At 63.0% G+C, this 229,926-nt stretch carries 204 protein-coding genes, 1 tRNA gene and 10 pseudogenes (2 of these 215 cut by a window edge); 105 read left to right on the top strand and 110 right to left on the bottom strand.

What is annotated here, in order from left to right; translation table 11 throughout:
* On the top strand, positions 1 to 193 hold the 3' end of the coding sequence (locus DEQ67_RS12615) for an IclR family transcriptional regulator (protein ID WP_006601234.1). 611 nt of this gene lie to the left of the window's left edge; 193 of the gene's 804 nt are visible here — the last part of the coding sequence; the start codon falls outside the window, past its left edge; the stop codon is at positions 191 to 193.
* 246 nt (positions 194 to 439) lie between these two features.
* Entirely contained in the window at positions 440 to 1,765 is a 1,326-nt protein-coding gene (locus DEQ67_RS12620) for an aminotransferase class III-fold pyridoxal phosphate-dependent enzyme (RefSeq protein WP_115891433.1), read from the top strand.
* Here DEQ67_RS12620 and DEQ67_RS12625 read toward each other — a convergent pair.
* A pseudogene (locus DEQ67_RS12625) lies at positions 1,744 to 1,860 on the bottom strand (IclR family transcriptional regulator); the annotation flags it as partial. The gene DEQ67_RS12620 and the pseudogene DEQ67_RS12625 sit on opposite strands and share 22 nt — an antisense overlap.
* 149 nt (positions 1,861 to 2,009) lie before the next feature.
* Positions 2,010 to 2,228: pseudogene (locus DEQ67_RS12630) on the bottom strand (transposase); the annotation flags it as partial.
* A 9-nt stretch (positions 2,229 to 2,237) separates the two neighbouring features.
* Here DEQ67_RS12630 and DEQ67_RS12635 point away from each other — a divergent pair.
* Positions 2,238 to 2,381, top strand: a pseudogene (locus DEQ67_RS12635) (galactonate dehydratase); the annotation flags it as partial.
* A 594-nt stretch (positions 2,382 to 2,975) separates the two neighbouring features.
* On the opposite strand, the gene DEQ67_RS12640 reads toward DEQ67_RS12635, so the two are convergent.
* Entirely contained in the window at positions 2,976 to 3,350 is a 375-nt protein-coding gene (locus tag DEQ67_RS12640; protein ID WP_004041972.1) for a hypothetical protein, read from the bottom strand.
* Positions 3,351 to 3,521: 171 nt separating this feature from the next.
* Here DEQ67_RS12640 and DEQ67_RS12645 point away from each other — a divergent pair, with 171 nt between their 5' ends.
* Both DEQ67_RS12645 and DEQ67_RS12650 read left to right on the top strand, forming a co-directional pair.
* Positions 3,522 to 5,738, top strand: a complete 2,217-nt coding sequence (locus DEQ67_RS12645) for a glycoside hydrolase family 3 N-terminal domain-containing protein (protein ID WP_008605453.1) — start codon at positions 3,522 to 3,524, stop codon at positions 5,736 to 5,738.
* A gap of 409 nt (positions 5,739 to 6,147) precedes the next feature.
* Positions 6,148 to 8,250, top strand: coding sequence for a beta-glucosidase (locus tag DEQ67_RS12650; RefSeq protein ID WP_115891432.1), 2,103 nt, complete (start codon positions 6,148 to 6,150; stop codon positions 8,248 to 8,250).
* Between the two features lie 78 nt (positions 8,251 to 8,328).
* Here the strand turns inward: DEQ67_RS12650 and DEQ67_RS12655 are convergent, their stop codons facing one another.
* Positions 8,329 to 9,981 carry a sulfatase-like hydrolase/transferase gene (locus tag DEQ67_RS12655; RefSeq protein WP_115891431.1) on the bottom strand — a complete coding sequence of 551 codons (1,653 nt, stop codon included), beginning with the start codon at positions 9,979 to 9,981 and terminating at the stop codon, positions 8,329 to 8,331.
* Between the two features lie 209 nt (positions 9,982 to 10,190).
* Between DEQ67_RS12655 and DEQ67_RS12660 the strand changes: the two genes are divergently transcribed.
* Entirely contained in the window at positions 10,191 to 11,561 is a 1,371-nt protein-coding gene (locus tag DEQ67_RS12660) for an APC family permease (protein ID WP_115803096.1), read from the top strand.
* A gap of 166 nt (positions 11,562 to 11,727) precedes the next feature.
* Here the strand turns inward: DEQ67_RS12660 and DEQ67_RS12665 are convergent, their stop codons facing one another.
* Together DEQ67_RS12665 and DEQ67_RS12670 are read right to left on the bottom strand one after the other, a co-directional pair.
* Complete coding sequence (locus tag DEQ67_RS12665) at positions 11,728 to 12,726, bottom strand: formylglycine-generating enzyme family protein (protein WP_115803097.1); 999 nt, start codon at positions 12,724 to 12,726, stop codon at positions 11,728 to 11,730.
* 545 nt (positions 12,727 to 13,271) lie between these two features.
* Positions 13,272 to 14,906: a histidine kinase N-terminal 7TM domain-containing protein gene (locus DEQ67_RS12670; protein ID WP_081606187.1), complete on the bottom strand. Its 1,635-nt coding sequence runs from the start codon at positions 14,904 to 14,906 to the stop codon at positions 13,272 to 13,274.
* 333 nt (positions 14,907 to 15,239) lie between these two features.
* Here DEQ67_RS12670 and DEQ67_RS12675 point away from each other — a divergent pair, with 333 nt between their 5' ends.
* The gene (locus DEQ67_RS12675) at positions 15,240 to 16,040 is read left to right on the top strand and encodes a UbiA family prenyltransferase (protein ID WP_188148487.1); all 801 of its coding nucleotides are present in this window, start codon (positions 15,240 to 15,242) and stop codon (positions 16,038 to 16,040) included.
* A gap of 27 nt (positions 16,041 to 16,067) precedes the next feature.
* Here DEQ67_RS12675 and DEQ67_RS12680 read toward each other — a convergent pair whose 3' ends face one another.
* The 4 genes from DEQ67_RS12680 to DEQ67_RS12695 form a co-directional block, all read right to left on the bottom strand.
* Positions 16,068 to 17,210 (bottom strand): ABC transporter permease, encoded by a 1,143-nt coding sequence (locus DEQ67_RS12680; protein WP_115803099.1) that lies wholly within the window; start codon positions 17,208 to 17,210, stop codon positions 16,068 to 16,070.
* Positions 17,207 to 17,884 (bottom strand): ABC transporter ATP-binding protein, encoded by a 678-nt coding sequence (locus tag DEQ67_RS12685; RefSeq protein ID WP_004041966.1) that lies wholly within the window; start codon positions 17,882 to 17,884, stop codon positions 17,207 to 17,209. The genes DEQ67_RS12680 and DEQ67_RS12685 overlap by 4 nt, the downstream gene beginning before the upstream one ends.
* Before the next feature lies 1 nt (position 17,885).
* Positions 17,886 to 19,043, bottom strand: a complete 1,158-nt coding sequence (locus DEQ67_RS12690; protein WP_004062800.1) for a hypothetical protein — start codon at positions 19,041 to 19,043, stop codon at positions 17,886 to 17,888.
* A gap of 290 nt (positions 19,044 to 19,333) precedes the next feature.
* Positions 19,334 to 22,396 carry a right-handed parallel beta-helix repeat-containing protein gene (locus DEQ67_RS12695; protein ID WP_115891430.1) on the bottom strand — a complete coding sequence of 1,021 codons (3,063 nt, stop codon included), beginning with the start codon at positions 22,394 to 22,396 and terminating at the stop codon, positions 19,334 to 19,336.
* Between the two features lie 391 nt (positions 22,397 to 22,787).
* On the opposite strand from DEQ67_RS12695, the gene DEQ67_RS12700 reads away from it, so the two are divergent.
* Both DEQ67_RS12700 and DEQ67_RS12705 read left to right on the top strand, forming a co-directional pair.
* Positions 22,788 to 24,344 carry a COG1361 S-layer family protein gene (locus tag DEQ67_RS12700; RefSeq protein ID WP_115891429.1) on the top strand — a complete coding sequence of 519 codons (1,557 nt, stop codon included), beginning with the start codon at positions 22,788 to 22,790 and terminating at the stop codon, positions 24,342 to 24,344.
* 28 nt (positions 24,345 to 24,372) lie between these two features.
* A complete protein-coding gene (locus DEQ67_RS12705) occupies positions 24,373 to 26,631 on the top strand; it encodes an efflux RND transporter permease subunit (protein ID WP_115891428.1) in 2,259 nt (752 codons plus the stop codon).
* A 72-nt stretch (positions 26,632 to 26,703) separates the two neighbouring features.
* Here the strand turns inward: DEQ67_RS12705 and DEQ67_RS12710 are convergent, their stop codons facing one another.
* Both DEQ67_RS12710 and DEQ67_RS12715 read right to left on the bottom strand, forming a co-directional pair.
* Positions 26,704 to 27,564: a PH domain-containing protein gene (locus DEQ67_RS12710; protein ID WP_004062804.1), complete on the bottom strand. Its 861-nt coding sequence runs from the start codon at positions 27,562 to 27,564 to the stop codon at positions 26,704 to 26,706.
* A 3-nt stretch (positions 27,565 to 27,567) separates the two neighbouring features.
* The gene (locus DEQ67_RS12715; RefSeq protein ID WP_233509313.1) at positions 27,568 to 28,758 is read right to left on the bottom strand and encodes a PH domain-containing protein; all 1,191 of its coding nucleotides are present in this window, start codon (positions 28,756 to 28,758) and stop codon (positions 27,568 to 27,570) included.
* 16 nt (positions 28,759 to 28,774) lie between these two features.
* Between DEQ67_RS12715 and DEQ67_RS12720 the strand changes: the two genes are divergently transcribed.
* Positions 28,775 to 28,954, top strand: coding sequence for a hypothetical protein (locus DEQ67_RS12720; RefSeq protein WP_158543167.1), 180 nt, complete (start codon positions 28,775 to 28,777; stop codon positions 28,952 to 28,954).
* 307 nt (positions 28,955 to 29,261) lie between these two features.
* On the opposite strand, the gene DEQ67_RS12725 is transcribed toward DEQ67_RS12720, so the two are convergent.
* Positions 29,262 to 30,839, bottom strand: a complete 1,578-nt coding sequence (locus DEQ67_RS12725; RefSeq protein WP_006601228.1) for a hypothetical protein — start codon at positions 30,837 to 30,839, stop codon at positions 29,262 to 29,264.
* A 674-nt stretch (positions 30,840 to 31,513) separates the two neighbouring features.
* On the opposite strand from DEQ67_RS12725, the gene DEQ67_RS12730 reads away from it, so the two are divergent.
* Complete coding sequence (locus DEQ67_RS12730) at positions 31,514 to 32,269, top strand: TrmB family transcriptional regulator (RefSeq protein ID WP_004062807.1); 756 nt, start codon at positions 31,514 to 31,516, stop codon at positions 32,267 to 32,269.
* Positions 32,270 to 32,640: 371 nt separating this feature from the next.
* On the opposite strand, the gene csg is transcribed toward DEQ67_RS12730, so the two are convergent.
* Positions 32,641 to 35,103, bottom strand: a complete 2,463-nt coding sequence (csg, locus tag DEQ67_RS12735; protein ID WP_115891427.1) for an HVO_2072 family ArtA-dependent S-layer glycoprotein — start codon at positions 35,101 to 35,103, stop codon at positions 32,641 to 32,643.
* Positions 35,104 to 35,562: 459 nt separating this feature from the next.
* Positions 35,563 to 37,095, bottom strand: a complete 1,533-nt coding sequence (locus tag DEQ67_RS12740) for a hypothetical protein (protein WP_115891520.1) — start codon at positions 37,093 to 37,095, stop codon at positions 35,563 to 35,565.
* Positions 37,096 to 37,596: 501 nt separating this feature from the next.
* Between DEQ67_RS12740 and DEQ67_RS12745 the strand changes: the two genes are divergently transcribed.
* The 4 genes from DEQ67_RS12745 to DEQ67_RS12760 all read left to right on the top strand — a co-directional run bounded on the left by DEQ67_RS12745 (position 37,597) and on the right by DEQ67_RS12760 (position 43,720).
* Positions 37,597 to 39,165, top strand: coding sequence for a COG1361 S-layer family protein (locus tag DEQ67_RS12745; protein ID WP_233509312.1), 1,569 nt, complete (start codon positions 37,597 to 37,599; stop codon positions 39,163 to 39,165).
* A gap of 3 nt (positions 39,166 to 39,168) precedes the next feature.
* Positions 39,169 to 41,688, top strand: a complete 2,520-nt coding sequence (locus DEQ67_RS12750; protein ID WP_004062810.1) for an efflux RND transporter permease subunit — start codon at positions 39,169 to 39,171, stop codon at positions 41,686 to 41,688.
* Between the two features lie 120 nt (positions 41,689 to 41,808).
* Positions 41,809 to 42,921 carry a tubulin-like protein CetZ6 gene (cetZ6, locus tag DEQ67_RS12755; RefSeq protein ID WP_006601223.1) on the top strand — a complete coding sequence of 371 codons (1,113 nt, stop codon included), beginning with the start codon at positions 41,809 to 41,811 and terminating at the stop codon, positions 42,919 to 42,921.
* A gap of 178 nt (positions 42,922 to 43,099) precedes the next feature.
* Positions 43,100 to 43,720, top strand: coding sequence for a TetR/AcrR family transcriptional regulator (locus DEQ67_RS12760; RefSeq protein WP_115891426.1), 621 nt, complete (start codon positions 43,100 to 43,102; stop codon positions 43,718 to 43,720).
* 154 nt (positions 43,721 to 43,874) lie between these two features.
* Here DEQ67_RS12760 and DEQ67_RS12765 read toward each other — a convergent pair whose 3' ends face one another.
* Together DEQ67_RS12765 and DEQ67_RS12770 are read right to left on the bottom strand one after the other, a co-directional pair.
* The gene (locus DEQ67_RS12765) at positions 43,875 to 44,849 is read right to left on the bottom strand and encodes a CARDB domain-containing protein (protein ID WP_115891425.1); all 975 of its coding nucleotides are present in this window, start codon (positions 44,847 to 44,849) and stop codon (positions 43,875 to 43,877) included.
* A gap of 394 nt (positions 44,850 to 45,243) precedes the next feature.
* Positions 45,244 to 45,528: a hypothetical protein gene (locus tag DEQ67_RS12770; protein WP_008605530.1), complete on the bottom strand. Its 285-nt coding sequence runs from the start codon at positions 45,526 to 45,528 to the stop codon at positions 45,244 to 45,246.
* Positions 45,529 to 45,653: 125 nt separating this feature from the next.
* Between DEQ67_RS12770 and DEQ67_RS12775 the strand changes: the two genes are divergently transcribed.
* The 4 genes from DEQ67_RS12775 (at position 45,654) to agl6 (ending at position 49,433) form a co-directional block, all read left to right on the top strand.
* Positions 45,654 to 46,148, top strand: a complete 495-nt coding sequence (locus DEQ67_RS12775) for a hypothetical protein (RefSeq protein WP_231896127.1) — start codon at positions 45,654 to 45,656, stop codon at positions 46,146 to 46,148.
* 282 nt (positions 46,149 to 46,430) lie between these two features.
* Positions 46,431 to 46,592: a hypothetical protein gene (locus DEQ67_RS12780; protein ID WP_004041948.1), complete on the top strand. Its 162-nt coding sequence runs from the start codon at positions 46,431 to 46,433 to the stop codon at positions 46,590 to 46,592.
* Positions 46,593 to 47,261: 669 nt separating this feature from the next.
* Entirely contained in the window at positions 47,262 to 47,699 is a 438-nt protein-coding gene (locus DEQ67_RS12785) for a type IV pilin (protein WP_115891424.1), read from the top strand.
* A gap of 486 nt (positions 47,700 to 48,185) precedes the next feature.
* Positions 48,186 to 49,433 carry a low-salt glycan biosynthesis hexosyltransferase Agl6 gene (gene agl6, locus DEQ67_RS12790; protein WP_115891423.1) on the top strand — a complete coding sequence of 416 codons (1,248 nt, stop codon included), beginning with the start codon at positions 48,186 to 48,188 and terminating at the stop codon, positions 49,431 to 49,433.
* Positions 49,434 to 49,740: 307 nt separating this feature from the next.
* Here agl6 and DEQ67_RS12795 read toward each other — a convergent pair whose 3' ends face one another.
* Positions 49,741 to 51,561, bottom strand: coding sequence for a hypothetical protein (locus DEQ67_RS12795; RefSeq protein ID WP_147301776.1), 1,821 nt, complete (start codon positions 51,559 to 51,561; stop codon positions 49,741 to 49,743).
* Between the two features lie 142 nt (positions 51,562 to 51,703).
* The gene (locus DEQ67_RS12800; RefSeq protein WP_158543166.1) at positions 51,704 to 53,029 is read right to left on the bottom strand and encodes a sulfatase-like hydrolase/transferase; all 1,326 of its coding nucleotides are present in this window, start codon (positions 53,027 to 53,029) and stop codon (positions 51,704 to 51,706) included.
* A gap of 67 nt (positions 53,030 to 53,096) precedes the next feature.
* On the opposite strand from DEQ67_RS12800, the gene DEQ67_RS12805 reads away from it, so the two are divergent.
* Entirely contained in the window at positions 53,097 to 54,599 is a 1,503-nt protein-coding gene (locus tag DEQ67_RS12805; RefSeq protein ID WP_115891421.1) for a flippase, read from the top strand.
* 127 nt (positions 54,600 to 54,726) lie between these two features.
* Here the strand turns inward: DEQ67_RS12805 and DEQ67_RS12810 are convergent.
* A pseudogene (locus tag DEQ67_RS12810) lies at positions 54,727 to 54,858 on the bottom strand (IS5/IS1182 family transposase); the annotation flags it as partial.
* A gap of 233 nt (positions 54,859 to 55,091) precedes the next feature.
* On the opposite strand from DEQ67_RS12810, the gene DEQ67_RS12815 reads away from it, so the two are divergent.
* Entirely contained in the window at positions 55,092 to 56,153 is a 1,062-nt protein-coding gene (locus DEQ67_RS12815; protein WP_199522546.1) for a glycosyltransferase, read from the top strand.
* On the opposite strand, the pseudogene DEQ67_RS12820 reads toward DEQ67_RS12815, so the two are convergent.
* The 5 genes and pseudogenes from DEQ67_RS12820 to DEQ67_RS12840 form a co-directional block, all read right to left on the bottom strand.
* Positions 56,146 to 56,879 (bottom strand): annotated as a pseudogene (locus DEQ67_RS12820) (IS6 family transposase). The gene DEQ67_RS12815 and the pseudogene DEQ67_RS12820 sit on opposite strands and share 8 nt — an antisense overlap.
* 75 nt (positions 56,880 to 56,954) lie before the next feature.
* Positions 56,955 to 58,247, bottom strand: coding sequence for a sulfatase-like hydrolase/transferase (locus tag DEQ67_RS12825; protein ID WP_158543165.1), 1,293 nt, complete (start codon positions 58,245 to 58,247; stop codon positions 56,955 to 56,957).
* Positions 58,248 to 58,293: 46 nt separating this feature from the next.
* On the bottom strand, positions 58,294 to 58,500 hold the full coding sequence (locus DEQ67_RS12830) for a hypothetical protein (RefSeq protein ID WP_147301775.1): 207 nt from the start codon (positions 58,498 to 58,500) through the stop codon (positions 58,294 to 58,296).
* Positions 58,501 to 58,662: 162 nt separating this feature from the next.
* Complete coding sequence (locus DEQ67_RS12835) at positions 58,663 to 59,868, bottom strand: glycosyltransferase family 4 protein (RefSeq protein ID WP_115891418.1); 1,206 nt, start codon at positions 59,866 to 59,868, stop codon at positions 58,663 to 58,665.
* Complete coding sequence (locus DEQ67_RS12840; RefSeq protein WP_233509311.1) at positions 59,868 to 61,043, bottom strand: glycosyltransferase family 4 protein; 1,176 nt, start codon at positions 61,041 to 61,043, stop codon at positions 59,868 to 59,870. Before DEQ67_RS12840 ends, DEQ67_RS12835 begins: the two co-directional genes overlap by 1 nt.
* A gap of 80 nt (positions 61,044 to 61,123) precedes the next feature.
* Here DEQ67_RS12840 and DEQ67_RS12845 point away from each other — a divergent pair, with 80 nt between their 5' ends.
* Positions 61,124 to 62,272, top strand: a complete 1,149-nt coding sequence (locus tag DEQ67_RS12845) for a glycosyltransferase family 4 protein (protein ID WP_115891518.1) — start codon at positions 61,124 to 61,126, stop codon at positions 62,270 to 62,272.
* A 551-nt stretch (positions 62,273 to 62,823) separates the two neighbouring features.
* On the opposite strand, the gene DEQ67_RS12850 is transcribed toward DEQ67_RS12845, so the two are convergent.
* A complete protein-coding gene (locus tag DEQ67_RS12850) occupies positions 62,824 to 64,053 on the bottom strand; it encodes an orc1/cdc6 family replication initiation protein (RefSeq protein ID WP_115891417.1) in 1,230 nt (409 codons plus the stop codon).
* 1,898 nt (positions 64,054 to 65,951) lie between these two features.
* On the opposite strand from DEQ67_RS12850, the gene DEQ67_RS12855 reads away from it, so the two are divergent.
* Positions 65,952 to 66,632 carry a cyclase family protein gene (locus DEQ67_RS12855; protein WP_115891416.1) on the top strand — a complete coding sequence of 227 codons (681 nt, stop codon included), beginning with the start codon at positions 65,952 to 65,954 and terminating at the stop codon, positions 66,630 to 66,632.
* A gap of 331 nt (positions 66,633 to 66,963) precedes the next feature.
* Here DEQ67_RS12855 and DEQ67_RS12860 read toward each other — a convergent pair whose 3' ends face one another.
* Together DEQ67_RS12860 and DEQ67_RS12865 are read right to left on the bottom strand one after the other, a co-directional pair.
* Positions 66,964 to 67,272: a hypothetical protein gene (locus DEQ67_RS12860; RefSeq protein ID WP_115891414.1), complete on the bottom strand. Its 309-nt coding sequence runs from the start codon at positions 67,270 to 67,272 to the stop codon at positions 66,964 to 66,966.
* A gap of 436 nt (positions 67,273 to 67,708) precedes the next feature.
* A complete protein-coding gene (locus DEQ67_RS12865) occupies positions 67,709 to 67,936 on the bottom strand; it encodes a MarR family transcriptional regulator (protein WP_115803330.1) in 228 nt (75 codons plus the stop codon).
* 296 nt (positions 67,937 to 68,232) lie between these two features.
* Between DEQ67_RS12865 and DEQ67_RS12870 the strand changes: the two genes are divergently transcribed.
* The 4 genes from DEQ67_RS12870 (at position 68,233) to DEQ67_RS12885 (ending at position 71,113) form a co-directional block, all read left to right on the top strand.
* Positions 68,233 to 68,883, top strand: a complete 651-nt coding sequence (locus DEQ67_RS12870; RefSeq protein WP_115803137.1) for a hypothetical protein — start codon at positions 68,233 to 68,235, stop codon at positions 68,881 to 68,883.
* Between the two features lie 486 nt (positions 68,884 to 69,369).
* Positions 69,370 to 69,762: a putative toxin-antitoxin system toxin component, PIN family gene (locus DEQ67_RS12875; RefSeq protein ID WP_004062835.1), complete on the top strand. Its 393-nt coding sequence runs from the start codon at positions 69,370 to 69,372 to the stop codon at positions 69,760 to 69,762.
* Positions 69,763 to 70,331: 569 nt separating this feature from the next.
* Positions 70,332 to 70,745, top strand: coding sequence for a hypothetical protein (locus DEQ67_RS12880; RefSeq protein ID WP_004062836.1), 414 nt, complete (start codon positions 70,332 to 70,334; stop codon positions 70,743 to 70,745).
* A gap of 194 nt (positions 70,746 to 70,939) precedes the next feature.
* Positions 70,940 to 71,113 carry a transcriptional regulator gene (locus DEQ67_RS12885; protein ID WP_158547224.1) on the top strand — a complete coding sequence of 58 codons (174 nt, stop codon included), beginning with the start codon at positions 70,940 to 70,942 and terminating at the stop codon, positions 71,111 to 71,113.
* A gap of 44 nt (positions 71,114 to 71,157) precedes the next feature.
* Here DEQ67_RS12885 and DEQ67_RS12890 read toward each other — a convergent pair whose 3' ends face one another.
* The 3 genes and pseudogenes from DEQ67_RS12890 to DEQ67_RS12900 all read right to left on the bottom strand — a co-directional run bounded on the left by DEQ67_RS12890 (position 71,158) and on the right by DEQ67_RS12900 (position 74,479).
* On the bottom strand, positions 71,158 to 72,408 hold the full coding sequence (locus DEQ67_RS12890) for an RNA-guided endonuclease InsQ/TnpB family protein (RefSeq protein WP_115891413.1): 1,251 nt from the start codon (positions 72,406 to 72,408) through the stop codon (positions 71,158 to 71,160).
* Between the two features lie 185 nt (positions 72,409 to 72,593).
* Positions 72,594 to 73,375, bottom strand: a pseudogene (locus DEQ67_RS12895) (NAD-dependent epimerase/dehydratase family protein); the annotation flags it as partial.
* A gap of 837 nt (positions 73,376 to 74,212) precedes the next feature.
* A complete protein-coding gene (locus tag DEQ67_RS12900; RefSeq protein WP_233509309.1) occupies positions 74,213 to 74,479 on the bottom strand; it encodes a hypothetical protein in 267 nt (88 codons plus the stop codon).
* Here DEQ67_RS12900 and DEQ67_RS12905 point away from each other — a divergent pair.
* Positions 74,462 to 74,806: pseudogene (locus DEQ67_RS12905) on the top strand (zinc ribbon domain-containing protein); the annotation flags it as partial. The gene DEQ67_RS12900 and the pseudogene DEQ67_RS12905 sit on opposite strands and share 18 nt — an antisense overlap.
* Positions 74,807 to 75,211: 405 nt before the next feature.
* Here the strand turns inward: DEQ67_RS12905 and DEQ67_RS12910 are convergent.
* On the bottom strand, positions 75,212 to 75,553 hold the full coding sequence (locus tag DEQ67_RS12910) for a hypothetical protein (RefSeq protein WP_004062843.1): 342 nt from the start codon (positions 75,551 to 75,553) through the stop codon (positions 75,212 to 75,214).
* Between the two features lie 93 nt (positions 75,554 to 75,646).
* On the opposite strand from DEQ67_RS12910, the gene DEQ67_RS12915 reads away from it, so the two are divergent.
* On the top strand, positions 75,647 to 75,961 hold the full coding sequence (locus DEQ67_RS12915; RefSeq protein ID WP_049916507.1) for a hypothetical protein: 315 nt from the start codon (positions 75,647 to 75,649) through the stop codon (positions 75,959 to 75,961).
* 125 nt (positions 75,962 to 76,086) lie between these two features.
* On the top strand, positions 76,087 to 76,344 hold the full coding sequence (locus DEQ67_RS12920) for a type II toxin-antitoxin system HicB family antitoxin (RefSeq protein WP_004062845.1): 258 nt from the start codon (positions 76,087 to 76,089) through the stop codon (positions 76,342 to 76,344).
* A gap of 245 nt (positions 76,345 to 76,589) precedes the next feature.
* Here DEQ67_RS12920 and DEQ67_RS12925 read toward each other — a convergent pair whose 3' ends face one another.
* From DEQ67_RS12925 to DEQ67_RS12940, 4 genes are all read right to left on the bottom strand, one after another.
* The gene (locus DEQ67_RS12925) at positions 76,590 to 76,949 is read right to left on the bottom strand and encodes a type II toxin-antitoxin system PemK/MazF family toxin (protein ID WP_115803140.1); all 360 of its coding nucleotides are present in this window, start codon (positions 76,947 to 76,949) and stop codon (positions 76,590 to 76,592) included.
* Between the two features lie 3 nt (positions 76,950 to 76,952).
* Positions 76,953 to 77,219 carry an AbrB/MazE/SpoVT family DNA-binding domain-containing protein gene (locus DEQ67_RS12930; protein ID WP_006601197.1) on the bottom strand — a complete coding sequence of 89 codons (267 nt, stop codon included), beginning with the start codon at positions 77,217 to 77,219 and terminating at the stop codon, positions 76,953 to 76,955.
* A 181-nt stretch (positions 77,220 to 77,400) separates the two neighbouring features.
* Positions 77,401 to 78,012, bottom strand: coding sequence for an HD domain-containing protein (locus tag DEQ67_RS12935; RefSeq protein ID WP_115891412.1), 612 nt, complete (start codon positions 78,010 to 78,012; stop codon positions 77,401 to 77,403).
* A 107-nt stretch (positions 78,013 to 78,119) separates the two neighbouring features.
* Positions 78,120 to 78,284 (bottom strand): hypothetical protein, encoded by a 165-nt coding sequence (locus tag DEQ67_RS12940; RefSeq protein WP_229722465.1) that lies wholly within the window; start codon positions 78,282 to 78,284, stop codon positions 78,120 to 78,122.
* A 390-nt stretch (positions 78,285 to 78,674) separates the two neighbouring features.
* Between DEQ67_RS12940 and DEQ67_RS12945 the strand changes: the two genes are divergently transcribed.
* The 6 genes from DEQ67_RS12945 to DEQ67_RS12970 are packed head-to-tail and all read left to right on the top strand — an operon-like array spanning position 78,675 to position 85,995.
* Complete coding sequence (locus tag DEQ67_RS12945) at positions 78,675 to 79,097, top strand: hypothetical protein (RefSeq protein WP_233509308.1); 423 nt, start codon at positions 78,675 to 78,677, stop codon at positions 79,095 to 79,097.
* Between the two features lie 31 nt (positions 79,098 to 79,128).
* The gene (locus DEQ67_RS12950) at positions 79,129 to 80,871 is read left to right on the top strand and encodes a hypothetical protein (protein ID WP_199522545.1); all 1,743 of its coding nucleotides are present in this window, start codon (positions 79,129 to 79,131) and stop codon (positions 80,869 to 80,871) included.
* Positions 80,868 to 81,707 carry a hypothetical protein gene (locus DEQ67_RS12955; protein WP_199522544.1) on the top strand — a complete coding sequence of 280 codons (840 nt, stop codon included), beginning with the start codon at positions 80,868 to 80,870 and terminating at the stop codon, positions 81,705 to 81,707. Before DEQ67_RS12950 ends, DEQ67_RS12955 begins: the two co-directional genes overlap by 4 nt.
* A gap of 3 nt (positions 81,708 to 81,710) precedes the next feature.
* A complete protein-coding gene (locus tag DEQ67_RS12960; RefSeq protein ID WP_424020116.1) occupies positions 81,711 to 82,775 on the top strand; it encodes a hypothetical protein in 1,065 nt (354 codons plus the stop codon).
* Between the two features lie 6 nt (positions 82,776 to 82,781).
* Complete coding sequence (locus tag DEQ67_RS12965) at positions 82,782 to 83,897, top strand: hypothetical protein (protein ID WP_424020117.1); 1,116 nt, start codon at positions 82,782 to 82,784, stop codon at positions 83,895 to 83,897.
* Positions 83,890 to 85,995 (top strand): VirB4 family type IV secretion system protein, encoded by a 2,106-nt coding sequence (locus tag DEQ67_RS12970; protein ID WP_424020181.1) that lies wholly within the window; start codon positions 83,890 to 83,892, stop codon positions 85,993 to 85,995. The genes DEQ67_RS12965 and DEQ67_RS12970 overlap by 8 nt, the downstream gene beginning before the upstream one ends.
* A 299-nt stretch (positions 85,996 to 86,294) precedes the next feature.
* Here DEQ67_RS12970 and DEQ67_RS12975 read toward each other — a convergent pair whose 3' ends face one another.
* From DEQ67_RS12975 to DEQ67_RS13000, 6 genes are all read right to left on the bottom strand, one after another.
* Complete coding sequence (locus DEQ67_RS12975) at positions 86,295 to 86,732, bottom strand: hypothetical protein (protein WP_424020118.1); 438 nt, start codon at positions 86,730 to 86,732, stop codon at positions 86,295 to 86,297.
* On the bottom strand, positions 86,733 to 87,260 hold the full coding sequence (locus DEQ67_RS12980) for a winged helix-turn-helix domain-containing protein (protein WP_424020119.1): 528 nt from the start codon (positions 87,258 to 87,260) through the stop codon (positions 86,733 to 86,735). It abuts the gene before it with no gap.
* 310 nt (positions 87,261 to 87,570) lie between these two features.
* Positions 87,571 to 88,500, bottom strand: coding sequence for a transcription initiation factor IIB (locus tag DEQ67_RS12985; protein ID WP_004062856.1), 930 nt, complete (start codon positions 88,498 to 88,500; stop codon positions 87,571 to 87,573).
* A gap of 429 nt (positions 88,501 to 88,929) precedes the next feature.
* Complete coding sequence (locus DEQ67_RS12990; RefSeq protein WP_239638478.1) at positions 88,930 to 89,466, bottom strand: hypothetical protein; 537 nt, start codon at positions 89,464 to 89,466, stop codon at positions 88,930 to 88,932.
* An 89-nt stretch (positions 89,467 to 89,555) separates the two neighbouring features.
* Positions 89,556 to 90,416 (bottom strand): ArdC-like ssDNA-binding domain-containing protein, encoded by an 861-nt coding sequence (locus tag DEQ67_RS12995; RefSeq protein WP_424020120.1) that lies wholly within the window; start codon positions 90,414 to 90,416, stop codon positions 89,556 to 89,558.
* 189 nt (positions 90,417 to 90,605) lie between these two features.
* A complete protein-coding gene (locus DEQ67_RS13000; protein ID WP_424020121.1) occupies positions 90,606 to 91,997 on the bottom strand; it encodes an ATP-binding protein in 1,392 nt (463 codons plus the stop codon).
* A 153-nt stretch (positions 91,998 to 92,150) separates the two neighbouring features.
* On the opposite strand from DEQ67_RS13000, the gene DEQ67_RS13005 reads away from it, so the two are divergent.
* Together DEQ67_RS13005 and DEQ67_RS13010 are read left to right on the top strand one after the other, a co-directional pair.
* Positions 92,151 to 92,765 carry a winged helix-turn-helix domain-containing protein gene (locus DEQ67_RS13005; protein ID WP_424020122.1) on the top strand — a complete coding sequence of 205 codons (615 nt, stop codon included), beginning with the start codon at positions 92,151 to 92,153 and terminating at the stop codon, positions 92,763 to 92,765.
* On the top strand, positions 92,766 to 93,221 hold the full coding sequence (locus tag DEQ67_RS13010) for a hypothetical protein (protein ID WP_424020123.1): 456 nt from the start codon (positions 92,766 to 92,768) through the stop codon (positions 93,219 to 93,221).
* Between the two features lie 109 nt (positions 93,222 to 93,330).
* Here DEQ67_RS13010 and DEQ67_RS13015 read toward each other — a convergent pair whose 3' ends face one another.
* Positions 93,331 to 94,179 (bottom strand): DNA-binding protein, encoded by an 849-nt coding sequence (locus tag DEQ67_RS13015; RefSeq protein ID WP_424020124.1) that lies wholly within the window; start codon positions 94,177 to 94,179, stop codon positions 93,331 to 93,333.
* Between the two features lie 2,114 nt (positions 94,180 to 96,293).
* On the opposite strand from DEQ67_RS13015, the gene DEQ67_RS13020 reads away from it, so the two are divergent.
* A complete protein-coding gene (locus DEQ67_RS13020; protein WP_394354812.1) occupies positions 96,294 to 98,708 on the top strand; it encodes a TraM recognition domain-containing protein in 2,415 nt (804 codons plus the stop codon).
* A gap of 15 nt (positions 98,709 to 98,723) precedes the next feature.
* Here the strand turns inward: DEQ67_RS13020 and DEQ67_RS13025 are convergent, their stop codons facing one another.
* Positions 98,724 to 99,968: a hypothetical protein gene (locus DEQ67_RS13025; RefSeq protein ID WP_006601188.1), complete on the bottom strand. Its 1,245-nt coding sequence runs from the start codon at positions 99,966 to 99,968 to the stop codon at positions 98,724 to 98,726.
* A 1,728-nt stretch (positions 99,969 to 101,696) separates the two neighbouring features.
* On the opposite strand from DEQ67_RS13025, the gene DEQ67_RS13030 reads away from it, so the two are divergent.
* From DEQ67_RS13030 to DEQ67_RS13040, 3 genes are all read left to right on the top strand, one after another.
* Positions 101,697 to 102,041 (top strand): hypothetical protein, encoded by a 345-nt coding sequence (locus tag DEQ67_RS13030; RefSeq protein ID WP_223173912.1) that lies wholly within the window; start codon positions 101,697 to 101,699, stop codon positions 102,039 to 102,041.
* 225 nt (positions 102,042 to 102,266) lie between these two features.
* Positions 102,267 to 103,052, top strand: a complete 786-nt coding sequence (locus DEQ67_RS13035) for a helix-turn-helix transcriptional regulator (protein WP_223173911.1) — start codon at positions 102,267 to 102,269, stop codon at positions 103,050 to 103,052.
* A 103-nt stretch (positions 103,053 to 103,155) separates the two neighbouring features.
* Entirely contained in the window at positions 103,156 to 104,865 is a 1,710-nt protein-coding gene (locus DEQ67_RS13040; RefSeq protein WP_115803170.1) for an NAD(P)/FAD-dependent oxidoreductase, read from the top strand.
* Between the two features lie 282 nt (positions 104,866 to 105,147).
* On the opposite strand, the gene DEQ67_RS13045 is transcribed toward DEQ67_RS13040, so the two are convergent.
* Complete coding sequence (locus DEQ67_RS13045; RefSeq protein WP_006601184.1) at positions 105,148 to 105,471, bottom strand: hypothetical protein; 324 nt, start codon at positions 105,469 to 105,471, stop codon at positions 105,148 to 105,150.
* 315 nt (positions 105,472 to 105,786) lie between these two features.
* Positions 105,787 to 106,707 carry an NAD-dependent epimerase/dehydratase family protein gene (locus DEQ67_RS13050; RefSeq protein ID WP_006601183.1) on the bottom strand — a complete coding sequence of 307 codons (921 nt, stop codon included), beginning with the start codon at positions 106,705 to 106,707 and terminating at the stop codon, positions 105,787 to 105,789.
* Positions 106,708 to 107,021: 314 nt separating this feature from the next.
* Between DEQ67_RS13050 and DEQ67_RS13055 the strand changes: the two genes are divergently transcribed.
* The 4 genes from DEQ67_RS13055 to DEQ67_RS13070 all read left to right on the top strand — a co-directional run bounded on the left by DEQ67_RS13055 (position 107,022) and on the right by DEQ67_RS13070 (position 110,098).
* A complete protein-coding gene (locus DEQ67_RS13055; protein ID WP_206043019.1) occupies positions 107,022 to 107,522 on the top strand; it encodes a hypothetical protein in 501 nt (166 codons plus the stop codon).
* Between the two features lie 309 nt (positions 107,523 to 107,831).
* A complete protein-coding gene (locus tag DEQ67_RS13060) occupies positions 107,832 to 109,010 on the top strand; it encodes an ABC transporter substrate-binding protein (RefSeq protein ID WP_405001799.1) in 1,179 nt (392 codons plus the stop codon).
* 437 nt (positions 109,011 to 109,447) lie between these two features.
* Complete coding sequence (locus DEQ67_RS13065) at positions 109,448 to 109,624, top strand: hypothetical protein (RefSeq protein ID WP_004041923.1); 177 nt, start codon at positions 109,448 to 109,450, stop codon at positions 109,622 to 109,624.
* Between the two features lie 156 nt (positions 109,625 to 109,780).
* Positions 109,781 to 110,098 carry an SHOCT domain-containing protein gene (locus tag DEQ67_RS13070; protein ID WP_424020125.1) on the top strand — a complete coding sequence of 106 codons (318 nt, stop codon included), beginning with the start codon at positions 109,781 to 109,783 and terminating at the stop codon, positions 110,096 to 110,098.
* 335 nt (positions 110,099 to 110,433) lie between these two features.
* Here DEQ67_RS13070 and DEQ67_RS13075 read toward each other — a convergent pair whose 3' ends face one another.
* From DEQ67_RS13075 to DEQ67_RS13100, 6 genes are all read right to left on the bottom strand, one after another.
* Positions 110,434 to 110,595: a hypothetical protein gene (locus DEQ67_RS13075; RefSeq protein ID WP_004062875.1), complete on the bottom strand. Its 162-nt coding sequence runs from the start codon at positions 110,593 to 110,595 to the stop codon at positions 110,434 to 110,436.
* A gap of 98 nt (positions 110,596 to 110,693) precedes the next feature.
* Positions 110,694 to 111,812 (bottom strand): TrmB family transcriptional regulator, encoded by a 1,119-nt coding sequence (locus DEQ67_RS13080; RefSeq protein ID WP_115861122.1) that lies wholly within the window; start codon positions 111,810 to 111,812, stop codon positions 110,694 to 110,696.
* 115 nt (positions 111,813 to 111,927) lie between these two features.
* A complete protein-coding gene (locus tag DEQ67_RS13085; protein WP_170076694.1) occupies positions 111,928 to 112,983 on the bottom strand; it encodes an ABC transporter permease in 1,056 nt (351 codons plus the stop codon).
* Positions 112,980 to 114,110, bottom strand: coding sequence for an ABC transporter permease (locus tag DEQ67_RS13090; protein WP_008575087.1), 1,131 nt, complete (start codon positions 114,108 to 114,110; stop codon positions 112,980 to 112,982). The genes DEQ67_RS13085 and DEQ67_RS13090 overlap by 4 nt, the downstream gene beginning before the upstream one ends.
* A complete protein-coding gene (locus DEQ67_RS13095) occupies positions 114,107 to 115,675 on the bottom strand; it encodes an ABC transporter ATP-binding protein (RefSeq protein ID WP_115861124.1) in 1,569 nt (522 codons plus the stop codon). Before DEQ67_RS13095 ends, DEQ67_RS13090 begins: the two co-directional genes overlap by 4 nt.
* Before the next feature lie 57 nt (positions 115,676 to 115,732).
* Entirely contained in the window at positions 115,733 to 116,944 is a 1,212-nt protein-coding gene (locus DEQ67_RS13100; protein WP_006601174.1) for a BMP family lipoprotein, read from the bottom strand.
* A gap of 264 nt (positions 116,945 to 117,208) precedes the next feature.
* On the opposite strand from DEQ67_RS13100, the gene lrp reads away from it, so the two are divergent.
* A complete protein-coding gene (lrp, locus tag DEQ67_RS13105) occupies positions 117,209 to 117,670 on the top strand; it encodes an HTH-type transcriptional regulator Lrp (protein WP_004041915.1) in 462 nt (153 codons plus the stop codon).
* A 9-nt stretch (positions 117,671 to 117,679) separates the two neighbouring features.
* Here the strand turns inward: lrp and DEQ67_RS13110 are convergent, their stop codons facing one another.
* Positions 117,680 to 119,857, bottom strand: coding sequence for a PAS domain S-box protein (locus tag DEQ67_RS13110; protein ID WP_004062881.1), 2,178 nt, complete (start codon positions 119,855 to 119,857; stop codon positions 117,680 to 117,682).
* A gap of 189 nt (positions 119,858 to 120,046) precedes the next feature.
* Here DEQ67_RS13110 and DEQ67_RS13115 point away from each other — a divergent pair, with 189 nt between their 5' ends.
* A complete protein-coding gene (locus DEQ67_RS13115) occupies positions 120,047 to 120,439 on the top strand; it encodes a DoxX family membrane protein (protein ID WP_004041912.1) in 393 nt (130 codons plus the stop codon).
* A 30-nt stretch (positions 120,440 to 120,469) separates the two neighbouring features.
* Here DEQ67_RS13115 and DEQ67_RS13120 read toward each other — a convergent pair whose 3' ends face one another.
* Positions 120,470 to 120,649: a hypothetical protein gene (locus tag DEQ67_RS13120; protein WP_004041911.1), complete on the bottom strand. Its 180-nt coding sequence runs from the start codon at positions 120,647 to 120,649 to the stop codon at positions 120,470 to 120,472.
* Positions 120,650 to 120,751: 102 nt separating this feature from the next.
* The gene (locus DEQ67_RS13125; RefSeq protein WP_004062882.1) at positions 120,752 to 121,933 is read right to left on the bottom strand and encodes a PAS domain-containing protein; all 1,182 of its coding nucleotides are present in this window, start codon (positions 121,931 to 121,933) and stop codon (positions 120,752 to 120,754) included.
* A 185-nt stretch (positions 121,934 to 122,118) separates the two neighbouring features.
* Here DEQ67_RS13125 and DEQ67_RS13130 point away from each other — a divergent pair, with 185 nt between their 5' ends.
* The 5 genes from DEQ67_RS13130 (at position 122,119) to DEQ67_RS13150 (ending at position 126,458) form a co-directional block, all read left to right on the top strand.
* Entirely contained in the window at positions 122,119 to 123,351 is a 1,233-nt protein-coding gene (locus tag DEQ67_RS13130) for a hypothetical protein (protein ID WP_424020126.1), read from the top strand.
* Positions 123,352 to 124,022: 671 nt separating this feature from the next.
* Positions 124,023 to 124,250 (top strand): hypothetical protein, encoded by a 228-nt coding sequence (locus tag DEQ67_RS13135; protein ID WP_004041908.1) that lies wholly within the window; start codon positions 124,023 to 124,025, stop codon positions 124,248 to 124,250.
* Positions 124,251 to 124,314: 64 nt separating this feature from the next.
* Positions 124,315 to 124,920: a hypothetical protein gene (locus DEQ67_RS13140; protein WP_006601170.1), complete on the top strand. Its 606-nt coding sequence runs from the start codon at positions 124,315 to 124,317 to the stop codon at positions 124,918 to 124,920.
* 271 nt (positions 124,921 to 125,191) lie between these two features.
* Positions 125,192 to 125,392, top strand: coding sequence for a hypothetical protein (locus DEQ67_RS13145; RefSeq protein ID WP_004041906.1), 201 nt, complete (start codon positions 125,192 to 125,194; stop codon positions 125,390 to 125,392).
* 262 nt (positions 125,393 to 125,654) lie between these two features.
* The gene (locus DEQ67_RS13150) at positions 125,655 to 126,458 is read left to right on the top strand and encodes a DUF502 domain-containing protein (protein WP_004041905.1); all 804 of its coding nucleotides are present in this window, start codon (positions 125,655 to 125,657) and stop codon (positions 126,456 to 126,458) included.
* On the opposite strand, the gene DEQ67_RS13155 is transcribed toward DEQ67_RS13150, so the two are convergent.
* Positions 126,402 to 126,704, bottom strand: a complete 303-nt coding sequence (locus DEQ67_RS13155) for a hypothetical protein (RefSeq protein ID WP_115861127.1) — start codon at positions 126,702 to 126,704, stop codon at positions 126,402 to 126,404. The genes DEQ67_RS13150 and DEQ67_RS13155 overlap by 57 nt on opposite strands.
* A gap of 336 nt (positions 126,705 to 127,040) precedes the next feature.
* Here DEQ67_RS13155 and DEQ67_RS13160 point away from each other — a divergent pair, with 336 nt between their 5' ends.
* The 5 genes from DEQ67_RS13160 (at position 127,041) to DEQ67_RS13180 (ending at position 131,596) form a co-directional block, all read left to right on the top strand.
* Entirely contained in the window at positions 127,041 to 127,313 is a 273-nt protein-coding gene (locus DEQ67_RS13160) for a PRC-barrel domain-containing protein (protein ID WP_004041903.1), read from the top strand.
* A 271-nt stretch (positions 127,314 to 127,584) separates the two neighbouring features.
* Positions 127,585 to 127,944: a hypothetical protein gene (locus DEQ67_RS13165; RefSeq protein WP_004062888.1), complete on the top strand. Its 360-nt coding sequence runs from the start codon at positions 127,585 to 127,587 to the stop codon at positions 127,942 to 127,944.
* A 94-nt stretch (positions 127,945 to 128,038) separates the two neighbouring features.
* On the top strand, positions 128,039 to 129,418 hold the full coding sequence (locus DEQ67_RS13170) for a pentapeptide repeat-containing protein (protein ID WP_115861129.1): 1,380 nt from the start codon (positions 128,039 to 128,041) through the stop codon (positions 129,416 to 129,418).
* 102 nt (positions 129,419 to 129,520) lie between these two features.
* Entirely contained in the window at positions 129,521 to 130,420 is a 900-nt protein-coding gene (locus tag DEQ67_RS13175) for a DUF7139 domain-containing protein (protein ID WP_008575076.1), read from the top strand.
* 165 nt (positions 130,421 to 130,585) lie between these two features.
* On the top strand, positions 130,586 to 131,596 hold the full coding sequence (locus DEQ67_RS13180) for a cell division protein FtsA (protein ID WP_004041899.1): 1,011 nt from the start codon (positions 130,586 to 130,588) through the stop codon (positions 131,594 to 131,596).
* A gap of 81 nt (positions 131,597 to 131,677) precedes the next feature.
* On the opposite strand, the gene DEQ67_RS13185 is transcribed toward DEQ67_RS13180, so the two are convergent.
* Positions 131,678 to 132,178, bottom strand: a complete 501-nt coding sequence (locus DEQ67_RS13185; protein WP_115803190.1) for a zinc finger domain-containing protein — start codon at positions 132,176 to 132,178, stop codon at positions 131,678 to 131,680.
* Between the two features lie 123 nt (positions 132,179 to 132,301).
* Here DEQ67_RS13185 and DEQ67_RS13190 point away from each other — a divergent pair, with 123 nt between their 5' ends.
* On the top strand, positions 132,302 to 133,486 hold the full coding sequence (locus DEQ67_RS13190) for a tubulin/FtsZ family protein (RefSeq protein ID WP_049896240.1): 1,185 nt from the start codon (positions 132,302 to 132,304) through the stop codon (positions 133,484 to 133,486).
* 127 nt (positions 133,487 to 133,613) lie between these two features.
* Positions 133,614 to 134,009: a response regulator gene (locus tag DEQ67_RS13195; protein WP_004041896.1), complete on the top strand. Its 396-nt coding sequence runs from the start codon at positions 133,614 to 133,616 to the stop codon at positions 134,007 to 134,009.
* Between the two features lie 1,126 nt (positions 134,010 to 135,135).
* Here DEQ67_RS13195 and DEQ67_RS13200 read toward each other — a convergent pair.
* The 4 genes from DEQ67_RS13200 to arcS all read right to left on the bottom strand — a co-directional run bounded on the left by DEQ67_RS13200 (position 135,136) and on the right by arcS (position 138,388).
* Positions 135,136 to 135,525, bottom strand: a complete 390-nt coding sequence (locus DEQ67_RS13200) for a hypothetical protein (protein ID WP_004041895.1) — start codon at positions 135,523 to 135,525, stop codon at positions 135,136 to 135,138.
* 184 nt (positions 135,526 to 135,709) lie between these two features.
* Positions 135,710 to 136,018, bottom strand: a complete 309-nt coding sequence (locus DEQ67_RS13205; protein ID WP_004041894.1) for a hypothetical protein — start codon at positions 136,016 to 136,018, stop codon at positions 135,710 to 135,712.
* 102 nt (positions 136,019 to 136,120) lie between these two features.
* Positions 136,121 to 136,390, bottom strand: a complete 270-nt coding sequence (locus DEQ67_RS13210; protein WP_006601167.1) for a hypothetical protein — start codon at positions 136,388 to 136,390, stop codon at positions 136,121 to 136,123.
* Positions 136,391 to 136,630: 240 nt separating this feature from the next.
* Positions 136,631 to 138,388 (bottom strand): archaeosine synthase, encoded by a 1,758-nt coding sequence (gene arcS, locus DEQ67_RS13215; RefSeq protein ID WP_004062895.1) that lies wholly within the window; start codon positions 138,386 to 138,388, stop codon positions 136,631 to 136,633.
* Between the two features lie 112 nt (positions 138,389 to 138,500).
* On the opposite strand from arcS, the gene DEQ67_RS13220 reads away from it, so the two are divergent.
* Positions 138,501 to 138,962 carry a pyridoxamine 5'-phosphate oxidase family protein gene (locus DEQ67_RS13220; RefSeq protein WP_115861133.1) on the top strand — a complete coding sequence of 154 codons (462 nt, stop codon included), beginning with the start codon at positions 138,501 to 138,503 and terminating at the stop codon, positions 138,960 to 138,962.
* A gap of 584 nt (positions 138,963 to 139,546) precedes the next feature.
* Here DEQ67_RS13220 and DEQ67_RS13225 read toward each other — a convergent pair.
* Positions 139,547 to 141,562, bottom strand: coding sequence for a DUF7282 domain-containing protein (locus DEQ67_RS13225; RefSeq protein WP_199505995.1), 2,016 nt, complete (start codon positions 141,560 to 141,562; stop codon positions 139,547 to 139,549).
* A 276-nt stretch (positions 141,563 to 141,838) separates the two neighbouring features.
* Here DEQ67_RS13225 and epsC point away from each other — a divergent pair, with 276 nt between their 5' ends.
* Entirely contained in the window at positions 141,839 to 142,702 is an 864-nt protein-coding gene (gene epsC / locus DEQ67_RS13230; protein WP_004062899.1) for a serine O-acetyltransferase EpsC, read from the top strand.
* Between the two features lie 50 nt (positions 142,703 to 142,752).
* Here epsC and DEQ67_RS13235 read toward each other — a convergent pair whose 3' ends face one another.
* The 3 genes from DEQ67_RS13235 to tgtA form a co-directional block, all read right to left on the bottom strand.
* A complete protein-coding gene (locus DEQ67_RS13235) occupies positions 142,753 to 143,058 on the bottom strand; it encodes a hypothetical protein (RefSeq protein WP_008605678.1) in 306 nt (101 codons plus the stop codon).
* A 79-nt stretch (positions 143,059 to 143,137) separates the two neighbouring features.
* Positions 143,138 to 143,413 (bottom strand): winged helix-turn-helix domain-containing protein, encoded by a 276-nt coding sequence (locus DEQ67_RS13240; RefSeq protein ID WP_004041883.1) that lies wholly within the window; start codon positions 143,411 to 143,413, stop codon positions 143,138 to 143,140.
* Positions 143,414 to 143,485: 72 nt separating this feature from the next.
* Positions 143,486 to 145,036 carry a tRNA guanosine(15) transglycosylase TgtA gene (gene tgtA / locus DEQ67_RS13245; RefSeq protein WP_006601163.1) on the bottom strand — a complete coding sequence of 517 codons (1,551 nt, stop codon included), beginning with the start codon at positions 145,034 to 145,036 and terminating at the stop codon, positions 143,486 to 143,488.
* A gap of 188 nt (positions 145,037 to 145,224) precedes the next feature.
* Between tgtA and DEQ67_RS13250 the strand changes: the two genes are divergently transcribed.
* Positions 145,225 to 145,506 (top strand): hypothetical protein, encoded by a 282-nt coding sequence (locus tag DEQ67_RS13250; protein WP_004062902.1) that lies wholly within the window; start codon positions 145,225 to 145,227, stop codon positions 145,504 to 145,506.
* Positions 145,503 to 147,011: a methyl-accepting chemotaxis protein gene (locus DEQ67_RS13255; RefSeq protein ID WP_004062903.1), complete on the top strand. Its 1,509-nt coding sequence runs from the start codon at positions 145,503 to 145,505 to the stop codon at positions 147,009 to 147,011. Before DEQ67_RS13250 ends, DEQ67_RS13255 begins: the two co-directional genes overlap by 4 nt.
* A 92-nt stretch (positions 147,012 to 147,103) precedes the next feature.
* Here DEQ67_RS13255 and DEQ67_RS13260 read toward each other — a convergent pair whose 3' ends face one another.
* From DEQ67_RS13260 to DEQ67_RS13275, 4 genes are all read right to left on the bottom strand, one after another.
* Positions 147,104 to 148,975 (bottom strand): SLC13 family permease, encoded by a 1,872-nt coding sequence (locus DEQ67_RS13260; RefSeq protein ID WP_115803200.1) that lies wholly within the window; start codon positions 148,973 to 148,975, stop codon positions 147,104 to 147,106.
* A 48-nt stretch (positions 148,976 to 149,023) separates the two neighbouring features.
* Entirely contained in the window at positions 149,024 to 149,797 is a 774-nt protein-coding gene (locus DEQ67_RS13265) for a CPBP family intramembrane glutamic endopeptidase (RefSeq protein WP_115861141.1), read from the bottom strand.
* A 91-nt stretch (positions 149,798 to 149,888) separates the two neighbouring features.
* Entirely contained in the window at positions 149,889 to 150,437 is a 549-nt protein-coding gene (locus DEQ67_RS13270; RefSeq protein ID WP_004062906.1) for an NUDIX hydrolase, read from the bottom strand.
* 45 nt (positions 150,438 to 150,482) lie between these two features.
* Complete coding sequence (locus DEQ67_RS13275; RefSeq protein ID WP_006601161.1) at positions 150,483 to 151,214, bottom strand: hypothetical protein; 732 nt, start codon at positions 151,212 to 151,214, stop codon at positions 150,483 to 150,485.
* A 119-nt stretch (positions 151,215 to 151,333) separates the two neighbouring features.
* Here DEQ67_RS13275 and DEQ67_RS13280 point away from each other — a divergent pair, with 119 nt between their 5' ends.
* The gene (locus DEQ67_RS13280; RefSeq protein ID WP_004062908.1) at positions 151,334 to 152,050 is read left to right on the top strand and encodes a hypothetical protein; all 717 of its coding nucleotides are present in this window, start codon (positions 151,334 to 151,336) and stop codon (positions 152,048 to 152,050) included.
* 30 nt (positions 152,051 to 152,080) lie between these two features.
* Here DEQ67_RS13280 and DEQ67_RS13285 read toward each other — a convergent pair whose 3' ends face one another.
* Complete coding sequence (locus DEQ67_RS13285) at positions 152,081 to 152,698, bottom strand: class I SAM-dependent methyltransferase (protein ID WP_008608314.1); 618 nt, start codon at positions 152,696 to 152,698, stop codon at positions 152,081 to 152,083.
* 252 nt (positions 152,699 to 152,950) lie between these two features.
* Here DEQ67_RS13285 and DEQ67_RS13290 point away from each other — a divergent pair, with 252 nt between their 5' ends.
* Positions 152,951 to 153,145 (top strand): cold-shock protein, encoded by a 195-nt coding sequence (locus DEQ67_RS13290; RefSeq protein ID WP_004041873.1) that lies wholly within the window; start codon positions 152,951 to 152,953, stop codon positions 153,143 to 153,145.
* A gap of 117 nt (positions 153,146 to 153,262) precedes the next feature.
* Here DEQ67_RS13290 and DEQ67_RS13295 read toward each other — a convergent pair whose 3' ends face one another.
* The 7 genes from DEQ67_RS13295 to DEQ67_RS13325 all read right to left on the bottom strand — a co-directional run bounded on the left by DEQ67_RS13295 (position 153,263) and on the right by DEQ67_RS13325 (position 159,814).
* Positions 153,263 to 154,504, bottom strand: a complete 1,242-nt coding sequence (locus DEQ67_RS13295) for an ABC transporter substrate-binding protein (RefSeq protein WP_115861145.1) — start codon at positions 154,502 to 154,504, stop codon at positions 153,263 to 153,265.
* Positions 154,505 to 155,051: 547 nt separating this feature from the next.
* Positions 155,052 to 155,124 (bottom strand) — tRNA-Pro (locus tag DEQ67_RS13300).
* Between the two features lie 84 nt (positions 155,125 to 155,208).
* Positions 155,209 to 155,805 (bottom strand): tRNA (pseudouridine(54)-N(1))-methyltransferase TrmY, encoded by a 597-nt coding sequence (trmY, locus tag DEQ67_RS13305; protein WP_424020127.1) that lies wholly within the window; start codon positions 155,803 to 155,805, stop codon positions 155,209 to 155,211.
* 214 nt (positions 155,806 to 156,019) lie between these two features.
* Positions 156,020 to 157,069, bottom strand: a complete 1,050-nt coding sequence (locus DEQ67_RS13310; protein ID WP_115861149.1) for a DUF4350 domain-containing protein — start codon at positions 157,067 to 157,069, stop codon at positions 156,020 to 156,022.
* Positions 157,056 to 157,955, bottom strand: a complete 900-nt coding sequence (locus DEQ67_RS13315) for a S49 family peptidase (protein WP_004062915.1) — start codon at positions 157,953 to 157,955, stop codon at positions 157,056 to 157,058. The genes DEQ67_RS13310 and DEQ67_RS13315 overlap by 14 nt, the downstream gene beginning before the upstream one ends.
* A gap of 132 nt (positions 157,956 to 158,087) precedes the next feature.
* Positions 158,088 to 158,864, bottom strand: a complete 777-nt coding sequence (locus tag DEQ67_RS13320) for an ABC transporter permease (protein WP_004062916.1) — start codon at positions 158,862 to 158,864, stop codon at positions 158,088 to 158,090.
* Complete coding sequence (locus DEQ67_RS13325; protein WP_115861151.1) at positions 158,861 to 159,814, bottom strand: ABC transporter ATP-binding protein; 954 nt, start codon at positions 159,812 to 159,814, stop codon at positions 158,861 to 158,863. The genes DEQ67_RS13320 and DEQ67_RS13325 overlap by 4 nt, the downstream gene beginning before the upstream one ends.
* A gap of 346 nt (positions 159,815 to 160,160) precedes the next feature.
* On the opposite strand from DEQ67_RS13325, the gene DEQ67_RS13330 reads away from it, so the two are divergent.
* From DEQ67_RS13330 to DEQ67_RS13350, 5 genes are all read left to right on the top strand, one after another.
* Positions 160,161 to 160,415: a hypothetical protein gene (locus DEQ67_RS13330; RefSeq protein WP_004062918.1), complete on the top strand. Its 255-nt coding sequence runs from the start codon at positions 160,161 to 160,163 to the stop codon at positions 160,413 to 160,415.
* On the top strand, positions 160,412 to 161,449 hold the full coding sequence (gene aceA, locus DEQ67_RS13335) for an isocitrate lyase (protein ID WP_004062919.1): 1,038 nt from the start codon (positions 160,412 to 160,414) through the stop codon (positions 161,447 to 161,449). Before DEQ67_RS13330 ends, aceA begins: the two co-directional genes overlap by 4 nt.
* Positions 161,442 to 162,743: a malate synthase AceB gene (aceB, locus tag DEQ67_RS13340; RefSeq protein ID WP_424020128.1), complete on the top strand. Its 1,302-nt coding sequence runs from the start codon at positions 161,442 to 161,444 to the stop codon at positions 162,741 to 162,743. Before aceA ends, aceB begins: the two co-directional genes overlap by 8 nt.
* Before the next feature lie 215 nt (positions 162,744 to 162,958).
* Positions 162,959 to 163,552 (top strand): DUF4112 domain-containing protein, encoded by a 594-nt coding sequence (locus DEQ67_RS13345; protein WP_004062921.1) that lies wholly within the window; start codon positions 162,959 to 162,961, stop codon positions 163,550 to 163,552.
* Positions 163,553 to 163,652: 100 nt separating this feature from the next.
* A complete protein-coding gene (locus DEQ67_RS13350) occupies positions 163,653 to 164,261 on the top strand; it encodes a twin-arginine translocation signal domain-containing protein (RefSeq protein WP_115803212.1) in 609 nt (202 codons plus the stop codon).
* A 126-nt stretch (positions 164,262 to 164,387) separates the two neighbouring features.
* On the opposite strand, the gene DEQ67_RS13355 is transcribed toward DEQ67_RS13350, so the two are convergent.
* Entirely contained in the window at positions 164,388 to 165,365 is a 978-nt protein-coding gene (locus DEQ67_RS13355; RefSeq protein WP_006601151.1) for a DMT family transporter, read from the bottom strand.
* A 190-nt stretch (positions 165,366 to 165,555) separates the two neighbouring features.
* Here DEQ67_RS13355 and DEQ67_RS13360 point away from each other — a divergent pair, with 190 nt between their 5' ends.
* Positions 165,556 to 166,839: a tRNA pseudouridine(54/55) synthase Pus10 gene (locus DEQ67_RS13360; RefSeq protein WP_115861157.1), complete on the top strand. Its 1,284-nt coding sequence runs from the start codon at positions 165,556 to 165,558 to the stop codon at positions 166,837 to 166,839.
* A gap of 90 nt (positions 166,840 to 166,929) precedes the next feature.
* The gene (rnhB, locus tag DEQ67_RS13365; RefSeq protein ID WP_008606039.1) at positions 166,930 to 167,577 is read left to right on the top strand and encodes a ribonuclease HII; all 648 of its coding nucleotides are present in this window, start codon (positions 166,930 to 166,932) and stop codon (positions 167,575 to 167,577) included.
* Between the two features lie 66 nt (positions 167,578 to 167,643).
* Here rnhB and DEQ67_RS13370 read toward each other — a convergent pair whose 3' ends face one another.
* From DEQ67_RS13370 to secF, 3 genes are all read right to left on the bottom strand, one after another.
* Complete coding sequence (locus DEQ67_RS13370) at positions 167,644 to 167,874, bottom strand: DUF7511 domain-containing protein (RefSeq protein ID WP_004041856.1); 231 nt, start codon at positions 167,872 to 167,874, stop codon at positions 167,644 to 167,646.
* A 281-nt stretch (positions 167,875 to 168,155) separates the two neighbouring features.
* Positions 168,156 to 169,730, bottom strand: coding sequence for a preprotein translocase subunit SecD (secD, locus tag DEQ67_RS13375; RefSeq protein WP_004062926.1), 1,575 nt, complete (start codon positions 169,728 to 169,730; stop codon positions 168,156 to 168,158).
* Complete coding sequence (secF, locus tag DEQ67_RS13380; RefSeq protein WP_004062927.1) at positions 169,727 to 170,590, bottom strand: protein translocase subunit SecF; 864 nt, start codon at positions 170,588 to 170,590, stop codon at positions 169,727 to 169,729. Before secF ends, secD begins: the two co-directional genes overlap by 4 nt.
* A 127-nt stretch (positions 170,591 to 170,717) precedes the next feature.
* On the opposite strand from secF, the gene DEQ67_RS13385 reads away from it, so the two are divergent.
* Positions 170,718 to 171,059 (top strand): hypothetical protein, encoded by a 342-nt coding sequence (locus tag DEQ67_RS13385; RefSeq protein WP_115803217.1) that lies wholly within the window; start codon positions 170,718 to 170,720, stop codon positions 171,057 to 171,059.
* 35 nt (positions 171,060 to 171,094) lie between these two features.
* Here the strand turns inward: DEQ67_RS13385 and DEQ67_RS13390 are convergent, their stop codons facing one another.
* Positions 171,095 to 171,598 carry a DUF5812 family protein gene (locus DEQ67_RS13390; protein ID WP_004062929.1) on the bottom strand — a complete coding sequence of 168 codons (504 nt, stop codon included), beginning with the start codon at positions 171,596 to 171,598 and terminating at the stop codon, positions 171,095 to 171,097.
* Positions 171,599 to 171,712: 114 nt separating this feature from the next.
* On the opposite strand from DEQ67_RS13390, the gene DEQ67_RS13395 reads away from it, so the two are divergent.
* From DEQ67_RS13395 to DEQ67_RS13410, 4 genes are all read left to right on the top strand, one after another.
* The gene (locus tag DEQ67_RS13395; RefSeq protein ID WP_006601149.1) at positions 171,713 to 172,348 is read left to right on the top strand and encodes a GNAT family N-acetyltransferase; all 636 of its coding nucleotides are present in this window, start codon (positions 171,713 to 171,715) and stop codon (positions 172,346 to 172,348) included.
* A 127-nt stretch (positions 172,349 to 172,475) separates the two neighbouring features.
* Positions 172,476 to 173,174 carry a CDP-alcohol phosphatidyltransferase family protein gene (locus DEQ67_RS13400; protein WP_006601148.1) on the top strand — a complete coding sequence of 233 codons (699 nt, stop codon included), beginning with the start codon at positions 172,476 to 172,478 and terminating at the stop codon, positions 173,172 to 173,174.
* Positions 173,171 to 173,884, top strand: coding sequence for a CehA/McbA family metallohydrolase (locus tag DEQ67_RS13405; RefSeq protein ID WP_424020129.1), 714 nt, complete (start codon positions 173,171 to 173,173; stop codon positions 173,882 to 173,884). Before DEQ67_RS13400 ends, DEQ67_RS13405 begins: the two co-directional genes overlap by 4 nt.
* The gene (locus DEQ67_RS13410; protein ID WP_006601147.1) at positions 173,881 to 174,564 is read left to right on the top strand and encodes a TVP38/TMEM64 family protein; all 684 of its coding nucleotides are present in this window, start codon (positions 173,881 to 173,883) and stop codon (positions 174,562 to 174,564) included. Before DEQ67_RS13405 ends, DEQ67_RS13410 begins: the two co-directional genes overlap by 4 nt.
* Before the next feature lie 19 nt (positions 174,565 to 174,583).
* Here the strand turns inward: DEQ67_RS13410 and DEQ67_RS13415 are convergent, their stop codons facing one another.
* Positions 174,584 to 175,117: a hypothetical protein gene (locus DEQ67_RS13415; protein WP_004041847.1), complete on the bottom strand. Its 534-nt coding sequence runs from the start codon at positions 175,115 to 175,117 to the stop codon at positions 174,584 to 174,586.
* A 72-nt stretch (positions 175,118 to 175,189) separates the two neighbouring features.
* Between DEQ67_RS13415 and DEQ67_RS13420 the strand changes: the two genes are divergently transcribed.
* A complete protein-coding gene (locus DEQ67_RS13420) occupies positions 175,190 to 176,482 on the top strand; it encodes a hypothetical protein (RefSeq protein WP_004062935.1) in 1,293 nt (430 codons plus the stop codon).
* 274 nt (positions 176,483 to 176,756) lie between these two features.
* Positions 176,757 to 177,494: a CPBP family intramembrane glutamic endopeptidase gene (locus tag DEQ67_RS13425; RefSeq protein WP_006601145.1), complete on the top strand. Its 738-nt coding sequence runs from the start codon at positions 176,757 to 176,759 to the stop codon at positions 177,492 to 177,494.
* 33 nt (positions 177,495 to 177,527) lie between these two features.
* On the opposite strand, the gene DEQ67_RS13430 is transcribed toward DEQ67_RS13425, so the two are convergent.
* Positions 177,528 to 177,986 (bottom strand): NOB1 family endonuclease, encoded by a 459-nt coding sequence (locus tag DEQ67_RS13430; RefSeq protein WP_004062937.1) that lies wholly within the window; start codon positions 177,984 to 177,986, stop codon positions 177,528 to 177,530.
* A gap of 18 nt (positions 177,987 to 178,004) precedes the next feature.
* Positions 178,005 to 178,250, bottom strand: a complete 246-nt coding sequence (locus tag DEQ67_RS13435; protein WP_004041843.1) for a PRC-barrel domain-containing protein — start codon at positions 178,248 to 178,250, stop codon at positions 178,005 to 178,007.
* 199 nt (positions 178,251 to 178,449) lie between these two features.
* Here DEQ67_RS13435 and infB point away from each other — a divergent pair, with 199 nt between their 5' ends.
* Both infB and DEQ67_RS13445 read left to right on the top strand, forming a co-directional pair.
* On the top strand, positions 178,450 to 180,252 hold the full coding sequence (infB, locus tag DEQ67_RS13440; RefSeq protein WP_049916525.1) for a translation initiation factor IF-2: 1,803 nt from the start codon (positions 178,450 to 178,452) through the stop codon (positions 180,250 to 180,252).
* A 116-nt stretch (positions 180,253 to 180,368) separates the two neighbouring features.
* On the top strand, positions 180,369 to 180,692 hold the full coding sequence (locus DEQ67_RS13445; protein WP_006601143.1) for a hypothetical protein: 324 nt from the start codon (positions 180,369 to 180,371) through the stop codon (positions 180,690 to 180,692).
* Positions 180,693 to 180,717: 25 nt separating this feature from the next.
* On the opposite strand, the gene DEQ67_RS13450 is transcribed toward DEQ67_RS13445, so the two are convergent.
* The 6 genes from DEQ67_RS13450 to DEQ67_RS13475 all read right to left on the bottom strand — a co-directional run bounded on the left by DEQ67_RS13450 (position 180,718) and on the right by DEQ67_RS13475 (position 185,186).
* Positions 180,718 to 180,879, bottom strand: coding sequence for a hypothetical protein (locus tag DEQ67_RS13450; protein WP_004062940.1), 162 nt, complete (start codon positions 180,877 to 180,879; stop codon positions 180,718 to 180,720).
* A gap of 171 nt (positions 180,880 to 181,050) precedes the next feature.
* Positions 181,051 to 181,434 (bottom strand): DUF5811 family protein, encoded by a 384-nt coding sequence (locus tag DEQ67_RS13455; protein WP_004062941.1) that lies wholly within the window; start codon positions 181,432 to 181,434, stop codon positions 181,051 to 181,053.
* A gap of 98 nt (positions 181,435 to 181,532) precedes the next feature.
* Complete coding sequence (locus tag DEQ67_RS13460) at positions 181,533 to 182,378, bottom strand: sensor histidine kinase (protein ID WP_004041839.1); 846 nt, start codon at positions 182,376 to 182,378, stop codon at positions 181,533 to 181,535.
* Between the two features lie 90 nt (positions 182,379 to 182,468).
* Complete coding sequence (locus DEQ67_RS13465; RefSeq protein WP_004041838.1) at positions 182,469 to 182,942, bottom strand: pyruvoyl-dependent arginine decarboxylase; 474 nt, start codon at positions 182,940 to 182,942, stop codon at positions 182,469 to 182,471.
* Positions 182,943 to 183,055: 113 nt separating this feature from the next.
* Positions 183,056 to 184,294, bottom strand: coding sequence for a proteasome-activating nucleotidase Pan2 (gene pan2, locus DEQ67_RS13470; RefSeq protein ID WP_049896234.1), 1,239 nt, complete (start codon positions 184,292 to 184,294; stop codon positions 183,056 to 183,058).
* Positions 184,295 to 184,712: 418 nt separating this feature from the next.
* A complete protein-coding gene (locus DEQ67_RS13475) occupies positions 184,713 to 185,186 on the bottom strand; it encodes a deoxyuridine 5'-triphosphate nucleotidohydrolase (RefSeq protein ID WP_004041836.1) in 474 nt (157 codons plus the stop codon).
* A 272-nt stretch (positions 185,187 to 185,458) separates the two neighbouring features.
* Between DEQ67_RS13475 and DEQ67_RS13480 the strand changes: the two genes are divergently transcribed.
* From DEQ67_RS13480 to DEQ67_RS13515, 8 genes and pseudogenes are all read left to right on the top strand, one after another.
* Positions 185,459 to 187,423 carry an aconitate hydratase gene (locus tag DEQ67_RS13480; protein ID WP_115803227.1) on the top strand — a complete coding sequence of 655 codons (1,965 nt, stop codon included), beginning with the start codon at positions 185,459 to 185,461 and terminating at the stop codon, positions 187,421 to 187,423.
* Positions 187,424 to 187,576: 153 nt separating this feature from the next.
* Positions 187,577 to 188,065, top strand: coding sequence for a ribosomal protein S18-alanine N-acetyltransferase (rimI, locus tag DEQ67_RS13485; protein ID WP_006601140.1), 489 nt, complete (start codon positions 187,577 to 187,579; stop codon positions 188,063 to 188,065).
* An 82-nt stretch (positions 188,066 to 188,147) separates the two neighbouring features.
* Entirely contained in the window at positions 188,148 to 191,351 is a 3,204-nt protein-coding gene (locus DEQ67_RS13490; RefSeq protein ID WP_115861169.1) for a bacterio-opsin activator domain-containing protein, read from the top strand.
* 161 nt (positions 191,352 to 191,512) lie between these two features.
* Positions 191,513 to 191,859, top strand: a pseudogene (locus DEQ67_RS13495) (HalOD1 output domain-containing protein).
* A gap of 268 nt (positions 191,860 to 192,127) precedes the next feature.
* Entirely contained in the window at positions 192,128 to 192,646 is a 519-nt protein-coding gene (locus DEQ67_RS13500; protein WP_115861171.1) for a DUF5810 domain-containing protein, read from the top strand.
* A gap of 24 nt (positions 192,647 to 192,670) precedes the next feature.
* The gene (locus tag DEQ67_RS13505; protein WP_424020130.1) at positions 192,671 to 193,192 is read left to right on the top strand and encodes a DUF5809 family protein; all 522 of its coding nucleotides are present in this window, start codon (positions 192,671 to 192,673) and stop codon (positions 193,190 to 193,192) included.
* Positions 193,189 to 193,752, top strand: coding sequence for an NUDIX hydrolase (locus tag DEQ67_RS13510; RefSeq protein ID WP_006601135.1), 564 nt, complete (start codon positions 193,189 to 193,191; stop codon positions 193,750 to 193,752). The genes DEQ67_RS13505 and DEQ67_RS13510 overlap by 4 nt, the downstream gene beginning before the upstream one ends.
* Positions 193,753 to 194,118, top strand: a complete 366-nt coding sequence (locus DEQ67_RS13515) for a rhodanese-like domain-containing protein (protein ID WP_004062953.1) — start codon at positions 193,753 to 193,755, stop codon at positions 194,116 to 194,118. It abuts the gene before it with no gap.
* Between the two features lie 122 nt (positions 194,119 to 194,240).
* Here the strand turns inward: DEQ67_RS13515 and yciH are convergent, their stop codons facing one another.
* The 6 genes from yciH to DEQ67_RS13545 all read right to left on the bottom strand — a co-directional run bounded on the left by yciH (position 194,241) and on the right by DEQ67_RS13545 (position 201,346).
* Positions 194,241 to 194,534, bottom strand: coding sequence for a stress response translation initiation inhibitor YciH (gene yciH / locus DEQ67_RS13520; RefSeq protein ID WP_004041826.1), 294 nt, complete (start codon positions 194,532 to 194,534; stop codon positions 194,241 to 194,243).
* 66 nt (positions 194,535 to 194,600) lie between these two features.
* Positions 194,601 to 195,677, bottom strand: coding sequence for a DUF7096 domain-containing protein (locus DEQ67_RS13525; protein ID WP_424020131.1), 1,077 nt, complete (start codon positions 195,675 to 195,677; stop codon positions 194,601 to 194,603).
* A gap of 147 nt (positions 195,678 to 195,824) precedes the next feature.
* Entirely contained in the window at positions 195,825 to 197,057 is a 1,233-nt protein-coding gene (locus DEQ67_RS13530; protein ID WP_424020132.1) for a helix-turn-helix transcriptional regulator, read from the bottom strand.
* 52 nt (positions 197,058 to 197,109) lie between these two features.
* Complete coding sequence (locus tag DEQ67_RS13535) at positions 197,110 to 199,359, bottom strand: transglutaminase TgpA family protein (protein ID WP_115861178.1); 2,250 nt, start codon at positions 199,357 to 199,359, stop codon at positions 197,110 to 197,112.
* A complete protein-coding gene (locus DEQ67_RS13540) occupies positions 199,356 to 200,384 on the bottom strand; it encodes a DUF58 domain-containing protein (RefSeq protein WP_115861180.1) in 1,029 nt (342 codons plus the stop codon). The genes DEQ67_RS13535 and DEQ67_RS13540 overlap by 4 nt, the downstream gene beginning before the upstream one ends.
* Before the next feature lie 5 nt (positions 200,385 to 200,389).
* Positions 200,390 to 201,346, bottom strand: coding sequence for an AAA family ATPase (locus DEQ67_RS13545; RefSeq protein WP_004062958.1), 957 nt, complete (start codon positions 201,344 to 201,346; stop codon positions 200,390 to 200,392).
* Positions 201,347 to 201,553: 207 nt separating this feature from the next.
* On the opposite strand from DEQ67_RS13545, the gene mutS reads away from it, so the two are divergent.
* Together mutS and mutL are read left to right on the top strand one after the other, a co-directional pair.
* A complete protein-coding gene (mutS, locus tag DEQ67_RS13550) occupies positions 201,554 to 204,322 on the top strand; it encodes a DNA mismatch repair protein MutS (protein ID WP_424020133.1) in 2,769 nt (922 codons plus the stop codon).
* Positions 204,319 to 206,010: a DNA mismatch repair endonuclease MutL gene (gene mutL / locus DEQ67_RS13555; RefSeq protein WP_115861184.1), complete on the top strand. Its 1,692-nt coding sequence runs from the start codon at positions 204,319 to 204,321 to the stop codon at positions 206,008 to 206,010. The genes mutS and mutL overlap by 4 nt, the downstream gene beginning before the upstream one ends.
* A gap of 111 nt (positions 206,011 to 206,121) precedes the next feature.
* Here the strand turns inward: mutL and DEQ67_RS13560 are convergent, their stop codons facing one another.
* Positions 206,122 to 206,379: a DUF7573 domain-containing protein gene (locus tag DEQ67_RS13560; RefSeq protein ID WP_115861186.1), complete on the bottom strand. Its 258-nt coding sequence runs from the start codon at positions 206,377 to 206,379 to the stop codon at positions 206,122 to 206,124.
* A gap of 152 nt (positions 206,380 to 206,531) precedes the next feature.
* Here DEQ67_RS13560 and DEQ67_RS13565 point away from each other — a divergent pair, with 152 nt between their 5' ends.
* Entirely contained in the window at positions 206,532 to 206,768 is a 237-nt protein-coding gene (locus DEQ67_RS13565; RefSeq protein ID WP_004062962.1) for a hypothetical protein, read from the top strand.
* On the opposite strand, the gene DEQ67_RS13570 is transcribed toward DEQ67_RS13565, so the two are convergent.
* The 3 genes from DEQ67_RS13570 to DEQ67_RS13580 all read right to left on the bottom strand — a co-directional run bounded on the left by DEQ67_RS13570 (position 206,722) and on the right by DEQ67_RS13580 (position 209,128).
* Positions 206,722 to 207,708 (bottom strand): 5,10-methylenetetrahydromethanopterin reductase, encoded by a 987-nt coding sequence (locus tag DEQ67_RS13570; RefSeq protein ID WP_115803240.1) that lies wholly within the window; start codon positions 207,706 to 207,708, stop codon positions 206,722 to 206,724. The genes DEQ67_RS13565 and DEQ67_RS13570 overlap by 47 nt on opposite strands.
* Positions 207,709 to 207,760: 52 nt before the next feature.
* Positions 207,761 to 208,516 (bottom strand): coenzyme F420-0:L-glutamate ligase, encoded by a 756-nt coding sequence (locus DEQ67_RS13575; protein WP_424020134.1) that lies wholly within the window; start codon positions 208,514 to 208,516, stop codon positions 207,761 to 207,763.
* A gap of 117 nt (positions 208,517 to 208,633) precedes the next feature.
* Positions 208,634 to 209,128: a metallophosphoesterase family protein gene (locus tag DEQ67_RS13580; RefSeq protein WP_188148426.1), complete on the bottom strand. Its 495-nt coding sequence runs from the start codon at positions 209,126 to 209,128 to the stop codon at positions 208,634 to 208,636.
* 60 nt (positions 209,129 to 209,188) lie between these two features.
* Between DEQ67_RS13580 and DEQ67_RS13585 the strand changes: the two genes are divergently transcribed.
* The 3 genes and pseudogenes from DEQ67_RS13585 (at position 209,189) to ddh (ending at position 211,989) form a co-directional block, all read left to right on the top strand.
* Positions 209,189 to 210,430: an NUDIX domain-containing protein gene (locus DEQ67_RS13585; RefSeq protein WP_424020135.1), complete on the top strand. Its 1,242-nt coding sequence runs from the start codon at positions 209,189 to 209,191 to the stop codon at positions 210,428 to 210,430.
* A gap of 372 nt (positions 210,431 to 210,802) precedes the next feature.
* Positions 210,803 to 210,931: pseudogene (locus DEQ67_RS13590) on the top strand (hypothetical protein); the annotation flags it as partial.
* A 135-nt stretch (positions 210,932 to 211,066) separates the two neighbouring features.
* Positions 211,067 to 211,989, top strand: a pseudogene (gene ddh, locus DEQ67_RS13595) (D-2-hydroxyacid dehydrogenase).
* Positions 211,990 to 212,038: 49 nt separating this feature from the next.
* On the opposite strand, the gene engB reads toward ddh, so the two are convergent.
* The gene (engB, locus tag DEQ67_RS13600) at positions 212,039 to 212,656 is read right to left on the bottom strand and encodes a GTP-binding protein EngB (protein WP_004062969.1); all 618 of its coding nucleotides are present in this window, start codon (positions 212,654 to 212,656) and stop codon (positions 212,039 to 212,041) included.
* A 138-nt stretch (positions 212,657 to 212,794) separates the two neighbouring features.
* On the bottom strand, positions 212,795 to 213,127 hold the full coding sequence (locus tag DEQ67_RS13605) for a DUF7344 domain-containing protein (RefSeq protein WP_115803245.1): 333 nt from the start codon (positions 213,125 to 213,127) through the stop codon (positions 212,795 to 212,797).
* 484 nt (positions 213,128 to 213,611) lie between these two features.
* Between DEQ67_RS13605 and DEQ67_RS13610 the strand changes: the two genes are divergently transcribed.
* From DEQ67_RS13610 to DEQ67_RS13625, 4 genes are all read left to right on the top strand, one after another.
* On the top strand, positions 213,612 to 214,274 hold the full coding sequence (locus tag DEQ67_RS13610; RefSeq protein WP_004062971.1) for a helix-turn-helix domain-containing protein: 663 nt from the start codon (positions 213,612 to 213,614) through the stop codon (positions 214,272 to 214,274).
* Between the two features lie 91 nt (positions 214,275 to 214,365).
* Entirely contained in the window at positions 214,366 to 215,097 is a 732-nt protein-coding gene (locus tag DEQ67_RS13615; protein WP_115861194.1) for a 5-formyltetrahydrofolate cyclo-ligase, read from the top strand.
* Between the two features lie 42 nt (positions 215,098 to 215,139).
* Positions 215,140 to 216,444, top strand: coding sequence for a TIGR00341 family protein (locus DEQ67_RS13620; RefSeq protein WP_424020136.1), 1,305 nt, complete (start codon positions 215,140 to 215,142; stop codon positions 216,442 to 216,444).
* Between the two features lie 91 nt (positions 216,445 to 216,535).
* Positions 216,536 to 217,288, top strand: coding sequence for an SIMPL domain-containing protein (locus DEQ67_RS13625; RefSeq protein ID WP_004062974.1), 753 nt, complete (start codon positions 216,536 to 216,538; stop codon positions 217,286 to 217,288).
* 150 nt (positions 217,289 to 217,438) lie between these two features.
* Here the strand turns inward: DEQ67_RS13625 and DEQ67_RS13630 are convergent, their stop codons facing one another.
* The gene (locus tag DEQ67_RS13630) at positions 217,439 to 218,416 is read right to left on the bottom strand and encodes an NOG1 family protein (RefSeq protein ID WP_004041804.1); all 978 of its coding nucleotides are present in this window, start codon (positions 218,414 to 218,416) and stop codon (positions 217,439 to 217,441) included.
* Positions 218,417 to 218,642: 226 nt separating this feature from the next.
* Between DEQ67_RS13630 and DEQ67_RS13635 the strand changes: the two genes are divergently transcribed.
* A complete protein-coding gene (locus tag DEQ67_RS13635; RefSeq protein WP_115861198.1) occupies positions 218,643 to 219,005 on the top strand; it encodes a DUF5518 domain-containing protein in 363 nt (120 codons plus the stop codon).
* A 45-nt stretch (positions 219,006 to 219,050) separates the two neighbouring features.
* Here DEQ67_RS13635 and DEQ67_RS13640 read toward each other — a convergent pair whose 3' ends face one another.
* Positions 219,051 to 219,548, bottom strand: coding sequence for a DUF367 family protein (locus DEQ67_RS13640; RefSeq protein ID WP_004041802.1), 498 nt, complete (start codon positions 219,546 to 219,548; stop codon positions 219,051 to 219,053).
* A gap of 128 nt (positions 219,549 to 219,676) precedes the next feature.
* Here DEQ67_RS13640 and DEQ67_RS13645 point away from each other — a divergent pair, with 128 nt between their 5' ends.
* A complete protein-coding gene (locus DEQ67_RS13645) occupies positions 219,677 to 220,030 on the top strand; it encodes a nuclear transport factor 2 family protein (protein WP_004041801.1) in 354 nt (117 codons plus the stop codon).
* A gap of 49 nt (positions 220,031 to 220,079) precedes the next feature.
* On the opposite strand, the gene serS is transcribed toward DEQ67_RS13645, so the two are convergent.
* The 3 genes from serS to DEQ67_RS13660 form a co-directional block, all read right to left on the bottom strand.
* Positions 220,080 to 221,462 carry a serine--tRNA ligase gene (gene serS / locus DEQ67_RS13650; RefSeq protein ID WP_008608299.1) on the bottom strand — a complete coding sequence of 461 codons (1,383 nt, stop codon included), beginning with the start codon at positions 221,460 to 221,462 and terminating at the stop codon, positions 220,080 to 220,082.
* A gap of 177 nt (positions 221,463 to 221,639) precedes the next feature.
* Positions 221,640 to 223,208, bottom strand: coding sequence for an SLC13 family permease (locus tag DEQ67_RS13655; protein WP_006601122.1), 1,569 nt, complete (start codon positions 223,206 to 223,208; stop codon positions 221,640 to 221,642).
* 141 nt (positions 223,209 to 223,349) lie between these two features.
* Positions 223,350 to 223,610 carry a hypothetical protein gene (locus DEQ67_RS13660; protein ID WP_049896232.1) on the bottom strand — a complete coding sequence of 87 codons (261 nt, stop codon included), beginning with the start codon at positions 223,608 to 223,610 and terminating at the stop codon, positions 223,350 to 223,352.
* Positions 223,611 to 223,694: 84 nt separating this feature from the next.
* Here DEQ67_RS13660 and DEQ67_RS13665 point away from each other — a divergent pair, with 84 nt between their 5' ends.
* The 3 genes from DEQ67_RS13665 (at position 223,695) to DEQ67_RS13675 (ending at position 228,738) form a co-directional block, all read left to right on the top strand.
* Positions 223,695 to 224,603 (top strand): MBL fold metallo-hydrolase, encoded by a 909-nt coding sequence (locus DEQ67_RS13665; RefSeq protein ID WP_006601120.1) that lies wholly within the window; start codon positions 223,695 to 223,697, stop codon positions 224,601 to 224,603.
* 97 nt (positions 224,604 to 224,700) lie between these two features.
* The gene (locus DEQ67_RS13670; protein WP_188148422.1) at positions 224,701 to 226,701 is read left to right on the top strand and encodes an AMP-dependent synthetase/ligase; all 2,001 of its coding nucleotides are present in this window, start codon (positions 224,701 to 224,703) and stop codon (positions 226,699 to 226,701) included.
* Between the two features lie 129 nt (positions 226,702 to 226,830).
* Complete coding sequence (locus DEQ67_RS13675; protein ID WP_004062981.1) at positions 226,831 to 228,738, top strand: cation:proton antiporter; 1,908 nt, start codon at positions 226,831 to 226,833, stop codon at positions 228,736 to 228,738.
* 51 nt (positions 228,739 to 228,789) lie between these two features.
* Here DEQ67_RS13675 and DEQ67_RS13680 read toward each other — a convergent pair whose 3' ends face one another.
* Complete coding sequence (locus DEQ67_RS13680) at positions 228,790 to 228,972, bottom strand: hypothetical protein (RefSeq protein ID WP_115803250.1); 183 nt, start codon at positions 228,970 to 228,972, stop codon at positions 228,790 to 228,792.
* Positions 228,973 to 229,102: 130 nt separating this feature from the next.
* A protein-coding gene (locus tag DEQ67_RS13685; RefSeq protein WP_144858351.1) for a thiolase family protein crosses the window boundary here: on the bottom strand, positions 229,103 to 229,926 show its 3' portion. 310 nt of this gene lie beyond the right edge of the window; the window shows 824 of its 1,134 coding nt (coding positions 311–1,134); the start codon falls outside the window, past its right edge; it ends in the stop codon at positions 229,103 to 229,105.

Here is a 229,926-nt window from a genome sequence, read left to right on the forward strand (position 1 = left end):
TCGCGGCATGCGCTCTATCGGTGCACCGATTCGCGGCGTCGACGGCGACGTCTGCGGGGCGGTCAGCGTCACCGCGCCGACGAGCCGACTCTCCGGGGACCGCTTTCGCTCGGAAATCCCCGAACTCGTGATGCAGGCGGCGAACATCATCGAGGTGAACCTCGAAACGACCACGTTCGACCCGTCCCGGTGAGCCGGACTTTGACGATTCCAAACGTCGCGCGACTCCGGCGCGTGGCGAGTCACCTCACGAGGAGCGCCCTCGGCGCGAACCGCCGCCGATTCGCGACCTGCGACGCGTTCGCACGCTCCGATATAGTTCGTTATTATCAAACAACCTCTCCTGATAATCAGACGTTCGGCTACCGAGACCCATATTTGAAGATGTTACTCATTTTTCTAGGTAGTTTTATGTTACATTGTCCACCAGGGTGTTCGTATGGATCGAGACTCAGTCGAGCCGACCGTCACGTCGCTCCCGGGACCGAAGGCCTCAGAGTGGGTCGAGTATCACCAGTCGACCGCCGCGACGAGCACGTACGTCTACGAGTTCGTGTGGGATATCACCAAAGACGCCGTCGGGCCGTTCTGTACCGACCCCGACGGCAACGTGTTGCTGGACTTCACGAGCCACGTCGCGGCCGCGCCGCTCGGCTACAACAACCCCGAAGTGCGGTCCAGCCTCGACGACCTCGACCTCGTCGACCCGATGAAAATCGCGGGTCAGGACTTCTACGTGAGCACCGGCGGGTCGCCCGAGACGGCGTCGCTGCCCGGGCCGGCCCACCTCATGGACCGCCTGACCGACCTCACCGACCACTACGGCCTCGACACGGTGTTCCTGTCGAACTCCGGGGCCGAAGCGGTCGAAAACGCCATCAAAATCTGTTACGACGCCTGCGAGACCCCGAAGTACGGCATCACCTTCGACGGGGCGTTCCACGGCCGCACTCTCGGCGCGCTCTCGCTCAACCGCTCGAAGTCCGTCCACCGCCGCAAGTTCCCCGAAGTGAGCGGCATCCACGACGTGCCGTACTCGATGGCGGGCCTCGAAACGCTGCGCGACAAACTCGACGATACCCACGGTCACCTCCCCGCCGACCAAGTGGCGTTCCTCATCCTCGAACCCGTTCAGGGCGAAGGCGGCTACCACGTCCCGAGCGAGGCGTTCATGCGCGAGGTACAGGCCATCTGCGACGAACACGACATCCCCGTCATCGCCGACGAGATTCAGTCCGGCGTGGGTCGGACCGGCGAACTGTGGGCCTCGGACCACTACGACCTCGAACCGGATGTCATCACCAGCGCGAAGGCGCTTCGGGTCGGCGCGACGGTGGCGAACGAAGCGCTGTTCCCCGACACCGAAGCGCGACTGTCATCGACGTGGGGTGCGGGCGACATCCTCGCGTCGATTCAGGGCACGCTGACGCTCGACGTCATTCAGGAACAGGACCTCATGGCGAACGCGACCGAAAAGGGCACGCGGTTCCGCTCGGACCTCTCTCGGCTCGCCGAGCGGACCCCCTGTCTCACTGACGTGCGTGGCCTCGGGCTGATGACTGCCGTCGAATTCGATACCAAGGACCGTCGCGACGAGGTCCTCGAGGCCGCGCTGTCCGAGGGGCTTCTCACGCTCGGCTGCGGTAAGCGGTCGCTTCGCCTCCTGCCGCCGCTCGACGTGACCGACCGCGAACTCGACCTCGCACTCGAATGCCTCGAAACCGCCCTCGACAGCGTCGCGACTCACCGCGTCAGGTCGACCTGAATAGATTTCGCGGTGCTGATGACCTGCCCGGTGATGTCCTCTTCGAGATACCGGCCGGTGAGTCGACTCGACGGCCCGCAGACCCCGATAGCCGCCGCTGGCGCGCGCAGTCAGGGCGATGGGGTTCCAACCCCGTTGACATCTCCCCGCGCCTGAAGACGTCCCCAGAACGCAGAGCGTTCTGGTGTGCGAACGAGGCGCAGAGCGTCTCGTCAACGCGGGAATCCCGACCGCAGTTGGGATATCAGGGTTCGCGGTTAGCAACTTGTTCTCGTGGGGCGAAACGGCCCTCACTACGGTCGAACAGGTGAACCGCTGGCTGTGCCAACCAGCCGCTATCCCTATCACCGCCATCCGTGGCGAGACTTGAGAGTACCTTTTGTCGAATATTCTCTGCACCATTCACGTCCGCGTTCGCCACTGTATCGCACTCCTTACACACGTACAGTCCACGTTCAACACGCTAGTTCTCGACGACGGCTTCGTCAAGCGACCGACCGGTCCGGGGTTGGGTATCGAGGTGGACGAGGGGTACGTCCGCGAGCGCTCCCAAGACGAGGTCAACTGGTACAACCCCGTCTGGCACCACGACGACGGCCGACTCGCCGAGTGGTGAGCGGGGGGCGTCCGCCGCGAACGACTCACCGTGAGGCAGGCCGGTCGGTCAGTATCTTCACCACATATGTGCTCTATTTGAACAATACAGCCATCTGAGTTAACAGATGAATATACATGTTAGTATAGTTTTTGTGGAGAGAATTAGCTATCTTTGAGAAATGGCATTATTGCTGAAATCAAACTAGAGTTGGGAAAATCTCAGATAAATACTTATCCACATCATAATTGAATAGTATAACTCCATTTATACCAATATAAGTCAAAAACTTCAGAATAGCTCTGAGAATAGATATTCTATATCGTCGCTTCTAATATATTCTATCCAGATATTATTGAATAGTATTTGCACTACTATATAGGGGATTGTTCGCGGTAATCGCGTCTCGAATCAGTGTTTACCACGGGGGTCCTCGATACCAAGGACACCACGACCTAACGAGCGAGCGCCGCAGTCGACCGGCGCGGACCGAGCGACGAGTAGTCCTGCGACAGCGCTTTAATCATCCTCGACGCGCCGGTCCACCCCGATGAGTGAGCCGAGCCCGCCGAACGCGGCGATATCGCGGTCGAATCTGCCGGCCCAATAGTGAACTTACTGTTCGGTCTCGTACTGGTCCATCACGTAGGAGAGAAGCGGCGCGATGTCTCGCGGTTCGGCGTCTTCGAGCAGTTCGAGACCGAGTGCGACGACGAGCGGGTAGTAGTGCCGGAGTTTCTTTAGCTCGGCACCGCTCGACCGCTTCGATTCGAGGCTGTGTTCTCGGAACACCAGCTCCAGCTCCTCGCGGAGTTCCGCGGGGAGGTAGACGGTTATCCCCACCCACTCGGATTTCACGTCGAGGTCGTCGTTCGGGAGCGTCGTCTGCTGGTTCGACCGGTTTGACCACTGCTTTGCGAGCCCGGTCGGCGCTTCTTGATGCTCCAGCGGGCTTTGTTCCGGGGCGTCCGTGGGTTCGTCGTCAGTCATGCGTGAGCCTCCCGGAAAGCGGTGGCATCCGTGTCGAATATCGCTGTGAGAGACATCGTGTATTACTCGTATTACGGGTTACTCGCCGCGGGCATAACAGTTTCCCCGCATCGGAGGTAGTTTGATATGGGTTTCACAGCATCGTCTAGTATGACCAGCCAGCCGCCATACATGGACTCAGGTCAGTCGACCGAGGCCCGGGTCGCTGACCTGCTGGAGCGCATGACGCTCCGGGAGAAAGCCGGGCAGATGGTGGGGCTGCACGTCGGCTCGTTCACCGTGTTACAGCGCGAGACCTCTTGGACGACGACGTTAGATGACGCCAAAGACGCCATCCGCGACCACCAGGTCGGGTCGGCCACGCCGTTCGGCACCGGCTTCTCGCCGTACAACACCGCCGTCGTCGCGGGCCGCGTCGCGAATCAACTCCAGCGCGTCGCCGTGAACGAGACGCGGCTGGGCATCCCGCTTCTCGTCCCGGTCGACGCGATTCACGGCCACGCGCACATCGAGGGAGCCACCGTGTTCCCGCACAATCTCGCCATGGCGGCGACGTGGAATCCCGACCTCGCCGAGCGCGCCGCGCGAATCACGGCGGTCGAGATGGCGGCGACCGGCGCGAACCAGAACTACGCTCCGACCGCGGACGTCGCCCGAGAACCCCGGTGGGGGCGAACGTACGAGACGTACGGTGAGTCCTCGTCGCTCGTCGAGGCGTTCGTCGCGGCGGAGACGCGGGGCCTCCAAGGTGAGTCGTTGCGCGACCCCACGTCAGTCGCGGCGACGGTGAAACATTACCCGGCGAGCAGTGAGCCGACCCGCGGCGAGGACACGGCACCCGTCGATATCTCGATGGGGACGCTCCGACGCGTCTTCCTCCCGCCGTTCGAGCGCGCCATCGACGAGGGGGTCGCGGGGGTGATGCCCATGTACAACGCGCTCGGGAACGAACCCGCGCACTCCTCGACGTTCTACCTGACCGACCTCCTCAGAGACCGCCTCGGGTTCGAGGGCGTGACCTGTTCCGACTGGCTCGCCGTCTGGATGCTCGTCGAGCGGCACCAGACCGCCGCATCGTTCGCCGAGGCGGTCGAACAAGTCGCGACCGCCGGACTCGACATCGCGTCCGTGGGGGGAACCCAGCACGCGGACACGCTCTGTGAACTGGTCGAGTCGGGCGACCTCCCGGAGTCACTACTCGACCGAAGCGTGCGGCGCATCCTCGCGCTGAAGTTCGAACTCGGGCTGTTCGAGGACCCGTACGTCTCACCGCGGTCTGCAATCATCGACGTGGGGTCCGAGGAACACCGGCGGGTGTCGAGGGAAGCCGCCCGACAGTCCGTGACCCTCTTGCAGAACGACGAGGAGACGCTGCCGCTGGGCGACGTGGACGAACTCTTCGTGACGGGGCCGAACGCCGACTCGCTCGATAACCTCCTCGGCGGCTGGACGGTGTTCGACTTCGACGAAAACGAAGGCCCGACCGTTCGGGACGGCTTGGAACACGTCGTCGACGACGGAACGACGGTGACGTACGAACCGGGCGTGGGTTCGGACGAGTCCGCAGGGAGAGACGCCGTCGCAAGTCGCGCCGAACGCGCCGACGCGACGGTCGCCGTCCTCGGTGAGCCGTGGTACCTCCACGAGTTCGGCCCGGCGTCGCTACGCGGCGAGAACGGCGGCTTCCCGCAACGGAACTCGCTGGAACTGCCACCGGCACAGCGGGACCTACTGGACGCCGTGGCCGCAACCGACACGCCGACGGTCCTCGTGCTCGTCACCGGGCGACCGCTGGTTCTGACGGACGTGCTCGACCAGGTCGACGCGGTCGTCGTCGCGTTCTTCCCCGGTCTCGAAGGCGGTCGCGCGATTGCCGACGTGCTGGTCGGGAACACGAACCCGTCCGGTCGCCTGCCGATTACGTTCCCCCGCTCGATGGGCGACTTCCCGGTTCGACACGACTGGCTTCCGCATCCGAGTCCGTTGGGGATGGACGAACATCTCCCGTCGTACGACCCGCTTTTCGAATTCGGCTTCGGGCTGAGCTACACGGAGTTCACGTACGACTCGCTCGACGTGTCCGAGGAGACCATCGCTGACGGAGGCGAGGTGACCGTGTCGGTGACGGTGACGAACACCGGCGACCGCGCGGGAACCGAGACGGTCCAGTTGTTCGGTGAGCACCGACACAGCTCCGTGGTGACGCCCGTCCGTGAGTTGCAGGGCTTCACGAAGGTCACGCTCTCGCCGGGCGAGACGCAAACGGTGACGATAACGCTCACCGCCGACGACCTCCGGGTCGTCAAACCGGACGGCTCCCGGACGCTCGAAAGCGGGGCGTACGAGCTGTTCGTCGGCGACCGAACCCAGACGCTGGCGATTTCGTAATACCGGTATTACCGAATCGCGAGGTTCGTTTTATACACACCTGTGCCGCCGAACTAAACACGGGCACGGACCGAACGTCGGGTGGGCGCGAGATGAGATTACACTCTTATTCGTGTAATCTTTGGTCGCGGGGACGCACACATCGCGTCGAGTCCCAACGTGAACGCGTCGACCCCGCGCATTCGATTCCGTTTTAGAAATACTAGTAATACAGATATGATGTCGATGGGATGGCTCTCCCGACCGAACGGGAGTAGCGGTGCTTCAAGGCGAGACTCCGCAGTTCTCCTTCCGGTCGTTCGAGTGCAGTGTTCGGTTTCGACCTGAAATCCGGGGCGGCGAGCCGGCGAGTAATACTAGTCATATTTCCAATCGTTTTATGAGCGTTTGCCGGCACTTGACCACAGGGATGGAAACCGCCGAAGCCGACGTTGAGACGGTAGTCGACGAACTCACGCTCGAAGAGAAAATCCAACTCGTCCACGGCGCGGTCGACCCGGACGGAACGGCGACGGGCTACCTCCCCGGCGTCGACCGACTCGGAATTCCGGAGCTCAGGCTGGCCGACGGACCGCTCGGCGTCCGCGTCAACGGCGCGCCCGCCACGCTGTTTCCCGCGTCGATTGCCCTCGCGGCGACGTTCGACCCGAATCTCGCGCGCGAGCAGGGGGCGGCCATGGGGCGCGAGGCGAACGCCCGCGACCAAGACGCGCTGCTCGGTCCCGGGCTCAACCTCATTCGGGTGCCGCACTGCGGACGGAACTTCGAATACTACTCCGAAGACCCCGTTCTCACGGCCGCGTTCGCCGGGGCGGCCGTCGAGGGTATCCAGTCGGCCGACGTCATCGCGACCCCGAAACACTACGTCGCCAACAACCAAGAGACACACCGAGCGTCGGTGAACGTGAGCGTCAGCGAGCGTGCGCTCAGGGAGTGTTACCTCCCCGGGTTCAAAGCGGCCGTCGACGCCGGTGCCGGGTCGGTCATGACCGCCTACAACAGCGTCAACGACTCGTTCATGAGCGAGAACCGCCCGCTCGTCACTGACGTGCTGAAAGGCGAGTGGGGCTTCGACGGCTACGTCGTCTCCGACTGGTTCGGAGCCGTCAGCACAGTCGAGTCGGCCAACGGGGGGCTGGATCTCGAAATGCCGGGCGTCACCCGCGACGAACTCTGGGAGATGTTCGACCTCGAACCCCCCGAAGACGACGATGACGCCGTCTTCGGCGAGACCGCGGACGTTTCGGACGGGATGCCGGACATGACCAACACCGGCAACTTCGGCGGCCCGCTCCGCGAAGCCGTCGAACGCGGGGACGTCCCGCACGCGCGACTGGACGACATGGTCACGCGGATACTCCGACAGATGGAGCGCATCGGCGTGCTCGGCGGGGGCCGTGCGGCATCGCCACCCGAGGACGACGGCCACCGAGAACTCGCAGAGACCATCGCCGCTCGCGGGACGGTCCTCTTGGAGAACGACGGCACACTCCCGCTCGCGGACGACGCGGACGTTGCGGTCATCGGCCCCGGCGTCGAGGAGATTTCGACGGGCGGCGGGTCATCGGAGATGGACGCGCTCCACGAAGCCCCGACGGCGACGGGAATCGACGCGCGCGCGACGGGCAGCGTCACCGTCGAGCGCGGCGTCCCGCCCATCGAGAAAGTCTCGTTCTTCGGCGGCGACGACGAGGGCGACGACCAGCGACCGGACCCCACACTCGACGATGCGGTCTCGGCGGCGGCGGACGCCGATGTCGCCGTCGTCGTCGTCGAGGACGCCGCCGCCGAGGCGGTCGACCGCGACGACCTCACGCTCCCCGGCGGGCAAGACGAACTCGTCGAAGACGTGACGGCGGTCAACGACAACACCGTCGTCGTCGTCCAGTCGAGCGGCCCCGTCGAACTCCCGTGGCGCGACGACGTGAGCGCGGTTCTGGAGTCGTGGTACCCCGGACAGGCCGACGGCGACGCGCTCGCGGCCGTCCTGTTCGGTGACGCCGACCCATCGGGACGGCTCCCGGTCACCTTCGCGAACGAGGAAGACTACCCGGTGACCGACGACGCGACGTTCCCGGGAATCGACGGCGAGGTGCAGTACGACGAAAACCTGCTCGTCGGCTACCGGTACTTCGACGCGACCGAGGCTGACCCCGTCTATCCGTTCGGCTACGGGCTGTCCTACGCGGCGTTCGAATACCGCGGCGCGGAACTCGTCGACGAGCGCCGCGTCGAAGTCACGGTCGAAAACGTCTCCGACCGGGCGGGTCGCGAGGTGGTACAGGCGTACGTCCGGCCCTCGAACGCGAGCGACGACCGGCCCGTCCGCGAACTCGGCGGCTTCGAAGCCGTTTCGATTCCGGCCGGTGAGACGGTGACCGTCGACGTCGACCTCGACGACCTCGCGTTCACGGAGTACGACGAGACCGCGGGCTGGACCGCGCTCGAAGGGCCGTTCACCATCGAAATCGGTCGGTCGGCGCGAGACGTCGAGTTCGAACTGACGCTGTAAGCGACCGGGCGACGCAGCGTCTCCCGCTCGTCTTCGAATCGGACGTGATTACACCGTTCAAGGAGTACCGTCGCGGCTTCAGTTGACGGTGAAACTCGCCGCTCGAACGTCGCTTTCTTCGTAGCCGTACCGAATCGCCTTCGTCCGTATCGTCGTCTCTCCCTCGTCCAGTTCGATTGGTGTCGTGTAGAGCTTCCAGCGGGAGTCGTCAGTCTCACCCGTGGCGTACACGATAGACGCCCCCTGCGTGTCGCAATGGAGCGTGACCGTCGTCGGAGCCGTGAACTCGCCACCCGTTGGTGTCGCCGCAGTCATCCTGTTTTCCGGTGCGTTCGGGACGAACGTCGGGGTCTCGGTCACCGGTTGCTCCCCGCCGGGCCACATCTGTTCGACCATCTGCGTCTCGTCGAGATGGCCCCGGTCACCGGGCGCGTCCAGTCGGTCGTCCATCACCGCACGCAGTTCTGCCAGCGTCTCCGAGTGGGCGGGGTCGTCCGCGAGATTGTCGATTTCGTGGGGGTCCGCCGCCACATCGTAGAGTTCCTCGACCGGACGATCGCACGAGAGCAACTCCGCGGCCGGGCCGTCGAGTTCGCCTTCCGCGTGGAGTCGAAGGAGGTCCTGCATCGCCTCGCCTCGCGCCCGAAACGGAACCCAGACCAGCGGCGGGTTCGTCGGGTCGTAGTTCCGGATGTACTTGTACTGGTCAGTCCGAATCGCGCGCACCATGTCGTAGCTCTCGTCGATGCGGTCCCGCGCCGCGAGCAGGGACTCCCGTGGCTCGTCCGCGCCCGGCCCGAGGAACGGCCGGCCCTGCATCCACGTCGGAATATCGACGCCGGCGAGCGACAGAACGGTCGGTCCGAGGTCGAGCAGGCTCACGAGACGCTGGCTCCGCTCGCCGCCCTCGATTTCGCCCGGCCATCTGACGACCAACGGGACGTTGATACCCGAATCGTACAGCGACCGTTTCGCGCGCGGGAGGCCCTCGCCGTGGTCGCTCCAGATGAACACGATAGTGTCGTCGGCCAGCCCGTCTTCTCGTAACTCCCGGAGGAGTCGCCCGACCTCCTCGTCGGACCGCGCGATGTTGTCGTACTGCCGCGCGATGGCCTTCCTGACGCCGTTGGTGTCCGGCAGATACGGCGGCACGTCCACGGCGTCGGGGTCGGTTTCCGGCTCACCGTTGACGCCGACGAGCCCCTCTTCCCACATGCCGCTCTCGTGGGTCCGAATCGGGTTGAACACGGCAAAGAACGGCTGGTCGTCGTCCGGTCGGTTTCGCCAGTGGGCGTCCTTGTGGTTCTCGTCCCAGATGGAGACGGGAGCGTCGAAGTCGTGTTGACTCTCGCCGAGGTTGTCGAACTGATAGTCGGTCTTCGAGTTGTTCGTGCAGTAGTAGCCCGCCGCACGGAGGAACTCCGGGAACGCCGTCACGTAGTGCGGTGGGACCGAGGAGTACGGCGTAGGGAGTTTCGGCGTGTCCTCGTTCATGTGCTTCGTCCGCATGTGGTGCGTGCCGATTGCCGTCTGGTGGCAGCCGGTGATGACCGATGCCCGCGACGGGGCGCAGACGCCCGCCGTCGCACACGCCTCCGTGTAGACGCGCCCGTCAGCGGCGATACTATCGATGTTCGGCGTCTGAGCGACGTCGTCTCCGTAGCATCCGAATCGAGGACTCGTGTCTTCGAGCGATATCCAGAGGATGTTCGGCTGGTGGGCTGAAGCCATATCCGGTCATCTTTGTACGTCGTGTTAGTTCTTCCTCATATCGAAGCCTCTTGCAACTGCATACCCACACCGATTCCATTTCTTGCGGGGGGATTCCACGCTGACTGCCATCGAGTGCACGAGAGATGATTCAACCGTGGTATTCGTAGCCAAGGGTCATAAATTATTTATAATGTAGGCCTGAATCACTCTTTGGAGTCAAAAAATACATGGACAATAGTAACAAGCTCGGCTGGATAGCCGGATTTGCCGTTGCAATCGGATTGAACATCGGTGGTGGACTTTGGACGACGCCGATCATCGCAGCATCAGTGACGGGACCGGTTACAATAGCTCTCACACTGCTGGCAACGATTCCAATTATACTGGCTGCCCCGGCATACATCTCATTATCTAAGATTTGGCCAATCTCTCCCGGGCACTATTACTACCCAACTCGAATGTTGGTCCCGGAGAACCGAAGTGTGAGCAAATTCATTGGGTGGACGATTATCTGGGCACAAATAGCGATAGCCGGGTTTGTACTCGTCCAAGTCCTCGTGATCGCTGGGGCATCGTATCTCAATCAGCTCATTCCTGCTGTTCCTGTCTCGGTGTTCACTATCTCACTCTTACTCGGAACAGTCACAGTCGTTTGGTTTGGTCTCCGCGCTGTCGGTCGCATAGAGGTTCTAATGGCAGCTATCCTTCTAGTCTCGATGGGGATTATTCTTCTCTCAGGTATCCCGCACATGGATGTCGATAATTACACACCGTTCATCCCGACAGGAGCCTCTCCGATTCTCTCCTCATTCGGATTGATGTTTGGGACGGTACTCGGGAGTATTTCGTTGATAGACCTGAGTGGGGAGATCAAAAATCCCGAAAAGACGTTTGGACAGCTGCTTATCTCGAGCACCGGGGTTACCGCTGTGATCTCTGCACTCATTGTGTTTGTGAGTATTGGGATCGTTCCGTATAGCGACCTCCAGAACCGTACGCTCCGGTTTGTCACGAGCCAGTATCTTCCACCAGAGGTGCTCATCCTCTCTACGATTGGTGCGGCGTTAGCTGGTGTAACCTCCGTAATTGGGATCGTCGCAATTACGAATAGACACGTGTCTGCCGCCTCAAATGACGGGATTCTACCCAAAATCATCTCCAAAAATAATGCTCACGGCGAGCCGGCATACGTGCTCATCTTCATTGCAATCACGTCCATCGCAGGGTCGCTTTTGAACATCCCAATCTACGACATGGTGAGCGGTGGGACACTCGCAATCCTCGGCCCGCCGATTCTCGTCTGTCTAACTGGCTTCCGTCTTCCGTCGACGTATCCAGAGATATTCGAACGGAAGGAATTCAAAAATAAGGCCTACTTACATCCTGCTATCGTGCGGTGGTCTTCTCTGGCCGCAGCGCTTTGCCTGATTGCCATGTATGTCAACGTCGCGGTACAGAATTCCACTGGCGCAATGTGGTACGGGCTGTTCCTCTCTACGGGGATCGTGATTTTCGCCCTGCGGGTACTGTACCAGCGGACCCAGACAGATACCAACTTGAAAACTGGGCCAACTCCTGAGTTCCTCAGTGAAGACTGACGCTTAGGCAGCTAATTCACCTCCTGCGGTACCTTCTATTATCGTCGGCACCACAGCGCACCGACCATCTCTGCGAGGAGCACCCACACCCGCAAACCACCGCCGAGGGCTCGGCGTGACCAAACCCATCATGGTGGTATTCGGGTGCTTCAGCACGAGGAGACGATCAGTCGAGGTCAGCCACACACCGAAAGCCCATGTTCCCCGTCGAACTGTCCGGCGTGTTCTTCGACCGTGCGGCGACTCGGTACCGGTTACACCACGACCGGTGGCAGAGATACGACCCCCCGCGCATCACCCGGTTGTCGCCGTCGTCGGGACCGGTCGGGTCGTGGGGGTCGTAGTCGTCGGTCGTGTGGTAGTCCGGACTGAACCAGTCCGCGCACCACTCCCAGACGTTGCCCGAGACGTTGTACAGTCCGTGACCGTTCGGCGAAAACTCGTTTACCGGAGCCGTCTGCAAATAGCCGTCGTCCTCGGTGTTGGTCTCGGGGAACTCGCCCTGCCAGATGTTGCAGCGGTGGTCTCCGTCCGGTCGGAGTTCGTCCCCCCACGGGAACCGCTTTCCTTCGAGACCGCCACGCGCGGCGTACTCCCACTCGGCCTCCGTGGGGAGGCGTTTCCCCGCCCACTCGGCGTACGCGACCGCATCGTTCCAGGAGACCTGTGTCACCGGGTGTGTGAGCCGCGACTCCAACACGCTCGAACTGGGGCCCTCCGGACGCAGCCAGTTCGCACCTTGGACCGCAACCCACCACGGCGCGGCTGGAACGTTCTGCATCACCGCGTCGTCGTCCTCCGGCGCGACGAAGTCCTCGAAGACGAACGACCAGCCGAACCGCTCTGCCTCCGTCGTGTAGCCGGTGTCCCGTACGAATTGCAGGAACTCCGCGTTCGTGACCGCGTACTTGTCGATAGCGAACGGGGAGACCGTCACCTCGCGGGCGGGTCCCTCACCGTCTTCGGGGAAGCCGACATCCGAATCCGTTCCCATCACGAACGTCCCGCCGTCTAGCTGGACCATCCGCGACAGGTCCGCGGTCGCGTCTGTCGAACCGCTGGTGGCTGCCGAGCGCGACCCATCCGTCGTCGAGTGGTGAGACGGTGCGCTCTCCTCGACGTCTGCTCTGGAGCCGGAACAACACGGCGAACCGCTGTCAGTCATGCCCCGAGATACACGCGCGATCAGTAAAAGCGTACGCGACGACACCGATGGAGATGGCCGTGGAGGACGAGTGGCGAGTCCCGGACTCGCGCGCGACCGAGCACCGGAACCCGCACAGCGTGGGGGACAGGAATGAAAGAACAGAACGACGCTGGCATCGAGGCTCGGTCACAGAACCTATCGTCCCGAGGCGCGCAGTAGTGTTCGATTATCACATATCCAATGAGAAAAGAAAATAGATAAATTCAGAATAGTAAGATTATATACTAATCTCGATTCAAAACTCTAGTTAAATTCTATTTAATAAGTATTAATTCAATTATTTATACTCAAGTTCACAGCAAAGTTTGGCTATATCAGCCAGTAGATGAGCAGTAAAAGAAGGTAGGCTAGTTTTCCCAAGTGAAATACCCAATATGAATTGGTATCAAAGTAGGTGATACACGAGTGTAGTAGTTTAAAATGTCACAATATTCTATCGGATGTGTCCGGTCTCTCGCGAACGACTCTGGGGTTGTTGGAGACGCGGGAGTCGCAGGGAGTTGCTAAACGTCAGGGGTCGAGTCCGGTCGATTCAGTGTGATTCGAACTTCCGTTCCGGAATCGGAGACCTGCACACTGAGCGTCCCGTTCGAGCGGGAGACGATCCAGTAGACCAACCACAGACCGATACCGGACCCGTGTTCGAGGTCCGTCTCTTCGCCGGCTTCTAACACGGCGAATTCGGATGGCGGTAACCCCGGTCCGTTGTCCTCGACGATAATCGTCACGTCCGTCGGGGACACGTCGGTTGTGACGCGCACAGCAATCGGCTCCTCGCCGGAGTGGTGAGAGATAGCGTTCTCGATTAACTCGGTGAGTGCGAGGTCAAACCGGGGGTGTGCGTCGAGTACGACGTCGTCGACAGCGAACGAGACACAGCTCAACAGCTCGGCCGGCATGTTCTGTTTGACCTTGGAGAGGTACTCTTCGAGCGGGCGCTGGTCCGTTTCGGCGTACGACAGCACGGTCTCGATCTTCCGCGCTTTCGCCGCTTGGTCAACGACTTTCATCGAGCGCGTGTGAATGCGGTCCGCCGACCGCGCGGTCTCGCCGTTCGTTGAGTCTCGGATAATCGCCGCAAACCCCGCGATTACGTTGAGGTCGTTCCGAATGTTATGCCGGAAGATACGCGAGAGAACTTGCTTGAGCAGATCTAACTCCTCTTCGCGCTCCTTGAGCGCCGTAATATCGCTCAACACGACGATTTTCCCGGTCACGCCCCGACCGTAGACGATTTCGGATGCTTCGATGGAAAATATCCGCGTGCCGCCGTCCAGTTCTAATTTGATGACGCCGGTGTCTTGTTCGTCCGAAGACACGGCGGATTCGGAGATGAGTTGTTCGATTTTGGTCCCGATGACACTCTGATCAGACAGTTGGCTCCCGGCCCGGTTCGCATCCACGATGTGCCCGGAAGAGCCAATCACGAAGATGGGGTCCGTAATCTCATCAAACGTCTGTTCGCGAGCGACGGGAACGAACTTCAGCAACCCGTGTTCTCGAATCGAATACGCGAAAAAGAGTCCGGAAAACGAGTACAAGACCGACGTGGGATCGAAATAAATCGGAACGACCCCCGCGACCTTAACCATCGTCGAGCCGACGAGCATCGAAAACACGACCAGGAGGTACACGGTTTGTCGGCGCTGTGTGCCGTTCGTCCGGAGCAGTTCGCCGACGAACATGCCCGCAGCCAGAAACACGAGGAGGTAGCCATAGACCTGCGTTACGAGAACTTTCAGCGGGCCGTCGAACACTGGAAAGTGTAACACCCCATCGGCGGTCACGTAGTATGCAGTTGTAAAGACCAACTCGTACGGATTACTCCAGGAGAGAACGAATAGCACTGCGAGTGGGCTGAACAACGCAGCAACGACGGTTGACGGGACCGTTTGTTTGAAAACGAACTCGTACGCGAGTAAGAAGAACGTCACTGCGGCAGTCGGAATCGACACCCAGAAGAAATTTGCGACCGCTAACGTGAGACCCGGGTCCGGGATGAGTGTGAACGTCGCGAACAATAGTGCCCAGAGACCCCCCGTGGCCATCGATAAGATAAACCAGATGACTCCTGGTTTGTCACGTTCCTTCCAGAGAAGACAGCAGTTCACGACAGATGGAATCACCCCAAGATACATCAGCGCTATGGAGATTTCGAGGGTGAGCCATCGGTCAAACACCGTGTTCTATACCAGTAGATGGGAGCTAATTATTCTTTTTGGAATTATGTAATATAGTCCACAGATTTGCACCCGAGACGCATATCTAGTCACGGAAATGAAAGAAGCGGGTGCCGACGGGGCGTGAACGGCAGTCGACGGCCGGGTTGTCGTTTCGGTCGCGAGTTGCTGACCAAACAAGTATAGTACGAGCAGCGAGGTAGGTCCGAGAGATGACCGGGACGGACTACCCTCCGCGGCGTCAACACCGTATCTACCGCAACGTCTCCCCTCAAGGAGGTGCATACTGAGATGAGAGTCGCGGATATGCGATTCCTGTTTTTCCAGTTGAACATCTGGTTGTGCTTGCTCTCTGCCGCGACGGTTGCAATCACGGGTGTCGCGTTGGGAGTTGCACCCCTCTCAGTTGGGGGAGGGCTGCTGCTCGCACCGCTCCTGTTCTATTTCATATATGTCGAAGACCGGCGGGGGGTGACAGCCGAAGACGAGGTGAATCAGCCGTATCGGACGAAGCTCGTGCGACGGTACCAGACGGAACTACTCGTGACGGAGCTACTCGCGCTGCTCGGCTACGAGCTCGTGGTCTGTCTGCTGGTGTTTCGGACGGGGACTGCAAACGTCAGCGACCTACTCTTTGCGCAGATTCCCCTCGTCGTCCTCGGAAGCTACGGCTGGCTGAAGCGCTATCCGACGCTCGACTCTATCGGCGTCGGGTTCACCTGGGCGTTTGTGGCCGTGTTTTCGGTCGTTGCAGCAACGCCGCAGCCGTATTCGCTCGATGGAGTGACCGTTTTCGCCGGCTGGTTTCTTATCACCGCGGCCGGCGTCGAGTCCCGCAACATCCAAGATATCACCGGAGACTCACAGGCGAATAAAACCACGCTCGCAGGGTATTTAGGGCCCAACGCGGCGTCGCTTCTGGTTCGACTGCTCAAAGCGGGAGGGGTGGTCGTGTTCTGGGTTGTCGCCGGGGCGTTCGCTGCCGGGCTTGTTCTCTGTTATCTACTCGTACTCTCGGTGTTTCGCCGGCTCACGCGACTGCACAAGGGTGGCCCGGCTTCGGAGACGACGCAGAAATCCGCCGGCGGCTGAGGCCGCGGGCGTTCCCACGGGAGTGACTCAGCCTCTCAATGCGTCGACCGGGCGGTCGTTCGCCGCTTTCCACGCGGGGTAAATCCCGCTGAGGACGCTCGCAACGACGGCGAACCCGAACCCGTACACCAGATACTGCGCACTGCTCCACTGGAGCGCTCCGAGCGGGTCTCCAGTAATCATCTGGAAGATGACGAGCCCCGCCGCAAGCGAAAGGGTCGCCCCGACGAGCCCGCCGAGTGTGCCCATCAGGGCGGCCTCCGTCAGAATCATCCGCAGCACTTCGGAGCGGCGGATGCCGACGGCGCGGAGGACGCCGATTTCCCCGCGGCGTTCGACCGTGCTCATCAGCATCACGTTGAGGATGGCGACGCTCGCGACGACGAGCGAGATGCCGCCGATGGCCAACAAGGCGAGCGAAAGCGTCTCCAAGAACCCGCCGACTTGGCCCGCGTTCCCGAACGTGTTGATGCTGAGTTCTTCTTCGTCTTCGGTGTTGAAGTACTGATCCAGCTCCCCACCGATTTCGGTCGCGGTCGCGCTATCCTCGGCGACGACCGTCACGGTGTTGTAGTGGTTCTGGTCGGAGAGGCCGGACTCGGGTAACACCAGTTCACCGCCGCCGAAGCCGAACGCGTTTTCTTCCTCGATGAGCCCCTGTACGCGGTACAGTTGGCCGTCGTACTCGACGGGGTCGCCCTCCTCAATCCCGAGTGTCGTGGCGGTGCTGTTGCTGAGGAGCGCGCCGCTCAACAGCCGGGAGGGTGCTTCGCCGGACGTGAGGTTGTATAGCGCTGCCGCGTTCGTCACCCCGGTGACGCTTACCCTCACCTCCCGTCCGTTTCGTGAAGAGATCGTCGTCGAGTTCGTCTTCTGGGGGACGACCTCCGCGTCGGTCACCAGATTCCGTATCGTATCGACCTGGTCGTCGGTCACCCCGTCCGTGTCGCTGTCCTGACCGGACGTTATCGACACCTCGTTGCCGATACTTCCCAACTGCGACGTCGCCTGCTGTTGAATCGCAGCCGTCGCCATTCCGAGCGAACAGATCGAGACGACGCCGATGATGATGCCGAGCGCGGCCAACATCGTCCGCAGTTTGTTCCGGCCGAGGTTCCGCCACGCCATCTGGACGCTGGGGAAGCGCCAGAGGAAATCAACGACGCTCATCGTCCGGAGACCTCCGTCACGACGCCGTCGACGAGTCGGACGGTGCTGTCGGTGTATTCGAGCATCTGTTCGTCGTGGGTGACCGCGACAATCGCGACGTTCTCGTCTTCTTTCAACCGAGTCAGCTCGGTCAGAATCGTCTCGCCGGTGTCTTGGTCGAGGTTCCCCGTCGGCTCGTCGGCGAGGAGGATATCCGGCTCGTTGATGAGCGCCCGCGCGATGGCGACGCGCTGTCGCTGCCCGCCCGAGAGCTGGTCGGGAGTGTGATTGAGTCGGTCACCGAGCCCCACCCGCTGGAGGAGGTCCTGGGCGCGGTCGTGCCGGTCGACCGAGGTGTCCCACATCGAGGGGAGTTCGACGTTCTCGGTCGCGGTCAGCATCGGCAGCAGGTGGAAGTCCTGAAACACGAACCCGATACCGGACCGACGCTCTTCTGTCAGTTCGTCCTCAGAGAAGTCGGTCACGTTACGGCCGTCGAGATGGACCGTCCCCTCTGTCGGCGTGTCGAGCAGCCCGATCATGTTCAGCATGGTACTTTTCCCGGACCCAGACGGGCCGATGATGGTCACCATCTCACCGCGGTCGGCGCGAAAGTCGACGTGGTCGAGCGCGGCGATGACCTCCTCGCCGTTCTGATACCGTTTCACGACGTCAGCGAGTTCAATGACACTCATGCTAGTGCTGGCGCCAGCGATAGATGCCGACCCCACCGAGCACGACGACCACCAGCACGCCCCCGATAACGGGTAACGGAAGCTGGGAACCGCCCGACTGCGATTCATTGGAGCCCGGACCCTGCTCGGACTGGGAACCGGCGGCGACAGGCGCGGCACCACCGGAATCGAGTGGCACCTCCTGTGTCGTCGTCACGCGGTCGCCGTCGACGATGTAGGACACCTCGATGGGAACGGTCGTCGGCTCACCGCTGAGCTCTGCGGTCACGTCGAACGTGGCGAACTCGCTCGCCTCCACGCGCCCGACGAAGTAGCCGCCGGACGGCGAACCGTGGGTGACGTTTGCCGTCTCCTCGACCGTCAGCAAGACCGAGCTCGCGTCCGTGTTCCCGACGTTTGCGGCGTCGCCTTGTATCGTCACGGAGCCGGCTCTTTGCGTGGTCTCGATGCTCGTCAGTCGAATCTCTCCGGGGACCGAGTCGTCGTCTATCTCCTCCGACAGCGTGGTCGTGAACGTCTCTCCGTCGACGGTGTACGTCGCAGTGAACAGCACGACCCGGTCGCTCATATCGGCGGTGTCGAACACGACAGAGCGGTTCGCGTCCGGGTCGAGATTCGCGGTGTACCGCTGGGCAATCTGGGAACCGTTTACTGACGCGGTGATTTCGACGTTCGAGAGGTTCGTGTTCCCGTAGTTGGTCAACTCCACGTTGACGGTGTCGTTCGTCTGTTCGCCCACCGAGAGGCCAGCCCGCACGTCTCGTTCTTCGACCGTCACGATGACCGGGTACTCGACGTTGATGACGTTCCCGTTTTCGTGGCGGCCGGAGACGTGGACTTTGAGCTGTTTTTCCCCTGCGCTCGTGAACGTGGTGGACAGCGGCACGTCGACGGACCCACCCGGACCGAGCGTTCCGAGGTTGTTCGCTTCAGCGACGATGCCGCCGCCCGACCGGAGCGTGACCTCTTTGAGGTCGACGCCGCCGGAGCTACTCTCGAAGTTCGAAACGGTCGCCCTGACCGTGACCGATTCACCGACGTACGGCTCGCGCGGCTCGACCGTCGTCGAGTTGACCACGATTTGGCCCGACTGTGCGCTCACCGCCGGGAGGCTCGCGACGAGTACGCTCGTAACGGCAACCAGCGCGACTGTCGCCACGACAGCGAGTCGAGCGCCGCGTTTAGCTGTCATACGTCGGCCCCGGATGTCACACTCGATACACCGCCGCAGTCGGGTCGTTCTCGAATCCGAACCGGTCGTGTACTCGGTGTCTGCTTCTGGGAGGGCCGATAGGTCAGTGGGACTGTCAGGTTGGATTGCTCCATTTCCACAGGACAGTTCACTGAGCCAAGAATAAATGAGTTTTTCCACTACTTAGACCCAAATCCGTCATACATACCGCCGCAGTCGAACAGGGTTGACACCCGTGTGTCGGCCTCGACGACGCCTCAGAGGCGAGTGGCGAGAAGGTACGCGACGAGGGTGAGCCCGCCCCAAACGACCCCGGCGGCACCGCCGACGAGGACGAGCTGCGTCGAGCCGACGAAGCCGGCGACGAGCCAGACCAGAATACCGAACGCCGCGAGCGCCTGCACGAACACCCCGCGCATCGGGACCGGCTGGTTTCGGACCGTCCGGACCATCCCGTAGCCGCCGAAGAAGAGCGCAGCCAGGAGACAGCCACCGCCGAGGAGACCCCACGCAGAACGGAGTCCAGCCCCGGACGACACCCCCTGTTCGGGGCCGGACGCGACCGACGGACTCCCCGGAGCGCTCACCGCCGCGTCGCCGGATGACGCCGCCCGGACGCGCGCCGTTGCGGAGGCGTTGCTGTCGATTCCGAGGTCGTCTTCGACAGCGAGTGAGACCGAGAGCGTCTCGTTCGGCATCTGGAGGCGGAGGTCGGCGCTGTCCCGCGTCGTGTGGTTCGTCCCGTTAACGACGAAATGATACGTGGTGACCGACCCGGTCCCGGCTGTGCTATCGGCCCCCGAAACGTCGATTCGACTGCCCGGCTCGGCCGCCGACGGCGCGTCGAGGCGGGGAGTCGGCCGCCGGTACTGCTGGCCGGTCGGAGCGTCCGCGACCGGGATAAAGTCGACCCAGCCGTTGGTAATCGTGACCTCGTCGCCCTCGCCTTCCGGCAGGATGGACGCGTGGTAGGGTCCGCTCGCGGCACCCCAGTAGTTCGACTCCGCGTTGACCGTCTGTATCGAGTCGGTGACGATTCGTGCCGTCGTGTTCGCCGTGACGAGCTGCGTGATATTTATCTCCATCCCGGTGTCGTGACCGTAGATGTCGTTGTCGGCGACCCGGAAGCGGTCGGGGGTCGAGTTGGCGTACGAGAGTTCGACACCCGTCGGGAGCGTGCCGTCGACGCGGCGGATGTCGACCGCACCCTCGGTCGTCGAGCGGACGTGGCTCACCCCGTCGGTGCGAAGGACGGCGACCGTATCGCCCCAGAGCCGCGTAATCTCGATCTGTTGCCGGAGCTGCGGGTTCGCAACGAGCTCAGCGAACGGGGCGTCCGGGTCGCTCTGGTCGAGGACCGCACCGCGCGGCCCTTCCGCGATGTAGACTCCCGTACCGGGGTCGACGCCGGGAAGCGGTGGCGGTCGGACGTGCGAGTTCGTGTTGAACACGATGTCGTTGCGCTGCACCGTCGCATTCAGCGTCCCGCGAGCCACGAGTCCGTAACCGTTCGCAACGAGCACGTTGTCCGTCACGCTGAGCCGCCCGTTGTGCGTGAGCGGGGTCGAAACGAGGAGCCCAGCCCCGCCGTTGTTGGTGAGGTCGTTCCCCGCGACAGCAACGCGATGGACGAGCAGGTCGGAGCGCACCGCGAGCGCGTGGCCCCGGTTGTCGGAAATCGTGTTGTCGGTCGCAGCGACATCTCGAACCAACGCGCGGACGGACACGTCGAGTCCGCCGCCGCCGTTGTCCGCGATTCGGTTCCGGGACAGCGTGAGGTTCCGCACCACGTGGCTGTCGATTGCGATGCCGTCGTCGCCGTTGTCGAACAGTTGGTTGCCGCTGACGCGGCTGTCCTTGATGGCCCAGTTCGAGAGCGCGACCCCGTCGTCCCCGTTTTCGCTCATCGTGTTGTTCGCGAGCAGCAGTTCGCCCTCGCTCGTTTCGGACTGGATTTCGAGTCCGTTGCGGTCGTTGGCGACCAACTCGTTTCCGCGGAGCGTCACCCGCGTGACGCCGCGGACGCGCCGCTCGGACTGTCGAACGCGAATCCCGGTTTCCGACTCCGAAATCCGATTTTCGCTCGCGACCAGCGTCGTCTGCGTTCGGGTTTCGACGTGAATCCCCGCATCGCCGGCGCGCAGGCGGTTGTCGCGGAAACTGCTTTCACTTTGGGCGGCCCGTATCGCCACGCCGTCGCCCCGTACGTCGGTGAACCGACTCTCGCTGATTCTGACGCCGGTGACGATATCCGCGGCGGCGAACACTCCCGCACCATCAATCCCGTCGAACACGGACTGACGGACGGTGATACCTCGGACGCGTGTGAGGTCGGTCGGCCGCGTGTACGCGAACGGCGTCGTCTCCTCGCCGACGACGTACATCGCGTGGACACCGTCCGATAGCTGCGGCGTCCGGTGTTCGAGCACGCTGACGCCGACGGGGTACACGCCTCGGGTCCGTGGGTTCACGACCCCGCCGTACTCGACGATGAGCCGGTCCCGACTCGACACGTACACCGACCGCGACAGCGAAATCTCGACGTGACGCCCGCTGACCGAGACGTCCGAAACGTCGTCGTCGAGCGACCGGTCGATGTCTCCATCGTTGTCGGTGTCGAGGCCGATTCGGTCGAGCGTCTCGGCGTCGACGTCGCGTACCGACCGCTCGGTGGGATACCGGAGCCGAATCGTCTCCATCGAGACGCCGACGCCGGGGGCGAGTCCGAGCGTGTGCCGTGCCGTCTGGTTCCGTCGTCGGTCCGTCGTGTTCAGTTCGACCTCCTCGACGGCCCCGATTGAGGGGCTCGCGCGGACGGCGTGGCCGCCGATGTCGGTCAGCGTCGACCGCGTGAGTTCGACCGGGGGCATCGCCGTGCCGTTGACGGAGATACCCGCCACGGAGAAGTTCTCCAGGCGCGAGTCGACGATTGTGACGGAGCCGGCTCCGCTCGTCGTCGTAATCCCGCTGTGACCGCCGTGGAGCGTCGTGTGTCGAAGCGAGAGTGTCGACGAGTCGGTGCCGTTGTAGCGAATCGTCTCCCATCTGAGATTCCGCCCCGACGCCGCGCTCTGCGTGATTCGAACCGGCCGTTCGGCAGTGCCCGCGGCTTGCAACGAGCCCCGGACGGTGAGCGAAACCCCCTCCGCCAGTTGCACTTCCGTACCGGGGCGAATCGTGAGCGTCGCACCGGGTTCGATAGCGACGCTCCGGATGAGCCGATACGGACCCTCATCCGCGGTCCACGTCGTATCCGACTGGATGGGCGTCTCGACGAACGTGACCGCGGGCGGCGCTGCCGCGGCCGGGGCACTCGACACGGGTGTAAAAAGCGTACAGACGACAACGAGCACCACCGCCCACGAAATCAGTTTGTTACCCACCACGTTTGTCTTACACCTTGATACGTCAGGATACGGATTTAGTTTTCGCCTTCGTTAAGTTACACGTCACTGGTTCGACAGGGGACGCCTTGGCGCTGCTGCTGGCTGTTCCAATATAGAATTATTTTGATAGAACGACCGTTCGATAGAGTTTTACACCTCAACCAATCACGTCACAGGTGTGAACTCGGATATCGGAGCGGACGAAGACTCGGGAAGTCACCCTCCGAACGGCCAGTCAGACACCTAACAAGATCATACGATGGTTCGGAACAAATCAGCGATACTCCTCTGTGTACTAGTCGTAACGTCGATTGCCGCAGTCCCCGTGTCGGCCGAGAGTTCGGTGTACGGGAACCCGGAGCTCTCGCTCAGCGTGTCGGATAACACCTACCGGTCGAGCGAGGCCGCGACGCTGTCGGTTGTCGCAAGCAACAACGGTCGGCTCGAACAGGGCGGGCCGGCACAGTACGAACAGGAAGTCCAGACCGCACAGAGCGTGGAGATGGAGATTCTCGAAGAACAGATCGATGCACCAATCGACGTGAAGACGGGAACCGTTACCGCGGGCTCCATCCCCGACTCGGGGACCGCTCGGTTTGATTTCAACATCGAACTCGGCAACGCCGAGCCGGGCACCTACGAGATACCCGTCGAGGTGCAGTACAAGTACGTCCGGATGGTCACCTACGGCAGCGTCGACGGACCGGAATACACGTGGCGGACCGTCACGAGAGAGAAGTCGGTGACGGTCGAAGTCGAAGACCGCCCGCAGTTCGAGGTCGTGAGCGAAGGTAACAACGCCGTATTCGCCGGCGACACCGGCCAGCTCTCGTTCGCGCTCGAAAATACGGGCACGCGAACCGCGACGTCGTCGTCGGTCCAGCTCACGACGCAGTCGCCGACGATTTTCTTCGGCACGATGCAGAATCCGCAGTCGTCGACGAGCCTGTACGTCCCGACCCTCGAACCGGGCGAGCGGACGAACCTCTCGGTCCAGGTCGGTGCGGCGGCGGAGACCCAGGCAGGTGAGTACCCCGTCAACCTGGCCGTGTCGTACCAGAACCAGAACGGCGTCACCGAAACGTCGGACACGCTGACGACCGGCATCGCGGTGAACCCCGAGCGAAGCTTCGAGATACGCGACATCGAGACGGAGCGATTCAGGGTCGACGAAGGTGAAGCGAAAATCAACGCACAGGTCGTCAACACGGGCAGCGGCACCGCGAACAACCTCGCAGTCCAAATCGGAGACACGGCGCTCGTGACGCCGACGAACGGCGAGTCAGCTATCGGCGACCTCGCCCCCGGCGAGTCGAAGCCGGTCTCGTTTACCGTCTCGATTCCGGCGGGCGCTGAACCGGGGACGAACACGTTCCCGTTCGTCGTCGAATACGAGAACCAAGACGGTGACGTGAGAACGACGTCGCCGATTCGGAAGTCGATAGCAATCGGACCCGAACAGGACCCGTTCACGGTCGTCGGCGTCAACACGAGCGTCTCGCCGGGCGCGACCGACACGGTGGACGTCACGGTGCAGTACAACGGCGAAGAGCCGGTGTCGGCGACGAACGCCAAGCTCTTCGTGAGCGACCCGATTTCGACGTCCGACGACGGCGCGTATCTCGGAGAGATGCAGCCGGGAGAAACGAAAACGGCGACGTTCACCGTCAGCGCCGGGTCGGGTGCGGTTGTCAAGGCTTACGACGCCTCGGTCGAGGTTCGGTACGACGAGGCTGACGGCGACACGAGGTACACTGACGGCCTGCCGGTCGGCATTGCGCTCTCCCCGTCGAGCGGTGGACTCCCGGTTCCGATGTCGGTCCTCGGAGTCGTCGCACTCCTCGGAATCGGAGCGATAGCCGTCATCTACCGCCGTCGATGACGGACCATGGACGGGACAAGGAGTAACCATGGATAAGCTACGCCAGCTGTTCAGCGCGGTCGGAAGACAGGTCCAACAGCGACCGATCGCAGTGCTGCTTCTCGCAGTCCTGCTTATCTTCACCGCGTTCGGCGGTGCTGCGCAGATTACCAGCGTTACTGGCGACGCTGCATTCGTTGCGGACAACCCAACGTTCGACGCGTTTACGGAGTCGTTTGACCGGGGCAGCATCGCCGTTCTCGTACGGGGAGATATTACGGAGCCGCAGACGCTCCACGCGATTGACCGCGTCGACCAGCAGATGTCGACGAAGACGAACGTCCATACCGTAACGAGTCCGGCCGATCAGGTCCGCCGGGAGTACGGCCGAATCCCCGATTCGGAGGCGAAGATTCGAAGCGTTATCGGGTCGCCGGACTACACGGTCGTCCAGATCGTCTTCGATACGGGGCTCTCTCAGACGGAGGAACGCCCCATCTACACGCAGGCCGTTGAAGCGACTGACTGGGCGGAGTTCCCCTCCGGGACGACGGTAACCGTCACTGGCAGTGCCGCGTTCTCTGCACAGCTCTCGACGCTCATTCAGCAGAGCACCCAGCAGTTACTCGGCCTCGCAATCGGGCTCATGGTCGTGGCGCTGTTCTTCCTGTTCCGCGGCGTCCGTCTTCGCCTCCTCCCGATTGTCGCCGTCTTCGTCGGCGTCATCTACACGTTCGGAGCGATTGGATACGCCGGTGTCCCCAATTCGACGATGACCAGCGCGGTCTTCCCGATTTTGATTGGGTTGGGCATCGACTACTCCGTGCAGTTCCACGAGCGGTACGAGGAAGAACTCGAAAACCATCCGCCGCGCGAAGCGCTTCCGCAAGCGCTTGGCGGAATCGGTCCACCGGTCTTCGTCGCTATGCTCGCCGCCGCGTTGGGGTTCGGAGCGACGTGGGTGTCGACGTCGTCGCCGTCGATTATCTGGTTCGCCCAGACCTCGATCTTCGGCGTGCTTCTCACCTTCATCGCGGGGATACTCGTTCTCCTCCCGCTGCTTACCCTCTGGGTTCGCCGGCGGGGCGACGCCGAAGACGAGACGCCGGACGAAGACGACGCCCCGACAACGGCCACAACGACGCAGTCTCAAGACCAAGGCGACTCGGATCGCGTCGGCCTCGTCGGGGAACTGCTCGGTCGTTCGGCGCGGATACTCGCGAGTCATCCGGTGCTCGTCCTCAGTATCGCACTGCTGATCGCTCTCGTAGGCTTTCAGGCCGGCGGGTCGCTCGACACGCTCGCGGACACGGAAGGGTTCATCCCGCAGGACCTCCCCGCCTACACCGACCTCCAGCAGTTCCGCTCTGTTGCCGGCGGCGGTTCGAGCACGAGTTACGACGTGCTCGTGACCGGGACGAATCTCAAACATCCGGCAACGTTGCAGTGGATGCTCGACTTCGAGCACATCGCGACACAGACCCCGCTGGTACAAGGCGTCGATTCGCCAGCGACGCTGGTTAAACAGTACAACGGGGGCCAACTCCCCCAGACTGAGAGCGGCGTCAAACGCGTGCTCGAAACCGTCCCCGAGAGACAGAAACTCCAGTATTACAACGACGGGCGTGCGCACATCATGGTCTACTCCGCACAGGATATGACCACTCAGCAGGCCCTCTCGTTCCTGGAGAACACGCGCGAGTCAATCGCGTACAGTAGCCCCCCACCCGGAGTGACGGCGGAAATCACGGGGACCGCCGCGATTGCGACCCCCTCTATCGTGGAGCAGATCAACTCACGAAACGTGACGACCGGACTGGGCGTCCTGTTCGTGTTTATCCTGCTCCTCGTGTACTACCGCAATCTGGTGAAGGCTGTTGCGCCGCTCATCCCGATGGTGTTCGTCATCGGCTGGCAGAACATCTACATGTATCTGCTGGATATCCCGGTTTCGCCACTCGGTGCGAGTCTCGGGGCGATGACAGTCGGAATCGGTGCGGAGTACACCATCATCGTGATGGACCGATACTACCAAGAGAAACAGCGGGCGGGCGTCAGTCGACTCGATGCCGTTCAGACCGCGGCCACTCGGGTCGGAAAGGCGATTAGCGTGTCGGGAATGACGACCGTGTTCGGCTTTTCGGCGCTGGTGTTGTCGCCGTTCCCGATTCTCAGCGGGTTCGGCTTCCTGACCGTCGGCGTCGTGTTCCTGACGCTCATCGCGTCGTTGGCGACGCTCCCGCCGACGCTCGTCCTCTTGGACTCGATTGCCGAGCGCGTGGCTGCCAGCCGGTCCTCGTCCTCGTAACACACCCTTCCCTCCCCCTCTCCTCCACCCAAACTGCTCAACGCAGTCCGCGACAGATGCTTCCGACGGGCATCACGCGGTTTCGTCCGTATCGGGGCTCCGGTCCGCCGATACCGCCTCTGATTCGCTGTCGGTCGCGTCGCCCGTGGCCGACTCGGTCGAGTCCACGGACCGCTCCCGTTCGGCCCCCGCGTCAGCCGAGGGCGGAGCCACACCGTCAGCACGCGCCTCAGCCGTTGGCTCCTGAGCGGCCGCTGTCTGCTCGCTTCCCGAGGAGAGTTCCCGGCGGACCTGTCCGGCAAAGTCGGCGGGGTCGTACACTTGCTCGACGGCAACCGTGAGACCGCCGCTTGCCCCGGACCGAATCCTGACGTTCCCCAGCCCGAACAGTGAATCCCACGCCGAACGGGTCTCCTCGACGCCACGAGCCTTCTCAAGCGGCACCTCGTTTCGCAACAACGAGATAAATCGGTACTCTTCGATTACGCGTTGATTCGTCAAGGAGTAGGTGGTAAGCGTGTTCTGCCAGTAGCGATAGATTCCTCTAGAGAACAAAAGCAGGCCGCCTCCGAACGCAATCGTCGGCTGGTACAGCGGGCGGTGCGTGAAATACAGCAGATACCCTCCAAGGGAGAGGAGGGGCACGGCGAGCGCGGCTTCCGCGAGCGCGCTTCGTTGTGCGGGATTCCGCGTCTCGACGAGGTGCTCGTCGGCTCGCATCTGGGGTGTTTCCGGAGCCGTCACGAAATGCACGTACCACCCCATCGCGAGGATGAACAGCCCGAAGACGGCGATGATGAGCCCAGCGGCCGGCGATGACTGGCTCGGTGAGCCGCCCGACAGCTCCGCGACGAATCCGGACAGATACGCCCCGGCGGCGACGAGCGGGAGCCCGAAAACCGAACTCCAGAGCGCAGGGAGACCTCGCGCCATTGGTTAGGTCCCCGAGAGCATTTCGTAGAGAATCGCGACGACAGAGCTGAGCGTGCCGATAAGCGTCAGTGTCATCTGGTCAATAGTTTTTTCGCCACATCGACTGAAAAATCCTCGTTCGCACGTCGCACGAGACGCTTCGGGGTCTTCCTCCGAGTCGTTGGTGAAGTTGGCCGCCTGTCGAGGTGTCGGAGACTCTGTGCGCCTGTCCGTGTCCGCGATGCGTCCGTGGACCGTAACATCCTCGCTGGCCAGCGACGCGTTCCCCACGGTGAGTGACTGTGTCGACGTGCGCGTCGAAAGGGGCTGAGCCGCCCGCTCGATGTCGGCGTAGGCGATTTCGAAGCTGATGGTCCGCTGTTGGCCAGACGGGATGTTACGACTCTGCGTCGCAACGGCGGTTCCGTTGAGGCGGTAGACGAACTGCCCGTCGAAAGCAGTTGTTCCGACGTTCCTGACCGTAACCGCGACCGTGTATCGGGTATCTTCCCGAAGGTCGCTCGGGAGTTGCACGTCCCGTGTCGTGAGCGCCGCCGCGCGTGCACTCGGTTCGCTTCGCAGTCGAATCGCATCGCTGACGGTTGCCCCACCAGCGGTCTCGATACTGTGGTCGTAGGTCCGACCTCGCTGGATAAGGCTATCTGCGGCCTCGACCCGCTCGGTCGTGACTGCGAATGCGACCTGCCGTTGCTCGCCGCTCCCGACGGTGATGGTTTTCTCGCTGATCGTCGTTCCAGCGAAGCGATAGGCGACATCACGCGTGATCGTTGTCTCGGCCGGGTTCGAGACGGTCGCTAGGACGACAAATTCGCGGTCGCTGGGTGCCGTCGCAGGCGCTTGAAACGCTTCAATCGCGAGGTCGACGTCGGGTGTCACACGCAGGTAGCGCGGGATACCCGCTCCCGACGCGTTACGAACGCCGTGGACGTACGTCCCCGTCGAAACCGTCTCCGTGCCGGTCAACTGCCCGCTCGCCGTCAGTTCGAACTGGACCTCGCGCGACGCACCACCGGCCAACCGAACCGTTCGGTTTGTGATCGTCGACCCGGAAAAGACGTATTCAATCCGCTCCGAGCGCGTCTCGTTAGCGGGATTGCGGACCGTCGCGGTCACGGTGTACGGCTCCGTCGGTCGAAGTCGTTCCGGTGCCGAAAGCCCTGCAACGGTAAGCCCCTGTGGCGCGTCGGCCGTCACCGGAGCAGTCGTCCGTGTGGCGGTAGCTGTCGTGTTTGGTGTTGCAGACGCCGTCCGCGTGGGAGTTCGCGTGGCGGTGGCTGTCGTGTTTGGTGTCTGTGACGGTGTCGACGTCGCTGTGGTCGTGGGCGTGGGCGTGGGCGTCGTGTTCGCTGTCTCGGTCGCCGTGTCCGTGGTCGACGACAGTTGGGCTTGAGCCAGCGTATGGTCCGGAACGTCTGCATCCGGCGGTGTCGGTTCTGCATCGTTGTTGGAGGCGACATCCATGCTTGCGGTCGCAAGTGGTGTCAGTCCCACACCGACCGCAACGAGACACAGTAGCATGAGTACGGTCCGCGGCGACTCCGTGTCGGAGGGCATGTGGTAGACGTATTCAAAATGAGGATTTATAATAGATTTGGCACTACTGAACGAATCAGCACTTCACGTCGAACGACCGCTCGCGGGGTGGTGGACGAATATCGAACGGGCCACGGGCCCAGCCCTCGGCGTTCCCCGAGAAGTTACACCTCGAGGGACTCACCGGTGGCAGTTGTTGAAACCAAGTTTCTGACCGCCTCAACGAGTGTTCCGAGAAGTCCCTGCGACGAAGACTCCGACGGGACACCGGGTAACGGCGTGTTCGTCCGCACCGTGCTATCCGGGGTCGTCGTCGACGCGGTCTCCGGGTCGGCCGTCGCATTTGGCTGTGCGACTTGGACCGACTCGATGTGTTCCCTCCCGGTCGAGTCGGTTGCGCGGATCCGGACGCGTGCCGGATAGCTATCCAGTTGGAGTGTCTCGTTGATCGTAACGGCGCTGGTCACACCCCCACCGTATATCTGAGCGAGGTCGACGGTGTTGCCAGTGGGGCCGACCGTCTCGGCGTACACGCTGGTCACGCGGCCATCGTACACGCGGCCTTCGACGTGGACGCGGTTATCGCTGACCCGAAGCGTATCTGGTCGGACCTCAATCGTCGGTCGCACGAGCTGCGTGTGGTCCACCTCAATTTCGCGTTTCGTCGCGTTCTCGGTGCCGTCATCCGCAACGATGGTGATGTTTCGGCTGTCTCCTGCGAGCGGAATCGTCTTCGTGAACGTGTGCTCGATAGGGCGTGCCCCGACTGGCTTCGGCTGAATCTCGTAGTTCAACCCCGACCCGTCGGCCGACCCTCGACGAACACCGACCGAGCGGATGCCGACCTGATCCGTCACCCGAATCGTCAACCGAACTGCCGAGCGCGTGTTTATCAGACGCTGGTCGAGTATCTCGATCGACGGTGGGTCCTCGTCCTCAACGTAGAGGTTGACATTGTAGTGACGGCGATGGCCGCGCGAATCGAGTGCCGTGATTTTGAGGCTGTTTTGGCCGGCACCCACTTGCTCGTTGAACGGTCCCAGCCGAAGTGATTTGGAAATCGACGTGTTCGGGTCGTCGATCACGATTCGTTTTCGGAACCCCCAGGGGGCATCGATACCCTGTCCGTGATAGCGTAGCTCGATGGTTACCTGCTCGACATCAGAGTGGTCGTGAAGCGTCCCATCGAGTTGGATCTGCGACCGATTGATCGTGTAGTTGTTCTCGGGGCGGTCGTAGATACTGGTGTTGCCCGTCCGGAACGGCGACGAGAACACTATCGCCGGAGCGATCGAATCCTCGATTATCGTCGCCCGGTGGGCGGTGGTCCGCCCGTTCGACTGGACGAGCACCTCCAGCGCGTGCTCACCGGCGTTCACATCGAGCGTCGCCGTTTCGTTGACCGCGGTGCTGTTCGGCGTATATATCCGTCTGCTGTCTCCATCGACGCGGACGACCAGCAAGTCGATCGGTGCCGAACCGTTTGCTCGGACCGTGAGTGTGGGGTTATCGTCGGTCGTAATCGTGTCACCGTCGGCGACGGTTCGGTTGTCGATGACCACCGTCAGGTTCGGCTCTGAGAGGCCAGTCGAATTGTTCTGCCCGACCTGCCGGTGTGTGTCGGGGACGTCGATAGCTGCGTCTCCAGTTGTCGTTGGTGGCTCCGCTGCGGCGCTTACCCCGGCAGTAAAAGAAAGTACCAGGAGAACCGCGGCCGCCCAACCCACGTGCTTGGAGTCCATGTTCGAATACACTAGCCAGCGAGCGTTTCGAAGATAAATCTACACACCCGGCTATCATCGTTGAAATTCGGAGGGGGACCAACAGAGGTGACTCCAAGAGCGCGGGCCAAGACGGTCCCGAAGTCGGGAGCCACCCGTCCAAGATGGAATGTTACTGGCCTGTCGTTGCGAGTACGCAAATCTACACGATTACCCGCATATACAGTCATCGAACAACCGGCCACTAACACACCTGGTCGGGTCGAAACTGATGACTGCCCATACAGAGGCTGGCTTAGCGCCAACCTTTCTTCTCATCAAAGCCATCGATACTAATCTATTTCGGTCTCAACTCACATCTCAGGCACCCCTATCTCGGTTACCGACCCGCCCGACTTCGCTCACCCCGACGGGGGTCGCTCTCCGCGGTCGGTGCCGAGATATACAGACGGCCCGTGCGACTTGGTGGGTGCGAGAATCGCGCGTGGAAACCCAAGCGGGTGTGTTCGCACACGGTCGTAGCGCGGAAGCCGTTCGCCGCGCTTGGTGTATAGACGTTCACCGCACCACGTCCGGCGAGTTGGCAACCACGGCTCCACCTCCCCACTGCCCTCGTGAGAGCCCATCCGGCGAAAGATTGAACCACCGGAGACAAGTACCCAAACCGCTACCAGTCACCGAGAGGTAGTCTATCCATGGATAACAGCGAAGCGATTGATGCACTCATCGAACTCGGTCTATCTACATATGAGGCCCGCGTGTTTACTGCGCTTATCGAACTCGGGGAAGGGACGGCGCGTGAGGTCGCAAAGACGTCGGACGTGCCTCGGTCACAGGTGTACACGACGGCCAAAGAGTTACAATCGCGAGGGTTCATCAGCGTTCAACGGGCCAACCCACAGGTCTTCCAACCCATCTCGCTGTCCGAGGTGGAGTCTCAACTCAGCCGTGAGTTCGAGTCCAAGCGCGACACGGCGTTCGACCGGCTTGAGACGCTCGAGCGGCAGACAGCACCGTCGGCTGAACAGAGCGAAGACGTGTGGACCATTACGGGTACTCCGGCGATTATCGGCCGGGCCAGTCAACTCATCGACGAAGCCGAAACGCGAGTGATCTACGGTGCCAAGGACCTCGCGCATCCGGATGCCGAACTCCTGAGTTCGGTCCGGTCGTGCTGTTCTCGGGAGGTCCCAGTACTCCTGCTCCAGAATAACGGCCAAGAGATCGCAGAGCCGTGGAGGGAGACCGAGTGTGTGTCCAGCGTGTCGGTCCCGCCACAACAGTCCAAAAGTGAGCACGCGGTCCGGTTGCTACTCGTTGATTCGGATAGTTTCCTGCTGAGCGTCCGCAGCAATCGATCAGCGCCCGAAATCGCGATTTGGAGCGCAAACACGACGTTTGCCGAGGCGTTCTTACAGCTCCTCACGAGTAGCCTCCCTGTCACCGAGTGAGACGGCCTGCTTTGCACGGCCGGCGCTGCGCTGTTTTTCGAGTACCGTACGTCCTCTGCGTTCTGGCTACCGGTCGAGGAACTCTGAGCTCTCGACGACTTCCTGTCGCACGACGCGTTTCGCAGAACCGGGTTGCACAGGCGTCCGGATTCACCCCCGTTCCATCGGAAGGCCGCAACGAGTCGTCTCGCTCGGCACGACCCTGAGTCTGCACACCGGCGGTCGCTGAGTTCCGTGCGAAGCGACGGCGGTCTCTCGGAGATGTCTCTCAGTGGAGTAGGGGAAAGAAAATAAAAGACCGGAACGAGTCCGGCGATTACTCGTCTGTTGTCGTCACATCCTCGTCGGAGTGACGAGGAGGGACGGCGGCGTTAGTTCTCGCGGCGGAGGGCGAGAAGTGCCGCGCCGACGAGTGCGACGAGAGCGACTGCGATACCGAAGCCGGGCGTGTTGGAGGACGTGGTGGTCGTCTCCTCAGTCTCGGTGGTGGTCTCAGTCGGCTCTGCGGTCGTCGTGGTTTCCGTGGGTTCGTCCGTGGTCGTCGTGTCCGTCGCGTTGTCGGAGGACGTCGTCGTGGTGTCCTCACGCTCGGAGACGATTTCGACGTTCACGGTGTCCGTGTTGTCGCCGTCGTCGGCTTCCACGGTGAACGTACCCGTCTCGAAGTCAGTGGTGTCAACTTCGACCATCCACTGGCCGTCGTTGTTCCACTCGTCAGTGTCTTCGAGTGCGACGGACGTACCGTCTTCACTCGTGACTTCGATGCTGATGGTGTTGTCGTCCGGCTTGAGGTTCGTCGAGCCAGCGATGACCATCGTTTCACCGGTTGCAACCGGGTTGATGCCAGACGCTTCAGCGGCGTCGGGGTAGATCGAGTCGATGGACGTCGAGGACTCGGCCAGACGGAACGTCTCGGTGACGATCAGGTCGTCGCTCGCCGTCTCGTCAACCGTTTCGGAGGCGATGAGCTCGTTGACCTGCTCACCGTTGTTGCTACCTGCGTCAAGATCGTCAAGGTAGGTCATCAGTTCGGAGAGGTCGCCACTGCCGCTAGCCGGCGGGAGCGAACCGTCACCGACGTTACCGTCACGACCGACCGAGAGGATGTGGGCGGTGATCCGGCCCTGCGTGAGGCCGACGGTGATGTCGTCCTCCTCGTAGGTACCGTCACTGTCAACGCTCACTTCCTGGTAGTTGACGTTACCGCGCTCGTCGACGAAGATGACGAGGACGGAGTTGGCACCGGAGGCGGTACCGTTAACGTCAACCGTACCGGAGGCGACAGGAGCGACCTGACCGTTGATCGTGGTGAACTGACCCGTGAGGGCCTGGTCGGTCACACGGAGCGAGTTACTGCTACTCACACCGCTGGTGAATTCGGACGTCGTAAGCGAGTCGTCGACGGAACCGTCGCCGCCAACGTCAGCGTCCGACGCGTCGATGACACCGATGCGGTAGGTACCCGTCAGCGACAGGATACTGCTACCGTCGCCGCCGAGGCCCGAGAGCGCAACGTCTTCCTCTTCGAACGTGTCGTCGGAGTCAACGTTAATTTCGTTGTTGCCACCGATTTCGAGGAGCTGCCAGTCGCCATCGTCGCGGACGTAGATTGCGACGCTGTCGGAGCTGGTAGCCGTACCGTTAATGTCGACTTCCGAGCCAACGACGTACTGACCGGTCGGGCTCGAAAGGGATGCACCGCCTTCTTCGACGGTGAGCGTAATGTCGTTCGTCGCGTCCTGATCGACTGCTGCAGTCGCGCTCACACCAGCGTCGTAGACTTCGATGTCGACGTCGCTGTCGTCGAGGTACTGCGTTTCAACGCCGCCAACTGCACTGGCGCCGTCGATTTCGACGACTGCGTACGCGATGTCAGCAGTCTCAACGGTCGGGCCCGTGGCGGAGCCGCTCGCGTTCGTAGCGCTGCTGTTCGCGATGCCGACTTCCGAGGTGTCGCCGATGTTACGGAAGACCGCCTTGGCCTGTTCCGTCGTGGCGTCGTTCCGGAGGTCGGAGAGGTCGATAGCGACAACGTGCTCGTTGCCGTCGATGCCGTTCGTGACGGTGTACTGAACGTCAGTACCCTGCGTCACGGATTCGCTGTCGAGTTCGAGGCCGACCTCGTCCTGCGACGAGATCGTGAGGGTCATCGTCTCAGAAGCGTCACCGAAGTCAAGGTCTTCAGCGCCTTCGAGGATGATCGTGTACTCGCCAGCGTCCTGACCGGACATGTCGATCTGGGCACCGTTCTGCGAGTCAACCGTGCTGTCGTTGATGATGTCGCTGGAGCTGGTCAGGACCTCGTTGGTGATGTCCGTTCCGCTCGGATCTTCGACGGTCACCGTGACCTTCTCGGCGGACTCGTAGTTGTAGTTCGCGTTGACGTAGAGTTCGTCAGCGTCGTCCGAGCTGATGGCGGAGCCGGTGACGTCGCCACCGGAGGCCGTCACGATTTCGCTGTCGGTGATGCGCGGCGCCAGCAGCGTGACGTTGGCCGAACCACTGTTGCCGTCAGCGGAGTACGTACCAAGCGGCTGGTTCTCCGAACTCTGCGGGATGGGCGAGGTAAGGTCAAGGGAGATACCTTCCGCGTTGCCCGAGACACCCGTCAGAAGCGGCTCCGAAGCACCGAGGCCGGCGTCCGTGTCAATTTCCTCACCGAGGAAGACGCGGTCGCCGGATGCAATTGTCTTGTTGAACGTTTCGTTGTCAGCGTCGAGATTTCCACGCTCCGCGGCGGCACTTCCCGTGAACGCGATGGCTCCCGCAAAGACGGAAGTTACCATCAGCGTGGCGAGAAGTATCGCACGCGTTTGATCTTTGAGCTTTGTCATAGTGTACTTGTAGCGCCAGTATTTTCCGCGCAGTTCGCTATAACGCGGATCCCTACTAGCGGGGGATGGGCAGGGGTACGGTAGAACGATATAAGCGGCCTTGGTAAATGCTTTCTGTTTCTATTGCATGTTTGGTCGCTGTCCCCGTTTTCGTCTTCCACTTGGCGTCCGGACGCGGGCCCGCCCGCACGCAACAATACAGTCAGAGTCAGCGGACGGTTCCGGCCAACACTCTCGGAGCAGACGACCGAGAACCCGACCGCCACCGAGCATCGAACTAATCCGACCACCGACAACGACACGACAAGAGCGGTCGTGACGACGACGGCAGCCTCACCCTCGACAGGTCCACGAGACGCAAGAAAAGAGACCACGACCGCCGAGACGAGTCAGACCGAGAATCCACGGACAGACCACAGCTTCAGTCGCGAGCCGACGGCAGTACCGCGTGGAAGAGCGTCACCCGCGAGTGGTCACGTTCGACTCGATTTCGATTTCTTCCGGTCCCGCGACGACCGTGTCGTTGTAGCTAATCGAGACGTTCGCAGAGCCGGTTCCTGGCGGAGCGAAGCTACAAGTGACGACGCCGTTCTTGCCGACCGTCGTCAGGCACCGCGAGAAATACGTGGTTCCTTCCTGCGACATCGTGAGATCGATATCCATCTTGGTCTGTGGGGCGAGGTTGGTCCGTGCCGAGACGTTAAGCTTCGTGTCGGACATGGTGGCCGAGAGGTCATCTACCGACGGTTCGGCGACCGTGAACGCTTCAGTCAGTACGACTTGCTCGCCGTCGGCGTGGATATCGCTGTCGATTGCGACCGTCACGTTGTACGTCCCGGTTTCCAAGCGGGCGGAGTCAGCGACGACGTTGAGGCTGTCGGTCTCCGCATCGTATGCGACATCGAACACCGTCTGTGGGGAGATGAGATCCATCTCGGAGCTCTCAACCCGGAGGTCGACACCGGGACCCACGTTACCGAGACCATTCGGTGCGTATTCGAGACTACTGTGGATGGTCTCGCCTCCGAACGATACCGAAGCATCGCTTACGCCTTCCGTACGGGGGTTGACGACGTGGTATTCGAACAGCAGTGTCTCGTTGTCCGCGACTGTTATCGGTTCGTCGAACGCGACTGTCAGCCCGCCAGTAGACGTGACCTGATACCGATTGACGGCGGTTCTGAGCGACCGGTCGATCTCACCGTCGGCATCCGTATCAATCCCAATGTGGTCGACCAGCTGTGAGCTGTGCAGCGAGGGAGACGGACCCCCGCGGTAGGTAATCCGAAGCGTTTGGCCCGTACGAGCGTCACTCTCTGGCGACCACTGTACAACGTGTGTCGTGTGCGCGCTCGTGGACGCATTGCGTGCGAACACCGGTTGCGTACCGGGAGCGGGTTGCTGAACGGCACTTTCGAGTCCACTCACACGGTACTGCACGACTGCATCATCACCGACTGCAACGACGGACGGGGACCCAGTCTCGCGTACTCTATCGGCACAGTCGATGTGGCTGGGCTGCTGGGAGGCCGGTACTGAACACACCGCACTCCCACGAACCGATGGGGGTTCGATCCAGAGTCGGTCCGCAATCCGGGTGTGGCCGGCAGAGGCAATCACGCTGTACCGACCTGTCGGGAGTGTCGTTTGGCTGGTCTTGCTCGGCCGCGTGAGGACCGAGACGGTGTCGTTTGCGTCCGCCACTCGGAATGCAGCGTCAGGATTATCCGCTTGTTGCGTGTCGAACACCACGGTGACACTACCGTCGCCGGAGCCGTCAGTCACTGAGACCGTCGTCGAGAACTCACCTTCCACAGCTGAGATTTGGAACCTGGCCTCGTCGGTGTTGTTGAGGACCAGCGTGCGCGTTACGAAGTCACCCTGCTGTTCGACCCGTTGGACGTCCGCGAACCGTACCGATTCAGCTGCCGATTCGTCAGAATCGACAGCGATTGCGCCGCTGGGAATCGCCGTCAACCCGAGAATCAACAAGAAAATAACAGATAATGTTCGTATCGAGCGGGTCCGTGGACTCATACCCCTGACTATCTGGTCCGGTAGTAAGTACTTTCTGTCACAGCCACCGTCCACAAACGCCTTAGCGCGCTTGCAGGTCCGTTGTGCGTCCGGTTTTCGGTGAACTCTTGATGTGACGCTAACACGAGGGGCGAACTGCACCAGGTAGCGTGTCCGTCGCTTCGAGCAAAGGAATGTCACGCAACGTACAGAGCGTATGTCGGTCCCGAATACCCTCTTTTGACGTTCGCTACCCCCATCATTCGGGGGTTTATTGTCGATTCACCGACCGATATCCACAAAAGATATTAGTTGTGTGTCGCTACTGTTAGTAGAGATGTATACACAGGTATCGGGGCGCGCGCAGTCTTGTTCAACTACCGTTCTCATTCACACGTCTGAGACGTACTGATGCACAGAGACACCCTCCGTTCTACGCTTTTGACTCTCGGTCTCGCTCTCGTGTTGACTACGTCTATGGTTACCCCGGCGGTCGCCCAGACTGCCAGTTCGGGGCAAGTGTACGGCTCTCCCGATATCGACGTCTTCACGTCGACGAGTGAGTTCGAGCCCGGAACGCAGTCCCAGCTCAGGCTCACGCTCCGAAACAACGGCGAGATCGACCAATCGGGTCCGGAACGATACGAGAGTCGCGTGACAACGGCCCGTGGCGTCACGGTCGAGGCACGCCCGGGGGACGCCCCGGTCGAGATTAACACCGGCACAATCGGCGCTGGAAACGTCCCGACGGGGACCGTCGACCTCTCGCCGATAGATATCACGGTCTCCGAGAACGCGACCCCCGGGACGTATCGAATCCCGGTCGAGGTGTCGTACACGTACACCCGACTCGTCGATTACGACCCGTCGGGGGCCGAGTACACGGACAACACGCGGACGAGAACCCACTACGTGACGGTTCGCGTGCGCGACCAGCCACGGTTCGAAGTCGTCGAGACGGAAACGACCGCACAGGTCGGAGACACCGGCGACCTCTCGGTGACGATTGAGAACACCGGCACCCGCGCCGCGACCGATGCGAGCGTGACGGCGACCTCCCGCAGCGACGAACTCGTGTTCGGAACGGCCTCGGAGAGTTCGACCGCGCAAGTCGGTCGCTGGGCTGTCGGTGAACGCCGGACGGTCAACTACACGGTTTCGCTCGCTGAAGACGCGACGGTTCGCGGCTACACGGTGAACCTCGATGTCGACTACACCGACACCGACGGCATCGCTCGAACGTCGCGAACGTTGAACGTCGGCGTCACCCCCGTCGAAGAACAGAGCTTCTCGCTCGAAAACGTCACCACGAACCTCCGCGTCGGCGCGGACGGAACGGTCTCGGGCACGGTCGTCAACGACGGGCCGAAACGCGTCGACGACCCGGTGCTCCGGTTTAGTTCGAGCAACCCGAACATCAACGTCGAATCGTCCGAGTACGCGCTGCCGGACCTCGAACCCGGCGACAGCGCCGACTTCTCGTACGAGGTCGGCGTGAGTGACGCCGCGAACGCGAACGTCCAACAGCTCAACCTCTCGGTGGCGTACCGCAACAGCCGCGGCAACACGCGGGTCAGCGACAGTCTCACGACCAACGCCGAAATCGCGCCGCATCGGGACCGCTTCGTCGTCGAAGTCGTCAACAACACCATCGAAGCGGGCAGTGAGAGAGCGCTCCGCGTTCGGGTCACCAACAACGGCGACGAGCCGCTCACGAACATCGAAGCGAAGGCGTTCGTCAGCGACCCGCTCAGTAGCGGCAACGACGAGGGAATCATCAGCGAACTCCCGCCGGGCGAATCCGAAGAGTTCACGATTGCGCTGAGCGCCGGGGCCAACGCGCTGCCGAAGCGCTACCCGGTCTCGTTCGATTTCCAGTACGAGATGCCGGACGGTGACACGGAAGTCTCCCAGACGTACACCACGCCCATCGAAGTAATCGAGTCAGAGGGCGGCGGCCTCCCGGTCGGGCTAATCGTCGGTGCAGTCATCGTTATCGGCGTGCTCGGTGTGTTCGGCTGGCGGCGCTTCAACACGGACGAGTAACTAATGGACCTCCAGATCGATTACCAGCACTACATCGACGTCGTCGACGGCTGGATAGTCGACCAGCCGAAGACGGTGCTCCTCGTCTTCTTACTGCTTTCGGCGGGGTTTTCCGCCGGACTCGGACAGTCTGGAACCTCGTCTGGAACCAGTCAGTTTACCGAAGATGTCGCCGCGTACCAAGCGTTCGAAGAGGTCAACGACAACTTCGAGCGGGTGACGTTCGAGGAAGACACCGGTACGACACAGCTCATCCAATCGGGGTCGAACGTCCTGTCGAAGCCCGAGCTACTCAGGATGCTCAAGGCTCAACAGCGGTTGCAGGCCAATCCCGAGCTATCTGTCGTACAGACGACGAGCGTCGCCCGCGCCGTCGCCAGAGCCATAGACCCCTCGGCGACAACCATCGACGAAGAGATCGACGCCGTCGAACAGGCGACGCCGACGGAAATCGACCGCGCAGTCCAAGTCGCCGTCGAACAAAACCCGTCGGTTCGGTCGAGTCTGAGCGAGGACTTCAACGCGCGTTCCGCGTCGGCGTCCGCGACGATCGGCATCGTCACGCACTCGCTCACGACGGAGGTGTCCGACTCGGCCGGGACGGGCGGCGACAGTCCGCTGACGGAGATTCAACGACACGCCGAGTTCATCGTCGGCTCCGTCGGCGGGGATATCCGGGTGTTCGGCAGCGGAATCCTCTCCGAGGAGTTCTCCTCGGTCATCGGCGATTCGCTCGCGCTCGTCGTGCCGGCGGCGGTCGTCTTGATCCTGTTTTTCTTGGTGTTCGCGTACCGCGACCCAATCGACCTCCTGATCGGGGTCATCTCGCTGGCGATGGCCGTCCTCTGGACGTTCGGCTTCATGGGCTTGGCCGGAATCGCGTTCTCACAGATGCTCATCGCGGTGCCGCCGCTTCTCCTCGCGGTCGGCATCGACTTCGGGATTCACGCCATCAATCGCTACCGCGAAGAGCGGACCGAGGGCTTCGGCATCCACGAGTCGATGCGGACGGCGACCGACCAACTTCTCGTCGCGTTCACTATCGTGACGGGAACGACGGTCATCGGCTTCGCGGCCAACGCGTCGAGCGAACTCGGGCCCATCCGCGACTTCGGTATCGTCGCGGCCGTCGGCATCGTGTTTACCTTCTTCATCTTCGGCATCTTCCTGCCGGCGGCGAAGGTGTATCTCGACAGCCTCCGAGAGCGGGTCGGCTTCCCCGAGTTCGGGTCCGAGCCACTCGGTGCGGAAGACTCGGTCCTCGGGAAGATTCTCCCGGTCGGGATTCACATCGCGCGCCTCGCCCCGAAGGCGTTCCTCGTCCTGCTGGTCGTGAGTACCGCGTGGATGGGGTACTACGGGTCGGGCGTCGACAGTCGCTTCACGCAGGATTCGTTCCTCCCGCCGGAGGACAACCCGGAGTATCTCGAACTGTTCCCTCAACAGCTACAACCGCGTGACTACACCGTGACCGAGACGACGAACTTCCTCGAAGACAACTTCCAGACCGGCGAGGAAGACGTCACGACGGTGTACGTCGAGGGGTCGCTGACGGACGGTGGTACCTTAGAATCCATCTGGCGGGCGGGGAACAGCCCCCCCGACAGCTTCGTCGTCGACGACGGCCACGCGCGGGAGACGAGTATCGTCACCGTCATCCAGAGCTACGCGGAGCGGGACCCCGAGTTCGCGGCGCTCGTCGCGCGGAACGACCGCGACGCGAACGGCATCCCCGACGACAACCTCAAGCAGATATACGACGCGCTCCTTGCGTCGCCGGCCCGCGACCAGGCGCTCAACTACATCACCGACGATTACACCTCCGCGCGCGTCGAGTACGCGGTCGAATCCGACGCCAGCCAGGCCGACGTGACCGAAGACACGCGCACGGTCGCGGACCGCTACCGCGTGGAAGCGACGGCCACCGGGAACGTCGTCATCCTGAAAGCCGTCTCCGACGTCATCGCCCAGTCGGCGTTCATCAGCCTTGTGCTCGCACTCGCCGGCTCGGCGGTCTTCCTGGTCCTCATCTACGCCCTGCTGGAAGGGCGGCCCTCGCTCGGCGTGGTGAATCTGGTCCCAATCGTCGTGACCGTCGCCGCTATCGCCACGACGATGCGGTATCTCGACATCCCGTTCAACGTGATGACCGGGACGATTCTATCGATCGGTATCGGTCTCGGCATCGACTACTCCGCACACCTCGTCCACCGCTTCGCCGAGGAGTACGACAAGGGAACCGACGTGTTCGCCGCGCTGACCGACACGGTGCGCGGGACCGGCGGTGCGCTGACCGGCAGCATGCTGACGACGGTGACCGGCATCGGCGTGCTCGTCATCGCAATCACGCCGATTCTGGGGCAGTTCGGGCTCCTGACCGGGGTCTCGATTCTGTACTCGTACGTGGCATCGCTCGTCGTCTTACCGCCGGCACTCGTCGTCTGGGCGCGACTCGTCCACGGCGAGGACGCCGAGTCGACCGACGCGGCGAGCGGCCCGGACGGCGCCGGCGGTGCGGTGTAACCCCGACGACGCTCACGCTGAAAGCCGAACCGCCGGCACGTCCCGGAGTCCAACGGGGCGTCGCGCGAAGCCGCGGGAGACCGGGATTTTTTTCGCTCGGTACGTCGCAGAGCAGACAACATGAACGTGTTCTGCTTTGGAGCAGGGAAGGCAGGAGGGAGAGTCGTCGAACAACTGCTGGAGTACGAACGACAGCGCAAGCCGGATTTCATCAGCGGCGCGGCCGCCTGCGATACGACCGCGGCCGACCTCGACGCCTTAGAGCTGATTCCCGAAGACGCACGCGTGCTGTTCGGTGCGACCGAAACCAACGGACAGGGCTTCGACGGTGACGCCGAGCGCGGCGCTGCCGCCGCCGCAGACGAGCATCGAAAACTCCTCGAACCGACCGACGACGCGCCGATTGCAGCGAGCGACGCCTTCGTCGTCTGTGCCGGTCTCGGCGGCGGGACCGGCGGCCCGACCGCCGCGGTGCTCGCCGAGCGGCTCTCGGAGGTGTACGACCAGCCGGTGTACGGCGTCGGCATCTTCTCGACGGCGACGACGGACCAACAGCGCGCGTCGAACACGTTGCGGTCGCTCCGCCAACTCGTGTCGAAGACCGACCACGTCTTCGGCTTCGACACGGCGGCGTGGGTCAAAAACGAAGACGAACCGATCTCCGACGAGACGTACGACACGCTCAACGCGGAGCTCGCACGCCGTCTCGGCACGCTCTTCGCAGCGGGTGAGGTCACGACCGCCGACGACGTCGGCGCGAGCGTCGTCGACGCCTCGGAGATTATGAACACGCTTCGCGGCGGCGGACTCGCAACGCTGGGGTACTCCGAGCGCCCGCTCCCGCCGCGCGATACGAGCGTGGTGGGGCGTCTCAAGCGACTCGTCGGCGACGACGCCGAGTCCGTCGACCAGATCGACTCGCTCAACCGAATCACGACACAGACGCGGGAAGCCGTCCGCGGACAGCTGACGCTCTCCTGCGATATCGGCTCTGCGTCCCGCGGCCTGCTCGTTATCACCGGGCGACCGGCATGGCTCAACCGAGACGCGATTAGTCAGAACCAAGGCTGGATCGAAGAGCAGACGGGGAGTCTGGAGGTTCGGAACGGCGACGACCCCCGGCCGGATGCGGACGCCCTCAGCGTGTTAGTCCTCCTCGGCGGGATTAACCCGACCGCACAGTTGACCGCGCTCCAAGCCGTTGCGGACGCAGGTGACTCGGGCGACGCGTGAACGCACGGGGGTCGATAAACGTCGCGAGACGGCGCCACAGAGCGGCGGCGAACACTGGGGGTCGCCCCACGACCGCGCGGAGTTGCGCGATTTCTCGGACTGCTGTCCCAGCTAACGACACGTTTAACTTCGAATCGGCGCTAGCTTCGTTAGCCTCGTACTGACGATAACGGAATTTATGACCTACTTCTCGGATTCAGCAGACTCCGATCGCCACCAGACACAGCAGGCGATCCTCGAAGCGACCCACCAGATAGTACTCGAGTCCGGATACAATGGGATCTCCATCTCGCAAATCGCTGACCGGGTCGGCATCAGCAAATCGGTTATCTACCACTACTACGACGACAAGGAGTCATTGCTGGCAGAGTTCCTCGATGTCGCTCACGAGCGGTTTCTTGAGCAGATATTCGGGCAGGAAGAGACAACACCCCGTGACGAGCTCGAACACTTTTTGACGCTGTTTATCACGATTCCGCCGGTGGGGTGTGAGTCGGGGACGGAGCTGACACAGCTCGCAAAGACGTACGTCGAACTACGGACGCAATCGATTTCGAATCCGGATTATCGAGCCATTTTCACCGACTCAGAGGAAGACATCAAACGGCGGCTCACCGAAACAATCGAAGCAGGAATCGACCAAGGCGAGTTCAAGCCGGTGAATCCGGAGCGGACGAGCGAGCACATCATCACATTCGTCGATGGGGTCCTGTTTCGGCAAGCAACGACAGAGTCAATCGATAGCGAACTGCTGCACAGCGAGATTCAAGAGCACCTCGCTGATCGGATTTACCGCTGAGTTCGACGGCACACGCGGTGCTGGCAGCTAGTGCGAGTACGTTACGCGAGGTGACAGTCGCGGGTCGCTTGCTGTCGGAAAGAAGGGACGTCACGGCGACGGGAGGGACAGCGGGGACCGACCGACGGGAGTGTACGGGCTCAGTGCTCAGCTCTCAGTCGTCTCGGACCCACCGGCGGCCAGTGAACAACAGTGCGGTCACCACGAGCCCGCCGAAGAAGCCGCTCAGGAGGAACGTCGACGTGTTCGACGGGTCTGCGCTGCCGAGGTTCACGGTGAGCGCGTTCGTACCTGTCGAAGCTGCCGACGAATCGAACTGCACCGACTGCGTCGCCCGGCCAGACGTCTCGCCGATGTCGTAGGTTGCCGCGACCGTTGCGGTGCTCGACGGGCGCTCGTTCACGTCGACGACGACCGTCTTCGAAGTCGCGGCATCGACCGACTGGAGCGTGGTGGTCGGCAGCTGCGATTCGTTCGACACGCCCGAGATGACGACGTCGTCGATGGGTGCGTTCCCGTGGTTGGTGACGCGGTACCGAACGGAGACCGTGTCGTTTTCCTCGAAGGCGGTCGCGTAGACCGACACGTCGTCCCGAAGCGACTCGACCTGGACGGTGTCGAACGCTTCGACGGATTCGCCGTCGTTGTAGCGGAGCGTCGCCTTGAGCGCGGTTTCGCCCGCCTCGGACGGTTCGACCGTGAACTCGTAGGTCGTCGAGTTCTCCGCGGCGAGAACCGGCGTGATCGCGGTCCGGCTCTGCATTTCGCCGTCAACCGAGTCGAGTCGAAGCGACAGGTCCGTCAGCGCCTCGTCGTCACCGTTCGACACCGTGACGGTCACGGTGGTGTCAGTCTCGGCGACTGCGTTGTGCGTCTCGATGTGGACGCGGGGCGGAACCGTCGTCGACGTGCTCGGTTCCGAGACCGTGACGAACACCGGATGCTTGAGGTGGACGATTTCCGAGGTCGCACCGTCGGAGTCGTAATAGCGACCGCGGACGTGCACCGTCAGTCGCTTATCACCGGCAGTGTCGAAGCGCGCGCTCACCGGCACTTCGGCGGTGTCGCCAGCGCCGAGCACGCCGATTTGGTTCGCTTCGCTATGTTTCGTTCCAGAGCTGTCCTCCACCGTTACCTCCGTGACTTCGAAGCTGCCGCTCCCCGACCCAGAATGACTAATTGTCGGTGTGATTATAATACGGTCGCCAGTTTCGGGGTCCTCCTCGGAGACACTCACTCCGGTAACGGCGGTATGCGCGGGTGCCGCTGCCGCAGCACCCACTACACTTCCAACCGTGAGTAAACAAAGAATCATTACTAATCCAACTACTCCGCCCGTTTCGCGGTCGATTTTCGCTGTCATGCAGACTTTAGGCTTGCCTAAATAAATAAAAAGCCATCGATTTTTAGGCCAGCCTAATACTCGGTGAGGGAAGACTCGGTGGATTCGATGAATAATTGACAAGTGGCCGATGTCGGCGTGCTTTCCCGCCGCTCGCGACCGAGATTAGCTGAAAAGCGACTCAGTGGAAGAGTCGTCCGGTTTGCCATTCCCATACCAGTTCCGTCCCCAGCCAGACGAGCAACCAGACCGTCGCGAGGACGAAGACGAAGGCGGTAGCCGACAGTTGCTGGAAGGGTCGCGTGAGTGCGACCAAAAGCGGAGTAAAGAGAACGACCACTCCGACCATAGTGACGAGACCGATGAGGCTACAAACGTAGTGCTCAGTCGCGTTAATCTCCGCGGGTTGGATTACTTGCTGTGTTGATTGGTCATCGTCGGGCACTCCCCCGTGTTGATTGTACATCCGTAGCGACCTCCACCATGTAATTCATCAACAATCATTATAAATATGGCGTCGGGCTCGACACGACAGCCAGCGAACAGCTGTCTGACGGAATCTTGATTAGCGTCGTCCGAGTGGGCTGTATGATGCCACTGTCAAATTCGCCGGATACGTCGGCCGCCGACCGGGAGACGTCTGGCTCCGAGGGAGTCTCGCGCCGACGGGTGCTGCAAGCGTCAGCCGGTGCGGGGGCGCTCTTCCTCGCCACGGGGACAGCAGCCGCCAACGGCAAAGGCGGCCAAGCGGTCGTCAAGGAAGACGAGTACTACCCAGAGGAGTCGTTCGTCATTCTCGAAGCCGAAACGTGCGACAACCGGACGCCCGACGGCTCCTGTCGCGATGACTCGCTTCCGTTCCGGTGTAACGGCCAAGGCGGACGGTTCCCCCCGGGGAAAGGCGGCGCGCTCCCGTTCCCGTGGTGGAACTTCAAATACGAGAGCGGCCCGCTCGAAGGGGAACTGCTCCGAATCTACACGCGAGACAACAGCATCGACACGGACAGCACGTACCGCTGGACGCGAAAGAAAAAAGATTGCCCCGAAACGCCCGATTACTACCAGGTCGGGTTCGCCCGAGACTAGTACTACGGTCCGGTTTCCTCGGCCAACTCGGGCCGCGTCCCAGTTCAACCGTCTCAAGCCGACTGGGAGTCAGGTCCTCGCGTCTTCGTGTCGCAGAATTATCAGTGCCCCGGCTTGAATCAGGACGCACCGAGAAGACAGCACGTAAGAGGTAGACGGTCTAGAAACACTTTTTAGATTAGATTAGCTATTAGACATGATGGTTGGGTTGTACAATTTGGTACGTCGCGGCACTCGGGATGTCCCTGGGCAGGGAACGACTGATATGGGGGCGTCACAGCGATGAGTGGGCCGTCCCGGTTCGTCGAGCAGACCAAAGATCACCTCTACAAAGCGCTCGAAACGGACGATCCCGACGAGAAAGACTTCCACCTCCGGAACGCGCTGCAACTCTGTGCGTGGGACGGAGTGGCTGACCGAACGGAACAGAACGACGCCGACTGACGCTCTTCTCACCGCAACCGGGGCCGGTCCCGCGTGTTGTGGGTCTCCCGCCGAGACGACTGGCTAGGCGACCGACGAGTCATCTTGCGTCGCACGTCTGCCGTGATGGAAATCGTAAATATTCGGATTAATTTTGAATCTAATCGCTTCTCAGATATAATTCACAGCAGGAGAGCATGAGTAGTGTGTTCAGATATTCGATTTTGACTACGTATTCCCCCTATATAGTGTATGTTTTTAGAGAATATTCGTGTTTAAATTCGCTTTTTCATACATATTCAGATGACGGATTTGGAGTCCGATTTTATCCATCAGAAGTGGATAATATATCTGTATTTGAGGGTTTTGGCCGTCAAAGTGTCCCCACACAGCGTTCGCTCGTTGCCGATGCGGTCGCGTGCGTGGTGACTGCGACAACGGATGGACCGCCACCGATTGACGACGATGAGCGGACGGCAGGCGCGGCCCGCGTCGGCCGACCCGCGACGACCCCGGTGCAGACCGCCCGTGCTATGTTACGATTGCTCAATCTGCTTTTAATAGCAAGCCGTTCGAACGGCTAGCTAAGCCCCGCAGGTGGTCACATCGTCGACGAGCGCCGAACGGAACGTCGCTTCGACTGTCGGCATCGCGCGTCGACCACTCCCTGTCCGGGCGCAGGAATTTCCAATGCAACTCACAACTCTCTTCAACGACGATTCCGCCGTCTCACCGGTTATCGGTGTGATTCTCATGGTCGCGATTACGGTCATCCTCGCGGCCGTCATCGGCACGTTCGTCCTCGGTCTCGGCGACCAAGTCAGCGAAACGTCGCCGCAAGCGAGTTTCGACTTCGACTACACCAACACGTCAGGAAACCTCACGATTACCCACGAAAGCGGAACCTCGATTGATGCAGACAGCGTCTCTATCTCGGGACCCGTGGGTGACGACGGCGACACCTGGGCGGACATCGACGGTTCAGCGACCGAAATTACCGCAGGGAGCTCGATTACCGTCACTGCGAACGGCAACTCGTTCGACTCCGGCGAAACGGTCCGCATTATCTGGACCTCCGACTCCGGCTCCAGCTCTTCGACGCTCCAGAGCTGGACGTACAACGGCTGAACGAACCACTGACCAACTTTTTTGCGAGCGTGTCGACGAGCCGTAACAGCAGCTAGATAAAACAGCCATATGTCCGTTAGTGCTGTGGTCCCAAACGCACCGGTACGCCGCGGGAGACCACGAGCGACACGCCGTCGTCAGGCGGTTGTGCCGCGCTCGACGCCCACCGACGACTCGGTGCGAGTTCGGCCGCGGCGACCGCTCAGCCTCGGCGTCACAGCGCGTGGATACCCTCGACCCGTCCTGAACAGTCGTGGAAATATAGAGATTTTTTGATGACATACCTGTGGATTTTGCGGTTGAACTCCTCGGTCCGTGGCTCTCACTATAGAGGTCTCGTAAGTCCTAGGATATCCTGGAAGTCGTAAGAGGCCAAATTCTTTATAGGTGTGCTTTCGTCTATCTGATAGTACGCGTCAACTCGGAGTGTGTACGCTTGCAGCCCCTCGCAGGCACACCCACTAGTGACACGGAGGAATCCAGTAAATGAGCACGAGATCCCAATCAGAATCCCCCGTAGACGCTCCACAGCAGGGAGCGACGAACGGGCAGTCTGCCTCGGACATCCACCTCAGCGGTGACGAGCTACTGCTGTCCGCAGACAGTGATATCGCACCCACCCTCTCGGTCGTGATGCCAACCCTCAACGAAGAGGGTGGCATCGCCCAGTGTATCGAGTGGGTCAAAGCCGCCCTCGAAGACATGCAGATTTACGGCGAGGTCGTCGTCGCGGACAGCTCGACCGACCGCACGCCCGAGATTGCGGCGGAAAATGGGGCGATTGTCATCGAGCCCGACGGCAAGGGCTACGGCTACGCGTATCTGTACGCGTTCGAGCGCGTCCGCGGCGACTACATCGCCATGGGCGACGCCGACTGCACCTACGACTTCGAGGAGCTTCCCAAGCTGTTGAACATGGTTCGCTCCGGCGACGCCGACATGGCCATGGGGTCGCGACTGGAGGGCGAGATTCTCCCCGGGTCGATGCCGCCGCTGCACGAACACGTCGGGAATCCACTGTTGACGAAGTTCTTGAACGTCTTCTACGGCGCTGGCGTCAGTGACGCGCATAGTGGGATGCGCGTGTTTAGCCGCGACGCCTGGGAGACCATGGACTGCTCGTCGACGGGCATGGAGTTCGCCAGCGAGATGATTATGGAAGCCGGCGCGAAGGACTTGGAGATTAAAGAAAAGCCGATTACCTACCACCCCCGCGAGGGCGAGGCCAATCTGGAGAGCTTCCCCGACGGCTGGCGACACGTCCGGTTCATGCTCGTGAACGCGCCGGGGTATCTGTTTTCCGCGCCTGGGTTCGGGCTGTCCGTGATTGGCGTGTTGGCGCTGGTGTTGGCCTGGAGCGGTGTGGAGCTCGGTGGGGCGCAGTTCGGGATTCACACCGGGATTGGTGGTGGCCTGCTGACGCTCGCCGGCTTCCAGTTGATGCTGTTCGGGGCCTTCTCGACGGTGTCGTCTGACCCGGTTCGTGGAGCTTCCGATCCGTTTACGACGTGGTTTACGGAGCGAATTTCCTTGGAGCGTGGGGCGACGATTGGGTCTGTGGTGTTGCTCTGTGGGCTGGCCTACGGTGGGTTCTTGGCCGTTACGTGGGTGACGAGTGGGTTTAGTGCGTTGCCTATCGCGGTTGCTGATGTTGTGGCGACCGTGGCTGTGGTGATCGGGTTGCAGATGGTGTTTGGGTCGTTCTTGTTGGGGTCGGTGAAAAAATCGGTTTAATCTGAACGATCAATCTTTGATCGCCTCTAATTTTCATGACTTCCAGGGTTTTCATTTTGACAGTATCCTCAATCGAAGTTATCGAAAAGAAGTTATTGGCTCTGTTGAAACCCTCTTGCCGCCTTGCGATTTCTTGAGAGACTAGTTTTCACTGTGATCTACGGAAACTAGCCAGAAGGAGCGCTCTCTCCAATGTCAAGCTTGAAAGATTTCAACAGAACCGCAGACGAGTAATTACCGTCGACCGCTGATAAGTTGATATCAACTGGTGGCCGAGGAGCGGAGTAGCCATAGCAAGAAGTTGGCATTATATATCGTTAGATTGGTCTGGTTCCCGACCTACGGTGTAGAGTTTGTATCCGCCATTTGAGTACACCTTGTTGAGGTGTGGTGAAGAATTAATTTTATCGAAGTCTTCAGATCGATAGCGACGACCATCATAGAGGTCCACATTCCGGCTGACAGAGTAATCAGTTACTATTAGTGAATACCCAGATAGCGACGTAACATTCTTGTAATGATAGGAGGCGAAAGCAGCTGGGATATCACTAGGTGCATTCCGGGGATTATCTGGTCGCCCCAGCAGCTTTCTCCCACGTTCAATATCTTCCCCACGGCGAACACGTAGTGTGCCATACTCTGCCGTGTAATATCGGTATATGCTTGTGTATGTGCTAATCAACTCTCGTGAGTCCTGAGTATCAAATGTGTGCTTATAGCCAACTAACTGCGACTCGGTAACGTGGCCTGTTGGTTGATACAGATATGGACTCTTGTATGCAGTTGGCATTGAGACAATAAGGCAGATAGCCAAGATTACCATTATCACCTTACGTCCTTGAGCAACTGTCCCTCCAGCCCGAACAACAAGACTCGATATTGAGGTGATCTGAACCGCACCTAGGACTCCGGCAAACACTAATCCAGCACCTACGTATCGTAGTGTCTGAGAGATTGCGCCGCCGGCTAGGAATACCATTGAGAGGACTGCAATCGGGACAAGCCCAATAAACACGATTGTAATCAAAACATCGTTTCGGTTACTCTCTCGTCGGAAGACTCGTTGGCCATGGATGAAGGCAGCAACAACCGAAAGCGCAATAAAGAATACTGGTACTGAAAGCAGTTTTGCAGTGATTTCAACGAAGCTCCCACCAACAGCAGTTAGGCCGGATGGAGTAGCCGTAGATACAGCTGTATTTGTTGGGGAGTATGACAAATAGCGGATAATAAGTTTTTGTACCGCCCCGCGGAATCCCGGTCGAGATACCATCCAGCTAACCGATATGCAGAGATAAATGACAGTTACAATGGCTGTACTCTTGTGTATTTCCTTCACTCGCCAGAAGTGGACAACCACAGATGCACATAAGATAGCAGCGACAACCAATGACTGCTGAGGATGAATATAGATCAGTGCGATACCTGTGAGTAAGAATAATAACAGATTCTCCCATCTCTCGGAAGTGAAATATTGGATTAAGAAATAGACGGGAGTTATTGAGTAAAAAAGCCCAAACACAGTTGGTACTGCTTGAAGTTTTGGTAATTTAACGGGCATCAACGGCAGCAACATTAAAGGAACAAAGAGTGCGACTTGAGGTGATAATTCCGACGCTGAAAGAGATCTAGTAAGGAGTATCGAGAATAATCCGAATGAAACTACGATTATCGGGATAGAGAGCATCAGTACATGGTTGGGTTCCAGTCCAGTTAATCGAATTACAACTGCTGACCACATATGCATCGCCGGATACAGAGACACATCATAGAGCCTAGTTCCCTGTAGTAGATCACGTGTCCACCCAAGGTGAACCAGAGCGTCGTAAAGTCCGAAAAATGCATAACCACGCATTAGTGGGAGCGATGTAAGAAGAACCAGATCAAGTACAACAATTGGTACTGCTAATCGAGAGCGATAGTACAGACAAAGGATAAGTGCAGTCAGTATTGACCCCACTAAACCTACCCAAAAACCGATGGGTGTCGACGAATAGATATTGACTTCATACGCGACTGCTGGAGTTGTGTGAGCAAAAATAGCAGCAACAACGACAGAAATGCACGCAACGATCCCTAGTAAGCGGGAGGCAATAAACTGGTGACGAGCGATATTAGACTGCTGCATTACCGGATTGTATTATATAGACGCTTGGTATTGACATAATCGTTATGATGAGCTACACTATTGTGTATTGCTGTATTGTGCGAACGTGTTAGCAGCATAATCACTAAATCGCTATACTGTATCATAACTCCCATGATGCAAATCACGCATAACCAAGATCCTCTAGTCGGTCCATTACAGAGTCTTCAACGCTAGAATTATCAGTAGACACCTCACGGACAGTAAGTTGATCAACAAGAGAATCTATATCTCTTCTTGCCTCTTGATGCTGTAAGCCATCTCCCACAATGAGTCCGTTAGAATGTGTCTCAAATGAATAATTACCGTCTTTATCAACACAGGCATGCAATGGCTGGTTTAGTTCTTCGTACGTCTCCTCTGAGACGCCTTTCTCAACAAATCGTTCCTTGAGCCAGGGTAAGAATCCATGGTATTCCACTAATCGATTTTTTCCCTGTGGATCATTTAACAGACTCTGCCCATGTGTTTGACATTCTATCCCCGCTAAGTCTGCGATGGTGGCATGAACATCCAGTATACTCACTGGAACATCAATGGTTGATTCAGTAACATTATCACCGGAAATTGCCAAGGGAATGTGACTCAATTGAGGATAGACACCATATGTATGATCAATCATATCAAACTCACCCAGCATTTCCCCGTGGTCAGAAAGCGTGATAATATAGTCAAATTCTTCATTCAACTTTGAGAATATTTTTTTATACATATCTGATAAATAGTTAGCAGCGTCGTTATATGCTATCTTTGCATCAGATAAATTAGATATGTCACCAACAAATGGTTCCCAGTTATTAGTGGACACTTCTTTCGAAAGCGTCCGGTATTCTTTTGGAGGGTAATACGGGACGTGAACGTCCATCAGATTAATAAACATAAATTCACCATCATCAAATGTCTCATCTTCGAGTTGGCGTAATACTGACTCAGCACCGCCCCTCTTTTTTGATTCAAAATACCGGCGAGTGCCATCAAGCAGAGAATAGATCGTCGAGTGATCTCCTTTAATGCACTCTAATATTGCCGATAGATACAGCGAGAGTCCAGAGTCATCAGATTGTGATAAATACTTACTAAAATCAAGGGTGTCAACGTCATAGTATGACGCCAACTCATTAGGACCGATATTCTCATCGAAGCCTCGATCCCAGCCATCCCAAAGATGAATGTTCAAATTTGCAGTATACTTCCTTGTATAGTACCCAGAATCGTGCAACTCTTCGGCAATCGTTGGTTCATCACAATCTAGTGATAGCGACTGACTGTGTACTCCTACTTCACTTGGATAGAGTCCTGTAAACAGTGAGCCATGTGCAGGTATCGTCCAATGAGACGTAGAATAAGCATTTGTGAATGATGTTCCTGGTATCCAGTCAAAAAATTCGTCAAACGTATCGTAGCGCAACGTATCTAGAACCACTACCGCAATATTTGGATGGTCAGGCATTTGTACTCTAAATACTATCAAAGAGTCATAAGGCTGTCTGTCGCCGTGAAGAACCCCAAATAGAATCATGAAAGATATCGGAAATCTGGCTAAAAGTGTAAGTCTCGTTTTTATTGGAACGATTCTAGGCCAAGCACTAGGCCTACTAGGAGAACTGATTATAATCCGCTCTGTCGCGCCTGACGTACTTGGAAGATTAGGATTAGCATACGCGGTTGTTTCAACACTCGGGACGATTGTTTTATTCGGTGTCCCATCTGGTGTGACAAGGTATTTGTCAACGGGCGATAGCCAAAATCGAACTGGCATACTTCCCAGTGGATATGCGATAACACTGTCCAGCTCAAGCATACTAGCACTACTATTATTCACATTCAGATCCGAAATATCTAGTATTGCAGGGAATACAAATATTGGGTCTGTTCTGGTTTTCTTCCTACCATACCTATTGGTTTTGCCAATCGCACGAATCTCATTTGCTGGGCTTCGGGCCGATCATAGGACAAAAGCGGCAGTCGTCTCAAAATGGGTCGGGCCTCGTATAGTTGCGTTACCTCTTCTCATCGTTGCAATTTACTTGGGCCAAAATGAAATAGGAGTGATTTTGTACTGGGTTATAATCCCAGCAACAGCCAGTATTCTATCACTCTGGTTCTTAAGAACAAGTTTCAAATTGTCTAAGATTTCAACCCCGACCCAAGAAGAAGTAAGGGAATTATGGAGGTATTCTTGGCCACTTGCAGTAAGCGTATCTCTCACGATATTATTAACGCGTTTAGACATACTAATGCTGTCACTATTTGTGGACTCAACATCAATTGGATACTATCGGTCAATCCAACCGTTACGGCAAGTCACCACACTAGTCTCTGCATCGTTTGGATTTCTATTCCTGCCATTGGCAACCAAGTATTATGAATCAGACAATATAGTACAGTTGGACAAATTATACAGTACATCTACTAAATGGATTTCGACACTCACATTCCCTTTTATTCTGGTCTTCGCCCTGTTTTCTAACGATGTAATTCGTGTCTTCTTTGGAGTAGAATATACTCCCGCATCATTAACACTATCAATCCTCGTTGGAGGACTATTCTTTAGATCTCTTGTTGGCTTAGACACTGATTTATTGAAAGCTATTAATCGAACGAAGATTGAACTAGTCTGTGCTGTGATTGGGGTAATGTCTAATATTATACTGAATTATATGCTTATTCCTAGATTTGGAATTGAAGGTGCAGCACTAGCGACAATCGGAGGGTTCTTTACATACAATCTCGCAGAGGTATTAATAATATATTCAATGATAGGCATACACCCATTTAAAATGAATAACCTTAAGCCCTTAATCCCGAGCCTGGTATTTGCGGTTCTAATGCAACAATCATTAACAAACAATCAGCTTAATATATTCTATCTCATATTTATCGGAATGTCATATACACTAATCCAACTTCTGGCGCTAGTTTTCACAAACTCATTAGACGAGAGCGATTTATTACTAATTCAGAAATTTGAGTCTCGAATTGGTTATAAAATACCAATCATAAGATCATTTATAAACTAAGTTGAGAGGTTTCAGGTCGTGATTAAGCCGATCATCACTCACAGACCAGGCAGCGTGCATTGAAACAGATAAAAAGGCTCTGTTGAATTCGATCCATTCGACACTTTTCCCGCTGAAACAGCCGTTATGTCGAGAGCCCCTCAAGATCGATGGCGCTCCGAATCCGAGGCATCTCGATGAATTCGTCGAGAAGCGTCCGGTTCGTCGTATTCTTCCGCACCTTGAGTCATAGCAAGACGATGTGTTGATGGCCCAAGTATAAAATGCAACTCGACGACGACACTGAATTAGTACACATCCTCAAAGGGCTCGCGGAACAGATACAGTTTGAAGATAGGAGTGAAGCAACTTGAAGACGTGGTTGAGTATGTGCTCCGCCAGTCCGCTGCACAAGAGTCCGATGACTCGTTTCCCAGGGGTACCACCCTAATAAGAGGTTAGGCACTACTCTCACTTGTAAGATTTTTATACAGAGCAAAACGTTATCATAGTGTGAAACGGCGGATTGCAATCCTCGAAAAAACGAAGACACCGTATCGACCACCTGTGTTTAATTCTATTGGAGAGACGCACGAAGTTACAGTTTTTTACGCAAATGCGAGCGAGAGTCATCGAGAGTGGGACACATCACATGAGTTTCGGAACTTCACTGAGACATCTATTTCTGCCATCCGAATTGGACCTCTCGTTTTTCCCTCTCCGTCATTTCTCCATCAACTGATACGTGACGATTTCGATGAATTCATTGCTAATTCATCATCTGCAGTGATTCTTTGTAGCGTCCTGATGGCTGTAGCTGCGAAGATAACTGGCTCCACATTTACCATGTGGACAGAACGAATTAATACAGACTGGGCAGATTCGAAACGCGGCTCAAGATTTCAGCAGATCACCAGGCGATTCTGGGTGACATTCCATGAATCGGTCCGCTACAAATTATATCAACTGGTAGACAGAGTCGCCGCATTTAGTAACTTGGCAGCAGATGCAGCAGCCCAAAATGACGTTGATCATGAGTGCATAAAAACAGCACCACAAGCACTTCCGCGCCAGATCATGGCTGATCCAGATCATGGCTCAATACCGCCGACAGATAAGTTCCGAATCGTAAGCATCTGTTATCTCACCGGCCGAAAAGGGGTCGATATTTTGATTGATTCGATAAAAGAGATCAACGCCGATCTCGAATTGTTGGTCGCAGGAAAAGGCCCACAATCTCCAGAACTCCATAGATTAGCCAAAGATGATGATCGAATCAAATTTCTGGGATACGTAAGTGAGGGCAAAAAAACGGCCCTTTTAGAATCTGCTGATCTCTTTGTACTCCCATCACGTCACGAACCGTGGGGTCTGGTTGTGAACGAAGCTCTAAACTGCGGAACACCAGTGATCACGACCTCCACTGCTGGTGCGGAAATGATTCTCAATAATCGTCATGTTGTGCCACCTGCTGATGTCGATGCGCTCTGTCAAGCGATTAGCGCTGAAATGAAAACGCCCTCGTCGCCCCCTACTCCCCCTTCCGTTGAGGATATGGCCTGCATTCTCAAATAGCAGTATTACATTTCCTTTGAGAATCACTCTTCACAGACAAGCACTGTCTAGTAGTGACCTCCTCAACCGGTGTTCGCCCATCGAGCGCTTGATGCAGTCTCTGAAAATGTAGTATTGCATAGATTATATGAACCTCTCACAGACGCTTCCGCGACTGCCCACCCACGAATTATGGAAGCGGTCGACTCGCATTTTGAGGGTGTGAAACCATTTCTCGATGGGTTTCGCTCGACGTAGTCAAGCCGACCGCTCAACTCTAATCATGAGATGGCAGTCAGATAGCCGTAGCCATTAGCGAGAAACACAGCCGATCTGAGAAATCGTGTTTCTCCGAGAGTCGATGGAGAAACGCAACAGCTGGGTCGGTACCATGTCGTCCAAACAATTCGACGTCAAGAATCAGCTTTGTCTCGATGTCTATTGCAGCGTACAACCAAGACCACTCGCCATCGATTTTGACAGCGGTCTCGTCGGCCGCAACCCGCTTCGGCTTCGCCTCAGGCGGGTTGTGACCGCTGTCAGCCAACCGATGTACCCATTTCAAATAGCTTGGGGAGAGCGTTCAACGCCTAGATAGCGAAGAATCTGTTTTGTTTCTCTGAGTGAACATCCGGTCGTATGGAACTGGACGGTGAATACCTAATGGGTGTCGCCGTCCGCTCACGCTCCCAAGTTTCTTTTAAATTCCGTCGCAAAGCACTCGCTGAGCAGGTCTGCGAGTTTCATTCCAAACACACACTCAACGACGTGCTCGTTCCACAAACTGGCTTAACTAGATAGCCAATCAGAATTTCGATAGAATCAGATTAAGTTGCCCTGAGTGAGATCACTAATAGCACTTCGAATAGCTTGTTTTTCTGTGAATCTCAGATTGTGCTTCTCAAGTGTTCGAATAAAGGGTTCGATACGATCATCAGAAACGTTTGCTGGACTATCTTCTGATTGTGAGTACTGAGTATAGAATTTAGGACCATCTGAAGTGAGTAACAGCTTATCCTCAGAGGAGGTTACAGATAAATAGTGTGGCGAATATCCTAATTCATCAGATCTTAAGTCAGCGATTACGTCACTCTCAGGCCTGCTTACTACATAATCAGAACAATATCTGGATGGGTCAAACGAATTCTCTGCCAGATCAGATATCATTTTTTTCAGTTGGATGAGAGAGACGGGACTCTCAACTGTTTCTGATTCATCGCCAGATTTCACCAATAAGGGGACATGAATATTATGATCGAATAGTTGGTATTCATGTCCATAAATGCTATTCTCACCTAGTGCTTCTCCATGATCAGAATGAATGACTAGCGAAAAGTCGTCTGGGACACTATCTAAAAAGACTTCCATGAATTTGTCAAAAGAACGAACTGCATCTCTATATGACCGTGATATCATACGCTTAGTTAATTTAGACTGAGATTCACCACGGTTCGTCCAGAATTTGTACGTCCCCCAATAGTTATCCACAATACTGGATTCTTCTCGAATCGATCTGGGAGTGAGATATGGTTGGTGCGTATCCATCAAGAAAATCCAAACAAAATATGGCTCCGGCAATTCCTGAATAGACTCGCTAAGATAGTCTATGAAATGTTGCCAATGAGAGAACCATTCTCTTTTTGCTTTCCATCCAAATGCACTCTCATGCCCGATACTCTTTAAAGATTTGTCTATTATACCAGGAATGGATTTTTTTGCTAAGAATTGAGATCCATCTTCACCACCGGGATATATCTCTACGAACGTGTCAAATCCAATGTCAAAATTAGTGTCTGAAGCAGTCCAAGGATTTGCAGTAAATGCAGCCGTAGTGTATCCTTTCCTCTGGAGCAACTCAGGAATGGACTCAGTCCAGCTAAGGTGGTTAGCAATCTTTTGACGCCGACCACCCATATCACTCACATCACGAACATCATTATACGTATAATACTCGCCCGTGAAAATTGGAGGCATCGCTGATGGCGTCCGTGGACCTACAGTAAACGCATTTTTGAACACCGAACTTTCCTCCGCAAGCCCATCTAAGAATGGCGTAGTATCTTCATCTGGATTGATGAAACCACAGTAGTCTGCACGTAGGCTATCGATCGACACGAGAATTACATTTTCCATGATTGTGTGTTAGACTTTGAAGGTGTAATCAAAGATAACCTAGCGATTCAAGTCTATCTTTAACGTCGCCTTCCTCCTCATTTGCTGGTGACTCTGAATCAAGTTGTTTTTCTAAACTCATCAGAATAAAGTTTAGATATTCATCCAAAGAGTCGAAGTCCGCACTTTGCGCTCGGTCACGTAGTCGGTCTGCCAGATCTGGCGAGAGCGCTACAGTTGTATTTTCGTCGTTCATTGTATGTTCTGTCATTTCTAACGAACATAAATCCTATCCCTTGGGGTGTCGGCGTCCGCTACGCTCCCCAGCAACTCCTAAATTCATCTTAAAACACTCGCTGAGCAGGTCTGAAAAGTCTGACCGGGGTCTATCAGTTCAATGTCTGGTCCTCAGGCCGTGCTAATTTGCTGTTGAGACGTCCAAGTAAATTTGTTCAAGCTCTGAAACGTGATTACTGATTGTTCGAGTTTGACCAGCTAAATTGTCTTTTAAAATGTCAATTTTATCTAGCGACATTTCAATAGCGTTTTTCAATTGGTTTGGGTTCTCGGGTTCAAACAAGTATCCCGTTTCACCATTATCTATTAATTCTGGAATTCCACCAATCTTTGATCCAATTACGGGAGTTCCATAGGCAAAGCTTTCGTAGATCACCATCGGAGAATTATCATACCATCTTGAAGGAACAACTGTAAGATCCGCTTCCAAATACATCTGTTTCAATTCATCTTCAGGTACAAATCCGTGAATGTGAATATTTTCTAAGTCTGAGGCCATCAATTCAAGTTTAGACTTTTGGGGTCCCTTCCCCAGAATATGTACCTCAATATCTTCTGAATCAAAGTCAGCAACTGCTTCTACTAATACATCAACTCCTTTAGAATAAGTTAACTGCCCCACATATAAGATCTGTCTCTTCTTAGAATTTCCACCGCCACATTCACCACCATTTGTCTCTTTTTGAGTTTCAGCAGATATCCCTAAAGGAAGTCGCTTACAAGGCACATTCTCAAACATGCCAGATGAGTTGTATTTGGATATTACAAACTGAGATGGTGAGAGAATAATCTCCACATTATTTTCAATCAACCAATTATTTAATACCTGGTAAGGCCTGAGAAGAGGTCCCGGTTCAGTAATCTCACCATCCTCAAACATATCTGGACGGATATGCATCGAACCATAGTCATGTAGCGTATGAACAACCGGAATTTCAAGACCCCCCGCAGCAGAGAACACGGCACCGGAAAGTCCACTATAATTGTGTATATGAATGAGATCTGGATCAAGTGTATTTAGCTGCTTTCTCACCATTCGATACGCATGTGGGTTCCAGAGGTCGATGATGTGTTGGATTGGCTTCTTCCAAAATGGTTCTTCTTGATGATCATATGGCGCGTACATATTTCTGGGTCTGAAACGGTAAATATCAACTCCATGGTCAGACTCGTGTGTGAATTTAGACGAAGACGCGCTGCTACCAGTAGTGATCACCGACACATCGTGCCCTCTTTTTTCTAATTCAATACTGTCTGCTTGTGCATGCTTCTCCGCACCACCAATTATCTCTGGAGGGAAGAGGTTGGAGATAATACACACGTGCATTATTCGATCAACTCCTGATAGAGTTGTTCCAAGTCATTCGCTTTAGACGACCACGAATATTTCTCTACACAGAGTTTCCTACATTCGGTGGAAACCTTTGGGTCTGTAGTGTATTCTTCCGCACCAGAGATTGCATCAGTGAGTTGATCAACAGAACCGGAATCAATGACCTCGCCCAATCCTTTGGACACAATTTCGTCAGCAACACCCACAACCTCTGTTGAAATGACTGGTGTTCCACAGGAAAGAGCCTCAAGTAGAACCAGTCCAAATCCTTCTTGCTCCGAAGATAACGAAGGTAACACAAATAGGTCGGCCGAATTATACATTTTGGGTAAGTCTTCATCAGGGATGTATCCCCTGAAATCAACTATATCTGTGATATCTAAGTCTTGAGCAAGTTGTTCATAGCGCGATCGTAAAGAACCATCACCACCGACCACCAATTTGACATTCATAGTAGATTCGTCAGATATCTTTGCTACTGATTTTAGTAGAATATCTAACCCTTTGTATTCGTGATACTCGTCAAGAACACTCAAGAAAAATAGATTGAGCGCGTTAGGTTCAAAACCAAGATCTGACCTCATGTCCGAAGACATATCCATCGGTGAAAATCGGTCAACATCCACCCCATTGTGTACAACAGTAACTTTGTCTTCGTAGTCTGCTAAATGCGCTGAATTATCAATGTAACTCGGCTGGGTGATTATGATTTGATCCACCATCTGGAGGGTGAACTTCAGAACCGTACTATTGTAAAGAGAAGCAATAGAATCTGCCAATCCAGATCCAATAACATCATTATGATATGTAAGAACAACTGGAGTCCCCGTGGCTTTCCCAACTATGGCGCTAATGTCTGCACTCCATGGTGTTGGAAGATGAGTATGAATTATATCTGCATCTGAAGCCCTATTAATCAGATCAACGGGCAATTTTGGAGTTATATTAGTCTGCGCTATCTTCGCAACTGTAGAGAGTCGAGATGTCGAAATACCATCTACTGCACCACTACTCTCTCCAGTTGATGCACAAATTACCTCAACATCATGACCATTATTAACCAGTTCCTTCGAAAGTTCATGGACATGAGCCTCGACACCACCAGTATATGGATAAAACCTCACAGGTGTTTGGATAATTTTCATTGTTTGATAGAGGGCCTTGGTCATAAGGAATACCGATGGGTTCAATTAGATTTCGGTCATTTGACCCATCAGGTCACGACATTAAATATATGCCAATTGACAATATAAATCTCGCGTTCATCTCAAATGTCGTTTACCCCTACATAACTGGTGGCGCAGAAAAGCGCATCCACGAAATCGCCACCCGACTCGCACAACGAGGCCACGACGTGACCATCTACGGCCGCCACTTCTGGGGTGGCCCGAAAGAGACCACCCACGAGGGCGTCACCCTCCGCGCGGTCGCTCCCAAAACAGAGCTCTACACCGACGACCGCCGCTCCATCACCGAAGCGCTCGACTTCGCCGCCCGACTCGCCTACCCGCTCGCCAAACGACTCCACGACGAGAATCACGACCTCGTCGTCGCCTCCGTCTTTCCGTACTTTCCCGTCCTCTCCTCGAAGCTCGCCGCCCTCGGAACCGACGTGCCCGTCGTCACAACCTGGCACGAAGTGTGGGGCGACTACTGGGACGACTACCTCGGCGTGCTCGCCCCCTTCGGGAAGTTCACCGAACACCTCACCGTCAGAGTCCCCCAACACCCAATCGCCGTCTCGGGCATCACCGCCGACCGCCTCGCCGATACCGGCCGAGACAGGGACACCATCGAGGTCGTCCCGAACGGCATCGACATCGACCAGATTCGCAACGCGCCGCTCCCCGACGAGGGCGACTCGTTCGACGTGCTGTTCGCCGGGCGACTCATCGCCGACAAGAACGTCTCCGTCCTCCTCGACGCGTTCGACCGCGTGGCCGACGACTACGACGACGTGACGCTGGGCGTCGTCGGCGACGGCCCGGAGGCCGACCGTCTCGAACGACAGGCGAGTGAGTTGGACCACGCCGACCGCGTGAGTCTGCTTGGATTCCTCGACGAGTACGAGGACGTGTTGGGCCAGATGCGCGCCGCGGACGTGTTCGCATCGCCCAGTACGAGAGAGGGGTTCGGCATCACCTACGCCGAGGCGATGGCCGCCGACTGCACGGTTATCGGCGTTCAACACCCCGAATCGGCGGCGAGTGAGGTCATCGGTGACGCGGGCTATCTCGCTGAGCCGACTGTCGATTCAGTCACTGAGTCGTTAGCCCGAGCGCTCGGGGGCGAGACGCCGCCGACCGAACCGACGAAACGCGCCGAGCGGTACGATTGGGACAGCGTTGCCGACCAAGCGGAGAAGGCGTACGAGCGCGCTATCGACGGTCGGTGGTGATGTTCGTTGGGGACCGAGCGACACGCCAGACCACGGGGGGAGAGTGCGAGACGCGAATAGCGGTGCGAGCATCGATGTAGTTAGTTGATTGTGTCCGTCGTATCACCGTAACCGCGCCGTCGAATGAGCCACACAGAACGGGCCGATCCGGTCCTCCCTCCCCCCATGACTTCATCTGTTCTTTCGATATCGGCATGGGGTGACTCGTCGACCAATCAAAGCCAATGCAGTCGGGAAAGGCACACAAGATGTACTGTCTTTCAGCAGCAGATAGAATCCACTGAGAGACTGAGACGATCTGATACAGAGTGGGCATTTCGCGTGCTTCCGAGTCAGAAACATCCGTGTGGACATCTCACTCGGGGGCTATGGGAGTCAGGCGTCGATCGCAGAAGCAGACGAGCCGAACAGACACCGGTTTCGGGTATGAAGGCAGACGTCGCGTGAGACGGCAGTTGAGGACCGGGGCACGCCACCACTTCATCTGTTTTTTCGAGAGACAGAACAGAGCCATGACCACCCACACCCCGTCACTTCATCTGTTCTGTGGGTTACTGCTCCGAGCAGTTCTTGGCGAACGATTGAATCGAGCGGTGGACGCCGATTTCATCGATCGTGTCGGCGAGGGTTTCCGTAATTAACCCAAGGTCGTAGTTGAGTCCGTACAGCACCTTCTTTCCGCCGCGACGACCCAGATTCCGCTCTTTGCCCGTAATGACACCCATCATCTTCAGCTCGGAGAGATGACTTTGCATCTGCCGATGTGAAAGCGGGTCGATGCCACTCGAACTGCAGAGTGCGAGGTAGCGTTCGCGGATTGTCGGTGAAGTGACTGGAGTCTCACCGTCTGCGGCGAACGTCGTAAGTGCGTACAGCGTCAGTCGGGCGTGCTCTGTGAGCTTCGACACCCCAGTCGTGATTTGGTCGGATTCGAGCTTTCGTTTGGCTTGGTCGACGTGCGGTTTCGTTACCTGTGGTGCGTTCTCGTTCCGTGCGATATCCCCCGCCTCCAACAGGAGATTAATCGCCTGTCGAGCGTCACCCGAATCCTTCGCACCATAGGCGGCACAAAGCGGGATGACGTCCTCCGAGAGAGCGTCCTCACGGAAGGCGACTTGGGTTCGTTGTTCGAGCACTTTACGGAGTTCTCCCGCATCGTACGGTGGGAAATAGACCTCTTTTTCGCACAGACTCGATTGGACCTTTGCCGAAAGCCCTTCTCGGTACGACAGATCGTTCGAAATACCGATCAGCCCAATCTTCGCTGACGTGACGTAACCGTTGTCTCGTGCGCGCGGAATCTGATACAGAAGTGAGTCGTCGTTGACGTGGTCGACCTCGTCGAGGATGATGAGTATGGTCCCGTACTGATCGAGTTCTTCCCACAGGAACTGGTACACCTTCGACTGTGGATAGCCGGTCATGGGAATCTGATTTTCCGGACTACGCAGACGGTTAATGATCGTTACGGCGACTTGATAGCTCGTGTTGAGTCCGTCACAGTTGATCCGTACCGCGTGCAAGTCGAGGTCGTGAATCGATCGAGCGGCGTCTTGGAGCCGATCCAGTAAGAATCGTGTTGCGGCTGTTTTCCCGACACCAGACTTGCCGTACAGAAAGATGTTCGACGGGAGTTCGTTGTTGATTACCGGCTGGAGAGCGGAGTGATACTCACTCAGTTCTTCATCCCGGCCAACGAGTTCTTCGGGGGTATAATCCTCACGTAGCACATCCCGATTTTTGAAGATCTGATTTGATTGTGAGAACTCGAAGGATCCCATACGTGTTGCAGACCTGTATACCACATATATCCACCGGTTCATCTGTTTCATCTGTTCTCCGAATATATAAGTGATGAACCCCGTGGCTTCATCTGTTCTATGCTGTGTGATCTGTCTACGACTGACAATGATGGTTAAGAGCCAGCGACCACCCGAACTATTGAGCCCCAAACCACACAGAAACAGTGCAGATAATCAGAACAGATGAAGTGGTGGGGTGGGAGAGTCTCCAACATTGTTGGTCATGGCTGTTCAGGTAGCCGAGAGGAGTTGGTAATCGTTCTACCCCCACCACTTCATCTGTTTAGCAGCCATACAGGGGTTCAAGATGCCAATATCTTCGAGTCGAAGCCAGTTCGAGACGGAGATTCCGGTGGTAGTGCAGCGCTGCTGTGGATAGAGACGAACCACAAGAACACATGAAGCGATGGGGGGGGTGACAACCAAACTGTAAACTGAACCAGTTCGTATACCGGAGACGAAAGAAATAGACTGCAAAGAAATCGTTCTGAGAATCCGGGACGAAAATCTGACCCCCACGACTTCATCTGTTTAGATGCGTCTCAGGAAGTGGTACACACGAAATCGGCAACAGAGACTCCGAGGCCGATGCGAAGGACACGAGATCAGATACACTCGAAGTCGTGGAGATACACTCGAAACGGTACTCCCCGAGGAACCGTCATGTCGTCATCGCATCTGCGGTGACCTGTACAACGCGATACATTCAAAACTCCACACCCTCCCCCCTCGTAGAACGCTTCATATTGAGGAGAGCATACGAAATGTATTCTCCCACTCAGCAGAGATGACCGAAGACGGACGAGACAGAGTACGGTTCGTATGCTTTCTTTCTTGGTTGAAACCGCAAGACAGTACAGACGATAGCATACGAGATACACTCTCTTACTCGGGTTCCAGTTCGGCGACGGACAATATCTATACATAGTCGTCATCACGAGAAGAACGGAGTCCATTTCGTATGCTCACATCTGTGTCCAAAATCGGCAGACGCCGACGTGGAAAGCATACGAAATGTACTCTCTCACTCAGAACGCGATGGCCGAAGTGGGACCGGATAGAGTGCATTTCGCATGCTTTCGTTCGCCGTTGAAAGCGCAAGACAGCAGAGAGGAGAGCGTACGAACTGTACTCTCTGACTCGGCCGTCGGCTCAACGTGAGTATTGTTCGTCGAGAGGGTGCAACGCAGTCCGTGGCTGTGTCTACCGAAGAAACTGACGCCAGCGAGTGTACAGATACATCCCGCCGAAGATGAGGCCGACGAGCACCACGAGCCCGGTCACATGCGTTTCGCGCACACCGACGGGAAAGGGAGGTGTTTGGAGGGATACGCCGAACCACAGTGGAGGGACTGAGAACACAATTAGTGTCGAACGTCCATTTAGTTAGAGATTGTGTCCGTCGCATCGGTGTGACCGCGTCGTCGAACGGGTTACGCCGAACAGTAACGAGACAGCGTGGACAACAGCGGGGCCGAGAGGTATAACATCCATATGTCCGGTACACCACGAGTCGGACATAGCCCAAGGTGCGCTTGTTCAAACGTCACCACCTACAGCGTCGCTTGTGGAACACTGGTGGCCACAATAACGTGTTGTGTGGATTTTCCGTGAGGACCAAAAGTGAGTGATTGCTGTCTAAAAATAGGAATAGTCAGATACAATACTAGTATATTTGTTGACTAAATATACGATTTGGGGTTTGAGTTGGAAGGATACAGATAGTGGTTTGGTGTGTCTTTCGACTCATTCGGCCGCTGTTCAGTGTCGGAGCCGGTTTTATCGTGACCCAGTCAAGCCAGTACTGAGCGTGAGCGTACTCACTAGCATCTGTTCTACCCTCTACCATTTACTTCGAGACGCTCGTTCGTGCGTCTATGAGCTTTGTCGATCTCAGCCATTCGTTCGAAGATGGGATGCCGGGCTTCCGTATGGAAGCCGAAGACGGAACAGTCACTGAGTATACCGCAGAGATAGAGCCGTTTTTTACCCACGACGAATCCGAATCATTCTACAATGGAGAGTCTGCATTCGAGATCACAGAGATCAGGTTTCAAACCTCGATTGGCACGTACTTGGACTCGCCGTATCATCGCTACCCAAGCGGTCGTGACATTGGTGATCTGGATATTGACGAACTCGTGTTACCCGGCGTCGTCGTCGATGCCAGGGGACTGGAACCGTATGATGAACTCGGTGTTGAGGTGGTACCCAGCGATCGAGAGCTCACAAACCGAGCAGTCTTGTTCAATTTCGGGTGGGATGAGCATTGGGATACAGAGCAGTATCGGTCGTATCCGTATATTTCAGATGCACTGATCGACAGACTCATCGACGAAAACGTGGGTCTAGTCGGTGTTGATACGATCAATGTCGATGACCACCGCAATCCGTCACGGCCTGCTCATTCGCGCTTGCTCGACGAGGAGATCTTCATCGTAGAGAATCTGACCGGATTGGACGCACTCCACGGAGAGTCCTTCCGGTTGTTTGCGGTCCCAATTAAGGCATCACAGACGGCTGCAATGCCGATTCGTGCATTCGCAGAACTCGACTGATTGGCTGTTGATACGAGAGTCCGTCTGAAGAATAGGATTCCAACAGATCCAACCCAGATATACCATATATACATAATACCCAAGAAGTTGGTAGTTGGGCGTTGAAATATCAGTTGCTCGGAGAGTGCTTGAGACTCGGTTTATCGATGTCGACAGTCGTGTATCTCGATCCGCTCTGGCAGCCTCACCACTCCACACGCGGGACACGCCACGAGCGTCGTCGGTAACTCCTGGCAGGACTCTAGGGCGGCGTGCAGATGTGCTTGCACATCGGGTTCGGTCGTTCGGGTCAGCGCTTGAGCGAGATGCATCTGTAGCTCTTCGTGGGCACTCATGCGTGAGGAGTCTCCTTACGCTCAGAATCCACCTGGAGCCCGATGGGTGCAAGTTGGCCCATCGAATCCCACCCACGCTTCTGGGAGACGAATGCGTTCCACTCGCGAAGCGGCCGGCCATCGAGTGACTGGTAGTGATCGAGAGTCCGACCATCAAAGACGACGACGGCGTCGGCCGGACGGAAGTAGTGGTGTGTGAATCCCTCGGTGTCGATACCAAGCGTGAACGAGCGTGCGAGGGCGTCGATGAGTTGGTCGGCTAGCGATACGGTACGCTCTTGTGTCGCGGTGTGCGTAGTTGACATTGGCTTACTCTGGACTGAGAAGCCACCCGGTCACGTGTTCTAGCACGTGGCCTTTCTGCGAAAGACGAACCGGTGCTTCTCAGTTACAACTATGATCTTCACCGACTTAATACTATGCATAATGCCCAGTCAAACTGCATATTTGTAATACCATGCTTTATAGCATATGATAGTTTAGTAGCACTATGAGCGCCTCAAATCTCACTGGCACGGACAAAGCAATTCTCGACGTACTCAAGCGAGGACGTGATGGCGAGAGTCCGTGGGGAATCGCGACGAAGGGGTATCTTGTCGACGAGACTGGCTACTCACGCAACAGTGTGTATAATCGCCTCGAAGTGCTTGAGGCTCGTGGACACGTGAAACTGGTCCACGAATCAACTCGGCTCTTCGAATTCGTGAGTGATCCGCGAGACAAGTGAGGAGAGACCAGTTATTACAACTCGGTTGCGTCGACGTCTCCAGAAAGATAGCCGAGGCCGGTTTCGCTGATTTCGTATTTCCCTCTCTCAACTCTATCCACAAGCCCCTTGTCTGCGAATTCTGACAACCGATTATTCACGTGTGTTCGAGTGAATCCGGCATTGAACGCAATTATACTCGGTGAGAGTACAAGACCAGAATCGCCCAGTATCTCAAGAATCTGGTCGTCGGTCGGTTTCATCCAATCCCCCCGTTTGCGCATACGGAATCAATCAACACTATCGTGTTAATCGAACCGGTATATGATACGATATACACTAATACGTATTAATTGTTTACTTGTTAGTAAACAGATTGAAGTAGATCGGTTGCGTGCAGTAATCTAACGACTCATCGGATTTCTAAGTCCTCTCAGAAAGGACCCGTGCTGAAGACACGGATCCGGTGCGGTCAGTTCAAGCCAAACCGCATGTCTCCGAACACACCACCCACGCAAAAAGGTCTCGTCGCACAGCCACCCCGTACGGAGGGCCACGAATGACCAAGTCCTCCATCGAGGACCTCGCCGCCCGGATCGACGAACTCGAAGAGCGCGTCGACGCTCTCGAAACCGACACCCAACAACTCGAAGAGACAGTCGAAGCCCAGGCACAGACAATCGCGTCCCAACGCGAAGCCCTCACCCAATACGAAACCCGTGCCGACGACCTCGAAGCCAAACTCGACGCCGCATCTGACCACCGCAAGCATCTCCAACAGCGCCTCTACGCCGTGGAATCCGCTGACACCCCAACCGACGAGTCCAACACACGTCGCTCCCCCCTCCAACAACTCATCCGGCTCCCCTCTCAAGCGCTCTCGAAACTCACTGCCAACCAAGAACGCGCTCGCTTCATCGCCAAGGACATCAGAGAGTACGCCACGAACGTCCCCGCAGGCTTCGCACTTGACTCGAGTACGATTCGTACCGTCCTCCATGCAAAGGAAGGCCAAACACCACACACCCAAACCGTCAGTCGTGTGATGGACTTTCTGGATGACCTCGGCAAAGAGGGCGTGAAGATCGTGAAACGCCGCGGGACCAAACGCGTCATCTTCACCGAACGCGCTGTCTCGGAACTCGCGGAGACGTCATCTGCGTCCGCGGGTGGAAGTGGGATCACGGACGTTGTGATGAGGTGGCGCTAGCGACCGTGTGATCAACGATCGATAGTCGGACGCACGCCACAGGTCGTCGACACCCACCGCGGGTACAGACGCTCGTTCTAGCAGCGGCACTGAAGAAAGCTCCTCTGTGGACAACGGTAGTGTGAGTGAATAAAACGAGTTTGTGGTGGTGAGTCCATCGAGACAAATCACAACAGGTGTGATTAGTAGGATCTGTTGAATGCCGTAGAACCTGATAGAACCTGTGTGACACAGACAGAGGGTGAGTTCAGCAGATGGATGTCAGTCTTGATGTGACTGGTGGAACGAGTTCTCAGACAGAGAAAGCGATTTACACGCACGTCTGCAATTACCGATAATGGGTAGCTACGCAACACCACCGAATTGGACTGATGAGTCGTCGGACGACGACCAACCTCGGCCACGACTCGGAGATCTGCTTTCGGGCCGACTTGCGGACGTAGACGTTGACTCGGTCGAAGCAGTACGTGATGAACGAAAGAGAGAATGAAGGTCTTCGTCGATACAAACGTCTTCATCGCTAGTTTGACTGATGAACCTGGTCGCGGTGAGATTGCGACACAGTTACTCAACGAAGACCACGAGTTCTGTACCTCTATTCTAAATCTCATGGAGATTCGGTCAGTGATGACGAAGAAAAAGCGCGTTGAGCAAGACCGAGTCGAGGCGGTGTTATCGGATATCTACAGTAGCGTAGATATTTACGCGCCCGAAATCAGCGACCAAATTGCAGCATACGAATTACAGCGAGACAATCTCCTCTATACAATGGATTGTGTGCTGCTCGCATTAGCGAACGACGTTGATGCGACCATGGTTACCTTCGACGGAGAGCTGCTTGATCACGGTGGTGTTGCACCCGAAGAACTAATCGATTGAGCTGTACGGACGAATTCCTATTTCTACCTCTATCACTGTTGTCAGATATCGCGTGCTGAACTTAGAGGGTGAGTTCAGCAACCGGTATCGTTTATTTGACTCCCTCAGTGGTGGAACAACCCTTGGGTAGGAACCCTGAACGGGACAGTCTGATCAATGTCTGTACAATGATTGGTCAATTCAGAAGAATTATTACCACTACCTCGGCCGAAGGTTATCTCAGGGGGTACTCATCAAAATGCTCGACTACTTACCGCACGTTGTTGACGTTGCGCTCAGTTCTGAGCTAGGCGCTATGACCTTAGAACTAGCCAGCGTTGGTGTCGTCTTCACTATACATACCATCGAGACCAGCAAGGTCAAGTGACCGACTCGCGCGCTGTATTCAGCACGGCCGCTGCAAGCTGTTAGTAGCTGAGGATTTCAACAGAGCCGAGTAGTATTGATTGGCCATTCTCTGGCAACGACGACTGCCTGCCGTAATAGCCAACTACGAGCCGCGAGTGGACCCGCTCACGATGTCGGTCGAATCGTACGGTCCCACTCGTCCAGACCCGCTGACTCGATTCATGGCCGCCTGCCAGGGTGCTGGGATTGCCTCCATCGCATCTCCAACGGTCGGAAGTGCGTCAATCCTCGTCGTGAGTGCCGTCACCCACTGGACGCCGAGTGAACTCCTGCATTGGAGTGGACAAACGCTGTTGTTACTGTTCGTGTGTGCAATCGCCGTCGGCTTTGTCGCAGGGTCGTACTGGCCGGTGGTTGATGGCCTCCCACAGAAACGCGAACACGAACTGTACTGGGTTCGAAAGCGATTCACGATGTGTCTCTTTGGCGGGCTGGCGTGTTACGGCGTGTTCTCGCTCATGTTCGTCGTGACGGTCACAGACCTGCTGCAGAATATGGTCGGCCTTGGCGCGGCGATTCTCGTGTGTACCTATTTGTATGCATACTCCACGGACCGACGCGGGGTCAGAAAGTAGGCCGTGTGCGTAGCCAAAGTCACGCGTCAAGACGCCATAGTGAAGTACCACAGGGACAAGCCCGAGGCACTCTGCGTTGATACATAGTGCGATCGCATACCCGCGTGTTTTCTGTAGACGTATTGCTTAGGGATGAACGAGGTCGACTGACCAAATCGGATATACTTATTCCCACTCTTTGTAGGAGTATAGCCATGGTTGACTCGGAAGACGACCCCAAAGAAATTCTCGCCCGCATGGAGCAACTTATTGAGGAAACGTCTTCAAAGCGAGAAGAGACGACGCCGCGTATCGAAAAGGCCGACCCAATTGCCCAGAAGCACAGAGATGCGGTTCGAAAGGGTGCGGAGAAACACTGCGATAAGTGACGCTGGTGGACCCTATGCTCGGGTAGCGATTGACCAAGGTGTCATCAACCCACGACTGAAGTCGTGGGCTTGTCCGTGGACTCCCGGTCTGCCTCCGACGTGGAGTAGGCGGTGTACTCGCCGTTCCCGTTCAGCGTCCCAGACTTGAGGGCGAGATGACCGTCGCCCAACCCATCGGGACGTTTGCCCGATGGTAAAGTTAGCAACTTGAAACCGATGTTCTTGCTCGCGTTGTAGTCACCGTCAACCGAGTACCCACAGTCGTTACACTCGAACCAACCGTCCGAGTTACGGTTCGTGCTGGACTGATGCCCGCACCGAGAACAGGTTTGACTCGTAAACGCGGGCGGTATATCCTCAACGCGGATACCGTACTCGGCGGCCTTGTACGCGAGCATCTCTTGGAGTTCGCGGAACGCCCAGTTGTGCATCTGACGCTTCACTTGGTCGTTCCCGTTGTTCATCCGCTCGCGGATATGGGTCAGGCGTTCGACGGCGATGTACGAGCAGCCGTGGACGTCGGCTTCCTCCACGATGCGTCGAGAAATCGTGTGCAGGCGGTTCAGCACGAAGCGGTTTTCTCGCCCCGACAATTGCCGGAGTGCCTGCTTGGCGGAGCGAGTGCCTTTGTGCTGAAGGCTTCGACGCACGCGGAAGTAGTGGTTCTGACCCCACAACAGTTCGCCACCATCGTAGAACGACCCCGTGCTGGTCACGGCGACGTTCTTCAGGTTCAAGTCCACGCCCAGTATCTTGTCACCGTCGCGTTCTTCTACCTCTTTCTTGATGACGATATGGAGGTAGAACGCGTCGTCGTCTTCGCGGTAGTGGAGCGTCCCCATCCGCCTCTCGTAGTCGTCATCATCGAGGTAGGACTTCTGGTAGTCCCCGAGAACGTAGTCCACAGCGACTCTGCCGTTGATAGTCGAAAGCGTGGCCGACCTGTCCTTGATAGTCAGCGTTCGTTTGTCGTAGACGGCGGACGGCTCGTTGAATCGGGGGAGCGGTCGGCTGTTGCCCTTCTTCCAGTCGGCAACGGTGGACTTCATCGCTTCGACGGCTTTCGAGTACGCCCGAATACAGAGGTTCGCGGGGAGGTCTGTCTCGTCTCGCAAGTCGTGGTACACTTCGTCGTGTATCTTCGACTTGTTGAGGATGAGGTAGCCGTCGTCGTTCCTACCGTTCTGGACGGTGTAGTTGCAGGCGTGGTTGAACTGCTCGATGGTCTGATGGAGGTCGTCCACTCGGTCGTCGGGAACCGAGAGTTTGACCGGAACGGTTCGCTTAACCTCCATCTGTAACTTCACATACGGAGTGGTGTTTTATAATTTCTACGACCGGTGTGGGGGAGTCAGACTGCTATTGCTCGTGGTTGGTGGAGTGGTTTGTCGGATTCCTCCCACGGCTGAAGCCGTGGGCTTCCTCCTTGCATCTCTGTGAACCAAAACGCCCGGTTGAAACACAACCGCGAGTGTCGTCGTCAGTCGAGATACGGCTCACAAACCCGCTCGACACCCTCCTCGAACGAAACCTCGGGCTCCCACCCGGTCGCCTCGTGCATCTTCGAGTAGTCGGCTTTCGTGTCGTGGACGTACACCTCGAACGGATTCTCCACGTACTCAGGCTCCACATCTGTCCCGAGCACCTCGTTGATCATCTCGACCATCTCGTTGAACGAGTAGCTCTCGGCAGTCCCGAGATTGTAGATGCCCTGCAGACGCTCCTCTGCGGCGAGTTCGACCCCCGAACGATATCATCCACGTGGGTGAAGTCACGCGTCTGCGAGCCGTCGCCGAACAGCTCCGGCGACTCGCCGTTGGCGATTTTGTCGGTGAACTGCGCGACCGTATTCGCGAACTCGCCTTTGTGTTCTTCCGCGCCGCCGGAGCCCTGGTACACCGAGAAAAAGCGCATCCCAGCCAGTTGCATGTCGTAGTGATGGTGGAAGTACTCCGCGTAGCGCTCACGGCCGAGTTTCGACGCTTCGTAGCCCGTCCGCGACTCCACGGGCATATCCTCGGGCGACGGTTCCGTCTGCGAGCCATAAATCGAGGACGTCGTCACGTAGACGACGGTGTCACAGCCGTCCTTTCGCGCCTGTTCGACCGTGTTGACGAAGCCTTCGATGTTCACGCGAGCGCCTTTCGTCGGGTTCTCCTCGTGCATCTTGTACGACGACAGCGTCGCGAGGTGGAACACCACGTCGACGCCCTCGGTCGGGAGGTCGTCGTCGAAGACCGTCATGTCGTGGAACTCCACAGAACTGTGTGACCCAGACAGCGGGTGGTAATCGTTCACCAGACGAGAGACGACCACGGTTTACCAGCTGGAACCAATTGGAACTAATTATCTCATAGATACTTTTCCAGTCCCGCCGACTGACTCGGTTCCATGCAACACTACACCCGCCGGAACACCCTCCATGCGTGCGGCATTGTCGCTCTCAGTTCTCTCGCTTGGTGTTCGGCCCTCCCAACGGACGCTTCGGACGCAGAGCGGCCGACCTACGAGCGGCTCGACGTGACGCCGGTGTACGTCGCCGATGGACTGGACCTCTCAATCCCTGCAGACATCGAGACGGTGAGCGAATCCCACAGCCGACCTGCTCGTTCTCCCCGATGAGACGGACACTGACGCCGAGCAGGCGGTCGAGTGGCTGGTCGATGACCGAGTGCTTGCACTCTTTGGAGAAAATGCTGAAACAACGTGGCTGTCGTGGGTTCGGAGCGACGCGTTCAACGACGTGTTCGACACGCAGGGGTACAGCGAGAGCGAACCAGACCCAACACTCGTCGTCGGTGCGAAAATCGGCCTCGATACGACGACGTCTCGGTACTCGTGGGGCGATGAATTTGAATGACAGTACGAGCTGCCGTATCTCACAGACACGTGAGCGAAGTGGTCGAGAAGGCAGAGGCCCTCGGTACCGATGGCGTCATCCAGACCCAGTAAACTCGCTCCAAATTTGACTAAGTGGCCCAGATCGCGCCACTATCTAAATCAGCTTAAGACCGGTTTGAGTAAGTCGGTACAACCGATGTCTCAGTCATCATCGAAAACGTCGTCGACAACTGATGTGCGTTCAGAACGACTGCCTGTTCACTCGACGACGGTCGTCTGTGGTTTGAAGTCGGTCGGCCGCTGTGTCTTGGCCCACCGTCGATAGCCCCAGAAGACGACGAGTGCCACCGGCAAGACGAGGAGCGTCAGGTCCTCGACTGGCGCACCCGTCTCGCTGACGACGAACAGCGGGTTGAGGTCGAACGTTCCGTGGAACAAGCCCACGAGCACAAGATTCCGAGTGAGTTCGTAGGTCACACCGAGCAGCAGCGCGTACACGGTCGTAAGCACAGGTGGGCGTTCCACCGCTTGTTCGAGTACGTCACGTACAAAGCCGAGTCTGCAGGACTTGTGGTGAAGCAGATTAATCCAACGTACACGAGCCAACGTTGCTCAAAGTGTGGGTTCACCCACGAGGATAACCGGCCACACACCAACGGTCAAGACGAAGTTGGTTGTCTGAAGTGTGGATACGATGTTCACGCAGATTACAACGCGGCGAAGAATATCGGCTTGAAGTATCTCCGCGACCAGCAAAAGTCTGGACGTGGAGGCGCACCCGTAGGCGTGCGCTTGAACAGCGGGATGTTGAACGTGAATGGCGAATATTCGCCTACTGCTCTCAGCAGTTAGAACGGGAGTCCACGCTGAATGCCACGCTCTTCGGGGCGTGGGAGCTTACTTCGATCACGGTGTGGGTCCCCCTCCGTGACACCGTCGTAGTCGAATGCCTTCGACTTCCCACGACGTGACGAGAACACTTGCAAACCGGTGTGAGAGAGGACATAAAGAGACAGAACACGGAACACATTGGAGGGTGGTCTTTGTATGCATCGTCAGGAGCTACAGTCACAGGCGTTCTTGCATGGCCAGCGATACGCTCTTCGTTGGTCCTGTTGTGTGTGCTGTTCTACGACTTCAGGCGTCACAACGCCGTCACTCACCAGTCTGTCACTCGGTACGAGGGGTGTGGGTTACCACGTTTGAATACGGTATCCCCGTGACCACAACCGAGACGCCGAGTCCACGACCGACTGTTCACTCGCGACCGACGCTATTGAGCGCGCTGTTCAGTTCAAAGAGTTCTCGGACGACGGTGCTGTCTGTGACCCGGTACCGGCGCGGTGACGTGTCCGGTACTTCTTCGATGAGTTCAACCTCAATCAAGAGGTCCGTGTAATTGCCGACAGTCTGGCGTGTGACGCCGGCGTGGTCTGCGAACTCTGTTTTGTTGAACTCACGGTTTGGCGGAAGATCGAGCAATGCGTCTACGAGAATCGGGATGGCGTCGTGTTGCGTGAGATAGAGCCATCCACTCGGGTGCTCCTTTCGGAGTTCCTTTTTGTCTCCTCGATCAGCCGCGTGCTCTATACTGCTCATACAGAGATTCACCCATTCTGCGTGTATAAACGTTTCCACTAGTGTTAACGGCCATTAACAGTATTTATATGCGGCCGACTTGATTCTTCGATCATGGAGAAGCCGTCGGTGAAATGCGCCCTCTTAGCAACAATGATCGCGAAACACAAGTGGGGGACACCGATTACCGAAGAAGACCTCCTCAGCCTCTCGGCTATCGGCAATGACTACCCAGTCGCACGTGAGGTCTACGCCGATCTTCGGAGCGAGCCCTATATCACTCACCGTGGAAATCGTGGTATCGAACTCGACAAAAGTAATTTCGACAAGCTTGCTGATGTCCTTTACCATGAATGTCGCTGGGAAACGTGGGAGATTGAGACTCGTCTGAAACACTACGAAGGGATCAAAGATCACGACTGGGGGTGAGCCGACTGTAGAATCTCGAAAGTTAGATATTCACGCCTGCCCCCTGGGAACGGGATTGAGGAAGGGTCTGCACGGGACTCTTCACCGTCCGAACGCTTATCGTCTGAGATTGATTCGAGTTCAGTATGGCAAGTGCGACCCGGGACGGTGACCCCAACGGAGTTGAGTTCGTCCGCGAAGATGATGGGAGCATCACCGCCTACGACACCGAGACCAATCTCGCACGTGATGGCGACACCCGGGCGGAAGCACTCTCGCAACTTGCGGAGGTTCTTGTTCTCCACGAGGGAGGTGGTGAACCCCTCACCGACGATGACCTCGAAGAACTTGGCCTCAACTCCGATGAGTTCGAGAACCGCGGCCTGCCCGACTTCACGCAATAACGCGGCGTACTCAGGGTGCTCGATGAGTCCCTTGTTGCCTTTGAGCAGATGACGCAGACAGGATGATGCGGCTGTCTCCCACCCCTCGAACCGAGTGATAGACTGACGAATACAGGCGTCTCCCGCCAGACAACTGCATCGCATCGAACGAGTATCCATGCACCCAAATCTTGCTCATCACCATGCGAAACCCCCTATTACAGGCCTTAGACGACTGAGAACACGAGAACGTTTGCCAATCCCTCTCAGACCTCGGTGAGGCCGAGACTGTATTCGAGTGCGGTATCGACCTCGTCCATCCGCTCTTGCGGAATCGAGCCGATGTTCTCTGTGATGCGGTGCTCTACGGAGACGGTTCGAACCTGGCTACAGAGCGCGACAGAATCCTCTCGAAGCGCACACTCTTCGGCTGGGACGAGCACTTCGAACGGGTAGAGCTGCTCTCCGAATGAGGTAGTGAACGGAACAACGATCGTTGTCGGTGCGTTTGCATTCCCGACGTTATTCTGCACGACAAGACACGGACGCGTTCCCCGTTGTTCGGATCCCTGCGTCGGATTGAGTTCAACAATAACGACGTCTCCTCGACGGACAGACGTGGCCATTCGCTACCACTCTGGGGCATCGCCCAGGTGTTCATCAGCCTCCGTCGAGACACCCTCCAGTTCGTTAGCGAGTTCGCGGGTCCGTTGGGCACGCTGGCGGTACCCTGCGGCCAACTCTTCACGAGTGATTGACCGCTCGATAACGAGCTTGCCCGCCTCTTCGTGGATCACGACGTCGTCTCCTCCCTTTATTCCGAAGCGTTCGCGGAGCTCTTTGGGGATCGTTACCTGGCCCCGCTCCCCGACTTTCCGGCGTTCACCCTTACTCATACATATTCGTATCATATTCATACTGATAAGCGCTTCGGGCGGAAGGCAGTCAGTACGGACCGATGTGGGAATCTGTCGAAAGGGCTCTGTTGAAATCCTCAGAAAATAATATATTCTGACCCAGTCGTGGTCAATACAGGAGTTACACCGAGCAGGGGGGAGTTGCGACTGAAAGACGTATTCAGAGTTGGCAGGGTCGCCCGAGTTCTCGTTCGTACTGCGATTTAATTTGCTCGAACAAGTCCTGGCCGACTTCTGTCTGGAAACGAGGCGCGGCGGTAGCAAAGAACTCGTCCAGATTCTCGAACTCGGCAAAGTGGTCGTTCGCTTCAGCGTCGTCGTACCGACCTTGGCGCTCGTACTTGAGCGCCTGGAGGCAATTATCAATCAGATCCATGTCCTTGACGAACTGTGCTGTCGGGGTGTCACGAGCTTCGTACTCTTCCCAAAGCGACAGCAGTTCGGTGTCCGCGAACGGTCCGACGAGATCGGTTACTGCGCTCCGTTCAGCCGACTCCTTCTCGGACGTGGGGATGGTCTGGCGTCCGTCCTCCGCGCGGGTTGCGATATCACCCGTTCGAGCTTCGCCGAGGTCGTGAATGAGTGCCATCGTCACTGCTTTCTGACGGTCAACCTCTTGCTGGTCGGCATAGAGCAGACAAAGCGACGCTGTCCCCCACGTGTGGGCTGCGACCGATTCAGGCGAGTCGATATTCCGAAGCACCCATCCCGTCCGAAGTTCGTCCTTCAACTCGAACCATTCAAGCAAGGAGTCGAGTTCGTTGGTCATCATATCGTGGAGAAGGGAAGTGGCCAGTTCAACTCATCGAGACTAGTCCGCCGGGTTGCCGACATTCAATCTGAAGTTGCGGGTTTCCGTCTTGAAGACCAATCAATTAGTCAATTGCCGACGAGATAGTCTGCGCCGTCCTCCTGCTCGAATTCGTATTCCGACGGAAAAACCAGATCTGTTGACGCCCAGATATCGTTGATTCGCTTCTCGATACTCTCAAGAACCATCCGAAGCACGTCATTCGGATCATCTGGATAGACTGCATCAATCACACGCTCTTCTCCTGGCTGGGGTGGTATGTGGTAGTGGTCGCGTGTGTTGTGTATTCGCCTTTCGTTCTCGAAAGAAGACACACCGCACACCGAGTGAGCAATGCAGCGACAGTACTGGCAGGGCCCACCACATTGAGTGGCAGTGAACGCACGTTCGGCCACTCACGCACAAACAGCAGGCTCGTTCGTGGTGTGACCTTGGGTTGAAATCTGCAGTAAACTCCTCGTATACAAGATAGTCGTGAAATGATGAACTACCATTGAAATCTAGATAATTAACAGATAATAGCACTCAAACCACACATTCAGCAATCAAAAGAACTTAATTATCGCCTGAAAGTTGAATGTGTAGGAATTGTAGCTCCCCGGCACAATTCACAAGCAACCCACATGTCGAACGAAAAAGACAGCCCAACCAATACAGTAGTCAATCCAGTTCACGATTCAATTCGAGTTGTTTCGCCCGGCCGTATCCTCGCGATAACTGCCCTCATTGGACTCGCCGTCCTCACACAGCCTGTTGCAGCTCAAGATGGAGTCATCTGCAGTACAAGCAAACTGCCGCAGATGCTCGAAGGCTTCTTCCAATTAACCACGGCGCTCGGACTGATCGGTCTCATCGTTGTCTGGCAAGGCGATTCGCTCTTCCAGATGTTTACGACGAATCACGAGCAGAAAGCCAAACTGAAAGAACACATGCGGGTGGCGCTGAAGTCTGCGGTCACCCTGCTCGTACTCGGTCCCCTCTACACCGTTGCGGGGTCGTTGATGGGACTGCCACTTGCGCAGTGTGTCGATCTCTCCCCCTGGTAAACTGGTCGAGAGACTCACATTGCCTTCCCGTATGCGCACTCCCGCGTGGTCTGTCGTCTTCGTTTGCCTCCTTCTCACGAGTGGTCTCGCCGGTCTCGTCACAGCCACGCCACCACGCCCGGGGACAGAAGACAATGGCTTGACCGAAAACGAGACCGCAACCTTGTGGTCTCGTGACGCAGATGCGTACCTAAACGAGACGGCGTATCGCCAGCGCTACGGCGAAAGCCGAACCCCGATCCAGCAACTCGCCAATGGGACAGACATCACGTTCACCCGTCCACCGGCGACCGCGGCAACGTGGACACGCAATGACTTCCGTGACCTGAGCGCAGGCAATTCACAGACATCGCTGTATCCCGACCACGCGTCTCTCACAAGTGGACGCTTCATCGACGATGCACACGCGACAGTCTTCGCCGTCCATCCATCGACGCGAGGCCATCTCGAAGCAGGTGAGACGCCACTGTACGTCGCACCGGAGGGTGCTATCCGTGGATTTGTGGATTATCGTGTTCGGATTCCAGATGGCCATCACTCCAATCGGTCGTCTATCACGTGGGCACTCGTCGACGACGGGATCTCAGCGGTCCGCCTGAAGTCTGATGACGACGTTATCGTCCGCACAGGAGGGAGCCATACACCAGTCCTTGCGTACCAACTCGACGACGCGTGGAGTACGACGCTCACCCTCGAAGCCGACATCGATGTCCGACTCAAGCAGACGACGACAACCACAATCGGGAATCGTACCCAGACAGAAGTCGCGTATCGAACCGAGACGATCACCGTCGCGGATTCACTCGATGTTGAGGTGTACAATCTCCACGCGTCTGCCTACGACGCAGCGTATCCCAATGGCGACACCGGGGTTGCGATCTTCCAGTCTCGGCCGTGGCAAGGCTACACGCTCACCGAGGATGGCGACTCACGCGTTCGCGGTGTCTGGCGGTTTTACACGGCTCGTGACCCACGCTGGGACCGGCTCACCCAAGCAACGGCCACAGACGAAACCGAGATTCATTCCGAGGCACTCCCGGTGTACGTTCATGCCTACCCATCACGCATCGGGCCGCGAGCTGAACCAATTCGTGATGGCCCGACGATACTCGACTCGTGGGGGAGAGAACGTACCTCACCACACGCGACACTCCCAGAGACGGTTTCTGTCGAGGTCGTAGACCGAGCGTATACGCCCACCTACGGACTTGCAGTCCGCACAGACAACCTCGACCGTGATGCACTCAGTGTGAGCGGTATCGTCCGCGGCGTCGACGCGACACCCATCACGTCAACGGTGAGCAGTGGGCCTGATCGCGAACTTCGCGAGAGTCGACTCACCGCCGAAGTGGTCTCGCAGACGAACGAGCAGGCGACTGTCCACATCGAACTTCGCGATACCGCGACTGGCTCTCCGATCGACCTCACTGCCGACGAACGCCACGTCTCGCTCAATGGCGAATCCGGTGGAGGGTATATCGCCATCGCCGACCAGCGTGTTCGGACGAACGAGTCCGGCGTCGCGGTCGTCACTATCGACCAACCCGGGGTCTACACGGCACGCTATCATCCGGGAACGTGGCTGGTCGCAACACCAGCCTATGTTTCGGACACGGCGACTGTCCGATGGCATCCACTCGGAACCCTCGATGGGTGGGTTGGGTTACTCATTGAGGTTGGCTGGCAATTCATTCCATTTGTTGTAGTGTTCTATGCAGGGAGGCAGATTCTCCGATTCTTCGGCCTACGAGATGATTCTGAACGATATCCATGACACACGATCAATCGACGTTCGATAGACGTACCGTGCTCCGAACAGCAGCAGTGCTCTCCGCTGGTCTCGCTGGCTGTCTCAACGGGAGTACTGAGACCGGTGATGGGACTACCACCCCGAATGACGATTCTGACGAACAGGGTATCCTGCGTCAGGTCGCTGTTGAGGGAACCGAGCTTGGTGTAGAACTTGGCTCTGAGGCTGACGTCGACCGTGTCAACCTCATCCAGCCGAATGGCGAGTTATTCGGGACACGGGAGGTTGCAGCCGGCGTTCAGCAGGTCTCATTCGAGATTGGAACTGCGTACGACCCTGGTGAATATCGAGTTCTCGCAGTTCAAGATGGGGAGACCGCGGCCGGGACGAGTCTAGAGATCCGACCGCAACTCGAAATCGTCGATGTCGGTCTCTTCAGGAACAACCCAGACAAGCCGTGGGATGAGGTCTATGGAGAGAGTGAGACTGATACAAAAAAGAACGGTGAAGCGTTCGTCACTGTAGCGAATACTGGAACCGGACCAGAAGCTGTTATTGAACTTCGGTTTGTGGGTGATGTACCAAACCCGATAGAGAATCCTCATGGAGGTGGAATTCACGACAGCGATGCCGTATCCATTCTACCTGGTGATGAAATCGATCTGTTCAGTAACTCGTTCCCATTCGGGGCAGAGATTGGCGAGAAGGGCATGGGTTGCTTGATCACCGGCAACGAGGGACAGTTCAAAGTCACATTTGAGGTCCGCACTACGACACAAAATGTTGAGCGTGATTTCAACGTGCAGTATTCGGGCTCTGACGTGATGCATGATTGCCTTATCGAAATCACTGAGGTGTAATCGATGGTTGACCTCATTGACGTCGTTCTGGAGGGCTTCAAAGACGCCATCGCATGGGTTACTGATGTTTTCAGAGAAGGCCTCTCGACCGGCTATCAGGACTTCACTGAGAGTGTGTTTGGAACACCTACTCCTCAAACTAATGGAGTCTTCATGTTTGGTACTCCCTCAAACGCACCATGGCCGTCGATAAGAGACGCTCTCATTGGTGGTGATGTGATGCTCCTCGCCCTGTTACTCCTCGTGATGTGTGTCCAAGGTCGACATGCGATTCGAATATTCAATTTCGGAAGTACATATAAGGCCAGCAAGACTAAGAAAACCGCTTGGACTGGTGCTTTCCTGATAATCTTGTGGTACTGGGTCAGTGTTTTAGCGCTGTATCTGATTGATGGATTCACGATTGCCTTACTCCCAGACCTGACTACACTTCGTAATGTCATGGTCGGGTTCCTGAGCGCAACGGTGATGAACCCCCTCCTCGGTCTCCTACTCGCAGCGCTCGGCGGGATTTCGATGTGGGCAATTCAAGCCCTCTTTTTCATCCGCGAAATCTTGCTGTACGTCTACGTCTATGGGATGCCGATTGCCATCGCACTCGGCTATGGAAACATTCCCGTCCTCTCAGACATCGCAACTGGATTCGCAAAGCGATTCGTTCCCTTAGTCGTCCTCCCACTCCCCGCAGCAGTCGTGTTCAAAGGCTACGACCTGCTCTTCGCCAGCGGGACGTTCTCCCCACCAACTGCCTTTCTCCAGTATCTCGTTGCCGTCTCACTGCCCGTCATCGCACTTTATCTGACGTGGAAGACCTTCGCCTACGCAACGCCACTCACTGCGAAAGCAATTGGAACCGCAAGCAGAGGCGCAGTCATCGTTGGAAGCGTCGCAGCAGGCGCGTCCATCGGTGGTGCGGGCGTCGCCACGACCGCTGCCCGCTGGGGACCCAAAGCCGCTGCTGGCCAAGTAATCGCCCAGAAAGCCGCCGCCCGAGCTGAAAACCCCAGTACGCACGACACTGCCTCGTATCGCCGGACCGAGAACGACCCACACAACGCCAATCGCTAGTTCATCATGTCGACAGATTCAGACGCTGCAGAACGCCGTATCATGGACGAATTCGGAGAAGCAAGTCGCATCCCAGGGCTCAATATCGAAGAAGGGGACGTTGGTGTCCTGATTGCGTTCCCACTTCTTGGATTGTTCATCGCCGGACTCACCGGACTCGACTCACTCGCAGTCCCTCTCATCGCAGGGGGTGTCGGACTGGGTGCGGCCGTGGTCTATGTCGCACCGGACCACCGCACTGCATGGGCATGGGCCAAAGACGTGTCTCGCTTTGCAATGCGACCGCGCCGAACGTTCAGCGCTCCCACCGCAACAGTCACCCAAGGGGCAGTCCGAAACGAGGGTGGCCTTGCGAACTACACACCGTTCAAACCAGATGAACGAACACAGGACCTCACCAACATTGAGCGTGCGTGGCCCGGCGTGGGTGCGATCCAGCGGTCGGACGGGGTGATGGAGGCGTTCATCGAAGTCAACCCAGGGAATATGGACTTCGCCATGTCAGATGAGTGGGCGAGTCTCCACGCGGCCGGCGCTGAATTCGCAAACAAGGAACTCGATTCAAAGCTGAAGTTCCACGCAACGACGCGGTCGTTCCCGGTCGAACAGCTCACAGCGAACATCGAACAGCGGCTGTCGGATGACGACGTCACCCAAAACCTGGTCTTCCGTGAACTCCTCGAAGAGTACCGCGAGACGCGCCCACAAGCGATGCGAAACCGTGGAACCCAACAGATTCGGTTCTTCATTGGCGTCGAAGTCTCGCCACTCGAAGTCTATGACCGCTTCCGCGACGAACAAACACCCGCAGAGAAGCTAACTGAAATCCCTGGTCTTGGCTTCCTGTTCAACCCGTTCGTCACGCGCCGCGAAGACCTCTCGAAAGCCGAAGAGCGTGGGCGGCTATTCGAGCGATTAGAGACCCGAATCACGAACATCGAGTCTGGATTCATCCAACAGGCGTCGGGGTGGTCTGCTCGTCGATTGAGCACAGTCGAACTGTTCGTGTTGACGATGGACTTCTGGAACGGCCACGAACACGACTATGACAATCCACGACGGGTCATCCGTGACCATCCCATCATCGGACGGTCTCGGCGAGAGGATGATCTCGATGCGTAGTCTTAGCCTCCAAATAGAGACCGAAGTCACTCGCCAACTCGTCGGGTGGCTCCAACAGCCAACGTCACTGGAAGGTGCGTCACTCTATGCTGCAGGAGCACTCGTGATTGCGCTCGGAGCGATCGGTGTGTGGAAACGCCGCGCTGTCGACGAAGATCACGAGCCTGAAGTCGACTTTTCGGACGTCCTCGACGAAGACACAATCCAAACAGGACACACTGAGGGGCAACTTCTCGATGACATCGCAGAATCACACAAGACGACGATTGCACCGCCAGCCATCGAATGGGAGACGCGTGCAGCCCGCGTTGGCGAGCAGTGGACCTCCACACTCACGATCACCGACTACCCAGATTACCCGAGCGATGGCTACCTCAGTGATCTGTTTCAGCTAACAGACATCGAATTCGACCTCACAGCCCACATTCGACCGAAGAATCAGATGCGTGCTCGAAGCGAACTCCAAGAGATCGCTGATGACCTCCAGGTCGATGCCGACCTCGATAGGAGCGTTCGAAGTGGGTATCTCCAACAGCGGGCACACCAGGCTGCGGCGACGTACAATGCTGTCGAGAGTGGGACTCGTGTCTTCGACCAAGCACTGTTCGTCACCGTCCGTGCCGACACACGCGGCGACCTTCACGATGCCGTCCAAAGCGTCAAAAGCACGCTTCGCGATGAGCCGGCGAGTCTCACACCGAAGACAGCGATTTGCAACCAAGACCTCGCACTCCAATCTGCAGCACCGATTGGAGAGAACGTCATCGGTCACAACGCAATCGCGCTTGGTGGGGCCGTTGGCGCACTCCTTGCGTCGCCACACAACGCAACAATCCTCGAAGAAGGAGGCGTCGAATTCGGCATCCACAAAGACACCCACAGCCCGGTCGTCATCGACCCGTTCGCTCGCGAAAACGGCTATGCGATGTTCACCGTCGGCGATACCGGCTCTGGGAAGTCATTTGGCTCGAAACAGAACTTCATCCGGTCGATCGAACAAAGCACAGACCGAATCGGCATCATTCTCGAACCACTCAACAATTGGGCTGGCGTCGCCGAAGCCTTGGACGCCAAGCGCATCACCGTTGGTGGGACGCTCGGGTTGAATCCCTTAGAGATCCGCCAGACACCCGAACACGTCCAGCGAGCACTGGGTGAGGACGCAAGCCCGTTCAACGAGAAACTCGACGACGCAATGAGCTTCTTGACCAACTACTTCGCGCTCCGCGGCATCTCACTTGGCGACCGCCGGACCACCCTTGAACTTGGACTCCAACAGGCCTACGAACGCCAAGGGATCACAGACGAGATCGATACGCATGGCAATCGGAGTCCGACGATTCGAGATATGATGGACGTCTTCGAAGACATGGTTGCGTCACCAAGCGAGTTTGTCGTACGGACGAACGCTGAAGCGGACAAACTCCGCGAGGATGCGACGTGGCTCCTTGGACAACTTCGGCTGTTCGAAGAGGGAGGACGGTATGCAAACCTCGGGCGGGCATCCGAATTCAACATCCGCGACGAGAAGGTCATCTACCTCGACCTCGCGCAGCAAGAAGGCAGCGTCAGCAGTAGTACCGCGCTGACGATGCAGCTTCTCATCTCCTTGGTGTACGAGCGTGCCAAGGAAACAGACAAAGAAGTCGTGTTCGTCATTGACGAAGCACGGTATATTATGCAGGACGCCGCGAGTCTGGCGTTCTTGGAGACGGTGTTCCGTCATCACCGCCACCACGATCTTTCGATTCGACTCGTCACACAGACCGTCGACGAGTTCTTCGAACACACAGAGTCCGAAGCAATCTTAGACCAGTGTGCAGTCAAGCAGTTCCACCACCTTGACGGAATGGACGAAACGTGGGCCACAGAGTTTGGGCTGAACTACGCGCAGATGCGATTCGTCCAAGATGCGATTCCGGGAAATGAGGATGCGGGGTACTCCGAAGCGCTCGTTGGCGTCGACGGTGAGTGGCGTGGGATTCGCGTTGAGGCGATGCCCAAAGAAAAGCGGGTCATTGACTTCGATCCAACGGAGTCGGCTACTGGTTCGCTACCCGGTGGTGAGACCACTCATCAAGCGTACAGACGTTCGTAACTGAATTGAGGCGGGAGGTCCCCTGCGTCAGTGAGCGACCACCGCTCGGCGTCAGTTTGGTGAACTTGTCAGAGCGTCTATTTTTGCAGGTCAAAGAGTGTCCACGACGCATCGAGTTTGTCGGAAAGGCCGTCTGTGAACCCCACTCTTCGAAACGGTGTGGTACACTTACACATCGTGTGGCAGAACTCCAAGCACACGATCCCTACACTACCACCCGAAACTCACCACAAAGCATCGGTGCAGAGTACTAACCGAGGAGCGAACCCAATTCATCTACGAGGTCATCACTGATTCGATCATAGAGATTCAAGTCGCTGGTCAACTGCTGTGAGAACAGTCGAGTACACTTCGAGAGGATGGAGTGAAGACAGGGAAAGGTCAGTGACCTCCGCTGCATCTGGGGGCTGGTGAAAATGCAACCGTGCGTTGTGATTGTTTGGATGTCGGTCCCAGCGGCACTCCCATTGGGATCCGTCGTCATGCGCTTCGATATAGTGAATCGAAAGATCACCAGTCGTGAACCACCGAACATCTAGTCGTGCCGTTTCTATCGATTCGGGGTATCGGCCAGCATCAAGCAATACGTGGAGGAGTCGTGGTTCGTAGGAGTCCGGGTCAAACTCTGTCTCAACCACGAGCGAATCCGACGTGAGGTGTCGCTCAAGCAATCGTAGAGTCTGACGGTCTGGAGGCCCAGTTGAATTCGGTTCTGGGTCTTCAGGTGGTGTGCTCATTTAGGCTGGAATGAGGTGCCCGTCATTCTGGGAGAGCTGGCGTGCAAGCTCGTAGAGCCGAATATCCCGGATCACTCCCTGCCACTCACTGACCGCGGTCATGCGGTCGTGAATCGTGTCGTGGTCACCGTAGTCGAACACTGAGACCTCTTTGGGATCTGTGCTCTCGAATTGTGTCTCGTACTCCCGTCGTCGTTCTTCGAGCTCCTTCACACGCTCAATGATCTCTTCGACAGAGAGTTCATTTGCAATTCGACTGGCGTCTTGCCACTCCAGATACCCCTCATTCCGCTCATACTGAGCCGGTCGACTGTCCCTGTCTGCTTGGAGAATTCCCATCTCAGCGAGTCGTTCAAGATGTTTTTTCGCAGCGTTAGGTGAGCAGTCCGCTAACTCTGCGATGTCAGTGTACGCCGTGGGCGACGTAACACCCAACGCAACATCATAGACACGGTCAAACGTGTCTGTTCCCTCTTGCCACCTTCTCTGAGCGGAAGCAGAGTCAGGTGAAGGGTCGAATCCAGTCATACGTTGGTGTAAGCGCTTTACTTCAATATATCTTTGTGTTTTGCATATATTTGAGACATAATGCGTGAACGACTGGGAAGTGTCTATAAATACAGCAGGTGTCATCGCACTGCCGCGGATGAAGACGGTGATTACCATGGCGTGCGAGGAAACAAAACGCTGTCCTGACTGTTACAATCTCCAATGGAGACTATGAGAACGGAACGTACGAGCCCGATGAAACAGCAGACAGAATGGACACAGCACAATCTCGGTTCGAGAGCCTCTCACGCCGGCCACCACAACGAAGAGTAGCCGAGAGCATTCCGCCTCAGGCCCGCTCTCGCAGTTCGTAGTACCGTGCCCGAAGCGTCGATACCGTCACGTTGGCTGCTGCTGCGAACTCCGCCTGTGTCTTCGCACTTCCTCGTTCGTTCCCAGCGAGGTACAGACACGCTGCGGCCACGCCCGCGGGGTTTCGTCCGTTCGTTATCCGTTCACGGTCTGCGAGGTCGGCGAGTTCGTACGCACGTGCGTTGACTTCTGAGGTCACACGGCAGTCCGACGCAAGCCGCGGGACGTACGTTCGTGCCGTCACAATCTGTGGTTCGATTTCCATGTCGACTTTGAGTGCGCGATAGCCAGTTCGCAACTGGTCAGCAGTACACCGAGCAACCGAGCCAATCTCGCCTGGCCGCCGCTGAAGCCCACGGCAACGACACGCCGCATACAGACTGCCTGCGGTCATCATTTCGATCGACCGCCCACGGATGAGATCACGATGTTGCGCCTGTCGGTAGACCTGACTTGCTTCTTCGACCACACTTCGTGGGAGGTCGAGCGCGCTCGACATCCGTGCGATTTCCTGAAGGGCGTGTGCAAGATTTCGCTCTGCTTTCGACCCGTAGCGTGCCCGGCGGTGTTCACGACGAAGTCGGTGAAGTTGCCACTGTTTTTTCGATGAAACACGATTCCCGTTCGCATCACGCTTGTAACCGATTTCTGCAGACACACCGTAGTCGTGTCGGGCAGGTGTGAGCCGACTTCCTGTCCGCCGCATCGGTTCTGGGTCGTCATCGAACACACGCGGGCCGTGGGTGTGGTCGATGTAGTACTGGTTGACGATGAGGCCACACTCGTCACACCCCGTTTCGCCACCCTCCGTTGTGAGCGTGCCGTCGCACTCGGGACAGTCAGTCGCATCAATAGTTTTTCCGCACGATTCGTCGAATGTTCGCTCGTAGATGTCTCTCAGTGCCATGAGTTCTCTGTGAGGCGCTTCTTCGGCACCCCCCGCACCCCTGTGGGGGAGATAAAACTGCGGTCAGTCTGTTTCGAGGTTAGTCGAGAGTCGTGTCGGCCGACCGGTCTGTGATACACGCCGACTCGAACGCCGTTCTGGAGGCGTGTTCCTGTCCGCATTCCGTACACCGCCAGAATCGACGTCGGTCTTGGTCGAACGATGCGAGGGCAGTCAGTGACGTATCGGTCGCTGCTCGCCACTCAGTGACGACGACGAGTCCGTGGCCCTGTTCAGTCCGCTCGACGATACTCCCGACTCGTTGGGTTGTGTTAGTACGCATTCGAATCAGCGAGGCATACCGCCCCGCACCCATTCGAGGGTGACAAAATTTCTCGCTAAAAGTAGAATTACGGGGGAACTCCCGGCCCCAATGTTAATTTTCACCGATTATATTGAATTGCGAAGTCGCCTCGTCCCCTGCTCGCACGTTGCGAAGCGGCCAGTCGGCTGGGGCAGCACTCGCGTCCGGATTTCGAATAGAACGCGCCGGAGATGTTTGCACTCGGCACCACGTTTCCGGTGATCTGGACACGAACACGTCCCCGCTTCAACGTCAACCTCGTACGTCTTTCCGCTCGACGAGTCAACCTCATAGATGGGGCCAACATCACCGAACCGAATGTCCATCTCTTCGGTGAGCGCTTTCCACGTCCTGGAGTCGTCGAGAGAGTAGCCACCGTCACTGAGGAGTGTCTGTCCATCGATGACTGTGCAGGGTTCGCGGAACTCCCGTTGACGGGTCCGCTCTTGGCCACACTTCCGGCAGCGCCAAAATATCGTCCGGTAGCCATCGAGGTCAGAGAGTTCGATTTCGTAATCGGTTGGCTCGCTTCCAGGCACCCATTCGGTGACGCGGACGAGGTCGTGACCGTGGGCTGGACTGCTGGTTGTTGTGCGTCGCTCGTGGTCGTTTGAGACTGTCATCTGTGTTCATCGAGCGCATCTGAGTGCCCCCGCACCCGTCAGGGGGCGATAAAAAGCGCAGAATCGCGTTGGTCCTGACTGAGGTTGTACTAATCCGCTCGTATCGCACCGAGAATCGACTTCGCAACCGACCAAATCCGATTCAGGCGCTCGAAAACCGAGTCTGCATCCTCTCCAGCCCACGCTGCGAGATAGAACGCAGAGTTACTCATATCAAGGCCAACGTATCGACCGACAAGATACGCAACTGCTTCTGCTTCGACCTCTCGCCTTGCTCGTTCAGGCAGATTCGATTGATCCGCGTGCAGCAATCCGTGAGCAAACTCGTGGATGAGTGTCGTCGCCATGTCAGCGTCATTGGGCCGTTCTCGAACCTCGATATGAGGCCGACCACGCGTGGAGTACTCACAGATGCCACGTGCAGTGCCGTGCACCCAGTCTGATGGATGGACGAGACTGACCGAAAGTGCAAGCGAGTCTGCAGCCGAGCACAGTGACACAACCAAGTCAGCAGCCGCACCGTACGATGCTGTTTCCAACACTGGAAGGGACTCGCCGTCAGTCTGCGAGATGTCGAACACTGGTACTGGCTTAAACCTGAGCAGTTGTGTGGTCCACTCCTCGTATTGGACCCCGCCGCTCCCACAGTCCTCGTCGTGTCTGGCTTTCGTCTCTCCACACACTGGACACGTCTTCGCCGTGATCGGAGCCCAGATCCAGATTGCCGACTCCCCTTTCGATACCTGTCTGTCGAAGTCGTCTTGCCACGTTCGGTATCCGGCCACACGAGTCGCCTCCGGGCATTGGAGTGCGATGAGGAGGCTATTGCGAGCCGAGTAGTCGTGGAACCGACTCTGGACGTCTAACCAATCTTTGAACACCTCGCTTTCTCGTGCCTGTTCAACGTCGGCAAGGAGGTCCGCTAACCACTCGTCGACGACGAGATGCATTTCGTCGTCGCGAGTAGACTGGTCAGTAAACGATGCTTCTCTCTGGGTTGGTTCTCTCGTTGCCATCTAAATCCCGCGGGACACTGAGTACGCCCCGCACCCATCAGGGGGTGACAAAACAGCCAAAATCTCACCACCGACACATATCTCACAGAGGTGACGGAGGGGCCCCACTACGTCAGTCGCAGGTTACTCGCACCCCACGATATCGTTGGGCGTGAACAGAGAGACATCCGAACGCTCGTCAGCAACCGCTCGCAGGCCGTCAGAGAATCCTGAACGAGCGAAGCAACAGTAGTGGTACACCGGATCACCACCCTCCGGTGGCGTCCAGTCGACCTGCGCAGCGCTCCGCTCTAGGTCGGCAAGGTCGCCTTCGTTCATTTCTCGCTGCGTGTACTTGCATTCCCCAGCGACGAGTGTGCCGTCACTCGCAAGGCCGACAACGTCCAGTTCATGATGCTTGTGCCACCAATAGCCAATCCCGTGGTAGGTATTGGGAACTAACGACGGGAGCGCATTCTGACAGACGAGTTCGAACATCGAGCCCATGTACTCCGAGAACGAAGGTGTGACCAACTCCTCGAAAGCATTGTCACCGAGCTGGGCGAGCTTCCCTTCTTGACCGTACACATAACGGAACCAGAACCGAAACAGCGGTTCATTTAGTCGGTATCGGCTCTTTCGCGTCGCATTGGGATTCGCCGTGACCGGGATATCCCGTGTGACCAGTCGCAGTCGACGGAGCTTCGCGAGATACGATCCGAGTGCGTTCGAATCGATACCGGCGAAGTTAGCAATCTCACTCGCCTCGCGCTTTCCTGTCGCAATCGCGCGGAGGACTGTGTAGTAGGTCTGTGGCTCTCGAATCCCAAACTCTGTCCGGAGGAGGAACTCTGGTTCGTTGTGGAGCACACCGTGTTCGGAGAGGACGTGTGTCTGGATGTTCTCCGCGAGCGATGCCGTTGGGGTGAGCGCCTGAAGGTAGTACGGCGTCCCACCGAAGACGCTCCACGTCTCAATCGTTGTCTCTGGGTCGTCTGTGGGGTACAGCTGTCGTGCGTCGGCCAACGCAAGTGGTGGGAGGTCGATAGTTCCGGTCCGACGTCCGTACATCGGGCTCCCGCCTCCGAGCACTTTCTCTTCCATCACGCTGATTGACGACCCGACGAGTACCAACGACGCCGCCGTCTGTTCGAGATGGAGGTCCCAGACCCGCTGTATCTTCGAGGGAACTGCATCGTCGGATTCGATCAAGTACGGAAACTCGTCGATAACAACGACTGCGTCCTGCCGTCCAAGCGTCTTGAGAATCGTCTCCCAGTCACGCTTGATATCGTCAACGACTGGGTACGTGTCGCGAGCGGTCTCAACGAAGCTTGCGAGCTGTACGTCCGGAGTCTCTTCGGTCGCCTGCCAGTACACCGCATCGTCTCGGTCACGAATTGCTTCACGGACGAGCGCACTCTTTCCAAGCCGCCGCCGGCCATAGATGACGAGCAACTCCGCCGTATCACGGTCGAACCGGGATCGAAGAAACGAGAGTTCGTCGTCGCGGTTGACGAAGGAAGGCCGAGACATAGTCTGTGTTTGGCTTGGTAGATGATAGTCGTTCTGATTATCTTAATCGTAGTTTTACTAACCGTGATTTTACTAACTAGATTCGGGCGCAAGCAGCTAAAATTACTAATTTCCAGCAAATCTATTTTACTTACTGCGCTCGTACGACGACCAGTGACCGGAGCAGGCTCCCCCACAACACCGTGGCAAGGTGACGTCAACGAGACAGTCATTGATGACTGGAAAGCAGATACCACGACGTTCGAACGTATTCGGCAGGTAATCGACGTTACAACGAATCCACAAACTGCCAGCGAAATTGCTGAACGTGCCCATGTGAGTGAACCAACTGCACGGAAGCACCTCTCAGCGCTCGCTGAGACCGGTCGTGTCAAAAGAATTGCAGCCGGTGATGCCACTCGCTACATGCGCGCACCACAGATGCTGGCGATGCGGCGGATCGCCGACATTCACCGCGAGCACACGAAAGACGAGATTCGACAGGGAATCCGAGAACTGAAAGATGAACGTCAAGCGATCCAAGAACAGTACGACGCGACGACCGTCGACGAGCTGACCTTGGAATTGGAGTCCGGTGCTGACGGGTGGGCAGACCTCACTCGGTGGCAGCAAATTGAGCAGAACCTTGAGATCGCCCAAGCTGCGCTGACGCTCTACGACTTCGACCCAGATGATAGCCGATCTGCAGCAGCTCGGCTATCCGATCGTGAAAACACGATCCGCAGCCGGGGTGCACTACAGGACGACGGATCTCAATCGACTGCATAGATGGCAGACGAGACGGACATTGAGGGCACTGTTGGCCCAATCGATGATGTCACACTTGAAGAGATTCGCACAGTCTGCACACGTGCTGATGGTCTCGTCGAAGATGCCGGATTCGATAGTCGCCTTGACCCAACGAAGCTACAGATTCACTTCCGAGATGAGATTGCCGAGGCGACGTGGTGTCGGTTCGATATTCGCTGGTTCCAGCGTCAGTACTACAGTTTCCATTGTCTCGATGAATGTGGTGTACAGTTCCGCTACGATTACCATCCCAAACCGGATGCACCAGAGAAGCACTTTCATACGCCACCCGAAGCAAATTCGGGCGACGTAGAGCAGTCCTATATCGTGACAACAGAGCCAATGCTCGTTGCACGAGCGGTGCATCAACTCTGGCGTCGAGCGTACGAAACGGCCTCGTTCGACGCACTAAACACAGCCGAAAATCCGTCGTGAGGTTGTGGCTGCGCGCGCAGCACCGCAGGTGCGAGCACGGAGCGGTGGGTGGGGAGGTGGGGTCTGGGTCGGCCGGGCACATAGCAAAAAAGAAGGGTGCGATGACTGGCTATACCCACCACGCCTCGCGCGCTGGGAAGCTGATGTCGGACCACCCCGTCACAGCCACCGACACGCGCCCACCGTACCAGCTCTTTGCGACGTTCCGCAGCGTCACCCGCTCGCCTTCTCTCACAGCCGGTTGCCTCGATTTCTCCCAGACAGTCACCTTCGTTCGTCCCGTCTCGTCCTCGATGAGGCCCACCTGCTGAATCGCCGCGTTCGACGACTCCCACAACTGCGTAATCGTTCCCTCGATTGACACCTCTCGATGACTGACCTCACTGACCGCTGCAATCGGAATCACCCGCCCTGGTGCCTGTTGCAACGCTTCGAACACACCCACGACCGCGCTCATCATCGAGTTCCCGTCTGCGACTACTTCGGCCAGACGCCGGCTGATTGCCGCCCGCGACCACGCATCGAGTTTCGACTGCATCCGTGCCGCCTCCCTGTTCACAACGCCCAACTGTTCAGCCGTCAGTTGCTCACGGGGATCCACCTCCTCGGGGTCGGCCCACCGATTCACACACCCCGCACGCTTCTTGAACGCACGCGTTGCCTCGATACTCGACTGTTCGACCGCCGTCGCCGTCCGTGCTTCTCGACTCGACGTCTGTCTCCGGTCCCACCGTGCACGCGTCTGTTCGATCTCCCACTCACGCGCAGCCAGCCGCTCTTCTTCCGCGAGGGTCAGACCCCGACCAACCGCTTCAGGATTGTTCAGGTCAACTTTGGCTTGAATCTCGAGTTCAACCGTGGGATGGAGCGCTGGCGTCTCATCAACCACGTCGTCGTCGACCGCTCGGGGGAGTTCGGAGTGCGAAACTTTAGTACTGAACTGCTTCTTACTACTCATTGCTGTTACCTGAAAGGCGCTCACTCGGCGTCTTCTTCCGACACCACGACTCTCCAGCCGCGGCTCTCTCGTTCGCCCAACTGGCTCTGCGCACGCCTTTCGCGCCTTCATCGCGCCCGCAGGGCGCGGAAGGCGTGCGCGCGACGACGGACACACAGCCAGCACCGCGCGCCAGCTTACCGAACGCAGTGAGGTGAGACTCGGGGGGCGAACATCGTGAGCGACCCGATGGCCTGGCCGCCGCGAGCGGCCAGCACACAAGCCGGTTTCGTGTCTGACGACCGAGCCAGCGAGGGCGTCGTGACCGACAGCGCGCTTGGTGCTGGCGCACCGGGAGGGTGCGAGCGATGCGAGTGCGACTGCAAGGAGCAACTCGTCACGAACGACGTGAGGAGTGAGTACGGCGGGCACAGGGCGGCGAGCGGGGCGTGCCGTTCGTACCACACCGGGCTACCGACAGCCATCGTCAGCCACACAACAGCCTAGGGGTGGGATTGAAAGGGGCCGGACGCTCGGCGTGCCCCGACGACGCAAGCACCGCAGGAACGAGGCGCGCAGCGAGTCGCGGCCGTCGAGCGTTCGGGGGCTTTCGTGGATTCCTCAACTGACGGTGTCATCGATATCCTGGGTCCAGAGATAGCACTCACGATGTGGCACGACACACTCATTTCGATCGAAAAGCAACGAAAGCTAACAACGACGGGTGACTACGTTGGGGACCTCGCCAAGCCGCCAGTGCTGGGGTGAGAAGCGATCAAGCGTGAAAAAGACGCCAACTGAGTCACAAACCCAGTGACGGTGTCAATGAGAAGTCGAGTAGCAGCACAATTATCAAACATTAATGCAATTCTATCTAGTTTTATTTCTGAAAACACAGATATAGAAGAGATTATGCCTACTGAGTGAGAGTGAAATGTATTATTTCGTCCACCACCGACCGAGCCTTCATCCACCTCTCGCCAACTGCGGATACGTTTACCCCGTCGACTGTCACCGCACAGTTTACTCGATTGTACTACCTCTTAGCGTCGACCAAAACTCCGTCCACCCTCGAATGGGTACTCGTCACTGATGGGTCAGACACAGGACCCATCGAGTACGTCCTGAGCGTCGACACTGCCCTCGCATCGACGATCGAAGCGTGGTGTCGAGAGCTCGTTCCGAATTCGTTCGATATTTCGACGACAATGACAGACCCACTGCGTTGTCTCTCGCCTGCTGACGCTGACGCCGACCCAGACGATAGGGCCCTCGAATCGTATGCACCACCACGATACCGAGCGGTCGAGTTCGTGGGCGTCACAGACCGGCGTGAAGACTGGCAAACCACGCTCACTCGATACGATGAGTTCACCGACAAACAGAGCCGTCTGCCACTCGCAACGGTGGTGAGCGCGCTTGCGGACGCGTCCGTGCCGATGGCCGTCCAGATACTCGTGCGGCCGTATCCAGACTGGCGACACCACGCCCTTGACAGAAAACAACGGCTCAAGCAGGGTCGAGAGACAGCCTTCCAGCGGTTCTTCGAGGACTGGGTTTTGTCTACAGACTCCGAAAACAACGTCTCTGATCCAAGGGTCCGCTCGCGAGTGGATGCACTCGACGAAAAAGACGCACAACACAGTTTTGTAGTCACCGCTCGGGCAGTTGCGGCAACGATCGACCAGCGTGCACAACTGCCCGACTGCACCCCAGTATCGACTGCGTTTTCGCATCTCAATGGCGACCACTACCGAATCGAAGGTCGCATACACGACGGCGATCGCGCAAAATCAATCTACGAATCACTACGCAATCGCGTCGTGGTTGACCCAGAACACGCGAAGCTCACTGCGAGACTTCCGTGGACCGACCATGCCAGTCGTGGACTCGTCATGGATGGGTGTGAACTCCCGTTGCTGTGTCTCGTCGATGCGGCCACCCTCCCGACAGAAGCCCACCGTGGGCTCGCGCCCACACCGACAGACGAACACGGTCTGCCACGCCCACCGCGTGATCGGATTGAGCGGTATCGAACAGCAGGGCTCACACTTGGCCATGCACAGACGGCCGACGGCGATGCCGAAGCCGTCCCTATCTCACTGCCGCCCGCACTCCAGCCACTCCATCTCGGTATGTTCGGCCGGACCGGCTCTGGCAAATCATCGACTCTCGTTGCGGCGCTTCTCGCAAATCACGCAGCAACCGATGGCGCTGATATCTTCATCGACCCCAAAGGCGACGGGATGGCCGACGACTATCTCAAGGCACATTATGCGAAATACGGCTCTCTCGACGATGTCTATTATTTCGATTGCACAGAGACACTCCCCGCACTGTCGTTTTTCGACATTCGTGATCAACTCGATGCAGGTATCGACCGCACGACCGCCGTCGAGGACGTCGTCGACCACTATATCGATATCCTGATCGGTATCATGGGTCGTGACAGATTCGAACAGGCGGTTCGGTCACCCGACATCATTCGCTACGTGCTCAAAGCGATGTTTGATCCGATCCACGGCTCGAACGCGTTTAGCCATCGTGAGTTCCAGACGGCCGTCGCCAGATTACACGAAACACGCGACCCACCACCAGTCGTTGATGAAGACCTCCAGGCGATGCTCGCTGGTGTCGCTGCTAACTCCAAGCGCTCGTTCGACGAGCTCATGCAAGGGGTTGCAAACCGCATCGAGAAGATTCCAATCGATGCCCGACTTGCACAGGTATTCAATCATACTCCAGACGATGATAGCGACGATCCGGAATTCGACCTTCGGAGGCTCATCGATGAAGACGCAGTCATTATTATCGAGACAGGGGGCCTCAGGCCGGCTTCACAGCGCGTCATCACGCTCGTCCTTCTGTCGGCGTTGTGGACCGCCCTTCGACGCCGGACCCAGCAGGGCGACGACGAGACAGACCACCCACTCGTGAATCTGTATCTCGAAGAAGCTGCGCAGTTATCGACATCATCGCTCTTGTCAGATCTCCTTGCCCAGTCTCGTTCGTTCGGCCTCTCGATTACCTTGGCGATGCAGTTTCCTGCACAACTCAAAGAGGCCAATCCAGAGGCCTATCGTGAAGTCCTCAATAACGTCTCGACGATTATCACGGGGAACGTCGCAGTCGACCCCGAGTTCAGCCGGCGATTTACAACAGCCGACCGTCCCGCAACGGAAGTACAAAATCGACTCCGCGCGCTTCGCCGTGGCCAGTGGCTCGCGACGCTCCCGGCAGAGTTTGGACAACCAGAGCCACAGCCGTTCGTCCTCCAGAGCCCACCGCTTCCAGTTGGCCACCCAGAAAGTGATGACCCGTTTTCGCCCGCTCGTGAGACAGCATACGCGGCTGCACTCGAGTTGCGTACTGCTCGGACCGCCCAAGCGTCTGGTCTCAACGTCTCGGGGATTGGCAGCCGGACCACCACAGAAGAGACACACACGCCGCTGGGCCACCGCGAAGCAGCACCGCTCGATGATTCTGCAGCGTCGACACACCGCGCGACTCCCACGTCCGCACACACGCCAGCCGAAGACGCACCACCAGACCCATACCCAGATCGGAATGCGCCGACTCCCGATGCGCGTATCAACTCTGCGCTGCCCTACACGTCGCGTCTTCCCCCAATGGTGGGGTATGACCCCGAAGTTCACGTCGTCGTCTGTGAGGAGTGTTCGACTCGATACGACCCAACACTCACGGGCATCAAAAACGCCGTCCAATGCTGTCACAGCCTCGAAGCAGTCGACCGCGACGAAATCCCACTCTCACAACTCCCACTCAAACTCTCAGCCGTCGAACGCGGCAGTAGCGCGTTTACCGACGCCCAACTGCGCTTTCTCCAAGCGGTCTACTCTGCACATCAACGTCGATTCGATCCCGAGTTCGAGTACGACCTTTTGTATGACAGCATGGTTCGCCTCCAAGAATACACCGGCATCAGATATCAGGAAGTTCAAGAACTCATCGATGGTGGGTCGCTGTCGGTCGATTGTACGTATCCACACAAACTCTATACAGTCACCCCAAAAGGCCGCCGTGCGATTGCAGTTCGCCACCGCGAAGGTATTGCCCACGGCCACGGCCGAGGCGATCTCAGTGAGTCGAGTCTCCACGTCGTCATGGTGGAACTTGGCCGACGATATCTCGAAACAGAGTTCGTCGAAGACGATGACTCCGCGGCTGTCGAGGCCGTTTCATACTTCGAACACGAAGGCTCGCGTCTCGATGCGGTCTGTCTCGATGAGGATGGAAACATCGTCGTCACACTTGAAGCTGAACGAGCGAATCACGATATCTTGACTGCGGTCCCCGAAGACTATGACAAGATGGCTGCGTGCGATCCCGAAGCCGCAGTGTGGGTCGTGAAGAATCGAAGCGATGCACATGAGATTCTTCGTGCCCTCAACGAGCCAAACGAGGGGTACCCACGCGTCGAAAAGACCTATAGTTCGAATTCACCGCCATCGTCGTTCCAGATTCACCAACCCGGATTCACCGAGATGCACACCCTCCAAGAGTTACAGTCAGATGCTTCGCACTCGTGAGGATCGGTGACGTGACTACCGTCTGAACCACCCAAATAGCGACCACCCACGATCACTTTCGTCTGTCTCGTCTCCTGCAGCGACCGCTGCTTCCAGTTCACGTCGCCGTTCGCGTTCGGTTTCTAACTCCGCGTGTAGTCGTTCGTTCTCTTCGAGTACCGATTCGAGATGGCTCTGCAGGTCTTTGAGCCGTTCGAGAGTGTCGGTATCGCGGGGAGTGGCTGTCTTTGTACTGTCGGTTGGTGTGACCGACGTCGGATCGTGTGGTGTCTGGTGGTCCGCACGTCCAGTCCGGGTGGTGTCTGTGCGCGACGATGACCGACGGACTTCGGTCGACCACTGTGAGGGGTCATAAAAATCGGACGTCCCCGAAACCGATCGCTCGATGGTCTTTTCGCCGTACGTCGACCCATCGGCGAAATGCGTTTCGTCCCATTTCTTGCGATACAGTCCAGAGTCTCGGAGCAGTCGATCAATCTGTGCTGTGTCTCCGCCAGTCCAAAATGCGAGGATCGAACACAGCGCCATATCGGCTTCTGAGTGGCTGTCATACGCACTCGTATCGCCTTTCCACAGTCGGCTGAACTTCGGCCCGTTGGCTGCGTTCGATGCCCGTTCAACGACATCCTCGTCGGTGAGGTCGTTTCCTGGCGTGTCGACAGTGCTCGATGTCGTAGTGATATTCGGGGTGTTCGATGTTTGTGTGCCACTCTGGGTGTGTTGTGTCTCGAAGTACGCACCGTGGATTGCGGTGAGTTCGTCTGTTCGGTCGGCAACCGTCGTGGGCGTCTCGTCGACGTGGTCGCCAGTCATCGTAAAGAACCGCGCGTGTTCGTAGAGTTCGAGGTTCCCTGTTCGGTTGCCTCCTGGCGGCAATGATCCACGGACGATGATGTGATAGCCCGTCCCTGACGGACTGATTTCTGTATACGACGCAAGCTGGTCGATGATCTCTGTGGCCCATGCTTCTGTCTCGCCCGTTTCGCGAGTGCGGCATTTGTCGAGGTCAATACCGACATATGGGTCGTCAGTACTGAACACGAAGCCAACACCATCTGCCGCGCCACCCCTTGCATACGCGAGCGCTTCGTCGAAGGTCGTCCACGTCACCGCATCGGTTGCAGAGGCATAGCCGCCGTTCACCGAGACAGGCACCTTCGTTTCGTCTCCACCACGTGTCTGTTTACGCCAGCCCACCCAGTGGTCTCGTTCGAGGAGAGTATCGGGGAGTGTATCACGTGTGGGTAGGGGTGGGGTCATTGGGTACTCGATGGTCTCGTGGACACATAGATAGCTATTTCGTGCTGCTACACCGGTGGGTCGATTCCCTCGATTTCTACACTGGGGCGGAAGTGAGTGATTCGTCAATACACCCTCTACAGCCCCATTTTTCAGGGGTGTACATCCACGCCGATTTCCCGTATGGGTGTATGTGAGTTGTGGCTTACTTGGGTGTAGATACAGGCGAGGACCACAGCCTCAAGAGGGAATGAACCTCGAACGAATCTTTTGGTGTTGGCGTCTAGGGCCGCTCAGACGTGCGATTCGTATTGAAGGAGAACCACCGTTGTATCGAAAGTCACCACCCATCCGCCTGTGTTCAGGTATACTCGAATCCGCTATTCTCCAGTACACCACGTCAGAGAGGTGGTGTATGGGCGGTTTTCAAATTCTCGGTTGGCGTCGTTGGTCGTGGTTGATGCCTGCTCAGTACTGGTCATCGTCGCGTTCCAAGCAGAGAGTCGAACGCGCCGAACTCTCGCTTTTGGGACCCGTTGACGTGGTACTGGTGTGTTCGCCTCGACTTGAAGAGGGGGTTCTGACGGTGGTCTCAAACGTGGACGCGACGAAATCGAGAACGGTCAGTTAGTTTCAACTCTCTTCCCTTCGAACCAAGTGGGTTGCGTGAGGGTGACGTGGCTTCCAGTAGATGCTTGCACGTACCTTTGGACGTGTTTTGCTGGCAGGTCGGTCCAGCAGTGGCGCTGTGATGTTGGTGTGCTCGCGTTCTAACCCGTGGGAACCACGTCGCGTTACGCCCCAGTCGTTGTGCCCTGACGAGGAAGGCCAGTTGACTGTGGCCTGTGCCATCCGAGGACCATTGTACACAGTAGCCTCAGAAGATGGTGGTGTCCCTTTGGGTACGTCTGTCCGAGTTGAACGAGGCCACGGTCCCAGATGTGTCATGACAGGTGTTCGCTCTCGAATCGAACGCACTTGCTCTCGACGAACTCGTAGTTCGAGACACCGAATGCCTCGTTATCACGAAGGTTTTCGATCGTTCGAACGATCTCGCTTGTTCATTGAGGAAGATACGGCCACACACCGCTTCGGTGAAGTCTATTGTTGCGGGACAGACGGTGGGTGTATTCCAATCGAAGCAGAGGTATGGTAACCCACCGACTCACCAACACACCGACTGCAACTCACCGCAACGACAACCCAGCCACCAAACCCGTCCCGAGCGCCACGACCTGCCAGCCACGGTGGATGGGAGCGCGTCGATTAGCCTCGGGGCGGTGTGTGGGTCTGAGGCCGCCCGCCCCCGCTCAGTCTCGAGAGTCGAATTCCCGTTATGAGTGGCCGATGGAGAAACGGACGCCCCGGTATATTGGCGTTCAACCACAAGCCCAAGTGGGCGATGACGAAGAAACATGAATCGAACGGTGTCTACATCACACCTCGCTGCCGAAACTCAACGCGGGCGTCATCGAACACAACAGACGAAGCGGGTGTATCCGGTATCGGCAATCCCCGCAGCTCAAACGACTGCTGGAACAGGTATCTGAATTCACGCGGCGCGACTATTGAGATTCCACGACACTCGGACAGACGGCGATTCTTTCTTGTGTCCGCTGGGCTGGCCCAGTTGAGTTCGTGCTCTCGTGTCTGGCGTTCCCTCTCACGTGAATTCGTGGCGTGATCAATTAAGAGTGTGCGGAGCTGATGAAGTCCACAAGTTTTGTACCCTCGTTGAAATGAACCGGTATGAGAGTCGTGAACTATACTGTCACAGGTGGGCAATTTTCGGACCTCATAGACGCACTAACTGAGCGATTTTCTCCGGAGGAATCTCACACAGGAGATGGGTTCGCGGTGTTACTGATTGAGAAATACGAATTTTGGCGGACGAACTCGAATATGCAGGTAACGATTATCCTCGAAGAGATGACTAGGACGACCTGGTTCCTAAAGATCGTCGTCGGTGGGGGAGCGAGCGGGATTTTCAACTGGACTTATGGGTCGGAACAGAAGGTTCTCCGAAAGATGACGACGGGAATTGAGGAGTTGATTGACGAGCTCGACATGAAAATCAAATCGAATGCTCGCTGAGTCTTGGCTGTTGGGCCACATCAAGGTGCGCGACCAACCACTTATCCGGGATCACATCGAACCGTGAAAACAGAGCGGTGTATCGGGGGACTCGTGTGGTCGCTCGGCTTCCTCGAGCTGTACGAGTGGATTCGGTGACGTGTTCGAAAGCGACGTCAGCGGGGGCGGCAACCTTCAGCCGCTTGCCGGAGGTACACTTAGGGTTTCCAAGTCCGTTCCGAGGACATGGCTCACCACGAACCGGACACACACCAGTTACTGGACCAAGCACCGCTGCTGGATGCGACCCGAGATGGGCCGCTCGACCGGTCGACGCTCCAAGACGAACTTAACATCTCGCGTGCAACGGCCTACCGATGGACATCCTCACTCACCGACGAGAGTTTGCTCGAGCAGACGCCCACGGGATACCGGACGACCGGAGCGGGCTGTGCCGTGGCCGATGCCGTGTCACGGTTCGAGCGGTCGGTCGCAGCGGCCGGCCGATTAGAACCCCTCCTCGCTCAGATTTCGGCACCGGAGTTCACGCGTCATGTCCACCTATTCGCCGACGCCGACCTCCACGTCGCCACGCCGCAGAATCCGAACGCGCCCATCGAACCGTGGCTCGAACACTTCGCGTCGTTCGAGCACTCGCGGAGTCTAGTCGTCGCAGGGTGTCCACCGAAGGTCACAGAACAGGGTATTGAACACGCCCGAAACGACGTGGACTTCGAGGCTATCTGTACGCCGCTGGCGCTCGAAGCGGACCGGAACGCTTCGAAGAACGCGTTCGACACCATCGCGTCGGCTGAAGCACCCGCGCTATACACTCACCCCGGACTGCCGTTCACCATGGGTATCATCGACGACGTTGTCATCGTCGGCGGTTTCGACGACGAGACATCCCTCCCGATTGCTTCGGTCACAACCGACGACCCCGAGGCTCGCAAGTGGGCCGTCGACCTCTATCGACGCTACAAACGCGACGCGGACAGGCTCAACGTGACTCAGATGAGCACCAAGAAGTAGCGACTCTACGCGTGAAATCTGTGTACTGATCGAACTGTGTCTCACGAACTGAGATGCCGTCTCAGGGAATGACTATAATCCTGAGCTTTCCGTCGAACGGATTATGGAACGGACAGGGCAGACCGAGGAGGACGGCGGCGATCGACAGCACAGGCGACGAGACAACTGGGACGCCGTAGAATCAGCACCGACGGGTTCCTACGACGTTGTTGTCGGTGGTTCCGGGATGTCGGCGTCTCTCACGGCGATGATTCTGGGAAAACACGGCCTCGACGTGGTGATGCTGGAAGCCGGGTCGCATCCGCGGTTCGCCGTCGGCGAGGCGATGCTCCCGCAGAGTTCGATGTGGATGTGGATTCTCGGGGAGTACCACGGAATCCCGGAGATTCAGTACCTCAGCGACACGGACGACATCGTCGACAACGTCACGTCGTCGTGCGGCATCAAACACTCCATCGGCTTCGCCTACCACGAACCCGGGCGGAGGGTCGCGCCGGACCACAGCCACCAATTGATTCCGCCGGACCTCCCGTTTTACAGCGAGAGCCACCTCCTGCGCTCAGAGATCGACCGGTATCTGGTTGAGGCCGCCCAGCGGTACGGCGTCGAGTACCTCGACGAGACCGAAATCACCGGCGTGGACATCGGCCGCGACGGGGTGACCGTGACGACCGGACGCGGCGACATCGAGGCGGCGTTCTACGTCGACGGGACCGGGGGAAACTCCGTCCTCGCCGAGGAGATGGGGTACCGCGAGGACGCACCGGCGTTGGAGACGGATTCGCGCGCCATCTTCACGCACGTCGAAGGGCTCGCCCCGTTCGACGAGGTGCTCGACGAGGCTGCCCGCCCCGGACAGTCCAACCGCCTCCACGACGGGACGCTCCACCACGTGTTCGACGGGGGCTGGATGTGGATTATCCCCTTCGACAACTTCGAGCGCTCGGAGGCGAACAAGGCGAGCGTCGGGGTAGTCCTCGACCGAACGCAGTACCCCGTTGACGAGTCGGTCAGCGCCGAGCAAGAGGCCCGACGAATCATCGCCGAGTTCCCCGACATCGAACGACACCTCGAATCAGCGGTGCCGGTGCGGCCGTGGGTTCGAACCGGGAGGCTTCAACGGACCGCCAGTCAGTCCTCGGGACACCGCCATTATCTGACCAACAACACGTATGGGTTCGTCGACCCGCTGTACGCGGTTGGCCTGGTGAACACCCTCGAATCCGTTTTTGTGTCGACCAACCTGCTTTTGGACGCGTTCGAAGACGGCGAGTTCTCGGTGGCGCGCTTCGCGCCAATCGACGAGATGCACCGCCGTCAGCTTGCGACCAACGACCGGGTCATCAGCAACGCTTACAAGTCGATGGGTGACTTCCGGCTCTGGAACGCGTGGACGCAGATGTGGCTGGGGCAGGTCCTGTTCCACGACCTGTACGTTCAGCGGCACTGCTTCAACTATCTCGCAACGGGGCGACCCGCCGAGTTCGACTCGCTCCTCGCGGAGTCGTCGCCAGGCGACGGCGCGCCCTTTGTCCCGCAGAAGACCGAGATACACCAGCGGATGGCAGAGGTACTGGATGTCTACAGGGACGGAGACGCGAGTGCTGGCGAGGCAGCCGGACTGTTGTTCGCGGAGCTTCGGCGGGCCGACTGGCTTCCGAAGCATGTCTACGCCTGGGGAGACGAGCGTGCACGGCACGTCGATTTCTCTGACCCGGAGTTAGTGGGCAAACTCATCCAGTGGGGGATGACCGAATCACCCGATCAGCTCCGAGCGGAACTGTTCGACTTCCCCGTTCCCGAGATGGCGTAGCCATCGGCTTAGGTGGGTAGTCACTTTGACTCGGTCCGTGTTTTTTCCTACCGACCCAAGCGGCTCGCGAGGCCGGAGGCTATCGAGCGACTCGTGACAAGCCCGCACCTGACGCCGACCGAGACCGTACGCTTGCACGTCGTTGCGACCGCAGTTCGGTGGGAGATGCGACCGTATTCGTGGACTGGTACTGAGCAGTTCGTTCGTATCACTCGGTGGAGGCGGCAGACCGACGGAGGAGGTCGTTCGTGAGCCACCGACCACCCTCACACCTTCGGGAGTTCACTCCTCGTCGTCCGAACCGGGAAGCCGTCGAACGGCCCGTTCCCACCGGTCGCGGGCGGCCTGCCCGGGGTCCGCAAACGGGTCGTAGGTGATGTCTTCGGCGGTTCCGAGCCGACTTCCTTCGTCCCGTCCGGTCGCGCGCCGCCACAGCGCGACTCCCGACGCGAAGACGACCGCGGCGAACAGTCCGCCCAAGAAGAGATTGACCGGGTACTGGAGCGCGGGCACGACGAACACGAGCACCAACGCGAGCGCAGTCAGTTGGAACGCGTACAGCAGATAGCTGAACCACGTCCCGGAGAGTGAAACCGTTCGACCCATCGCTCGAGAACGGAGGGGCTCCACCGCCAAAGTGCTTCACACTGCGATGGCTCTGTTGGACCCCTCGGGGAGCGTGTGGTCGGAACTGTGCCGAGATAGGGGGCGCAATCGAATGACGAACGCCAAGTGAAACGGAGGTCAATCGTTCTCGAACACGTTCTCGGAGGGGCAGTCTCCGGAAGCGTCGACGACGCCGTGTCGGGCGACAACCGCAGTTTGACGCGTGACCCGTCCAGGGGGTTCGACTGTCGACCCCACGCGTCGGAGAGTGAACGCAACCCCTCGGTCGAAACACACTCCCGCGAGAGGTGCGCGTTAGCCGTCGAGATACGGCTGACAGACTCGTTCGACACCCTCCTCGAACGAGACCTCGGGCTCCCAGCCAGTATCTTCGTGCATTTTCGAGTAGTCGGCTTTCGTGTCGTGGACGTACACCTCGAAGGGGTTTTCGACGTACACGGGGTCGACGTCCGTCCCGAGCACCTCGTTTATCATCTCGACCATCTCGTTGAACGAGTAGCTCTCGCCGGTCCCCAGGTTGTAGATACCCTGCAACCGCTCGTCAGCCGCGAGCTCCAGCCCGCGGACGATATCGTCGACGTGGGTAAAATCGCGGGTCTGAGTGCCGTCGCCGAACAGCTCCGGCGACTCGCCGTTCGCGATTTTGTCGGTGAACTGCGCGACCGTATTCGCGAACTCCCCTTTGTGTTCTTCCGCGCCGCCGAAGCCCTGGTACACCGAGAAAAAGCGCATCCCGGCCAACTGCATATCGTAGTGGTGGTGGAAGTACTCCGCGTAGCGCTCGCGGCCCAGTTTCGACGCCTCGTAGCCCGTCCGGGACTCGACGGGCATATCCTCGGGCGAGGGCTCGGTTCGCGACCCGTAAATCGACGATGTCGTCGCGTACACCACGGTATCGCAGCCGTCCTTGCGAGCCTGTTCGACCGTGTTGACGAAGCCTTCGATGTTGACGCGGGCACCCTTCGTCGGGTTCTCCTCGTGCATCTTGTACGACGACAGCGCCGCCAGGTGGAATACCACGTCGACGCCCTCGGTCGGGAGGTCGTCGTCGAGGACCGTCGTGTCGTGGAACTCCACGGCGTCGTCGAGATTCTCGGGCGTTCCGAGATAGAGGTCGTCAATCGCAATCACGTCGTTGTCTTCGGCGAGATGGTTCGCGAGATTCGAGCCGATGAATCCGGCACCGCCAGTAACGAGGACTCGTTTGCCGTCCATACACCGAAGCTCTCACCGAGTGACAAGAACGTATCGCCCGCGGTGGTGCAATCTGCGTGGGTTCGTCTCGTGTCCGTCGGCGCTGGGTCGGTTGCGTCACCGCGCGACCCGCACCACGCTTTGAGCGATACAGTTCCGCGAGGAGAGCCGGACCGACTGCACGTGGATAGACGTACTGCTGTGTACCGTGAACCGTACGCCCCGGTCCGTACGACGGTGAAATCCGCATAGCTACGCCAGCGGGCCGACACTCCCGGTACTAAGTAGCCACTCTCGCTCGTTCGACTGTGGGACGGACACGCTGGGACTTCGATTTGGCAGAGACCGCCGGAGCGATTGCGATTGCGCTCATTCTCGTGGGGCTACTGCTTCGGAACCTCGTTGACGCGACGACTTCAGCCGACGTGGTTCGGGCGTTCGGTGGGGTGACGATACTGGCGCTGTTGTTCGGTTATCGGTTCGTCTCACATCGGCTCGATGAGCAAGCCAGTGGAGTGCTGTTGTTGTTCGTTGGCGGACTCGTCGCCGGTCTCACACTGCTTGTTGCGCCGAGCGCGTTCGCTGACCGCGGGACTATCGCGGCGTTTGCTGCGTTGGGGGTGCTCGCTACTGCGTTCATCGTCTCACCGTGGATTTCGGTGTCGACGAGATGGTTCGGCGCGCTCCTCTGTGTCGTCGCACTACTGATGGCCGGCTTAGAGCTCACCGTGTTCACTGGCGAGGACATCGGCAGCGCGATTGTTGTCGCAATGCTGGGCCTCGTAATGGTTCTACGGCCGAAGGCGATAGAAGAGACCGGTGGGCGAACGGAGTAACTCCCCGCTTGGGATTCAGTCTCTACTGGGTAACCGTCTCCCCGCAGGCGACTGTCGCTGCACGGCGTCGTTCACGCCGAAGCGGAGTGTGAACGCGACGTGGGACGCGTTCGAGGGGGGACGACCGAGGGAACCAACGGTCGCCCGGCGTAAGGTATAACAGCCGTATCGGTGCCACAGCGTGGCGCTACCAAACCCACACAGAATGCTGAGACTCCGGCCAACCAGAGTAAACACTTCGACAGCGCACCGTGTTTTGGCTTGCCTAAAAACCGAAGCCGTTATCTTGTTTTAGGCTAGCCTAAAACCATGGTGAACAAGTACAAACGACTCACGCGACGGGATTACGTGAAGTACGGGGCTGCGGCAGCGACGGCCGCACTCGCCGGCTGTGGCGGACAGTCGGCGTCCGACCCACCGACAACCGAAGCGAACACGACGGCGACACCAACGGACGGCGAGCGTTACGCAGCCACTCTCTCGCCGGCCGGTCGTGTGGAGTTCACCGAGCCCCCGGAGAACGTGTTTACCGTCCTGCTTCACCACGCAGATATGGCGGTCGCACTCGGGCAGGGCGAGTCGCTCAACGGGATGTACAACCCGGAGGGGTTCGGGCAGTTGTACGACCTGCTATTCGAGCGACTCCCCGGCGTCTCGGTCGATTGGTCAGGGCTGGTGGATACCTGGAATCCCGACAAGGAGGAGCTCTACGAACTCGACAGCGATATCCATCTCGAAGACCCGGCGTTGATGGCGACGATGGAGGCGTGGGAGCCCGACGACGTTGCGGAGATTGGGACGGAAGTCGCCCCGTGGTTCGGGAACTCGCTGAGCCGAAACCACAGCGAGCCGCCGGCGAGGTGGGCGGACCAGTACCGGTATCACACGCTCTGGGAGATTTTCGAGCGGGTCGCGGCGGTGTTCCAAGCACGGGCGCGGTACGAGGCGCTGGCGGAAATCCACGGCGACCTCCTATCGACGATTACGGCCGGCCTCGAAGAGACGGAGGCCCGGCCGTCGACGGCGCGGTTCCTGTGGCGAGGCGGCATCTGGGTGTACCCACTCAACGGCCCCGGGACGGTCCGAGCCCACACGCGCGTGTTCGACGCCGAAGACGCACTCGCCGACGTGCCGAGCGGGACGCAAATCGACATGGAAGCGCTCGTCGAAGCCGACCCGGACGTCATCCTCGTCGACGGTGGCCTCGGCCCGGACTGGACGACGACCAAACAGGAACTGTACGACGAGCCGACTGCGCAGGGCCTCTCGGCGGTCGCAAACGACCGCGTCTTCCCGATTGGAGTTCGCTACGGCGGCCCGCTCATGAACCTGTTCCAGTTGGAGATGATCGCCAAGCAGCTGTATCCCGAGCAGTTCGGCGCGTGGCCGACCTACGAAGGCGGCCCGTATCCCGACGTTCCGGAAGCCGAGCGACTGTTCGACCGACAGCGCGTGGCTGACATCATCAACGGGGACTTGCAGCCGTAGTCGAACGCCGAGGTGGTGAATAGCCTCGTCGCAACACTGAGCGGCGGAGCTCACCAAACGACGAAAGAATACGCAGCGTTCATGAGCGACGCCGATGACCCCCGAAACATGAGTACAGACGCGAGCGCACGCGTGCCGCACCTACTGATGTCGATTGGGGGGTTGGCGCTGGTCAGTCAGTCGGTCGTGTTCGAAGGTGCCTTCGGACTGGTGACGAACCCGGGCGTGTCTGGCGGCCTTCGAGACGTGCTGAGCGGCGGTCTGTTACTTGTGTCAATGGTCTGCTTTTTCAGTGGAATATATCTGCAAATTCGAATGTCCCGATAACGACTCGCTCATCCCTCGAACGAAGTCTAGACTTGCGGTTTGACGCGTGTCTCGGAACACAGCGGTCTCGGACACACCACAACTAACAGACTGCTCGCCCACGGGTACACATGGACCGGACGGACCTGTTCCTCGGATTGATAGTCGTTCTGTTGGCCGCACAGGTGTACGAGACGGGCGACGGCCACACGCCGATGTTCATCGTGCTCCCCGTGATGGCGATTCTGTATCTACTTCCGGTGTACCTCGCCGGAGCGGTCGTCCTTGAGAACGTCGTCGACGGCTGATTCACAGCGCACGAAACGGGAGGGCGCGACGGGAGGTACCTGTTCGACAGCGATTCGGACGGCCGGACGGGGGCGTTCCCAGCGAGCGATAATCACGGCGTGAGTTGATACGGTCCGTGAGTGAACTACTACATAGAGGTGAGAAAGATGAGCGAAATGGCGACCGTCGTACTCCAGTGGGGTGGACACGGGCCGATGGGTCCCCACGGCGGCCACGGGGTCGCCGCGGGGGGCGCGACAGCCACCGGCGGCATGGGGCTGTGGTGGCTCGCGGCCGGAGTCCTCCTGCTTCTCGCACTCGCAGGAGTGAGTCTCGTGTACGTCAGTCGCGTCCGGACGGCGAGTACCGAGACGACGCCACCGAAGGAAGCCGACAGCGCCATGCAGGACCTCCGGACGCAGTACGCGCGCGGCGAAATCGACGACGAGGAGTTCGCAAACCGGGCGGCCACGTTGAACCTGGAGTGGGGATAGACCGCAACGCACGCAGACATCCCCGTTTAACTCACCGGAAACAGACAGTTTCTCGGCGGCGAAACGCCGAGAGCAGTGAGTCGGGGTGTTCGAATTCATGTACGATTCGTTATTTGAATCTGATAGAATCTATATAGCTAAATCTACATACCGAATTTAACTTTTCTGCAATAAAACCGATAGTTCAGGCGTTCGCTTGAGATGCAACGCGTTCGTTTTCGACACCTATCTATTTGAATATCTGATTTCTGCTAATTACGTCACGCTCACGAATCGGTGTTTGTGTCCGTGTGTGAGGCGTCTTTTATCATGATTCTGATGCTTTCGGACGCGACTCACTCCGTCCGCGACCGCTGACGCAGTTCGTTGATCAGCGTGGGAAGCACGACCCCCACGCCGAACAGCGCGACGAGCTCGACGAACCCGTCGTTCAGATATCGCTGCGCCAAGTACCACGACGTGAGCCCGAGGAACATGAACGCGAGCGTCGTCTTCATCTCGACACTCAAAAGCGGGTCACGGGTCATAAGGCGGAGTTCGGGGAGAGCGCTTGTAAATTCGACTTACTGGCGGAGAACGCGGCGGACGGCGACCGTCATCGGTTGAGCGCGTCCGAGCGAGCGATGAGGTCCGGGACCGACTGGCCGGACGATTCGACGACGTCGAGCGTCACGCGCCTGGCCTCGTAGGGCTCGACAATCGCGCCGGGGCCGCCGACGCTCAGCTGTTCGGTGCCGTCGTCGATGAGGAACGCGTTCTCGATGGGAATCGAGTTCGTCGTCGGTTTCACGAGCCCCTGGGTGACGTCGGTAATCGTCCCGAACCGGGTTTCGAACGCCTCGTTCGAGTCCGCCGGTCTGAGTTCGATTTCCGCGACGAGCGTGTAGCCGCGTTTCAGATAGCGGGTCGCCGCGAAAATCGCGTGTCGGAAGCGGTCGTACGTCGCCGGAAGCTCGTCCGGTTCGTGGAGGTAAATCTCCTCGGCGAGCGGCCAGTAGTTTCCGAGAAACGACCCCACGAGCGCGGGGGAGAGGCGGTCTTCGGTGAAGCTAATCGCCTGGTGGTCCGACCCCCGCCCCATGACGAACTCCGGCGGGGAGAACAGCCCGTGTCGCCGGTCGACGCAGACGAGCATCGGGCCGCCGTCGGCCCAATAGCGGACGACGCTGCCGAGTCCCTTCAGCGTCGACTCCGAGACGGCCTCGTCGCCGTGGCCGTTGGCGAGGACGAGCGTGAGCACCCCCCGGTCGACGGCGGCCTCCAACTCGGGTGCGAGGTCCGGCAGTAGCGACGCCGGCACCGACACGTTGACCTCGTTTTCGGCCTGTCGAACCAGCGACGCGATGCGCTTTTTCACGGTGGATTTTGACTTGATGACCTCGTAGCGTCTGTCCTCGCCGGGGTCGGGGTTGTGGATGGATTCGAGCTGCGTTTCGAGCGAGGACAGCTGGTCGGAGAGCCGTCTGATGACGACCGCGGGGTCGACGGCGCGAATCGTCGTCGGCGTCTCGTGGTCGTTGACCTCGACGAGCCCGCGGTCCTCGAAGCTCCCGAGGACGTTGTAGACGTAGCGCTTGGACACGCCGGCGTGCTGGGCGAGTTCGCTCGCCTTGGCCTCGCCCTGTCCCAAGAGCGCGATGTAGGTGTCGGCCTCTTTGTCGGAGAAGCCGAACGTTTTCAGTCGTTCGCGGACGGTTGGTTCGTCGACAGTCACTAGCCTGTCTTTCGAGACGAACGGTAGTTGAATGTATGCGTTGGTGACAGCCCTGCGGCCACCGCAGGTCGGTCGAGCGGCGCGAACGGGGCCGAAAGGGGGAGTGTGCCGTGCCTTACTCTTCGGTGTCGTAGGACTCACCGACCGCCGACGGCACGCGCGTGTAGCCGACGCCGACGAGGACCACGAGCACGGCGACGTAGGGGAACAACCCGGTGATGCTCCCCGGCAGCGAGATGCCGATGGTTTGCAGTTGAATCTGGAGCATGTCCATCGCCCCGAACAGGAGCGACGCGCCGTACGTCCCGAGGGGGTTGTAGTTGCCGAAGAGGTACGCGACGATGGCAATCCAACCGCGGCCGTCGACCATCGTCACGCCGGTGCCGGTGAAGCCGCTGCCGATGCCGATTGACAGGACCGCGCCGCCCAAGCCGGCCATGACGCCCGAGAAGATGACGGTCGCGTAGCGGACGCGGTTGACGTCGATGCCGGCGGTGTCGAGCGCCTCCGGGTTCTCGCCGGCCGCCTGGACCCAGTAGCCGTAGCGCGTGCGGAACAGGACGACCCAGGCCGCGACGGCGACCACGATGGTCAGCAAGACCAGCGGCGAGGCGTCGAAGAACAGTCGTCCGAGGACCGGAATCTCTACGAGGACCGGCACGGACACCGCGTCGACGTTCGGCAGCGAGGGGCTGGAGACGCCGCCCCACAGCACGGTGGCGGCGAACGGCCCGAAGCCGAGGCCGATGAACCAGACGGCGAGGCCGGCGACGATTTGGTTGGCCTCGTACCGAATCAACAGGACGGCGAACAGCGTCGCCAGCACGCCGGAGACGAGCGCGACCGCGACGAAGGCCACCCAGAGGTGTGCCTGCGTGATACTCCCGTCGCCGGCGAGGAGCCACGCGACCGCGGCACCGACGAGCGCGCCGAATATCATGAACCCCTCCAGCCCGATGTTGAACACGCCGCTTTTCTCGGCGTACAGGCCGCCGATGGCCGCGAGCGCGATGGGCGTCGCCGCCTGCAAGGCGCGTTCGAGCGCGCCGACCGTCACGAGGTCAGACCCCGGGAGGTCGACGAAAAGCAGGAGCGCGATGACGGCGACGAGTGCGACGAGCGCGCCAACGAGCGTCCGCTGGTCGTCGAGAAGCGCGCGAGCGGTGCTCATTCGCGGTCACCTCCGAGCGAGGTGTACTGCCCCGCCGCGCGGAACAGCTCCGGCGCGGCGACGAACAGGACGATGAGTCCGATGACGCCGTCGACGAGTTCGCTCGGCACGTCGAGCGTGAAGCCGATGTACTGGCCGCCGGCGTCGAGGCCGCCGAACAGCAGGCCGGCGGGAATCACGCCGAGCGGGTTGTTCGCCGCGAGGAGGCTCACGGCGATGGCGTCGAAGCCGAACGTGGGGAACGTGTTGGGGTCGCTGTAATAGCCGAGAATCATAATCGCAAACAGTGCGCCGGCGAGGCCGGCAATCATCCCGGAGATGGTCATCGTCCGAACGATCATCCGCTTGGGGTCGACGCCGGAGTATTTGGCCGCCGGCTCTTGGTAGCCGCTCGTGACGAGGTCGTATCCGAAACCGGTCCGGTCCATCACCAGATAGACGACGACGACCGTCAGGAGCGCCACGCCGAGTCCGAGAATCGAAAACGACGGGCTCTCGAAGACGAGTCCGGGCAGTCCGACGTAGTCGGGGAACTGTTCGGTGTTCGGCGCGGCCGCCCCCTCCGGGCGGAGATACGCGTCGAGCAGGAAGTAGACGACACCCGAGGCGATGAAGTTCAGCATGATGGTCGTGATGACCTCGTTCGCACCGGCGTACGCCTTCATCACGCCCGGGAGCGCCCCGTACGCGCCGCCAGCCGCCAGCGCCAACAGCGTGGCCAGCGCCAACAGCGGAATCGCGGAGACCGGCGAATTCGGGAGCAGCGGCGCGGCGAACAGGATGCCGAGGGTGGCCGCGAAGCCGCCGACGACGAACTGGCCCTGCACGCCGATGTTGAACACGCCCGCGCGGAACGCGACCGCGACCGCGACGCCCGTCAGAATCAGCATCGACGACTGCCGGAGCATGAACGCGAGGTTCGAGACGTTCCCGACCGCGCCGTAGACGAGCGACGAGACGAACTCGACGGCGTCGTACCCCGAGGCGGCGACGATGACCGCGCCGATGAGCAACGCGAGTGCGGTCGCGACGAGCGCGATGACGACGCGTTCGAGCACCGAGGCGTCGAGCATCCGGGCGGCGATGCGGTCCGCGAGAGACCGGACGCCGGTCGCAGCGTCGCTCACGCGTCACCCTCCGCGCCGCGCGCCGCGCGTTCGGTGCCGTCCCGAGTCCGGCCTGCCATCAGCAGGCCGAGTTCCTCTTCGGTCACGTCGTCGGGGTCGACGGTGTCGACGACCGACCCCTCATACATGACTGCCGTGCGGTCAGAGAGCTTCTGAACCTCGTCGAGCTTCGACGAGACGAGGAGGATGGCGACGCCCTCCGCCCGCATGTCCTGGAACCGCTGGTGGATGAACTCGATAGAGCCGATGTCGACGCCGCGGGTCGGATGGGCGGCGACGAGCACCGACGGGTCGCGTTCGAGTTCGCGGCCGACGATGAACTTCTGTTGGTTGCCGCCCGAGAGCGATTTCGCGGTCGCCTCGGAGTTCCGCGGGCGCACGTCGTACTCCTCGATGATCTCGTCGGCGTGGTCGCCGATTCGTTGCCAGTCGAGAAACAGACCGTCGGAGAAGGCGTCCATCGTCTGATTGCTCAAAAGCGCGTTCCTGACGAGCGAGTAGTCCTGAACGAGGCCCTCTTCGAGCCGGTCGCCGGGGACGTACGAGATGCCGTCTTCGATGCGGCGGCGACGGGACAGCTCGGTGATGTCGCGCCCCTGAAGCGAGACTGTGCCCCGCTCCGGGGTTCGCATCCCGGTGATGGCCTCGATGAGCTCCTGTTGGCCGTTGCCCTCGACGCCGGCGATGCCGAGAATCTCTCCTTCCCGAACCGAGAGGCTCACGTCGCGGACCTGTTCGAGCCCGCGCTCGTCGCGCACGGTCACGCCGTCAACGGTGAGCGCGACCTCGCCGGGGGTTCCGCCCCGCGATTCGACGTCGAACAGCACCTCGCGGCCGACCATCATGCGGGCGAGTTCGTTCTGCGAGGTCGCCGCCGCGTCGACCGTCCCGACTGCGCTCCCGTCTCTGAGGACGGTGATGTCGTCGGCGGCGTGCATCGCTTCGTCCAGCTTGTGGGTGATGAAGATGAGCGACCGCCCGTCGGCGGTGAGCGCCTCCATCACGTCGAACAGCCCCTCGACCTCTTGGGGCGTCAACACGGCCGTCGGCTCGTCGAGGATGAGCGTGTCGGCACCTCGATAGAGGCTCTTGACGATTTCGACGTGCTGTTGGATGCCGAGTCCGAGCTCTTCGATTGGCGTGTCGAGGTGCTCGTCGACGGAGAAGCCGTAGGTGTCGCAGATGTCGGTGATGCGACGACGGGCCGCCTGCTCGTCGACGAGGCCCCGCGTCGAGGGCTCGTGACCGAGCACGATGTTCTGGAGGACGGTCATGTTGTCGACGAGCTGGAAGTGCTGGTGAATCATCCCGATGCCCGCCGCGATGGCGTCCCTGGGGGAGTCGAACGAACGGGGTTCGCCGTCGACGGCGATGGTCCCCTCGTTCGGGTCGTACAGGCCGTACAGGACGTTCATCAGCGTCGTCTTGCCCGCGCCGTTCTCACCGATGACGGCGTGAATCGACCCGCGGTCGAGGGTGAGGTCGACGCTGTCGTTGGCGACGACGTCGCCGAAGCGTTTCGTGATGTCCGTGAGCTGAACTGCTGGTGCGGTCGTGTCTGTCATGGGTTGGAGTCTACGCTATCTGGAAAAAGCCTGCGAGGTGGTGCCATGGCTGCGTCGCTAGCAGCCGCTGGCGCTACACGGCACGGTGACGTCGCCGTTGATGATGGCCTCTCTCGCCGCTTCGAGGTTCTCCGTGACCACGTCCGGAAGCTCGCCGCCGACCGCCTGCCCTAAGACGACGCGGACGGCCTCCTCTTCGAGACCGAGGATGTTCGAGCCCTGCACCGCCGACCAGTTGTCCTGCACGGTGGCCTCCGCGACCTCGTAGGTCCCCTCGTTGATGTACTTCACCGCAGAGCCCATGATGACGTCTTGGTACTCGGGGAGCGTGACGGACTGGTCCGCGTCGACGCCGATGGCGAAGCGATTTGCGTCCTGCGCCGCCTGGAAGACGCCCTGTCCCGCCGCCGCCGCCGCGTGGTAGACGATGTCCGCGCCGGCGTCGTACTGCGAGGTGGCGATGTTGTTGGCGGTCTGCGTGTCCGTGTAGTTCCCGATGTAGCCGACGGTGACGTCGAGGTTCTCGTCGACCCACTCGACGCCCGCCCGGTAGGAGCGCTCGAAGGCGTTGATGAGCGAGCCGTCGACGCCGCCGACGAACCCGACGGTCGACGAGTCCGGGTCGAGCGAGTTCCCCTCGTAGGAGAGTTCGCGGGTCGTCATCGTCCCCGCCAGCACGCCCGCCTGGAACGACATCTGGTGGTTCGCCCACGTGTACCCCGCGACGTTCGGCTGGTCGATGGAGTCGTTAATCAACATCCAGTTCTGGTCCGGGTACGCCTCGGCGTTCGTCTGGAGCGCCTGCGTGTGGTTGTAGCTGACCAGTACGACGAGGTCGTAGTCGGGGTTCGTGCTCTCGGCGAGTCGAGACTGAACCGTCTGGTAGTTCGACTGGTTCGTCTCCTCGACCTGCTGAATCTCGATGTCGTACTCCTCGGCCGCCGTCTGAAGCCCTTGCAGCGCGAGGTCGTTGAACGCTTGGTCACCGAAGCCGGCCGGACTGGAGACGATTGCGACGTTCGTCGTCTCACCCTCCGACCCACCGCTTTCGGTCGTCTCGCCGGTGGTCTCCGAGTCGCCGCCGCCGTCGTCCGCGGCGGTCGTCGTGGTGGTCTCGTCGTCCGACCCGCCCCCGAGACAGCCCGCGACCCCAGCTATCGCCGCGAGGCTGATTCCCGATTTGAGAACGTCGCGCCGCTCGATGCCGCGTCGTGTCTCCCGAGTCGTCTCGTCTGCCGCATCTCCGTTTCCAGTGTCCCTTGCTGCCATTGTGTTTCCTCAGACTCACTCAGTCCTGAGTAACATAAATAATTATTCGCTATTTTCATATTGTGAACGGGTGAGAGGAAAGTGTGAGATATTCGTTTATCGCACGTCCGCTCGAAAACGACCGGGTGCGACGAGGCGGCCGCACGACAAACGCGCTTCGACCGTCACGTTCGACCTAGTTTCCGGACGCCACTGGGCGACGATTCACCGAATCGTCAATTTAGACCGGGAGATTAATGACAATCACACGCAAAAGTTCCGAGGATGACCTACGAGAACCTCGATTCCGACCTCATCAACGCACTCCTCGAAGACGGGCGACGCAGCCTTCGGAGCCTCGCCGAAGAGCTCGACGTGTCGGTGACGACCGTCTCGAACCACCTGCGAGACCTCGAAGACGAGGGCATCATCGAGGGCTACACGCCCCGCGTCGACTACGACGCGCTCGGCTACGACGTGACCGCGGTCATGCACCTCAAAGTCGAGGGCAGCGCCCTCGCGGAAGTCACCGAACTGCTCGCAGACGAACCGCAGATGGTCTCGGTGTACGAGGTCACCGGCGACTACGACGTGCTCGCGGTCGGGAAGTTCAAGAACACCGACGACATGAACCGCCAGATCAAGGCGCTGTTGAGCGAGGCACCGATTCGCGAGTCGAACACGAGCGTCGTCCTCAACGCGGTCTCCGAGAACGAGCAGTTCGACCTCGGGGACGACGACGCCTAAGTCGGTCGCTCACTCGACGCGGAACTCGAACCGCGCACCGCCCTCGGTGCCCTCCGTGACCCGCACCTCCCAGTCGTGTGCGGCCGCTATCTGCGAGACGATGTTCAGGCCGAAGCCGGTCCCCTGCGCCGACGTGGTGTAGCCGGCCTCGAACACGGTGTCGCGGTCCTCTGGGTCGATGCCCACGCCGTCGTCTTCGACGTAGAACCCGCGGTCGGTCTCGCCGACGGTGACGGCCACGCCGCCGTCGCCGGAGCCGTGCTCGACGGCGTCACCAGACGCGGTCTGGTTGCCCGTCGAGCCGTGCTCGACGGCGTTCCGAAACAGATTTTCGAGGAGTTGTTGGAGTTGCTCGGGGTTGGCGTCGAGGACCAGTTCGGTCTCGACGGTGAGCGTGGCGTCGCCGGTCATCACGTTCTGCCAGCACGTCCGCGCGAGGTCGGACAGCGCGACCGATTGGATATCCATGGCGTCGTTCCCGTCGTGGGCGAGGACGAGCAGGTCGCTGATGAGGTCGTCCATGCGGTCCAGCGCCCGGCTGATATCGTCGATGTGGTCGCTGTCGCAGTCGTCTGCGAGCAGTTCGAGCCGACCCATCGCGACTTGCAGCGGGTTGCGGAGGTCGTGGCTCACGACGCTCGCAAAGCGGTCGAGTCGCTCGTTTTGCTCGACGAGTTCGGCCTCCCGTTGCTTCTGCTCGCTGATGTCTCGAATCATCGCGACGAACAGGTCCTCGCCGTCGACGTTGAGTTCGATGAGATGCACTTCGGTCGGGAACGTCGTGCCGTCGCGGCGTTCGAGCGCACCTTCGAACCGGGTGGGTTCGTTCGGCGGCAGGCCGGCCCAGAACGACCGCGACCGCTCCGGGTCGGACGTGGGGTCGAGCTCCCAGACGGTCTTGCCGACGAGTTCCGCCTCGCTGTACCCCAACTCCTCGCACATCCGTTGGTTCACGTCTCGGATGCTGCCGTCGTCGGTGTGGACGACGACGAGGTCTGGTGAGTGTTCGAACAGGGCTTCGAGCCGCGCGGTGTTCGACCGCAAGAGCTCCTCGTACGTCTTCCGCGGCGTGATGTCGTCCTGAAAGCCGACGAAGAAGTCGATTACGCCGTCGTCGTCGAACAGGGGCGCGATGCGCACGCGGTTCCAGAACTCGGTGCCGTCCTTGCGGTAGTTCAGTAGCTCGGTCGTCACGGCCTCGCGCTCGTCGACCGCCGCCCGCAGTTCAGCGACGGCGTCCTCGTCGGTCGCTTCGCCCTGCAAGAACCGACAGTTCCGCCCCAGGACCTCGTCGCGGCTGTACCCGGTGAGGGCGGTGAACTCGTCGTTGACGTAGACGATGGGGTTGTCGGTTTGGCTGGGGTCGGTGAGCACGATGCCGATTGGCGCTTCGTCCATCGCCCGCTCCCGACGCGACAGGCGCTCTTCGAGCGTGTCGCTGCGCGACGCCGTCCAGACGAGCGACCCGTCGCTCGTGGACGTGAGCGTGTGCTCCACCTCGATGCGGTCGCCGTCCCCGCGGACGAGCGACGACCGGCCCGACCAGCGCCCCTCGCGGGCTTCGGACAGTATCGCGTCGCGGGTCGGTTGCAGTTCGTCGTCGGGGACGAACGACCCCCACCTGCGACCGACGAGGCCCTCGCGGTCGGAGCCCAACAGCGTCGCAGAGGCCGCGTTCGCGTACTCGACCGTCCCGTCTTCGTCGAGGACGCAGACGGCGTCGCGCGCGGTCTCGACGGCCGTGAGCCCCCATTCGAGCGCCCGCGAGGTTCGGGCGCGCTCGGCGGCGTTCTCGATGCGGGCGGCGAGGAGTTGGTGTCGGGCCGCGTCGTCGCGCTTGCGAAAGTGGTCGGTCGCGCCCGCCGAAATCGCCTCGTTCGCGACCTCGTCGTCGCTCTGTTCGGTAACGAGGATAAACGGCAGTTCGGGGAACTCGGCGCGGACGCGGTCCAGCACGTCGAGACCGCCGAGGGCGGGCAGGTCGTAGTCGCAGACGACGCAGTCGAACGCCGCGTCACCGCCCCGAATCCGGTCGAGTGCGGCCCGCGGGTCCGACTCGGTATGGACCGTAAAGCGCTCGCGCTCGCGTTCCAAGCGCGCCGCGAAGTCGCAACCGCCGCCGACGTAGAGAACGGCGATAGACGCCGGTTTCGAGAGTGAACGCGGCGCGTCACGAGATGTGTCCATACGCGGTGGTAGATAACGCCAAGAGAACATAATGGTGGTGCCGGGCGAAGCCGACGCAGCCGTGCGCGCCCGCGGTGTCCGCGACGCGAGAGCGGCCGAAGTCGGCGGACGGAGCGCCGAACGATGAAAAGCGTACCGGGCGGTCTGTAACCAGAGCGCTTATAATTAGCAATCCGCTTTCAAACGGTGATGACAGACACCGACGAATCCGAACGCAGCACGCCATCTCGGCTCGCCCGCGCCCTCTTCGCGAGCGGCCTCGCGATTCTGGCGATTCGCAACCTGACCGACCTCGACGGCCGCATCGCCTACGCGGAGGCGAAAGGCGTCCCCGAGGCGGACCGACTCGTTCCCGCGGCGACCGGCCTGCTTCTCGGCGGGAGTCTCGGCGTCGGGTTCTGGAAGCTTCCCCGGCTCGCCTCCGCGAGCATCGCGGCGTTCTTCGCCGGCGTCACGCCGACGATGCACGACTTCTGGGCCGTCGACGACGACGCCCGCGACGAGGAGCTCACGTCGTTCCTCCAGAACCTGACGCTGTTCGGCGCGGCGCTGGCGTTCTTCAAGCGCGCTTCGGACGAATAACAGCCCGGACGCAGCCGGTCCGTCTTTTTGTTACGTATCCACGGCATACTCGTCGATGCGGTCTGGTCCGAACCGGAGCGCGTACAGATACCACAGCCCGACGGCGGTCCAGCCGGCCGCGACGAGCGGCGAGTCATCGAACCACCGGTACGTCGCGAAGCCGAACGCGGAGAGGGCGAGGACCTGATAGAGTCGAACGTGGGCCGACACGGTCGCGGCTGATACCCGCCGCGAGCATAGTTCTTACTCACACCGGGGACGGACACCCCACCGTTTCCAGTATCTGGGTGCCGACAGCCATCGGCCGCCGCGTCAGGACGACCCCGCGTCGTCGGCGTCGCCGTCCCCGTCGCCGTCGGCCGGACGATGAAAGCAGATCGAACAGTCGAGCGCACCGTTGTCGTCCCGGACGGGACGGATATCGAGGCGGCTCACGAAGGGGTCGCCGTGGGCGTCGTAGTTGCGAATCTCGGTCGAAATCGACTCGCCGGCGTCGACGGCCCGCCGAACCTCGGCGACCGTCTCCGGGTCCGTCTCGGGACCACAGAGGAACCGGTAGCTGCGCCCCGTCACCGACTCGGCGTCGTAGCCCGTGAGCGTCTCGAACGCCGCGTTGAGATAGACGATGGGGTTGTCAGGCCGCGAGGGGTCGATGACGACGATGGCGACTTCGACGGCGTCGAGCACCCGGCCTTTCAGCTCGGCTTCCGCCCGCAGCGCGTCGACCTCGGTGAGCTCTTGGACGATGCAGACGTGGCCCCCGTCGTCCATCTGCGTCAGCACGAGGCGCTCGGGGACGGCTTCGCCGTCTTTGGTGATACCGGTCGAAAGCCCCCGCCACGACCCCTCTGATTCGAGCTGCGGGAGGATTTCGTCGTGGAAGCGTCGCGCCTCGTCGGCCGGGTAGAGGATGTCCCAGTGCTCACCGATGAGTTCGGACCGGTCGCGGTTGTAGAGCGCGGCGTACGCCTCGTTGAGGTACTGGTAGACGCCGTCGTCGTCGATGATGCCGATTCCCTCCTCGGCAGATTCGATGGCGAGAAAGCCGCGTCGCATGTGCGTCTCGGCCCAGTACTTCTCGACGAGGTTCGAGACCTTGTTCGCCAACACCGGGTACTCCTCGGGACCGCCCTTCTGGAGGTACTCGTCGACGCCGGCGGAGATGGCACGGCTCGCAATCTCCTCGCTCCCCTTGCCGGTAAAGAGGACGAAGGGAATCTCGATGGACCGCTCGCGCGCCGCCGTCAGCAGTTCGAGCCCGTCCATCCCCGGCATGTCGTAGTCGCTCACGACGCAGTCGTACTCTCCGTCTGTGAGTTCGTCGAGCGCCGGCTCCGGGTCGGTGTACGTCTCCGTCTCGGCATCGTCGAGTTCGCGTTCGAGGAAGGTCGCGGACAGGTCCACCATCGCTTCGTCATCGTCGACCAGCAGAATTCGCATCGCACGCTGTCCCGTGCTGAACGGAGCGATGCCGTGGAGCGGAGACACGTCCATTACATCCGTGGTATCACGGCACAACGATAAAAACAGCTACGGCGGCGGCCGAACGGGGCGACGACGGGCACGGACCGCCCGCGACACCGGGAACCGAGGGAATAGACGCCTGTATAGAATATATATTACTAGATGATGTGGGCGGCAAGAAATTATATCCGATGTGGGACAGTTGACACTCACATATGGAAGTGGTCAGAAACGTCCGAGAACTCACGGCGGTTCTCGAACAGTTGACGGAGATGACGGGCGCGGTTACCGGGGTCGAACTGGCGAGCGGAGGCGATTCGACCGCGGCGGGTGTCTCGGCTTCCGCCACCGTCGAGTACGACCTCGCATCCGAGTGCGCGGTGGACCCGAACCGACTCCGCGTGTCGTCGCCCGCGGCGGCGGTTACCGACGGCCTGCTTCGACTCGAACTCGACGTGACGCTCGCGCCCCCGGAGAGCGGAGCCGCCGAACCGGAACCGATGTCGTCCGGTCGCGCCGGCGAGGACGACCCCGAACCGACTGCGTCGCCGGTCGCCCGAACCGACGGCTCCGGGACGCGCAACTCGTCGGTCGACCCACCCGTCACCCCCGGCGCGTCGCCGCCGACGATGGAGTCCGCGGTCCCGACGGTGAGAGACGAAGCGCCGGAGCGCGACCGGGCCGCAGCGGAATCGGCCGACGACGCCGTCGAGGCGGCCGCGGGGGCGGACGCGGACGCCAGCCGAAAGACAGCGACGGGCGCGGACGCAGACGCGAAGACTGAACCCGAGACGGTACCGGCCCATCACGACCCGGTTCGGCTTCGGGAGGCCTACGAGACCTGCGAGACGTTCAAGGAGATGACCGACGCCCTCGGCGTCGACGTGACCCCGCAGACCGTCCGCAACCAGATGATTCAACGCGGGATTCACGAGCCGGATAGCTACGGCCCGTCGTCCGAACCGGCGTTTTCGGGCGGAACGAGCGACGGCGACGACGAAGTGCGGAACTCGGAGCCGAGCGTTGCCGACGCGGAGGACGCGACCGAGTCCGAACCGGCACCGGCTCCCGAACCGTCTCCCAAACCGGAATCGAACGCGGCCCCGGACGCCGACGCGGACGCCGAGTCGGTCGCGCTCGACGCCGACGAGACGAGCGGGGCGGCCGAGGAGCCGCCGACCGCGACCGACCTCCCGTCGCTTCCCGCGTCGCTTTCCTCGCTCGACTGCTCGACGGCGGACGTGTGTGCGGCAGTCGCGGGCGCGAAGACGCTGTACGAAGTCGAGCGTCGCCTCGGACTCGACCGCGCCGAGGTCCGTGAGGCGCTGACCGCGCTCGACCTCCTCGACCTCGTCACCGGACGGATGGCCCGGCGCGACGCGTCGGCGGCGAGTCCCGCCGACGTTCGAACCCGAGTGTGCGCCGCGCTCGATGAGAACGCCGAGTGACTCGGCCGGAGGAGCATCGGCGCGACGAGAGACGCCGGTAGAGACGCCGCCCCACCGGGAGCGACGACGGAACATCTTTGATTTCAAAGTATGATTGAAATAGTGCATTTACTGCGTATTCGGCCGTGGTGTCCGCCGCAACTCGGCCGGAAACGCGCTCACCGATGTCAGTGAGCGCGCCCGGGAGACACGTCCGGCAGGACCAGCCAGTACGTTCGACAGTCGGCCGCGTGCCGCCCGGACCCACGAGATGCGAACGGTACGCGGCTCGAACAACACGAAACACGGCTCGAACGGACAGTTCGCGGTGGCCGATACGGCCTACGAGAGCCTCTATCTCTCGCCGCCGTTCCCGAGGCCATCACGGAACGTCGCCGTCCGTCTTCGCGGGTCTCCACGGTCAAGTGGCGGAGTGACGGGGTTCTGAGAACGAAGCCCAGCATCGTTGACCGCCCGCCGACGGCGCGACACCCTACACTCGACGCCGGGCGTCTCTTGGGGGCTTTCGGGCGAGCGCCGGCGTCTGCACCATCTGGTTCAGTTGGTCCCCGGCTACCGCTTCGAATAGTCTACTATATCTGATGTATCCGAGTTATTATCAGATTTAAGTAATTCCGTTTTCGCACGCGACACCACGACCGGTTTTCAGACACACTATAACGTTTTTATTGGTGTTAGATCTCACGGCCGCGACGCTCCCCACCGGTGCGGCGGGCGTCGCGGCTGAGGCGGACGCGAGCGCGCTCGATTCGAGCGTCCAGTCGGCGGCGAACGCGTCCGCCTCGCCGGACGTGACCGCCGCCTTCGCGACGGCCACGGGGGCTACGTCGAGAACGACGAACGTCGCCATCGCGGCGCTCCTGTTCGGGGTCGGACGCCGAGTACGGCGCGAGAACTGAGCGAACACGGGCCCACGGGGGTCTGTGTCGAATCTTTATCCGTGTGGGCGTCTAGCAGGGAGGTATGAACGGCCCGGACACCGCGGACGAAACGAGCTTCTATTTCGACTACGAGCTACAGGTCGATGCGACCCGTGACGCCGTAGCGAAGCTCGCTCGTGAGGTCCTCCAGTACGAGTGGGCCGACTACCTCCGCGCGTCGCCCCCGGGGGGCACCCACGCGTGGCACGCCCTCGACTCTGGCAAGCCGTGGGGTCGCGTCACGCCCGCGGCGTGGGAGCGCGGCCGCGACCGCGGCTACGACCTCCACTTCGAGCACTACCCGACGCCGCGCGCCCTCCAGCGCGGGCAGTTCCGGCTCGAACTCCACCTCGAAGACGGTATCCACGGCGACGCCGACTTCTCGGGCGACTCGCCGTACGCGGCGCTCCGCGACCGACTCGTCGCGGCGCTCGACGAGGCGCGCGACGAACGCGACGACCTCCCGACCGGCGAGTTCGGCACCGGGCGGACGCTCTGGCGGGTCGACTCGCAGTTCCTCGCGGGCGACACCGTCGCCTACTACGAGGCGCTCCGCGAGGCGCTGTCGGCCCACGAGCCGTTCGTCGACGCCGTGGCGGCCGTCCTCGACGACGAACTCCCCGAGCGCGACCCGTTCGACGGCGAGTAGCGCGCCGGGGAGAACCGCCGAGGCGCGGTGCGAGTCGAGTCATGCGAGTCCCGTCCGCGAGTGGTGACGCTCCCGATAGCGGCGCGTCTGACGCTCCCGACTGCCGTCATCGTCCGACCACGAGTCCGTCAGAGTGACTCGTATCGGTGTGAAGGCGACCGCAACAGAAAGTGCACAATCCACCCGACAATACCACTATATAGCTACATTTGGATACAAGACCCCGAGAGTTGCGAAAGAATTATACGATTCACCGCCCGTTAGTGAAACGATGACGCAGACACTCGAGGTCGCCCCGCACGTAATCACGGAGGGGTCGACCATCCGGCATTCGACGCTGTGTACGGAACAGACGGTGGTGGAGATCGAAGACGAGACCGTCCGGACGATGTACGACGACGAGGAGTTCGTCTACCCGCGCGAACAGCTCGCGGTCGACCTCTCGGTCGGACGGTTCGAAGTCGTCTCCTGACCCCGCGTTCGGGACGGCACGGGCCGCCGTCTCGCCTTCCGTCGTCGCTCACGGTTACCGTACCCGCATCTTCTCGGCCCGCTTGTGGTCCCCGTTTTCGTCGCGCTCGCCGGACTCGCTTCCCGCCGGACGCTCGCAGAGCGTCAGCGCCGGCACGCGCCTGAAACACAGACGGTTCGACTGCCAGTACTATTTTTACCGCCCACGGGAATCTCCGGGCGTGTCCTCCGCAGACCCTCCGCGCTCGCCGGGTACACTCGCCGTGAGCGCTAAGGAAACCGGTCAGTCGCTGTACGAACGGGCGTACAACACCCTGCTGACGGGCGTGGCGATTATGATTCCCATCGTCATCACGCTGTACGTCCTGCGCGTCGGCATCGACTTCGTCAGAAACGCCCTCGAACCGTTCATCGAACTCCTGCGCTGGGCGGGCGTCATCAGCCGCTTCGAGAGCGTCGAGTTCATCAGCCTCCTCATCGACCTCGGCGTCTACTCGTTCGTCGTCGACTTCTTCACCGAGTTGGTCGCGCTGTTGGTCCTCTTCGCAATCGTCGCAGTCGTGGGAACCGTCGGTCGCAACCAGTACGGCGAGAAGATAATCGGCGTGTTCGACCTCGTGGTCTCGTCGATTCCGGGCGTCGGCACGGTGTACAAGAGCTTCCGCCGCATGGGCGACGTGGTCCTCGACGAGGGGGCCGACGAGTTCCAAGACGTGAAACTCGTCCAGTGTTTCGACGACGACGTGTACGTGCTGGGCTTCCAGACGGGGGGGTCGCCAGCGACCATCGAACAGTCGACCGGCCACAAGGAGATGGTCTCGATGTTCCTCCCGCTCGCACCGAACCCCGTCACCGGCGGCTTGCTCACCTACATCCCCGCCGACGACGTGTACGACATCGACATGACCGTCGAGGAGGGCATCCGGAGCATCCTCACGAGCGGCGTCGCCACCGACGAGGACGAGGACGCCCTCGGCGTGAACATGTCCGAACTCCGCGGCACCGAACGGTTACAGGACATCCGCGAGTCGATGATTACGACCGACGAGAAGCGAGACGACGACTGACCGCAGCGCAGTCGGACGGAGGCGAGTCGCGTTTCCGAGGTCGGCTCCGGGCGGTTCGCCGCCGCTGCCTCCGAACTCGCTCGACAGGTTACCGAGGAGGTCGGTCGGCCAACTGACGACCGCGCAGACGACCATCACGCCGACCGCGGCCGGATAACCCCAGACGGTGACCGCGTCGAGCACGAAGTCGAGAGCGACGAAGCCCGAGCGGATGACGGCACCGCTGACGGCCGCCGCGACGGCCAACAGCTGCCGGAAAAAAGCGCGCTCGCCGGCGACTTCGGAGACCAGAATGTGGCCAGAGGCCCCGGTAGTGGTGGTGGGTCTACGGAAGGAACACCGAGGCCCAGCTATCCTGACCAGATAGATATCTGTTAGGTGAGCCTAAATACGTATCGGAAATTGTGGATATTCGCCGTTCACGCCGCCACGAGCGCCTAAAACGACGTTTCAGTTACGGTGGCGCACGCCGAAACTGGAAACCGCGTCCGGACCGAGCGCACCGCAGGCGTCGCAACCGCGGAGCCGACACGGCCTGCGCCGACCGAGGTATTTTTTATTGACACGTCCGATACCGGAGGTATGGTCCCCCAGTCACCGACGGGCATCGAACCGATTCCGAGTATCGAAGGCCGCCCCGTGTACACCGCCTCGGGCGAGCGATTGGGCGAGGCCGTCGACCTCTGTGTCGACCTCGACGCCGACCGCGTGACCGCGCTTCTCGTCTCCGTCGAAGACCCCCCGGAAGGGTTGGAAGTCGGCCCGCGCGGCGTCCGAGTGCCGTTCAAGTGGATACGGGGGATGGCCGACATCGTCGTCCTGACGGGTGACCCGGCGCTCGAAGCCGCCGACTGACCGCGGCGACTTCGCTCGACTGGCCGCTCCGTCGGACAACGTTGATATACTCCGAACGACGACTGTACGGCGGGCAGTCGAGTGAGTCAGGATGTGGACAGCACGATTGCCCAATCACGCCTATCCGTCCCGCCCGGTTGCCTCTGACGGGCGGCCGATGGTCCGGCGATTCGACCGCGGGCTGTGAGCACGCAGCTCGCGGCGACGCCGCGAGGCGGTCGCGAAAAACTGTTGTAGATACGTTGATACGAGTGGACCGAGTAGGCGGCGTATGAGTCTCTACGAGTCGATTCATCAGTTCGTCGGCGAGCGCGAGACGCTCCGGTCGGTGAGCCACTACGAGGAGATGACGGTGCTCCTGACCGAGACGCGACTCGTCCAGATTCGACACGACGGCGAGCAGGCGAACCCCGAGGAGGTCCGGGAGGTACGGACGATACAGCTCAACCGCCCCGTCTTCGCCGGCTGTTCCGTCGAACTCGAACCGGAGCGGACCACCGTCGGCTTCCACGACAGCACCGGCGAGACGGTTCGACTGGTCACGCTTCCCGCCCGCGACTTCGAGTTCGCGGCGACGTTTTCGGCCGTCGTCGGAGACGCCGAAGTCGGCGCACCGCTCGCCGGAGACTGATTCGAGCGACGCGACGGGAGGAGTGGGGAGAACGACGACGACATCCGATTTAGTGACAACCTATTTATGTTAAGGCAATGAACGGTCAGGTGACGTGGAACACAGTCGCTGTGCCTACGAGCACGTCTTCGACGCCGCCGACGAGACGGGTGCCGACGGGTCGTCGTCGGTGTGGCGGTGTCCGCATCCCGCGAGCGACGGCTCCGCCCGCTGTCTGTTCCACCGCCCCGTCGAAGAAACGCGACCCGCGGCCGTCACCGAGGCGCTCCGCGAGGCGGTCACCGACGACGGGCGGCCCTCGGCGTTCGTCGGCGCGACGTTCGAACGCGTCGACCTCGCGGGGGTGACGCTCCCGCCCGACGCGCGGCTGGACTTCCGCGGCGCGATGGTGAAATCGGATATCGACCTCCGGGATGCGACGCTCGACGGCGCGCTCCGACTCGACCGCGTCTCGGTCGGCGGCGCGGTGTGCATGCAGCGCTTCGACGCCACCGGAGCGGTCAGCTGTCGCCACCTGCAAGTCGGTGACCGCTGGGTGCTCTGCGAGGCCGAACTGAGCGGGCGCTTCGACGCGACCGGCTTCAGTGCGGGGTCCGTCGTGGCGACCGAGGCGCGCTTCGAGGGCGGAGCGACGTTCAGGAAAGGCGTCGTCGACGACGACGTATCGCTCGCGAAATCGAGGTTCGGCGGGCCGGCGTGGTTCTCCCACACCCGACTGGGCGGCCGCCTCGACCTCGGAAACGCCGCGTTCGACCACCGGCTCTCGCTGGCGCACTGCCGCATCCGCGGGGGCGTCGTGGCCGCGTCGGCGACCGTCGAGGGCGGACTCTCGCTCGAACACGTGGTCGTCGACGGCGAACTCAACGCGACTCGGCTCACGGTTGGCGGCGGTATCGACGCGACGACCGCCGCCTTCGGCGGCCGGGTCGACTGCGCGGGGCTGACCGCCCGCGACGGCCCCGTCGACTTCACGCACAGCGCGTTCGACGGGGCGGTCTACTTCGACAACGCGACCGTCGAAGGCCGGGCGCTCCGCTTCCGGAACGCCCGGTTCGGGTCGGGACCGGCGTCGTTCGTCCGCGCGGCCGTCGACGGGGAGTTCGACCTCTCCGACGCGGTCTGTTCGGCCGACTCGCCCGTGCGACTGGTCGAAACCACGGTCGACGGGTGCGTCATCTGCGACCACGCGCGCTTCGGTGACGAGCTATTCTGCTCCGGCGTCCGCGTCGGACGCGACGTTGACTTCTCCGACTGCACCGTCGGGACGCTCACGTTCGGCGTCGAAATCGAGGGGCGACTGGATTTCGCGTACACGCACGTGACCGACGCCGCGGCCTTCGGTGACACCGTCGTCCACGGTCCCGCCCGATTCACGAGCGCCCGGTTCGACGCGGACCCCTCGCTCACCGAGGCGGCCCTCGGCGACACGGTCGCGGCCTACGACATCTCCGTCGAGCCCGCCGGCGGCTCGTGACGTGAGTCGAGTCGGGGCGAGTCGAGTCGAGTCGAACGCCCGGCCGCGGTTCGACCCGAGTCCGGCGAACATTATATGTCGCGCGGGGGAATGGTCTGAGGTATGTCGAGTGACGGGCAGAACACCCTCATCGCCCTCTACCGACGGTACGTCGACGCCGACCCCGACGAGACGACCGTCTACGCGGGCTTCGCACTGTTCTTTACGGCTATCGGACTGCTCGCCGTCGCGCTCGCGGCGGTCGTGTGGAGCGGCGGCATCCCGCCCGAGAACATCTTCAAGTACGAACTCCGCGAGGTCGCGGGCGTCACCGGTGCGCTCGGGATTCCCCTCCTCCTCGCCTCGGTCGTGGTCTTGCTTCCCTCGCAGTACCGGTTTCCGAAGCTCCTCGCGGGCGCGGGGCTGCTCGTCTGTGCGGTCGCCGTCGTCCAGTTCGTCGGCGCGTATCCCCACAACTGGAACGTCGCCGCGAACGCCGACCGGAGCGGCCGCATCGTCGGCATCTACTCGCTCGGTGCGGTGGCGGTCGTCGCCGCGAGCGGCACGTCGCTCGTCGGCTTCCAACTCGCCCGCGCGAGGACGAGCGCCCCCGCCGCGGCCGGGAGCGACGCAGAAGCCGACGCGACCGACGAGGAAGACGAGGAGGCCGTCTCCGCGCAGGTTCGCCGCGACATGGACGAGGCGCTGTCGAACACCGAACTGTCGTGGGGCGGCGTCCGCAAGACCGAGACCACCCGCCTGAAGCTCGACACCTCCGCCGTCGACGACGCGGACCGCGCGAGCTTCGAGAACGCGAAGGCGACCGAGACGCGCGGCGGCGGCGTCGACGACGCGGTCGCGGGGCTCCAGGGACTTCGCGGCGGGAAGAAGGATACGGCGGTCGGTGACAGCACGGACGACCAGACCGCCGCGCTGGCCGAGTTACGGAAACAACAGCAGGCGGAGGCCGAACGCGAGGACGCCGAGGGGCTGGTCGACCGGATTCGCGGGCTGTTCTCCTGAGGCGTCGCGGGCCGGCGGGCGGGGACTGACGCGGCGTCGATCAGGGAGTGACGCGACGGTGGTTCGGCGTCGGTCCCGGCCGAACCGAATCGCAAACGCGCATACAGATTTATGCGACAGCCCTACGACGCGTGAGGTATGGCGAAAGGCCTTGACGTAGGAACCATGAACATCCTGTCCGCGAGTCAGGATGGGAGTGAGACCGTATTTGTCCAGCAGCGCAACTCGTTCGTCGAAATCGATTACAGCGACATGGCGGAGCAGATGCTCTCGCGCAGCGACGTGCTCCACATCCGCAAGGACGACAAGGTGTACGTCGTCGGCGACGACGCGCTCAACTTCGCGAACATCTTCGGCAAGGAGACGCGACGGCCGATGCAACACGGCATCCTCTCCAGCGAGGAGTCCTCCGCGATTCCGATGATTAAGCTCATCATCGAGCAGGTCGTCGGCTCGCCCTCCCGGCCGAACGAGCGCCTGTTTTATTCGAGTCCGGCGGACCCCATCGACTCCGACCTCTCGACGCTGTATCACGACAAGACGCTCGAATCGATGCTCGGCGACATGGGCTACGACCCCGAACCCATCAACGAGGGGATGGCGGTCATTTACAGCGAACTCGCCGACAACAACTTCACCGGCCTCGGCGTCTCGTTCGGCGCGGGGATGACGAACATCTGCCTGGCGTACTACGCGGTGCCGGTCATGCAGTTCTCCATCGCCCGCGGCGGCGACTGGATAGACCAACAGACCGCCCAGGCCACCGGGACGGCCGTCGACAAGGTCACGTCCATCAAGGAAGACGACTTCCAGCTCGACTTCCGCACGGACGTCGGCGGCGTCGAGGGCGCGCTGTCGATTTACTACGAGAACCTCCTCGACTACGTCATCGAGAACATCGAACGCGAGGTCGACGAGGAAGACATCGAGGAGGGCCTCGACGTGCCCGTCGTCGTCACCGGCGGCACCTCCAGCCCCGAGGGCTTCGAGGAGCTGTTCGAACACCACCTCGAAGACTCGACGATTCCGTTCTCGGTCAACGAGGTCCGGAGCATCGACCGCCCCCTGTACAGCGTCGCCCGCGGGTCGCTCGTCGCCGCCCGCTCCGAAGAGGAATCCGACGGGGGCGCCTCCGACCCCGAACCGGAAGCCGAAGCCGCGCCGGAATCGAACTGAGCGCCGGCCCGAGCTGACACACCGGCCGGACAGTACGTCACGACCGAGGTCGACGCGCCGCCGGCGACGCGCGAGCGCGCGTCACTCGTCGCCCGCGCGGTCAGCGCGGTCCCCGCGGTCGCCGTCCTCCCCGTTTTTCAGTTGCGAGTCACTGGGCTCGCGGTCGGTGGCTTCGTCGTCGCCCTCGTCGTCACCGGCAGCAGCCACGTCTTCAGTCGTGTCGCCGCCCCCGTGTTCGGCTTCGGCGTCGTCCGCCGCGTCGGTCGCATCGTCCGCCGGGTGCTGCGTCTCATCGTCCTCCGCGCCGGCTCCGTTGCGCTCGGCTTCGACCGCGGTGTCGCCGTCGGTTGCCTCGCCGCTGTCGGCTCCGCCGGTACCGCCCGCGCCGTCGTCCCGCTCGCGCGCCTCGCGGAGCGCCCGCTCGTGGAAGCGAGCGATGGCGTCGTCCCACGACTCTCGGCTCGGCGCGTCGCGCTCGTGGACGGTCTCGACGCCGACGAAGCCGCAGCGCTCGCAGTAGCGCGCCGCGCGACCGTCGAACGAGAGCGTCGAGAGTGGCTGTGAACACCGCGGACAAGTCATGCAGTTTGCCGATGATTCTCGCCCGGGTCGTATAGAACTACCCCGTCCCCGGCGGCGCGTTCGACTCGGTGTGGCAGGCAACTAACAGAAGATTCACCACTGATGACGTGTCAAAGAGAGACGATGAAGGTCCTTTGCTTCGGAATGGGACAAGCGGGTGGGAACGTCCTCGACGCCCTCCTCCGGTACGAACAGCGCACGAACGCCGATTACGTCGTCGACGCGGTCGCGTACAACACCGCGTCGGCGGACCTCCGCGGTCTCGACCTCGTTCCCGAGGAAAACCGCATTCTCTTCGGCGCGGACGAGGTGAGCGGTCACGGCGTCGGCGCGGACAATGAACTCGCCGCCGAACTCGCCGAGCGCGACAGCCGACAGCTTCTGCGGGGCACCGACGGCGCGCCGACTTCCACGGCCGACGCGTTTCTCATCTTCGCGGGTCTCGGCGGCGGGACGGGCAGCGGCGCGGCCCCCGTGCTCGCAAAGCATCTCAACCGCATCTACGAACAGCCCATCTACGGCGTCGGCATCCTCCCCGCCGCCGACGAGGGCGCGCTGTACTCGCGCAACGCCGCGCGGTCGCTCAGGGCGTTCGTAGACGTGACCGACCACGTCTTCGCGTTCGACAACGGGGCGTGGGCCGAAAGCGGCGAGGACGTCGCGCAGGCCCACGACACGATGAACGAGGAGCTCGTTCGACGCCTCGGCATCCTCTTCGCCTCGGGCGAGGTGGCCGAGTCGGGGACGGTCGCCGAGAGCGTCGTCGACTCTTCGGAGGTCATCAACACCCTCCGCGGCGGCGGCATCTCGACGATCGGCTACGCGGCGAGCGAACTCCCCGAGAGCGACGGCGGCGGCGGGTTCAGCATCAAGGGACTCTTGGGCGGGGATTCGTCGTCGACGGACGAACTCGACTCCATCAACCGCATCACGACCCAGACGCGGAAGGCTGTGCTCGGACAGCTCACCCTCCCGTGCGACGTCGACTCCGCCTCCCGCGGGCTGGTCGTCGTCAGCGGCCCGCCCGAGTGGCTCAACCGGAAGGCCGTCGAGCGGAGTCGGACGTGGGTCGAAGAACAGACCGGGAGCATGGAGGTCCGCGGGGGCGACTACCCGCTTTCGGAGTCGAACCACGTCGGCGTGCTGGTCCTCCTCGGCGACGTGTCGCGGAGCGACCGCGTGGCCGAAATTCGGTCGACCGCCGTCGAGGCCGAGCAGAACCGCCGCGAACGGAGCGCGAGCGACGCCGCCGACCGCGAGGACGGAACGGAGGCCGTCGTCGACGACCGCCTCGACTCGCTGTTCTGACCCGACCGCCTCGACGATAGCCCCCGCCGGTCCCGCGGTCCGACGCCGAGCGCGACCGCCGTCGGCGTCCGGCGTGGACTCGGGTCGGAGAAACTGTCAAATACCCTCTCGACGAACAGTCGAATGCGTGTCCGAGACTAGCATAGCGGCGACGCCGCGCATCCTCGCCTACGGCCCGCAGCCCGAGGGGTTGGGGGCGAGAGAGCGCGACGTGAACGTCGAGTTCGTAGGGTCGAGTCGGGAGTTGTTCGAGCGATTGACCGAGAGACCGGTGCATCTGGTTATCTGCCTCCACGCCCCGCCGGCGTTCGAGGGCATCGAAGCGGTCAAAGGTATCCGTCGGTTCGACGCGACAGTGCCGGTGGTGTTGGCGTCGCGGGTCCAAAACACGATGCTCAGCCTGCAAGCGATACAGTCGCAGGTCACCTGGAGCGTCGGCCTCGCGGGCGACGAGTCCGTCGAGGAGGCGCTGTCCGACCTCGTCGTCGACGCGAGCGAGTGGTTAGAGAAGCAGGCAGCGTAGCGAACCCCGGTCCGGCGAACCCCGCCCGAAGGCGAACCGCGGTCAGTCGTCGGTCGTCGGGAACTCGAAGGGACGCCGCGACTCTCCTGCGCCCTCCACGGCGTCCGCGTCGTCGGGAGTCGACACCCGCTTGAGTTCGTTCCGTACGGCCACAACCGCTCGAACAGTCGGCCGAACTCGTCGTCCGCGTCGTCCGGGAGGTCGCGAACGCATTCCACGGGGGCTCTTCGGCGCGGTCGACGCGAGCGGTGGCCCGGTCGAAGGTGTCGTTAATACGATGGGTGGAAAAAGGTCCCGCCGTATCGAGGGTTACGTTACCGAGTACCGTAGTCGTTTCATCTTGTATAACACCATTACACTCATTACACCAACCCCGATACTATCCTCTGGGCTGACAATCAGAATGATTTATATATCCGAAGTGGTTGTACTCAACTGGATGCAACACCGTACAGAGTAACCCCTCGGACGCATCCACATGACCGAACTCATCCCCCCTTCCCCCCTTCCCCATTAGGTTCGGTCACCCCTTTACGGGGCGCGACTACTGACTCTCACTAACGACTGTGCTGTTGTGTCTCTCCAGAGAGCGTCGGTGACGTCGAACGGCCGGGCGCGAACGAGGTGCTTCGAATCCGGCGGGAGTCGTCCCGGATAGCTGTCATATGAATCACTCGGACGGGTCGAGTCGAGCCCGCCGCCACCGCCGGCGTCGGTCGACACCAAACCGGTCGGTCTGCCACGGAGTGGGCAGGGAGAGGGAAGTGCCGACTCGCGGTGGTCGAGCGAGATATCCGAACCGCCGCCGAACGAGAGAACACAGGTGAGAGGGCGAATTTTGGAGTGTAGTAGTGTTTTAAATAGACAATACTATTGAGGGACAGGGGTCGAGTCAAGAGTATCGAGATAGCGTGTTATCTACCGCATTCATGAGACTATTTGAGTTATATAGCTATTTAGAATATATTCTACTAATATAATCAGAAAACAAGCATTCGGGTTTGGTGAATAAATTTTTATATATGGCGAGGTTGTCCACGGTCGTGTTCCTTATCCACATTTCTTCAAGACTGAACAAGCGTTCGCTCCGGAAACGACACCCCAGTCGACGCCGCGGGCGACGTACCTACTTGCCGTACCTGATGCCGTCTTCGACCAGTCTGAGGTTCCGTTCGCGGTCGATGTGGGGTTTCAGCCAGTCGTACTCCTCGATTTGGAGGATGAGGTCCGCTTGGAGGTTCCGCCACGCGATGGCGTAGATGGGCGACTGCCCCCACGCGCGGAGTTCGGGGATGAACTCGTCGTAGCGCTCGTAGTGGCCTTCCAGGCGTTCGAGCGCGTCGACGACGTAGCCGGCGGCCTCGGATTCCGTGTCGGCGTCCTCGATTGCGCGGTTCAGTCGCGTTTCGAGTCCCTCGACGGCGCGCTGCATGTCCTGTGCCGCCGTGCCGTCCGCCTCCGGCAGCGAGTCGATGATGGGCTTCGGAACGCCGAGCGAGAGTGGTTCGATAGCCATACTTCGAACTGGGCGGCAAAGCGGCAAAAAGGCGGCGACGGTCGCAGCACAGCGCGGTGACTCCCGACGCCACGGCCCCGTCGACAACGCGGGGCTGAGCGGCGTTGCCACTCCGCGCGAGGAACAGCGCGCCGGGGTGCCTCCGAAGGCCGTCCCGACCTTCGGTTGCGGCGCGTCGCTCCTGTTAGGCGTTCGCCTCGTCGGTCCGCGCCCTGAGTTCGGACTCGACGAGCGCGTCGAAGTCGACGCCGTCGGCTCGGTACTGGTCGCGGTTGTCGAGGACGACCAGCCCCTTGTCGGTGATTTCGTACAGCCCGGAGTTCGGCGCGGGCCCGACTCGCGCCAACAGGCCGTAGTCCGCGAGAATCGGCAGTCGCGTGTTGATGTACGAGCGGTTCTTATCGAGGATATACGAGAGGTTCACGGCGGTGTTTCGCCTCCGATCTGAAAGCGCTTCGAGGATGTCGAAGTCAGTTGGGACGGCCAACTTCATACACGGTTGTTCGTAGCCGCTGTTAAATAAACAACTTATGTGGGAGGGCGTCCGGTCGGGCTCGCGCGGCGAGGAACAACAACGCGACGGTCTCGGGTCGAGTTACCGGTGGTCGAGCGCGTCGCGCGCGAGGCGTAAGTCCTCGAGAATTCGCGTGTGTCGGTCGATTGCGTCGTCGATGTGACGCGCCGTCACCGCCGCGTCGAAACCGGCGTCACCGTGGTACTGCGACTGCAACAGATGCGATTCTAAGGCCCGCGAGGTCGAATCGCTCGCCGCCAACAGCGCATGGGTGATCATCCAGTCTACCGCCCCCTCGTCGGGAAGCTCGTCGAACTCCGGTCGTTCTCCCTCCTGTCGTTCTGCCATCATTGCCCACCTTGGGCCGTGATGCTACTTAAAGTTGTAGTGGCATGATATTTCCGCCAGATACCGGTGCATAGAAAACCGAGTAACGGCCCATTTAGCGGCGTTCAAAGGCTGATTAACCATCAGAATCAAAATATCAGAAAAAGGTGGTTTTGGGAATTGCCTCGGCGTGTCAGACGGTTTTGGGTCCGGTCGGGTCACGTTCGGTCGGGTCGGAGACCTCTCGTCCAAACCGGGGCCGAATTACCGCTCTTCGACGTGGCGGATTTCGACGCCGATGCCGCGCGTGGACTCGACCAGTTCGCGGCCGCCCATCTCCGCGCGGCCGATGGCGAACGCCTTCGGCCCCTCGACGACGACTTCGTCGCCCGGACGGATGTCTTCGTCGGCGTCGACGACGCCCGGCGCGAGGACCGAGCCGTGGGGAACGAAGCCGTCGATTTCGACCGTCTTCGTCGGCGCGTCGCTGTCGCGCCACACCTTCGCACCTTCGAGCGTAAAGGAGAGCACGCCGTACTGCGGGACCATCGTCGCCAACTGCACGCCCGCATCGTTCCACACCTGAAGTTTGGGATACCGACTCGTCATCTCCAACGCCACGTCCGAAAAGAGCGCGTCGCCCGCGTCCGGGCCGAGTTGGTAGTCCGCGAGGGCCTTCACGACGTTGTGCTCGCGCTCCTCGCGAGTGAACTTGGGTTCGCCGTCGAGCGTCCGCATCAGGTTGCCGATGGACTCCGTCGTCGTCGGGTGTTCGGAGACGGTGAACTCCACGTCGAGGTCCAAGTCGTCGGCGACGCGTTCGACGATGTCCGTGTACGCGCCCGGCGGGAGGTGCGCGATGATTCGCGGGTAGTCGTTGCGCTCCAGATAGCGCCGAAGCACCTCTGCGACGAACGACTTCTCGTCTTCCGACCAGTCGCCCGTGACGACCGAGTCGTAGTGCTGGGCGGGGTAGGTGAGTTCGAGTTCCTGCGGGACGACGCCGATGGGCGAAGTCATCGACACCATGTGTGCGCGGTACTGGACGGCCTCCTGGAACTGTCGGTGGCTCTGTGACTCGCTGTACGGCTTTTTGGCCGAACACGGCAGGAGCACGAGCGGGTTGTCGAAGCGGTTGCGGTAGCGCTTGGTCACGCGGTCGGCGAACCGCTGAATCTCCACGCGGTCGATTGACTCCTCGGACGCCGCGGTGAGTTCCGAGTCGCGGATGACGGGAACCCGCTGTTCCATGAAGCTGTACTGCTGGTCGAACCGGCGGAACAGGGCGGTCAACCACTGGTCGTGGCGGGCCTGCCCCTCGACGTAGTCCCGAAGTCGCCCGTCGCGGACGCGACGCCGGACCCGAGCGAGTTCGGCGCGCAGGGCGTTGGCGTTGTGGTCGGCCGCGTCGGCGCGGGTGAACTCGGAGGCCGGTTTGCGGCAGGCCTCGCAGGCGCAGGGGAGTTCGTCGAGGTCTTCAAGGAAGTACTCGCCGTCGCTCGTGAGGTAGAAGCCCTCCAGCCCGCGGGCGCGGGCGAGTTTCTCGTCGACGAGGTCGACGCCGGCGTAGACGAGAAGCGAGACGTTCCGGGGCGTGGCGACGCCCGAGAGCATGAGCGCCGTGTCGGCGGGGAGGTTCTCCTTCGCCTCGATGACGTTGTCGCGGAAGGCGCGCGCGTGACCGACGAAGCCCTGCGCGTCGGAGAGGACGTAGGCGTCAGCGCCGAAATCGTCGGCCGTGTCGGCGGTGACGACGGCGGCCGACGGGAAGTCCACGTCGGGGTAGGCCACCGAAAACGACTCGCGCACCTCGTCGGCGCTCCCGGCGGGGAGCGAGCGGTGGGGGAGCACGGTCAGCACGTCGTCGGAGCCGTCGGGGAGTTCGCGCTCGGCCGCCCAGAGACTGCCGGCGTCCGCGAGCACGTCGTCCACGACCGCCGGCGTCGTCACCGAGTCGGAGAGCCGCAACTCCCCGATTCGGGCGGCGCCGTCGCGGGCGTGAACCTCGAAGTAATCGGTCATACCCGCTTTCGGCCCCCGATAGGCAATTAACTTGTCTTCTGCGGGCGCGCCCGGCGACCGAAACCGACCACTCGGCCTACACGACTTAGCCCCCGGGCCACGAAGTGACGGTATGGACGCCTCCGACCCCACCGGCCCGTGGTCACGCGCCCGCGTCGACGACTTCCTCGCCGCGTCGACCGTCCCGGTCCGGCTCTCGTGTCGCACCCCCGCGGACGACCTCTGGATGCTCTCGCTGTGGTACGAGTGGGACCCCGAAGCGACCGAACTTCGGTGTGCCACCTCTGCCGACGCCGACGTGGTGCGATTCCTCCGCGCCCGCGACGACGTGGCGTTCGAAATCTCGACAAACGACCCGCCGTATCGGGGCGTCCGCGGCCGGGGAACCGCGACCGTCGAACCCGACGCGGAGAAGGCAGTGCTGCGGCGACTCATCACGCGCTATCTCGGCGACACCGACTCGGAACTGGCGAAGCGATTGCTCTCGCCCGAGCGCGACGAGGTCGTGATTCGGATTCGGCCCGAACGGCTGCATACGTGGGACTACGCGTCGCGGATGCGTTCGTCGGAATAGTCGGCTCTGGTGAGGCAGTCGGTTACTGGTGGATTGGTGGAAGTGTGCTGAACTCAGGGGCGCTTACCGACCCGACGGTCGCTCTCCTGTGAGCGAGAGGTAAGCCTCACCAAGTAGGACGAAGGCGAGGATACCTGCGGGGACACTCCACGTCCCGCCGACATCTAACGTAAACAGTAGAACTGCGACGAGTAATCCAGCGACGAAGAACAACAGTCGTGATTTGAGCGAGTCGGGGTTGGAGGACCGGTCAGGCATTGTACTGGATGTGGTATTCAAGCATCAAAGCGTTATGTCGAATCGAAACCACGAGTCGTGTCCGGGCAATCTCCGCTGTACTGTCCGAAAACTGTGGAAACGCATCCTGTCGGAGAGTTCGCTACGAGTAGGGTGAAAATAGATAGACGTGACACGCTCAACTCACCGCTTGATTCGACACTACTGCCCCGTCACGCTCTCCGACGTGTGACAGCGCAAAATAACCCCAAAGCGGGCCGCGTGCCGCGCGGGGGTGGCTTGTGGCCCGCGCGGCGTACGAAAAAGGGTGCCTCTGTGTGGTGGTGGGCCGGTGCGTCTCAGCGGGGTTACCGACGCCGGGCGGCGACGAGCGCCGCCGCGACGAGCGCGACGAGGGCTACGACGAGGCCGAAGCCGGGCGCGTCGGTTGACGACTCGGTCGTCGTCTCCATCGACTCGTCAGTCATCTCGGTCGCGGGCTCGTCGGTCATCGTCTCGGTCGGTTCGTCTGTCATCGAGTCGGTCGGCTCGTCGGTCGTCGTCTCGGACATCGTGCCTTCGACCGTGTAGTTGGCCGTGGCGATGACTGCACCGCCGGCGGCCACGTAGGGACCGTCGTTTTCGCCCTCGCCGGTCACGAAGTCGTAGGCCTCGTTGCCGTTGGTGTCCATGTGCGCCATCGGGACGACGGTGCCGGACTCGTTGAGCGGCGCGTCGAGAGTAATTTCGACGTTCTCGTGGGTGCCGGGTGCGAGGTACGCGGAGGTGCCGCGGACGCTCTCGAACACCGCGCCCTCGGTGACCGTCCCGTCGTGGACCGTCACGAAGCCGCCGTCGTGGAGCGTGACGGAGTCGACGGTGACGGTCGTGCCGTCGCCGGACTGGTCCATCGCGGTCACGACCGCGTTGACCGAGGTGTGGGCGCTGGCGACGACCGCACCGCCGTCAGCCGTGTACGGGCCGTCCGCCTCGCCCTCGCTGGTCACGAAGTCGTAGGCCTCGTTGTCGTTGGTGTCCATGTGCGCCATGGGGGTGAGCACCTGCGAGGAGCGAATCGGCTCGTCGAGGGTGACTGCGACGTCCTCGTGGACGCCGGCGGGCAGGTACATCGAGGTGCCGACCACGCTATCGAACACCGCGCCGCCCGACAGCGACGGGTCGTGAATCGTCACGAAGCCGCCCTGCGAGAGTTCGACCCGGTCGACCACGACGGTCGCGCCGTCCGAAGCCTTCGTCGTGTAGTCGACGCTGGCGGAGACGGTCGCCTCGCCGCTGTCGACGACGGGGCTGCCGTCAGCCGTGTACGGACCGTCGGCCTCACCCTCCGACTCGGGGAAGGTGTACGTCTCGTCGTCATCGGTGTCCATGTGCGCCATCGGGACGACGGTCGTCGTCTCGTTCAGCGGCGAGTCGAGGGTGACCCGCACGTCGCGGTGCAGGCCGGGTTCGAGGTACGCGGAGGTGCCGCGGATGCTCTCGAAGACCTGTCCTTCCGTGACCGTCCCGTCGTGGACCGTCACGAAGCCGCCGTCGGGCAGGTACGCCGAGTCGACGACGACGGAGTAGCCGCCGGTGGCCTGCGCGGTGTAGTTCACGCTCGCGGTGTCCGACGGCATGGCCATCGCGGTGTCGACGACGGGGCTGCCGTCAGCCGTGTACGGGCCGTCCGTCTCGCCTTCCGACTCGGGGAAGGTGTACGTCTCGTCGCCGTCGGTGTCCATGTGCGCCATCGGGACGAGCGTCGTGTTCTCGGTCACGGGCGCATCCAGCTCGACGCGGACGTTCTCGTGGACGCCGGCGGGCAGGTACGCCGAGGTGCCGCGGATGCTCTCGAACACCGCGCCCTCGGTGACGGAGGCGTCGTGAATCGTCACGAAGCCGCCCTGCGAGAGTTCGACCCGGTCGACCACGACCGAGTCGCCGGTCGTGGGCTGGTCGGACATCGAGACGGTCGCGCTCGCGTTGACCGTCGCGGTGTCGACGACGGCGCTCCCGTCGGCCGTGTACGGGCCGTCGGTCTCGCCGTTGGCCGCGACGAACGAGTAGACGCGGTCGCCGTCGGAGTCCATGTGGGGCATGGCGACGAACGTGCCGGACTCGTCGACCGGTTCGTCGAGGTGGACGGTCACGTCCTCGTGGGTGCCGGCGTCGAGGTACGCCGACGACCCGACGACGCTCCCGAGGACGTTGCCGTCCGTGACGGAGGCGTCGTGAATCGTCACGAAGCCGCCCTCGGGGAGCGTGACGGAGTCGACCGTCACGGTCGTCCCGCCGGTCGCTTGGTTCTCGAAGGAGACGGCCGTGGTCTCCTGTTGTGCCGCTGCGGCCGCCGGGATGCCCCCGACGACCACGACGAGTGTCATCAACACTGCGAGTGTGCGTCGCATGTCTCAGAGGGGGACGAATATTTAAAAGAAGATTTTCCGAACTGTCACCCAAATCTCTCCCCGATGTGTCCCCAGTCGCCCGATTTCGGCGGCCAGAATCCTTATCCGGCGGTTGGCTCACGCCGGGTCGGCAGAGCGAACGCGCCGGCTGTCGAGCGCCAGTTCGAACACACAATCCGCGACTCGAAGACGGCGAATCGGGCCCGATGAGACGGGGTTAAATACCGCTCGTCCACCAACTATCGCTATCGGATGTCCTACACCTACTCGGGCGACGCGCATCTCGGGCTCGCGGCGTCCTACCGCGCCGACGACGACCCCTTCCCCACGGACACGTCGCTTTCGTTCCCGCGCCGGAACCACCTGCGAGAGGACGTCGACCTCATCAAGCGCCTCCTGTTTCCCCGGTGTTGGAACGCGGGGCCGTGGGTCGCAGACGAGGAACTCCTCCGCGACGGCGTCGCCAACTTCGGCGCGCTCTGTTACTCCGGTATCGACCCCTACATAGACGAGGACCCCGCGCCCATCGTGGACGAGGTCGTCAGGCGACTCCCCGATATCCGCGAGCGACTGAAGAAAGACGTGGAGGCGGCGTACAAAGGCGACCCCGCCGCGCGCAGCTACGTCGAAATCATCCGGTCGTACCCCGGCGTGCAGGCCATCGTCGTCCACCGGGTCGCCCACGCCTTCTACGAGGCCGGCGCGCCCGCGTACGCCCGCGAACTCGCCGAGTACGCGAAGATGGAGTCGGGCATCGACATCCACCCCGGCGCGACCATCGGCGACTACTTCTTCATCGACCACGGCACCGGCGTCGTCATCGGCGAGACGACGACCATCGGCGAGTGGGCGCGCATCTATCAGGACGTGACGCTCGGCGCGCTCCACTTCGAGGAGGACGAAGACGACGAACACTCGCTCAAGAAGGGGTACAAACGCCACCCGGACATCGGTGACAGCGTCGTCATCGGCGCGGGGACCAAAGTGCTCGGCGCGGTCTCCGTCGGCGACCACGTGAGCATCGGCGCGAACTCGTGGGTCACAGAAGACGTGCCGGACCACACGAGCGTCTACATCTCGGAACACCCGACCCACGAGCGGAAACACCGGGACTGAGCGGGCGAAGGTGCGTCAAAACCGGACTGGAGCGGGAGAAAACAGCGGTTTCAGTCGAACGTAATCCACGCGAGGAACACGAGCCCGGCCGTCTCGAAGACGTGCAACAGCATCATCAGCCGCCAGGCGATGACGGGCACGTCGGTGCTGAACCACCCCGAGAGCGTCGGGTCGAGGATGTACATGTAGAACGCCAGCGCGTTCTCTGCGAGGAGGAACACCCCGAACACGAGGAGGCCGACGGCGTGTTTGGACCTGAAGGTCAGGTAGTTTCGGGCCCACACCGCCGACAGTGCGAGAAGCACGACGACGTTGACGCCCGAGGAGACCGTCGCGACGTCCACCCAGATACTCATTCGTTCTCTCCTTTCCCCGTCATCCTGATATACGCTTTCCCAAATCTTTCCATAATCGTGGCGTCACAGTGTCGCACGCTCAGTCCATCCGCTCGACGATTGTCTCGACGGTCTCCCAGTTGGCGCGACACCGCGGCGACGGGAGGTAGACCGCGCCGTAGTCGTCGCCGCTTCGCTGGACCACGTCGTTGTCCATGAGCACGTCGAGGTGGTGTCGGACGGTCTTGTAGTCGAGGTCGAGCGTCTCGGCCAGTTGGTTGGCGTTTCGCGGCTGCTCCTCTACGGTCTTGAGAATACGCACACGGTTTTCGCCCCCGCGGGTTCCCGTGAGCACGTACCAGAGGACAGCCTCCATCGTATTCGTTGATACGTCGGGTGAACCTAAGAGCATCGACCGACAGACACGGACGCGACCGACCGAGGCGCGCTACTCGGCAGACGACGCCGAACCGCCGTCGTCCCCGCCGTCCCCGCCGACCGACGCCTCGTCGCCCAATCGCTCCGAAACCGCCGACAGCGACTCCAACTCGACCGACTCGGGCACGCGGGCGAGCGCCGACTCGGGCCAGTCGTCGTGCGCCAGCGTGAACGCCGCGTCGGGGTTCTCCTCGACCAGCCGCGAGACGCCGCGGGCGGCCTGCTCGTAGGCGTCGCGGTCGAGGCGCTCGGGGACCTCGGCGGTGAGCGGGTACGTCTCGGAGAGCGACCGCGGGAACGGGCCGAACGGCGGGACGACCCGCCACGTCGCGTCGAAGTCGTCGCCGGAGGGGACGCCGCCCTCGGTGAGGAGGACGTGGCCCTCGGCGGTCAGGCGGTCCATGCGGGCGTGGTGGCGTGCAACCTCGGGGCGGTGGGCGCTCTCGTTGGAGGCGTAGAAGAACGCGCCCTTCGAGGCGGGGTCCTCACGTTCGAGCTGGTCGACGTGGTCGAGAAGCGCGCGGTAGCCGTCGAGCATCGCCGGGTGCGAGCGGGCGCGCTCCTCGACGAGTTCCATGAGGTCGCCGTCGCGGATGGCCTGCTTGATGCGGCGGAGTTCCGCGAACGTGACGTGGAGGTTGTGCTCGGCGAGCAGCTGTTCCTGTCGTTTCGGCCCTTTCTCGCGGAGGTCGTCCGGCGAGTACTCCGTGCAGATGGGACAGGTACACGGGAGGTAGTCGAGGTCTTCGAGGTGTTCGGTCCCGCGGACGGTGAGATACCGCCCGTCGCGGGCGTAGAGGGCGTAGGCGGCGGAGTCGAACAGGTCGCAGCCGAGCGCGACGGCGAGCGCGAGCATCATCGGGTGGCCCGCGCCGAACAGGTGGACCGGGGCGTCGACGCCGAGCCCGCGCTTGGCGGCCGCGACGGCGTCGACCATGTCGTCGTAGCGGTAGGCGTTCATCATCGGGACGACCGCGCCCACGGGGAACACGTCGAGGTCGGTCGCGTCGGCGTGGCGGCCGGCCTCCTCGCGGAGGTCCGGGTAGGTCGACCCCTGCACGGGGGCGTTGACGAGCATCTCGCCCGTGTCGGCGGCCTCGGCGTCGGCGAGGGCCTGTCTGGTGATTTCGAGGTCCGTCTCGGCCTGCTCGCGGGCCACGTCCGGCGGCGTCGGGATGTCGACCGGGGTGGCGATGTCGGTGCCGATGTCGCGTTGGAACTGGAGAATCTCCTCGGTCGTCGTGTCGATTTCGCCGTACTCGGCGAGTTGGAACGACCCCGAGTCGGTCATGATGGCCCCGTCGAAGTCGAGCATCTCGTGGAGCCCCACGTCGAGGGCCTCCTCGCGGAGGTGGTCGTTCGTCTTGATGATGTAGGAGTTGGTGATGAGGACGTCCGCGCCGAACTCGGACTCCAGTCGCGCGGGCGAAATCGTGTCGATGTTGGGGTTGACGACCGGCAGGAGCGCCGGCGTCTCGACGGTGATCCCCGCACGCGGGACCGAAAGCCGGCCGATGCGCCCGGCGAGGTCCCCGTCGCGGAGTTCGAAGTGGTCGCGCATGGACTGTCGTTTCCCGAGGGCGGCGGTAAGAGTTGCGTTCGCGGGCCGGTCGTCGGGGAGAAAAATAGACGCACGACGACATATCGGTTTATTCATCGAAATATTCTAGAAAAACAGACAGGAGAGATATCAAACGTGATTTTTTGGGCGAACAGTTTACAAAGAGATTGGGTCAACCGAGAGTATAGATGTTAGCCGACCTATCACCACTCGAAGTAACCGCGCTCGCCGTCGCCCTCGTCGGGCTGATACCGGTTATCACGCAGTACAGAGACGAGACCAAACTGTTCGCCGCGGGCTACGTCCTGCTCGTCATCGGGATGGTCGCGACGAACCTCGAAGTGTTCTTCCTCGGGTCGGTGCTCAACTTCGTCGAGCACGCGTTCGGCATCGGCCTCGCGGGAGCCACCTTCTTCGCGGCGGCGTACCTGCGCCGGAAAAACGTCATCAACGGCGGTGACGGCTCGTGATAATCGACGCGCTGTTCGACGCTATCGGGACCCTCGGGTTCATCGGCGCGGCGGGGCTGGCGTGGCTCAACTACCGCGACACCGACGCCGAGTCGTCGTTCTGGCTGACGTACGCGTTCGCTTCCGTGCTGGCGATTCTGTGGATGATCAGCCTCACGATGGAGAAACTCGGCATCTACACCGAGGTATTCAACCTCGTGACCTCGCCGCTCATGACCGCCACGGTCGCCGTCTTCGCCATCGGCGGCACCGCGACGCTCGCCATCGTCGCGGACATGAAAGAACTCGTCGACGACGCCGACGAACGGCGGCGCGAACTCGACGCGCTCACGACGGACCTCGAACAACAAGCTGAGACGTACGGCGACGCGATGCAGAAGGCCGCCGACGGCGACCTCACCGTCCGCGTCGACGCCGAGAGTCAGAACGACGCGATGCGCCGCATCGGGCTGGGCTTCAACGAGATGTTAGACGCCATCGACTCGGTCATCGTCCGAATCCAGACGTTCGCAGAGCAGGTCGACGACAAGAGCTCCGAAGTCACCGCGAGCGCGGACGCCGTGAAGACCACGAGCACGGACGTGGCCAACAGCATCGAGGAGATTTCGGCGGGCAACGAGACGCAACACCGGAACCTCAACGCCGCGGAGTCCGAACTGAGCAACCTCTCTGCGACCATCGAGGAAATCGCCTCCTCGTCCGAGGAAATCGCGCGACAGTCCCAACAGACCGTCGGGCGCGCCAAAGAGAGCCAGAAGGCCGCCAGTTCGACCATCGAGAAGATGGAGCAGTTGGAGTCGCGGTCGACCGAGACCGTCTCCGAGGTCGAGGAACTCCAGCAGTCAGTCACGCAGATCAGCGAGGTCGTCGACCTCATCGACGACATCGCGGAGAAGACGAGCATCCTCGCGCTCAACGCCTCCATCGAGGCGGCGGGCGCGGGCGACGCGGGCGAGGGCTTCGCCGTCGTCGCAAGCGAGGTGAAGACGCTCGCCGAGGAGACCGCCGAGGCGACCCAAGAGGTCGACTCCCTCATCGGTGACATCGAGCAGTCGACCGAGAACGTCGCCGAAGACACCTTCGAGACGCAGGCCGAAGTCGAGTCCAGCCGCGAGACCGTCGGCGAGACGGTCGAGGTGCTCGAAGAAATCGTCCACAAAATCGAAGACAGCAACGACTCCATCCAGTCCATCAGCAGCGCCACCGACGAGCAGGCGCAGTCGACCCAGGAGGTCGTCACGATGATGGACGAAATCACCAACCTCAGCGACCAGACGGCCTCGGAGGCGCAGAACGTCTCCGCCGCGGCCGAAGAACAGACGGCGGCGACCCAGCAGATTGCGGCGTCGTCCTCGTCGCTCTCGGAGCGCGCACAACAGCTCAAATCGCTCGTCTCGCAGTTCGAGTCCGGGCACGCGACGGGCGGCGCACCGGGCGGCGAGGCGGCGACGCCCGCGGCTTCGGCCCCGAACCGAGCGATGCGGGCCGACGGCGGCGACGACTGAACCCGAACTGACCGACGAGACCGACGACCGGCGCACGGGCGAGCGCCCCCGACGAACGTTTTTCTGCCGACTCGCGCGCCGGGGAGGCGCGCCTACGCGCCGACGCCCCAGAAGAAGGCGATGCCGGCCACGGTGACGACCGACAGGAGCAATTGCAAGGGCGCGCCGACCCGGAGGAAGTCCGAGAACGTGTAGCCGCCGGGGCCGTAGACGAACAGGTTCGTCTGGTAGCCGACGGGGGTCATGAACGCCGTCGACGCCGCAAAGGTCACGGCGAGGACGAACGCGAACGCGTTGGCCCCGATTGATTGGGCGGCGCTGGCTGCGACCGGAATCATGAGCACGACGCTCGCGTTGTTCGAGATGACGCTCGTGAGCAGTCCGGTAGCGAGATAGAACACCCACAGCACGCCGATTGCGGGGAGGAACGTCGCGGTCGAGGCGACGGCGTCACCGAGAAGCGCCGCCGCGCCCGTCTGTTGGAGCGCGACGCCGAGCGGGATGACGCCCGCCAGCAGGAAGATGACGTTCCACTCGACCGATTTGTACAGTTCGTTCGGCTTGAGGACGCCGGTGAGAATCATCGCGACCACGCCCCCGAGCGCAGAGACGACGATGGGAAGGACGTTGAACGCCGGGAGCGCGACGACGCCGGCGATGATGGCGACCGCGAACGGCGTCTTCTCGGTTCGGTAGTCGACGTCGTCGAACTCGTGGGCGACGATGAAGTCCTCGTTTTGGACGAGGCGGGTGAGGCTGTCGGGCGGGGCCTGCACGAGTAACGTGTCACCGACGCGGATGTCGATGTCCTCGAAGCGGTCGCGGACGACCTTCCCGCGGGTCCGAAAGGCGAGCACGTTCGCGTCGTAGCGCTGGCGGAACGTCGAACTGGCGAGGCTCTCGCCGACGAGAAACGAGCCCGAGGGGATGACGACTTCGACCATGACAGGCTCTTCTTCGCCCGGGTGGAGTTCGCTCTCGGAGCGGGGGCCGCCGACGAACGTGAGCCCCTCCGAGCGCATGATTCGTTCGAGCGTCTCGCGGTTCGTTCGGAGCCGGAGCGTGTCGTTTTCGTGAATCTCCTTGCGAGCCAGCGGTTCGGGGAACTGCTCGCCGTAGCGGATGAGCTGTAACACGTCGATGTCGAGGTCGTCGTTCCCGAGGGCCTCTTGGACGGTCTGGCCGATGAGCGACGAGTCCGCGGGGACGACCACGTCGGCGAGGTACTCCTGGAGCGCGTACTCCTCGACGAGGTCGTCCTCGGCGGGCACCCGCGTGGGGAGCAGGCGGACGCCGACCGTCATGAGGTAGACCGCGCCGACCACGAAGACGATGACGCCGAGTTTGGTGAACTCGAACATCCCGAAGGCGTGGAGGCCGAGGCCGGGCGACTCCCGTCCGAGCTGGGCCGCGATGTCGCTGGCGAGGATGTTCGTCGACGTGCCGATGACCGTCAGGGTGCCGCCGAGCATCGACGCGAACGAAAGCGGCATGAGGAGCTTCGACGGGGAGGTCTTGCCCTTGTGCGCGAGGTCCGCGACGACCGGGACGAGGATGGCGACGACCGGCGTGTTGTTGATGAACCCCGACACCGGCCCGGTGACGGTGATGGTCGCTGCGAGCTGTTTCGAGCGGCTGTTGCCGGCGAACTCGGCCATCTTCCGCCCGATGAGTTGGACGATACCGGTTCGGTTGACCCCCGTGCTCAGGATGAGCATCGCCAGCACGGTGATGGTCGCGGGGCTGGCGAACCCCGACAGTCCCTCTTGCGGGGTGATTTGCGTCCACGGCTCCAACACCATCAGAAGGACCATCACGACGATGGCGGTCACGTCGATGGGGAGCCACTCGGTGGCGAACAAGACGAGAGAAAGCAGGATGAGCGCGAAGACGACGAGCATATCGCCCGTGACGGCCGCCGGGACGAGTCCTTCGACTACCGACACGAGTGTGGAAAAGAACACATCTGTTCGAGGGGACAGCGAGCGAAAAAGGCTGGTATCGACGACTGCTCAGAACAGCAGTTCGGTCGGGACCCCGCCGGGGCTCATCTCGGTGAGCTTGAACACGAGGTACGCGAGCAAGAACAGCGTCGCGTTGTACGCGCCGTGGATGAGCGCCGGGACGGTGATGTTGTCGGTCAGTTCGTACGCCGTGCCGAAGACGACGCTCGGGAGGAACAGGATGCCGATGGTGACGAGGCGGCCGCCCGCGCCGCCGGTGAGCGCGACGTAGTGAATCGCGGCGAAGATGGCGCTGGCGAGGGCGATGCCCGGGACCGGGCCGAACGACTCGCGGATGCGGTTCTGGACGACCCCGCGGAACAGCAGTTCCTCGCCGGGGCCGATGAGGAGGAACGACGCCGGGACGAGGAGCAACAGCACTTCGGGGTCCTGTGCGGCGATTTCGGTCACTTGGTTCGACCCCGCTTGGACGCCGAACGTCGAGACGAGGAACGCGCCGACGAACGCCGCGACGAGCGCGGTCACGTAGCCGAGGACGACCGCGACGAGGTCGCGGAGCGACGGCATCGAGACGCCGAAGTACGAGCGGTCGAGGCCGCGGTATCTGGTGTAGACGAGGGCGACGCCGCCGAAGGCGATGCCCTGCAAGAGGATGAGCGACGTGACGACGAGCGCGAGGGGCGTCAGTTCGACGCCCGCGCTCGCCGCCGCGAACTGCGTGATAAAGACGAGTATCGTGCCGACGACGAGACCGCCGCCGCCGAGGGCGATAGCTGCGAGGAAGGACCGAGCGAGGTCGGGGAAACGCGTCGTAGTAGACACAGGCGACCAGTTGGAGCGCCGGCGTCAAAATCCTTCTCGCCTCGGAACGGGGTTCGAGGGGCGAACGCGGGCGCGCGAGTGACCGGGTGCGCTACTCGCCGGCGAGTTCGTAGTAGAGCACGCCGAGGACCGTCCGGGCGTCGCGCACCTCGCCCGCGAGGACGGCCCCCTTGAGGTCGTCGTAGTCGACCGTCGTCGGGCGGATGCTCTCGTTGAAGTCGAGGTTCTGGTCGGCGCTCGGCTCGCATCCGCGCGCGACGAAGTAGTGGTGGACGGAGTTGGCGATGCCGTTGGCCGGCTCGACGGTCACGAGCGGTTCGACCGTCTCGGCCTCGTGGCCGGTCTCTTCCGCGAGTTCGCGCCGGGCGGCCGCGGCGTAGTCGTCGTCGTCCGGTTCGGTGCCGCCGGCGGGGAGGCCGCGGTTCGTCCGGCCGACGGCCTGTCGCCACTCGTCGATGACGACCACGTCGCCGTCGGGTGTGAAGGGGAGGACGACGACCGCCGCCGGCTCGTCGACGTAGTGGAAGTCCGTCTCGGTCCCGTCGGGGAGCCGAACGTCGTCCATGCGGATGTCGAAGCCGGGACACGAGTAGTCGATGCGCGTGTCGGTGGTCTCCCACGCGAGGTCGTCGTCGCTCATGACAGCACGTGACGGCGGTATTTCCAAAAGCGTCGCGATACCCCGCTACCCCGCGTCGTCGAACGAGACGGTCGCGAGGTCGGCTTCGAGGTCGTCGACGTAGTCGTTGTACGCCTCCACGAACGCGGCGAAGTCGCCGGCGAGTTCGCGCACGTCGGGCGCGGCGGGCGGTTCGTACTGCGACAGCAGGTAGATGCCGCCCTCGCCGCCGACGCGGAGGTACGACGCCCGCGGGCCGTCCCACTTCAGCTCCCAGCGCGTGCCGCCGACCCGCTGGGTGAAGGTGCCGTACTCGCCGTCGAAGCGGTTGAGTTCGCCCGCCATGGTGTCGGCCACCTCGCGGATGGTCGAGACGAGGTGGTCCCGCTGGGCGACGATTTCCTCGGTCGTCGTCACCGCGGGGAACGCCGTCGGCACGTCGTCGAGGACGCCGTCGAGCGACTCGACGTGGTCGTTGTACGCCTCCACGAACGCCGGGTAGTCCTGCATCGCCGTCGCCAGCGCCTTCGGCTCCGGCGGCTGTTTGGTCGAGACGACGTACGTCTCGCCGCCCGACTTCCCCTTGAACCGGAGATACTGGAGCGCGCCCGCCTCGTACTTGAGCGTCCACGTCCCGCGGCGCGTCTTGAACGTCTCCTGGCCGTAGTCGCCGCCCTGGAGGATGGCGAGTTCGCGCGCGATGGTGCCCGCGTGGGCCTCGACCGCGGCGACGACCTCGTCTCGGTTGGCCGCGACGTCGTCGACGCTCGCGATATCGAACGAGAGGGCGTCAGTCATGGTCGGAAGGTGGCGATTGGAGGGGATAAGTGCGTCCGTCGCCGGATTTATCATCGGTGATACGCGTCTCGGATGTGATGAGCCAACACAGGGCATCGATTGGTGGGACAATCGGTGGGATGGCACGACGGGCGAACCCGGCCTTTGCGGGCGGCATCGTCGCCGTCTCGGTGGTCGCGCTCGCCTACGCGGTGACGGTCGGGTCGCTCCAGCAACACACGTTCGTCCACGTCATGGCGGGGCTGCTCTGGACGGGGACCGACCTGTTCATGGGGGCGATTCTCGGGCCGGTCATCGGCGGGCTGACCGACGAACAGAGCGCCGCGGTGTTCGAGCGCCTCACGCCGAAGACCTCGTTTTTCCTCCCGTCGATGGCGCTCGTCACCATCGCGGGCGGCATCACGCTCGCCCAGCGACTCGGCGTGTTTCCCCACGCCGAACCGTGGCTCGCGCTGTTCACCGCCGCGAACCTGATTCCGATTTGCCTCCTGCTCGGTCGCCGCCTGAACGCGTGGCGCGACCCGCGGTGGCAGGCCGTCTTCGCCGTCGCCACCGTCGGCTCGCTCGCGTGGGTCGCGACCACCATCGGTGACTTCCGGATGACGACCCCGGCCATCGTCGTCGCGCTCGTCGTCGTCACCATCCTCTCGGTGCAGGGCTTCGGCTTCCTGATGCCCGGCGAGATACGGATGTACTTCGAGATGACCTCCGAGGACCCGGACCCCGGCGTCATCTCGGCCATCGGAAAACAGAACGCCATGCTCGGCGGCGTGCAGGGAGTGTTCCAACTCGTCCTCATCGCCGACATGGTGTACCTCCGCTACGGCGGCTTCTGAGGTGAACGCGGGGCGGCCGCGCTCGCGGGGTCAGTCGACCCGGCGGAACACGCGGCGGGTGTCGCGGTCGCCGTGTTCGCAGGCGACCTGTTCGAAGCCGAACGGCTCGAACACGGCCGCCCAATCGCGGTAGTACAGCGGGAAGTCGTACTCCTCGTCGTTGACGCCGCGGTCCTCGGGCGGCACCGACCGGTCGCCCTCGTTTTCGACGGTGACGACGTAGTCGCTCGCGCTCCGAGCGACCGCCTCGAACACCCACGCGTCGTCGGGGTGGACGTGCTGGAGCGTCTCGACGGAGTAGACGGCGTCGAACTGCCCCGGAGAGAACTCCTCGACGGTCTCCTCGATGGCGGCGGCGTGGAACGTCCCGCAGCGGGCGAGGTCGGGGTAGGCGTCGGCCATCACCTCGAAGCAGTCGGGGTTGATGTCGACGCCGTGGAGGTTCTCGAAGCCGTGTTCGCGGAGGTGCGAGAGGTGTCGGCCGGGTCCGCAACCGAGTTCGAGAATCGACGCCGAGGCGTCGAGTCGCTCGTCGAACACCCGCCGAATCGCCTCGCTCGTCTCGTTCGGCCCGTAGTACGCGTAGTACTCCGGCGAGAACTCTCCCGACCGGTCTGCCCACTTCCGACGAACGTCGTTAGCATCCACGGTGTCGGAGACCGTCCGGCCACGCGTAAAGCCTCGTCGGCCGCGACCCGCCGGATTCGACGAGCGGAACTGCCGATACCACATCTTACCGCGGAATCGCCGTCGAATCACTAGGCGAGCGCGTCCAGAACCGACGTATCAGAACATTCGTCTACAAACGTCGATGATTCAGAAAAGTATTCAATAAAATAACCCCGTGACAACACGACCCTCACAAGTCTTATCCGTAAAGGGCGTGTGTGTTCAAAAGCAATGGCGAAAGGAAACGTTGATTTCTTCAACGACACTGGCGGCTACGGTTTCATTTCGACGGACGATGCTGACGACGACGTGTTCTTCCACATGGAAGACATCGGCGGCCCGGACCTCGAAGAAGGCACGGATGTGGAGTTCGACATCGAGCAGGCCCCCAAGGGCCCCCGCGCGACGAACCTCACGCGCCTTTAAACTAATTTAGTACGCCGCGTTTCGCGGCAGAACGATAACTTACATTTTGCGTATATTCGACCGGCGAGCGACGCGTTCGCGGCCGGTCGCTGGCCGAAAAAGCGGCGGCGAGACCGCTCAGAACTCGCCGTTGATGATGTCGGCGACGTGCTGGCGGTCGAACAGCTGTTCGTCTTCCGGGATTTCGGGGTACGGGCCGCCGTCCGAGGTCGGCCACTCCCCGAACGCCTCGGGATAGAACTGCTTGGCGCTCATCTCAAGCTGGAAGAGGTTGAGAATCGGCCCCTGATAGCGCGCGCCCTGCGGGTAGACCCGACCGTTCTGGACCGCCGAAATCTCCGCGGCGACGGGGTCGGATTCGAGCGTCGCCCGGAGGTCGTTCATGCTGACGCTCGGCTGCATCCCGCTCAGGAAGAGCAGAACGTCGGGGTCGGCCTCCAACAGCGCCTCGAAGTCGACGGTCGACCCCGACTCGATAGAGCCCTCGAACGCGTCGTGCGGTGCGAGCGGCCGGATGTGCGAGGTCATAAAGCCGGGGTTGCCGACCGTGTACGCCCAGACCTGGTTCTCGATGTCGGACGCGGTGAGCAACACGACGCTCGGGCGCTCGTCTTCCGGCGGCAGCCCCGCCTCGATGGTGGCGAGCACGTCGTCGTGGACGGCCGCAAGCGCCTCGTAGCGCTCCTCCTCTCTGAGCATCTGCGCGACCTTCTCGAACTGCTCCCACAGCGTGTAGTACTCGTAGTCGCCGGTCCACTCGTCCGTCGGCGACGCGTGACGGGCGCTCAACGAGTTCCCGAACCACGGCGAGATGTTCTCGGCGACCTCCTCGATGTCGGCCATGTCCCACTGTTCGAGTTGGACGACCCACGCGGGGTCGGCCAGATGCACGTCGCTGTCGAGTTCGTAGAGCTTCTCCTTGCTCGTCTCCCACGAGGGGTACAGGTCCGCCCAGTCCACCTCGACGCCGGGGAGCCGCGCCGTGAACTGCTTCCACGTCGCGTCGTAGTACGCCGGCCCGTTGACCGCGTTGACGTCGTCGCCGCGGCCGAGCGCGAACGCCATCCCCGCGTGGTGGGTCAGCCGCGTGAAGATGCTCTGCGGCGGTTCGTCGAACTCCACGGTGCCGACCGGCGACATCGTCACCGAGTACGACCCGTCCGCGGGCGATTCAGTCCCCGTTTCGGTGGCCGCTTCGGTCGCGGTCTGGGTCGGGGCGTCGGTCTCGCCGTCCGCCGTCGATTCCGAATCATTTCCCCCGGTACAGCCGGCGAGCAGGCCGCCGCCGACCGCCGCGCCGCCGTACTTCACGTAGTCGCGCCGCGTCAGTCCCGTCCGTGGCGTCTCGTCGTGCTCCATAGTTTTTTAGGCCTGCCTAAAATAGATAATTGCTTCGGTTCTCGGGCGACAGCGGGGTCACGACTGCCAGTGGTCGTTTAGTCGTCGGAGACACCGTGGATTCGTCGGTGTCGAAACGGCGGCCGTGTCGGTGGTTCCGCCCGTTTGCAACTACTGTCCAAAACTCAGGTAGGTTGTCCGTGAAGATGCCGTCTCAGATTCGAACTTCCCTCGCTGTCGCTCGGACGTTCGAATCTTCAGTCACCCAGACAACCGTTTCGAGGGGACTCGCACACGCTACGCGGTGCTCGTTGGCGTTGAAAGGGGTAGAAATGGGACACTGTGACTCGCTTCGCTCGTCACAGGCACCCGCTCACTTCGTTCGCGAGTACGGCTCAGATTCGAATCCAGCGAGACGTCGTCTCGCCTCTTCACGCTCGCTGTGCTCGCGTGAACCACGGTCACTCACTTCGTTCGTTCCCTGATTCGAATCTTCACCGGGTGAAATCACCCCACACCTTTCAGACCACTCGCTGTCGCTCGCGGGTCGTGAAAGGTGGGGAGAATATGGGCCGGCTCAGATTCGAACTGAGGTTACGGCCACCCGAAGGCCGAAGGATACCAAGCTACCCCACCGGCCCGCATTTTGAGGCAAGCCACCGTCGCGTTTAACAGTTGTGATTGCGGGCCACCGTCAGACGCCGTGGCACACCGCCGACCCCGACTCAGTACCGCGAATAGCCCGCCGTGTCGAGGTGGTTGTGCGCGACCGTAATCGAGTGGTCGGCGTGGAGAATCTCGGGGCCGAGGCGGACCCGCTCGTCGGCGGCGGCCGCCAGCAACTCGGCTTCCTCGTCGGTGAAGTCGTGGTGGTCCGAGAGGACGAAAAGCGGGTTTTCGGGCGGTTCGACCTGAACAACGGGGTCACCGTCCTCGTGGAGTTCGACGACGGTCGCGTCGCGGGCGGCCTTTTCCAGCGTCGTCTCGAAGTCCATCCGGCGGATGGAGACCCCCGGCGACGACTCGGCGGGCATGTGGCCGATGGCCTCCTCGCGCTTTTCGAGCGCCTTGCGAATCAGGGCGGCGGTGGAGCGCTCGTCGGGGTTGAGTCGGCGGAGTTCCGACCCCTCGAAGCGGACGGTGTACTCGTTTCCGAGGACGAGGTGGACCCGAACGTCCTCGCGGATGTCGTGCGAGAGGAAGAACGCGGAGTTGACACAGCGGCAGAGCACGTCGAGTCGGCCGGCCCCGCCCGCGATGTCGTCGAGCGAGAAGTCGGGCGTCGTCGGCGCGTCGTGGCCGGTGACGATGAATTGGCGCATGCGTCCGACTCGGCGCGTGGGGACCTTATCGGTGTCCACTCGCGGGCGAGCGACAAGGGGCGACGGCGGCGAAGACGCCCGGCGAGGCCGGGAGCCGTCGCTCGGAGGCGCGGGGACTGAGCCTCGAAAGAAACGAACGGGACGCGTCGAAACCGGGGGTCCGGCTTCGGTCGCGTCGTCGATGGGTGGTGTCAGTCGCGTCGGTGCGACTCGGTTACGCCGAGGTCGGCGTGGTTCCCTGGGTGGGTGCTGAACCCGGTGCCGGGCCGGACGCTGAACCGCCCGGACCCGGGGCGCCGGATTCGGGCGTGGCCGGAGCGGGCGCACCGGACTCCTTGTCGCCGGAGACGAGGAAGTCCGCGAGGTTGCCGACGAGCACCTCGTTGTCGGCCTCGTAGGCCGACTCGGGCGTGAGGAAGTCGGCGTCGCCGATGGCGACGACCGTCTCGCTCTGGGCGGCGACCGTGTACGGACCGGACTTACGAATCGACTCGACGCGGGTCTCGCCGCCGGAGACGAGCGCCGGCGAGACGCTGTCGGCCGAAATCGAAAGCGGCGCGGCGTCGCGGAACACGACCTCGTCGACGCCCTCGGTCAGGGCGGTGTCGCCCTCCGGCGTGGCGTAGACGTTCTCGTAGTTGAGGTAGTAGTCGTGCATGTTGTACAGCGACGTGGAGCCGAACGAGACCCCGTAGTCGGAGGTCAGTCCGGCGTCGCCGCCGGTGGGGCCGGACGACACCGAGACGCTGACGAGGCCGAGGATGCTCGTCGTGCCCGCGGACTGCGGGTCCCCGACGAGAGCGACGCGGCCGCCGGCGTCTTCGAACGACCGGAGGCCGTCGAGTTGGCCGCCGGTGTACGGCTGTTCGGGGTTGACGACGACGAAGGCGTCGGCCCGGCGGAGCGAGGCGTTGAAGTTCCGCTGGGCGTCCTCGCGGGTGAGGTACTCAACCTCGTGGCCGTTGGCGACGAGGGCATCGACGAGCGGTTGCACGTCGGACTCGCTCACGTCGTTGCCGTGGCCGACGTCGATGAGGACGGTCTTCGACGCGGCGTTGGAGTCCATCGTCACCTCGCCCGATTCGGGGCCGGGCGTGGCGACGAGTTCGTCCGCGTCGAACGCCTGTTTCGCGGCGTTCTGGGTGTCTGCCGAGTCGCTGCCGCCGAGTTGGACGGCGTAGGGTGCCACCGCGGCCCCGACCAGAATGAGGCCGAGTACGACCGCGAAGACGACCGTCCCGCCGAGTAAGTTACGCTGAGACATTGCCGATCACCTCGTCTTCGTACTGCACCTGTCCGTACACCATCAGGAACTGCGGCGCGCGAACGCCGTCGTAGCCCATGGGACTCTCTTCGACGACGACCGTCGAGTTGCCGTCCTGCGAGCTGAGAAGGATGATGCCGGACTGGGTCGGCGGCTCCTTCTCGACGACCTCGTAGTTTTCGAGGCCGGCCTCGGAGGCGGCGCGGTCGATGGCCGTCTGGAGCGTGCCGATGTCGTCGGCGTAGCCGTTCTGCGTGGCGCGAGCGCCGGTGTAGACCTTCGCGTAGGCGACCTCTTCGCGCGACAGCGAGAGCTCGTCGCCGCGGTGCTCCATGACGCTACCGACGAAGGCGTGTTTCAGCGTCTCAATCTGGGCTTCGCGCTGGTCGACGGTCATCGACGCCTTGTCCGGTCCGGTGCGGATTTCGTTGGACGTGCCGCCGATGGGGGCCGACCCGCGGACGCCGACGCTCCCGATGACCGAGGAGGGCGTCACGTAGATGCTCTCGGAGGGAAGCATCGTGTAGTACGCGCCCGACGCGCCCGTTCCTTCGACGCTCGAAACGACGGGCATCTCTTGGGCGGTCCGGTTGACCGCCAGATACATCTGCTCGGACGCGGCCGCGGAGCCGCCGGGGCTGTCGACCTGCAGGACGACCGCCTTTATCGATTCGTTCTCTCGCGCTTCTTGTAGGTCCTCTTCCAGCTGGTCAGCTGTGTGGGAGGTGATGGTCCCGTCGACCGAGATGACCGCGACCCTGTCGGGGGTGGGCGCGGCCGCGTCGTAGACGACGGGGGCGAGGAATGCTCCAACCAGGACGGCCGCGACGATGGCGAGGACCGAGACGGTCCGCGTCGACGCCGCGGAGGAGGGTTTTGATACCATACGTCGACCGTGAGTTTTCGAGCCGGTTTCAAAATACTTGTCATTAGAAAATACAGTCCGCCAGACAATAACGGCGGCGGGGAACTGCATCGCCCGAGGGTTCGCCGTCGCCCGAGCGTCGGCCGGTTAGTCTCAGTCGGTCAGCCCGTAGCCGCGCCGGAACAGCACGACGTTGAGGCCGACGACGGCGAGCGTGAGCGCCGTCAGCACGCCGAGAGAGAGGTTCGGGTCCACCTCGGTGACGCCGAGGAAGCCGTAGCGGACGCCGTTGACCATGTATATCATCGGATTGAGCAGCGACGCCTGCTGGAAGGTCGCCGGAATCTCGTTGAGCGAGTAGAAGACGCCGCCGAAGAACACCAGCGGGCGCAGGATGAACTGGTTCATCATCGTCAGGTCGTCGAAGTCGTCGGCCCAGAGGCCGCCGACCACGCCGAGGCCCGCGAACAGCAGAGTGATGATGAGCATGAACGCGACGAGGTAGAACGGTTGGGCGACGCCGACGGTGGTAAAGACCATCCCGATGAGGGCGACGAGCGCGCCGACGAGCACCCCGCGGGTCGCACTGGAGAGGACGTACGCGCCGACCATCGAGGTGTACGACAGCGGCGAGGTGAGCGCCTCCTCGATGTAGCGGTTCCAGCGGCCGTGGAAGATAGAGAAAGAGGCGTTCTCGAAGGCGTTGGAGACGGCCCCGAGGACGATGAGCCCGGGGAGGATAAACAGGATGTACGGGACGCCCGCGATTTCGTTGATGCGCTCGCCGAGGATGACGCCGAACACGGAGAAGTACAGCACGTTCGTGATAAACGGCGGGACGAACGTGTTGCGCGGGCGGCGGACGAACCGGAGAACCTCGCGGCGAAGCAGGGCGTAAAAGCCGGTCACGTCGAGGCTCGTGAGGCTCATTGCTCGACCTCCGCGGTGGCGCGGCCCTCGCCCTGTCTCGTCATCTCGACGAACACCTCTTCGAGCGACGTGCGCGAGATTTCGAGGTCGACGATTTCGTGGCCCTGCCGGTCGAGCGCCTGCACCACGTCGGGGGCGACGAGACCGCCCTGCTGGGCCGTCACGACGAGGCGGGTGCCGTCGAGTTCGACGGCCTCGACGCGGTCGTCGTCGGCCGCGAAGTCGGGGACTGCGGTCGGCGGGTCGCGGAGTTGGACGACGATGTCGTCGGTCCCGCGGTCCATCAGTTCCTCGGGGCTGGCGACCTCGATGACGGACCCGGAGTCGAGGATGGCGACCTCGTCGCAGAGGCGTTCGGCCTCCTCGATGTAGTGGGTCGTGAGCAGGATGGTCGTCCCGCTGTCGTTGAGGTCGACGATGGTCTCCCAGAGTTCGTGGCGCAGTTGCACGTCGACCCCGGCGGTCGGCTCGTCGAGGATGAGCAGGTCGGGGTCGGTGATGAGCGCCCGCGCGAGCATGAAGCGGCGTTTCATCCCGCCGGAGAGCCAGTCGAAGCGGGTGTCGCGCTTGTCGTAGATGCCGACGCGCTTGAGCACCTCGTCGGCGCGCTCTGCGGCCTCGTCGTGCGGAATTCCGTGGTAGCCCGCCTTGTGTTCGAGCACTTCGCGGATGGGGAAAAAGCGGTCCACGTTGAACTCCTGGGGCGCGAGGCCGATGCGGTCGCGTGCCTCGCGGTAGTCGTCTTCCACGTCGTAGCCGAAGACGCTCGCCTCGCCGCCGGTCTTGCGGACGAGTCCGACGAGGATGTTGATGAACGTCGTCTTCCCCGCCCCGTTCGGGCCCAACAGCCCGAAGAACGAGCCCTCCGGAACGTCGAGGTCGACGCCGTCGAGGGCGCGGACGTCGCCGTAGGACTTCGTCAAGTCGCGTATCTCAATCGCAGATGCCATTCGTTGGTGCGTCGTCGGGCGTGGACGCGATTAAGCGTAGTGTCCGCGGAACGCCCCGTCACGGCGTGGCACGCCCGGTCGCCGGGTGGAGCCGACGACGCTCGAATCCTCTGCGAGGGGACGGTGTGTTACCATGTATCAAATTAGGGCCTAATATCCATCCGTACAGAACTAAGTCATTAACTAATATTATCATTATCAATCATTAACTATTAGTACTCCTCGGCAGTCGAACCGGGTGAGGAGACATCCGATGGTAGTATCCGCAGCACACCACGCGTCCGACCGCTCGACGACCGCGATACGAACCGACCGCTACCGACCGCCGACCCCACCGACGTAACCGATGACAAACCGCGACAACACGACCCGAACCGACACGACGACCCGCACGCCGACCACCGCTCGCTCGACGCCGACTCGTCCCCCCGCCGCGCGGCGCTACCCCAACAACGAGGAGAACATGGACGCGCCGCTCGTCCCCTTCATCCAGCGGCCGGGCGAGGACGACGAGATGACGACGATTCGGCGCGAACTCGCCGCGCTCCGCGCCCAACTGAACCGCATCGAGCGAACGATGCAGCCCACCGACACCCAATGAACCCGACCGAACTCGACAGCGACGTCTTCGCACAGGATGTTGACAACCAGAAGGCCCGCGAACTGCGGGAGATGCTGAACACGCAGGACTTCGTGTTCGCCCCCGGCATGTACCACGCGCTCGACGCCCGCCTCGCCGAGATGACGGGCCACGACGCCGCCTACATGTCCGGCTACTCGACGGTCCTCGGGCAGTTCGGCTTCCCGGACTTGGAGATGGTCACGATGACCGAGATGGTCGAGAACGCAAAGCGCATGGTCGAGGCGACGAACCTGCCGGTTATCGCCGACTGCGACACGGGCTACGGCGGCATCCACAACGTCCGCCGCGCCGTCCGCGAGTACGAGAAGGCCGGCGTCGCCGCCGTCCACATCGAAGACCAGACGACGCCCAAGCGCTGCGGCCACATCGCGGGCAAGCAAATCGTCTCCCGCGAGAAGGCCAAGGCTCGCTTCGAGGCCGCCGTCGACGCCAAGCAGTCGGAAGATACAGTCGTCATCGCCCGCACCGACGCCTACGGCTCTTCGAACGGCGACTGGGACGAGCACGTCGAGCGCGGCCGCATCTACGCCGACGCCGGCGTCGACATCGTCTGGCCCGAGATGCCGAACCCCTCGCGCGAGGACGCCGTCGCCTACGCCGAGGAGATTCACGAGACGCATCCGGACCTGAAGCTCGCGTTCAACTACTCGTCGTCGTTCGCGTGGTCCGAAGAGGAGGACCCGCTGACGTTCCAGGAGTTGGGCGACCTCGGCTACAAGTACATCTTCATCACGCTGTTCGGCCTCCACTCGGGCGCGCACGCCGTCTACGAGGACTTCAAGAAGCTCGCCGAGCAGGACGAGGAAGGCCAGTTCGACCTCGAGCAGCGCTACCTCGGCCACCCGACCGAGAGCCACCACGAACTGTCGTTCGTCTCGCGGTATCAGGACATCGAGACGCAGTTCGACCCCGAGGCGCGCCGCCGCATCGAGGAGTCCGAAGGGTTCAGCGAGGAGCAGGCCGACCCCATCACGAGCAACGACGATGACTGAGCGCAGACACGACAGGGAGTTCGTGCGGACGTTCTTCACCTCGCCGACGGCCGTCGAGGGCGAAGACGACTCCGCGAAGATGCTCCGACGGGCGGCCGGTCTCCGCGGGATGCAAGCGCCCGACGTGTGGGTCCCCGACAACGAGGACGCCACCGCGCCGTCGATGCGCGACGAGGGAGCCGAGAACATCGTCGAAGTCATCTCCGAACAGGGCGCGGAGTTCCCGGGCGAGATTCACCCCCGGATGGTCTGGCACCGCGACAGCCCCGAGACCCGATATCAGGGCTTCCAGCACATGCTCGACATCACCGACCCCGAGCGCGGGGCGGTCGAGCACATCGACGGCTTCGTCATCCCCGAGGTCGGCGGCATCGACGACTGGAAGAAGGCCGACGAGTGCTTCACCATCGTCGAGCACGAGCACGGCCTCGACGAGGGGAGCCTCGCCATGTCGGTCATCATCGAGAGCGGCGAGGCCGAACTCGCCATGTGCGACCTCCGCGACGAGATGGGCAAGCCCTCCAACAACCTCGAACGGCTGTTCCTCCTCGTCGACGGCGAGGTCGACTACACGAAGGACATGCGCGCCATGACGCCGACGGGCGAACTCCCGGCGTGGCCGGAGCTTCGACACAACACCTCGCGCGGGGCCAGCGCCGCCGGCTGTATCGCCGTGGACGGCCCCTACGACGACATCCGCGACGTGGAGGGCTACCGCGAGCGCATGACCGACAATCAGGCGAAGGGGATGCTCGGCATCTGGTCGCTCACGCCCGGACAGGTCGTCGAGGCAAACACCTCGCCGCTCCCGCCGAAGACCGGCAGTTGGCTCCTCGACGCGGACGGCGAGGAGGTCGAACTCGCGTCCGAGGACGGCGTCGAGGCGTACGACGGCGACCGCCTCTCGCTCGAAGCCACCGACGGCGGCTACGAACTCCGGGTCGGCGGCGACGCGCGGGAGCTCACCGCCGACGAACTCCGCGAGGAACTGCTGGGTCTGACCTCGTACGTCCCGAGCATGGACGACATCGTCGACTCCATGAAGGAGTTCGAGGCGGCCAAGGAGGCCGGCCGCGGCGCTATCGCCATGACGCAGTCCGCGACGCTCCGTATCGGCGGCACCGAAATCGACATCGAAAAAGACCGGATGTGGGACGAAGCGACCTATCAGGCCGCGATGACGCCCATCAGCCTGTTCCAAGACGTGTACGAGAACCGCCCGGACCAACACGATGAACTGGAAGAACGCTACGGCGCGGGCGTCGTCGAGCGCGCGATGGAGGTGGGTCTGTAAGCGCGGAAGACGGTCCGCCACAGGGGGTCCGCCGTCGGCCCCGGTTTCCGGCTTGGTCAGACGACGGCGTCCGGTTTCGTAGCTCTGCGGCGCGCGCGCCCGAACCGTGGGGGCGGCGCGCCTCGCTTTCTTCGGCAGTCTCGCGCGGTCCGCTTCGACTCGACAGGCCTCCTATCGACGCTAGCCTCAAGGTCCGCGCGCGCGACTCGACGCGTGTGAACGATTCCTCGAACACCCCGGCGACGACCGCGTCGGAGAGCGACGACGCCAACGACGGCAGCGGCGACGGCGACGAACCGCTGGAACCCGATGCAGTCGTCGAGTTCGAGGCGACTGGCGTCACCGACGAGGAGACCCTCGCGCGACTCCGCACGGTGAGCTTCTACCTCGACGAGGCGGTCGAGATTCCGGGGACGAACTACCGCGTCGGCCTCGACCCGATACTGGGGCTCGTGCCGGGAGTCGGTGACGCGACGGCCTCGGCGCTCTCGGCGTACATCCTCGTCGAGGCCGCCATGCTCGGCGTGCCGCGAGCGACGCTCGCGCGGATGCTCGGCAACGTCGTCCTCGACGCGACCGTCGGGTCGATACCGCTCGTCGGCGACGTGTTCGACGCGGCGTGGAAGGCCAACGCCCGGAACGTCCGGCTGTTGGAAGCCCGATGCGACGACACCTCCCCCGCGGCCGCAGCGGCCGACCGGCGCTTCCTCGTGGCCGCGGTGGCCGCCGTCACCCTCCTGCTCGTCGCGCTCGGCGCGGCGACTGCGCTCGTCGCCCTGTGGCTGCTCGGACAGGTTGGCCTATTGTAACTATCTGAAAAACAAACTAACTAAACCGGGTGTGTGGCTGGTTATCTCCCCCCAAAATATAAACTACAAGACATATATACGAGCTTGCAAACCGTGGCGTATGGAACGACGAACCTTCCTGAAGAGCGTCGCCACGACGGGAGCCCTCCTCACCACCGCCGGTTGTATGGGCGGTGGCTCCGAGTCGCAGCCGACCGCGGATACCGAGACGGGCAACGAGACCGGCAACAGTACGACTGGCGAGACGACGACCGAGGCCGAACCGGCCGAGGTCCCGTCGCCGGAACTCACCTTCCGCACGAACAGCGGCGTCCTCCGCGTCGTCCACATGGGCGGCGAGAAAATCACCGACGAGGGAACGGACGAGGTCTACGTCACCGTCGACGACGAGCGCACCGCGACGTGGGTCGCTGACGGCGACAAGGGCGGGGAGTTCCCCGTCTCGGTCGGTAACTTCCTCGAAATCGAGTCCGCAGAAAGCGGCTCGACGGTCGAGGTCGTCTGGGTCGGCAGCGAGGGTGCCGAAGAGGTCCTCGCGACTCACGAGGTCGGTGCCGAGGAGACCGCGACGACGACGGCCACGAACGAGACGACCACGAACGAAACCGCGACGAACGAGACGGTCACCGAGACGACGACCGCCAACGAGACGGTCACGACGACGGCGACCGAGACGACCACGTCGTCCGGCAACGAGACCAGCAACTGAGGACGACGACCGACGCCGGCGTCGGACGCGACGGAGCTTTTTTCGACCGAAGCGGGTGACGACTCGCGCTGTTGCACGCGGAGCGACGGGAGCGTAACGCGACGCGAGAGCAGCGACGGGAGCGACTCAGTCGTCGGCCGGCAGTCCGTCTGGGTCGGCCGCCGGTGCGGGCGCGACGAGGCCGACGCGGACGCCGAAGCGCCGCCCCAGCGGGCCGAGCGCGTCGCGCTTCATGAACGCGAAGCCGGCGAGGATGAGCGCAAAGCCGGCGACGGTGACGGGGCCGAGGCGCTCGCCGAGGAACGCCCAGCCGGTGACGGCGGCGACGACCGGCGTGACGTAGTTGACGAGGCTGATTTCGACCGCGCCGATGCGGTCGAGCAGGACGAAGTAGGCGATGAAGCCGACGGCGCTGCACAGCACGGCCAAAAACAGCAGCGCGGCGACGACGACGGGCGTCCACGCCACGCTCGCGAGGCCGGGTTCGCCGAGGACGGGGCTCGTGACGTGGAGCATGGCCGCGCCGATGAGCATCATCCACGACTGCATCGGAACGACCGGCGGGTTGCCGGGCAGTCGCTTGACGAGTACCGAGCCGAACGCCCACGCCGCGGCGGCGAGAAACAGCAAGAGGACGCCGAGGAGTTGGCCGCCGACCGACCCGGACGCGAGGGCGATGACCACCGTTCCGGCCAGCCCCAGCAAGACGCCGAGGAAGCCGAACGCGTCGAGGCGCTCTTCGGGGAGCATCGGCCACGCGAAAAGCGGCGTGAGGACGGGCGCGAGGCTGATGACGATGGCCGAGACGCCGCTCGTCACGTACCGCTGGCCGGAGAACAGAAGCGAGAAGTGCGCGCCGATGAGGAGCGCGCCGCCGACGAAGACGACGAGCCACTCGTCGCGGCCGCGGGGCCGCCAGTCCTCCGCCGCGAGCAGGCCGTAGCCGAACAGCACGACGCCGGCCACGTCGTACCGGAGGGCGGCGAACAGCACGGGCGGGAGGGCGTCGAGTCCGACCTCGATAGCCATAAAGGAGGTCCCCCAGAGGACCGCGATGGTCGCGAACAGTGCGAGCGTCCGATTCGTTTGCGTATTGATAGACACGAGATATCGACCGTAGACCCAGGTGTTGAAACGGCTACCACGCCGCCGTACATCAAATTTCTCGGAGCCGAGATAGCACTCCTCTCGGGTCGTGTTGACAACCGTCTCAGCGTGGCGGAACGTCAGCGAAGCCGTCGGCGACCCGACGAACAAAGTAAGCTAGTTACGCGCGCCCCGAGAGAGACCGACCATGAGCATCCTTGAGGACGCGCGAGCGCTCGCGGAGAGCGGGCCGGTCTGCGACGCCTGTCTGGGCCGGGCCTTCGCCGAGCGCAGTTTCGGGCTGACGAACGCCGAGCGGGGCAAGTCGCTCCGGGTCGCCGCCGCCCTCGACGACGACGAACCGTACGAGGCCGTCGAGACCGAGGACTGCTGGGTCTGCGAGGGAGCCTGCGCCGAGTTCGACGACTGGGCCGAGCGCTGTGCAGAGGCCATCGAGGACGTGGAAGTCGAGACGTACCAGGTCGGCACCCGCGCGCCGCCGCTCGTCGAGGAGAACGAACTGCTCCTCCGCGAGGGCGCGGGGCTCCCCGAGGACGCCGGCGAACTGTTCAAATCCGAGTTCAACCGCGAGGTCGGAAAGCGCGTGGGCCGGCTCACCGGCGCCGAGGTGGACTTCACCCGCCCCGACGTGCAGTTCCTCCTCGACATCGAAGCCGACACCGTCGAGGCGCAACTCAACTCCGCGTTCGTCTACGGGCGCTACCGGAAGCTCGCCCGCGACATCCCGCAGACCGAGTGGCCCTGCCGCGAGTGCGACGGCTCGGGCTACAAGGGTAAAGAGCCGTGCGACTACTGCGGCGGCTCCGGCTACCTCTACGAGAACAGCGTCGAGGGCTTCGTCGCCCCCGTCGTGACGGACGTGATGGACGGCGTCGACGCGAAGTTCCACGGCGCGGGCCGCGAGGACGTGGACGCGCTCATGCTCGGCACGGGCCGACCGTTCGTGGTCGAAATCATGGAGCCGCGTCGCCGCACCGTCGACGTCGAACAGCTCGAAGGCGACATCAACGCGATGGCCGAGGGCGAAATCGAGGTCGAGGGGCTCCGACTCGCCACCTACGACATGGTCGAGCGCGTGAAGAAACTCGACGCGAGCAAGGAGTACCGCGCCGCCGTCGAGTTCGACGACGGCGTGACCGACGCGGAACTGGCGGCCGCGCTGGACGAACTCACCGGCGCGACCATCGAGCAGTACACCCCCAACCGCGTGGACCACCGCCGCGCGAGCATCACCCGCACCCGCCACGTCTACGACGCCACCGGCGACCTCGAAGACCCGCGCCACGCGACCGTCGAAATCCACGGCGAGGGCGGCCTCTACATCAAGGAACTCGTCTCCGGCGACGAGGGCCGAACCAACCCGAGCCTCGCCGGCATCCTCGACACGGGCGCGGTCGTCACCGCGCTCGACGTCATCGCGGTCGAAGGCGAGGACGAGCCGTTCGAGGACGACGCGTTCTTCAAGGACTGAATCGAGACGCCGGCGGGAGTCGGCGGGAACCGGTCTGGTCGGCGTCGCGGACCGCAACCTCTAATTTTCCACCCCAAGACCCGACCAGGTATGCACATCGGCGTCGACGAGGCCGGAAAGGGACCCGTGTTGGGTCCGATGGTCGCCGCGGCGGTCCGGGCGGACCCCGACGCCCTCCCGGACGGTATCGCCGACTCGAAGCGCCTCGCCCCCGAGCGGCGCGAGGAACTCGCCGCAGAACTGCGAGAGTGCGACGACATCTCGGTCGGCGTCGCGTTCGTCGAGCCCGAGACCATCGACGACCCCGAGACGGACATGAACCTGCTGACCGTCCGGGCGCAGGTCGAAGCGGCCGCCGACGTCGCCGCCGACGCCGACGAACTCGTCTGCGACGCGGGCGACGTGAGCGAGTCCAGATTCGGCCGTCGCGTCCGCGAGGGACTGGCCGAGGCGGGCGTCTCGGTCGCGGTCCGCGCCCAGCACCGCGCGGACGACGAACACGCCATCGTCGGCGCGGCGAGCATCGTGGCGAAAGTCGAACGCGACCGGCGGGTCGAGGCCATCGCTGACGAGTACGGCGAGGTCGGAAGCGGCTATCCGAGCGACGGGACGACCCGCGAGTTCCTGCGGGAGTACGTCCGCGACCACGGCATTCTGCCGGACTGCGCGCGGAAGTCGTGGTCGACGTGCGCCGACCTCGTGGCCGCGCACGAACAGTCGTCACTAGGGGATTTCTGAGGCGTCGGGGAACCGGCGGTGGAAAACGTGGAGGGCCGGTAGTTCGGAGGCGAATCGCGGAGACGATTACCGCATCTCGGCGAGCGCGACGTACGCGCCTTCCTGGGCGGAGAGCCACGTCGTCAGCAGCTCGTCTTCTGTGAGTCCTGCGGGGAAGATGGTGCACTCGTCGGGCGCGTCGTCGTACGGGGCGACGATAGCGACGAGTTCGTCGTCCGCGGCGTCGGAGCGCCGCAAGGCGTCCGGGCGGGTCGTCGTCGCGTCCGGGTCGTCGTGTCGAAGGGTCGTATCGTCCATGAGTGGAGTGCGTGCACCGTGATTACCGACGGGCGGCGGTTGCTTGGTTGCCGCTTCACTCAATATTTTATAGACTGTCTATATGATTCTGTCGGCGAATCCGCCCCGGTGAGGACGACCGAAACCGCCGCAGTCTGCCGATTCTGAAATAGAGAACGCTCGTCCGGGCACGGAGATATCAGCTTCGAGAATCGTCGAGGCCGCCCGAGCGGACGGAATCGCGACTTCGCGGTGTCCGGGGGGCGGTCGGCAAAAACGCGTCGGCCGAATCGAGGTCGGCCTCAGCGGTCCTCGGTCAGGAGGAGTCGGAGGATGTCACCGTACGCCGGGCGGGTGACGAGCACGCCGACGATGACGCCGAGGATGGTGAAGATGGCGAAGCCCTGGAGGTCACCGAGCGAGAGCACGGCGAGCGGGCTCATGGCGATGATGGTCGTCGCGGCGGCGGCACCGATGACCCAGAAGGCGCGGCGGAACCGCGACTGGAAGACCTTGCGGGACTTCACGGAGCCTTCGCCCATCACCTCGTCGGCGATGATGATGAGGTCGTCCACCCCGGTCCCGATGACGGCGATGAAGCCGGCGATGACGGAAAGGTCGAGCGGGTAGCCGATGGCCGCGGCGAATCCGAGGAGGATATACACCTCGGAGAGGCCGGTGACGATCATCGGCAGGGCGACCTGCGGTTTGCCGTAGCGGATGAAGACGACGCCCGCGACCGCGAGCACCGCGACGATGCCCGTGATGAGCGAGTCGAACTTGAAGCTCTCACCCTGGCTCGGGGAGATGTACGACGAGGTGCCGCTATCCTCGCCCGAGAGGTCGAGGCGGGCCGGCAGCGCGCCGGCGCGAAGGTTGATGGCGATTTCCTGCGCCTCGGACGTGTTGCGCGTCTGGAGCTGGAAGCTCGGCGCTCCGGCCCACTCGCCGGCCCGCATGGTGTCGGCGAGCCCGCCGCTCATACCGAAGGCGTTGACGACCTCGCCGTTGACGACGAGCAGGAGACAGCCCTCGGTCGTGTTCCGACCGCCGTCTTCCATGTAGGTACACCGCGTCCCGCCGGGTTGGGCGAGGCCGGTGTCCTGAACTGCCGTCTGGAACTCCGCCGCGGGGTCGTCGCGGACGGAGACGGGGACGAACGCCCCGCTTCCGGTCTGGGACTCCTGTGCGGTCCCGATGGAGGTGAAGTCGGCCTGCGTCAGGACGGCCTCGCGCGTCTCGTAGGTCCGCGAGCCGTTGTCCGTTCCGGTCGGGTAGTAGATGTCGATTTGGACCGTCCCGCGCTCGCCGACGAGGTCGACGACGTCGGACTGGTCGCGGTTGGGGACCTCGACGAGGATGAAGTGCTCGCCCGTCGCCGTGGTCACCTGCTGGACCGTCCCGCCGGAGAGGCCGGCCTCGTTAATCTTCGACTGGAGGACGCGAACCGTCTCGGCGCGGGTCGTCCCGGTGACGCCGTCTCTGACCTCGCCGTGGGCGTAGCCCGCGGCGTCGAGCGCGGCGCTCAGGTCGTCGGCCGTGACGTTCTCGATGGTCGCTTCGACCGTGCTGGACTCAGCGCCCGTGCGGGCGATGATGTCCGCGGCGTCGGCACCGGCTATCTGGGCGGCGACCTGCCGTTCGACGACGCGCTCGGAGTCGCCTTCGAACTCGACGTCTTCGGCGGTGACGCCGACGAGCGGCGCGCGGATGCGCGTCCCGCCGTCGAGTTGGAGACCGAACTGGAGGTTCGTCGCGCTGTCGTCCTCGCCGATTGGGGACTGATTGCCCATCGTCGGCGAGAAGAGGGCGAACGTCGATAGCAGGATGGCCACGACGAGGAAGATGACCCGCCAGTTGTCGCGGAGCGTGCTCATCGAGCCACCCCCTCGAACTTGTACCAGCGAAGGAGGGTCACGTTCAGCATGTAGGTGTTCATCAGGTCGGCGGTGAGGCCGAACACGAGGACCGTCCCGATGGCGGCGAGCAGTTGAATCCCGAACAGCGTCGCCGTGATGGTCATGACGATCATCGCCGCGATGGACGTGAGCGTCATGGTCACGCCGGTGCGCATGGCGCGCGCGGTCGACTCGTAGAAGTCACCGGAGCGCCGGAGGACGTGATTGTTCAGGAGGATGTCCGAGTCCACCGAGTACCCGATGAGCATCAGGAGCGCCGCGACGGTCCCCAGCGACAGTTCGATGCCGAAGAGGTTCATCAGCGCCACCGGGATGACGATGTCGGAGAACGCCGAGAGGACGACCGCGATGGAGGGGACAAAGGAGCGGAACATGGCGAACACGAGGACGCTCATGCCCGCGAAGGCGACCGCGAGGCCGCCGAGGGCGAGCAGTTGCGTCTCGCCGCCGAAGTTAGCCGACACGGCGTCGATAGACCTGACTTCGAAGCCGGCGTCCTCGGCCTGCGTCTGGAGTTCGGTCGATGTCGCGCTCCCCGACTGGAACGTCACGACGTAGGTTCCGTCGGCCGCGACGGAGCGAATCGATTCGGGCTGGCTATCGAAGGCCGCGGCGACCTCGCTTTGCGGGGCATCCGTTGCGATGCGGAGTTCGGTACCGCCGGTGAAGTCGACGCCCGGATTCACCGGCGCACCAGTCGCGACGTACCACCCTCCGATGACCAGTAGGGCCACCGCGAGGACCGCGAGGGGGACGGCCGCGAGTTGGCGATTCGTGTACCGGGTGTAGTCTACCTCCGGTACCGTAAACTCAACCATGGGTTGCGGTCCTGAGCGGTGCGGAATAAGGTTTCTTATCCGCGGACGATTTCGGCCGCGGCGCGGTCTGGCGAGCGCGCGGCGAACCCGCGACAGGCCCATAGTCGTTGGCCGACAATCGTGAACTATGACGACCGAACCGACGGCGACCCGCGTGGTCGTCTCCTTCCCCGACGAACTCAGCGCGTGGGGCCACGACCAGCTGACCGCCGACCGCTTCGTGACCTACCTGCGACGGGTCCACGAGGACGCCGCGCCGGGCGACGAGTGGGAAGAGTTCCTCGACGTTGGCTGTTGCGGCGACTCGCTGACGCTGACGCTCCGCGTGGAGGAACTCGACCCCGAAGGGGCGACCCGCATCGACGACGAGACGACAGTCGAGTTCGTCGAGCGCGAGGGGAGCGTCCACGGCGGCTGGTGCGTCCAGAGCGCGGACGGGCCGGTCTCCTCGACGGCGGAACAGCGGTAGAACGCGAGACGAACTCCGGGGTGAAAACCGACCTGTCAGGGCATGTAGCGGACCGCGACGACGCCCGGCTGCGAGCGGATTTCGACGCGGTTCACGTCGAGTCTGGCGGCCCGCGAGAGCAGGCCTTCTCTGTCGTCGAGGATGTCGTCGACGGCCTGTTCGGTCATGTCGTCGGGGACCGACAGGACGTGAATCTCGCCGGTTCCGGCGCGTTCCTCGCGGACGAGTTCGCCGTCGGGGTTGTCGGCGGCGATGTCCCGGGAGTTCGTCGTCGGCGACTCGGTCGAGCGCTCGACGGAGACGGTCCAGCGCGACTCGACCTCCACGAGCTGCCACGAGACGTTCATCGGCGGGTCGGGCGCGACGGTCCCGCGGACGGCTTCGTCCTCGGAGACGCCGGGGTTCGACGAGAGCGCGTGGACCTGCCCGGAGTGAACGTCCTTCAGGACGGCCGACTCCTCGTCGGCGGCGGTGACGAGAAACGTTCCCGTTCGCTCGGACTCGGCCTCGGTGTCGGTCTCGGACTCGGACTCGGTCATCACCAGCTGTACGCCACCGGGCCTTTTCCCCGTTTCGGGCGCTGACGGCGGCGTGTGGCATCGATACCCACGGCGACGGTGGGCTTTTCTCGCGGCGCTTCGAGGCGACTGACGATGCCCGCGCTCTGGCGGTTGACCCGGACCGAGACGGCCCGCCGCGTCTACGACGCGCTCAAGGCCCGCGGCCTCACGGCGACGCAGATGGACGAGTACGTCGCGGACGCCGCCGCGGCGGACGCCGACCGCGACCCCCCGTCGGGAGTCGAGATTCGCGCGCTCGACCCCGCGGAGACGCGTCGATTCGAGGGGCGTTACGACGCGTTTTCCGAACTCCGAGACGACGAGACGGCGGTGTGCGCGTTCGACGCCGAGAGCGGAGAGAGAGACGGCGAGGGCGGTGAGAACGGTGAAGCCGCGGACTCCGACCTCGTCGGATACCTCTTTCTCGGTGACCCCGGCCTGACGTACCACGTCCACCCGCTGGAGGCCGACGTGACGTTCCCCGGCGGCTACGTCCGCCGGGTGTTCGTCGCGCCCGAGGCGCGGAACCGCGGCGTCGCCACCGCGCTCGTCTCGCGGGCCGTCGCCGTCGCCGGCGAACGGGGAGCCGAGACGGTCCACGCGCTCGTCGCCCGCGACAACCGACCCTCGCAGTGGACCTTCGAGAGCGTCGGCTTCCGAGTCGCCCGCACCCGGGCGTACTACCGGGTCGGCCCGTGGCGACGCCGGCGCGTCAAACCGCGTTCATAGCGGTACAGAACAGTCAGTGACGTCCCGAGCGCTCCGTTCGGGAACGTTAGTATATAGATATTTGATTTATATATACTATATCGGTTAAATTTATACTCGGTCGACCGAGTGTGTCTGATAGACAGGCATGACGGACGAACTCAGGTCAGCAGTTCGCGGGAGGCTGGACGCGGTCGACGCGCGGGCGAGCGAGGTCGTGCGCTCATCGACGGGGGAGAACATGATTTCGCGGCTCGGGACCGCGGACTGGTTGAGTCTGGGCGCGCTCTTCTGGGCGTGGGTCGGCGCGATACTGTTCGTGTCGGGCGAGCCGAACTGGGCCATCGTGGCCGTCCTCGCCGGCTTCGCCTTCGACAAGGCCGACGGCTACTACGCCCGCAAAACCGGGACCGCCTCGGCGTTCGGCCGACAGATAGACTCGTTTATCGACATCTTCGCGTACCTCGTGTCGGCGGCGCTCCTGTACCACGTCGCGCTCGCGCCCAACCCGGTCGTGAGCGCCGTCGTCGGCTTCGTCGTCCTCACCTTCGGCGGCCTGCGACTCATCCGCCACAACAGCGAGGGCTTCGGCGACGAGGGCGGTACCTCGTACTACCACGGGACGACGGTCGTCCACACGCACCTCGTCGTACTGGCGAACTACTTCCTCCTCCAGTTCGTCCCGCTGTGGAACGGCTGGGTCGCGGGCGCGACAATCGTGGCGGTCTGTCCGCTCATGACCTCCGACTACAAGGCGTACAAGACCGACGCGGGCCACGTCCTCGTCGGCGTCGCCGGCGTCCTGACGGTCGTCGGCTGCCTCGCGCTCGAATTCGGCGTGGTATGAGCGGGCGGGCGCAGGGCTCGCGGGGGCCACAGACGCTCGCGGTGGACCTCCACGTCCACACCGACGCCTCCTACGACTGCGAGATGTCGGTCGAGGCGGTGTTGGCCCGCGCGGCGGCGGTCGGCCTCGACGCGGTCGCCATCACCGACCACGACTCGGTCGGGTCGCTCCCGCGGGCGTTCGACATCGCCCACGAGTACGGCGTCCGGGTCGTCCCCGGCGTCGAGGTCTCGACGGCCGACGGCCACCTCCTCGCGCTCGGGGTCGACGACCCGCCGGCGACGAGGCGACCGCTCTCGGAGACGGCACGAGAGGTCCGCGAGGCGGGCGGACTCGCGGTCGTGCCGCACCCGTTTCAGACGTTCCGACACGGCGCGTCCCGGCGGACGATTCGGGACGTTGACGCCATCGAGGCCATCGAGGCGTACAACGCCCACACGCTCACCGGATTCAGAAACGGACAGGCGCGGCGCTACGCCCGCCGGCAGGGACTCCCGGGCACGGGCGGGAGCGATGCCCACCGGCCCACGCTGGTCGGACAGGCGTACACGGCCGTCTCGGTCGAGGCGGACGGCGGCGTCACGACGGACGCCATCTTGGAGGGGATTCGCGCCGGGCGAACCGTCGCTCGCGGGACGCGGACGACCGCCCGCCAGTACCTGCGGAAGTACGCGCTGAACGCCCGGCTCAAGACCGCCTCGTTCCTGTGACCGGTCGCCTGTTCGACTCGCCCGCGGCGCGGAACGCGGCGCTCGTCAGAATCGGGGCCGTCGCGGTCGCTTTCGCGGCCGTCGCGGTCGGCGTCGCCGTGTTCGCCCCGCGCCTCGCCGACCCGGCGTGGGTCCGCTCGGCCGTCGAGTCGACCGGCCCGTTCGCCCCGCTGGTGTTCGTCGGTATCCAGACGCTTCAGGTGATTCTCGCGCCGATTCCCGGCCAAGCGCTCGCCGCCGTCGGCGGCTATCTGTTCGGGACGGTCGCCGGCACGGCGTACAGCATGGTCGGCGTCGTCGCCGGAAGCGCCATCGTCTTCCTGCTCGCCCGGCGCTTCGGCCGGCCCGCGGTCGAGCGTCTCGTCGCCGACGACGCCCTCGCGCGGTTCGACGGCTTCGCCGACCGCCGGGGCGTCGCCGGCCTGTTCGTCCTGTTTCTCCTGCCCGCGTTCCCGGACGACGCGCTCTGTGCACTCGCTGGGCTCTCGCCGCTTCGACTGCGGACGCTCGTCGTCCTCGTCGCCGTCGGTCGCCTGCCCACGTTCGCGCTCGCCGCGGCCGCCGGGCAGAACGCGGGCGCGGCGAACTACGAGGCGGTGGCGCTCCTCGTCGGAATCGGCGTCGTCGCCTCGGCGGTCGTCTACCGCTACCGCGACGAGTTGGCGGCGAGGGTCGGCTGAGAAAACGCGCGGGTCGCGGTTAGCGAAGCAGTCGGTGAATCCCGTAGATGCCCGCCGCGCACGCGACCGGCGGGACGAGGCCGTAGAGCGCGGGCAGGTCGTAGAGGAGTCGGACGACCGGAACGAGCGCCGAGACGGTCACGGGGCCCACGGTAAACGGCTCGGCCGGCGTCTGAAGCTCCGCGGGAACCGACGCGAGAAGCCCCACGTACACCGACAGCATGAACACGAAGCCCGCGAGCGCGAGGCTCAGGTCGTACCGCGGCTTCGACCCGGTGCGGCGGTGTCGGCGGGCGACGAACAGTATCGGGGCGACGAGCGGCGCGACGACGAACAGCCCCACGAGGACGTAGAACGACCGCGAGAGGGTGAGCGACCCGCCGGGGACGCCGGCGGTCGCACCGATGAGGACCACGAGTCCGAAGGCGACGAACAACGAGACGATGCCCGTCGCCAGCGCACCGACGAGCACGTAGCACTTGAACAGCCACGACTCGCTGTGCCGGAAGGCGTACGGGAACGCGCCGATGACGCCGCCGTAGTCGTCTGCCATCGGTCGCCCTTGGGAGCGGCCGCGATTAAAGCGACCGGTGTCGTTTTGACGCCGGGCGACGCGGCATCCGGTATGCAGGTAGACCTCGGAAACGTCCTCGACACGGCGCCGGCCCACGGCGTCTCGCGCGAGGCGCTCGACCGACTCGACGACCGCGTCGCGGCCGCTCACGACCGCATCGAACGCGGCCGAGCGGCCGGCGAACACGGCTACGAATCGCTGAACCTCCCGAACACCACCGACCCCGCGGCGATTCGCGACGCAGTGAGCCGGTTCGACGACCCCTCGGCGGTCGTCACGGTCGGCATCGGCGGGAGCGCCCTCGGCGCGGCCACCCTCACCGACGCGCTCGAAAGCGACGTGGACGCCTACTACCTCGATAACGTCGACCCCGAGGCCGTCGAGCGCCTCCTCGACTCGCTCGACCTCGCATCGACCGTCGTCAACGTCGTCTCGCGGTCCGGCACGACCGCCGAGACGCTGGCGAACTTCCTCGTCGTCCGGGAGGCCATGGCCGACGCGGGCGTCGACTGGACCGACCGGACGTTCGTCACGACCGGCGAGGAGGGGAACCTCCGCGACCTCGCGGACAAACACGACCTCCCGTCGCTCCCCGTCCCGGACGGCGTGCCCGGCCGGTTTTCGGTGCTCTCGACGGTCGGCCTCGCCGCCGCCGCCCTCTGCGGTCACGACATCGAGGCGGTCTTGGAGGGCGCGGCCGCACAGGAAGCGCGCCTGTCTGACTCGCTTTTCGACTCGCCGGCGTACGCCTACGGCGCGGTGTCCTACGCGCTCGCCGAGCGCGGCATGCAGCAGAACGCGATGATGCCCTACGCGGAATCGCTCGAAACGTTCTCCGAGTGGTTCGCCCAGCTGTGGGCCGAGTCGCTCGGGAAGGACGGCCTCGGCCAGACGCCCCTGCGGGCGCTCGGCGCGACCGACCAGCACTCCCAGCTTCAACTGTACCGCGCCGGCCCGCGCGACAAGTTCGTGACGCTCGTCCGCGCCGCGGAGCGCGACGACGTCGCCATCCCCGAGACCGACCTCGACGGCCTCGCGTACCTCGGCGGCTCGTCGCTCGGTGACCTGCTCGACGCCGAGTTCGAAGCGACCGAGGCGAGCCTCGCCGCGGCCGGCCGGCCGAGCGTCCGTATCGAACTCGACCGCGTCGACGAGTACGGACTGGGCGAACTGCTCTACGCGATGGAGGCCGCCTGCGTCCTCTACGGCGAACTCGCCAGCGTGGACACGTTCGTCCAGCCGGCGGTCGAGTGGGGCAAACGCGCCGCCCGCGGCCTGCTCGGCGGCGGCGACTTCGAGGAGGCCGACGCGGTCGAAGAGAAGTCGCGGCTGGTCGTCGAGTAGTCGGAGCGAGCGGCGCACGGCGACCACGGCCGAGACTCGGCTTTTGCGACGACGACCGAACGGCCAACCAGCGACGACGACCGAACGGCCAACCAGCGACGACGACCGAACAGTCCACGGGGTGGGACTGAAAGGGGCCGCGGGGGCTTTCGAGGGGGTCCAACAGACCGGTCCTCCGCTCGAAACGACGCAACCGACACAGACGCACGTGACTCCACGGAGTCACGAGAATCGACCCGAATCGATTATCCGACCCCATTCCGAAGGGGGGACAATGGCACACGACACCGCCCGCACGTCTGCGAGCCTCGCAGACCACCTCCAGGCGTACGGTGGCATCATCATCGTCGTCGCCCTTTCGCTCCTCGTCGGCGCGACGTTCGGCTCGCTCGCCGGCGGCCTCGCTCGCGGCGTAGTTCCGGGCGATACTGCGCTCATCGGCGCGATAGAGAGCGCCGGACAGTTCGTCGGCTTCGGCGTCGTCGGCGCGGGCTACCTCGCCGCCCGCGACGACTGGGAACTGATTCGGTTCGAGCGACCGACCGCGCGCGACGCCCTGTGGATTGCGGGGGGATTCGTCGCCGTGATGGGCGTCTACCTCGGCGCGTCGGCGCTGATGTCCGCGCTCGGCATCCAGAGCGGCGACAGCGTCATCGCCCAGCAGGGCCGCGAGAACCCGGTGTACTTCCTGTATCTCACGGTCGTCACCATCGTCCTCGTCGGCCCGGCGGAGGAGCTTATCTTCCGCGGCATCGCCTTCGGCGAACTCCGGCGGCTGTGGGGGCCCGCCCCGGCGGTCGTCCTGTCGAGTCTGGTGTTCGCGTCGATTCACCTCTGGTCGTTCTCCGGCGAGGGGCTGTACGTCTCGTTGGGGATGGTGCTCGTCCTCGGGAGCGTCCTCGCGGTCGTCTACGAGCGAAGCGGGAACCTGCTCGTCGTCGCGCTGGTCCACGGGCTGTACAACGCGGTCCAGTTCCTCGTGAGCTACGCGCAGGCGACCGGGCTGGTCTGAAAAAGCGGCATCGAACCGCGGGCGGCGACCGGCTTACGCCGGGTTCTTCCGCGACAGCTCCATCCCGCAGATGGGACAGCGCTCTTTGTCCTCGTCGAACTCGCGGCCGCAGCCCTGACACTGGAACTTCCAAGTTCGCTGTTCCGCGATGCCGTCTTGGGCGATGACTTCGACGCCGACGTTGAGCCGTTCGGCGACGTTCTGCATCGCGTAGTCGTCGGTGACGAGCGTCGCGTCGAGTTCGAACGCGGCGGCGATGAGGCGCGTGTCGGTCTCCGAGAGCACGTCGCGGTCGCCGGTCTCGCCCGCGGCGCGGAGCACCTTGTCCACGGTTCCCTGTCCGGGGATGTGGACGTACATGCCCGCGCCTTCGAGGGCGTCGAAGCGGAAGGCGTGCTCGCCGGTGAGTTCTTCTTTGACGAGGGGAATCGAGGCCGTCTCGTCGTCGGTGTGGTACTCGTGGATGAACGCAGACGCGTCGAGAATCCGCATTGAGAATCTATCCTGAATCTACCGTTGGACGACGATGTAATCCTTGACCGCCTGCACGCGATTCACCGGGACTCGGAACCGTCCGTGGTCGTCCTGGTCGAACGAGACGCGTCCGGGGGAGATTTGCTCGTTCGGCTGGACGAGCAGGTCGTGCAGCTCGCCCGATTTCATATCCATCGTGATGTTGTACAGCATCCCGAGCTCCGTCCCGTCCGAGCCCATAACGGCCTTTCCGGAGAGGTTCTCGGCGAGTATGTCGGCCATACACACCCCTTCCTCGTCGGTTCACATAAACGGTACGGGCACGTCTGACGAGCGGCCGACGAACCCCCCATCCCGCCTGCGGGCCGCGAGAACAGTCGACACGGCAAATCTGTGGGATTCGTGCGCGCGGCCGTGACGATGGACTTAACTTGAGTCACCGACTCGATTCCGGTAAGAGCTTTCTCCGGGGCGATTCTTCATGTCCGACACTGATTCGACGTCACAATCCGATACGCTTCGCACACCCATCGTGGCCGTCCTCGGCCACGTGGACCACGGGAAGACGAGTCTTCTCGACAAGATTCGCGGCTCCGCCGTCAGCGAGGGTGAGGCCGGTGCTATCACCCAGCACATCGGCGCGACCGCGGTCCCCTTAGACACCGTCTCGCAGATGGCCGGCAGCCTGGTCAAACCCGAGGACTTCGACCTCCCGGGGCTGTTGTTCATCGACACGCCGGGGCACCACTCCTTCAGCACCCTCCGCTCGCGCGGCGGGGCGCTGGCCGACATCGCCATCCTCGTGGTCGACGTGAACGACAGCTTCCAGCCGCAGACCGAGGAGGCAATCGACATCCTCAAGCGGACGGGGACGCCGTTCATCGTGGCCGCGAACAAGATAGACACCACGCCGGGCTGGAACCCCCAAGAGGGGGCACCCATCCAGAAGACCTACGAGGAGCAGTCACAGCGCGCGCGCTCGAAACTCGACGAGAAGCTGTACGAGATTATCGGTGAACTCTCCGACCGGGGCTTTTCCTCCGACTTCTACTGGCGCGTCCAGAACTTCCAGTCCAACATCGGCGTCGTTCCCGTCTCCGCGCTCACCGGCGAGGGGATTCCGGACCTGCTGGGCGTCCTGATGGGCCTCTCGCAGCGCTACATGAAAGACGAGATGGCCATCGACGTGGCCGGTCCCGGCTCCGGGACGGTCCTCGAAGTCAAGGAGGAACGCGGCTTCGGCGCGACCCTCGACGTGGTCCTCTACGACGGGACGATTCGCGCGGGCGACACCGTCGTCGTCGGCGGCGCGAACGACCCCATCGTCACCGAGGTCCGCGCGCTCCTCCAACCCCGGCCGAACGCCGAGATTCGCACCGAAAAACGGTTCGACAAGGTCGAGGAGGTCCGCGCCGCGGCCGGCGTGAAAATCGCCGCGCCCGACCTCGAAGACGCGATGGCCGGCGCGCCGGTCCGCGTCGTCGGCGACCGCGACCTCGACGAGGTCGTCCGCGAGGTCGAAGCCGAACTCGCGGACATCGAGGTCACCACGGAAGAAGAGGGCGTCGTCGTCAAGGCCGACACCCTCGGCAGCCTCGAAGCCATGGCGAACGCCTTACAGGAGGCCGAAGTGCCCATCCTCCGCGCCGAGGTCGGCGACGTGGCCCCGCGCGACGTGGCCGTCGCCTCGACCGCCCGCGAACCCGAACACAAGGTCATCCTCGGGTTCAACGTGGACGTGCTCTCGAACGCCGAGGCCGAACTCGACAAGAACGACGTGAAACTGTTCGAAGACGACGTTATCTATCAGCTCGTCGAGGAGTACGAAGAGCACGTCGAGGAGATGAAGCGCGCCCAACAGGAGACGATTCTCGACAAAATCGTCCGCCCGTGTCGGTTCCGCATCCTCGAAGACCACGTCTTCCGACAGAACAACCCCGCCGTCGTCGGCGTCGAAGTCATGTCCGGGACCATCAAGAACAACATGAACGTCGTGAAGTGGGAAGACGGCGAGCCCAACCGCGTCGGCCAGCTCTCGGGCATCCAGGAGAACGGCGAGGACGTGTCGAGCGCCCGCGCCGGCTCGCGCGTCAGCGTCGCCATCGACGGCCCGACGGTCGGCCGCCAGATAGCGGAGGGCGACGAGCTCTGGATCGAACTCCCCGAGAAGCACGCGAAGATTCTCGAACAGGAGCTCCGCGACGACATCCCCACCGACGAACTGGAGGCGCTGTCGGGCTACCTCGAAAAACACCGCCGGCGCGACCCCTTCTGGGGGAAGTAGGCGACTAACCGCGCCCCGATTGTTCCGTTGGTTCACCGCACCCGTGAGCCGCACGGCCCTCCCGTCGGGCGAAATAGCTAATATTCACACGTTCGTATTCGCCGCCGAGTGGTATCATGCGCACACGAACATCCCATAGCGACAGCATCGTCTCGGAAGCGACGCGGTACGACGCCATTCTCGCGACACTACCGCTCCCGCTCGTCGTCGGTGCGGCGGTCGGCGCGCTCTCGCCGCTCCCGATTTCGCCCGTCGTGGGAACGAGCGGCCTCGTCTCGGCGGCCGTGCTCGCCTACGGGTTGTTCGTTGCGACACCGAAATCGGCGGCGGGTCCGACCAGCGGCCCGGGCGCGTCCGCCGAGACCGACGCCCCGCTCGACGGCGTCACCACTCGCGTCCGCGACGACGCCGGTCGGAACCGCCGTCGCGGGAGCGTCTGAGCGGAGTCGCTCGCTCGCCTTGCGCTCAGGGGCGGTTCCACTCCCAGAACCAGTACGCCGCGCCGAACAGCATCAGCCCCGCGCCGAGAGCCGAAGTCGCCGGTTCGGGGAAGACAAACAGCAGGAAGCCGACGATGATGAGCGTCGTCGGGCCAATCTCGTCCGCGTAGCCGAAAAGCGAAACCATACCTCTCTTTCGACCGCCTCCGTGAAGTGTATTGTTCTCGTTCTGAACTGACGAGAGTACGAGCTGAAACGAAGGACGAGACGACGAAGCAACGACGAGAAATCGGTCGGCAGGTCACAACGGCGCGTCAGTGGCCACTCGGACCCCGACGGCAACGGGGGTGGTTCGGGGTTACCGAGCGGCGGGGGTGAGGTCGTCTCCGACGGCGCTCATCACCTGAAACGCCGCGGTTGCGGCTAGCCCGCGGGCGACCTCATTTCGGTCTTCGTCGGTGAGTCCGGCGTCGAGTTCGTCGGCGTCCGGCGAGAAGCCGGCGCTGACGGGGTGGCCGACCGGCGGGTGGACGGCCACGGTGGCGAGCGGCCCGGTCGACCCGGTCGAGAGCTCCGACCCGACGGCGAAGCCTTCGGGGAGGTACGACTCCGTCCGCGAGACGATACCGGCGACGGCCCGCCGGAGCGCGTCCATCTGGTCGACGGTCAGTTCTCGGTCGGCCGACGCCTGGCCGGCCCCAGTCACGCCGGGAGCGCCCGCATATGGGTTGTTCCCGTTCATCAGTCGTCTGCGATACGGGAAGGACGTGTAAAAAGCCGTCGTCGGTCACCGACGCGGCGGGCGAATCGAAAGCGGATGACGACGTGGTGACGACGCCGTCAGGCCGGTCGCGGAAGCGAGACGGTGACGACGGTCCCGTGGGACTTCGGCGTGGAGATGTCGAGCGACCCGCCGGAGGCGTCGACGATGGCGCGGACCAGCCAGAGGCCGACGCCGCTGGTGTGCGAAAGCGGCGTCTCCGAGCCCGAAAGCAGGGCCTCGCGCTCGGCGTCCGGGATGCCGGGACCGTTGTCGGTGACGGTCACCCCGACGACCTCGCCGAGCTGCCAGACGCCGACGTGTACCTCCGGGTCGTCGCAGTCGGAGTGGACGACGGCGTTATCGAGTAGTTCTGCGATGCTCCGCGGGAGCGCCGGGTGCGCCCGCGCGACGAGCGTCTCCGGCGAGGCGACCGAGACCTGTACCGCCGGGTACTCCATTTCGAGGTCCTCGACGGCGTCTGTGACCGCAGACGTGAGGTCGACGTCGACCTCGTTCCCCTCCGCGAGCTCGACGGTCCTGAGGAGCGCGACCTCGTCGCTTACCTCGACCAGTCGGCTCGCTCGCTCTCGAATCGCCTCGACGGGGTCGGTGTTCGCGTCCGCGTCGTCCCGCGGCTCGACCAGTTCGGCGTAGCCGAGAATGGCGGTGCAGGCGTTCCTGATGTCGTGTCTGAGGATTCGATGGAGGACGCTCGTGTGGGCGAGCGTCGACTCCAGTTGCTCGGAGGTCCGGTCCAGTTCGGACTGGCTCCGGTCGACGAGAACGTACACCAACAGCGCCGACAGGACGACGAACAGCCATCCCTTCACCGTCTGGATGAGGTCGTGGTTGGGGAGCCCCGCCACGAGACTGTCGCTCGTCGCGACCCAGAGGAACCCGAAGGCGGCGTAGATGAGCGCCACTCGCCTCGGGGACAGGTCGAACGGCGCATCACCACTCATGCCCGAGCAATACTCACAAACGCTGATGAGTCCGTCGGTCAGCGCGGCGTGTCAGAAGACGGACTCGCTTTGCCCGTAGGCCGCGACCGTGACCGCGGTGGTGTAGCCCTCGCCCTCGTGCGTGCCGGTGGTGAGCGCGACTTCCTCGTCATCGAACGACCACTCTCGGAGGTTCCGGCCCGCTTCGAGGCCGTCGATGACGGCCGCGCGGACGCTGTCTTCGTCGGTTCCGGACGCCTCGTAGAACAGCCCGGGACCGGAGCCGGTCGCCCAGCCGAGGCCGGCGACGACCGTCTCGCCGGGCGTCGCGGTGGTCTCGCGGGCCTGCACCACGGTCAGTCGGTTGCCCGCCGGGCCGAGGTCGGGAGCCACGTCGACCGCCTCGACGGTCGCGTCGGCGGGGACGACCGACGAGACGGCGACGAGGTTGTAGTTGTGGATGTTGGCGGCGGCGAGCGCGGCGTCGTACGACGCCATCTCCGTGGGGGCGGTGCCGACCCCGCGGACGACGCGAATCGTGTTCATGTCCGAACTCTCGCGGCGGCGGAAAAGGGGGTTACGAATAGCGGCGCTCGAAAGCTGGGGAATGGGTGGCGTCCGTGACCGCCCCCGGCGGCGGTGGTCCCCGGCCGCCGACCTCAGTACTGGTAGTCCGTGAAGCCCGAGATGGGGCCGGTACCGGACTCGTCGACGTTCGAGAGCTTCTCGTGGGCGGCGTCGAAGTCCGCGCCCGTCACCTCGGTCCGGCCGTCGCGGATGGCGAACATCCCGGCCTCGGTCGTGAGCGACGCGATGTCCGCGCCGGAGTAGTCGTCGAGTTCCTCGGCGAGCGCGTCGAGGTCTACGTCGTCGGCGACGTTCATGTCGCGGGTGTGGATGTCGAGGATGTGGCGGCGTCCCTCGACGGCGGGCTTGGGCACCTCGATGAGGCGGTCGAACCGGCCGGGCCGGAGGATGGCCTCGTCGAGCATGTCGAAGCGGTTGGTCGCCGCGATGATGCGGATGTCGCCGCGGTCGTCGAAGCCGTCCATCTCCGAGAGCAGCTGCATCATCGTGCGCTGGACCTCGGCGTCGCCGGAGGTCTTCGAGTCCGTCCGCTTCGAGGCGACGGCGTCGATTTCGTCGATAAAGATGACCACCGGTTCGCGCTCGGCGGCGAGCTTGAACAGGTCGCGGACCAGCCGCGCGCCCTCGCCGATGAACTTCTGGACGAGTTCGGAGCCGGCCATCTTGATGAACGAGGCGTTGGTCTCGTTGGCGACGGCCTTCGCGAGCATCGTCTTCCCGGTGCCCGGCGGGCCGTAGAGGAGCACGCCCGACGGCGGGTCGATGCCGACCTCAGCGAACATCTCGGGGTTTTCGAGGGGTTGTTCGACCGCCTCGCGGACCTCGCGGACCTGCTCGTCGATGCCGCCGATGTCGTCGTAGGTGACCGTCGGTGACTCGACGACCTCCATCGCCTGCGCCCGCGCGTCCGTCTCGTCGTCGAGGACGGTCTGGACGGCGAACGAGTCGTTGATGGCGACGCGGTCGCCGGGCTCGATGTCGTCGATGTTCAGGCTCGGTGCGAACTCGGTCAGGACCTCCTGGTTGTTGCCGTGCTGCTTGATGATGACGCCGTCGTCGGTCAGCTCCTCGACCGTGGCGATGTAGTACGAGGCCGTCTTCAGCGCCTCGTTGCGCGCTTTCATCTGGTCGACCTCGTCGACTAACTCGGCGTGGCGGTCATCGGCATTCTGGAGCCGCTGGTCGAGTTCGCGGTTGACGTCGACCATGCGTTCGAAGTGCTGGCGGAGTGCAGACAGCCGCTCTGCATCCGACATCTCGGGGTCCAGATCGAGATGAGGACGTTCCGGGAGAGATGGACTCCGTGACATCAGTGATTGGCCTCACTTAGGTATGCGCGTAAATGTGCCTTTGGGTCAGAGAACCCGACTGCCGCGCTCGAAGCGGCTTTAGGTGGCGGCGGTCCCGTGGCGCTCGCTCGCGGCGGCGAATCGCAGGCCGGCAGCGCGACGCCGCGGCTCACGGGCACGAGCGGGTCGCAGGAACGCGCTGTCGCAGGAACGCGCGAAGCAACGAAGACGAAGATGTGGAAGGAGGAAGTTGCGGAGGTTCGGTGTGTACAGGTCGCCCCTCGTTTCGGCCCGACATGCCCTCCGCGAGAAGGGATACGACGCCCATCGACTTGAAAGGAATTCGTCATCGCCGAGAACGTCCCGTAAATCGGGATGTCGGTATTCATCCGGTAGTATCCGGCGAGCGACCGCTTCCGAGAGTCGCGGTCGGCGGTCGTCAGCGGGTCCGTTCGCCCTGATAGCTGCCGTCGTAGGTCTCGTCGTGAGTCGCGTCCGCGAGGACGATTTGGGCGACGCGCGCGCCGCGTTCGAGTTCGACCGGGTGGTGGACCTCCAAGAGGCCCTCGCCTTTCCCCTCGTAGCCGGCGTCCCAGACGGCCGTGTTCAGCATACAGGAGTTCCGCATGAGCGACGACCGCGGGTAGATGAAGCCGACGTGGTCCTCTGGGATGTGGACCGTCTCGGCGTACTGGAGGACGTAGCCGCCGGGGTCGAGTCGGTACGTCTCGGTGTCCGGGTCGGCGCAGTCGAGGGCGCGGCGCTCCCCCACGGTCTTTCCCTCGCGACCGAGGCGACCCGGTTCGACCTGTTCGAGGACCGCTTCGAGCGTCAGGTCGACGCCGTTGGGTTGGACCTGTTCGGCCGTGACCGGCGAGATGTGCTGTGCGACGAACGAGCCAGCGCGGTGCATATCCGAACCCCGGCCAGCGGGCGCAAAACTGTGCCGAACCTCGGCCGTCATCACCGCCTGAACGCCACCCCGATTCCCGCGCCGCGACGGGGCCGAAACACGCCCGCGGTGGGGGCGGTGACGACCCCCGCGGTGACCAGTCACATTGGAGAACCAACAAGGAGTTTAATGGCCCTTAGACGCTAGAAATCCAGAGACGGCGCTATCGTTCACGTTCGAAGATAGGGAAGTACGCGGGATTTATATCCGAGGACCATCGACGTTCGGGTGTTATGGGACAGACGCTCACGGAAAAGATTCTCTCGGACCACCTCGTCGAGGGTGACCTCACCCCCGGAGAGGAGATCGGAATCGAAATCGACCAAGTTCTGATGCAGGACACGACCGGGACGATGGTCTGGCTCCAGTTCGAGGCGCTCGACCTCGACGAGGCCCAGACCGAACTCGCGGCCCAGTACTGCGACCACCAGACCTACCAGTTCGACTTCAAGAACACGGACGACCACCGCTTCCTCCGTTCCGCGGCCGGGACATATGGTGCCCACTTCTCCCGCCCCGGTAACGGTATCTGCCACAACGTCCACAAGGAGAACTTCGCCGCGCCCGGCAAGACGCTCCTCGGCTCGGACTCCCACACGCCGACCCCCGGCGGCCTCGGCCAGCTCGCCATCGGTGCCGGCGGCCTCGACATCGCCGTCGCCATGGGCGGCGGCGCGTACTACGTCGAGATGCCCGAAGTCGTGAACGTCCGCCTCGAAGGCGAGCTCCCCGAGTGGTCCTCCGCGAAGGACGTCATCCTCGAGATGCTCCGCCGCGAGACCGTCAAGGGCGGCGTCGGCAAGGTCTTCGAGTACACCGGCCCCGGTGCTGAATCGCTCACCGTGCCCGAGCGAACCACCATCACCAACATGGGGACCGAACTCGGTGCCACCTCGTCGCTGTTCGAGACCGACGAGAAGACCAAAGACTACCTCGAACGTCAGGGCCGCGGCGACGAGTACGTCGAGCTGACGGCCGACGACGACGCCGAATACGCCGACGAAATCGTCATCGACCTCAGCGAGCTCGAACCGCTCATCGCCTGCCCGTCGATGCCCGACAACGTGGTGCCGGTCCGCGAAGTCGCCGGCGAGACGGTCGAGCAGGTCCTCGTCGGGTCCTGTACCAACGGCGGCTACGAGGACGTCCTCCCGGCCGCGAAGATGGTCAAGGACCAGGAGGTCGCAAAGCACCTCGAGATGATCGTCGCGCCCGGTTCGAAGCAGGCCGGCGAGATGCTCGCCCGCGAGGGCTGGACGGCCGAGATGATGGCGGCCGGCGTCAACGTCTCCGAGGCGACGTGTGGCCCGTGTATCGGTATCGGCCACGTCCCCGCCTCCGACTCCGTCTCGCTGCGCACCTTCAACCGCAACTTCGAGGGCCGCTCGGGCATCGAAGACGACAACGTCTACCTCTGTTCGCCGCAGGTCGCCGCCGCCGCGGCGCTCAAGGGCGAAATCGTCGACCCGCGCGACCTCGCCGACGAGCTCGGCCTCGACGCCCCCGGCGTCGAACTCCCCGACAAGTACGACGGCTCGAAGACGGACCTCATCTACGCCGACGACGCCATCGACGACGAGCTCATCAAGGGCCCGAACATCGGCGAAGTTCCCCTGCAGGACCCCCTCGGCTCCGACATCTCGGGTGAGACCCTCCTGAAGATGGAGGACAACATCACGACCGACCACATCATCCCGGCGACGTCCGACATCCTCAAGTTCCGCTCGAACATCGAGCGCCTCTCGGACTTCACGCTCTCGCGCGTCGACGAGACGTTCGCCCAGCGCGCCAAGGAAGCCGGCTCCGGCGTCCTCGTCGCGGGCGAGAACTACGGTCAGGGCTCCTCGCGCGAACACGCCGCGATGTGTCCGATGTACCTCGGCATCGAGGCCGTCCTCGCGCAGTCGTTCGCTCGCATCCACAAGGCGAACCTGTTCAACTTCGGTATCGTCCCCCTCGCAATCGACGAGGAGACGTACGAGAAGATCGAGCAGGGCGACGACGTCGAAATCGTCGACGACGTTGCCGACGCCGTCGAATCCGGCCAGGAAGAGTTCACCATCCGCGTGAACGACGACTGGGAAGCGACGGCGAACCTGCACGCCTCCGAACGCGAGCGTCGTATCCTCACCGCCGGCGGCAAGCTCCCCCTCACGAAGCAGCAGGCCGAGGGCGGCGCTGCCCCCGCGGACGACTGAACGCGACCGACACCACCTTCTCACTTTTTCGCGCGGCGAGCGGCGGCCATCGCGCGGCCGGCGGGGGGACCCGCCCGCGACCGTGAGCGTTCCTCCCGATTCCCGCAGGCCCGTGCCGTCGGGCTTTTGCGTGCCAACCACGTAGCGCCGGGCGTGACGGCGTTCGACGACGCGCTCGCCGACGACGCGGTCGTCAGGCGAGTCGACCGGGCGGACCTCCTCGACGTGCTCCGCATCGAGCGGACCTGTTTCTCCGAGCCGTGGCCGTACTCCGCGTTCGAGATGTTCGTCGACGAGCCGGCGTTCCTCGTCGCCGCCCGCGGGGACGAGGTGCTCGGCTACGTCGTCGCCGACGTGATGCCCAACCACGGCAACGACATCGGCCACGTGAAGGACCTCGCGGTCCGCCCGGCGGCCCGCGGCAACGGCCTCGGCCGGCGGTTGCTCGTCCGGTCGCTGACGGCGATGGCCATCGCGGGCGCGACCGTCGTGAAACTCGAAGTCCGCGCCTCGAACGAGCCGGCAATCGGCCTTTACCGGAGCCTCGGCTTCGAACCCGCCCGCCGGGTGCCGAGCTACTACGGCGACGGCGAGGACGCGTACGTCATGGTCCTCGACGTAGCCGAGTGGCAAAGCGCTTGACAGGACCGCAGACGGTCGAACGAGGGCTTATCACGACGAGCCGCGTACACGAGTTGTGTTACCGCCCCCCACCGTCCTCTGTGTGAGTGACGACGACGCGTTCGCGGCGTCGCTCGACTCGTCGCTGTCGTCGCTCGACGAGACGACGGTCGTCCGCCACGTTCGCACCCCCGCCGCGGCGCGCGCGGAGCTCGTCGCCGCCGCGGCCGTCTCGTGTGTCGTCTTCACCGCACCCACGACGACCGGTGACGAGGGGGCGTTCGTCCGCGACATCTACGCGCAGGGTATCGACATCCCGGTCGTCGTCGCGGCCGCCGACCGCGAGGTCGCGGCGCGCGCGGTCGAAGCCGGCGCGACGGACTACGTCGTCCGCGACGACGACCCCGAGACGATGCCGTGGCTGGCCTTTCGCGTCGAGCGGGCGCTCGGCGAGTGCAGCCTCGCACGGGACCACCGAGACCGCATCGAACAACAGCGCGTCGTCTCGGAAGTCGGCACGCGGGCGCTGACCGCCGCCGACCTCGACTCGACGCTCGACCACGCCGCGCGTCGCGTCCGCGACGTGCTCGACGCGGACTCCGTCACCATCTTCGAGGGGCTCGACGACGGCGCGTTTCGCGTCGCCGCCGCCGCGGGCTGGTCGGCGGACCGGAGTCACGGACCCGCCGCGGTCGGATGGACGCAGGCGGCCGAGACCTACCGGACCGGCCGTTCGACGCTCGTCGACGACTTCGACGCCGACGAGCGCTTCGAGCGCGCGGCCGACGGCCCCCCGTCGGGACCGAAAAGCGGGATGAGTGCGGCCATCGGCGGCGACGGGACCTGCTGGGGGGTCATCAACGTCCACGGCGTCGCCTGCGGGCAGTTCTGCGACGACGACGTGCTGTTCTTGGAGAACATCGCGGCCGTCGTCGGCGCGGCGAGCGAGCGTCACGAGCTCAAAGGGGCGCTCTCGGAGGTGTTAGCGCGGATGGACGAGGCGGTGATGGGGTTCGACGCGGACTGGCGGGTCACGTACGTCAACTCGACGGCCGAACACGGACTCGGGATGTCCGCCGCGGCGGTGCTGGGGACGCGCATCTGGGACTCGGTCCCCGAGGCGAGCGTCTTCCGCGAGGAGTTCGAGCGCGCGATGGAGCGACAGGAGCCCGCGACCTTCGAGACCTACTACGAGCGCCTCGAAACGTGGTACGCGGTTCGGGCGTACCCCTCCGAGACGGGGCTGTCCGTCTACTTCACCGACATCACGGAGCGGTTGGAACACGAGGTCGAAGCCGAGCAGTACGGGCGGATGCTGGCGGCCGTCGCCGACGCGGTGTACGCGCTGGACGACGAGGGGCGGTTCGCGGCCGTCAACCCGGCGTTCGAGCGGCTCACCGGACTCGACCGCGACCGCGTCATCGGCTCGTCGACGGCCCTGCTCGCCCAGCACGCCACCGCGACCGACGGGAGCGACGAGGCGTTCGCGGCCACGTCGCGAGGCATCGTCGAACTCGAACTCCGGACGCCCGACGGCGAGGTCGTCCGGGTCGAGAACCACCGAACGCCGCTCGTCGTCGGCGGCGAGGAGGTCGGCTCGGTCGGGGTCCTCCGCGACGTGACGAAGCGACACCGCTACGAGCGCCTGCTGGCGACGCTCCACGACCGGACCCGCGAGATGATGGGCGCGACCGACAGACAGACCGTCCTCCGGGCGGCCGCCGACGCCTGCGACGAGGTGCTCGGTGACGCCCGAACCGAACTGTTCGTCTTCGACGAGGCGGACACGAGCCTCGTCCGCGTGGGCGCGGCGGGGACCGGCCTCGGCGACAAACCGCTCGACGGCGGCCTCGACCGCGGCGGCGTCTGGGACGCGTTCGTCTCCGGCGAGGTCCGCGTGGTCGAACTCGCGCCCGACGGGGGCGTCGTCGACGGCGTCGAGCGCGTCATCGCCGCGCCGCTCGGTCGCCACGGCGTGCTCGTCACCGGCCATCCCGGCACCGTCGCGCCGAACGAGGTCGACGTGGAGCTCGTGAACCTGCTTTCCGCGACCGTCGAGGAGCTGCTCGAACGCATCGACGCCGAGGCGGAGCTCCGCGAGCGCGACCGCCGGCTCGAAGCCCAAAACGAGGCGCTCACCCGGCTCGACCGAATCAACGAGACCATCCGGAACATCAACCAGTCGCTCATCCGCGCGCCGACCCGGGGCGCGGCGCTGTCGGAAGTTGCCGAACACCTCGTCGACACCGACGGTATCACGGTCGTCTGGCACGCCGAGGTCAGCGACATCGACGAGGCGTACCGCCCGCCGAGCGACGCGGTCCACGGCGCGGACACCGCCTACGCCGACCGGCTCGGTGAGGTGGCGACCGCGGACCCGCTGTGTTCGCTGCTCGAAGCCGCCGTGGAGAGCCGAGAGAAACAGGTGGTCGCGGACGTGCTCGACGACCCCGCGTGGGCCGACCACCGCGGCGACGCCCTCAGCTACGGGTTCCGAGCCATCGCGGTCATCCCCGCGGTCGCTGACGGCCAAGTGGAGGCGCTGTTCGTCGTCCACGCGACCGGGGCGAGCGCCTTCGACGACGACGGCCTGCTCACCGAACTGGGGGAGTCGGTCGGCTACGCGCTCGCGGCCACGGGGCGCGCCGACGCCATGTTGACCGAGCGCCGGACGAGCGTACAGGTACGGCTCGGCGGCGACCGGCTGTCGATATCGCGGCTCGCCCGGCGGGTCGGCCGCGCGGTGAGTCTCAGCGGCGTCATCCCGCAGTCCGACGGCTCGGTCATCGCGTTCGTCGCCAGCGACGCGGAGCCCGAGGACGTCGTCGCCGCCGGGGGAGATATCGCGACGCGCGTGCGCCACGTCTCGACCGACGACTCGGGGTCACTGTTCGAACTCCGACTCCCGCGGGAGTCGCTGTTCGAGACGCTGTACGCCTCGGAGGCGACGCTCCGCGCGCTCGACGCGACGCCCACCCAGACCACGCTCACCGCCGAGGTTCCGACGCGCGTCCGAGTCCGGTCGTTCGTCGACGCGCTCGACTCGAACTACCCCGGGACGAGTCTGCTGTCGCGGCGGACCGCCGCCGGGGCCGAGTCGCCCCAGACGTTCGCCGCCGAGATGCGCGCGGCGTGGACGAGCCGCCAGCACGAGTCGATTCGGGCGGCCCACCTCGCCGGCTTCTACGAGTGGCCGCGCCGCAGCACCGCCGAGATGCTCGCCGAGACGTTCGACATCAGCGCGCCGACCTACCAGTACCACCTGCGCGCGGCCGAGCGAAAACTGGTCGAACGCGTCTTCGAGTGACGACGTACCACGTGTAGACCAGCGATACCAACTGATTTTCAGTTACGGTTCTAGGTACCTAGAGGTGGCGCGCGCGTCACCACTAGTTGGATAGCAGCGACCGATATACCCGCGAGCGTCATCGGTGCGGATGTCGGCGAGGCGCCGGCGCGAACCGAACCATGGACGAAACTCGCGTGTTACCGGGCAACGATGTGGGATGGAATACGGGGTCGACCGACGAGGTCGTCGCCCGACACGACTGGAGCGGACGAGACACTCGGCGGTGACGGTCGTCACCGCGACCGCTCAACTGCACGGCGTGGACGCCATCGACCTCCCACCGCTGTCCGAGGCTATCGACCCCGACGCGCTCTGTCAACTGTTCGCCCCGCTGGCGCGGGTGGCGGCGACCGACGGCGGCACTCGCGGGTCGATAGCGCCCGCTCGCGGTCGAATCGGGTTCCGGTACGCTGCCTGCGACGTGACCGTATGGGCCGACGGCACGGTCATCGTCACGCCCGCCTGACGCATCGACACACGAACGAATCGGTAATCCCACCACCACAACCACCACACGACGCGGCACTCCACGGGGGTGCCGCGACTGCCGACCGCCGCCCGCACCCACCACCACCATCACCACGCGGGCGAGGCGGCTCCATTTCTTTCGAGACCGACGCCGACGACGCTGACGCGCTGCGACGCGCCGCGACACGGTGCGCCGCAACGCGACGCGGCACGGAACGACGCGAGAGTGCGACGGGTTTTGGTACACAGAGCCGCTACCGGCGGGCATGGGATACGCCTGTCCGGTCTGCGACGCGCCGCAACGCGACGAGACGCACCTCGCGAACCACCTCGCGTTACAGGCCATCGTCCACGGCGACGACCACGAGACGTGGCTGGACGAACACGCCCCCGAGTGGGCCGACCTGAACGCCGACTCGCTCGGCCCGCTCGTGGCCGACCTCGCGGAGGAACGCGAGTTCGACGAGGTGTTCGAAGACACGGTCGACCGCACGGGCGGCCCCGGCCATGCTCACCCGCACGGACAGGAACACGGCCACGACATCCCCGACCGACAGCCGCAACCGTTCGGCGGGGCCGGCGGGTCGGAGTCGCTGTCGGGTGACGCCGCGCGCATCTTCGAGGAGGCGCAGTCGCTCACCCGCGAGATGGTCGCGGACGACGGCGAGGACGGCGAGAACGGCGAACGTGAGGACGCGCCGCGGGACGGCGACGACGCCCGCGACGCCACCGATGCCGACGACCGCGGCGAGGAGACCGACGGCGCGGACAGGAAAGAGTCGTAAGTCCGGACCCCGAACCGACTGGCGATGGAAACCCACGGGACGATTGCGCCGGCGTCGCTCGACGAGGCCGAGGCCGCCTTCGACCGCGTCGGACCGACCGCACAGGTGGTCGTCCGCGAGACGGCCAAGGCGATGGAGTTCGACCGCGAGGAGTACAGCGAACGCGTCACCGGCGACGTAATCGAGACCGTCCGGAACGCGCTGTTCGCGGAGTCGCTTTCGGTCACGGTCGGCACGCGCGCCGAGTTCGACGACTGGCGTTCGACCCACGAGGAGTACGAACTCGTCGAACTCGGCAACCCCGACGTAGAGCGCGTGGCGTGGCACGCGGTCCCCTTCGCGGAGACGGTGCTGGCGACGACGTTCCAAAACGAGGAGGACGCCGCCGTCAGCACCCTCCGGCGCAACGCCTTCGGCCGCGTCTACCGCGACGTGCTGCTCGGAGAGGAAGCCGAGGGCGACGACGACGCGTCGGCCGGAGCCGACGACGACACCGCGACCGACGCCGCAGGGACCGACGGCGACGCGACCGGAGCGGACCGATGACCGACGACGGCCGCCGACACGAGCGCCTGCCCGACCCCGAGTGGCGCGTACTGGAGTCCGAAACCGAGTACGACACCGGCTGGTTCACCGGCGGCTACGACCTCGTCGAACAGCCCAACGGAACCACGAAGCGCTACTACTGGGCCGAACTGGCGACCGCGGTCGTCGTCGTCGCGGTCGCGGACGACCACGTCGTCTTCGTCGAGCAGTACCGGCCGAACATCCGCCAGACGCAGCTCGAACTGCCCGCGGGCGTCGTCGAGAAGGGCGAGTCGTTCACCGACGCCGGGGTGCGCGAACTCCGCGAGGAGACGGGCTTCGCCGCCGACTCGGCGTCGGTCATCGGCGACGTGTGGTGTTCGACGGGCGTCCTCCGGCACCGCCGCGGCTTCGTCTTCGCCGAGGGCCTCACGCCGGTCGAGCGCGACCTCGACGACAACGAGTTCCTCTCGGTCCGCGCCGTGCCGGTCGAGGAAGCCATCGAGCGGGCGACCGAACCGCCGACGAACGACGCGACCGTCGAGGGCGTGCTCTTCGCCCGCGACGAGGGCCTGCTGTAAATGGTCGACGAGGTCACCCCCGCAGCAGTCGAAGAACTCCTCGCCGGCGAGGACCCGCCGCTCGTCGTGGACGTGAGCACGGAGGCGGAGTTCGCGCTCGGGCACGTGCCGGGGAGCATCAACGTCCCGCTTTCGAACCTCGTTTCGCATCTCGACCGCGTCGCGGGCGCAGAACGCATCGTCACCGTCTGCCCGCGGGGCGAGGCGAGCGTGCAGGCCGTCCGCCTGCTGTCGGCCTACGAGGGGACCGAAGACGCCCGCATCCAGAGCATGGCCGGCGGGCTCGCGGCGTGGGACGGCCCGCTCGAAGAGGGCCTCGACGAGGGTGCGGACGGCGACGAAGAAGACGGCGACGAGAGGAACTGAACGGCGTCGCTGGGCGGTGACGCGACTGGAGACGCGAACGGTCGGGGAATTGGCGGACTAACGGCTCGCGCGCGCTGGCTTGCTTCGAAAAAATCTCGACGGCGGGCTAACTCAGAGGTCGGTCACGCGACGTTGAACCCCTTTTCGCGGAGGAAGTCCTCCACGCGGCCGCGGTGGTTGCCTTGGAGTTCGATGGAATCGTCTTCGACGGTTCCACCGCAAGCGAACTTCGACTTGAGGTCCGACGACAGGCTGTCCATGTCGACGTCCCTCGGGTCGAATCCCTCGATGACTGTAACCTCTTTTCCGTAGCGGCGCTCGTCGATGCGGATGACTATCTCCTGAGACTCTTTCGCCACGTCCTCGCAGACGCAGAGCTCTTCAGGGAGCCCGCACGTCGAGCAGACTTCCGACATTACAGTGTGGACCTACAAGATGGGGATATTAAACAGTATCGGGAGGCGGGGTCGCCGTCCGCGCCCTCAAGCGCCCGAGTCGTCCGTGGACGACGTTTCCGATTCGTCGTCCGTCGTATCGTCGTCGGTCGCGGTCGTATCGTCGTCGGACCGCTCGTCGGCGGGGGGTACCGCGACATCGCTCCCGTCGGCGTCCTTCGCCCGCTTGTCGTTCCCGGGCGGCGTCTCCGGGGCGTTGCCGCGGTCCGGGCCGTCGGCGGCCCCGTCGGATTCGCCACCGGCCACATCGGTCACGGTTCCGTTAGTTGCGTTTCCGTCGGTCTCGGTTCCGTTGGTCGCGTTCCCGGCGTCGGCGCGGGCGTCCGCGGCGCGGTCGCTCGCCTCAGAACGCGAGTTTCCCGGGGCGTCACTCCGCCCCGCGTCGTCGGGTCGTCCGCCGGCGTCGGTTTCCGTCTCGTTTGCGGCGCGCTCGCGGCCGATGCCCTTGCCGGGGTTCCCCGCGATTCCGCGGGCGATTTCGGCCACTTCGGGGCCGGTGAGTTCGCTCGCGTTCGTGCGGAGCCGGTCGAGTTCGGCCGTCTCGACGCCGCGGGCCGAGAGCTCTTGGGCGGGGACCGTCGAGGCGGCGTCAGTCGTCTGGTTCAGCATACTCCGAGTGCGCTCGATGTCGGCGACCGTCCGGGTCAGTCGCGCGCGGTACTGGCCCTCGGAGAGCGTCCCGTTTTCGCGCTGGGCTTCGAGGCGGTCCCTGCGCTGTTCGAGTTCGGTGAGGCGCTCGCGGACCGTCTCGACCTGCGTGGCCACGACCGCGGCCTTCGAGGCGTTCGAGTTCGCGTTCGCGAAGCGCGCGTCGAAGCTGCGGCGTTCGAGTTCGCCGTTGGTCTCCGAGCCCTGTACGCCGATGACGGCGGACAGGCGCTGCCCGGGAAGCGTCTCCGACGACGCGGCGCTGTCGTTGCCCGCCGTGTCGGTGGTCGCGCTGTCGTTCGCGGTCGTCTGTGCGACGGGCGCGGCGACCGAACCATCGGTGGCCGCGGCCGCCATTCCCGTCGGTCCGGCCGAGGCGGCGAGAGCGAGCGGTGCGCCCACCGTCGCCAGCAACACGGCGGCAGCGACGGCGAGCACAGCGGTTCGTCGACTCATCACCCTCGTTTTGGAACTCCGTTCCGATATAAGCGTGCGGTCGTGCCCCCGAATCAACCCCAGTCAACGGCAGTTTGAGAGTCGCGTTCGGGGCGACGCCGTCTCCCGATTAGGAACTGACCACCGACCGAAACGGTCGTAAGAAATTTATACCCCGTTCGAGTCGCCGTCGCCGTCGGGGGCGTCCGCGCCTCCGTCGTCGTCTTCGGGCAGTCGCAGGACGTTCTCGCGGCCGAGGCGGAAGCCCTCGATGGTCCCCTCGTCGCGCATCCCGCGGACGACCTTGCTCGTCTTCGCGTCGGTCCAGTCGAGCGCGCCGGCGACCTCCTGTTGCTTGATGCGCCCCCCGCGGGACTCGATGAGCCGGAGGACGCGCTCTTCGTTGCTGAGGAGTTCCGGCGGCGGACTCGGCTCGCCGTCGTCGCCGGACTCGTCGGCGACCGCGTCGGGGTCGTCGGCAGCCGCGTCGGCGTCGCCCGCGCTCGCGGAAGTCGCCTCGGCGGACACTCCGGCGTCTGTCTCGCCAGCCGCGTCTGCGCCGGCGTCGCCGTCGCCGCCGAGCGCGCCCCGCGAGCGGAGATAGACCGCGCCGGCACCGACGAGAACGACGAGCGCGATGAGCGCGGTCGTCGTCGGGAACGGGTCGTCGCCCGCGGCGGGCGTCTCGGAGTCGCCCGGCGTCGGTGTGGGCGTGGGCGTCGCCGAGGGTTCCGAGCCGCCAGCGCCGCGTTCGAGGACGACGTTTGGCTCGCCCGAGACGAACTCGGTCTGGGTGCCGCGCCAGATGACCGCGTTCTCGCGGGTCTCGTCGCCCGCGGGCTCGACGGTCGTCGCGCCGTAGTCGTCGGGCCACGAGAGGATGAGCCGGGAGCTACTGTCGAGGAAGAAGCCCTCGATGGCGTCGCCGACGACGAGTCGGTCGCCGTCGACCGCCGCGAAGTTGGACCACTCGAAGGAGTAGCTGACGACGCCGAAGCTATCGGGGAGCGACCGCGTCTCGGCGGCGACCGAGACGTTCGTCGCGGCCATCTCCCGGCCGGTGGCGTTCTCGGCGGCCCCGACGGTCGAGGCGATGCGCTCCGCGAACGCCGCGGTGTAGTCGTCGGGATTGGCCCGCACGTCGTCTTGGAGCGACCGGAAGGCCTCGGTCGTGTTCTCGTCGTCGAGCCGGGTCCAGTACTGAATCTCCCAGCGGGCGTCGCCGCGCTCGGAGACCTCGACGACGATTCGCGTGCTGTCGGGTTCGACGCCCTGCTGGACGAGCGGTTCGACGCCCGGACCGCTCGCGGTGCTCTCCTGTGCGGCCGCGGTCGGCGCGACCACGGCGAGCACGCAGAGGGCGGCACACAGGAGTGCGAAGACAGCGTCTCGTGTCGCCATTGGGCGTTCGTGCGAGCGCACGCAGAAAAAGTGACGCGGTTCTTCGTGCCGCTCAGTCCGTCCAGCGTCTGACGAGCGGCAGACGACCGCGGACGACGGCGTTCGCCGCGGCCACGGCCTCGTCGGCGTCGGCGCGGGTGACGCCGTCGCCGTACTTCGCGCGCTCGTAGAGGCGGCCGACCTGTCGGGTCCGCTCGTCGACGCCGACGCGGGACAGCGAGTCGAGATACGCCCTGACCGTCTCGCCGGGGCGACGCGGCCGGTACTCGCGTTCGAGGGCGAGTTCGAGGCGGTCGTACGCCCGGAACACGTCGGCGGCCGGCGAGTCGGTGCGCCGCTGGTACGCCGCGGTCGCAAACCGGAGGTGCGCCGGGAGCCGCGTTCGCCTGACGCCGGCGGCGACGCCGAGGAGGCCGACGAGACCGACGAACAGCGTCTCCCGAGACGGCAGTTCGGGGAGGAGGCCGCCGCCCTCGTCGTCTTCGGCCGCGCCGTCGCCCGCGGGGGTGACGCCGAGGCGCTCGTCGATACCGGGGCCCGGCGGGCTGCCGCCGGCGGGCGTCGCGTTCGTCTCGGTCCCGTTTTCGGTCGGCGTCTCGGTGTCGGTCGCGGTCGGCGTGGGCTCGTCGGTCTCGTTGGACTCGGCGTCCGTCTCGTCGGTGTCGATGCCCGTCTGGCCCTCGTCGCGGGCGTCGCTGAGCGTCGTCGATTCCGCGTCCTCTCGGGGGCCGGCGGGCGTCGGGTCGAAGCGCACCCAGCCGGTGTCCTCGAAGTAGACTTCGACCCACGCGTGGGAGTCGAGGCCGCGGACGACGTAGCGGTCGTCACCGACCTGCTCGCCGGTCGTGTAGCCGGTGACGAACCGCGCGGGGACGCCCTCAGAGCGGAGGAGCACGACCATCGTCGAGGCGTAGTAGGTGCAGTAGCCGGCGTCCATCTCGAAGAGGAACGACTCGGCGATGTCGCCGTCGGGTCGAGACACCCGAAGCGAGTACTCCTTGTTGGCTTCGAGCCACTCCTCGACCGCGACGGCCTTGTCGTAGGGCGTCTCCGCGTCGCCCGCGATTTCGGCGGCGCGGTCGCGAACGCGGTCGGACGTGCTGTCGGGCAGCGCGAGATACCGCTCGCGTATCTCGTCGGGGTAGTCGGTTCCCGTCCGCCGGAGCGACGCCGCGGTGTGCTGCGGGACCTCGCTCGTGACGTTGTAGGTCTCCCCGATTTCGACGGTGCGGTCGGGCCGGAGGTTCCCCTGTTGAGTGACGAGCGTCTCGTTTTCGACCTCGCCGGAGACGGCGACGGGCCGCCACGCCGCGGGCATCGAATCGAGCGGCGTCGCCGGCGTGACGGTTTGGCGGACCAGCCGCGAGGGGCCTTCGGGACCGGTCAACCGGCCGCCCTCGTAGTCGCGGGTGTCGCCGGTCCTGACCCAGCCGTCGCCGGTGTAGCGGTCGAACGTCGCGGTCTGCCAGTAGTCCGGCGAGGTGCTCTGGACCTCGAAGCGGACCTGCGGCGAGAGACTGATGCTCCCGACGATTGAGATGCGGTCGTCCGCGCTCACGAGGCTGGCTTCGACGGTCGGCTCCTCGGCCACGCCCCCGTCGGGGATGACCGGCGACCCGCCCGCGCCGGGGAGGACCGTGACGGTAGCAGAGAGCACGACCATCGCGGCGAGGACGATTGTCAGCACGTCGAGTTGGCCGCCGGCGCTCCCGAAGCGGTCGATGCCGTCGAAGCCGACCGCGGCCATGCCCGCGCCGACGCCGAGGAGCGTGAGCGTCCCCGTCGCATCGGTGGTGAGGACGAACAGGCCGAGGCCGCTCCCGGCGACCGCGACGGCCGGCGCGATTCGCCCGCGGACCGCGAGATACCACGCGAGGAACACCGGGCCGGGCGTCACCGCGAGCGCCCACACGTCGGCCGACAGGAGCCGGAGCGCCGAGAGGCCGCTGAGGAGCGCGAACGTGTCGGCCAGGAGGCGCTCCGGCGAGAGCAGCGCGACCTGGCTCTCGGGGAGCGCGAGGAAGTACGCCGCGAAGCCGCCGCCGGCGATGAGAACCGCGAGGCCGAGCGCGTAGCGGGGGCGGAGTGTCCACCCCACCACGGTGGCGAGGCCGAGCGTCCCCGCAGCGAGGAGGACGAACTGGTCGCGGCGACCCACGACGTCCGTGATGTCGTAGACGACCGCGAGGAACGCGCCGATGAGGACCAACGACGCCGCCGTGGCGAGGAGGCCCGCGGGGACGCCGAAGACGGTGTTCGTCGAGCCGGCAGAAGCAGACGACGACTCGCCGGCGACCGTCACGCCGACACCCCCGAGTCGGGTCGGCGGGTTCCGACGCGACTCGCCGGATTCCGGTTCGACCCACCCACTGCGTCGCCGTCGGCGCGCAGGCGGTCGAACGTGGTCTCGCGGCCGCCGAGCGCGACCCGGGTCTTCCCGGCGTCGCCGCTGACGACGACCGCGGCGGTCTCGTCGGGGACCGACCCCGAGCGGAGCCGCGAGAGGTGGCCGAGGACGCGCCGTCGGTCGCCGGGCGCCGCCTCGACGACCCCCGCGGGCGAGGTGAGGTGGACCGGAACCCCGGCGTCGAGGAGCGCACAGCAGAGCGCCGCGGCCGCCTCCGCCGCGTCGTCCTCGTGGCCGTCGGTCGCGCCGGCCGAGACGCGCACCGCGTCGGCCGTGACCCGGTCGGCGTAGGCTTTCACCACGAGGTCGCCGGACTTGGCGCTCGACTTCCAGTGGATGTCGCGGAGCGGGTCGCCGGGGACGTACTCCCGCAGGCGGTCGAACTCGGCGCGCTCGTCGGTTCGCCCCGCGTCCGCGAGTGCCGAGAGGTCGCGGCGGGCGGTCGCGCCGAGCGACCGGACCCGCGGGAAGACGAGCACTTCGGTCGTCCCGCCGGCGGTGAACGACGTCGAGAACAGGCCGAGGATGTCGCGGGCGACGACGGTCGCCGGACCGAGCGTCGCCGGGCCGCGACCGCGGTAGGTCACTTCGTAGTCGATGCGGCCGTCACCGACGACCGAATCGACCGCGGTGTCGCCGTCGAGACCGGGCGAGAGCGCGTCGGTGACGGTGGCCGGAAACGGCCGGTCGGCGTCGATATCGAGCGAGACGGTGTGGGTCTCGCCGGGGAAGCCGTCGTCGGGCGCGACGCGTTCGACGCGGGGCGGCGAGACGCGCCAGACCTGCACCGCGCCGACGACGAGGCCGACGGCGACCGGGACGACGACGGCGTTGAGCGCCCGCGGGCCGTAGGCGACGGCGTTGGCGACGCCGACGACCACGACCGCGACGGCGACCCAGCCGCGGAGGGTGAGCCGCATCGGTCTCACTCGACCGGGACGGTGTCGAGCGCCCGCTGGACCACGTCGCGGCCGGCGCGCTCGTCGGTCGTCCGAATGCGGTGGGCCCAGACGCTCCGCACCTCGCGTTGCACGTCGTCGGGGACGACGTAGTCGCGGGCGTCGAGTGCGGCGCGGGCCTGCGCGGCGCGGACGAGGGCGATGGAGCCGCGGGGGCTCACGCCGAGGTCGGCGCGCGCTCTGGTGTCGGCGGCGAGCCGAGAGACGTAGCTGCGGACCGGCTCGCTCACCGTCACGTCGAGGATGCGCTCGCGGGCGTCGCGCACGTCGCCCGCCGATGCGACGGGTTCGAGCGACTCGATGGGATGGTGGCCCGAGACGCGGCCGAGCAGTTCCGTCTCCTCGGCCTCGTTGGGGTAGCCGAGGTGAATCTTCTTCATGAACCGGTCGAGTTCGGCCAGCGGGAGGTCGTACGTCCGGTCGGGTTCCACGTCGTTCTGCGTGGCGATGACGGTGAACGGGTCGGGGACGCGGCGGGTGACGCCGTCGACGGTCACCTGAAGCTCCTCCATGACTTCGAGGAGCGCGGCCTGCGTCTTCGGCGGCGCGCGGTTTATCTCGTCGCCGAGGACGACGTTCCCGAAGACCGGTCCCTCGCGGAACTCGAACTCGCTGGTCTGTTGGTTGAACACGTTCACGCCCGTCACGTCGGACGGGAGGAGGTCGGGCGTGAACTGGATGCGCTCGAACTCCCCCTCTATCGAGGTGGCGATAGCGCGGGCGAGCATCGTCTTGCCGACGCCCGGCACGTCCTCCAACAGGAGGTGGCCGCGGGCGAACAGCGCCACGATGATGTCTTCGATGGCGTCGTGGTGGCCGACGATGACCCGTTCGACGTTCTCGGAGATTCGTGTCGCGAGGTCCGACACCGCCTCGACCGAGGGCGCGGGGTCGAAGTCGGCGTCTGCATGTGCATCAGTCATTGATATCCCGGATGCCCCGCCGACCGTCCGCACCGCCGACGGGTCTCTGCGTGTTAGTATTGCCTCAGCCTACCTAACCTTGCTGGGTGTGTACATTGGCCTTGCTGGTCGCCCACACGCCGCAGTCGCGGGCGGCGGCGCGGACGGGCGACCGCCCACCGCGTCGTTCCCGGCCGTTTTTATTGCTCGGCCGCCCGCCTTGTGGGTATGAACGCGGACGCCCAGCGGGAGGCGGTGTACGGCGCGCCGCCGGAGATGCTGGCAGTGCGAGACGACCTGACGCCGATGCTCTCGCAGTACGCCGACCTCTGCGAGGAACACGACGACGCCGTCGTGCTGTTTCAGGTCGGCGACTTCTACGAGGCGTTCTGCGGCGCGGCGGAGGCCGTCGCCCGCACCTGCGAGGTGACGCTGACCCAACGCGAGGACTCCACCGGGACGTGGCCGATGGCGGGCATCCCCATCGACAACGCCGCGGGCTACCTCGAACGCCTGCTCGACGCCGGCTACCGGGTCGCGCTCGCGGAACAGGTCGAAGACGCCGAGGAGGCGTCCGGCCTCGTCGACCGCGCGGTCACCCAACTCATCACGCCCGGCACCGTCGTCGACGAGGAACTGCTCGACGCCGGGCGGGCGACCTACCTCGGGGCGGTCGCTCGGGGCGGCGGCGACGGCGAGAACGGAAGCGACGACGACGCCGAGGGCGACACCTACGGCCTCGCCGTCGTGGACGTGTCGACCGGCGAATGCCTCGTCACCGGGGCGGACCGCGCGCTGGCGCTCGAAGAACTCGAACGCCTCGCGCCCGCCGAACTCGTCGTCGGTCCCGACTGCGACCTCCCGGACCTGTCGTTCGACCCGATGGAGACGCCGTTCGAACCGGGGGCGTTCGACGCCGACGCGGCCCGCGAGACGCTGTCGGCCTACGCGCCCCGGCCGGACGCCGTGGTCGAGTCGGACGCCGAACTCCGGGCGGTCGGCGCGGCGCTCGCCTACGCCGAGTACGCCCAGGGCGACTCGAAACTGGCGTACGTCACCCGCGTCACGCGGTTCGACCCCCGCGAGTTCCTCCAACTCGACGCGACGGCCATCCGGAGCCTCGAACTGTTCGAGTCGCGGAGCGCCCGGGCGGGAAGCACGCTGTTTTCGGTCCTCGACGAGACGGCCTGCGCGCTCGGCCGCCGCCGACTGGAGGCGTGGCTCCGCCGCCCGCTCGTCGACCGCGACCGAATCGAGGCCCGACTGGACGCCGTCGAGGCCCTCTGCGACGACGCGCTCGCCCGCGCCGACCTCCGAGACCACCTCTCGTCGGTGTACGACCTCGAACGGCTCGTCGCCCGCGTCTCCCGGGAGCGCGCCGACGCCCGCGACCTGCGCTCGCTGAAGACGACGCTCGACCGAGTGCCGGAAATCCGCGAGGCGCTCGCCGGAACCGATTCCGACCTGCTTTCGGACCTGCGCGACTCGCTGGACGAGCTCGAAGACGTGCGCGACCTCGTCGGCGACGCGGTCGTCTCCGACCCGCCGCAGGAGATTACCGAGGGCGGCGTCATCGCCGACGGCTTCGACGCCGAACTGGACGACGTCCGCGGCACCGCCGAGGCGGGCCGCGAGTGGGTGTCGAACCTCGAAGCCCGCGAGCAGGAGCGCACCGGCATCGACTCGCTGGAGGTCGGTTACAATCAGGTCCACGGCTACTACATCGAGGTGACGAACCCGAACCTCGACCGCGTCCCCGACGACTACCAGCGCCGACAGACGCTGAAGAACTCGGAGCGGTTCTACACGCCCGAACTGAAGGAGCGCGAGGACGAGATTCTCCGCGCCTCGGACCGCGCCGACGCCCTCGAATACGACCTGTTCTGCGAGGTGCGCGCCGACGTGGCGACCGAATCGGCCCGGGTTCAGGCCGTCGCGGACGCCCTCGCGGACCTCGACGTGCTCCGAACCCTCGCGGACGTGGCGGTGGCGAACGACTACGCCCGACCCGAGTTCCACGCGGGCGACACGGACGAGAGCGCCGGCATCCGCATCGACGCCGGCAGACACCCCGTCGTCGAGCGCGCGCAGGACGAGTTCGTGCCGAACCCCGCGGACCTCCCGCGGGGGAGCGTCGCGCTCGTCACCGGCCCCAACATGTCCGGGAAGTCGACGTACATGCGGCAGGTGGCGCTCGTCACACTCCTCGCGCAGGTCGGGAGCTTCGTCCCGGCGAAGTCGGCCCGACTGCCGGTCCTCGACCGCGTGTTCACCCGCATCGGCGCGTCCGACGACATCGCGGGCGGCCAGTCCACGTTCATGCGCGAGATGAGCGAGCTGACCGAAATCCTCCACAACGCCACCGGCGACTCGCTCGTCCTCCTCGACGAGGTCGGCCGCGGCACCTCCACCGCCGACGGCCTCGCCATCGCCCGCGCCGCCACCGAGTTCCTCCACGACGAGGTCGGCGCGACGACGCTGTTTGCGACCCACTACCACGACCTGACCGACGCGGCCGACGACCGCGCGGGCGTGTTCAACCTCCACTTCACCGCCGCGCGGCGCGACGGCGAGGTCACGTTCCTCCACAGCGTCGCCGACGGCCCCTCGTCGTCGTCCTACGGGGTCGAAGTGGCGCAGTTGGCCGGCGTGCCCGCGAGCGTGGTCGAGCGGGCGCGAACCCTCGTGGACGAACCCGAGACCGACGCCGACGCCGAGCGCGCGACCGACACAGGAAGGGACGGCGTCGCCGCCGCCGCGAACGGCGAGGTCGACGAGGCCGCCGAAGACGGCACGCTCGCGGCCTACGTCGATGGGCTGGAGAACGGCCACCGAGAGAGCGAGAATCCGAGCCGAGCGACCGCGACGGCCGAAACGACCGAACCGAACCCCGAACTCGAAGCCGTCGCCGAGGCGCTCCGCGAGGCCGACCTCGTGGACACCACGCCGCTGGAGGCGCTGAACCTCCTGTCGGACCTCAAAGGAAGACTCGAATGATTCACCGACTCGACCCGGAGACGCGGTCGAAAATCGCCGCCGGCGAGGTCGTCGCCCAGCCCGCGAGCGTCGTGGTCGAACTGATTGAAAACGCGCTCGACGCCGGCGCGGAGACCGTCGAAATCGACGTCGACGGCGACGGCACCGACCGAATCCGCGTCGCAGACGACGGTCGTGGGATGGCCGAGGCCGACGCCGCGCTCGCGGTCGAGCGACACACGACGAGCAAGCTTGCGGCGGCCGACGACCTCGAAACCGTCGAGACGCTCGGCTTCCGGGGCGAGGCGCTCCCGAGTATCGCCGCGGCCGCCGCCCGCCTCGAACTGACGACGAACGACGGCGGCCCGCGGGGAACGCGAGTCGTCGTCGACGGCGGCGAGAACGCGCCCGGTGGCGAGCGCGACAAGACCGTCTCGCCCGCGGGTCGGGCGCGCGGGACGACCGTCGACGTGACCGGCCTGTTTGCCGACCGCCCGGCGCGGAGGAAGTCGCTCGCGTCGTCGAAAGCCGAGTTCGCCCGCGTCTCGGCGGTCGTCACGCGCTACGCGCTCACGCGGCCGGACGTGCGGTTCGTCCTGCGACACGACGGCCGCGAGACGCTCACGACGCCCGGCACCGACCGCTTCGCCGACGCGCTCTTGGCGGTGTACGGCCGCGACGCCGCGAGCCACGCCTCGACGTTCGACGCGGCGCGGGAGGTCGAGGCCGCGGGCGAGACGGCCACGGTCGAAGTCGACGGCGCGCTCTGTCATCCCGAGGTGACGCGGTCCCGACGCGACCACGTCCACGTCTCGGTCAACGGCCGCGCCCTCGCCGAACCGCGACTCCGCCGGGCGGTCGCGGACGGCTACGGGACGCTGCTTCCCGACGGGCGCGAACCGGTCGGCGTGGTCAGAGTCCGCCTGCCGCCCGCGTGGGTCGACCACAACGTCCACCCCGCGAAGGACGAGGTGGGCTTCAGAGACGCCGACGCGGTCGCCGAGGCGGTCGAGGCGAGCGTCCGCGACGCGCTCTCGACGGCCGACCTCCGGCGGAGCGGCGAGGTGGCGATGGACCTCGATAGCTCGCTCGCGCCCGTCGAGGCCGCCTCGGTGTTCGACGACCTCCGCGTCATCGGGCGCTTCCGCGGCCTGTACCTGCTCTGTGAGGCCGACGACGAACTCCTCGTCGTCGACCAGCACGCGGCCCACGAGCGCATCAACTACGAGCGACTCCGCGAGGCGGTCGAATCGGCGGGCATCGACTCGGCCGCCGTCGACCCGCCGGCGACCGTCTCGCTGTCGCCGGCCGACGCGGCGCTCCTCGACGCGAACCGCGACCTCGTCGAAAAACTGGGGTTCCGCGTCGTCGAGTTCGGCGAGGGGGGCGGAACCGGAACGTACCGCGTCGAAGCGGTCCCGGCACCGCTCGGTCGCCCGTTCGCCCCGGACGCGCTCGCGGACGTGGTGGCCGACGTCGCCGCCGGCGACGACGCCGACCCACGGGACGAACTGCTGAAAGACCTCGCGTGCCACCCGTCCATCAAAGCCGGCGACGACCTCACCGACGACGAGGCCGCGCGGTTAGTCGAGCGCCTCGGCTCGTGCGGGACGCCCTACACCTGCCCGCACGGCCGACCCACGGTGCTCGCCATCGACGAGGAGACGTTCGTCCGCGGATTCGGCCGACGAAGCGGTCGGCTCGGGTAGCATTCCTTGGGAGCAACGTTGTCGAGCCACCCCGACGGAGTCGTGCGAAGTGGCGCGGTGGCTCGTGCGGGAATAGTTACCGAATGATTACTATATTTGTGCGCCCGGCCGCTACCAGTCCTTGCAGTCCAGACAGACGTACTCGTCGCCGTCGAGCCACCGCTTTTGCACCGACTCGCCGCACTGTGGGCACGCCGCGGGTTCGGGCGTCCATCGGTAGGTGGCGAGCGTGCTCACGTCGCGGTCGTCGGCGTCGCTGGCATTGGTGTCGCCGGCATCGGGTGAGTCGTCAGCGCCGTCGACAGCCGTCGGTTCGTCGGCAGCGCCGTCGTCGCCGCCGGCGAAGTCGTCGAGCGAGCGGTTCGGCATGACTCAGCGTCCGTGGGCGCGGTCCTTATCGGTGCCGACCGAGCGGCGCGGTGGACGACCGCCGCGAACCGGGGGGCGAGGCGAGTTCCACCGGACGGGTGAGCGCCGTGCGAAACCCACACAATCAATACCCCCGAACCCGAGAGTCGCGCATGGCAACACTCACGGACTTCGTCATCGCGCTCCTCACGAGCGTCCTCGAACTGGTGGTGACCTTCGCCGACGTGGCGCTGAGCGACCCGCTCTCGACGGTGAGTTTCCTCTTCGGCAACGTCTTCATCCTGCTCGCCGTCGGCGCGTTCGCCTACGTCGCCCTCGGCGCACTCGGCGCGGAACTCGGCATCATCGGTGTCGGCTCGTCGAACGGTAGGCCGCCGCAGCGAGAGTAATCGCTTCTTCGAGGTCGGGGCCGACCGGCGACCCGACCACGACGCCGTCGGCGTGTTCGAGCACCGCGTCCATCCGGTCGGCAACGTCGTCGGGCGTGCCGGCCATCGAGAAGGCGTCTATCATCGCCGGCGTGACGAGGCCGAACGCCTCGGAGAAGTCGCCCGCCGAAATCTTCTCGCCGATGTCGCCCGCGAGGTCGGCGTCGATGCCGTGTCTGTCGAGGACCGGCGGGGCCGCCCCCGCGGCGATGAAGGCGACAGGCGGGCGGGCGGCCTCGCGGGCCGCGTCCGCGTCTTCCGAGACGGAGACGCTGGCGTAGGCGGCGAGCGTGAACTCGCCGCGGGAGTCGGGGCGGTCCTCGACGCCGATATCGACCTGTTCTCTCGCCCACGCGAGGTCGTCGGGGTGCGAGCCGTTGAACAGCAGGCCGTCGGCGTGCTTGCCGGCCATGCGACACATGTGCGGGCCCTCGCCGCCGACGTACACCGGCACCTCGCCGGGCACGTCGAAGTTGAGGCCGGCGTCGGTCGCCTCGAACGTGCCGTCGTGGCTGACGCGCTCGCCGTCCCAGAGCTTCTGTGCGACCTTGAACGCCTCCAGCACGGAGCGGAGGCCGCGCTCGTCTTCGAGGCCGAGGTTGCGGAGCGTCGAGGGGTCGCCCGGGCCGATGCCGAGGAGGCCGCGACCGCCCGAGGCCTCGGCGACGGTCGCCACCTTGCCGGCGAGCGTCACGGGGTGTAGCTCGTAGGGGTTGGCGACGCCGGGGCCGAGGCGGATGTCGTCGGTCTCGGCCGCGAGTCGCGCGAGGACCGCGAAGGGGTCGCGGTTGTTGTAGTGACACGAGACGAAACACGAGTCGTAGCCCTCGCGTTCCGCCTGCGCGCCCAGTTCGACGAGGTCGTCGACGGGATGTTCCGGGGTGAGTTCGAGTCCGAGCATGGTGTGAACGTAGTGTGAGCGTGGTGTGAGCGTGGAATGGTGAAGCGGGTCGTCAGGGGTCGTAGCGCCACTCGCGGAGCGCCTGTCGCACGAAGTCGCCGTCGATGTCTCGGAAGTGGGCGTCGCTTTCGCCGTGGTCGCCCCACTCGAAGTCGCGGACGACGACGACGGGCGTGCCGCCGTCGCCCTCTCCCTGCACGAGGTTGGCGGCCGCGGCGAGTTCGTCCACGACGCTCTCGACGGTGACGCCGAGTTCGCGGCCGTCGCGGTCGGCCTCGCCGCGCCAGTCGCGCGAGGCGCTCAGGCCCGCCCAGCCGATGGCGACGCCGCGCTGGCCGTGGCGGAACGGCCGGCCGCAGGTGTCGGTGACGACGACTCGGTCGGCGTCGACGCCGGCGCGGATGCGCTCTGCCGACTCGCTGGGGCGCTTCGGGAGCAACAGCAGGTCGTGGTCGGGGACGTTCGAGCGGTCGATGCCGGCGTTGACGCCGACGTGGCCGAACCGCGTCTCCGTCAGGAGGAACGGCTCCGACATGACGAGCTCGACGCTCTCTTCGAGGACCGCCTGCGCGAACCGCGGGTCCTTCTCGTCGCCGGTCAGTTCGGCGAGGCGAGCGGCGAGTTCGCGCGCCCGCGGGCCGGCCGGGAAGTCGTCGAGGTCCGCGAACCGCCCTTCGGCCTTCGAGACGACGGTGGAGGCGACGCAGACCACGTCGTCGGGCCGGAGGTCGACGCGCTCGGAGACGAGGGCGGCGAGGTCGTCGCCCTCGCGAATCTCGGGCACGTCGGGGACGGGAAACAGCTCCATACCGCTTCGGAGGGCGAGGGCGGTGAAAAACGACGGGATGCTGGCGAACCGGGCCGGTATCGCAGGCGGGCGACCGGAAGCGGCTCAGCTGCGAGACAGCGCGACGACGCGCCGACCTCAGTCGTCGCGGACGACCTCGACCGACACCGAGCCGTCGGTGACCGTGCCGACCATCATCGTCGCGTCGTCGCCCGGGTTCGCCGCCGTCGCGGTGCCCGGGTTGAGGACGCGGACGCCGTCGACCACCTCGTCGACCACCTCGTGGATGTGGCCCGCGACGCCGACCGCGTCGGTGCCCGCGGCGTCTCTGACCGTCTTCGCGACGCGGGACTCGTAGCCCGTTCGCGTGCCCGTGCCGTGAGTGACGACGAACGTGAGCCCGTCGACCTCGACGATTTCGACGAACGGGAGGTCGATGCCCGGCGGGTCGACGTTCCCGCTGACGCCGACGAACCGCGCCGAGAGGTCGCGGAGGCGGTCGAGCGTGGCCGGCGAGTCGAAGTCGCCCGCGTGAATCACGAGGTCGGCCTCGCGGACCCTGGCTTCGACCCACGAGGGAATCCCGTCGGCCCGCCCCGGAACGTGCGTGTCGCTCAGGATGGCGAGTCGCATACCGACACCACGCGACCGGCCTGAATAGTCGTTTTGTCAGTCGCGGCCGTAAGTCACGATATGCCACACGTCGTCACCGTCTTCCTTCGACACGACGGCCGCGTCCTCCTCACCCGCCGGAGCGACGCCGTCGGAACGTATCAGGGCCGCTGGGCCGGCGTCTCCGGCTACGTCGAGGGCGACCCCGCCGACGCCGAGCGCGACGCCCGGCGCGAACTCGCCGAGGAGGTCGGCGTCCGCGAGACCGACGCCGAACTCGTCCGTGCTGGGGAACCCCTCACGGTCACCGACGAGGGCCGCGAGTGGACCGTCCACCCGTTTCTGTTCGACGCCGAGAGCCGCGATATCGACACCAACGAGGAACTCGCCGCGGTCGAGTGGGTCCACCCGACCGCGATTCGGGAGCGCGAGGCGGTCCCCGGACTGTGGGCGACCTACCGCCGGGTCGCGCCCGCGGTCGAGACCGTCGCCGACGACGAGACCCACGGGTCGGCGTGGATTTCGCTCCGGGCGCTGGAGGTCCTGCGCGACGCCGCCGCCGAGGCGGACTCGTTGGAGGCGGTCGCATCGGTCGCCCGGCGACTCCGCGACGCCCGCCCGAACATGGCCGCCGTCGAGAATCGCGTCAACCGCGCCATGGCGGAATCGGATTCCGACCCCGAATCGGTTCGCCGCCGCGCCGAGGCGGCCATCGACGCCGCCGCCGAAGCCGACGACGCGGCGGCCGCCCGCGCGGCCGAACTCATCAGAGAGCGCGGGGTCGACCGACTCGCCACGCTCTCGCGGTCGGGGACCGTCCTCGCGGCGCTCGAAGCCGCCGAGGCCACCGCAGTCGCCGTCCTCGTCTCCGAATCCCGACCCGGCGGCGAGGGCGTCGGCGTCGCGGAACGGCTCGCCCGCGACGGGCGGGACGTGACGCTAACCACCGACGCGGCGCTCCCCGGACTCGTCGCGGCCGGCGGGGCCGACGCCGTCTTACTCGGAGCCGACTCGGTGCTCGCGTCCGGCGGCGTCGTCAACAAGGTCGGAAGCCTCCCCGCCGCGCTCGCGGCCGCCCGCGCCGACGTGCCCGTGTTCGCCGTCTGCGCCCGCGACAAGGTGCGCGGCGACGACCGCTTCGCCGGTGAAGACGCGGGCGCGCTGTACGACGGCGAGGCCGCGATAGGAACCGAGAACCCGCTTTTCGAGGTCGTTCCCGCCGACTCGCTCTCGGGGGTCGTCACCGAATCGGGCGTGTTGAACGCGGGCGACATCGGCGCGGTCGCGGCCGAACACGCCGCGCTGGCGGCGTGGGACGACTGAGTCGGGAGTGCGGGGTTCTGGGAACCGCCGGGACCACTGCCGGCGGGGGCAAAAGGGTGGATTCTTGAACGTCCGACCCGGACTCCGACTCGGTGGCGATGACGAAGGTTACCCCCACTCAGCCCCTTGTGATGATAGATTTCATCCGAGCCACCAACTACTGACGACCCGTCGTCCTATCGCTCCGAATCTCGTTGCCCCGGAGCGCCGCGTCCGCGACCGTGGCGCGCCGAATCAGCCGTTTCGAGCTAGCTATTTGCCGCCGAACGACCAAAGAGGGGTGTACCGCCGCACGTTTCTCGGAGTCGTGAGCGCGGCGGCCGCCGGACTCGCGGGCTGTACCGAAGGTAATGTGCGGCCGCCGAGGGGCGGGTGTTCGGCGCGTCGGTCCTGACCGGCGACGCCGAACTCCGAAACGCCGCCAACCTCGTACTCTACGACGAGGCGACCGGAAGCTACTGGAGTCAACTGCTGGCGACCGGCATCTGTGGCCCGCAGTCCGGCGAGCGACTGGCGATTCTCCCGTCGTCGGTGACGACGTGGGGCGAGTGGCGCGCCGACCCTCGACGAGCCCCGAAACCGGACACCGACGCCGAAGCCGCAACGTCCTTCGTGAGCCGCCGCGACCCCTCGGCCATGCACATCGAACGCATCGCGGTCGACGAGTCGGTCGGACGATGCCCCCGGGGCTGTTCGTCGAGGCGCTTTCGGGCCGCGGCGTGCCCGTCGAGCGCGTCGGCGACGACGAGGAGTTCGGGCCGGGCGACGCGGTCGCCACGTTCGGCCACAGAGACGCCTTCGTCGACGCCGACTGGGTCCACTGCGTCCGCGCCGGCTACGACGAGTTCCCCGTCTCCGACTACGAGGCGGCCGGCACGGCCCTCACGAACAGCACCGGCGTCCACGGGACCACGGTCGGCGAGACGGTCGTCGGCTACATGCTGACGCTCGCCCGCCGCCTCCACGCCTACCGCGACGCCCAGCGCGACCGCGAGTGGGACCTGCCGCGCTACACGGAGCCCTTTACCCTCGACGGCGAGCGCGTCTGCGTCGTCGGCCTCGGCACGCTCGGCCGGGGCGTCGTCGACCGCGCGGCCGCCCTCGGCATGGACGTCGTCGGCGTCCGGCGCTCCGGCGACCCCGTGGAAAACGTCTCGGCGGTGTTCACCCCCGACCGACTGCACGAGGCCGTCGCCGACGCCCGATTCGTCGTGCTGGCGATGCCGCTGACCGCGGAGACCGAGGGCATGGTCGCCGCGCCGACGTTCGAAGCGATGCGCGGGGACGCCTACCTCGTGAACGTCGCGCGCGGCCCCGTCGTCGACGAGGCCGACCTCGTGGCGGCGCTCGACGCCGGCGACATCGCGGGCGCGGCGCTCGACGTGTTCGCCGAGGAACCGCTCCCCGCGGAGTCGCCGCTGTGGGGCTTCGACGAAGTGCTCGTCACGCCGCACGTGAGCGCCGCGACGGGGAAGTACCACGAGGACATCGCGGCGCTCGTGCGGGAGAACGTCGAGAAGATAGCGGCCGGCGAATCGCTCACGAACCGCGTGGCGTGAGTTCGCTTGGGGGGCAGGTCGCGGGGGTGTCGGCGGGACGGCGCGTCGCTCAGAGGAACTTGAACAGGTCGTCGCGGCCCTGTTCGTGGAGGTGCGACCGCAGGGCGTCTTCGAGGTGGGAGATGTCGCCGCGCTTGGCCGTGATGGGCGCGATGACGTTCCGCCACTGCTTCCACGGCGGGAAGAGGCCGAGGCGGTCACAGAGGTCGTTCAGGCGCTCGTCGCGATCGTCGACCTTGTCCATCTTGTTGACCGCGACCACGGTCGGGATGTCGAGTTCGTCGAGGAAAAAGAACATCTCCACGTCGTGGGGGATGGAGTCCTCGGTGGTGTGGCGGTCGATGATGTCGATGACGCTTTTCCCGTCGACGACGAGGACCGCCGCGAGGATGTCGTCGGCGTGCTCCTCGATGTACTGAACCACGTCCGTCTTGATGGCCTCGCGGGTGTCGCGGTCGACGCCGGACATGAAGCCGAACCCGGGCAGGTCGGTGAACATGAAGTGCTCCGCGTTCCAGTCGAAGTGGTTGGGCTTTCGGGTGACGCCGGGCTTCTTGCCCGTCGTGAACTTGCTGTGACCCGTCAGCTCTCGCATCAGGGTGGACTTCCCCACGTTCGACCGCCCGACGAGGACGATTTCGTCGCGGTCCGGTCGGTCTTGGAACATACCGGTGGTTCGCCACCGCGACGGATAAGGTGGGCGGAACGGACCCGCCGGTGCGCGGCGTCGGCGTCGAAAAATCACGTCTCCGGGCGAGTCGCCCCCACAGCGACTCGACGACGACGCGTGAATTCGGCGGCCGCGTCAGTCACAGCCGCCGACCGATAGCTCGCCGGCGTGCTCGTCGAGGAATCGCAGCAGCGGCTCGATTTCGTCGAATCGAGGGCCGCACGCGACGGAACCGCGACGACGGTTCCAGTCGACGAAGCCGGCGTCAGCGAGTTTCGGCAGGTGAACGTGGAACAGTTCCAGCTTCAGTCGGTCGCGGTCGCGGCCGCCACCAACGGCCGCGTCCCGCGTTGCCGCGTCGAGGCGCGTGCGTCGCCGTCGGCGCAGGCCCAACAGCAACCGTCGCCGATGGACGTTTCCGAGGGCGTCGAACGCCTCGTCGAGGCGAGGGGACGCTGTGGCTACCATCGGCGCAACCCCCGTCGAATCCGAACGGGCGTCGCGCGACGGGCGCGAGACGCCGGGATAACGCGGCTTCCGCGAGTCGCTGACAGGCCCCGCTCCGGGCACCCGGCGAACACCACCCGATACCGGTACCGTCGAGAGCGCGGCTCGTCAGTCACACGTCCGTACGCGGCTGCACCACCACGGCGCTGTCGGGCGGCGTACGGCTGTCGATGTCTGTGTGCGTTCACAACTACGTCCCCGAGGGGTCATAGCTAGCAAGCCAGCATTCTCTTTCTGCTTTCACAGTCCGGTCATTGAAGTAGTGCATCCGGGAAGCCGATGGGGCGCGCGTCCGAGTGGGCTGCGGTCACACACGAACGTTGTCGGCCGAAATCCTGCCGAACACGAGCGCGCCCCGGCGGCGACGAGGCCGACCTCCGGGCGCGGTCGTGGCTTTCGGTTGACATAGGTGTTCAATACAGCGGCTGCTAAATGAGAGCCAGCAATGGCCGTAATCGTCGAGTTGACGATTGACTCAGAGAGCTTCGACCTCGGGAGGGTCACCGCCGTGTCGAACGGCGTCCACCTCGAGTTAGAGCGCGTCGTCCCGACCGGCGGTGAGGTCATGCCATTCTTCTGGGCCCACGGCACGGACTTCGAGGCGTTCGAGCGCGTCGTCCGAGACGACCGGCTCGTCGACGATTTGGCGGCCGTCGCCCGCATCGAAGACCGGGTGTTGTACAAGGTCAACTGGGGAGAGTCCACGTCGAGTCTGACCCGGGTTCTCACCGACAGCGAGGCGACGATTCTCGAAGCCCGCGGCAACGACCCGTGGCTGTTCCGCCTCAGATTCAACGACCACGCGGCGCTCACCGAGTTCCACAACCGCTGTCAGGACGAGGCCATCGAGTTCCACGTCGAGCGCATCTACACCCTCGCGGAGGGAGAACCGGGCGTCTACAACTTCGACATCACCGACGAACAACAGGAGGCGCTCGTCACCGCCGTCTCCGAGGGGTACTTCGAGGTTCCGCGGCGAACCACGCTCAACGAGGTGGCCGACCGACTCGGAATCAGCCCGCAGGCCGCCTCCGAGCGCGTCCGCCGCGGGGCCGACACCGTCCTCCGGAAGGTGCTCTTGTCGCAGTCGGCGGCCGACCTCTCGTAACGACCGACTGGGAGACTGCGCGGCGGCCGGAACCGCTCGCGGCCCGAGCGGGGGAGCTATTGGCCCGGCGCGAGTACGCGACGGCGACGCGATGGACAAAGCGACGCTCCGAACGACGGTGTGGGACGACCTCGAATCGTCGGGCGCGGCCCGGTTCCCCTTCCCGCCGCACGGCCGCATTCCGAACTTTGCCGACGCGACGGCGGCCGCCGAGCGACTCGCGGCGACGCCCGAGTGGGCCGCCGCCGACGCGGTGAAGGCCAACCCGGACGCCCCGCAACTCCCCGTCAGGCGGCGGGCGCTCCGCGAGGGCAAGACCGTCTACATGGCCGTCCCGCGACTCCGCGACGAGGAGTGCTTCTACGAACTCGACCCCGCGCGCATCGACGACGAACACCTCGACAGCGCGCCGACCGTCTCGCACGTCGAGACCTACGCCGACACGGTCGGCCCCGACGCGCTGCCGCTCATCGACCTCGTCGTCTCGGGGTCGGTCGCCGTCTCCGAGGCGGGCGCTCGCGTCGGGAAGGGCGAGGGGTTCAGCGACCTCGAATACGCGGTGTTGCGGGGGCTGGGAGCCGTCACCGCGGAGACGACCGTGGCGACGACGGTCCACGAGCGACAGGTCCGCGACGACCTGCCCGAGCCGGACGCCCACGACGTGCCGATGGACCTCGTCGTCACCCCCGAGCGGCTGGTCCGAACCGAGACCCCGTATCCGCGGCCCGAGGGAATCGACTGGGACGCGCTCCCCGACGAGCGCCTCGACGAGATGCCCGTCCTCCGGCGGTTGCGCGACGAGTCGGGCGCGGTGGGCGAGTAGCCGAGCCCCTGCTTATTTCACCGCCCGGGCCGACGTGAGGCCGTGCGACTCGTACAGGTGTTGGTGCCGACCGGCAAGCGCGAGGCCGTCCTGCGGACGCTCGACGAGGAGGGCGTCGACTACGCCGTCTCCGAGGAGACCTCCGGGCGCGGCTTCGTCGCCGTCGTCACCTTCCCGGTCCCAAAGGAGGCCGTCGAACCGGTGTTGGCTCGGCTCCGCGAAGCGGGCGTCGAGCGCGACGCCTACACCGTCGTCGTCGCGGCCGAGACGGTCGCCTCGAAGCGGTTCGACCAACTGCGCGAGCAGTACGAGGAAGACGACGAGAACGGCGACCGCATCGCCCGCGAGGAGCTGGCCTCGAAGGCCGCCGACCTCGCGCCGTCGGTGTCGACGTACGTGCTCATGACGGTCATCTCGGCGCTCGTCGCCACCGCGGGCCTGCTTCTGGACTCGCCGGCCGTGGTCGTCGGCTCGATGGTCATCGCCCCGCTCGTCGGCCCCGCGATGTCCGCGAGCGTCGGCACCGTCGTCGACGACGACGAGATGTTCGCCCGCGGGGTTCGCCTGCAGGCGCTCGGCGGCCTCCTCGCGGTCGGTGCGGCGGCCGTCTTCGCCTTCCTGCTCAGGCAGACCGGGGCGGTGCCGCTGTCTCCGGCTGAGGTGCTGTCGATTCCCGAGGTGGACGAGCGCCTCGCGCCCGACGTGCTGTCGCTCGTCATCGCGCTCGGCGCGGGGGCGGCGGGCGCGATTTCGCTCTCCTCCGGCGTCTCGACCGCGCTCGTCGGCGTCATGATAGCCGCCGCGTTGGTCCCGCCGACCGCCGTCGTCGGCATCGGCGTCGCGTGGGGCGCGCCCGAGGCCGTCGTCGGCTCGGCCATCCTCGTCCTCGTCAACATCCTCTCCGTCAACTTCGTCGCCATCGGCGTCCTCTGGCGACAGGGCTACCGCCCCGAGCGCTGGATTCGTCGCGACGAGGCCCGCCGGGCCGCCCTGTTCCGCATCGCCGTCATCGGGGTCGGCCTGCTCGTCCTCTCGTCGTTCCTCGGCGCGGTCACCTACACGACCTACCGGAACGCCGACTTCCAGTCGGAGGCGCACGACGCCATCGAAGACGCGCTTTCGGACACCGACGCCCGCCTGCTGTCGATGGAGCTGCGGTACGACAGCGGGCCGCTGCAAGAGCCGGAGGGTATCGTCGTGACCGTCGGCTACGACCCGGCCTCCGACCCGCCGATGGTCGAACGCGAACTCACGAGGCGGGTGAACGCCGTCGCCCCCGAACCGCTGTCGCCGTGGGGGGCGAGCGAAATCGACGTCGAAGTGCGCTACGTCGCCGTCGTGGAGTAGTTCGCTGCGGGGGGTTAGCACCCGTTTCGAAGGCTACAATCGCTCTTTGTCTCTAGCGCGGCTTGAATAGCTGAACCGACGTACGAGAGGTATGCAACGACGCACGATTGCTCCGATATTCCTCGTCGGCCTCGTCCTCCTCGCGGGCTGCCTCTCGGCACCCTTGCAGACGACGGCCGACGGGGGCGCAGACGGGATAAACGCGACGAACGCGACGACCATCTCCACGACCGGCACCGGCGAAGTGACCGCCGACGCTGACCTCGCCGTGGTTTCCATCGCCGTGACGACCACCGCGGACTCGGCCGACGAGGCCCGCGGCACCGTCGCCGACGACGTGGCCGCCGTCCGCGCCGCCCTCACCGACGCCGGCATCGCCGAGGACGCCGTCCAGACGACCGGCTTCAACATCTACCCCGAGTACGATTACAGCGGTCAGGAACGCGAACTCCTCGGCTACCGCGCCGCCCACACCCTCCGCGTCGAGGTCGCCCCCGACCGCGCCGGCGAAGTCATCGACCTCGCGGTCGGTGCCGGTGCCAGCGAAATCCGCGGCGTCGCCTTCACGCTCACCGACGAGAAGCGCGCCGAACTCCGCGAAGAGGCCCTGAACCGCGCCGTCGACTCCGCGAAGGCCGACGCCGACGCGGTCGCCAGCGCCTCGGGCCTGACCGTCGCGGGCGTCCACACCGCCACCGTCGGCGGGGGCGCCTCGCCCGGCCCGTACCCGGTCGCCTACGCCGAGGACGCCGCCCGCGGCTCCTCCGGGTCGACCGAACTCTCGCCCGGCCCCGTGACCGTCTCTGCGACCGTCCAGATGGTCTACGAAGCCGAATCGGAATAGGAACCCGCCCCCGCTGACCGAACCCGCGGTTCTCGGGTTGAACTGCCCCACGTCCCTCTTCTCAGAGACTCACCCCGTAGCCGCGGCTCTCTCGTCGAAGTGCTGCGACGAGACGAAAGTGACGGTGCCCGAAACTCCGCGTCGATTCACTTACTCGTTGCGCGACGGCGGGATGTCGGGTTCGAACCCGATGGCCTCGACCGCGGCGTCGAGGACGGCCTCGACGTTCTCGCCCGTCTCGACGCTCATGTAGATGTCGGCGTCCATGTCGGTCGAGCGGTCGCTCTTGTTACAGACGGTGAGGACGGGGATGTCTCGCTCCTCGAAGCGCGCTTTCACGGCGTCGCGGAGTTCGAGCTGCGACTCGATGGGGTAGCCGCACGCCCCGCTGGCGTCGGCGACGAAGAGGACGGCGTCCGCGAGGTGTTCGAGGGCGCTCACGGCCTGTCGCTCGATGTCGTTGCGCTCGTCTTCGGGACGGTCGAGCAGCCCCGGCGTGTCGATAATCTGGTAGCGGATGCGGTCGCGGTCGAAGTGCCCGATTTGGACGCCCTTCGTCGTGAAGGGGTAGCGGGCGATTTCGTTCGACGCGCGGGTCACGTCGTTGACGAACGAGGACTTCCCGACGTTCGGGTAGCCGGCGACGACGATTGCCGGCTCGTCCGGGCGGATGTCGGGGAGGTCCTTCAGGGCGTCGCGCGCCTCGCCGATGCGGAGCAGGTCGTCTTCGACCTCCTCGACGACGCTCGCCATGCGGGCGAACGCCTGCTTTCGGTGCTTGCGCGCGAGGTCCGCGTCGGTCTTGCGGAGCTTCGGCTGGTACTCGCGGGCGATGTTGTCGACCTGCCGGGAGGCCCACATCACTTCCGAGAGGCTCTTTCGGACCTCGTCGACGTCGACGATGGCGTCGGCGAGTTCGTAGTAGAAGGGGTCGACCGTCTCGAAGTCGGGCCACTCGACGACGACGTTCTCGAGGTTGTCCGAGAGGATGTTCGACGCCGTCTGGAGCATCGACTGCTGAGCCTCCAACTTGTTCTGCTTCGCTCGCCCCGTGCGCGCGGCCCGCGAGAAGGCCTTGTCGATGAGTTCGTCCGACCGGGGCGTGGTCGGGAGAGACTCGAAAATCATTGCAGTCCGCTACATGGCCGAGCCGTAAAAGCGCGTCCGTTTGGGGCTCGGCGCTTCGAGCGGGGGATTCGCCGTGCAGGTCTCCCGCACGGTTCGACCGGAAGCGAAGGGGTCGCAGGGGGTCGGCGCGGGGACGCGGGGACGCGAACGGGCGCGGCCGGACGCCCCACCCCACCCCACCCGGGCCGCCACGAAGTTCTTGCCCGCCCGCGGCCTACCTCGACGCATGACTGACTGGAAAGCTGTCGCCGTCGGCTTCGTCGTCATCGTCGTCGTCGGCACGGGCGGGCTGGCGCTCCCCGTCGTCGGCCAAATCGGCGCGGGGCTGCTCGGCGGCTTCGCGGCGGGCTATCTCGCGGGCGGCACGCCCGGTAACGGCGCGTGGAACGGCCTCGTCGCGGGCTCCATCTCGGGCATCGTCGTCACGCTCTTCGCGGCGCTCCTCGGGAGTTTGCTCGGACTCGCCGGCGGGCCGCTGGGCGGCCTCCTCGGCGGCGTCGGCGTCCTCGTCGCGGGCGTCGTACTGACGCTCATCTTCGCCATCGACAGCGCCGTCGCCGGGGCCGTCGGCGCGTGGGTGAAGGGCTGAGGCTGAGCTGAATCTGAGGCGGCGGTTGGAGGGCGTCGCAACGGGCTACTCGCCGCGTTCGAGGTACTCCCGCTGAATCTCGACGACCTCGGTCGAGTCCGCACACGCCGCGTACCGGCGGAGCGGCTCCTCGTTGAGTTCGAGGAACGTGTGGCCCCAGTTGAACTTCGAGAGCACGTCTTCGGCCCGCTTTTTCTCCCCGAAGATGACGAGCGCGGCGGCTATCGCCTCGACGGTCGTCAGCTGCATCGGGCGGCCGAAGTTCACGGGGTTGGCGGCGACGAGATACGGGAGCGCGCGGTGCTCGCCGGGGAGCGAGAACATGGCCTCGCCGGCCGACTCCCACGAGCAGTCGAGCGCGACGAGCGCGCCGGTGTCGGCGTCGGCGGGGGACAGCGCCCTGTCAGCGTGCGGGTTGAGCACGACGCCGTAGGGGGTCTCGCGGTCGGAGCCGTGGAGGACGGCCATGTCGAAGCGTTCGAGCTTCTTCGCCGTGCACTTCTTCGGGTCGTCGTCGCCCTCGTATCGAACGTGCAGGTCCACAGCCGCGGTACGCGGCTGGCGGAGAAAAGCGTCCCGAACGCGGTGTCGGCCGGGGCGTTCGACGGCAACACCGACAGGGCCGGCAGCGCCGGCGTCGGATTCTTCCCGCCCGCCGACGAAGAAAGCGCGTGCACCCCGACGCGACGTATCTGGCCCGGCAGTACTACACGGCGCTCGACCACCACGGATACGACATGCTTCGGAACCTCCTCGAACCGGAGTTCGTCCAGCACCGCGGCGACATGACGCTCTCGGGGCGCGAGGAGTTCGTCACGTTCATGCGGGACGACCGGCCGCAGAAGGACACGCGACACGTCATCGAACGCTACATCCAGTCGAAGTCCGACGACGAAATCGTCGTCCGCGGCCACCTCGAAGACGGCGATGGCGACGAGCTGTTCGTCTTTCTCGACCGGTTTCGAGCGCGCGACGGGAAGCTCTCGGAGCTGAAGACGTTCGTCAAATCCTCGACGGCGAACTGACGGGGCGTCGCTGGAAATCGGAGTACTGGGGTCGCGGCGCGTCAGACGCTCAGTCTTTCTTGCCAGCGCCGACCGCGGCCTCGCCGACGGGCTCGTGACCCTCGATGACCTCGCGGCCGCCCATGTAGGGCTGGAGGGGTTCGGGCACGTCGACCGTGCCGTCCTCGTTTTGGTAGTATTCGAGCAGCGCGACCATCACGCGGCCGACGGCCGTGCCCGAGGCGTTGAGCGTGTGGAGGTACTCCGCCGACTCGTGGCGCTCGGGGCGGTAGCGGAGGCCCGCGCGGCGCGCCTGGAAGTCCTCGAAGTTCGAGGCCGACGACACTTCCAGCCAGCGGCCGCCCTGTTCGGGGGCGTCCTCGGACTCCGTGCCGGGGGCCCACACTTCGAGGTCGTAGGTCTTCGCCGACGCGAAGGTGAGGTCGCCGGTGCAAAGCGAGAGGACGCGGTACGGAAGGCCGAGTCGGTCGAGCACTTCGGCGGCCTCGTCGACGAGCGCTTCGAGCCGGTCGTACGACTCGTCGGGTTCGACGAAGTTGACGAGTTCGACCTTGTTGAACTGGTGGACGCGGACGATGCCGCGGGTCTCGGTGCCGTGTTCGCCCGCCTCGCGCCGGAAGTTCGGCGTGTACGCCTGATGTTTCAGCGGGAGGTCGTCCTTCAGGAGAATCTCGTCGCGGTACATGTTCGTCACCGGCACCTCCGCGGTGGGACAGAGCCACAGGTCGTCGTCGTCGTAGTTCTCGGTCTCCGCGCCGCCGATGCGGTAGGCGTCCTCCGCGAACTTCGGGAGCTGGCCGGTGCCCTCCATCGAGGTGGTCTTGACCGGAATCGGCGGGAACAGGTCGACGTACTCCTGTTCGCGGTGCACGTCGAGCATGAACTGCACGAGCGCGTGTTCGAGCATCGCGCCCTCGCCTTTCAGGAAGTAGAAGCCCGCGCCGGTGGTCTTGGCCGCGCGACCCTCGTCGATGATGTCGAGTTCCTCGCCGAGGTCGTAGTGCGGCGTCACCTCGTCGGGGAGCTCGCGCAGGTCGTCGAAGCCGACGCGGCGGACCTCCTCGTTGTCGTCCTCGTCGGCGCCGACGGGGACCGACTCGTGGGGGAGGTTCGGCAGCTCCATGAGCGCCTCGTCGAGTTCCGCTTCGAGCTCGTCGGCGCGGGCTTCGAGCTCCTGGAGCTCCTCTTTGAGTTCGCCCGAGCGGTCGATGGCTTCCTGCGCCTCCTCGTCTTTGCCCTCCTGTTTCAGCTGGCCGATCTGCTGGCTGACCTCGTTGCGCTCGTGGCGGAGGTCGTCGCCCTCGGCCTTCAGCGAGCGCCACTCGTCGTACACGTCGAGGACGCGGTCGATGTCCACGTCCTCCATGTTTCGGGCGGCGAGCGCGTCGCGAACTCGCTCCGGTTCGTCGCGGAGTAGTTGCCTGTCAATCATTGGGCTGTGATTTCCGGGCGGGCGGGAAAATCGTATCGCATCGCTGAGGAACGGGGGCGAGCACGCGGCGGGCGAACGCGAGGAATCCGCGCCGAATGCGCGCGACGAAACGGCGTCGGCGGAACGCCCCGACACCGCGGTGAGAGCGGCCGCCGCGGTCGGAAGCCGACGGAGCGACTACCAGAGGAACGCCGGCCAGACGAACTGGAAGAGGAACCAGATGAGGATGGTCAGCACGCCGGTCATCACGACGTTGAGGACGGCCCCGGCCCGCATCATGTGGGACTGCTTGATGTGGCCGCTCCCGAAGACGATGGCGTTCGGGGGCGTCGCCACCGGCAGCGCGAACGCGAACGAGGCCGCGATGGCCCCGCTGACCGCGAGGAACACCGCCGCGGAGACCTCGGTGAGCCCGAGCGTCGCCGCGAAGACGCTCCCGATGCCGATGAGCACGGGGACGATGATGGTCGCCGTGGCGGTGTTCGAGGTCATCTCCGTGAGGAAGATGACGAGAAGCACGATAGCGCCGACGACGAGGACGATGGGCGCGCCGGTCAAGGAGCCGAAGACGGCCTCGGCGAGCCACCGCGTCGCGCCCGTGGAGGCGAACGCGTCGGCCAGCGAGATGCCGCCGCCGAAGAGGAGAATCGTCCCCCAGTCGATGTCGACCAGTTCGTCCCACTCCATCGTGTCCGCGAGGACGAGCGCCGGGATGGAGACCATCCCGACCATCACGTAGTACAGGAGGCCCTGATGGCCCTCGACGCCGAGGAGCGTCATGCCCTCGCCGGTGCCGAACAGGGTGTTGAACACCGGGTCCGAGAGGACGCCCTCGAACGCGAGGTCGAGGCCGCCGAGGACCCACAGCCCGGCGGTGGCGGCGAAGATGTACGCGACGCGGCGGCCGCGGGTCGAGAGCGCGCCCTCGTCGGCGAGGTACTCGCGGGCCTGTTCGCGGGCTCCCTCCACGTCGTCGACCTCGGGCGGATAGAACCGGAACGTGAGGAGGTACCAGACGATGGGGAGGGTGATGGCGACGATTGGGAGGCCGACGAGGAGCCACTCCGCGAAGCCGATGTCGTAGCCGAGGAGCGCGTTGAGCTGGGTGGCGACGACCGCGTTCGGCGGCGTGCCGATGAGGGTGCCGACCCCGCCGACGCTCGCGGCGTAGGCGGTGCCGAGGAGCGTCGCTATCTGCATGTTCGAGAAGGAGCCCTCGGCGGCGTCGGCCTCGTAGACCTCCTCGCGGCCGAGCACCTGCGCGAGGACGCCGAGCGCGATGGGCGTCATCATCGCCGTCGTCGCGGTGTTCGAAACCCACATCGACAGGAACGCCGTGGCGAGCATGATAGCGAGGATGAGCCGCCGCGGCGACGACCCCATGACGGCCATGAGCCACAGCGCGATGCGGCGGTCGATGTTGTACTTCTGGAGCGCGTTCGCCAGCATGAAGCCGGCGATGAAGAGGAAGATGAGGTGGTCAGCGAAGCCCGCCAGCGCCGGGTCGATATCGCCGTAGACGCCGTAGGCCGTGAGCAACACCGGTATCGACAGCGCAGTCACCGCGAGAGGGAGCGCGCCGGACACCCAGAGGATGCCGGCGAACACCATCGTCGCTAATGCGTACTGTCCCCGCGTCGAGAGTCCCTCAAGCGACGGCCCGAAGGCCAGCGCGAGGGACGCGACGAGGGCGAGCGTGAAGACGGCGAATCGTCCGCGAGCAGTCTTTGTAACACCGCGTATCATTGATACACGGTATCTCTAACGATAGTCTTACTTAATTATTTTCAATACGGTAGCGAACGGCGGTATATCGGCGTCGACAGCCGCGTTCTCGACGGAATCGGCAGACGGAAGCGGGGATTTCGCGTCGCGCCCCGACGCGATTTAAAAGTGTTCGACGAGCGTGCGGACCTGTCCGTCGTCGAGTTCCGCGGCGTACAGCGAGAGCAGGGCGCGGCGGCGCGACCGCGAGAGGCCGCGGCTCCCGGATTCGAGCATGGAGACGTGCGCCTGCATGAGGTCGTCGACGGCGCGCTCGACGGCCCGCTGGTTGTAGCCGGCGGCGACTCTGAGCAGTCGCCACGCCATCGGGGAGATGTCCGTGATGTCGACGTCCGGGAGCGGGTCGCTGCCCTGTTCGGACATGGAGACGGCTTTGCGGTCGCCCGTAATCAACGTGGGGGGTCGGGGCGACCGAACGCTTTTCTTCCCCGGAGACGGCCGTCAACTATGGCTATTGGCGACGTCGAACCCGTCCCGGACAGCACGGACCTCTACTACGTCGACAGCGGGATGTACGAGGTGGAGAAGTACGGCTCGGTCTACCTCGTCGACGCCGAGAGGCCGGCGCTCGTCGACACCGGCATCGCCGCCGACCGGGAGGCGGTCTTCGGAATGCTCGACGAGGTCGGCGTCGACGACCTCGCGTACATCCTGCCGACGCACGTCCACCTCGACCACGCGGGCGGCGCGGGCTACCTCGCCGAGCGCTACCCCGACGCGACCGTCATGACCCACGAACTCGGTGCGCCGCACCTCGTTGACCCCTCGCGGCTCATCGAGGGCACGAAGGCGGCCGTCGAAGACCAGTGGCGGTTCTACGACGAACCGCTCCCCATCGAGGAAGACCGCGTCGAAGGCCTCACCGACGGCGACGAAATCGACCTCGGCGACCGGACGCTCACGGTCCACCACGCGCCCGGCCACGCGCCGCATCAGGTGATGTTCCACGACGACGGCGACGACGTGCTGTTCGTCGGCGACGCGCTCGGCATCTGGGAGCCGCGGTCGCGGACGCTCCGCCAGACCTCGCCGCCCTCGCAGTTCCACCTCCAGAAGGCGCTCGACGACGTGCGGACCATCGAGGACATCGACCCCGAGACGGTCTGTTTCGGCCACTTCGGCCCGAAGCCCTACGACGCCGACCTCGCCGAGGAGTACAAGCGCGTCCTCGTGGAGTGGGTCGAGGCCATCCGACAGAAGCGCGCGGAGCTCGGCGTCGACGAGGCCGTCATCGACCACTTCGTCGAACACACCCAGATGGACGAGGTGTGGGGCGAGCGGAAGGCCCGCGACGAAGAGCGCCTGAACACCCGCGGCGTGCTCGGCTACCTCGACTACATCGGCGACGACGAGTGACGCGAGCGGGTCGCAATCAGCGTTTCCCCGCGGTATCGCGGGCTTTCAACAGACCGAACGTACATAGTTTTAAATGGTGAATGACAACTAACAGGACATGGACTGGCGGGACGCGGAGGCGGCGTTCGACGACCCTGTCATCGAGCGGACGACCCTCCCACGGATGTTCGAAGCGAGCGCCTCGCGGAACGCCTCGCGGGTCGCGCAGCGATACAAAGGCGGCGTCTATCGGCGGTCGCTGGTCGCTGAGGGCGTCGTTCCGGCGGCCCCCGACGGCGACTACGCCGGCCTGACCTACGACGAGATGCGGGGCATCGTCCGCCGCCTCGCGGCAGGGTTCCGCGACCTCGGCATCGAGAGCGGCGACCGCGTCGGCGTCCTCTCGCACACGCGCATGGAGTGGGCGCAGACCGACTTCGCGGTCCTCGGCGCGGGCGGCGTCGTCACCACGGTGTACACCTCGTCGTCGGAGCGACAGACGCAGTACTTGCTCTCCGACCCGGGCGCGGACGCCGTCGTGGTCGAAAACGAGGCGCTACTGGAGCGCGTGCTCGCCGTCGAAGACGAGTTGGACCTGCGGTTTATCGTCGTCGTCGACGAGTACGACGGCCACGACGACCGCGAGGACGTGCTGACGCTCGGGGAACTGTATCGCCGCGGCGAGGAAGCGTACGACGAGGCGGCCTACGAATCGTGGCTGGACGAGCGCGACCCCGAGGACCTCGCCAGCCTCATCTACACCTCGGGGACGACGGGCCAGCCGAAAGGCGTCCGGCTCACCCACTGGAACTTCCGGTCGAACGTCAACGAGAGCTACCGACGCTTCGGCCCGCGCCCGGACAAAGGCGATACCCCGGTCATCGGTCCCGACGCGGTGGCGCTGTCGTTCCTGCCGCTCGCGCACGTCTTCGAGCGCATGGCCGGCCACTTCATGATGTTCGCGGCGGGCGCGACCGTCGCCTACGCCGAAAGTCCCGACACGCTCCGCGAGGACTTCCAACTCGTCCGGCCGACGGTCGGGACGAGCGTCCCTCGCGTGTACGAGAAGCTGTACGACGCGATTCGGGCGCAGGCCAGCGAGTCGCCGGCGAAAAAGCGCGTCTTCGAGTGGGCCGTCGGCGTCGGGCAGGCGTACCACACGACCGACGCTCCGGGCTACCTGCTCACCGCGAAACACCGCCTCGCCGACCGCCTCGTGTTCGGGCAGGTGCGCGACGCACTCGGCGGCAATCTCGACTTCTTCATCAGCGGCGGCGGGAGCCTCTCGGCCGAGCTGTGCGCGCTCTACCACGCGATGGGCCTGCCGATTTACGAGGGCTACGGCCTCACTGAGACCTCGCCGGTCGTCTCGGTCAACCCACCCGAAGCGCCGAAAATCGGCACCATCGGCTATCCGCTTCGGAACGTCGAGACGAAACTCGACACGACCGTCGTCGGCGACCAACTCGGCGAGGCGGGCGGCGAGGTGGGCGAACTGCTCGTCCGCGGGCCGAGCGTCACCGAGGGGTACTGGAACGACCCCGAGGAGACCGAGGCGGCGTTCGTCGAGGACGACGAGGGGAGACGCTGGTTCCGCACCGGCGACGTGGTCGAACGCCGGCCCGACGGCTACATCGCCTTCCGCGAGCGCGCCAAGCAGATTCTCGTCCTCTCGACGGGGAAGAACGTCGCGCCCGGCCCCATCGAGGACGCGTTCGCCTCCTCGCCGGTGGTCGAGCAGTGCATGGTCCTCGGCGACGGCCGCAAGTTCGTCTCGGCGCTCATCGTCCCGAGTTTCGACGGCCTGCGGGAGTGGGCCGCCGAGGAGGGCATCGACCTCCCGGACGACCCGAAGGCCGTCTGCCGCGACGACCGGGTGTACGAGCGCATCGAGGCCGAGGTGGACGCGGCCAACGAGAACTTCGAGTCCTACGAGCGAATCAAGCAGTTCCGCGTCGTGCCCGAGGAGTTCTCGGAGGGCAACGACCTGATGACGCCGACGATGAAGAAAAAGCGCCGGAACATCCTCGACCGCTACGCCGACGAGGTGTCTCTCATCTACGACGAGGACCGCGGGACCGAGGAGCGACGGAGTCGCGAGCGGGATGCGACCCAGTGAAATCTGACAGCCTAAACTTTTTCGAGCGTTTTGCGGGCATACGTATCCACAAGGCCGCGGAAATACCGCCCGAGATGTATGGTTTTATCTTCCGTCGTCACATGAACCGAATCCATGGAGGCGATATAAGTGGCCGCAGCAGGAGGGGCGAACCTCATCCCGCTCGTCGCCGCGATAATCGGCATCGGCGTGGTCTCGCAGGTGCTCTCGGACCGCTTTCAGGTCCCCAGCGTCGTGTTCCTCATCGCGTCGGGCATCCTGCTCGGCCCGGAGGTCCTCGGCGTCATCTCTCCCGACTCGTTCGGGAACGCACTACAGGCCATCGTCGGTCTCTCGGTCGCTATCATCGTTTTCGAGGGCGCGTTCCACCTTCGAATCGACAAGCTACGGGAAGCGCCGGCCGCGACGTTCCGACTCGTCACCGTCGGCGCGATAATCTCGTTCGTCGCGACGGGCGTCGTCGTCCACTACGCGCTCGGCGCGCCGTGGCCGGTGTCGTTCCTCGTGGGCGCGCTCCTCGTCGCGACGGGACCGACGGTCATCGCGCCGATTCTCGAAGTCGTCCCGGTCCGCGACCGGGTCGGCGCGGCGCTCGACACGGAGGGTATCGTCAACGACGTGACGGCGGCCATCGTCGCCGTCGTCATCTTCGAGGCCATCCTCGAAGGCGTCAGTAGTCCCGACGCCCTCGTGACGCTGTTCGCCGAGCGCCTCGGCGTCGGCGTCATCGTGGGTGCAATCGTCGCCGGGTCGCTGTACTACGCGCTCCGGTACGTCGACCTCTCGCCGGGCAACGCGCCGCAGAACGCGCGCCTGCTCGTCCTCGCCGGCGCGCTCGTGTCCTACGCGGCCGCCGACTACGTCGCCACGGAGGCCGGCATCGCCGCGGTGGCGACCGCCGGCATCCTCCTCGGCAACGCGGACGTGCCGTACGAAGAGGAGATTTCGGCGTTCAAAGGCGACATCACGCTGCTCGTGCTGTCGTTCGTCTTCATCGCCCTCGCGGCGCTGTTGGACTTCCAGAACCTCCTGAATCTCGGCGTCGGCGGCCTCGCCGTCGTCGCCGCCGTCGCGCTCGTGATTCGGCCGTTTTTGGTCTTCGTCTCGGCGCGCGGCGACCGCTTCACGAGAGAAGAGAAGCTCTTCATGAGCTTCGTCGGCCCGCGCGGTATCATCCCCGCGTCCGTGGCCTCGCTGTTCGCTATCGCCCTGCAGGAGGAGGCGACGCGACTGGCGGCCGAGGGAATGACCCAGCAGGCCGCCGCGCTGAACCAGAGCGCCTCGATTCTCGTCGGCACGGTGTTCCTCGTCATCCTGACGACCGTCGTCTTCGAGGCCGGTCTCGCTCGCCGGATTGCAGAATATCTCGACGTCATCCCAATGCGTGTACTCATCATCGGAGGCGGGAAAGTGGGCCGTGCGCTCGCCGAACGCCTCGCAGACCGCGGAGAGAACGTGGTCCTCATCGAGCAGGACCAAGAAGTAGTCCAGACGGCCCGGAACATGGGCTTTACCGTCCATCACGGCGACGGAGCCGACACGAGCGTCTTACGCTCCGCGGGGGCCGCGAACGCCAAGTTCGTGGTCGCCGCGACCGGCGACGACGACGTGAACCTGCTCGTCGCGCAGTTGGCGAACTCGAAGTTCGACCCCGAGAGCGTCCTCGCGCGGGCGAACAACCCCGACAACGTCGAGGCGTTCGAAGAACTCGGCGTTCGGACCATCTCGTCGACCATCGCCACGGCGCAGGCGCTCGACAACTACATCGAGCGCCCGTCGATGTCGAACTGGATGGGCGAAATCGGTCGCTCCGGCGACGTCCAAGAGGTCGAGGTCACCGCCGAGCGACTCATCGGTCGGACCATCCGCGAGGTCGGACCCGAACTGCCGGACGGCTGTCTCGTCACGCTCGTCTCGCGGAACGGTGACACGACGGTCCCCAACGCGGAGTACACACTCCAGGAAGGCGACCGCATCACCATCATCGGCGAGCGCGAGGCCGTCCGGGACGCAGAAGAGCTAGTCAACCCCGAATAGCGGCTCTCGCCGCCCGGCGCTCGTTCGGTTTTTCGCGTCGCCCCCGACCGCTCAGCGCCGGGCCCACCGAACGAACACCGCCCAGTAGCCGGCGGTGAGCGCGACGAGGACGACCCAGACGGACGCGCCGGGAGCGGGGCTCGAAACGAATCCGAATCCCGCGGAGGCGGCCGCCGCCACCAGCGCCACCAGCGCCGCCAACGCCCCCGACAGGGCGGTCGTCGTGAGGTTCATCACCGAGATACTCTCGACGACGGGAGTATGAACGTGACGGAATTGGCACGGACGTTTGTGACATATCTCGGGCGGGGAGCAACGATGCGTCTCGGGGGGCTGGAAAAACAAAAAGCAGCCGAGCCCGCAGCTATCTGCTGAACTCTATCGCCGCGCCCTGACCGAAGCCGACGCAGAGCGACGCGAGGCCGCGGTCCACGTCGCGCTTCTGCATCTCGTGGATGAGCGTCACCGGCAGGCGCGCGCCGGACGCCCCGAGCGGGTGGCCGAGCGCGATTGCGCCGCCGTTGACGTTGAGGCTGTCCGCGTCGATGCCGAGTTCGCGCCGGGAGTACTCACACTGGCTGGCGAACGCCTCGTTGATTTCGACGAGGCCGTAGTCGTCGATGTCGGTGCCGGCGCGGTCGAGGAGGCCGCGGGTGGCCGGGACCGGGCCGATGCCCATGACCGTCGGGTCGACGCCGGCGACGTTGTTCGTGCCGACCGAGGCCAGCACGTCGAGGCCGCGGTCCTCCGCGAACTCGCGGCTGGTGACGAGGACGGCGGCCGCGCCGTCGGTTATCTGCGAGGAGTTGCCGGCGGTGACCGAGCCGTCGCCCGAGAAGGCGGGGTCGAGGCCGCCGAGAATCTCCATCGAGGTGTCGCGGCGGATGCCCTCGTCCTCGGTGACGACGCCGTCGGCCGTCTCGACCGGGACGATTTCGTCGTCGAAGCGACCCGAGTCGGTCGCCTCGGCGGCGCGCTGGTGGCTCCGGAACGCGAACTCGTCTTGGGCCTCGCGGGAGACCTCGTACTCCTCGGCGACCTTCTCTGCGGTCATCCCCATCTGTAACTGGAAGATGTTGTACTGTTCGCTCAGTTCGGGGTGGAGGTGCTCGTAGGAATCGCCGTCCATCGGCACGCGGGACATGCTCTCGACCCCGCCGGCGACGATGCACTCGCGGTTACCGGCGG

This window comes from Haloferax sp. Atlit-48N, assembly GCF_003383015.2.
Lineage (GTDB): Archaea > Halobacteriota > Halobacteria > Halobacteriales > Haloferacaceae > Haloferax > Haloferax volcanii.

Excerpts from the sequence above, each read along its gene's own strand:
- DEQ67_RS12620 (WP_115891433.1), top strand. The coding sequence starts at position 440 with ATGGATCGAGACTCAGTCGAGCCGACCGTCACGTCGCTCCCGGGACCG.
- DEQ67_RS12640 (WP_004041972.1), bottom strand. The coding sequence starts at position 3,350 with ATGACTGACGACGAACCCACGGACGCCCCGGAACAAAGCCCGCTGGAG.
- DEQ67_RS12645 (WP_008605453.1), top strand. The coding sequence starts at position 3,522 with ATGGACTCAGGTCAGTCGACCGAGGCCCGGGTCGCTGACCTGCTGGAG.
- DEQ67_RS12650 (WP_115891432.1), top strand. The coding sequence starts at position 6,148 with ATGGAAACCGCCGAAGCCGACGTTGAGACGGTAGTCGACGAACTCACG.
- DEQ67_RS12655 (WP_115891431.1), bottom strand. The coding sequence starts at position 9,981 with ATGGCTTCAGCCCACCAGCCGAACATCCTCTGGATATCGCTCGAAGAC.
- DEQ67_RS12660 (WP_115803096.1), top strand. The coding sequence starts at position 10,191 with ATGGACAATAGTAACAAGCTCGGCTGGATAGCCGGATTTGCCGTTGCA.
- DEQ67_RS12665 (WP_115803097.1), bottom strand. The coding sequence starts at position 12,726 with ATGACTGACAGCGGTTCGCCGTGTTGTTCCGGCTCCAGAGCAGACGTC.
- DEQ67_RS12670 (WP_081606187.1), bottom strand. The coding sequence starts at position 14,906 with ATGTATCTTGGGGTGATTCCATCTGTCGTGAACTGCTGTCTTCTCTGG.
- DEQ67_RS12675 (WP_188148487.1), top strand. The coding sequence starts at position 15,240 with ATGAGAGTCGCGGATATGCGATTCCTGTTTTTCCAGTTGAACATCTGG.
- DEQ67_RS12680 (WP_115803099.1), bottom strand. The coding sequence starts at position 17,210 with ATGAGCGTCGTTGATTTCCTCTGGCGCTTCCCCAGCGTCCAGATGGCG.
- DEQ67_RS12685 (WP_004041966.1), bottom strand. The coding sequence starts at position 17,884 with ATGAGTGTCATTGAACTCGCTGACGTCGTGAAACGGTATCAGAACGGC.
- DEQ67_RS12705 (WP_115891428.1), top strand. The coding sequence starts at position 24,373 with ATGGATAAGCTACGCCAGCTGTTCAGCGCGGTCGGAAGACAGGTCCAA.
- DEQ67_RS12710 (WP_004062804.1), bottom strand. The coding sequence starts at position 27,564 with ATGGCGCGAGGTCTCCCTGCGCTCTGGAGTTCGGTTTTCGGGCTCCCG.
- DEQ67_RS12725 (WP_006601228.1), bottom strand. The coding sequence starts at position 30,839 with ATGGACTCCAAGCACGTGGGTTGGGCGGCCGCGGTTCTCCTGGTACTT.
- DEQ67_RS12730 (WP_004062807.1), top strand. The coding sequence starts at position 31,514 with ATGGATAACAGCGAAGCGATTGATGCACTCATCGAACTCGGTCTATCT.
- csg (WP_115891427.1), bottom strand. The coding sequence starts at position 35,103 with ATGACAAAGCTCAAAGATCAAACGCGTGCGATACTTCTCGCCACGCTG.
- DEQ67_RS12745 (WP_233509312.1), top strand. The coding sequence starts at position 37,597 with ATGGTTACCCCGGCGGTCGCCCAGACTGCCAGTTCGGGGCAAGTGTAC.
- DEQ67_RS12750 (WP_004062810.1), top strand. The coding sequence starts at position 39,169 with ATGGACCTCCAGATCGATTACCAGCACTACATCGACGTCGTCGACGGC.
- cetZ6 (WP_006601223.1), top strand. The coding sequence starts at position 41,809 with ATGAACGTGTTCTGCTTTGGAGCAGGGAAGGCAGGAGGGAGAGTCGTC.
- DEQ67_RS12760 (WP_115891426.1), top strand. The coding sequence starts at position 43,100 with ATGACCTACTTCTCGGATTCAGCAGACTCCGATCGCCACCAGACACAG.
- DEQ67_RS12770 (WP_008605530.1), bottom strand. The coding sequence starts at position 45,528 with ATGTACAATCAACACGGGGGAGTGCCCGACGATGACCAATCAACACAG.
- DEQ67_RS12775 (WP_231896127.1), top strand. The coding sequence starts at position 45,654 with ATGCCACTGTCAAATTCGCCGGATACGTCGGCCGCCGACCGGGAGACG.
- DEQ67_RS12780 (WP_004041948.1), top strand. The coding sequence starts at position 46,431 with ATGAGTGGGCCGTCCCGGTTCGTCGAGCAGACCAAAGATCACCTCTAC.
- DEQ67_RS12785 (WP_115891424.1), top strand. The coding sequence starts at position 47,262 with ATGCAACTCACAACTCTCTTCAACGACGATTCCGCCGTCTCACCGGTT.
- agl6 (WP_115891423.1), top strand. The coding sequence starts at position 48,186 with ATGAGCACGAGATCCCAATCAGAATCCCCCGTAGACGCTCCACAGCAG.
- DEQ67_RS12795 (WP_147301776.1), bottom strand. The coding sequence starts at position 51,561 with ATGCAGCAGTCTAATATCGCTCGTCACCAGTTTATTGCCTCCCGCTTA.
- DEQ67_RS12800 (WP_158543166.1), bottom strand. The coding sequence starts at position 53,029 with ATGCCTGACCATCCAAATATTGCGGTAGTGGTTCTAGATACGTTGCGC.
- DEQ67_RS12805 (WP_115891421.1), top strand. The coding sequence starts at position 53,097 with ATGAAAGATATCGGAAATCTGGCTAAAAGTGTAAGTCTCGTTTTTATT.
- DEQ67_RS12830 (WP_147301775.1), bottom strand. The coding sequence starts at position 58,500 with ATGAACGACGAAAATACAACTGTAGCGCTCTCGCCAGATCTGGCAGAC.
- DEQ67_RS12835 (WP_115891418.1), bottom strand. The coding sequence starts at position 59,868 with ATGCACGTGTGTATTATCTCCAACCTCTTCCCTCCAGAGATAATTGGT.
- DEQ67_RS12840 (WP_233509311.1), bottom strand. The coding sequence starts at position 61,043 with ATGACCAAGGCCCTCTATCAAACAATGAAAATTATCCAAACACCTGTG.
- DEQ67_RS12850 (WP_115891417.1), bottom strand. The coding sequence starts at position 64,053 with ATGGGATCCTTCGAGTTCTCACAATCAAATCAGATCTTCAAAAATCGG.
- DEQ67_RS12855 (WP_115891416.1), top strand. The coding sequence starts at position 65,952 with ATGAGCTTTGTCGATCTCAGCCATTCGTTCGAAGATGGGATGCCGGGC.
- DEQ67_RS12860 (WP_115891414.1), bottom strand. The coding sequence starts at position 67,272 with ATGTCAACTACGCACACCGCGACACAAGAGCGTACCGTATCGCTAGCC.
- DEQ67_RS12865 (WP_115803330.1), bottom strand. The coding sequence starts at position 67,936 with ATGAAACCGACCGACGACCAGATTCTTGAGATACTGGGCGATTCTGGT.
- DEQ67_RS12870 (WP_115803137.1), top strand. The coding sequence starts at position 68,233 with ATGACCAAGTCCTCCATCGAGGACCTCGCCGCCCGGATCGACGAACTC.
- DEQ67_RS12875 (WP_004062835.1), top strand. The coding sequence starts at position 69,370 with ATGAAGGTCTTCGTCGATACAAACGTCTTCATCGCTAGTTTGACTGAT.
- DEQ67_RS12880 (WP_004062836.1), top strand. The coding sequence starts at position 70,332 with ATGGCCGCCTGCCAGGGTGCTGGGATTGCCTCCATCGCATCTCCAACG.
- DEQ67_RS12885 (WP_158547224.1), top strand. The coding sequence starts at position 70,940 with ATGGTTGACTCGGAAGACGACCCCAAAGAAATTCTCGCCCGCATGGAG.
- DEQ67_RS12890 (WP_115891413.1), bottom strand. The coding sequence starts at position 72,408 with ATGGAGGTTAAGCGAACCGTTCCGGTCAAACTCTCGGTTCCCGACGAC.
- DEQ67_RS12910 (WP_004062843.1), bottom strand. The coding sequence starts at position 75,553 with ATGAGCAGTATAGAGCACGCGGCTGATCGAGGAGACAAAAAGGAACTC.
- DEQ67_RS12915 (WP_049916507.1), top strand. The coding sequence starts at position 75,647 with ATGGAGAAGCCGTCGGTGAAATGCGCCCTCTTAGCAACAATGATCGCG.
- DEQ67_RS12920 (WP_004062845.1), top strand. The coding sequence starts at position 76,087 with ATGGCAAGTGCGACCCGGGACGGTGACCCCAACGGAGTTGAGTTCGTC.
- DEQ67_RS12925 (WP_115803140.1), bottom strand. The coding sequence starts at position 76,949 with ATGGCCACGTCTGTCCGTCGAGGAGACGTCGTTATTGTTGAACTCAAT.
- DEQ67_RS12930 (WP_006601197.1), bottom strand. The coding sequence starts at position 77,219 with ATGAGTAAGGGTGAACGCCGGAAAGTCGGGGAGCGGGGCCAGGTAACG.
- DEQ67_RS12935 (WP_115891412.1), bottom strand. The coding sequence starts at position 78,012 with ATGATGACCAACGAACTCGACTCCTTGCTTGAATGGTTCGAGTTGAAG.
- DEQ67_RS12945 (WP_233509308.1), top strand. The coding sequence starts at position 78,675 with ATGTCGAACGAAAAAGACAGCCCAACCAATACAGTAGTCAATCCAGTT.
- DEQ67_RS12950 (WP_199522545.1), top strand. The coding sequence starts at position 79,129 with ATGCGCACTCCCGCGTGGTCTGTCGTCTTCGTTTGCCTCCTTCTCACG.
- DEQ67_RS12955 (WP_199522544.1), top strand. The coding sequence starts at position 80,868 with ATGACACACGATCAATCGACGTTCGATAGACGTACCGTGCTCCGAACA.
- DEQ67_RS12960 (WP_424020116.1), top strand. The coding sequence starts at position 81,711 with ATGGTTGACCTCATTGACGTCGTTCTGGAGGGCTTCAAAGACGCCATC.
- DEQ67_RS12965 (WP_424020117.1), top strand. The coding sequence starts at position 82,782 with ATGTCGACAGATTCAGACGCTGCAGAACGCCGTATCATGGACGAATTC.
- DEQ67_RS12970 (WP_424020181.1), top strand. The coding sequence starts at position 83,890 with ATGCGTAGTCTTAGCCTCCAAATAGAGACCGAAGTCACTCGCCAACTC.
- DEQ67_RS12975 (WP_424020118.1), bottom strand. The coding sequence starts at position 86,732 with ATGAGCACACCACCTGAAGACCCAGAACCGAATTCAACTGGGCCTCCA.
- DEQ67_RS12980 (WP_424020119.1), bottom strand. The coding sequence starts at position 87,260 with ATGACTGGATTCGACCCTTCACCTGACTCTGCTTCCGCTCAGAGAAGG.
- DEQ67_RS12985 (WP_004062856.1), bottom strand. The coding sequence starts at position 88,500 with ATGGCACTGAGAGACATCTACGAGCGAACATTCGACGAATCGTGCGGA.
- DEQ67_RS12990 (WP_239638478.1), bottom strand. The coding sequence starts at position 89,466 with ATGACAGTCTCAAACGACCACGAGCGACGCACAACAACCAGCAGTCCA.
- DEQ67_RS12995 (WP_424020120.1), bottom strand. The coding sequence starts at position 90,416 with ATGCATCTCGTCGTCGACGAGTGGTTAGCGGACCTCCTTGCCGACGTT.
- DEQ67_RS13000 (WP_424020121.1), bottom strand. The coding sequence starts at position 91,997 with ATGTCTCGGCCTTCCTTCGTCAACCGCGACGACGAACTCTCGTTTCTT.
- DEQ67_RS13010 (WP_424020123.1), top strand. The coding sequence starts at position 92,766 with ATGGCAGACGAGACGGACATTGAGGGCACTGTTGGCCCAATCGATGAT.
- DEQ67_RS13015 (WP_424020124.1), bottom strand. The coding sequence starts at position 94,179 with ATGAGTAGTAAGAAGCAGTTCAGTACTAAAGTTTCGCACTCCGAACTC.
- DEQ67_RS13020 (WP_394354812.1), top strand. The coding sequence starts at position 96,294 with ATGTTCGGCCGGACCGGCTCTGGCAAATCATCGACTCTCGTTGCGGCG.
- DEQ67_RS13025 (WP_006601188.1), bottom strand. The coding sequence starts at position 99,968 with ATGACCCCACCCCTACCCACACGTGATACACTCCCCGATACTCTCCTC.
- DEQ67_RS13030 (WP_223173912.1), top strand. The coding sequence starts at position 101,697 with ATGAGAGTCGTGAACTATACTGTCACAGGTGGGCAATTTTCGGACCTC.
- DEQ67_RS13035 (WP_223173911.1), top strand. The coding sequence starts at position 102,267 with ATGGCTCACCACGAACCGGACACACACCAGTTACTGGACCAAGCACCG.
- DEQ67_RS13040 (WP_115803170.1), top strand. The coding sequence starts at position 103,156 with ATGGAACGGACAGGGCAGACCGAGGAGGACGGCGGCGATCGACAGCAC.
- DEQ67_RS13045 (WP_006601184.1), bottom strand. The coding sequence starts at position 105,471 with ATGGGTCGAACGGTTTCACTCTCCGGGACGTGGTTCAGCTATCTGCTG.
- DEQ67_RS13050 (WP_006601183.1), bottom strand. The coding sequence starts at position 106,707 with ATGGACGGCAAACGAGTCCTCGTTACTGGCGGTGCCGGATTCATCGGC.
- DEQ67_RS13060 (WP_405001799.1), top strand. The coding sequence starts at position 107,832 with ATGGTGAACAAGTACAAACGACTCACGCGACGGGATTACGTGAAGTAC.
- DEQ67_RS13065 (WP_004041923.1), top strand. The coding sequence starts at position 109,448 with ATGGACCGGACGGACCTGTTCCTCGGATTGATAGTCGTTCTGTTGGCC.
- DEQ67_RS13070 (WP_424020125.1), top strand. The coding sequence starts at position 109,781 with ATGGCGACCGTCGTACTCCAGTGGGGTGGACACGGGCCGATGGGTCCC.
- DEQ67_RS13075 (WP_004062875.1), bottom strand. The coding sequence starts at position 110,595 with ATGAAGACGACGCTCGCGTTCATGTTCCTCGGGCTCACGTCGTGGTAC.
- DEQ67_RS13085 (WP_170076694.1), bottom strand. The coding sequence starts at position 112,983 with ATGAGCACCGCTCGCGCGCTTCTCGACGACCAGCGGACGCTCGTTGGC.
- DEQ67_RS13095 (WP_115861124.1), bottom strand. The coding sequence starts at position 115,675 with ATGACAGACACGACCGCACCAGCAGTTCAGCTCACGGACATCACGAAA.
- DEQ67_RS13100 (WP_006601174.1), bottom strand. The coding sequence starts at position 116,944 with ATGGCAGCAAGGGACACTGGAAACGGAGATGCGGCAGACGAGACGACT.
- lrp (WP_004041915.1), top strand. The coding sequence starts at position 117,209 with ATGACCTACGAGAACCTCGATTCCGACCTCATCAACGCACTCCTCGAA.
- DEQ67_RS13110 (WP_004062881.1), bottom strand. The coding sequence starts at position 119,857 with ATGGACACATCTCGTGACGCGCCGCGTTCACTCTCGAAACCGGCGTCT.
- DEQ67_RS13115 (WP_004041912.1), top strand. The coding sequence starts at position 120,047 with ATGACAGACACCGACGAATCCGAACGCAGCACGCCATCTCGGCTCGCC.
- DEQ67_RS13125 (WP_004062882.1), bottom strand. The coding sequence starts at position 121,933 with ATGGACGTGTCTCCGCTCCACGGCATCGCTCCGTTCAGCACGGGACAG.
- DEQ67_RS13130 (WP_424020126.1), top strand. The coding sequence starts at position 122,119 with ATGGAAGTGGTCAGAAACGTCCGAGAACTCACGGCGGTTCTCGAACAG.
- DEQ67_RS13140 (WP_006601170.1), top strand. The coding sequence starts at position 124,315 with ATGAACGGCCCGGACACCGCGGACGAAACGAGCTTCTATTTCGACTAC.
- DEQ67_RS13145 (WP_004041906.1), top strand. The coding sequence starts at position 125,192 with ATGACGCAGACACTCGAGGTCGCCCCGCACGTAATCACGGAGGGGTCG.
- DEQ67_RS13160 (WP_004041903.1), top strand. The coding sequence starts at position 127,041 with ATGGTCCCCCAGTCACCGACGGGCATCGAACCGATTCCGAGTATCGAA.
- DEQ67_RS13165 (WP_004062888.1), top strand. The coding sequence starts at position 127,585 with ATGAGTCTCTACGAGTCGATTCATCAGTTCGTCGGCGAGCGCGAGACG.
- DEQ67_RS13175 (WP_008575076.1), top strand. The coding sequence starts at position 129,521 with ATGTCGAGTGACGGGCAGAACACCCTCATCGCCCTCTACCGACGGTAC.
- DEQ67_RS13180 (WP_004041899.1), top strand. The coding sequence starts at position 130,586 with ATGAACATCCTGTCCGCGAGTCAGGATGGGAGTGAGACCGTATTTGTC.
- DEQ67_RS13185 (WP_115803190.1), bottom strand. The coding sequence starts at position 132,178 with ATGACTTGTCCGCGGTGTTCACAGCCACTCTCGACGCTCTCGTTCGAC.
- DEQ67_RS13190 (WP_049896240.1), top strand. The coding sequence starts at position 132,302 with ATGAAGGTCCTTTGCTTCGGAATGGGACAAGCGGGTGGGAACGTCCTC.
- DEQ67_RS13200 (WP_004041895.1), bottom strand. The coding sequence starts at position 135,525 with ATGGCTATCGAACCACTCTCGCTCGGCGTTCCGAAGCCCATCATCGAC.
- DEQ67_RS13205 (WP_004041894.1), bottom strand. The coding sequence starts at position 136,018 with ATGAAGTTGGCCGTCCCAACTGACTTCGACATCCTCGAAGCGCTTTCA.
- DEQ67_RS13210 (WP_006601167.1), bottom strand. The coding sequence starts at position 136,390 with ATGATGGCAGAACGACAGGAGGGAGAACGACCGGAGTTCGACGAGCTT.
- arcS (WP_004062895.1), bottom strand. The coding sequence starts at position 138,388 with ATGACCGATTACTTCGAGGTTCACGCCCGCGACGGCGCCGCCCGAATC.
- DEQ67_RS13220 (WP_115861133.1), top strand. The coding sequence starts at position 138,501 with ATGGACGCCTCCGACCCCACCGGCCCGTGGTCACGCGCCCGCGTCGAC.
- DEQ67_RS13225 (WP_199505995.1), bottom strand. The coding sequence starts at position 141,562 with ATGACACTCGTCGTGGTCGTCGGGGGCATCCCGGCGGCCGCAGCGGCA.
- epsC (WP_004062899.1), top strand. The coding sequence starts at position 141,839 with ATGTCCTACACCTACTCGGGCGACGCGCATCTCGGGCTCGCGGCGTCC.
- DEQ67_RS13235 (WP_008605678.1), bottom strand. The coding sequence starts at position 143,058 with ATGAGTATCTGGGTGGACGTCGCGACGGTCTCCTCGGGCGTCAACGTC.
- DEQ67_RS13240 (WP_004041883.1), bottom strand. The coding sequence starts at position 143,413 with ATGGAGGCTGTCCTCTGGTACGTGCTCACGGGAACCCGCGGGGGCGAA.
- tgtA (WP_006601163.1), bottom strand. The coding sequence starts at position 145,036 with ATGCGCGACCACTTCGAACTCCGCGACGGGGACCTCGCCGGGCGCATC.
- DEQ67_RS13250 (WP_004062902.1), top strand. The coding sequence starts at position 145,225 with ATGTTAGCCGACCTATCACCACTCGAAGTAACCGCGCTCGCCGTCGCC.
- DEQ67_RS13270 (WP_004062906.1), bottom strand. The coding sequence starts at position 150,437 with ATGAGCGACGACGACCTCGCGTGGGAGACCACCGACACGCGCATCGAC.
- DEQ67_RS13275 (WP_006601161.1), bottom strand. The coding sequence starts at position 151,214 with ATGACTGACGCCCTCTCGTTCGATATCGCGAGCGTCGACGACGTCGCG.
- DEQ67_RS13280 (WP_004062908.1), top strand. The coding sequence starts at position 151,334 with ATGGCACGACGGGCGAACCCGGCCTTTGCGGGCGGCATCGTCGCCGTC.
- DEQ67_RS13290 (WP_004041873.1), top strand. The coding sequence starts at position 152,951 with ATGGCGAAAGGAAACGTTGATTTCTTCAACGACACTGGCGGCTACGGT.
- DEQ67_RS13295 (WP_115861145.1), bottom strand. The coding sequence starts at position 154,504 with ATGGAGCACGACGAGACGCCACGGACGGGACTGACGCGGCGCGACTAC.
- trmY (WP_424020127.1), bottom strand. The coding sequence starts at position 155,805 with ATGCGCCAATTCATCGTCACCGGCCACGACGCGCCGACGACGCCCGAC.
- DEQ67_RS13310 (WP_115861149.1), bottom strand. The coding sequence starts at position 157,069 with ATGTCTCAGCGTAACTTACTCGGCGGGACGGTCGTCTTCGCGGTCGTA.
- DEQ67_RS13315 (WP_004062915.1), bottom strand. The coding sequence starts at position 157,955 with ATGGTATCAAAACCCTCCTCCGCGGCGTCGACGCGGACCGTCTCGGTC.
- DEQ67_RS13320 (WP_004062916.1), bottom strand. The coding sequence starts at position 158,864 with ATGAGCCTCACGAGCCTCGACGTGACCGGCTTTTACGCCCTGCTTCGC.
- DEQ67_RS13325 (WP_115861151.1), bottom strand. The coding sequence starts at position 159,814 with ATGGCATCTGCGATTGAGATACGCGACTTGACGAAGTCCTACGGCGAC.
- DEQ67_RS13330 (WP_004062918.1), top strand. The coding sequence starts at position 160,161 with ATGACAAACCGCGACAACACGACCCGAACCGACACGACGACCCGCACG.
- aceA (WP_004062919.1), top strand. The coding sequence starts at position 160,412 with ATGAACCCGACCGAACTCGACAGCGACGTCTTCGCACAGGATGTTGAC.
- aceB (WP_424020128.1), top strand. The coding sequence starts at position 161,442 with ATGACTGAGCGCAGACACGACAGGGAGTTCGTGCGGACGTTCTTCACC.
- DEQ67_RS13350 (WP_115803212.1), top strand. The coding sequence starts at position 163,653 with ATGGAACGACGAACCTTCCTGAAGAGCGTCGCCACGACGGGAGCCCTC.
- DEQ67_RS13360 (WP_115861157.1), top strand. The coding sequence starts at position 165,556 with ATGAGCATCCTTGAGGACGCGCGAGCGCTCGCGGAGAGCGGGCCGGTC.
- rnhB (WP_008606039.1), top strand. The coding sequence starts at position 166,930 with ATGCACATCGGCGTCGACGAGGCCGGAAAGGGACCCGTGTTGGGTCCG.
- DEQ67_RS13370 (WP_004041856.1), bottom strand. The coding sequence starts at position 167,874 with ATGGACGATACGACCCTTCGACACGACGACCCGGACGCGACGACGACC.
- secD (WP_004062926.1), bottom strand. The coding sequence starts at position 169,730 with ATGAGCACGCTCCGCGACAACTGGCGGGTCATCTTCCTCGTCGTGGCC.
- secF (WP_004062927.1), bottom strand. The coding sequence starts at position 170,590 with ATGGTTGAGTTTACGGTACCGGAGGTAGACTACACCCGGTACACGAAT.
- DEQ67_RS13385 (WP_115803217.1), top strand. The coding sequence starts at position 170,718 with ATGACGACCGAACCGACGGCGACCCGCGTGGTCGTCTCCTTCCCCGAC.
- DEQ67_RS13390 (WP_004062929.1), bottom strand. The coding sequence starts at position 171,598 with ATGACCGAGTCCGAGTCCGAGACCGACACCGAGGCCGAGTCCGAGCGA.
- DEQ67_RS13395 (WP_006601149.1), top strand. The coding sequence starts at position 171,713 with ATGCCCGCGCTCTGGCGGTTGACCCGGACCGAGACGGCCCGCCGCGTC.
- DEQ67_RS13400 (WP_006601148.1), top strand. The coding sequence starts at position 172,476 with ATGACGGACGAACTCAGGTCAGCAGTTCGCGGGAGGCTGGACGCGGTC.
- DEQ67_RS13405 (WP_424020129.1), top strand. The coding sequence starts at position 173,171 with ATGAGCGGGCGGGCGCAGGGCTCGCGGGGGCCACAGACGCTCGCGGTG.
- DEQ67_RS13415 (WP_004041847.1), bottom strand. The coding sequence starts at position 175,117 with ATGGCAGACGACTACGGCGGCGTCATCGGCGCGTTCCCGTACGCCTTC.
- DEQ67_RS13420 (WP_004062935.1), top strand. The coding sequence starts at position 175,190 with ATGCAGGTAGACCTCGGAAACGTCCTCGACACGGCGCCGGCCCACGGC.
- DEQ67_RS13425 (WP_006601145.1), top strand. The coding sequence starts at position 176,757 with ATGGCACACGACACCGCCCGCACGTCTGCGAGCCTCGCAGACCACCTC.
- DEQ67_RS13430 (WP_004062937.1), bottom strand. The coding sequence starts at position 177,986 with ATGCGGATTCTCGACGCGTCTGCGTTCATCCACGAGTACCACACCGAC.
- DEQ67_RS13435 (WP_004041843.1), bottom strand. The coding sequence starts at position 178,250 with ATGGCCGACATACTCGCCGAGAACCTCTCCGGAAAGGCCGTTATGGGC.
- infB (WP_049916525.1), top strand. The coding sequence starts at position 178,450 with ATGTCCGACACTGATTCGACGTCACAATCCGATACGCTTCGCACACCC.
- DEQ67_RS13445 (WP_006601143.1), top strand. The coding sequence starts at position 180,369 with ATGCGCACACGAACATCCCATAGCGACAGCATCGTCTCGGAAGCGACG.
- DEQ67_RS13450 (WP_004062940.1), bottom strand. The coding sequence starts at position 180,879 with ATGGTTTCGCTTTTCGGCTACGCGGACGAGATTGGCCCGACGACGCTC.
- DEQ67_RS13455 (WP_004062941.1), bottom strand. The coding sequence starts at position 181,434 with ATGAACGGGAACAACCCATATGCGGGCGCTCCCGGCGTGACTGGGGCC.
- DEQ67_RS13465 (WP_004041838.1), bottom strand. The coding sequence starts at position 182,942 with ATGAACACGATTCGCGTCGTCCGCGGGGTCGGCACCGCCCCCACGGAG.
- pan2 (WP_049896234.1), bottom strand. The coding sequence starts at position 184,294 with ATGTCACGGAGTCCATCTCTCCCGGAACGTCCTCATCTCGATCTGGAC.
- DEQ67_RS13475 (WP_004041836.1), bottom strand. The coding sequence starts at position 185,186 with ATGCACCGCGCTGGCTCGTTCGTCGCACAGCACATCTCGCCGGTCACG.
- DEQ67_RS13480 (WP_115803227.1), top strand. The coding sequence starts at position 185,459 with ATGGGACAGACGCTCACGGAAAAGATTCTCTCGGACCACCTCGTCGAG.
- DEQ67_RS13500 (WP_115861171.1), top strand. The coding sequence starts at position 192,128 with ATGGGATACGCCTGTCCGGTCTGCGACGCGCCGCAACGCGACGAGACG.
- DEQ67_RS13505 (WP_424020130.1), top strand. The coding sequence starts at position 192,671 with ATGGAAACCCACGGGACGATTGCGCCGGCGTCGCTCGACGAGGCCGAG.
- DEQ67_RS13510 (WP_006601135.1), top strand. The coding sequence starts at position 193,189 with ATGACCGACGACGGCCGCCGACACGAGCGCCTGCCCGACCCCGAGTGG.
- DEQ67_RS13515 (WP_004062953.1), top strand. The coding sequence starts at position 193,753 with ATGGTCGACGAGGTCACCCCCGCAGCAGTCGAAGAACTCCTCGCCGGC.
- yciH (WP_004041826.1), bottom strand. The coding sequence starts at position 194,534 with ATGTCGGAAGTCTGCTCGACGTGCGGGCTCCCTGAAGAGCTCTGCGTC.
- DEQ67_RS13525 (WP_424020131.1), bottom strand. The coding sequence starts at position 195,677 with ATGAGTCGACGAACCGCTGTGCTCGCCGTCGCTGCCGCCGTGTTGCTG.
- DEQ67_RS13530 (WP_424020132.1), bottom strand. The coding sequence starts at position 197,057 with ATGGCGACACGAGACGCTGTCTTCGCACTCCTGTGTGCCGCCCTCTGC.
- DEQ67_RS13540 (WP_115861180.1), bottom strand. The coding sequence starts at position 200,384 with ATGCGGCTCACCCTCCGCGGCTGGGTCGCCGTCGCGGTCGTGGTCGTC.
- DEQ67_RS13545 (WP_004062958.1), bottom strand. The coding sequence starts at position 201,346 with ATGACTGATGCACATGCAGACGCCGACTTCGACCCCGCGCCCTCGGTC.
- mutS (WP_424020133.1), top strand. The coding sequence starts at position 201,554 with ATGAACGCGGACGCCCAGCGGGAGGCGGTGTACGGCGCGCCGCCGGAG.
- mutL (WP_115861184.1), top strand. The coding sequence starts at position 204,319 with ATGATTCACCGACTCGACCCGGAGACGCGGTCGAAAATCGCCGCCGGC.
- DEQ67_RS13560 (WP_115861186.1), bottom strand. The coding sequence starts at position 206,379 with ATGCCGAACCGCTCGCTCGACGACTTCGCCGGCGGCGACGACGGCGCT.
- DEQ67_RS13565 (WP_004062962.1), top strand. The coding sequence starts at position 206,532 with ATGGCAACACTCACGGACTTCGTCATCGCGCTCCTCACGAGCGTCCTC.
- DEQ67_RS13570 (WP_115803240.1), bottom strand. The coding sequence starts at position 207,708 with ATGCTCGGACTCGAACTCACCCCGGAACATCCCGTCGACGACCTCGTC.
- DEQ67_RS13575 (WP_424020134.1), bottom strand. The coding sequence starts at position 208,516 with ATGGAGCTGTTTCCCGTCCCCGACGTGCCCGAGATTCGCGAGGGCGAC.
- DEQ67_RS13580 (WP_188148426.1), bottom strand. The coding sequence starts at position 209,128 with ATGCGACTCGCCATCCTGAGCGACACGCACGTTCCGGGGCGGGCCGAC.
- DEQ67_RS13585 (WP_424020135.1), top strand. The coding sequence starts at position 209,189 with ATGCCACACGTCGTCACCGTCTTCCTTCGACACGACGGCCGCGTCCTC.
- engB (WP_004062969.1), bottom strand. The coding sequence starts at position 212,656 with ATGTTCCAAGACCGACCGGACCGCGACGAAATCGTCCTCGTCGGGCGG.
- DEQ67_RS13605 (WP_115803245.1), bottom strand. The coding sequence starts at position 213,127 with ATGGTAGCCACAGCGTCCCCTCGCCTCGACGAGGCGTTCGACGCCCTC.
- DEQ67_RS13610 (WP_004062971.1), top strand. The coding sequence starts at position 213,612 with ATGGCCGTAATCGTCGAGTTGACGATTGACTCAGAGAGCTTCGACCTC.
- DEQ67_RS13615 (WP_115861194.1), top strand. The coding sequence starts at position 214,366 with ATGGACAAAGCGACGCTCCGAACGACGGTGTGGGACGACCTCGAATCG.
- DEQ67_RS13625 (WP_004062974.1), top strand. The coding sequence starts at position 216,536 with ATGCAACGACGCACGATTGCTCCGATATTCCTCGTCGGCCTCGTCCTC.
- DEQ67_RS13630 (WP_004041804.1), bottom strand. The coding sequence starts at position 218,416 with ATGATTTTCGAGTCTCTCCCGACCACGCCCCGGTCGGACGAACTCATC.
- DEQ67_RS13635 (WP_115861198.1), top strand. The coding sequence starts at position 218,643 with ATGACTGACTGGAAAGCTGTCGCCGTCGGCTTCGTCGTCATCGTCGTC.
- serS (WP_008608299.1), bottom strand. The coding sequence starts at position 221,462 with ATGATTGACAGGCAACTACTCCGCGACGAACCGGAGCGAGTTCGCGAC.
- DEQ67_RS13655 (WP_006601122.1), bottom strand. The coding sequence starts at position 223,208 with ATGATACGCGGTGTTACAAAGACTGCTCGCGGACGATTCGCCGTCTTC.
- DEQ67_RS13660 (WP_049896232.1), bottom strand. The coding sequence starts at position 223,610 with ATGTCCGAACAGGGCAGCGACCCGCTCCCGGACGTCGACATCACGGAC.
- DEQ67_RS13665 (WP_006601120.1), top strand. The coding sequence starts at position 223,695 with ATGGCTATTGGCGACGTCGAACCCGTCCCGGACAGCACGGACCTCTAC.
- DEQ67_RS13670 (WP_188148422.1), top strand. The coding sequence starts at position 224,701 with ATGGACTGGCGGGACGCGGAGGCGGCGTTCGACGACCCTGTCATCGAG.
- DEQ67_RS13680 (WP_115803250.1), bottom strand. The coding sequence starts at position 228,972 with ATGAACCTCACGACGACCGCCCTGTCGGGGGCGTTGGCGGCGCTGGTG.